The organism is Mucilaginibacter sabulilitoris, assembly GCF_034262375.1.
GTDB classification, from domain to species: domain Bacteria; phylum Bacteroidota; class Bacteroidia; order Sphingobacteriales; family Sphingobacteriaceae; genus Mucilaginibacter; species Mucilaginibacter sabulilitoris.
Window position 1 is genome coordinate 5,820,680 of record NZ_CP139558.1, and the last position, 230,686, is coordinate 6,051,365.

The following is a 230,686-nucleotide window of genomic DNA, read 5'->3' on the forward strand; positions in this document are numbered from 1 at the left end:
AAACACTCAACTCACCTTATAGGTTTTCCCCGGTAAGGAACGGATATATCCCTGCATTTCCATATTCAGCAGGTTCATGGCCAGCGCGCTCATCGGCATATTGGCCTTTATAGTTAAATCATCAATGGCTACAGGCAGGCTAAATTGTTCAATGGGTTTTGCGTCTCCTGTTTTCTCCCATCCTAGGCTAAAAGCGAGATCGGCCACACAGGTAAGCAATGCCGCTTTGTTGTGGCGGATCAAGAAATTACATCCCTCAGAACAATCATCACCCAGTCTGCCAGGGAACGCGAATACATCTTTATTATAGGAATTGGCAATCTCCGCAGTTATTAAAGCGCCGCCTTTTATGCCCGCCTCCACCACAACGGCAGCGTCGGCAATACCGGCAACAATACGGTTCCGCTGCGGAAAGTTCTCCCTGTCGGGCACTGTACCTGATGGATATTCGCTTAGCAGACCGCCATTTTCGAGCATCTTATCGGCCGTTACACGGTTCTGACTTGGATAAAGCCTATCAAGCCCGTGACCCAGCACCCCCACCGTAGGCATATTAAGCCTCAGGCATTCTTTATGAGCAGCAACATCAATCCCCAAGGCTAAACCGCTTACAATTAACACATTATACTGTTGCAGCTCTTCAATAAGCGCTCTGCACAGTTGTTTACCATAGTCGGTAGCGTTACGTGCACCAACGATACTGATTACGTGCGGCGGATTTAGATCCATATTACCTTTCGTGTACAACAACACAGGCGAATCGTTGCAGGTTTTTAACCTTTTTGGATACCTGCTATCGGTATAAAATATAGGCTCTATTTCTTGTTTTTCGATAAATACCAGTTCTTTTTCGGCCTTTTTCAGGGCATCGTCAAAGTCTCACTGCGAGGCCCTTTTGTCGCCTATGCCCCGTATCCTGCTCATTTTAGCAGGCGATGTTCTGAAGATTTCTTCCTCGCTACCCAAATAAGCTATGAGCGATTTAGCCGTAACCGGGCCCAAGGTTTTTATAAATGTTAACGCTATTTGATGGATTAATGAATGTTTTAGCTGTGCAGGTATAGATTTCGGCTGTATACAATAATTATGTACGGGCATCTGTAAAAATATAAAAAAACCTAAAAAAGTTAGCATTAATAAAAAACTATAAAAATAGTTTGCAAACTATAAAAATAGTTGCTACCTTTATTTAAGCCAACTACAAAAATAGTTTACTATGAATATTAAAGAATTAACCAAAGCCGAAGAACAGATAATGCAGATACTCTGGCAGTTGAAAGAGGCCATTGTAAAAGATGTTGTTGAACAAATGCCCGATCCAAAACCCGCCTATAACACTGTATCAACGGTGATAAGGGTATTGGAAAGTAAAGGGTTTATTGACCATAAAGCTTACGGTAACTCGCACGTTTATTTTCCGCTTATAAGCGATGACCAGTACAAAAAGTTCACGTTTGATAAGATGATGAAAAACTATTTCAGCAATTCCTACCAAAGCCTGGTATCGTTTATTGTTGACGAAAAGAAACTCGGCATAAAGGAACTGGACGAATTGACATCCTTAATTGATCAACTTAAAAACAAAAAACCATGAACTGGCTCCATTATCTGCTCGAAGCAAATTTGTACCTCGTGGTATTTTACGCCGGGTATCAGTTGTTTTTAAAGAACGAAACCTATTATACCCTAAACAGGGTGTACCTGCTGCTTAGTTGTATATTATCTTTTGCATTACCACTGATGCAAATAGGCATACTAAAAGCTGCTGAACAAGGTACTGGCGTTACGGCATATGTGATATCAACCGGTTTAAAACCTACGACAAATCAGGCTAATGACTTTAATCTGAGCATACAGAATATGTTTTTTTACGCCTACTTACTGGGGGTTGCAGTGCTGGCTGTCATATTGCTTTTAAAATTGTTTAAGCTAACACGCATGACCCGGACTGTCCATGAAACGATAGAGGACAAGTACAAAATTATACCTGTGGAAGATTCCAACACAGCATTTTCCTTTTTTAATTACCTGTTTATCGGTTCAAAAACTGCCGGAAGCGACATTATTATAAGGCATGAACTGGTACACATCAGGCAAAAACATACGCTTGATGTACTATTCCTGGAGTTGATTAAGATCATAAACTGGTTCAATCCCTTTGTTTACCTGCTGCAAAACAGCATTAAAACCGTGCACGAATACATTGCCGATGAGCAAACCGCAGCCTATGATTCGGATGCCCTCGCCTACTCATCCTTTTTGGTGAATAACGCGTATGGACTCAATGCCTCATCTGTAACCCATTCATTTTTCAATTATAACTTGTTAAAAAAGAGGATCATTATGTTAAACCAAAAACGTTCGGGGAATTTAGCCAGGCTAAAATACCTCGTAGCTGTGCCCATTTGTGCGGTGGCCCTTTGCGCCTCCACACTGGGTTTCAGTAAAACCTATGCGCTTATAGATCTGGCGCCACAAAAAATTTCGGACACCACAAAAGTTTGGTCAAGGAGCATCGACAATAAGAACGGTGTTAAGCTTGATGAAATAGGATCCGTAGTTAATAATAAGACAGATTTTGAAGTAACAATAACCGAGAAACAAGGCAGCAAAAAAATCTATCGCAAAAGTACAGCCTCTGCCGAAGACAAAAAACTGCTTCTGGATAAATACGGGTATGTGTTTCCGGATAAAATGGCTGTTCCAAAACCTCCTGAAAAAATAGCTAACATGCCGCCACCGCCGCCACCCGCAAACCCAGCCAAAGCGAACAAACCGCCAAAGATTAAAAAAAGCATAAAGGTAATTGATGTAGAACTTGTACCCCCCCCAGCCGCACCTGAAAAGCCAGCTGAACCTGTTAAAGAACCCGCTGAACAAAAAGCGCCGCCGCCGCCCCCCGAACCACCGTTTAAAGATATGGGCAAGTTTATTGGAAAAACCGCCAGGTATCCATCAGAGGCCAAAAGAAACAATGCCGAGGGTGCTGTTATTATTAAGTATAACCTTAATAATAACAAGCAGATCAATAACGTGCAAATGGTAAAAGGAATTGGTTATGGATGCGGCGATGATATTGTGAAAGCGCTCCCTTCATTTAAGGTGGTAGACAATGTTAAACCGGGAAATTATACATTAAAAGTAAATTATATTATTGCTACCGATAGTACAAACCCCGGGCTGCTTAAACCATCCCCAAAAGCTGTCACTGATATAACCAGCGCAGATTTAGAAGTTGTAATAGTTGGATATGCAAATGGCAAATAACTAATTATAACCAAAATAGTTACCTATGCTGAACGGCTAAAACCGCTTCGGCATTTTTCCATGTAATGCCCTCTCCTCTTTTTTAAATAAAAAATGTCATCCTGAACTTGTTTCAGGATCTCTCAGGGCATTCACCCTGCATAGTTTACAACCTGAATGTGGGATGCCGAAACAAGTTCGGCATGACGCCAGGGTAAAACCCTTTTATCCTTTCACGTATATCACCTGCTTGGTTTCAAAAAACTCCTCGGTAAAATAGTCTTTGAGGTAATACTGCTGTACTTTTAAACCCGACTCTTTGATCTCCAGCTCCAGATCGCCACCTTTGAGGTATAAGATGCCGTTTGCCAGTGCATTTTTTGATTCCTTTTTGAACTTGCCGCGCACCCAGGGATAAAAATCTTTAAGTTGTGTAACCGCGCGCGATACTACAAAATCAAATTTTTCATCTATTTGCTCGGCACGTTCATGTGTTGCTTTTACATTGGTAAGTCCTAATGCCTTGGCTACTTCCTGTACTACTTTTATTTTTTTGCCTATAGAATCAACCAAATGAAACTCAGTTTGAGGGAATAAAATAGCCAGCGGAATACCCGGAAAACCACCGCCGGTACCCACATCAAGCACATTTTCGCCGGGCAAAAACGGCATTACTTTGGCTATGCCCATTGAATGGAGTACATGGCGTTCATACAGCAGATCAATATCCTTGCGCGATATTACATTGATCTGGCTGTTCCATAAATCATATAATTGGGGCAATTGCTCAATTTGAGCATGTTGCTTTGTAGTTAAAAGTGGAAAGTATTTGTATATAATATCAGATGTCATCCCTGTTAAAACGGTTAATGATGTTGCCCAGCAAATACCTGGCTCTAAATAATTGCGCCTTAACCGTACCCAAGGGCAAATCAAGTTGCTGGGCTATTTCTTCGTATGATAATTCGTCAAAATAGCGCAGTGTAATCAGGTTACGATAACGGTGAGGCAAGCTTTCAATCAGCAATCTCAGTTCCTGTGTTTGCTGTTTTTTAATAGATGATTCCTCGGGATTTAAAACATCGGCTTTTATTTGCAGGGGCTTGTCGTCACCTTCATCATCTGTCATACCATGTATTGACATGGTATTGAGCTTTTTTTTGCGGATAAAATCTATACAATTATTAGTAGCCACCCTAAACAGCCAGGTACTAAAAGCAAAATCGGGCTGGTATTTATCTAATTTTTCAAACGCCTTGGCAAAGGTTTCAACAGTAAGGTCCATAGCATCTTCCTTATTGTTAACCATTTTTAAAACCATAAAATAAATCGAATCCTTGTACCGGTGCATTAAATCGGCATACGCTTTTTGATCGCCCTCCCGGGCCCTTAGCACAAGGTAAAAATCGTTCTTCGCGTTATCGGTAAAATTGGCATTTATTTCCATTGGGTAGTTTTTAAAAATGTACCGATCAGCCCAAAAACATTTAAATACATATAGTAAATAAGGTCAAAGAAAGGCAAATACCATATCAGATCCTTACCGTTCAATTTTTTAAATATTTTGCTGTAAATAATTAATTGTAATATTAACCTAAAAGCAAACAAACCTAATGCCAGTAACGGTTCATATTTAAAAACAAGGCATAATATAAGCAAAATATAAAAAATAAAACCGCTCATAGCGTCAAAACTGAGCATACGCCTGTGTTTATTTTTATACAGTTTGCCTACACCCATGTGCCTTTTTTTTTGCCTGTACCATGATGTTAAAGTGGTTTTGGCACTGGTATAAATAAAGGTTTCAGGGTGTATTTCAATAATAGTATTATCGGCAGTGGCGTGCTGATTTACAAACAGATCATCATCACCAGATATAACGTGCATGTGCGATGCAAAGCCTTTATTACTAAAAAATAATTTTTTGGTATAAGCCAGGTTGCGTCCAATCCCCATATACGGGTTGCCGTTAAGCGTTGCCGATAAGTAATTTATTGCCGTTTTTATGGTTTCAAAACGCACAAACGGGTTCAGGAAATTATTTGTTTTGTAATAAGGGGAATAACCTAAAACTATTTGCGCTCCGGTACTGAAGTTAGCTGCCATACGTGTTATCCAATTTACCGAGGCCGGCTTGCAATCGGCATCTGTAAACAATAAATATTCGTTTTTGGCGGCTTTTATTCCCAGGGTAAGGGCAAATTTTTTTCCTGTTTTAAAGCGGTCATGCTCTGTAATGGTTACCACTTTTAAATGGGGATATTCACGCTGCATATCCTGCAGTATCATATCCGATGAATCGTACGAGCAATCATTGATCACTATTACTTCAAAATCGGGATAATTTTGCTGTAATATAAGAGGCAGGTTTTCCGCCAAATTTTTGGCCTCATTGCGGGCGCTTATAATTACAGAAACTGGTATTAAAACCTCGGGCAATTGCTCCATTGGTTTATACCGCGTAAGGCGGCTATGGTTACTTATCAGATAATACAACTGAACCATAAAACATAGCTGAAAAAGAATAAAAAGTACGTTGTGTAGGTAAGTTTCCAAAAGATGATAATAATCAGGTAAAGTTGTTAAAAATCGCCGGGATTAACGGAGTTTGCATAAGGATTGTTGCACACATTGAAATATTTTTTTCCACACTTACAATAATCAGTTGTCGCTATAATCTCCCTAAAAATCGTACATATGCGGATAATTTTAAATTTATGCTCCCGGCAGCCACCTTTTTAATGGTTTTACAGAGCCTGGTACCTCCATAAAGGCTTCAGAGGGAGCTTTTTAAAGAATAAAAAAACACCCCCCTCTGCGCAGAGCAACAGAGAAGGCCAATAAGCGAGGCGATGTTAAAATGAATCAGGACATCATCCCAACACCTCAAAATCACTTACAGAGGCTCCTAAAGGCCCCGCTCAAATAATCTGTTATTTTTTTCGTCATTTTACTACCCAACAAACGCCACAACCAGCATCAAAACATAAAATCCGGAAAATCTCAAGCTTCTCTGCAAGAAACACCCAGTCGAATTTTGCAAGAAAAAGCTAAACCTCTCCAACAAGCGCAGCGATGCTGGGGTAAGTTTACCCGTGTTGCATCCATCTTATGGAAACTTAAATCATTTTACACCATCCATCCCTCCTTAATCGCCTCAATACCTTGCCCCTTAATCCGCTTTATTTGTTAATTTTGCAACCTCAAAATGAAATTTAATTTAACAGCACAAGACCCGCTTTCAAAAGCCCGGGCAGGTGAAATTACCACCGACCACGGTACTATACAAACCCCTATATTTATGCCTGTAGGTACGGCGGGCACCGTAAAAGCAGTGCACCAGCGCGAGCTGAAAGATGATATTGAGGCACAAATTATTTTGGGCAATACCTATCATTTATACCTGAGGCCCGGTTTAAACACGCTTGAAAGCGCGGGCGGATTGCACAAATTTAACGGTTGGGACCGCCCAATTTTAACTGATAGCGGCGGCTACCAAGTGTATTCGCTTACCGAAGTACGTAAAATTAAGGAAGAAGGCGTTACCTTTCGTTCACATATTGACGGTTCAAAACACCTGTTTACACCCGAAAATGTGATGGATATACAGCGTGTAATTGGTGCCGATATCATCATGGCTTTTGATGAATGTACCCCTTACCCATGCGATTATCAGTATGCCCGGCGATCTATTGACATGACCCACCGCTGGCTTAAACGCTGCTGCGATCGCTTTGACAGTACAGCGCCAAAATATGGTTACAGCCAAACTTTGTTCCCCATTGTACAGGGATCAGTATATAAAGATCTGCGCGAAAAATCGGCAGAAGTTATAGCTTCATACGAACGCGAAGGCAATGCCATAGGCGGGCTTTCGGTAGGCGAACCGGCCGAAGAAATGTATGCCATGACAGAAATTGTTTGTAATATATTACCGCAGCAAAAACCACGTTATTTAATGGGTGTAGGAACACCGGTAAATATATTGGAAAATATAGCCCTTGGAATTGATATGTTTGACTGCGTTATGCCAACGCGTAACGCCCGTAATGGCATGCTTTTTACAAAAAATGGCATTATTAATATTAAAAACGAAAAATGGAAGAACGATTTTTCGGCCATTGAAGATGACAGCGAACTGTTTGCCGATAAAACCTACACCAAGGCTTATTTACGCCATTTGATACACTCGGGCGAGATGCTTGGCGCGCAGATTGCCACACTGCATAACCTGCATTTTTACCTGTGGCTGGTGAAAGAGGCCCGCAAAAAGATCATAGCAGGCGAGTTTTATAACTGGAAAAATACAATGGTTAAACAACTTGGTCAACGATTATAACAGAGCATAAATTCAAATAATGACAGATAATAAATATAGCCTTTATGGTAGCTGTTTGGGTATTAAAAACCATATTATATAACTCATGAGGGCTTTTATACACCGGCATTTGAAGGTTATCGACAGGTTTATTATTAAAAAATACCTGGGCACTTTTGTGTTTACCATGGGTGTTTTTATAGTGGTATCGGTAGTGTTTGATGTGTCTGAAAAGCTGGATAACTTCCTGAATAAACACGCAACATTTCACGATATCGTGTTTCAGTATTATGCCGGTTTTATCCCCTTTTACCTGAATATGTTGTCGCCGCTGATCAACTTTTTAGCGGTAATATTATTCACGGCCAAAATGGCCAACCAAACGGAGATAGTGCCCATTTTGAGCGGAAAGGTAAGCTTCAATCGTTTTTTGCGGCCTTATTTTATAGCTTCTACCTTAATATTTATTGTATCGTTTTTTGCCAATGTATACCTGATACCATACACAAACAAGCTAAAAAACACATTTGAAAACAATAATGGCATAACAGATAATGACCCTACCAAGAGCGAGGTGCACATGCAAATTGATAAGCATACTTTTGTGTACCTTCAAAACTACGACCCAACCGTACATACTGGTTACCAGTTTATTATGGAAAAATTCAATGGTGATACGCTGCGCGAAAAATTAACAGCCCCTTCGATCACTTATGACTCTGTAAAACGGGTTTGGTCGCTCAAAAGCTACTCTGTTAAGTACGTAAACGGCTTAAAAGAAAGCTTCATTAAAGAAGTTCCATCAAAAGATACGGTACTTGATATGCACCCTACCGACTTTATTGTATATGATAATGTGTATGCGGCCATGTCATTAAGCACCTTAAACAGTAATATTGAGAAAGAAAAACTACGCAGGCCGGAAGTTTTAAACAACCTCTATTTTGAAAAATACCATCGTTTTGTGTACCCGTTATCGGCTTATGTGTTAACTGTATTGGGCGTAGCCCTATCCTCACGAAAGGTACGAGGCGGTGTTGGTTTACCCCTGGGGATAGGTATTTTGCTTTGTTTTGCATACATCATTGTCGAAAAATTCTCTATTGTTTTCTCCATAAAAGGCGGGGTACCCCCTGTTTTTACGGTGATGATAACTAACGTTCTATTTGGCCTGCTGGGCTATTATTTACTTTTAAAAGCACCAAAATAGTGACCAAAAAAATTGGTTCGGCAAGCCCGAATAAGAACCTGATCATACTCCATTTCACAGTTTTTATCTGGGGCTTTACCGGAATTTTGGGTGCACTTATCACCATTTCTGCCGTACAACTGGTGTGGTATCGCGTACTTATTGCATTTATTTCGCTGTTTTTATACTTTAAATTCAATAAAACCGACATAAAAATTGTTAAAAAAACGTTTTTTCAGATGTTTTTTACAGGTGGTTTGGTGGGTGCGCACTGGGTACTTTTCTTTGCCTCCATTAAACTTTCAACTGTTCCGGTGGCGCTTGTATGCATATCCAGCATCACTTTATTCACGGCAATTCTGGAGCCGCTGATCAATAAAGTAAAGATCTCGAAGCTCGAAATTTTGTCAGGAATATTGATCATCATTGGCATTGTATTAATTTTTAAATTTGAAACACGATACACTAAGGGTATCATTGCCGGTCTGGTTTGCGCGGTTTGCGCCAGTCTTTTTTCTATCATCAATTCAAAATTTGTAAAGAAACACGAGGCGCCAACCATCGCATTTTATGAGCTTGCCGGAGCATTTTTCTGGATCTCTTTATACCTTTTATTTACCCATGGATATACCAGCGCATTATTTTTAAATAGCCATGACCTGGTATATTTGATACTACTCGGCACTGTTTGCACATCACTTGCATACGTTGCCGGGGTATCGGTTATGCGCGAACTTTCAGCCTTCAAGGTAGCTCTGGTCACCAACCTCGAACCGGTTTATGGCATCCTGATGTCGTTTATTTTCTTTGGCGACATGAACAAAATGACAACCGGGTTTTGGATAGGCGCGGTTATTATCCTGTCAACAATCTTTCTTTTTCCGGTAGCCCAAAAGCAAATCATCAAGCGTAAAAGCCGGGCATAAGCCAGCTCATTTTCTTTCCACTTCCTGGATTTCCTCGCCATATACTTGCATTGCATTGTCGTTATAATGCCAACAACGAAAGCAAAGTAACCCTACTAATTGCCATATTTTACTTCCCAAAACCTCCGGTAGGGGATAAAATCACCCTTGCATTTTTAGGCATTTTTAAGCCCTGTGCGGCATTTATATTTTTCGGCATCTTCTGCACCGTTTAAACGCTTTCGTATCAACAGTGGCAAAATTCTTTTTTTAGTTAGTGTTCCGATGTGAAAAATTTGTGAAATAACCACAACGGATCATTTTAAAATTTTAACACAAAAAATATCAAATGAAAAATTTAAAAATAGCATAAGTATAAAAATCATATAAATTTAATAATCAAACATTTGCAATAATTATAAAAAGTAAAAATTTAACAAAATGCATCTAACTTAAATTACAAAAAACTAAAAATATTAGCATAAGAAATAAAACGATTTAAATTTCGATTTAAAAAATTGTTAATGAAATAGTTAAATTAACTTATTTAACTAATAGATACACATATATCATAACTACTGAATTTCTTTCCATAGTGTTTTCAACACCGAAAACGAGAATGAAAATAAAACGCACAGACATCCCCTACTGCATACAAAAAATAAAAACAGAAGAAATTTTCAGGATTCTCAGCGAAGCAGATTGGCTTGTTTTACGGGTCTGAAAAACCATTGGATTAGCACCCGGGGAGCAGAGCAAAAAAAACGACGGGGCATCGTAAAATCAAGCAAGCAAAATTCATGATGGCAACTAACAAACCATTTCCCGTTTTTAAATTTCAGAATGTGAAAAAGTGAACCAGATTTTCACCCCTTAAAAAATCACGACTATTTTACCGGTGGCAAACCATGAGTGCAGTCATATCCATTTTGTCATCCGGAATAGTCACCTCTTTTTGGATCTTCCGCTGCCACATTAAAAATCATTTTTAATAAACATTTAAAAACTGCATATTGTATTAACTGTTAAATCAAATCATCATGAGCATTAAAACAATCGTAATTGTAGTGGTCACTATTTTGCTGACCGCCGCATTAGCACAAAACACCGACAAGGTTCCATTCGCTTTTTTATTCGCGAACTTTTATGTTTCAAAACTCACGATGATGGCAGTTGTGGCGGCGGTCGCATTTATTTTAGGCATTATGGTTGGTCGACCTAAAAAAGCAAAATTTGATATCGAGGGCTATCATGACAACATTCGCAAAAAAGAAGACCCCAATACACTAAGCGACGAAGACAAGGATTATATCAGTTAAACATCTATCAACTATTATGGACAAAAGGATTGGATTTATAGGTCTCGGCAACATGGGCATTAACATGGCCAAAAACCTCATCAGCGAAGGCTATCACTTACAGGTTTACAACCGTACCCTCTCAAAAGCCGATGAACTTGATGCGGCACACATCACCAAATGCAATACCCCTGCCGATGCCGCTGAAGGGGTACACATTGTGATCACCATGCTGGCAGATGATGAGATACTGAAAGAAATTACACTAGGAAATGAAGGCATACTCGAAAAATTACCCGAACACGCCCTGCATATTTCCATGAGCACTATCTCGCCCGAAACTTCAGAACAGCTGGCAACACTGCATGAAGAAGCAGGCAGTCATTACCTGGCTGCGCCTGTATTTGGCCGGCCCGAAGCTGCCGAGGCCCGCAAACTATGGGTATGCGTTTCTGGCGACCAACACGCAAAGGATACCGCCAAACCAGTACTTGATTGTCTGGGTCAGGGCATAATTGATTTTGGCGACACAGTTGGCGGGGCTAACGTGGTAAAAGTTGCGGGCAATTTCATGATCATGGCTTCTATGGAAATGATGGCGGAGGCTTATACCCTTGCCGAGAAGAACGGGCTTGACCGTACGCAGGTAGCTGCCTTTTTTGGATCTACATTATTCAACGCTCCCATTTTTCAGAATTATGGCAAAGCCATAGCCGGCAAGCAGTATCAACCCGTAGGTTTCAAGTCGAAATTAGGCTATAAGGACGCGCGTCTTGCATTTAAACTATCACAAGCAAGTGAAACACCCATGCCGCTCGTGAACGCCTTACACGGCCGCTTATTAACCGCCGTTGCAAAAGGCCGTGGCGATACCGATTGGGTAGAAGGCATAGGTCGGGGCGTTAGTGAAGATGCCGGGGTCTAATCCTCATCAGGATTTCGGATTAATCAAATCCGAAATCCTGAATTAAATATCATAAAATACCTGATTGTCTTCTGCCAGGTGCTGCAGATCGGGTATTTGTTCAAATATGCCAAATACAGAAGCTCCGCTCCCGCTCATACTGGCATAAATCGCTCCCGCTTCATACAGCGCTGCCTTTACGCCCCGTATTTCCACATGATTTTTAAACACCGATGTTTCAAAATCATTTTTGATGTATTTTTTCCATTCGGTAATTGGTTCGGCTATCAGGTCAAGTAAAGAGTCCTTAACCGGCGTAGGCTTAATCCCGCCAAAAGCTTCGGAGGTTGATATGTGCACATCGGGCATCACCAGGGCAATTTTATATTTTGACAGGTCGAGTTTAATGGGTTCAAACTCATCGCCCCTTTCAAAGGCAAACACAGGTTTACTCTCAATAAAGAAAGCACAGTCTGCTCCGAGGTTCCGGGCATAATCTGTCATTTTTTCAACCGATAAACCCAGCTTAAACAACTGGTCTATGAGCTTAATAAAAAAGGCCGCATCGGCAGATCCCCCGCCCAGTCCCGCGCCTATTGGGATATTTTTGTGCAGGTGAATACTTACGGGCGGCAGATCATAATCTTTTTTAAGCAGGTGATACCCCTTAATGCAAAGATTATCTTCCATCCTCCCCGGAATATCTAATCCTGATGAAGTAAAACTTAATTCACTACTCTCAACTACTTCGAGGGCATCGTTAATGTTGATAGGGTAAAAAATGGTTTCCAGATTATGATAACCGTCGGGCCGTCGTTCTGTAATGTTAAGACCAATGTTTATTTTTGCATTTGGAAAAAGGATCATAAAAAAGACTAACACCGCTTGTATTTTTACACATCTGTTAGGATACCAAAATTAGATTATTTTTCTTTGTCCTGAAATTGTTCATTGGTTCACCGGTTCATTAGTTCATTAAGTTCTTCAAAATTTAATTAACCTAATTCAACCATTCACCCAATCAACAAGCCACTTAATCAACAAAAAAATAAAATGAAACAGTATCTCGATTTGATGAGGCATGTATTGGAAACCGGCGCGCAAAAGCACGACAGAACCGGTACCGGTACGGTAAGTGTGTTTGGCTACCAGATGCGTTTCAACCTTAAAGATGGTTTCCCGATGGTGACCACCAAAAAGCTGCACCTTAAATCCATCATCCACGAGCTAATATGGTTTTTGAGTGGTGACAGCAACGTTCGCTATCTGCAGGAAAACGGCGTGCGCATCTGGGATGAGTGGGCTGATGCCGAAGGGAACCTTGGGCCGGTATATGGTGTTCAGTGGCGTTCATGGCCAAGTCCTGATGGCGGACATATTGACCAGATAGCCCAGGTGGTTAACCAGATTAAAAATAATCCCGACTCGCGCCGCATGATCGTATCGGCCTGGAACGTGGCCGAAGTAAACCAGATGGCGCTGCCACCCTGCCACAGTTTGTTCCAGTTTTATGTAGAGCCGCCTAACCCCCTAAAGGGGGAATTGAGGGGTAAATTGTCTTGTCAACTATACCAGCGCAGTGCCGATATATTTTTGGGCGTACCATTCAACATTGCATCATACGCGCTACTTACCATGATGATGGCCCAGGTATGCGATCTGGACTATGGCGACTTTATCCACACTTTTGGAGATGCCCATTTGTATAATAACCATATGGATCAGGCACGCCTGCAATTGAGCCGCGAACCACGTCCGCTGCCTACTATGAAGATTAATCCCGAAGTAAAAGATATTTTCTCGTTTAAGTTTGAAGATTTCACTTTGGAAAACTATGATCCATGGTCACACATTAAAGCAGCCGTGGCGGTGTAATGTGGTTCATTGGCGTTATCATTTAAAAAATTGTAAATTTGAGCATGACATCGGTTCAAATAAAAAATGAAATACAAAAGGTGCTTGACCAGGTACCCGAAACTGTGTTACAAGATATTTTAGATTTTGTAAAAGAACTTCAAACTCAAACGCCTGAGCAAATCAAACTCACTAATAATTTACGAAAAATATTATTGGAGGATAAAAGCTTGTTACAAAGGCTCGCTCAATGATCGATTTAAAGACAACGCTGATAATACACAATATTTTAATTGAAAATTTGGAGATATTAAAGGCATAAGAGATCAGGGTGGATTAGAAACCGCTATAGCCAGACCTGATGCTATCTTTGATGGCCAGGACTTATATCCTCAGGCAATTGATAAAGCGGCTGCCATTTTTGAAAGTATCATAATCAATCATCCTTTTCTTGATGGAAATAAAAGAACAGCTTATACACTGTTGCGTTTAACACTTATTGAATTTGAAATTGATATTATTGCAACTGAAGACGAAAAATACAATATAACAATAGCCGCAAGTAAAGGCGAACTAAATTTTGATGGTATTAAATTGTGGTTAGTTGAAAAAACAGCTCCAATAAATATAAAACCAACTGACAATTGAACCAATGACAACATCCATCGTAGTGGCCATAGCTAAAAACCATGCTATTGGTAAAGACAATAAATTACTCTGGTATCTGCCCAATGACCTGAAGCATTTTAAAGATGTTACTACAGGACATACCGTAATCATGGGTCGTAAAACTTATGATTCTGTAGGCAAGCCGTTGCCTAAACGCCGGAATATTATCATCACCCGGCAGGCCATCAGTATCGAGGGCTGCGAGGTGGTTAACTCTCTCGAGGCGGCTCTGGCACTTTGTGCAAACGAAGATGAAGTATTTGTTGTGGGTGGTGCCGAAATTTACCGGCAGGCTATTCCTCTGACTGATCGGATTTATCTGACGGTTATTGACCAGGATTTTGATGGCGATACCTTTTTCCCGGAATTAAATACCGAAGACTGGAAGGAAACGGAGCGTGAAAACTTTGAACCAGATGAAAAAAATAAGTACAGGTACGCCTTCATCACGCTTGAGCGACGGTAACATTTTTTGTCATTAAATTGTTTTAATTTAAAATTTCATGCTTGCGAAATTTTATTAGATTTGCCGTCTTATTTAAAAGAGCTTATAAACTAATTAATTACATATTATAATTCAATGCAAGGTAAAGGGGTTATTAAATTTTTCGCCATTCTATTAGCTGTAGTATGCTTATACCAGCTTTCATTTACATGGGTGGCGCGCAAAGTTGAAAGTGATGCCAAAGTATATTCGAAGGGTGACACTGAGAGAGAAAAAGCGTATCTGGATTCTATGTCAACACAACCGGTATATCCGTTGTTAAAACACAACTATCAATACGTAAAACAAAGAGAACTTGCATTGGGCCTCGACCTTAAAGGTGGTATGAACGTTACCATGCAAATTTCGCTTAACGAGCTGGTGAGGAAAATTGCCAACAACAATCCTGATGTTACTTTTAACCAGGCTTTGGAAAATGCCGACAAGTTACAGGCAGATGCCAAAACCACTCAAAAGGATTTCATCTCGTTATTTGTCAGCGAATATGAAAAGCTAAATCCAAACGGAAAGCTTGCAGCTATTTTCTCTACAAGGGACAACCAGGATCACCTGAAATTCAACGCCTCAAACAGCGAAGTTGAATCTTATTTGAAAGATCAAGCTAATACCGCGGTGAAACAATCATACACTGTTTTAAACACCCGTATCAATCAGTTTGGTGTTACCCAGCCTAACATTCAGTTAGAGCAAAGCTCAAACCGTATTTTGGTTGAGTTGCCTGGGGTTAAAGAACCGGAGCGTGTTCGTAAATTATTACAAGGTTCGGCAAAGCTGGAGTTTTATGAAACTTTTGACAATACTGAAGCTTACCAGTACCTGATCAATATTGACAATTTATTAGCAGCTAAAAACAAAACTGCTAAAACCGATTCTTCAAAAACTGCTGCTGCTACCGCAGCGACAACTACTGCAAAAACAGATACAGCAGCAAAAGCCGGTTCATTGTTAAGCAAAGTTCAGAAGAACGCAGCAAAAGACACATCTGCATTAGCTAACAAAACACAGCTTGCAGCATCGCACCCGTTATTTGCCCTGATGTCTCCAAACATCGGTCAGGATCAAAGTGGTCAGCAGCAATTAGGTCAGGGCCCTGTAGTGGGTTATGCACCGCTGAGAGACACTGCTAAAATTAACTCATACCTACACAGTGCGGATGTTATGGCGGTAATACCCCGTAACCTGAAATTCCTTTGGGAAGTAAAGCCAATTAAGAACAACAAGGATAAAGCATTTGCATTATACGCCATTAAACTAAGTGGAGCCGATAACGGCCCTGTACTATCAGGCGATGTGATTAATGACGCCAGCAAAGATGTTGATCAAAAAGGCAGTCCTGAGGTGCGCATGGTTATGAACTCGCAGGGAGCCGAAAAATGGCGCACCATCACTGCCGAGGCATCATCAGGTACTAACAAGAAAGCTATCGCTATCGTCCTTGACGACAATGTGTACTCTGCCCCAACTGTTCAAAACGAAATTTCGGGTGGTGTATCATCTATTTCAGGAAACTTTACTATTGAAGATACACAGGATTTGGCCAACGTATTAAAAGCCGGTCGTTTACCTGCACCTGCTCACATCATATCAGAAGCAGTAGTAGGTCCGTCACTAGGTCAGGAAGCTATTAATGCTGGTGTAACCTCAAGCATATTAGGTTTGGTTGTAGTATTGATATTCATGATAGCTTATTACAATCGCGCGGGTACTGTAGCGGTGGTAGCGGTAATCATCAACATATTCTTCCTGATGGGTGTATTAACCAGCTTAGGCGCGGTATTAACCTTGCCAGGTATTGCCGGTATCGTATTAACCCTGGGTATTGCGGTTGATGCCAACGTACTGGTTTATGAACGCGTTCGTGAAGAGCTTGCGCTTGGTAAATCATTAAGAATAGCTGTTGCTGATGGTTTTAAACACGCCCTGCCATCTATCCTCGATTCACAGATCAGTACTTTCTTAACCGGTTTAATCCTGTTCATTTTTGGTTCAGGTCCTATTCAGGGTTTTGCAACAACATTAATGATCGGTATCATCACCTCATTATTCTGCTCATTACTGATATCAAGGGTTATATTTGAGTGGATGCTTGACAAAGGTTGGGATATCAAATTCTCAAACCCATGGAGCTCACACACCTTTAAAAATGCAGCTTTCAAATTTGTAAAAAACCGTTTCAAGTTCTATATTTTCTCTGGCTTGTTTATAACTGCCGGTTTAATCTCTATTGTTACCCGCGGCTTTAGCTACGGTGTTGACTTTGAAGGTGGCCGTAACTATATCATCACCTTCCCGAATAAAGGTGTAACTACTGAGGTTATACACGATGCTGTTGATGCAACATTAGGTCGCAGTACCGAGGTTAAAACATTTGGTGCCGATAAGATCAGCATCACTACCAACCTGTTGATCAGGGATAACAATGCAGCTACAGATGCCAAAGTGAAGAACACACTGATCCAGGCTTTAAATAGCAAGGAAGCTACCCGTATTACTGATAAGGATATAGTAGGTTTCTCGAAAGTAAGTGCTACCGTGGCCGATGAGTTAAAAACATCAGCTATATATACCGTATTGTTCGCCATATTTGTTATCTCGGCTTACATTCTGATCCGCTTCCGTAAATGGCAGTTCAGCTTGGGAGCGATGGTGGCTACCGCGCATGATGCGTTACTGGTATTATCGTTCTTTTCTTTATTCAGAGGTATACTACCATTCTCACTGGATATTGACCAGGCGTTCATTGCAGCGATATTAACGGTTATTGGTTACTCTATTAACGATACCGTGGTAGTGTTCGACAGGATCCGCGAGTTCCTGGAACTGCACCATGCTAAAACCGATAACCCGGAAGAAGTTATTAACCAGGCTATCAACAGCACATTAAGCCGTACCATTATTACCGCCTTAACGGTAATATTCGTATTAATCGTGTTGTTTGTATTTGGTGGTGACGTGATTAAAGGGTTCTCGTTTGCGTTGTTGATTGGCGTGATCTTCGGAACATACTCATCTATCTGCGTGGCTACGCCGGTTATTGTTGACTTTGGTAAAAAAGACCTGAGATAATAAATTAATTGAATTTATTTACAAGGCCCCAAAGAACTTTTGGGGCCTTTTTTGTTATATAGAGAAATAAGCCCCTCCCAACCCTCCCCGGAAGGGAGGGCTTTAAAATACAAAGTCTCCCCTTTCGGGGGAGATTTAGAGGGGGCTTAAAAACACCTGCAAATGAATATAACAGATAGTTCAAAATTTCCACTGGTAGTTGTTGTAGGCGGAGGGTTTGGTGGCCTGCAGGTAGCGAAACACCTGAAAGACAAACCCGTTGAGGTGTTAATGCTCGATAAGCACAATTATCATACCTTTCAGCCCCTTTTGTACCAGGTTGCTATGGGCAGCCTGGAGTCGGAATCGATAGCTTTTTCGCTGCGTAAAAATTTTGCCAGCCAAAAGAATTTCAGGTTCAGGATAGCTGAAGTAACCAAGATAAATGCCGCAAAGAATACTATTGATACCACCATTGGCGAAATAGCCTATGACTACCTGGTGATAGCCACAGGATCGACCACCAATTTTTTTGGTAATAAGGATATTGAAAAGTTTTCGATGCCCATGAAATCCATTCCCGAAGCGCTTAACCTGCGGTATGATATATTACAAAACATAGAAGAAGCTTTGCTGAAACCCACTAAGGAAGAACGTGACCCTTACCTAACCTTTGTATTGGTAGGCGCTGGCCCAACCGGTGTTGAATTATCGGGCTCCCTGGCCGAACTGCGAAACCATATCCTGACTAAAGATTACCCCGAACTAAAAAAAGAGGATATGAAGGTGTACCTGGTTGATTTTTTACCTAAAGTATTGGGCCCTTTCTCTGATGAGGCCTCACATGCTGCCAAGGAGTTTTTAACCGGTATGGGTGTTGAGGTGCTTTTGGGCATGAAGGTGGAGAGTTATGATGGTGAACAAATTAAATTTGAAGGCGGTAAAACCATCCGAACCAAAAATGTGATCTGGAGCGCGGGAGTTATGGGCGTTATTCCGGAGGGTATTGCTAAAGACATTATTGAACGAGGTAACCGCATCCGGACGGATAGTATCTGTCGTGTAGTGGGCACCAATAATATATTTGCCATTGGCGATGTAGCGGCCATGATAACACATGACACACCGAAAGGGCATCCCGGAGTGGCACAAGTAGCTATACAAATGGGCCAGCATGTAGCCAAATCAATAACAGCGTTGATTAACCACGAACCTACCGCACCTTTCAAGTATTTTGATAAAGGCTCATTAGCAACCATTGGCCGCAATAAAGCCGTTGCCGATTTGGGTAAAATAAAATTTCAGGGATTTTTTGCCTGGCTGGTATGGATGTTCGTTCACCTGATATCGCTTTTAGGCGGTCGCAATAAGGTGATCGTATTCATCAACTGGGTATCCAGCTATGTTACTTACAATGGCGGCACGAGGCTTATTATACGCAAGTTTGAACGTGAGGGGCTTACCGAGGATCATCATTTGCCCAATACAGTTGATTGAGTGCTGGGTTTTGAGTTATCAGTAAAATATTAAGAACTTTAATCAGATTTTGATGCCCTGAACTCAAAACTTATAACTCAAAACTTACATGAATATAAAGATAACCGAATGCCCGCGGGATGCCATGCAGGGCCTGCATGATTTTGTACCGACCGAAATAAAAGCGGCATACATTAACCTGCTTTTGCAAGTTGGTTTCGATACCATTGATTTTGGGAGCTTTGTATCGGCTAAAGCCATACCACAGTTACAAGATACCGCCGAGGTATTGAAAAAGCTTGATATGAACAATACCCGGTCAAAACTTTTGGCCATAATTGCCAATTACCGGGGTGCCGAAGATGCAGTAAAACATAAGGAGATCACCTATCTGGGCTATCCCTTTTCGATATCCGAAACCTTTCAGCTGCGCAACACCAATACCACCATACCACATGCTTTTGAAAATGTAAAAAGGATACATGAGTTGTGTATATCGTCTGGTAAAAAGTTGTTGGTTTACTTGTCTATGGGATTTGGCAATCCCTATGGCGACGAATGGAACACCGGCATTATCGAAAAGTGGACAGAGCAACTTACCAAACAAGAAATACATCATATTGCATTAGCCGACACCATTGGCATTGCCGAAGCTGGGCAAATTGCCAGCATTTACCCCGACCTATGTAGCAAATTCCCTGAAACTGAATTTGGAATACACCTGCACTCTACTCCCGATACCTGGCAACCGAAGATAGAAGCGGCTTATAAAAGTGGCTGTAAACGATTTGACGTAGCATTGAAAGGCTATGGTGGCTGTCCAATGGCCGCAGATGACCTTACAGGCAATATTGCTACAGAAAACCTACTTGGATACCTCCAATCACAAAACGAGTCCCTGGGCCTTAATTTGACCAAATTTCAGGAAGCGATGGATTATTCAGGAAAAGTATTTGGATAAGATCCGATGTGCAAATTTCAAATGTGCAGATTGCACATCCTTAAGCTGCTGCCGATTTTGCACCCTTGCTCACTTTTGCTTTTACTGTTTTATCAAAATTTTCCATAACCAGCACAGCTGCGCCAACCAGTTCAGCATCAAAGCCAAGTTCTGATACCAGGAGTTCGGTACCGGCCGCCAGCCTCGGGATACAATATTTATGCAAGGCTTGTTGTATAGGCGCCATTAGTATTTTAGCGACTTTTGCTCCCCTACCACTCAATACAATAATAGCCGGGTTCATGATATGGATCAGTATTGCCAGTGCCTTCCCTATTTTATAGCCTGCATCTGATAACAGCTCAATGGCAAATTGATCACCATTATTCGCGGCCTCCAGTAAAGCATCACCCATAAGTTTGGAATGATCATTATTGTTATATTTTAAACTGGTTACGCGCCCTTGTTTAATGCCTGCAATGGCTTTTTGAGCCACAACCAACATAGATGCTTCAGCTTCAAGACAACCACGTTTACCGCATTCGCAAAGGGCGCCATCTTCCGACAAAGGGATATGACTCAGTTCGCCTGCAAAACCGGTGTATCCTCTGAAAAGCTTTCCGTTAACAATCATCCCTAAACCGATACCCCAGCCCAGGTTAATAACCATTACTTCGTTTTGAGCTTTGGCTATACCAAACTTTTGCTCAGCGAGAGCTATTAAGCTCGAATCGTTATCAATATAAGTGGTGATGCCTGTTTTGGTTGTCAGGTATGCTGTTAGGCTTTGACCGCCAGCATCAAGGTAAGTGTAATTAATGCCCTCGGTTACGTTTATAAAGCCAGGCATCCCGATACCAATACCGGCTATTTTATCTTTAGCGATACCGGTACTTTTGTTATAATTATTAATCTCTTCAACCAGTTTAGCCAGAGCATCGGGGTTATTCAACAGTCTGAGCTCAAATGTCTGCATATCGGCCACAGGGTTATTCTGAAGGTCAAAAAGCTGTATGCGCGCTGTAAGCTGATCTAACGCGATAGCCAGGATATACATCGCGTTTGACCTTACCGAGTACATCAAAGGCCTGCGTCCACCGCTCGACGGGGCGTAACCATCCTCAACTACAAAGCCCTCGTGCATTAGTTCATTTATGGCTTTAGCTATTGATGGTATGCTTTTATCAAATAATTCACTCAGTCCGGCACATGACATGGCTTTATTAAAATAAAGCCTTTTAATGATCATATTTTTCAGCTGACTGCCCTTAACCCCTTTATTCTCAAGTTCCATTCAATAATTTATAGTTGATTTATAACCGGCAACGCCTTAGTGTTTTGAATTGTATAAAAATATAAATAAAGTATTTAAGTACAACTGTAATTATCACAGTTAGTAAGCGCCTGATTAATTGACAAAATTAATGAAACAATTGCCTACAGTGTTGTAAAAAAGATATTATGAATATTGATTGTTATCGTATGAATTACTCCTTCTGTATAAACATCCAGCGTTGGCCTTCCAGATCCGCGGCACGATAACGGGTTCCGGGGAAACCTTCCTCCAGTTCAGACAGTATTGTTGCTCCACCGTTTTTTGCTTGTTCGTAATGTTTTTTCACATTATCTACATAAACTAATACACCATTAATAACATAAGGAACACTATACAATTTAGCAGCTATAGCACAATTTTGGGCATGACGAGCGGGGCCCTGATAATCGGGTGTGGGTTCGGCCACCATAAGAATATTATTACCCATAGCTATTTCACCATGGCTTAACCGGCCGTTATCATCAGTCATTCGGGTTATTTCCTCAAATCCAAAAACCTCGCATAACCAATTCAAAGCTGCTATGCCGTCTTCATAAGCCAGCATAGGTATAATTTGTTGGGTTGATGTGCTCATATTAATCAAGCTATGTTTACACTTTAATTTAAATATAGCACATAAAAAAAGCCTTCCGAAGTTTTAAAAACTTCGGAAGGCTTGATCAATTATCTTCGCTTTAAGCTTTCCGCTTTACTTTTCAGCTCTTACTGAACTTCAAATTCCTTTTTCAGCTTAATATCAATCGATGAGCTGCCGATCATTACCTGGAACTTGCCGGGTTCAACCGTCCAGTTCATGTTTTTGTCTAACAGCGCCAAGTCATCGGGATGCAGGGTAAACTCTACCGTTTTCTTTTCGCCCGGAGCCAGGTTAATACGTTCAAAACCACGCAGGTCATACTCATAAGTAGTTACACTGCTCACTTCATCTTTCAGGTAAAGTTGTACCACGTCGTCGCCTTTGCGGCTGCCGGTATTGGTTATATCAACACTTACCTTTACATCACCCTGTGAATTTTCTTTTTCCGGCGATACCTGCAGGTTGCTGTATTCAAATTTAGTATAGCTCAAACCATAGCCATAAGGATACAAAGCGCCGTTAACACTGGTGTGGCCCCAGCTATTATCACCGCCCTGACCAGCTTGTGAGGCCGGTTTAAACGGAAAGTTAAACTCAATTTGCCCTGTAGTTTTAGGGAAGGTTATGGGCAGTTTACCACCGGGGTTATTGTCGCCAAACAAGGTTTCGGCAACCACCAGCCCGCTTTGCGGACCGGGGAACCAGGCTTCCAGTATGGCAGGTACATATTTGTTTTCCCAGTTAATGGTAAGCGGCTGCCCATTGATCATTACCATAACCACCGGTTTGCCGGTAGCCTGCAGGGCCTGGATCAGTTTAAGCTGACGGCCGGGTAAATCAAGCCCGGTACGCGAAAGGCTTTCCCCTACCCGTTTTACATCTTCGCCCACAACTGCTATAACCACATCAGCCTGTTTAGCCTGCGCTACTGCCGAATCAATACCGGCTTGCTCCTGCGCGGTTAACGGAGTTTCAATGATCTCGCTTTCGGGCCAGGTGGCATCAACAACATTACATCCTTTAACATAATTAACGTTAACATCCTTACCTACATATTTTTTAATACCATCAAGTACATTGGTCACCGGATTGTGCGACGGGCCGTAGCGACTGGTAGCATAATTATCTTCGGCAGCCAGCGGACCGGCTACCAGTATATTTTTCAGTTTGCTTTTATCCAAAGGCAACAGATCGCCCTCGTTTTTGAGCAATACCATCGATTCACGGTTCATTTTGAGTGACATGGCATCATCGGCAACCGTATGCACTTTTTTGTCAGACGATTTTGGATCTTTTACATAAGGATCATCAAACAATCCTAAACGGAACTTAACCCGCAGCACATCGCCCACCCTGGAGTCAATCAGCTTCATGGATAGTTTATTTTCCTTAATAAGCTCACGCAGGGGCATAATGTAGGTTTGCGGCATGGTAAAGTTGGTACGCACGTTAAGCCCAGCCTCTACCACCTGCCTTACGGCTTCTTTATAATCGGCAGCCACATGGTGTTTGGAGTACAAATATTCAACCGCCTCACTGTCTGACACCACATAACCGTTAAATCCAAACTTTTGGCGTAGCAACTCGGTTAAAAAGTAATAGCTGCCGGTAATGGGCACACCATCCCAATCATTATAACTGCTCATTACACCCATGGGATGTGCCTCCTGGATTACCCTGCGGAACGGGTACAGGTAAATCTGGTACATTTCTCTTGGCGCCACATGCGGGTCTGTACGGGCACTGCCATCGCGGCCACCTTTGGGTACGCTGTATACTGCGAAATGTTTAAGTGTTGAGGCAACGCCCTCCTCCTGTATGCCCAAAACCATTTGCTTGCCCAGCTCTGCAATATGGAAAGGGTTTTCACCGTAGCATTCTACCACACGGCCCCAGCGCTGGTCGCGGGCGGGGTCAAGTATGGGCGCATAAACGTTGGTGTAACCCAAAGCCTTTGCCTCGCGGCCCACGGTTTGCCCGGCTTCATGTACCAGATGTTTGTCAAAAGTACTGCCTATTGATATGGGAGCAGGTAAAGGTGTAGCACGGTCATGATTCAACCCATGAATACCTTCGTTAGTAAAATCAACCGGGATACCCATACGGGTTTCTTCCACAAACCATTTTTGTATGGTGTTGATAGCCGAAGCGTGTTTGCTGTATGGGTATGAATAAGGTGTAGTTGCCTTATCGGTTGTAGAGGTAAGGTTGTTCAGTTCCTCGTCAATATTGGCTATACCGTCTTTCCAAATTTCATTTTTCCAATTGGGTACAGGCATTTCGTCCTTCAAAACCCTTTTATAGCCGTAGAGTGTAGCCATCTGGCAGGTTTTTTCTTCAACGGTCATCTGGCTCAACAGGTCTGTAACTCGTTTATCAATGGGCTGTGATGAGTCCTCAAACACGTCCATTTTGCCATTCTTATTAAAATCAATCCAGCCCTTATGATAAATATTTTTTTGTTGTGCCGATGCAGATAGCGCGAGCCCGGCAATAAACACTGATACCACGCTGATGCGTGGCAGGTAATACTTCTTTCTCATGTAGATGAAATTGCGGTTAGTAATTTCAAATATATGTTTTAAGTACTAAGTTTTAGGAGAATTGGCCAGGAGGGTATTATAGAAATTACGAAAACGATTGCGAGAATTTACTTTCTCCCAGCCGGTAACAAGGCATGGCAATAACTAATTAAAAACCTGGTTTATAACGATGGTGCCCTCCAGTCACTATCGCTAAAGTTAGGGTTTACTATATAACTATCATAGCTGACATTGGATTTAAACGTGCCATTTGTTTGCACTTCTGTTGCCGGAAAAACTACCCCATCTACTGTCTTATAACTTGTAAAGGCGGCCGTTTCCATCAGCTGATTTAATTTAATACCCTCCCCTGCCAGTTGATTGGCGCTACTGAGAATAGCGAGGTTAATAGTACCATCTATTTTATAAGTAATCATGGTCATATTGTTTTTAATGGGTTGCACTTTTACATCTTCCATACGACTGATGTTTACTTTGCGAAATGCCAGCGGACCACCTCTTAAACTCTGTTTCATCTCCAGTATGCGCGTTGCCGGCAGATTTTGTTTTTTTCCATTCTTCCATTGCCAACCCTCGTCACCAACAAGTTGTTCAACCAAAATTAGCTGTTGCGCTCTGCGTTGTTCAACGCGCACCTTCTGGGCGTCGAGATCCATCTTGATCAGCGCATTTATACCCATTGTAGAGGCGGTAACTTGCAGCTTTTTAATAGCGTCGAGCCGGGCGCCTCCTAAAGCCATATTAGCATTATTTAAAACAGACTGTGCATCTGTGGTACTGTTAACCGAAGTATTGCTGTTTGATATTGGAGTACTGCCTGCATTGGTTTTTTCAGGAGGATGCGAAGCAACAGTTTCCTTGCTTTTACTGTCATCTTCCATAAAGTAGATATTACCATCAACAACTGCCATAATTGGTTTTTCCCGGGGGCGACTGAAAAAGCTATGCATTTCCGTGTGCCCATTGTTATACTTTAAAGTAAGTATACCGTTGCTTATAATATAGGTACCTGCACCACTATCTTTACTACTACCCCCGCCGCCAATACCCTCGCCCGAAACCATAGTTGCTGACGACCGGTTACTGGTAAAATTACCTTTGCCGTCAAAATACAAACCTCTTTTACCTGATGTGCCTACGAAAATCATACCCGTTGCCCCTCCACCGGAGCTACTGCTGCTTGTAAAACCATAATACCCCGGAGGAATGCTGTTATAAGTATCCAGTTTTAATAGCGAATAACTACCCGCATCAAGGTCCCCATCAGCTTCAAGTATAAATTTATCTTTAGAGCCTCCATTGTATTGCAATAAAACGTTTTGACCCTCAATTGTATACTTGCCGGTAACGCGGGTTTTCCAGTCCGGCTTTTCCAGCTGGTGATTAAATGTGCCATCGGGCCTGAACAGGATTACGTTATCATTGCGCCCCATGCCGTTGCCCATAACAACAGGTAGGGTTAATTCGATTCCACCGTAAACATCATGTAACGTTTTAGTTTGGGCCTGTAGGCAGGTTGTACCGGTTATGAATAGTGTTATAAAAAGCAGGAGGTTTTTCATGTCGTTGATATAGTGATAGATAAATCTTGATTACGGTAAGTAAAATCAACGGCAACACAAAAAAAATGTTTGCGGAATTGCAAACACTTACAAAACTTTAAAACACAGCTAATCTGTTTTTAACATTACATAGTTTGCGCGGAAAATGATAGCCTTACACACTTTATTTCAAATACTTTGTAAAAAAATTAGTGGCCAGGCTATCAACCTTTATATGTACCTGGTGCCTGTTTACTGATGAATCATCTGTAAAATAAATGGGCGCCTGTTTTTTTACCTCATCAATAGCTTCCTGCAACATTACATAATGCCCGGTTTTACCAGGGTTTATATAATATTGCGAGCCTTTGATAAGCTCATGGTAATGCAGGGCGTTTGTTTTTACAGGTGCTATGCTATCACTTTGCGAACCAACAATATACACAGGCCCACTTATATCCTTAACCTGCTTACCTGATACAAAACCGGGACCCAAAGCTGGTGAAATAGAAAAAAATGCCTTAATACGCTTATCCTGCAATGGAGGATAATTTTTTGCACCGGCCAACAGTGTGCTATCATCAAGAAATTTCGCAACGTTGGGAAACTCGGGTATCTCCAGTTCTTTATGACCTACAGTTTTATAATAATTACGCAGGGTCATAAAATCAAATTTGCCACCAGCCAGCGCTATAACGGTAAATCCGCCGAATGAAAAACCCGCCGCCCCAACTTTGGTGGGATCTATAATTGCTTTAAAATCATGCTCGTTCAGCAGGCTTGTTAATACAAAGCTGATATCCTGCGGGCGCTCCCAGGGCTTGGCAAATTCAATTCCTATTTTGTTATCAAAAGTGTTACCCCAGTGATCAACTGCGGCAACAATAAAACCACTTTTAACCAGCGAGTCGGCCAGCCATTCGAGGCTAAGCCGGCTTCCGCCTGTGCCATGCGAAAGAATGATCAATGGCAGTTTAACGGTTGGCAGTTTACCGTCTCGAACTGAATTGGCCCGAACAAACGGCGAAAAAGCCATGTCGCTTTTTTTGAGAGTATCCATTGTGGGGTACCAAACTTCAGTAATTAAGGGCCGGTTACGTTTTTCGTCTTTAAAATGGAGCGTACGCTGGCCAATTTGGGTTTGTGCGCAAACAGCGTGGCATAACAGCGCTATTATAATGGTAATATACAATGACTTATGCATGGTGTTATAGGTTTTATAACACAAAACAAGACAATACCTCACTTAAAAAGATTGACAATAGTCAATAAATTATTTTTTTGATTTAAGCCTGCTCAGGGTTTCCTGTGATACACCCAGATAATCGGCCACTATTTTTCCGGGTAGCCGTTGTATAATCTCGGGCTGGGTTTGCATCAGTATTTGATAGCGTTCTTTAGAATCCATAGTAATCAGACTCTCAATCCTCTGAATGGCTGCTATATAATCTTGTTCAAGCCCAATACGATACATCGTTTCCCAACCGGGAACCTCATCCATTAATTTTTGACGATCAGCATAGTTTAATACCAGAAGCTCCGATGGTTCAAGACTTTGTATGGCCGCTAATGAGGGTTGTTGTAATATAAAGCTGGGAAACGCAGTTCCGAAGTGATTTTCAAATATCAGGAAACGGGTTGATTCATTACCTTCATCATCAATTAAAAATATACGCAGGCACCCCTTTATTACAAAAAAAATCTGTTTTACGATGCTCCCCTTTTCAACCAGTATCTCATTGCGTTTAGTTGATTTTGGTTTAAAACACCGGTCAATCAGCTGTTCATGTTCGGCAGAAAAGTTGATCTTTCCTTCAAATTGTTTTTTTAACGCAGGGTGCATTACGCTAACATAAACATAATTTTTTAGCCTTCAAAAGCCGGATGCATGATTTAGCGGACCACAGCTATTATCAGTACTTCAGTAATTTTTTATATATGCCGTAGTTTTCGTCGTCAAAGCAAACAAATATCACCTGCCGCACAATAAAGTGATCTGCCAGGTAATCTTTTACTGTTTTAATGGCAATGGCAGCTGCCTTTTCTTTTGGAAAGTGATAAATGCCCGTACTTATATTTGGAAAGGCTAATGTTGTTACATGGTTTTCTGTAGCCAGCTTCAGACTGTTCAGATACGCCGAAGTCAATAATTCGTCCTCACCGTGTTTACCATCATTATAAACCGGACCTACGGTATGTATCACGTATTTGGCTGGTAAATCACCTGCAGTGGTCATCACAGCCTCTCCGGTTTTACAGCTACCCTGCCGGTTGCGTATTTTTATACATTCCTCTAATATGGCCTTCCCTCCAGCACGGTGAATAGCACCATCAACACCACCACCACCAAGCAATGAGGTATTGGCGGCATTTACAATGGCATCGGCTTTAACTTTGGTGATGTCGCCTTGTACAAGTTCTATGCGGTTAATTGTCATGACTTAAAGGTTTATTCAGCTGCCTCTTCGCCTTTTGTGCCCAGCTCTACAATATCGCCTTTTTGAAACAAAATGGATTTAAGGGTAGTTTGCCAAACCGGCTTTTTACGTAATAAAAACTCCAGATCCATACCAAAATGTTTAAACTCTTCCTGCTGGGCATTTTGCATAATGGCTTTGGCATCCTTATCGGTTTCAACAGCAATACGCTGTTCATACCAATTTATGGCTTCAGCTTCTTCAGTTAAAGAAACAATCATCCTGGCAAAGGTGCGGGTCTCTGCCGATAGCTCGCTTGCGGGTTCATGATATTGATCGAATGACATAATGTTTTTTTAATAATAAAAACATTACATACGACTTTTGTTTGACCCGCCAAATATTAAGAGACGCATAATATATATTTGATATAATATTTGCGTTTACTATTTTAATGTTTAACCAGGCCACCGGCAATGAAAAATAACCCTTTACTAACTCAGCCTACTGTACCGTCCGCATGGAAAAAGTATCGCCATTTATGGAAGTATGAGGATGTACCCGCTAAGCACCTGCTTTTAAAAGAAGGGGATATTTGCCGCAAGGTTATTTTAATTGAAAAAGGTAGTTTGCGTACCTGGTTTAATCACGACGGCAGAGAAATAAGCTTTCAATTCTATTTTGAGGGCGATGCGGTTTCATCGCCGGAAAGTTTTTATAAACACACACCCAGCCAATTCAGTATTGAAACCTTAGAGCCTACACGCTTGCGCTGGTTAGATACCCGCGATATGGAAATAATTATAAAAGACCCGGTAATACTACATTTTATGATGAACCACGCCAATGAACGAAGGACTGAGTTTATGCGGCACTTTTTTTCATATCTGAAAGACAGTCCCACCCAGCGTTACGAGAACCTGTTAAGAGAAAAACCAGAGGTAATAAAGCGCGTACCACTGCAGCACATAGCAACTTACCTGGGTATTACACAAGTATCGTTAAGCCGCATCCGCAATAAGATTAGGTAGTGGTTGGTATTATTTAACTTTTGTTAAATATTTTACCGTTAAAACTGCTGAGTTTTGCGATATCAATTTTAAATATCATGAGGCCACAATTAAATGCCATAACATTAGCGGTAAAAGACTTAGTCAACCTAAAGCATTTTTATGCCAATGTGCTTAACTGGGAAATCATGGATGAAAACCCGGATATTGTTATGTTCAGACTGGAGCATATTATCCTAACGCTTTATAAAGAAAAAGAACATGCAAAATACCTGGGCGCATTGGCCGGCGAGCATATATCACCTAAATTTTACTTCACTTTAAATACAGTCTCACCACAGCAAACTGATACGCTATTTGCCGAACTCAAAGCCAAGGGTGTTACTATTGTTAAAGAAGCTCGCCAGCTTTTTTGGGGTGGGTATGGTGGCATTATAACCGACCTGGAAAATAATTTCTGGGAGATATGTTATAACCCGATGTCCTGATTAAAATTTATTAAATATTTAAATATGAGCTTACTTAAAATAATCCCGAAAGTTATTTATGATGATATCAATACCGGTATCAGGTTTTTTACCGCTCTTGGTTTTGAGGTAAAATACGCAGAAAACGATTTTTGCATTATGGCCCGCGATGGGGTGACTATTCAGCTAATTGCCAGCGAAGAAAACTTTATCATAGGCGACAGACCGGAATTCCGCATTGAAACGGATGATATTGAAGGCTATTATGCAGAAATCAAAGCCCAAAATCCGGAAATTTTACATCCTAACCTAAATGTGATCAAACACCAGCCCTGGGGTTTAACTGAATTTGCCGTCAGCGACGAAACCTCCGTTTGTATTATCATTCAGCAGCGATAAAAACGATCTATGAAAGACGAAGCATCAACTATAAAAAATCGTGATTACAGTTCTATAAGCCCTTCGGCAAGGTCATTATTACTATTAAAAGGGTTAACAGATATCCCTTTTGCACTTGAGGCCGCCCGGCTGATTTCGCAACCGGAGCCTTATATACCCGATTTTAGCAAAGGCAATATTATATTCTGGGCGCGGGTGTTGCATTTTGAAGCAAGGTATAAAAGTATTAACCAGCTGCTCTGGTCCCTGACTGCTAAAAATATTTTAGAACTGTCGTCAGGTTTTTCATTCCGCGGGCTCGATACCGTCATTGATAATGACATTCATTACATTGATACCGATCTGCCTAATGTAATTGACATCAAACAAAAACTGGAAGAAGCGCTGATCTCATCCAATTTCACCCCCAAAGGCAAACTGGAAACTCTGCCCCTAAATGCACTTAACGAAACAGATTTTCTGAACATCATAAACCATTTTCCCGAAGGCGAAATTGCTATTGTAAATGAAGGGTTACTGGTTTACCTGGATATAGATGAAAAAAGAAAACTTTGCCAAAATATTCGCACCGTTCTCCAAAAAAGAGGCGGTTACTGGATCACGGCAGATATTTACATCAAATCGGAAAGGAAAATGCCCGAATTGAGAGTAAATGATCAATTAGATCAGTTTCTTAAAGAACATAACACTGAGCGAAACAAATTTAACAGCTTTGCCGAAGCTGAATTCTTCTTTAAAAGCGAAGGTCTTGTAATTGATCAGGAAGCTGAGCCAGGATACCATAGTGCAAGCTCTTTAAAATATCTCATGGCCGTTACTACCGAAGAGCAGCGCGCTTCTTTAAGTAAATCCGGACGTACACGGGCCACCTGGCGTTTAAAGTTGGCTGAATAAAAAGTTGATATTTATGCGGGCTAATGTTTTTTAATTTTAATAAATACCAGTTTTGATGTAGGCGTATTACTTTGTTCTGCAACACTGTCTATTGGTATCAAAACATTAGCTTCGGGGTAATAGGTGGCAGTGCAGCCTGCGGGAATGCTGTAAGGGATTACCACAAACAGACGGGCCACACGCTCAACCCCTCCGTAGTTGTTATACAAGTCAACCTGCTCGCCCGATTTAAAGCCGGCCTTTTGCACGTCGGTTTCGTTCATGAATATTACCCGTCGTTCGTTATGTATGCCACGATATCGGTCGTCGAGCCCATAAATAGTAGTATTAAACTGGTCATGACTGCGGATGGTGGTCATGCGGTATTCGCCGTCGGCTTGCTCGTGCTTTGGCAGATCGGCTATGTTAAACACTACCCGACTGCCATGTTTTTCGCTTTCAAACTTGCCCATTCGCGGGGCGTTGGGTAAATAAAAACCTGCGGGGATACGTACTCTTTGGTTATAATCTTCAAATCCCGGAATCACCCTCGCAATATCATCACGTATTGCATCATAACTTTTCTCATATTTATCCCAATTTACTACCGAGCGACTGCCCAGGGTGGCCTTAGCAAGCCGACACACGATTTGGTTTTCGCTCATCATATCTTTAGATATGGGCTCCAGCATGCCCTTCGACATCTGGATTACGCCCATGGAGTTTTCACAACTGATGAACTGGGCCTCGCCATTGATCATGTCTTTGTCGCTGCGAGACAGTGTAGGCAATATCAATGCTTCCTCACCATGCACCAGATGACTGCGGTTAAGCTTTGTTGATACGTGTACCGACATCACCAGTTTGCGTAAAGCTTCGGCAGTATAAGTAGTATCCGGCGTAGCCGAAAGAAAATTACCGCCCATGGCAAAAAACACTTTCAGTTTGCCCTCATGCATCGCCTGTATAGATTCTACCACATCATACCCATGCTCACGCGGCGGCTCAAATCCATAAACCTCTTTCAGCTTATCCATCTGGCGGGGATAGGGCTTGTCAAATATCATCATGGTACGGTTGCCCTGCACGTTACTATGCCCCCGCACGGGGCATAGGCCGGCGCCCGGTTTGCCAATGCTCCCTTTTAAAATGGCCAAGTTAACAATCTCCTTTACCGTAGCAACACCGTTCTTGTGCTGGGTAACACCCATAGCCCAGCAAATAATGATTTTGCTTTTATCTTTAAGTATGTCCGCAGCCTGCTCAATTTGAGCCAGTGGCACATCAGCTTCCGATGCGAGCTGATTAAGGTCATATTGATTTAAATGATCAAGGAAAGCCACATAACCTTCGGTATTATTTTTTATAAATTCATGGTCGAATACCTTACCCGGATTTTCCAGCTCCGCCTTGTACAACAACTTTTCAATAGCTTTTAACAGAGCCATATCGCCATTAATCTTTACCTGCAGGTACAAATCTGCAAGATGAGTGTTGATACCCAATAACCCTTTAACTGTTTGTGGATTTTTAAAGCCCATTAACCCCGCCTCATGCAGGGGATTAACAGCAATAATTTTTGATCCGCGTTCCTTTGCTTTTTGCAGCGCGGTAAGCATGCGCGGGTGATTGGTACCAGGATTTTGGCCTATGATGATAATGACGTCGGTATCGTAAAAATCATTCAAGGTTACCGTGCCCTTACCAATACCTATAGAATCTGCCAGTGCAACACCGGTTGACTCATGGCACATGTTGGAGCAATCAGGCAGGTTATTGGTGCCATATTCGCGCACAAACAATTGGTAAGTAAATGATGCCTCGTTACTGGTGCGCCCGGAGGTATAAAAGGCAGCCTCATTTGGCGATTTCAGGCTGTTTAGCTTGTCGCCTATTTTTTTAAAAGCGTCGTCCCAGCTGATGGGCTGATAATGGGTTGCACCTTTAGGCAGGTAAACAGGCTGCGCTATTCGACCTTTTTTACCTATTTCATAATCGTTTAGCTTAGCCAAATCAGTAACGGAGTTTTGGGCGAAGAATTCGGCCGTAAGCTTTTTGGTTGTGGCTTCCTCAGCCAGGGCCTTTGCGCCATTCTCACAATATTCTGCAATGGGCGACCGGTCATCGTCCGGATCAGGCCAGGCACAGCCAGAACAATCAAAGCCGTCTTTTTTGTTCATTTTGAACAAGCCCTCCATCCCACGCACAAACCCTGCTTCTTTCAAAATATCAACCATAGCCGCCGATACCGCCGGGATGCCGGCGGCCCATTTCTTTTGGGGTTCCAGTTTAAGGTGAAGCAGTTCCTCCGGGTTTTCTGCAGCAGGCCGTTCTTCTATCTCCTTGCTCATACCTTTTTTGCCGCTAATGGATTGGGGTAATTATCGCTCTGATCTTCAGTTACGTTATCCAGACAGGTAAAATCCTTTTCAACCAGTAGGCTTAAATTGCCGTGTATGCCCTCAAAGCCCACTTTGTCGGTATCTGCAAATTCCAATACTAACCTTTTAGGTACATACATAGTAATCGTGTTATCCTTATAGGTAGCCGATAGTTGTTCGTCATCAACCACACGCAGTGCGTAAAAAAGCTGCTGGCTGCCAAAATCAACCTGTTCCTGCAGATACCCTTCTTCGGCCAGTTGGGCAGTATCAGTGCGGGTAAGCCTGTATCTTAATGAATTACCTTTAATACGTATTTTCATAACTTGGTATTAACACGCGGTGTGCCGCGGTGTATATATTAAAACGCTCATCGCGTAAAAATCCTATTAGTGTAATGTTAAATTCTGTTGCCAGCTCCACAGCCAAACTGGATGGGGCGCCTACAGCTGCAATAATATGCATGCCCGCCATAGCCGCTTTTTGTACCAGTTCAAAACTTGCCCTGCCACTTAGTAACAGTACCGTTTGGTGCAGGGGCAGCCAGTTGTAATGAAGTGCCGCGCCTATAAGTTTATCAAGCGCGTTGTGCCGGCCTACGTCCTCACGCAGCAATAAAAGCTCGCCCAGGGGGGTAAATAATGCCGATGCATGGAGCCCACCGGTATCATCAAAAACACGCTGATAGCGGCGTAAAAGTTCAGGCAGGCGGTATAAAATATCGGCTTGTATGGTATCGTGGTCTGTTGTCTGTTCTGCGAAACTGCTCACAGTACGTATGGCATTGATAGAGCCTTTGCCACAAACACCGCAACTGGAAGTGGTATAAAAATTACGTTCTGTATTTTGCAGGTGAGGTACAACGCCGGGGTTTAAACTTACCTGGATAACATTCTCCTTATTTTCGGCACAAGCAATAAAGCAATGTTCGATTGAGGTTATATCTTCCGGGTTTTTGATGATACCCTCGGTAAACAGGAAGCCGGCTGCCAGTTCGGCATCATGACCGGGTGTACGCATGGTAACCGAAATGTTTTGGACCTGCCTTTGTGTCTCCGGACCATGCTCGAGCCTTATTTCTAACGGTTCTTCAATGGCAAGGGCGTCGGTAGTTGTAATACCCGCGGTGGCGTTTACCTTTACAATACGGATGCTTTGTGTTGACTTTGTGGCCATAATCAAATATACAATTAAGCACGCATGTTTGTTTAGCCTCCCTATACTCTAAACGGGAAGCCTTTTATAAGTAATTAATTCACTTTTGATGCCCTTTGTAAGCTATTTTGATATAATTTTGAGATATGACGATTAACGTGCTGGCATTTGGTGTGGCAAAGGAGATATTTGGAAATTCGCAGGTTAGCCTTGAATTAACAAACGATGCCACCATTTACAATTTAAAATACTTGTTGGAGCAACAGTATCCGCGCTTAAAACAACTGGCATCGTACATGGTGGCTGTTAACAACGAATACGCCCTGCCCGGAGATACCATACATGAACGCGACGAAATTGCTATTATTCCGCCGGTAAGCGGAGGATGATTTTGGGGAATAAGGATTATTGGAACAAGGACAGATGGACAAAAGGTAAAAGACAGAAAGACAAACAAGTCCTGATCTCTTCGTCCCCCTGATCCGAATCTCGTCTTAATTATATATAAAACAATGGGTATCAGAAAAGCTACTTTGGCCGATCAGCCGGCTATATCAAAACTGCTTGATCAATTAGGATATCCCGGGACCGAGGCTTATTTGCAGCAAAACTTACAGATCATGTTAAGCGAGCCCTTATCAGAAGTTTTGGTTTATGAACTTGATGGTGAGGTTGCCGGTTTTATTGCCTTTGATTTTATTCCGCAGCTGGCAACCAAGGGGGATTTTGCAAGGATAAGTTGTTTTGCTGTTGACGAAAACACGCGGAGCAAGGGAATTGGCTATTTATTAGAAGAACACTTTACCCGGCTTGCCAACGAAAGAAATTGCGATAGGATTGAGGTTCATTGCCATTCGCGCAGGATTGGTGCCCACCGTTTTTATCAACGCCAGGGTTATGAAGAATCGCCAAAGTACTTTAGAAAAATATTGACTGACCAGAACATCTGATGAACAATACGCAAATATTACTTTCTGCCGAAACCCTGAACATTCAATCCTGCATTGACTGGGTTATGTCACCCGAATCAGGTGGTATTGATGTATTTATTGGCACTGTACGTAATGCGACCAAGGGTAAAGCCGTATTAAAGCTCGATTTTGAAGCCTACGAACCTATGGCTGTGAGCGAAATGGAAAAAATAGCGAAACAAGCTTTTGAAAAATGGCCGGTACAAAGGGTATTGATCCATCACCGTACAGGTATTTTGCAGGTTGGTGAAGTTCCGGTTGTTATTGCTGTATCTGCAGCACATCGTGACGCTGCCTTTGATGCCTGTCGTTACATCATTGACACCTTAAAACAAACCGTACCTATCTGGAAAAAGGAGAGTTTCGAGGATGGCGAGGTTTGGGTAGCAGCACACCCCTGATTTCGAATTTGGGATGTTCGCTTCGGATTTGCTATCTGAACTTAGTGAAGTATCTTATTAAATATGTTATCGAAACAATAGCTCTTCTTTTTTCCAGAGTAAGAATAAATTATGTCATTGCGAGCGATAGCGTGGCAATCTCACGGCGCTTATCGACTTGCTCAGTTTGCGATTGCTTCGTACCTCGAAATGACATGGGGAAGAGCGATCAAATCCGAAATTATTATCTTTCTCCAATAAAAGCCCTCAAACCGCCATCTAACGAAAACACATTAGCATCGGGGATTTTTTTGAGGATAAGCTTTACAGCTTCAGCGCTGCGTTTGCCGGTTGCGCAGTAAAGCACTTTGGGGTTCGGATCAGTAAAATAAGCCAGGTAACCTTCAACCTCGTCTAACGGAATATGGATCCCTCCAAAGTCAAAAGCTTCCCGCTCCTGTTCCGTACGTACATCCACCAGCTCAACAGAATTATCGTCCATACGCTCCTTTAATTCCGCAACTGATATCAGTGGAATATTTACCGTTGCCGACAATCCCCGCACGGGCGTTTTTGAAGTATTACCAATTTTAATGATACGGCTCTGCATGTTCTGCGCATCAAAGATTAGCACCTTACCCACCAGCAGTTCACCGGTTTTGGTAATATATTTGATCACCTCATTAGCCTGCATGCTACCTATAATACCGGCAAGTGTGGGGATCACCCCTCCTTCGGTGCAATTGGGTATCTGGGTAGCATCAACCTTCGGAAAAAGGTCACGGTAATTGGGCGATCTTGAATTTTCGTCATAAACGATGTTCCATACCGCTATCTGCCCCTCAAACTGGTAAATAGCCCCATAAACCAGCGGCTTGCCGGTCATCACACAAGCATCGTTCAATAAATAACGGGTATCAAAATTGTCTGTACCATCAAGCACAATGTCATAATGCTCTATAATGCCCAATACATTATCGGAGGTGATTTTTTCTGAATGCGCCACGATCTTAACATCGGGATTTTGCTGCTGCAAACGTTCACAGGCAACAGTGACCTTGCTTTTGCCTATATCACCGGGCGAATACAGTATTTGCCTGTGCAAGTTACTTATCGACACGGTATCATAATCGGCAATGCCCAAAGTACCAATACCGCTTGAGGTTAAATATTGCGCGGCCGGGCAGCCAAGTCCGCCGGCACCCACAATGAGTACCCGGGCTTGTTGCAAAAGCTGCTGTGTTTCCTCGCTAAAGCCGGGCAGGGCCATTTGGCAACTATATTTTAAAGTATCTATAGTCATTTAGTTGGCAGCTGTTTTTTGATGAATGACTCTTTTTATTTTTTCCAGGTCTTCGGGTGTGTTCACATTAGTCAACGCATCCGGATTGGGCGCATTTAACAGGTTAATTTCACTATTGATGAGCACTTTACGGGGGCACGAATATCCCTGCGCTAAAAATGACAATAGTATCGAATAGCTTTTGGGTTCCCATATGGCTATCAGAGGTTCCGGAAAATTAGTTACCGGACTATGATAAGCCGTAGCAGTCGACGAGCTGTTGCGCCAGGCAACCAGGTTACGCAATGTATCCTCATCCATCAATGGCAGGTCGCAGGCTATTACCAACCAGGCATTATTGGGCTTTTCGCGAAAGGCAGATAGTATAGCCCCAAAAGGACCTAAACCCGTAAAAGTATCTTCCAAAGCGAGGTATTGCGGGTCAATTTCACTTTGCGGACCGGGCCTGCATGATATAAATACCTCATTGCAGTAAGGTTTCAACATATCGGCCATATAATACTTTTGCGGCTTGCCGTGCCAGTTCACACTGCTCTTGTCAAAACCCATGCGCTGGCTTTTGCCGCCCGCCAAAACCAGGCCATTTAAAACCGGCCTTGACAGTTTCAGGTTAGTTTCAAAAAAACTGATGATCTTTTCCCTTTCTGATAGCTTGTAAACCGGAATATCCTGCCATTGGGGAATGGCCTCCTGTATAAAGTCAAAAATTTCATCACTGTTATCGGCCAATAAAAACAGCGATACATTGGTAAGCTGCTCCACCCTTTTTAACAATGATGCCCGTTTGTTAATGTCAATAATAACTACCTGCGCTTTTGCCTGCTGGTGATTACCGTTTACGAGTACCAGATCGGCATTGGCAAACGCCTGTTTAAGTTGGTAGGGCATCACCGGGTTTTGAAAGTTATATTGCTGATAATTTATCTGGTCGGTATAGTCAAGTATTGCGCCGTTGGTAAGCCTGCCCGGAACCAGCGTAATATCATCATTGTGCGATGTATCGGCATAAGCGCATTTATAAGCAGGCGATAACGCCCCGATTACATCATGGGCCAGCAATTTAATAACCGTACATGGGCCGCCTACGATTGACCATTCATTGCGACCGAAATTTCCGGATACCGGACGTGCCAGTTTAGTATGTTTATTATGCTCTTTTAAAGTCACGTTTACCTCCTGTTTTTGCTATCAGTTTGGTTTCTTTTATCACAATATCATGGCTCATGGCTTTACACATATCATAAATGGTAAGCGCCGCTATTGATGCCCCTACCAGTGCCTCCATCTCAATACCGGTTTTAGCGGTAATGCTTGTGGTACAGTCAATCACTATTTCCCGCTTCCCGTTAACCTGTATAGTAATATCACAGTTATCCATACCCAACGGATGGCAAAGCGGTATCAGGTCACCGGTTTTTTTGGCTGCCATAATGCCTGCTATAATAGCCGTTTGAAACACAGGGCCCTTTTTGCTCATCAGGTCGTTATTAACCAGCAGCTGCAATATTTCATCGGGCAAAACAACCACGCTGCGCGCTGTGGCAGTGCGGCGGGTGGCCTGCTTTTCGCCTACATCAACCATTGATGGATTGCCTTGTCTATCTATATGGGTTAGCATGTTTTCTTTAATCAAATCTCAGTACCCTCAATACTTCGCCTTTTCTAAAATCGTTCCTTTCAAGCGGTAATTCTAAAAAAGCGTCTGTATCTGCTAAGTTAGCAAAATCGCCCGAACCATTTCCTTCAATCGGCTTTGCCATTAGCAACCCTTGCGCGTTGCTTTGCAGTTTTACCTGCAGAAAATATTGCAAAGGCGGTTGAAAGCTGAAATCACTATCTAAAACAGCGTAAAGCGGCGCTTGTTCTGCCAAACCTAAAGTTGCACTTAACCATGTTAAAAAATATTTATGCAGGCACATGAAAGTAGCCACCGGGTTACCCGGAAAAGCGAAAACTAAAATCCCGCTTTGATGCCGGCCAAACCAAAAAGGCTTACCGGGGCGTTGCGCCACTTTATGAAAAACTTTTTTTACCTGCAAATCCTCCAGTGCCTGGGGTATATAATCAAATTTACCCATAGATATACCGCCGCTTAGTAACAGCACATCATAATTTTGCAGGCATTGTTGTATCTGTTGCCTGGTAACTTCAGGATCATCGGGAATGTGGATAATATCCGGCTTAAGCCCATGCAGCCGCAGAACCGCCTTTACTGTATAACTGTTTGATTTACGGATTTGATAGGGCGATGGCGTTTGGTGCACATCAACCAGTTCATCGCCCGATGATATGATGACAACCCGCGGCACATTTTTAACCAGCAAATGGGCTTTACCAACCGATGCCGCCAAACTGATGATAGCCGGTGTAATCAACTGACCTGGCAATGCCAGTGTATCCCCATCTTTTTTGTCGGCCCCTTGTAAGTGCAAGTTTTGCCCCGGTTTTATATCCCGGGTATGCAAGCTGGCCAGCCCGGCGCGTATCTCCACATCCTCATACCTGATAACCGTATTAACCGATGCGGGCATTACTGCGCCGGTCATGATCTCGATGCATTCATCCAACTCCTCAATGGCTGCCGGCTCATCGCCCGCGGCCTGGGTAGCTTTAATTTTGAAGGTGCTGATGCCTTTTTCTATAGCCGCATAATTGATAGCTATCCCATCCATAGTAACCCGGTTAAAGGGAGGCAGGTCTCGGTCGGCTTTTATGGGTTCGGCCAAAACGCGGCCGAGGGCCTGTTCAAACCCCATATTTTCGGTACTATAATCTCTTAATTGAGCCAATATGAGTTTTTCGGCTTCCTGAACAGTTGTCATCATATTGTTATAATATAATAGTATCAAGTAATTAGTATAAAGTATCTACCCGATACTTTATACCCGCCTATAGCTACCTGATACTTTTCACCCACCTATAGTGGCCATTGATTCATGAATACCCGGATGCACTACCCGGCTATGCTCAGCTTCCCAGCCATCTGCAGTGCGACGGCCAAAGGCATCCAGCAAGGCCAAACGCAATTCTTCATCTCCGCTGCCATTACGCATCATATCCCTGATGTTCAGCACGCCATCATCATACAGGCATGTTTTTAACTCTCCCTGCGGAGTAATCCTGATACGGTTACAGGTACCGCAGAACGTACGCGAGTAAGCAGCTATAACGCCAATATTGCCCTGATGTCCCGGTATTTGATAGTTATAAGCCGTAGAATAAGCAGAATCCTGCATTTTTTGCAACTGCGGATATCTGCTTTTTATTTCATCCAAAATGCGTACATAGTCCCATTGCAAACCGGTGTAGATATGACCGTCGCCGTTAAAGGGCATTTCTTCAATAAACCTAACGCTCACCGGCATATTTTTGGTCATTTCAACCAGTGGAATGATGTCCTGCGTGTTTTTACCATCCATCACTACGGCATTTATTTTTACTTCTATATTATGTTTTAACAAAGCTTCCAGGGCTGACATTACCTGAGCAAATTCGTCGCGCCGGGTGATGGTAAAAAAGCGGTTGGCATCAAGGGTGTCCAGACTAAGGTTTACAGATCGTACCCCTATCCTTTTCAATTCGGGTACAAAAGGTGCAGTTAAAACCCCATTGGTGGTTAAGCTCAATTCTTTCAAACCATCCAATTGTGATAATGAAGTAAGCAGCTGCATGATATCCTTGCGCACAAAAGGTTCGCCACCGGTAATACGGATTTTTTCGATACCCATTTTTACCAACAGACCACAGCCGCGCAGCATTTCCTCATAGCTCATCAGCTCCTTGCGCGACAGCCAGTTCAAGCCGTCCTCGGGCATACAGTAAAAACAGCGCAGGTTACACCTATCTGTCACCGCGAGGCGCAGGTAATTGATTGTTCGGCCGTGATTATCTGTTAGCAAGGGATATCATTTTAATTAATAACAACTTTTACCGCTAAGAGTTGCATTGTAAAAGTAATTATTAACTGTGGTTGCTGTGTTTTTTTAATGTACTTTTTGTATAACAAAATTGATGAAACAGAGTATTATTGATATGAATAACTCTATTTATATTTACCCGCTTACAATTTATTAAATCAGACAAACGCATTGTATCATTTTGGTGACACACAACTATAACTGTGATCTTTGCGTATTAAAACAACTATTGCCTGCGCAACTCCCTTATGCGTGGACACTTAACCCAAAAAAAGTTTGCACCTTATGCTTGACGAATTGAAGGATGGAGGTATGGAAATTACAGAAACGTATTTGGCCCGTGTTTATGGGCCTGCAGCAGCAAATTATTACGCAAACCATGCATTAAAACAGCAATGACAGGATTGATCATACTTGCAGCAGGCTCATCAAGCCGGCTGGGTACCCCCAAGCAAAATCTTATTTACAAGGGACAAACCTTATTACAACGCGCCATACAAACCGGTTTAACATCGGTATGTTCAGATAATGTGGTGGTGATACTGGGCGCTAACGAAAGCGCTATTCGTCAGGAAATCTCCGACCAATTGGTACATGTCGTTTATAATCCTGATTGGCAGGAAGGCATGGCTTCATCTATACGTTTGGGCGCTGCCGAAATGATAAGGATGCAACCTCTATTAACGAGCGTGATTTTAATGCTCTGCGACCAGCCCTTTGTTGACCCATTGCTGATATACCAATTAACAGAGAAAAGAGTTGAAAGTGACCATGGCATTGTTGCCTGCTCCTATCGTGGTACCCTGGGGGTACCGGTATTATTTGATGCATCCTACTTTCACCAATTGCTGATGCTGCAAGGCAAGGAAGGCGCTAAAAAACTAATTAAGGCTTTTCCTAATGACGTGGCTACAGTCGCTTTCCCGTTGGGTGCTATTGACATCGACACCCTGGATGATTATGAGGTATTGAAGGACAAATAAAAAGTTAAAAAGAAAGTCCTGCCGATTGGCAGGACTTTCTTTTTATTGGCAAAACTCGGCCTTATTTAACCACTGAGAATTTATATAACGATTGTGTTTTATAAGTTTGCCCGGGTTTAAGCTCAGTTGACGGGAACTGCGGCTGATTTGGTGAATCGGGATAATGCTGGGTTTCCATAGCAAATGACGTGCGGAACTCATCTTTTATACCGCGTTTCATTGCATTTTTAGCTTGCATAAAGTTACCGCTGTAAAACTGCAAACCAGGCTCTTCGGTAAACACTTCCATTTTTATACCGCTTTTGTCGCCAATTACGGTAGCTATAGGTGTATTGATGTCATGCTTGTTCAGTACAAAATTATGGTCGTAACCTTTGCCATCTTTTAGTTGAACATTGTTATCGTTTATCCTTTGGCCAATGGTTGTTGGTTTGGTGAAGTCAAACGGAGTGCCTTTTACACTTTCAATTTTACCGGTAGGGATCAACGTTGAATCAACCGGAACATAGTTATCGGCATCAATTTGCACCAAATGCTCCAATATGTTGCCGCTGCCTTCGCCGTTAAGGTTAAAAAAAGCATGGTTAGTCAGGTTAACTACTGTTTTTTTATCGGTAGTAGCCTCATAAACCGCCTTAAACTCGTTGTTATCGGTAAGGCTGTAGATCACCTTCACATTCAGGTTACCTGGGAAACCTTCCTCCATATCTTTTGAAAGGTAAGTAAGTTCCAGTGTAGTGGAGTCTATCTGCTTAGCATCCCAAACTACACTCTGATACCCGTTTTTGCCGCCATGGAGCGTGTTGGGCGGGTTATTTATAGATGATTGGTATTCTTTACCGTCAATTTTAAATTTGCCTTTGGCAATACGATTACCATACCGGCCAATGGTTGCACCATAATAAGGCTCGGTTGATTTCTCAAAACCTTCCACACTTTCGAAACCCAAAACCACATCGGTAAGCTTGCCGTTTTTATCAGGCACCAGCAGGCTCACTATACGTCCGCCGTAATTGGTAAACGTAGCTATTACACCATTCTTGTTTTTAAGGGTGTACAAATGTGTTTGTTTTCCATCGATTGTTTTTTCGAATGCCGAGGTTGGAGTTTGTTGTGTACTATCCGTCATAGTTGTTTTTTCCTTGTTAGATGATTGATTACAGGCAGCCAAAGATACGCACGCCGGCAAAATTATTAACGAGAGATTTTTAAATACCTTATTCATAAAGTAGCTGGTTTATATTGAGGTTTAAAATTAGTATTTTTTACTTATTCCTTAACTTTATAATGCACTTCGCTTAAATTTCTTAACTTTTCGGCTGCAAACTCGGCGGTAATATCGCGCTGTGGGTTTGCCAGCATCTCATATCCCACCATAAATTTCTTCACTGTTGCTGAACGTAACAAGGGCGGATAGAAATGCATGTGCCAGTGCCAGTACGGATGATCGCCCATGTTTACCGGCGACTGGTGCATACCCGATGAATATGGGAAAGAGGTTTCGAACATATTATCATACCTTACTGTGAGACGTTTTATAGCCTCGGCTAAAGCTGCTTTTTCTTCATCAGTAAAGTAGAGCAAACTTGTAATATGCCTTTTGCTTACTATCATGGTTTCATAAGGCCAAACTGCCCAGAAAGGAACCAGCACTACAAAATGATCATTCTCAAAAATCACGCGTTCCTGGCGTTTAAGCTCCAGTTTTACATAATCACCAAGCAAGCTGCGGCCTTTTTGTTCAAAATATTCTTTTTGCTGCCGGGTTTCTTTGGCTACCTCTACCGGGATGCTGTTTTGGGCCCAGATTTGCCCGTGAGGGTGCGGGTTGCTGCAACCCATAATATCGCCCTTGTTTTCAAATATCTGGATATGCTTTATCCAGGGATAGGTTGCCAGTTCCTGGTATTCTGCCTGCCACACATCTACCACTTTTCTGATATCGGGGGTTTCCATCTGGGGCAATGTAAGATCATGTCGCGGCGAAAAGCTGATTACCCGGCATATTCCCCGCTGACTGTTAGCTACCAGTAATTCATCATCATTTAACCCACCATCGGGCGTATTGAGTAATAATGACGAATAATCGTTGGTAAAAACATAGCTGGCTTTATAATCGGGGTTGTCGCTGCCATCGGCTCTTTTGTTTCCAGGACATAAATAGCAGTTGGGGTCATATTCGGGCCGTTCATCCATTTGTGAGGCTTCTACCTTGCCCTGCCATGGGCGTTTTGTACGGTGAGGTGATACCAATATCCAATCGCCGGTTAAAATATTTAAACGGCTGTGCGGATGTTCTTTGAGATCAAAAGTTTCGTTAGTCATCAAGTTTAAATTAATCAGGTTTGTTTGGGTGACAGTGCGCCCGGGCAGGGGGCTAATGCCCTTGTTGAACCAAAAGTAAAAAAACAAATGTTAAGTTTACATTTAAAACAAAAAAATATTTGTCAAAACGACACTTTTATATTTAAAATACTGACTATCAGCTATAATAACTAAACACCGAGTTATTTAACGAGAAACTATTAAATAATTGAAAGGATCAACCTTGCCAAACAATCGTTGATTAGAACCCGAGCTCTCCGTGTTCAATAACAGCGGAGTCGCAGATATAGGTAGGCACTATGCCCGTAGCGTTTATGCGGTTCCCGGCATCATCTGGTCGGGTATTACCTGATAATACCAATACAGTATCCAGGCCAAACTTATTGCCCCCAAGTATATCCGTTTGCAGGGTATCGCCTACCATTACAATATCCTTTTTGCTGATGGGCCCTTGATCGCGCAGGAGGTCATAGGCAAACATGAACATTTGTGAATCTGGTTTACCAAAACGGATAAATTCTTTACCTACAATTTTTTCAACCATATTGGCTATGCCGCCTATGGCTATTGACACATCATGCTTGGTTACCGGGTATGCATGATCAGTATTGGCTACAATTACGGGTATGGCCCGCTTACGCAATATGTTTACGGTTTTATTCAGGTCCTCAAACCAATTAAAGCCCTCGTCATCAAGAAACACGAGCGCATTCACCTTATCAATATTACCGGCATCTATAGCGCTCACGGGCAAGGTATGCAAACCTGTACTATCAATGTAATGGGCAGAATCAGGCGTGCCCAAATATGCCACTATTCCATCGTTCACTTTAAGATCAAGATAATCCTTGGTAAGCATACCTGATGAAATGATATGATCGGAAGTAATTGTATAAAGTCCCTTTATTTGGTATGATTCGGCCAGTTGCGCCGGACTCCGTGAAGCATCATTAGTAACAATGTAATATTCCTTTTTTTGTTGCTCCAGATAAGCAAACGTACGTTCAATCCCGGGCAAAAGGCCCTTATAATTTTTCAGCACACCAAAAGCATCAAAAAAAACAACCTTATATCTGTCAACAATTGATTTAAAGTTATCTATTTTGTTCATGCTTTGCGTTTTGATGTAAAATTGGCGCAATATGCTTAAATATTACATCAATATCTACTTTAATTTTAATGCTTCTATAATTTTCTCTGCATCAAAGTCCCTGTCGACTGATGGAAGATATACGTTAAATGCTTCCGACTGCAATTTTTCGGCATACTGTTCGCTAAAAAAGTGCTTGCCATCTTTAATTACATAATTCAATATAAAAAAGCGGTAAGCTTCTTTCATAAACCTTATTTCATCGGCAGTAAGCGGGTTTACTTTATGATATTCCTTTAAAAAAATAATAAACCGGTCTTCCATCATGGTATTAATCACGTAGCTGAACACGGTACGATCGCCAATGTCAGATACTACCCTGCTAAAGAAATAAAAGTCAAGCACGCGGTAACTCATCCTGAACCAATCATAATCCCAGCGCGAATACAGTTCAAGATCGGGCGTAACCGAAAAATTACCAATATTCCAATCAATAAACACCGGAATAATTTCGAACGAGCTCATATTATATTTGGAGCGATTCTTTAAAAACGTTTCGCAGTGATACTTCAAAAAATCGGCCTGCATGCCGGTACCAAAATCGAGCTGATTGGTTTCCAGTTGGTTCAGCAATGCCGAAATATCTGTACGGAGTGTTTTTGACGATTTAGGCAATACATTTTTAACTCTTGAACATGCCTTGTGAAACTTACCTACCTGCTGACCAAGCTTTTTAATATGATTTTCATTGAGCCGGCGCGGCAGTCGCTCTAAAATACGGGTCGGGTTATAAAAAACCACCCATGCATCAGTTTTGCCATGCTTGTAATGGTAAATATATACCCTGTTATTTTTAAGCAATGAGCGCGCCAGGAGGTTTTCAAACGGGTAAAGCAGGTTATTTGACAGCGCCTGGATTATTCGGTGATCTTCTTTAAAGTGTTCAAATTTGCCAAAATAAGAGAGCTTGGCTATAATAATATCATCATCATCAAAAGTGATGCGATAAACATGGTTGGTTGATACCATTGCGCTGATATCTTCAATAAGCCTGATGGTTTTTGAAGCATCATAACCCTCCCATGCTTTTTTAACAATTATGGAATAATCCATTTTAATATTGATTTGTAATTGGAATTTGCGGCTGCAATATTAAGCAAATTGTGTAATTATTTTTATTGTAAATTTTGTCTGAACCAGGATTCAGACAAAATCCAAATTAAATAATCTCGAAGTATCTTTTCAATTCCCAGTCGGTTACATGTTTGGCGTATTGACGGTGTTCCCAGATGCGGGTTTGGGTAAAGTGCTGTACAAAAGCCTCGCCGAAAAGCTCTTTGGCAACAGATGAATTTTGCATGGTTATAGCGGCATCATACAAATTGGTTGCCAGCACACCATTACTTTTATCCTGATAGCCATTACCTATGGTAGGTTTAATATCTAACGGCAGCTTATTTTTTATACCGTAAATACCTGATGCCAACGCGGCAGCCATGGCCAGGTAAGGGTTAGTATCGGCGCCGGGGATACGTGTTTCCAAACGTGTGAGGGCTGGAGTTGTGTTGATAACCCTTAACGCCGTGGTGCGGTTTTCTACTCCCCAGGTAATAGTGGTGGGTGCCCAGGCACCTTCAACCAAACGTTTATAGCTGTTAATGGTTGGCGCATACATAGGTAACAAATGAGGCATACAATAAAGTTGCCCCGCAAGATAATGCTTATGCAAATCGCTCATTTTATGCTCATCACCGGCGCTGTAAAATAAATTTTCGCTTTTATCCCCATTCCATAAGCTTTGATGTATATGGCCACTGCAGCCGGGCAGGGTTTCTGTCCACTTAGCCATAAACGACGCCATAATGCCGTGCTTATAAGCAATTTCTTTTACCGCTGTTTTAAACAACACTGCTTTATCTGCAGCGCTCAATACCTCATCGTGTATGATGGCAGCTTCGTATACGCCGGGACCGGTTTCGGTATGCAAACCTTCAATAGGGATATTGAATTGTGTAAGCAAGTTAAACAGATCGTAATAAAAATCACTGTTCTCTGAAGTGCGTAATATAGAATAGCCAAACATACCTGGTGTAAGGGTATTGATATTGGCAAAGTTTTTATCATTTATAGATTGCGGCGTTTCCCTGAAGTTAAACCACTCAAACTCCTGGGCAAATTCAGCATGATAGCCCATATCCGTGCATTGCTTAACAATATGTTTAAGCAAGCTACGCGGGCAGGCAGGCAGGTCATTACCATTTGGATTACTAAAGTCGCCAAGAAAAAAAGGGATATTATCCTGCCACGGGATATTACGCATTGTGGCCAGGTCTATACGGCAAAGCTTATCCGGATAGCCGGTGTGCCAGCCTGTAAACTCTACATTATCATAACAAACGTCACTACTGTCCCAGCCAAACACTACATCGCAAAAGCCATAGCCGCTTTGCAAACCATTAATGAATTTCTTTGGATGTATAACCTTACCACGCAAAACGCCATCAATATCGGCAAAGGCAAATTTAATTCCCGTGATCTTATTTTCTTCTATATAAGTCTTAATCTGTTCTTCGTTCATGATATAATAGGGGCTAACCTGAGTTTATTCATAAACAAAATAATCTGCCCCTTTTGTTTATAGCAATAATACGAATTTGACAGTACCTTTTTTTATACTTTAGCTTATTAATGGAACAAATTAACCCCCATTTATTTGTTTACGGCACTTTACTTGACGCAAATAACCGCTACGGCGCTTATTTGCAACAGCATTGCACGCTCTTAAGTTCAGGCAAATTTAAAGGCCTGCTTTATGATATGGGCGAATACCCGGGCGCCATAGCAAACACAGACTGCGAACATTACGTTTATGGCAACATCTACCTTATGGATGAGCCAGAAAAGATTTTAGAATTAATTGACGATTACGAAGGATGTGGCGATGACCAGGAACAACCGAATCTGTTTTCAAGGGTATTGACTATCATTGAAACTACTGATGGCCCGGTGGAGTGCTGGATTTACGTTTACAATTTGCCGGTTGATGGTTTATTGTTGATAAAATCTGGCAGGTATAAGTAATGGCGGCTATTAAATGATTATCACTAAAGGGGATTCTCTTCATTTTTTACCGGCCCAGATATAGGCACGCCTGCTTTGGAATTCCGCATCTTTATGCGGACGTCTTTCTATAGCATCAATTATATCAAAACCCGTTTCATGAAGTAGCGCTACGATATCGTCTGTTTTAAAGAAGTATAAATCAATATCCACTTCTTTGTCATGGGCTTTGTCAAAATGAACTACTTCCTCTCCGGCGTGAAAAGAAAACAAAAAATCCCCCCCGGTTTTCAAAACCCTGTTTATTTCTCCAAAACACTTCCTGATCTGGTCATTGGTAAAATGTACTATCGCATAGAATGCAAGTACACTTCCAAGATATCCTGACGGATAAGCGATATTTAACAAGTCTCCGGTTTCAAATTTAATTTGAGGTGAAAGTCTACCGGCTACATTGACCATCGCCGGCGACAGATCAATACCGATGATGTCTTTTAAACCATTGTCGTACAGGAATCTTGTTGTTTGTCCAGGTCCGCAGCCAAAGTCGGCACATAGTCCTTGGTCTTTATTAGCTGCCGCAAATTCTCTCAATAACAATCTATCAATGTGTTTTCGGGAGAGTTCGTCCCAGCGCTCAACCGCATAGTCGTCGGCTACCTGGTTGTAACAGTGTAATACTTTGTCCTGTGAATTCATTTATTTTTGTTTTTCCAATACTAACCTAATTTTGACTTTTCCTGTCCTTACCTTTTCTATCGCTTCATTCGTTTTGGAGAATGCATAACCTCCACGGCACACTCACCACTTTTGTTTTCTCATATTCAGGTTATCCATAACTCCTATTTAAAAGTAATCATAATATTTAAATCCTGTGCATTTGAGTAATTACACACGAATCTTCGACAAGCTCAATTTGACAAATCTTCAGTGTTAGGTCAACTATCCCCCAAAAAAAATCCCCGGTCTTTTTACAGACCGGGGATACAATAAAGATATTAAAAGGGGATTAAAGTTTTGCTGATTTTACAGTTTTGATGATAACTGCAGCTACTTTATACGGATCGGCAGCCGAGTTAGGACGACGATCTTCCAGGTAACCGCTCCAGTTATGATCAACTGTATATAATGGAATACGGATAGAAGCACCACGGTCAGATACACCATAACTAAAATCAGTGATTGATGCAGTTTCGTGTTTACCTGTTAAGCGCAGTTCGTTATGGGCACCATAAACAGCAACACACTCAGCTACAGCTGGGCGGAATGCCTCGCAGATAGCGGTGAAAGTTTCTTTGCTGTTTGCAGTACGTAAAGTAGTATTTGAGAAGTTAGCGTGCATACCTGAACCATTCCAGTCTAATGTACCTAATGGTTTGCAATGCCAGTTGATGCTAACACCGTAGCTTTCGCCAATTCTTTCTAATAAATAACGAGCAACCCAGATCTGGTCACCAGCTTCTTTAGCGCCTTTAGCAAAGATCTGGAATTCCCACTGACCAGCGGCAACCTCAGCATTGATACCTTCAACATTTAAGCCGGCTTCTAAACAAGCGTCTAAGTGCTCTTCAACAATTTCGCGACCGAAAGCGTTGTTTGCACCTACAGAGCAGTAGTATGGGCCTTGCGGACCTGGGTACCCACCTGCCGGGAAACCAAGAGGTTTGTCGGTTTTAGGATCCCATAAAAAGTATTCCTGCTCAAAACCAAACCAAAAATCATTATCATCATCCTCAATATGAGCACGACCGTTTGACTCATGAGGTTTGCCATCTGCGCTAAGTACCTCACACATTACTAAATAAGCATCTTTTCTTTGCGGATCCGGAACAGTAAAAACCGGCTTCAAAATACAATCAGATGAGCCACCTGGTGCCTGTTCTGTTGATGAACCATCAAAGCTCCAGTTATCTAAATCTTCAACTTTACCGCTGAAGCTTTTTACAATTTTAGTTTTGCTACGCAGGCTTTGTGTTGGTTTATACCCATCAAGCCAAATGTACTCGAGTTTAGTTGCCATTTTTTAAGTTAATTTGTAATGTTATGGTTCTAATTATAGTTTTTCTATTAATCTAACTAATTATTAAGGCGAATTTAAACTATTTTTATAAAAATCATTACATTTTTGTGAAATTTTTATAATTTTTTTCCACAAATGCCACTTTTACAATCCAAATACGTAAAATCAACGTTAATAAAATTATTTTTTAACATTTTAATATTTTACTACCCGTAAAGCACGCATTTTTTATTAAAAATGCAAAATATTAAAATATCGATCGTTTAAAGAGCACATTTCAGGGCTAAATTAAGCACAGAAGGCAAAGTTGATAAACAGGAGGCCTAATAATCCCCTATTATAAAAATTCATTACAGGCCTACTTTAATCCCGCGTATTAATCACTTAATTTTTGCGACACATTTTTCAATGCTTTATCCAACTGCTCAGCTGAGTATTGCAGGTAATCTTTTGTTTTTAACAATTCACTTCCCTTATTATCCTCATCGTTCATTAAATCAAGCAAACCTAATATATTTGAAAGATGGTTTCGAACTTCGTGCGAATTGATTGTGGCCAGTTCGTGTTTTTTTGCCGCATATAACAGTTTTTCGTAGTGCCGCTTTTGCCTGTTGCTGCGATAAAAAATGGTGACTATTACTACTATTAAAAATGCCAGAGCCACAATAAATCTGAGCCTTAACTGGTCTTTTTTATAAGTTAGCATATTTTGATTGTATAGGTTTTGTACATCGTTAATTTTCATATTCGATGATATATTACCTACCTGTGTGAGGTTATTAATATTTTGTTTTGATTGCTGCAAGGCAAGTTTTAAATTATAAACAGCCAGCTTGTTATCATTTTTAATCCCGGCTATTTCGCCAAGCATCTCATACAAATGAACCTTTATCTCGGGATGGTTTACCAGGGAAGGGCGCGACAATAAGTTATTAATAATGTACTTTGCCGAATCTATTTGTCCATTGTTAAAATATGCACTGGCCAGGTATTGCTCATCAATATCAACTTTTATAAACAGGCTATCTTTTACTAATGTATTAATAACAGGTATGGCAGTTTTATAATTATGTTTTAGCAATAACAGATAATAACCGGTACGTTTTTGCGAAGTATATAGTTGGTAGATGTCATTTTTAAGTCTGCTTAATTTTTTATGGTATACATTTAATGAATCATAATTTCCTGTTCTGAAATAATTCTCGGCCTTGTTATAGTATATTAGTCTTAGTACGTTTACCTGGTTCATGTTACGCCTGGTATACAAATCCATTGCATCATCTAAACAAACTAAAGACTGACTGTACAAACCGCTCCTGTAATATATGTCAGAAATATTAATACAAAGCAAGGTTTCCAAAAAGGGATTATTAAGTTTCTGAACCTCATTTTTAGCAAGCGTATAACTATAAACCGCATCAATGACATTACCTTCATCCGTTTGTGTAAATGCCAGATAGGTAAAAAAAGTATATAATAAAAAATGATCGGAGTCTTTTTGCACCTGTCCAATTGCTTTTGACAGTTTTTTTTTAGCTTCTTCAAAATTCAAAAGCCGTTTTTGGTATATAGCTTCCGTTAATAGTATTAAAGCTTGTTTATTTTCGATATTTGAGCCGGTAATTGACCGAACTATGGAACCTTTTTTTTGATTGAGTCCCTTAAGTGGTAGATCCTGGATACTTGCTTTAATATAGCCTACTATTTTTTGTTCACGAAAATCTTTATTATTTAACTTAATAAAACTTAAAAGACTATCGTGCGAGACAGACTGCGAAAATGCCGTGCTAAAAAAGCAGGTAAATAAAAGCAATATAATAGAGCGTAGCGCTGTCAGCATGCAAGCATATTTTTCATATAAATTTACATCCGCCTAATTTAAAGCAAATATTACGCATATTATTGCCACTAACTATCAAATTTTTCAAGCAGCTTTAATAAGGTTTCAAAATCTTTAGGATATGGCGCATGTATGGTTATCTCGGTTTCCGGATTTATCTTAAAAGTAACTTCATAAGCATGTAGGGCAAAACGCTTCATGATAGGCAATTCTTCCTGATCTTTACCTAAATGATACTTACGTTTTATTTTTGATAAATAAACCGGCTCACCTTTGTACATCTCGTCGCCTGCTATAGACGCCCGTTGCGTAGCCAAATGTATACGAATTTGATGCATACGTCCTGTTACCGGCCGGCACTCTACAAGGGTATAATGTTTAAAGTATCTTAAAGACTGAAACCAGGTTTCGGCCCGTTTGCCCTCCTGCCGGCTTATGGTTACATTACCTTTGCCCATATTTAAAATGGGCAGATCAATGAGCAGATTTTCAAAAGTATGGGTACCATCAATTACAGCATGGTAAACTTTTTTTACCTGTCGTTTCTCAAACTGCATAGATACCGCACGATAAGCTTCCGGATTTTTTGCAATGATTAACGCACCAGAAGTTTCCTTATCCAACCGATGACAGATCTGGGCATCGTCCCAATAAGCCTTAGCCAGCCGCAATAAATTAACTTCACCTCCCTCCCGCTCATCAAGCGAACTTAAAAAGGGTGGTTTATTAACTACTATCACATCATCGTTCTCAAATAATATAAGGTCGGCAAATTTCGGAAACTTCATATTCAAAATATAGCGGGCAAAAATACGGTTTATAATTTAAACTGCTGTTAGTGTAAACCACCATTTCTTAACCGGTTGTAAAACAAACAGTAACCACGATGGTTAAATACCATAATTAAACTTATATAATCATCTGTCTATAAAAACTATGAGCAACAAAGCAACCAAACCTGAAGAAAAGGGATTTTTTGAAAAGGTTAAAGAAACAATTGAAGGACTATGGGACAGCACTAAAGAGACAGCCGAAGAATTAAAAGATAAAGCCGAAGACAAAATTGAAGACATAAAGGAAAAAGTAACTGCTAAAAAAGCCACTGTTGCAAAAAGGACCACAACAGCTAAAACAACTGTGGCCAAAAAAGCGGACAACACAGCCACCAAAGCAAAGGCTGCCGCAGCCAACGTAAAAGCCAAGGCCGATACCAAAGCGAAAGCTATAACCGCGAGCGCTAAAGAGCAAACTGCAAACGCTAAAAAATCCGCCGCTGAGGTAAAAGCCAAAGCATCAGAAAAGGCTAAGGCAATAACTACAAAAGCAAAAGCCGAAGCCACGGGAGCTAAAAAAGCAGTTGCCGCCAAAACAGCTAAGGCAGCCACAACCGTTAAGAAAAAAGCTGCTTCAGCAAAGTAAATTTATGCGTCACAACAAAAAAGGCGAAGAGAAATAACCTCTTCGCCTTTTTGTTTTATTAAAGTATAAGTTTATGCTTCGAATTTGTAGCCTACACCTTTTACTGTAGCTACACAATCATCACCTAATTTCTCGCGTAGTTTGCGGATGTGCACATCAATGGTACGGTTGGTAACTACTACCGAATCTTCCCAAATGTTTTTAAGGATTACTTCGCGGGTGTATACCTTACCTGGTTTTGAGGCCAGCAGATATAGCAATTCAAATTCTTTTTTTGCCAGTACAACCTTAACACCATTTTTATAAACCAGATAAGCTTCACGGTCAATAACCAAGTCGCCAATTTCCAGTTTGTTATCAGGAGTATCCTCAGCAGGCGCATTACGGCGTAGTATAGCATTTATGCGGCTTACAAGTGCGCGGGGCTTTATTGGTTTAGCAATATAATCATCGGCACCTACGTTAAAGCCGGCAATTTCAGAGTACTCTTCGCTACGAGCGGTTAAGAATACCATAAAGGTATTTTTAAACTCGGGCATGGTGCGCATAATACGGCATGCTTCAATACCATCCATTTTAGGCATCATGATATCCAGCACGATCAAGTCAGGTAATGATTTTTTTGCTTCGGCAACTGCTTCCTGACCGTTACGAGCTAAAAACACCTGATAACCTTCTTTTTTCAGATTATATTCTATTAACTCTAAAATATCGGGTTCATCGTCAACAATAAGTATTTTCTGTTTGGAGGAGTTGCTCATGGTACGTTAAATTTTTTGTATAAAAGTATACACTTTACAACAGCTAAAAGTTAAGTAAATATTAACAAATTGTTAAAGGTTACCTTATGTTAACGATTTATTGAGGCTTACTAAATGTTTTGTTTAAAAAAGCTTCAAGATCAGCACCTGTAATATTCTTAGCAACTATATTCCCCTGTGGGTCAATAATAAAGTTTGACGGGATAGCTTCAATATGATAAAGCAACTCTGTAGCGCCTTCAAACCCATTCAGGTCTGATCCGTGCGCCCAGGTTAATTTATCATCATTAATAGCTTTTTGCCAGTCTTTTTTCTCTTTATCTAAGGATATACCTAAAATATTGAACCCTTTTGATTTAAAAGCGTTATACTGTTTCACAACGTTAGGGTTTTCCTGGCGGCAAGGCTGGCACCATGAAGCCCAGAAATCAACCATTACATATTTTCCTTTATAATCAGACAACTTAACTGGCTTACCATCAATTCCTGCGGTGGTAAAATCGGGAGCTTTATGCCCAACGGAAACAGGTTTAGCCTTTTCCATTTGTTTAATAAATTGCTGTACGCCCGGATTATCTTTAAAATTATCTTTTATTTCATCGGCGTAGGCAACCAGCTGCGGCTCGTATTTATAAACATCAAGCGATGTTGCAGCGTAGAACCCGGCAAGTGAATTTTTATTATCATTCACAAATTTCATTACCGCATTGCTATAATCGGCCATGTTTTTTTGAAAAACAGGCATATATATTTTTAACAGCGAATCGGATTGCTTACCCAGTGCCTGTGATTTTTCCTGGTACTCGGCAACCACTTTATTATTTTTGTCGCCATAAAAGTTACTGATCTTGTTAAACTCCTTTATTTTATCAGAGTCATCAGATCCTGTAATGGTATAAGCGTGGGTGTTATCTTTTAAATCGGTAGTGAAATCAATATCGTCGCCGTTTTTTGCTATCAGGTCATATATAGCGTCGCCTGTACGCAATTTATATAAATTGGCGTAAAGGCTTTCGTGTTTAAACTGAAATTTACCGTTTTCACTTAAAGTGGTAGAGTCAATAACTTTTACCTGTGTGCTATCTGCCTCAAGCAGATATACTGTTTTTAAGCTCGATGGATTTTTTATGGTACCCGAGATGGTAAATGCTGTTTTATCCTTACATGAAAAAAGGACTACAGTTAAAAAAAATATACCCGTTGCTATTATGCGATTCTTCATTATCACTTTGATTCTAAATTTAGCCTCACCTAAATCCTCTCCAAAGGAGAGGGCTTTAAATTATTCCTTTGAACCCTCGCCTCCGGAGAGGGAAGAGTGAGGCCCATTATCACTTTGATTCTAATTCCTTTATCAACAGTTGGTTTGTTTTCTGCGGATCGATCTTTCCTTTCGAGCTTTTCATGATCTCGCCCATAAACAAACCCAAAACTCCCTTTTTACCTTTTTGATATTCTATAACCTTGTCCGGGTATTTAGCTATGGCATCGCGTATAAAGCGGCTCACATCATCATTATCCGAACTGATTAGCAGGTTAAGTTCTTTAGCCAGCTGCTCAGCATTTTTTGCCGGCTCTTTAATCATAGCTGGGAATAATTTGTGCGAAGCTACAGAATTATTTATCACACCAGCGTCAACAAGTTTAATCAAACCTGCCAAATGCTGCGGTGTAACAACAAAGTTGCTTATGATTACATCGTGATCGTTCAGATATGATTTTACAGCGCCCATTAACCAGTTGGCCGCAGCTTTATAATGACCGGTATGTTTAATCAGGTCTTCAAAATAAAGGGCCAGGTCGCGCTCAGCCGTTATTACTGAAGCGTCATAAGCAGAAAGACCGAGTTCTTCGGTATATTTATGATACAATTGTGCTGGCAACGCAGGTAAACCTTGCCGTATCTTTTCAACGTATTCATTGGTTAACATCAATGGCGGCAGATCGGGTTCTGGGAAATAGCGATAATCATTAGCCATTTCTTTGGAGCGCAATACCGATGTTTCGCCTGTATCCGCATTAAAGTTCAATGTATTCTGATCTATATGGCCGCCATTTTCAATAACATCAACCTGACGGGCAAATTCATGTTCAATAGCACGTTGTACATTACGTATGGAGTTAAGGTTTTTTACCTCGCAACGGTTTCCATATTCAGTAGCGCCTTTAAGCCTTACAGAAATATTGGCGTCGCATCGCATGCTGCCTTCTTCCATATTGCCATCGCAAATATCAAGATAACGCAGTATTTTACGGGTTTCTGTTAAGAATTGACCAGCCTCTTCGGCACTGCGCATATCAGGTTGGGTTACAATTTCAAGCAAGGGCACCCCTGCCCTGTTCAGGTCTATAAGTGAATCGGCGTGGTGCTGATCGTGCATGCTTTTACCGGCATCCTCTTCCATGTGGATATGGTGGATAGCAATATCTTTTTGTTTGCCTTCTGATAATTTTACGGGCACCCATCCCCCCAAACAAACCGGCGCATGATCCTGGGTGATCTGGTACCCTTTAGGTAAATCAGCATAAAAATAGTTTTTACGGGCAAAGCTGTTATTAAGGTTGATAGTACAATTACAAGCCAGACCCATTTTTACTGCGTATTCCACCGCCCTTTTGTTCAGAAACGGTAACGTGCCGGGATGCCCAAGCGATATGGCACTGATGTGGTGATTCGGTTCGGCACCAAAGGCAGCTGAATCTGCTGAGAATGCTTTACTTAAGGTGGATAACTGGGCATGTACCTCGAGGCCAATAACCACTTCGTACTTGTCACTTACCCCATTTTCGAGAACTGTCATAAAAATAAAAATTCAGCTATAATTTTACTGATTGTAAGGTCAAATATATAAAAGTTAAATATAGTATAAACATCATTTAACCATTAAACAGGGTATAAAATTCATATTAATGCTATTACCACGGCACTAAGTTAAGGCAATATGCCGATTAAAACTATTGATTTAATATGATTTAAAACAAACTGTCTTATAACACTTACTGAGATTTTTGTTGCCGGCCACCAGTAAGATCTCCTTTCCGTTAAACCTTCTTTAAGCATACGTGTCTATTTGTTAAAACGGCACAATAATTGATCAAGCCGCACTATTAAGAAGATACTATGAAAAAGATAATTTTAGGAATGCTTGCAGGCTGCTTTATACTTGCAGCTTCGGTTGCTGAAACAAAAGCACAGGTGCATGTAAATGTAAACGTAGGTTTATGGAACCCGCCTGCAGAATACTCTGGTGTTAATTATTACTATTTACCGGATGTAGAAAGCTACTATTATGTACCTACCCACAAATATGTTTATTTAGACGGTGGCCGATGGGTTTTCAGAAGCGCGTTGCCACCCCGTTACAGCACCTATAACATTCAAACCGGCTATAAGGTTGCTGTTAACCGTCCGCGTGCTTACACCTATTATAATACCGACCGTGCGCGCTATGCCCGTTACAGAGGCACTCATGACAGGCAGGTAATTATCCGCGACCATTATATTGTACACAATAACACACGCGTTATTAACCGCACACATTATGTAAGACCAAGAACCAAAGTTGTACACAGAACAGTGGTAGTACATCACGATAATGGCAAGCATAAAGGTCACCACAAGCATTAACATCCCAATATAAATTAACAATTAAAAAAGACCGTCTGTTACACGGTCTTTTTTTGTTTTTATAGATTGCGATTAGCTCATGATCATTGCTATGCTGAACTTGTTTCAGCACCTCATTTGCTGATTTAAGCCATGCATATCTGCAACTTTGCAAGTGAGATGTCGAAATAAATTCGGCATGACCTATTCTATTTTTTTACCCAACAAAACTTTTAGCCTTTGCCAGCGCTGCATCCAATCCGGTAACATCACTACCGCCTGCTGTAGCAAAAAATGGCTGACCGCCTCCGCCGCCCTTTACTTCTTTAGCCAGTTCTTTTACGATATTACCGGCATGCAGGCCTTTTTCCTTTACCAGGTTTTCGGCTATCATAACGGTAAGACTTGGTTTACCATCAAAATCAGCAGCCAGCACCAGGAACAAGTTTGGTACAATATCCTTAAGCTGATATGCGAGGTTCTTTACAGCATCGGCATTGGGCAGGGCTACTTTTTGGGCAATGAAATTCACATCTCCAATTTCTTTGGCCTTTTGAGCCAACTCGTTTTTTAATCCCGATGATTTCTCGAGGATTGATTTTTCGATCTCTTTTTTTAGCTTATTATTTTCATCAAGCAAGCCTTCCACGCTTTTGGGTATGTTCTTCGGGTTTTTAAGCAGCTCTTTTAGCTGGTTAACCAGGTTGCTTTGCTCGTTGATATAAACTTCGGCGGCAACACCGGTAATGGCCTCTATACGCCTGACACCAGCAGCCACAGCACTTTCGGCAATTATTTTAAAGAACCCGATTTGCCCGGTAGCTTTTACATGTGTACCGCCGCAAAGCTCTTTGCTAAATTCATCATCAAAAGTAATTACGCGCACATACTCACCATATTTTTCACCAAACAGGGCGGTTACGCCGCTTTGAATGGCCTCTGCATACAGTACACTGCGTTCTTCCTTCAATGGGATATTTTGTCTTACTTTTTGATTCACGATGGCTTCTATTTGAGCCAGTTCTTCGTCGGTTACTTTGGCAAAGTGCGAAAAATCAAACCGCAGATAATCGGCATTAACTAATGAGCCTTTCTGATTAACATGACTGCCTAAAACCTGCTTCATAGCAGCGTGCAACAGGTGCGTAGCCGAGTGGTTACTATTGGTTTGGCTGCGCAGTGCAGGGTCAACAATAGCGGTAAGCGCATCATCAATATCTTCGGGTAGCTTATCTACAAAATGTACGATCAAACCGTTCTCTTTTTTGGTATCGGTTACTTTTACAATCTCCCCATCCGGAAAAACCAGTTCGCCCTTATCTCCCACTTGGCCACCGCTTTCGGCATAAAAAGGTGTTTTATCCAGCACAATCTGGTATTGTTCTTTACCTTTAGCGGTAACCTTACGATATTTTACCACGTGGGCAATGGTCTCGGTTTCATCGTAGCCGGTAAACTCAACACTTTCGTCGTATTTGAGTATTACCCAGTCGCCGGTGTCAATAGCTGTGGCAGCGCGGGAACGAGATTTTTGGGCTTGAAGAGCAGCTTCGAAACCCTCCATATCAACAGTCCAGCCTTTTTCACGGGCCATTAACTCAGTTAAATCAATTGGAAAACCAAATGTATCTTGTAATTCAAAAGCAAAAGCACCATAAATAATCTTGCTTTTAAAAGCTTTTTCAAATTCGTCCCATTTATCACCGATTTCATCTATACTTTTTCCACCTGTGAAAGGAATTACCGAATTTACAAATTCTTCAAATCTTGATATACCACTTTGTAATGTCCTCAAGAAAGAAACCTCCTCCTCCAAAACCACCTTCTGTACAAAATCTTTCTGACTGTACAAATTATCAAACACCCCTTTAAACTGTTCAGCCAATAACGGCACCAGCTGATTAAAGAACGGCTCTTTAAACCCTAAAGTCTGATAGCTATAACGTACCGCCCTACGTAAAATACGACGGATGACATAACCTGCTTTATTGCTTGCAGGCAGCTGTCCATCTGCAATAGCAAAGCTAATGGCCCGAATATGATCAGCCAGCACACGCATGGCAACGGCCTCATTCCAATCTGCATCACCCGGTTTGGCAGCGCTATTATATTTCTTACCACTTTTTTCAGCAATAAACTGGATCATCGGCTGAAAAACATCGGTATCATAGTTAGACGTTTTTCCCTGCAGCACACGTACTAAGCGTTCAAAGCCCATACCGGTATCCACGTGTTTATTTGGCAGCGATTGCAAAGCACCGCTTTTTAAGCGGTTAAACTGCATAAACACAATGTTCCAGACTTCAATAACCTGGTCGTGATCGGCATTTACCAGGGATGCTCCATCAACTTCGGCACGCTCACTATCCGGGCGGCTGTCAAAGTGAATTTCAGAGCATGGACCACAGGGGCCGGTTTCGCCCATTTCCCAAAAATTATCTTTCTTGTTACCACGTAGTATATGATCTTCGGCAACAAGTGCCTTCCAGAACTCATAGGTTTCAGTATCTTTCTCGAGGCCGTCCTTTTCGTCACCTTCAAAATAGGTTATGTACAGGCGGTCTTTAGGTAATTTGTAAACTTCGGTAAGCAGTTCCCAGCCCCAGGCAATAGCTTCTTTTTTAAAGTAGTCGCCAAAGCTCCAGTTGCCCAGCATTTCAAACATGGTGTGGTGATAGGTATCAATTCCCACCTCTTCCAAATCGTTATGCTTACCGCTTACGCGTAAACAACGCTGGGTATCGGCTACGCGCGGCGCTTTCGCAGGTGCTTCGCCTAAAAATATATCTTTAAACTGATTCATCCCCGCGTTGGTGAACATCAGGGTTGGGTCGTTTTTTATAACAATGGGTGCAGAAGGCACAATAGTATGTCCCTTAGAAACAAAAAAATCAAGAAAAGCCTGGCGTATCTGTAAAGCTGTCATAGGGTGCAAATGTAATTATTAGTCTGCAAGTCGTAAAGTCTGAAACGAGGAAAGATAATATCAGCCGAAATGCAACAACTCACCTTTACACAATAGCGACCGGCGGGAAAACAATCAAAAAAATCGTCATTGATGCTGAACTACATACACCATAAATAATTAACTTTATGAGCAACCTTTCCCCAGCTTTAACGTTATTAAATTTATAACGTGGTTCTTTTCATTTAAGATAAATTAAAGAGTAAATTTGCTTATGGAAACGCTCAAAGTTGACATTCAAAACAATCAGGAAAAAAAAGTGCTACTGGCCTTTTTAGACAGCTTGAACTATCAATACAAAATTGAAAACAACGATTATGTAACCGATGAACAGCTAAGTGAGCTGGATCAGCGCAGAGCCGATATGCTGGCTGGGAAAGCTTCATCCCTGCCCTGGAGCGAGGCTTTATAATCCTGCTGCTTTTAATACCGGCACAGTATCTGTCTTTCAATTTGCCTGGTAAAAAATTCCGAAATTCGAAATTAACGAATACATTTGCACATGCCTTATAAAGAACGCGAAATAAGCAAGATGTACTATACCATGGGTGAGGTGTCGGCCATGTTTGATGTAAATCAGTCGCTTATTCGCTTTTATGAAAAGGAATTTGATGTACTGCAGCCCAAGAAGAACAAGAAAGGCAACCGTTATTTTACCCCCGAGGATATAGAGAATTTTAAAATCATATTTCACCTCATACGCGATAAAGGCTACACCCTTAACGGCGCCAAAGAACATTTAAAGCATAACATGGCTGATACCAAAGAAAATCAGCGTGTTATTGATTCGCTCGAAAATATAAAAAAATTCCTGTTGGAAGTGCGTGACGAGTTGTAGATGGTATCAGGTAACGCGTATCAAGTATCAAGATCTTTATAATTGATATTAAAACATGGCACCCTCTTTAAAAATCCTGATACATGATACTCACTACTTGATACTAAGAAAACATATCTTTATTTTTTATTGACATCCATGCTTGCTAACCACAAAGGCGAAATTCCGGTTGTAGTGCTGCTTATGCCTTATTTGTTGGGTATTGCGGTTGGCATCAGCTTTATTTCGGCGGTTTATTTACCAGTTTTATCCGGGCTGTTTATTGGTCTCAGCTTTGTATTTATTACGCTTAATTTAAATTACAGGCGGCTGGGCTTATATAAACGGCGCTGGCTGGGTGGTTTGCTCATCGGTATTATTGTATTTACAGCCGGATGGCTCAGCGTAATCAGCTATAACGAGATCAATCATCGCGATCATTTTTCCCGATTGCCTTGCGCAGTATATTTCTGTACGCATCAACAATGAACCCCAGTTTAAAAATGGCCTTATCCGGTTTACAGTGGCTTGTGCTGTCTGCTGCTTTCATGGGTGCCGGTACTTTCAACTATATTGACCTGGGTACTTGAAAAAACTATTGTGCTCATGAACAACGCGTTAGCTTTTATTGAACACGCTCCCTTTGTCAGTATCAATAAAATATGGTTCACCACAACCGAATACCTGCTTGCCTATGTTATTATTATCAGTCTATTTTACTTTTTGCACGATAAAAAAAACTGGCTGCTTAAATTGAGTATGGCGTGCCTGATGTCGCTGTGTATAAGCATAAGCGTAAAGAGATATAATTCCATTAATGCCATTCAGTTGCTTTTTTAAACCTGCGCAAAAACACCGGCATAGTATTTAAAAATAGTAATAGCGCTGTTATATTAAGCAACCTGGCCGATACTGATAAAAACTACCGCTATTCTGTACAGCCCTATCTGGATAGCTGTAAAATAAACGATATGCGGCTATATAACCTTAAACAAAACATCAATCTGCCTTATCTTAAAAAACAAGGAAACCTTATACAGTTTTGCAATAAAAAAATACTGGTATTTGACAAAAATCTATCCGGCATTCAATTACCTCAAAAGCTAAAAATCGATTTTCTGTACATTAGCGGGAACCCTCATATCGGTCTGCACCAGATAAATAAAAATTATGATTATCAAACGCTTATTATAGACGGCAACAACGCCGGTATATTAACTTTACAGCTTGAAACAGAGGCTAGGGCCATGCGTATAAATTATAGCTTTTTAAGACGTAACATTTTATTAGTTGCTACATCTAATTGAAAAATTAAACCAAGCACTAATAAATTTGTCTTTTAATCAGAAACCAGTAAATTGGTATAAATCAAACAAAAACTATGAATATTAAATTTCTTAACGTTGCCCTGGGCCTGGCTCTTACTGCAACAGCTTTGAGCGCCAGCGCACAAAAAAAATACACAGAAGGTGTGGTTAACTTTAGTACTAACATGAGGGGACAGGCCGTTGACGCAAAAGGCTATTTCCGTTCAGACTCAAGCGCGTTTGCTTTTACTGCCGGACCTGCAAGCATTAAAATTTTAACAGATGCTGATGGAAAATCAATGGCTATTTTGGTTGATGTACCTGTTGCCAATATCAAAAAAGCAGCTATAGCTACTCCTGATGAAGTTGATCAGGCAATGGCAGACATGCCAAACTTTACCTTTGCACCCGGCACTGAAACTAAACAAATTTCGGGCTTTAACTGCAAAAAGGTAGTAGCTACCGATGCCAAAACAAAAAAGACATACGACATATGGATTACCAATGACGTTGAAGTACCTTTAACCGGCATTGCCAAATACTACAGATCCATAGGTGGTTTCCCGGTACAATACACTTCTTTTAGCCAGGGCCAAAGCACCGAAGTTACTGTAAAAAGCATATCTGACGAGAAAGTACCAGCTGGCACATTCGGTATTCCTGCCGATTTTGAAAAAATTTCGTTAGATGATCTTAAAGCGATGAGCGGCGGCAGATAAGCCTCTTCACTAACAATTCATTAAAGGTTTCTTAACATTGCGGTTAAAGTACTATTTTTGTACCCCCGTATGTTAAGAAACCTTTTTAGCTTCATCAGATTTTTCGTTTTCTGGTTGGTGTTTTTCGCAATCACCCGGGCAACATTTGAAATATACTTTTTCCACAAGCTAAAAGGAGCCGGTTTTGGCGAAATTCTGCAAACATTCATTTACGGCATCCGGCTTGATGCTTCGACCGCAGCTTATATCTGTACTATCCCATTACTGGTATTTGCTGTTAACTGGTGCATTCCGCGCAGTACCATTAAACCCATATGGCTTAAAGTTTATGTATGGTTTTGCCTGTTTTGCATATCGTTAAACACGGTACTCAATTTTAATATTTTCCGGGAATGGGGTACCAAAGTAACCTTCAGGGTATTCAGTTCCCTATATCATGCACCTTCTGAGGCGCTGGCCTCTACCGGGTCATCACCCGTTGGCAGATGTATTGTAATTGGGTTACTACTGATGGGAAGCGGCATCTTGCTGTCAAATTATATCATTAATTACCAGTTTAAGAAACCGGTTACTGAACCACGCCTTAAGGCTGTTTTAATTTGCCTGTTGCTGTTTATAAATTTCCTGTTTATGCGGGGTGGCCTGCAAACCGAACCCATCAATCAGAACGCAGCTTATTTCTCTGACAGAGAAATATTGAACCAATGCGCCCTGAACACAGAATGGAACCTGTTTAATAATATTTTCGAAAATTTCAGACGGCCATACAACCCTTACCTGTTTATGCAGCCCAATGGCGCAAAGCAACTGGTGCAAGATATATATAGTATAGAACCCGACTCTACACCACACGTATTAACTACCAGCCGCCCAAATGTGGTAATCATCCAGTTAGAAAGCTATACGGCAAGCATTATTGAATCATTGGGAGGCGACAAAGGCGTGGCCCCTAACTTCGAAAAGTTTATACGCAACGGTATCCTGTTCAACAACATTTATTCATCAGCCGACCGTACAGACAAAGGGATTATATCTATCATGAGCGGTTTCCCGTCGCAGGCTATTCGCACGGTTATTGCCGATACTTCGAAGCAAAAAAAGCTCCCCGCACTATCATCAGTATTTAAAAACGCCGGATACCAAACCACCTACTTTTACGGCGGCAAAAGCAATTACATGGACTTTAACGTATTTATGAAAAGCCACCACATTGATCATATTATTGATGAGCTTAGCTTTGATAAAAGCCAGGTAAAAACCGAATGGGGTGTTTATGATGATGTATTGTTAAACAAACACCTGCAATATAACCAGCAGCAAAAACAGCCTTTCTTCTCGTACTTGCAAACATCAACCAATCATGAGCCCTTTGTGCTCCCAGTAAAGGGCCATTTCCCGGATGACGATGCAGACGGTGATGCCAGTAATAAATTCAGGAGCACCGCCTACTTTACCGACTCATGCCTCAATGCTTATTTTGAACAGGCTAAAAAGCAAAGTTGGTATAAAAACACCTTATTTATTCTCGTAGCCGATCATGGTCATCGCCTGCCGCGTAATATATCCGAGGCTTATGATCCGGCTAAATATCACATACCATTGCTATTTTTCGGCGATGTGATAAAACCCGAATATCGGGGTAAAAAAATCAATAAACTGGGTGGCCAAACCGATATTGCCGCTACCCTGCTGTCGCAGCTGGGCATGCCACATGATCAGTTTAAATGGTCAAAAAACCTGCTTAATCCGGGATCTTCCGATTTTGCCTTTTTTGATTGGGATAACGGATTTGCCTTTATGTTGCCTCAGCAAACAGTATCATACGATAACTCAGGCCGGAGAATAGTTTACACTGGTAATAAAAACGCCGATCAGATAACTACCGACAAAACACTACTTTATGGCAAGGCGTTTTTACAGCAGGTATATACGGAATATATGGCTTTTTGACCGTTGATAGGCTTGATTATGTTGATTTCGCTGATTTTTAACCTCTTGTCATTCTGAGCGGAGCGAAGAATCTATTGTTGACTATTTATATCGCAGAATAGATCCTTCGCTCCACTCAAGATGACAAAGGGAAGTATTTAATTCAAAGTCTTCTCCAACTGCTCTACCCATTGGTTAAACAACCTGGTTTCAAATTCAACAGCTTTATTGGCATGGCTTTCCCAATCGGGTGAGAATTTATGCAGTTGGTTCAGCATTTCTTCAAGGTGACCTTCTTCTTCTAAAATAATCGATTTTACGTTCACCTTGCTGCCAGCCGCATCAAGCGCATCCTGGTATATAGGATAAAGTTCGTCCGCTCGTACCTCAATAGCATAGGTAACCAGCAAATACGCCGCGAAACGCAGTTCGGATCCGCTCAGGTTTAATTCCTTTTTCAGGTAACGACAAACATCAATATCCAGCTGATTTAAATAATACTTGCTTGAACCGGGCGCTAAAAGATATTCGGCTGCGTAAGTTGGCAGCTCCACACCTGTTTTTTCCAACTGTTTTTTTAAATAGAAAGCATGACGGTGTTCTTCGGCAGCGTGCTTTAATATAATGTAGGTAACTGTAAGCGGATCTTCACTCGCCGATATTTTGCGTGCCCCGGTATTTTCCATCAGCGACAGCGTGTTGAGCCAGCGCGAATGTAACTCGTTATCAGCAATTATTTGAGGTAGTAGTTTATTCAAAAGCATAATTATATTTCTTCAAGTGCATGCTCAATTTTGCTGTAAACATAATCGAGTTCGGCATTAGTAATGCAATATGGCGGTAAAATGTATATGATATTGCCTAAGGGACGCAATATAACACCCTCGGCCAAAAAGTAATGATACAGCTTATCGCGAAGTGAACTAAAGTATGAGGTATTATCGCCGGTTTCCCACTCCATGGCTATGATAGTGCCGATTTGGCGTACTTCTTTTATTTTAGCGTGGTTCTGTATTTTGGTTCTGAATTGCTGATGTGACGTTTCTATACGATCAATGTTGGCGGCAGTTGCCGGCAACAGGAACAGATCCAAGCTAGCCAGTGCCGATGCTATTGCAACCGGATTAGCAGTAAAGGAATGTCCGTGAAACAACGTTTTCAGCTTATCGTCGGATAAAAAGGCATCATAAATCTCCTGCGTACAAGTAGTTAATCCGAGGGCCATAGTACCGCCGGTTAAACCTTTGGAAAAACACATAATATCTGGCTGAATCTGTACATGGTTACAGGCAAATGGTTTGCCTGTACGACCAAAACCGGTAAATACCTCATCATCTATCATCAGCACGTTTTCCTGCCTGCAATGGGTCATTAACTGGTTCAGGTATTCGGCCTCATACATGATCATACCGGCAGATCCCTGCACCAAAGGCTCAAAAATAAAACACGCTAATTCAGATTTGAGATTTGAGATCTTAGATTTGAGGCTTTCTATATTATCCTTATCAGGCAGATCAATAAACTCCACCTCGAACAGCAAACTGTCAAATGCTTTTGTAAAAGCGCTGCGACCGCTTACGGCCATGGCCCCAAAGGTATCGCCATGATAAGCGTTTTTAAACGCCATTATTTTAGTGCGCTGATTGCCTTTGTTGAGCCAGTATTGCAGGCACATCTTTATAGCTACTTCGATCGCAGTTGAACCGTTATCGGAGTAAAACGCTTTTTGCTGGTTATCAGGCAAAATAGCCAGTAACCTTTCGGCCAGTTCAACAGCACCTTCGTGGGTAAAGCCCGCAAATATCACATGCTCCAACTTATGCAACTGCTCCGATACTTTTTCGGCGATATAAGGGTGCGCGTGCCCATGGATATTTACCCACCATGACGACACCGCGTCGATGTATTTTTTACCCTGTTCATCAAACAAACCAGCACCCTCACCTCTCACAATAGGTATGGGTGGCGATGCTGTTTTCATTTGGGTATAGGGGTGCCATATTACTTTAAGGTCGCGCTCGGTTAAATTCATAGTTCTGCTCGTAATAGTTCAACAACACGTTTATCGGTAGGGAAGGTAACATCGTCGGTAGTTAAATCGGCGATATTTATCCATCTGAAAGCCTGCAGCACATCACCCTTGCCATCAAAATCATAGGCTATGGTTTTTATAGGAAAATTTAAAGAGGTAATATTCTTAACCATATAATACACGCTGATGATCTGCGAGTCATTAAATGCCGACCGTACAAAAAAATCGGTTGTATAAAAATGACTGATAATTTCAACTTCAGCCTCACATTCCTCCAAAAACTCGCGTTTTAAACCGTCAATTAATCCCTCTCCTATTTCTAAACCGCCACCGGGGAATTTAATAAAACGCTGGCCATATTCCTGCTCGTCGCTAATCAGCACTTCATTGCGGTCGTTTACCAGCAATCCGTAAACACGTACGTTAAAATACTCCATTATTCAAAGTGTTTTTTGTTGCGTACTACTTTATCCATTGTCCAGGCTATGGTCTCTGTTTGAGGCTCAGACCTTATTGGGCAATTGGGCATGCTGCAATAGTGACAGCATTCAGGCACACAGGGATCTGAGTGAATAAAAAGTTCTGTTTTTATCCCTACCTCTTTGTTAATCATTTTGTCAACCAGTGATACCTCTGCATGTACCCTGTTTAAATCGAAGTAATTTGGCAGGGTCATGTGGCAATCAATATGCAATTCATGACCATATTTCTGGGCACGCAAATTATGTACATCTATCCAGGCTTCACGCCGCTTTTCGCTCAGTACATTTATAATATCGGTCACCACTTGAAAATCGGCCTCATCCATTAGTCCGCCTACAGACTTGCGTATAAGCTTATAGCTGCTAATAATAATGTAAACGGCCACAGCAATGGACAAAGCGCTATCAAGCCATAAAATACCCGTAAGTTTAATAAGTATCAACCCCGCTACCAAACCTATGCTCGTTACCATGTCTGTAAGTAAATGGCGGCCATCGGCATCAAGGGTTATTGATCGTAATGCCTTACCCTTTTGTATCATATAAAAGCCTAAAACGCCATTTACAATCCCGGTAGCACCTATAATAATGGCACCGGTAAGCAGATCATGTATATACGAAGGGTAAAATAAGCTATAAACAGATTTAAAGATGATAATGATCCCGGCAATGCCTATCAATGAGCCTTCAATAAATACCGAAAAATACTCCACCTTACCGTGCCCATAGGGATGGTTCTCATCGCGGGGCTGCGCCGATAGGTAAATACTAAAAAAGGCAAAGGCGCTGGCAATTACATTTACAATGCTTTCGGCAGCATCGGTAAGAACAAAGTTTGAAGCGGTTAAAAAATATGCCCCGAACTTCGCCATCATCAGGAAAATCCCTGTTATAAGCGAAATTAATATGATTCTTTTCTGTTGTTTCAAACTAATCTTTATTGCGTGGGCAAATTTATAAATAACAAGCGTAAGTAGCAGTAAAGTTATTTTCTATATTTGCCGCGATAACATAATTTATATGAGCGCATTAAGTACCCGGATCAATAATTTGTCCGAATCTGCAACAATTAAGATGGCCAAAATGGGCCGCGAACTTGCCGCTAAAGGCGTTGACGTGATCAGCCTTAGCTTTGGCGAACCTGACTTTCATACTCCTGAGCATATCAAGGAGGCCGCAAAGCAGGCCATGGATAAAAACCTTACCTACTACACTCCTGTAGCCGGATATCCGGACCTCCGTAAGGCTGTAGTTGCCAAATTAAAGAACGAGAACAACCTTGATTACGATTTTAGCCAGATAGTGGTATCAACCGGTGCCAAGCAGGCTATTGCCAATGCGGTACTTTGCCTGGTAAATCCCGGTGAAGAGGTAATTATCCCTACTCCGTACTGGGTGTCATATTCAGAAGTAGTTAAACTTGCCGAAGGTGTGAGCGTTTTTATTAATACCACTGTTGAGCAAAACTTTAAAATAACCCCTGAACAGTTAGAAGCTGCTATTACGCCAAAAACAAAACTGTTCATGTTCTCATCGCCATGTAACCCAACAGGAAGTGTTTACAGCAAAGATGAACTGGAAGGATTGGCCAAAGTATTTGAAAAACACCCGCATGTATATATTCTGAGCGACGAAATTTATGAGCATATTAACTTTGTTGACAAGCACGAGTCAATTGCCCAGTTTGACTATATTAAAGACCGCGTAGTGATCATTAACGGTTGGTCAAAGGCTTTTGCCATGACCGGCTGGAGAATTGGTTACACAGCTTCTAATTCGGAAATTGCGGCTGCCTGTGATAAAATGCAGGGACAGGTAACTTCAGGAACCTGCTCTATTACCCAGCGTGCCGGTGTGGCTGCTTATGAGGGCGGACTGGAAAGTGTACTTGAAATGCGTGCGGCATTCAAAAAACGCCGTGATATTGTTTATAAACTCCTTAGCGAAATTGAAGGTATAAAAGTTAACCTGCCTGATGGTGCGTTTTACTTTTTCCCGAATGTGACTTCATTTTTTGGCAAGAGCTATAATGGCAAAACCATTAAGGATGCTGATGAACTAAGCATTTATTTGCTTGAGGAAGCCCATGTAGCCACTGTAGGCGGCGATTCATTTGGTGATACTACATCTATCCGTATTTCTTACGCTGCTGCAGAAGATAAACTTATTGAGGCTATGCGCAGGATCAAAGAAGCATTAGATAAATTGAAATAAGCAGGAGACTATCTGAACCAGGATTAATCGTGGTTCAGATAGTCCTTATACAACAAAGCCCCTTATCAGCTGATAAGGGGCTTTGTTGTAAATATGGTTTATGTAAATTACAAACCAAATCCGTAAGCTACGCGTAACCCTATTAAACCGTAGTTATTACTCTGGCCCGAGAAGTTTTCATAACGTACACCTACATCCCACGATTTGGATGCATAACCTATACCAGGAGCAAGGATAAGTTTAGTACTTTTCTCTGTACCCGGAATTGGGGTATGAACTTCAAAGCCAGCACCTACTTCGGCGCCAAAATATAAGTTTTGCGCAAAGAATGCTTTTATACCAGCTTTAACCGGTACTACTCCTAAACTGTTAAATTTAATCCCGGTGTTACCGGCTTCCTTACCAAACATGTTATAGTAACCCGAAGTTAAGGTTAAAGCCAGATTATCACTTAAGCCATATTGCAAACGGGCAGTACCACCTAATTCGAAATTAGAAACATCATGCGCGTTTCCTGTTGGCGCACCAACTTCCAAACCAATACCAAAACGCAGCGCACTGGCCGGGGTAGTTTGAGCTTTTACATTAGTTCCTAAAAATATAGCTATCGCAGTTAATGCAGCGGCTATAAAGTTTGTCGATTTTTTCATGATTGTGTTCTTTTAGTATAATTCTACAATTTTTATTGTATTAACACCACCTTAACAAATACTTTGCCATTGTTATAATATATCAAGCTTACATTATGAGATAACTTCCGTGCTTTTTTATTTGCCTCTAACAACGAGTACGCTAAAGCCGCTTTTATCTATTGAGTATCAACAGCTTTAACAGGCCCTCTCTTTTAAAACCTATAGTTATTAACCTTAATTACCGGTTAAATTAAATTTGAATAATAATAGTTAAACCCGGCTGTTCTGTAGATAAACAATGAATTATTGTTCCTTTTAAAATCCAAAATAAGCCGGGATGGTGTATATTAAAACAAAAAGAGAGGCTTGAGCCTCTCTTTTTGTTACCTGAAATGTATTAAACCTCGGGTTCATGGCCTCTATCAGGCTTGTAATTTTTTTCAAGCTCGGCCAGCTTTTCTTTACCATAAGCAAAACGGGTAATGATAAAGAATAACACCGGTACTATAAATATAGCCAATGAAGTTGCGGCAAGCATACCACCAAACACTGTCCATCCTATAGTTTGACGAGCTACGGCACCTGCTCCGGAGGCAAATAGCAACGGCGCAACGCCAAGTATAAATGCCAGCGAAGTCATAATAATTGGCCTTAAACGCAGGCGTACAGCTTCAAGGGTTGCTTTTTCAAGCTCCATACCGGCATCCACACGTTCTTTAGCAAACTCTACAATCAGGATGGCGTTCTTGGCAGCCAAACCAATCAGTGTAATTAAACCAATTTGCGCATATACGTTATTATCAAGTTTGGATTGAAACGTAAGAAACAATATCGCCCCAAAGGCACCCAGCGGCACAGCCAATAACACCGAGAACGGTACAGACCAGCTCTCGTACAGGGCTGCCAGGAACAGGAACACAAATCCTATTGACAACATGAAGATATAAATGGTTTTTGAACCTGATATTTTTTCTTCCCGGCTAAGGCCTGAAAACTCATAACCATATCCTTGTGGTAATGATTTAGCTGCAACCTCCTCCAGCGCTTTTAAGGCATCACCGCTACTATATCCAGGCTTTGCTGTACCATCAATCTCGGCCGATCTGAACAAGTTATAATGCGATATCAACGGCGCATTTTCAATTACCTTATATGTTGTAAGGGTGCTTAACGGTACCATAGTACCCACCTGGTTACGCACAAAGTACTGGCCTATATTCTGAATATTAGTACGATAATTCGTATCTGCCTGGGCCAGCACGCGGAATGTTCGGCCGTATAACGTCAAATCATTGATATAAGAGCTACCCATGTAAGTTTGCAAAGCAGCGTTTACATCAGACAATTGCACGCCCAACCGCTTTGTCTTTTCCCTGTCAATAGTGAGCTGATACGCAGGTGTACGTGCGGTAAAAAACGAGTAGGCGCTGCCTATTTCAGGTCGTTTGTTTACCTCCGCAGTAAAATTCTGAAGTACTTTTTCAAAATTTTTGATATCACCTCCAGCTTGTTTTTCTTCTAATATAAAGGAAAAACCAGCAGAGTTACCTAAACCTGGTATAGCAGGCGGTCTGATTACCAATGTACCGGCTCCTTTGTATTTGGCCAGCTGCTTCTGGATCACACCAACCAATTCCTCTGAGTCTTTTTTTCGTTCATCCCAGGGTTTGAGCTGTACAAATATGGTAGCACTATTTGATTTTGTGGCAAACGTAATTACGTTTAATCCTCCTAATGCGGCATAATGTCCTATTTCGGGAATGCTGTCAAGCGATTTCATCATCATACGTAACGTATTTACCGTTCGTTCTGTTGATGATGCCTCTGGCAGATCGTAGGTAATATAAATACGGCCTTCATCCTCTGTCGGGATAAACCCGCTTGGCTTATGGCTAAATAATAGTATAGTACCTATGATGATACAAACCAGTATGATAACAATGAATTTAGAATGCTTTATACTTTTATCAACTCCGTTGCGGTATTTGTTTGTAACACGTTCAAACCATGTGTTAAATTTAAAAAAGAACCTATCAAGGCCTTTTGACTTTTGATCGAGTTTATGGGGCTTTAGTATTAATGTACAAAGAGCCGGAGTTAATGACAACGCCACAAATGCAGATATCAATACGGATATAGCTATAGTAATAGCAAATTGCTGATAAAGCCGTCCCACAATGCCCGGAATAAAACCTACCGGTACAAACACTGCGGCCAATATCAATGCAATGGCGATAACAGGAGCCGATATATCGCGCATAGCGTGTACCGTAGCTTCTTTAGGCGACATGCCTTCTTCATCCATATAATGCTGAACAGCTTCAACCACCACAATCGCGTCATCCACCACTATACCAATAGCTAACACAAAGCCAAATAGCGTAAGCGTGTTTATGGTAAAGCCTAATGGGATAAAGAATATGAATGTACCAATGATAGACACCGGTATAGCCAAAACAGGAATAAGCGTGGTACGCCAGCTTTGCAGAAAGAGGAATACTACCACAATAACCAGGAACAAGGCAATAACCAATGTTTCGATTACTTCGTGTACAGATACTTTTACTACCGTTACCGATTCAAATGGCACAACATATTCAATATCTGCAGGGAAAGATTTTTTGAGTTGCTCCATTATGGCGTAAACATTGTCGGCGGTTTCAAGCGCATTGCTGTTTGGAGCCTGATAAACCAACAGGTAGGAAGCACGCTTTCCATCAACAAATGAATTACCTGAGTAATTAAACTTACCTAACTCAACACGTGCAACATCTTTTAAATGTACAATAGCACCATTTGACGGTTGCGTGCGTACAACAATGTTTTCAAACTCAGTCTGACTTGTTAACCGGCCTTTAACCAAAACGGTATATTCAAATGGCTGGCCTTTTTCTTGTGGGGTTGCACCAACTGAACCCGCGGCAACCTGTGCGTTTTGTTCTGCCAGCGCAGCTGTAACATCACCCGCCGTCATGCCAAGGGCGGCCAGCTTATCCGGTTTAAGCCATATACGCATACTAAAATCATCAGCCCGGGTAAAAACATCGCCTACGCCTTTGGCCCGTAAAAGAGCATCGCGTACAAAAACGTTGGTATAGTTGTCAACAAAGGTTACATTATGTGTGCCCTTGGGTGAATACATGGCCACCAGCATTAAAATGCTGGGATTACGTTTACGTACAGTTAAGCCAAGGCGCTGAACCTCTTGTGGTAAGGTAGGCGTAGCTATGCCTACCCTGTTCTGTACATCAAGCGCCGCTATATTAATGTCGGTACCAATTTCAAAGTTAACGGTCATGCTCATGGCGCCGTTACTGGTGCTGTTACTTTGCAAATAGGTCATGCCGGGGGTACCGTTCACCTGCACCTCTACAGGAGTGGCAACCGTTTGTTCAACGGTTAGCGCATCAGCACCGGTATAGGTACCGGTAATGTTAACAGTTGGTGGTGTAATTTCCGGATACTGACCAATAGCCAATGTGCTTATGGCCAATATACCTACAATTACGATCACTAATGATATAACTATAGCTGTAACTGGTCTTCGTATAAAGGTATCTGCTATCATTCTTGTTATTTTTTATAAAAATCCCCCGGTTACTTACCTTGCTGTTTTGCCTGACCTGGTGCACCCTGAGCGGCGGGGGCACCTACAGTAATCTTACCGCCATCGCGCAGGCGTTGAAACCCTTCGGTAACAATTTTGTCGCCCTCTTCAATACCACTCATAATTACTACATCAGAGCCCACACGTGGTCCCAAAATAACCTTATGTTGCCTGGCTATAAGCGCATCGTCAGTTTTTTTAGTGGTAGTATCGGTAATGGTAGTATCCTTACTTACAAATACAAAAAATTCGCCCATTTGCTCAGTTATTGCTTTATACGGAATTTGAACGCGATTACCTGACTGGCTATTTAATACTCTTAATACGCAGCTCATACCATCTTTTAACGCATCTTCCTCATTAGGGAATTGTACCCTTACTTTGATGGTACCGGTTTGATTATTCACCCCCCTGTCAATCGCTAAAACCTTGCCTGACTTATTATAAGTACTTCCGTCGGGTAATTGCAGCTTAAATGTAGTGTCACTGCTTGATTTTTGAAGTTTGTAAAAACGGGCAATATCCTGTTCATTCACAACTACGTCTACCCCTATCGGGTGTTCGGCAGATATGGTGTTCATTAATGTGGTACCTGCCGAAACCTGTGTACCCAACCTAACCTGTGATATACCTATGCGCCCGGTAAAGGGAGCGGTTATAGTAGCAAATGACAAATCGGCACGGGCCGATTCTAACGCGGCTTTAGCAACTGCTACCTGGCTTTTGCTGGTTTCAAAAGCAGCGGTAGCCTGGTCAACCGTTTGGCGTGCTATAGCATCATTTTGCAGCAGCATGTTATAACGGTCAATATCTTTCTGTGCTTTAACCAAATCGGCCTGGGCGCTTAATACATTGGCCTGGGCCTGCTGAAAAGCTGCAAGGTATTTACGTTTATCTATTTCATAAAGCACCTTACCTTTTTGTACAATATCGCCTTCTTTAAAAAATATACCTGTTACAAAGCCCGGAACCTGGCTCCTTAGTTCGGTTGTATTTATAGAAACAACCGAACCCTGGTACTGATCATAATAAATAGCTTCGGCCTTTTTGGCCTCAACAATGTTTACGGGGGTTGGCGGAAGCGGCGCGTCCTGTTTTGCTTTGCCTTTACAAGAGGCTAATGCTAATAATGCCACCGGGGCAAACCAGTATATGTATCTATTTTTCATTGTAGTGATTATTCTTTAGTTTAAGCACCTTAAGGGTGATGTATATTCAATCATTTTCAACTATAAGTGTTCCTAATGCTTTCTGCAGGTCAATTTTGCTCGACAGCAGCTGGAACAATGCATTATAATAGTTTAACTCTGCCGTACGCAAATCTGACTGGGCTATAATAACATCCAGATATGTTTTAACCCCTTCACGATACTGCAGGCTTACTATTTTATATACATCTTTAGCCAGATCGACATTTTGCCTAATGAGTTGATAGCTGGCATAGTTACTTTTATAACCAGCCAGCGCCTGTACATATTCGGTATTAATACTGTTTTGCGTATTTAAAATATCCAAATCGGTACGCTCAACCTGTAATCTGGCTTTGCTTAAATTTTGCAGGCGTTTTGTGCCCTGAAAAATAGGCAGGTTTAAAGTAAGGCCCGCGTAACCGGTTGGGAACGCTTTATCATACAGGTCAGAAAAATTATGACTAAAATAGGCAGCATTATAATTACCAACCAGCGATAATGATGGCAGGAAACCGTATTTATAGTAATTAACATTTATATTTTGTAATGATTTACTGGTTTGCAGTAAGCGGTACTCGATGCGGTTGTTTACATCCAGGCGTTGGTTGGTATCTATAGAAGCTTCCTGTTCATAGCGCGAAGAATCATACGAAAGCGACAGCTCTTTTGACCCATCAACTCCCATGATTTGCTTTAAATAAGCTGTTTTGCTTTTTATGGATTCTTCCGTTTGCTTGCGGGTAGCCAAAGAATTATTTAGGGCGATGGTAGCCTGTTTGTAATCGGTTTTATCAGATACCCCAGCCTGGTACTTGTTAAATGCATCCTTTAAACTTCTTTGCAGCCTTGCTATATCTTCATTGGTAATGTTAAGCTGTTTTTGCGAAAGCAATACATCAAAAAAGGCCTTACTAACATCAGACACTACATTGATCTGGCTGCTCGTTGTATTTTGTTTATAATAAAGGCGCGAATATTTAGCAGTTTTAGCTGCCAAAAACACATCATTATTATATAATACCTGGCTGGCCTGCAAGCCCAGCGTAGATAAGTTACGAACACCAGTTCCGGGAGGAATATTAGCACCGGAAGCGCCGGCCTGCGGACTCCCTTTAAAATAATAATTATATAACCCCGTCCCTGTTACTTGAGGCAACCAGCCAGATAATCCTATTCGGATATCTTTTTCATTAATTTGCTCGTCAATAGCAGCCTGGCGAATAACGGGTTGGTTGCGCAAAGCAAACTCAACACATTGCTTTAACGAAACAGGGCCGTTAAGCGTGTCTAATCTGGCTTGTGCAAATATTGGATTATGTAAAATTAATGTTAAGTTTACTATGATGAGAAGGATAAAGTATTTGTTTCTTTTCATACGGCAGATGTAGGTGACTTTTATCAGCAAAAATTACTAAATATTAATTATATAATTTCCGCCGATTACACTGAGGATGTGCGAATATGTGATTAATATTACTAAATAAAATTCAACAACAAGAATTTTACGTAAATTTTATAAAAACATGCTAAAAACCTATGTTTTTACCCTTTTTACAAAAAAATGAAAAAATGTGGTGCGAAATAAATAAAAAAATTAATTAATTTGCCATGTGAGAATATAGATTGCTTCTTATGATTTCAAGCTCATAAGAAGCTTTTTTTAAAAAAATTACATTTACCATATAGGTTATATGCTTATTCATGGTATTTTTACACAAAATTTAAGCAGGGTTAATACATGGTTAAAAAACTACATGGGAAAATCGCTCAATTCCAAGTTGCAAATATGCTTCGGGACCGAGGGTTATATCCTTATTTCAGGCCTATTGAGTCTGCTCAGGACACTGAAGTACTAATAGATAACAAAAGGGTGCTAATGTTTGGCTCAAATTCATATTTGGGACTAACAAACCATCCTAAGATTAAAGAAGCTTCCAAGAAAGCAATTGACAAATACGGTACAGGTTGTGCCGGTTCCCGTTTTTTAAATGGTACGCTTGATATCCATATTGAATTAGAGAACAGGCTGGCCAGTTATGTTGGTAAGGAAGCTACAGTTCTTTTCAGTACCGGATACCAGGTTAACCTTGGTGTATTGTCATGCATAACAGGCCGTAATGATTATATTATATTAGATGAGTATGATCATGCCTGTATTATTGATGGCAGCCGACTTTCGTTTTCGAAAGTCATAAAATATGCCCACAATGACATGGATGACCTGCAGCGCAAACTGAGCATACTGCCGGAAGAAGCTGTAAAGGTTATTGCTGTTGATGGTATATTCAGCATGGAAGGCGATATTGTTAAACTACCTCAAATAGTTAAACTTGCCGACCAGTATGGTGCAAATATCATGATTGATGACGCTCACAGTCTTGGTGTAATTGGTCATAAAGGCGCCGGTACCGCATCACACTTTAATTTAACCAGCGATGTTGACCTTATCATGGGCACGTTCAGTAAATCGCTGGCTTCATTAGGTGGTTTTATTGCCAGCGACAGGGATACCATTGATTATATTAAACATCGTGCACGCTCATTGATGTTCAGTGCCAGTATGCCTCCTGGTTCTGTTGCCAGTGTAATAGCGGCCCTTGATATTATTGAGTCTGAACCCGAAAGAATTCAGAAACTTTGGGACAATACCAACTATGCATCAAAACTTCTTTTAGATGAAGGTTTTGATCTTGGTCCAACAGAAAGCCCTATCCTGCCTATCTATGTGCGCGATAACGAAAAAACCTTCCTGGTAACTAAACAACTGCAGGCCGCAGGGGTATTTGTTAACCCGGTTGTTTCACCTGCCGTACCTTCAGATTCATCATTACTTCGTTTTTCATTAATGGCTACACACACTTTTGACCAGATTGACGAAGCCGTTGAAAAACTTACTAAAGTATTTAAAGAAGCAGGAGTAACTTCTTCTGTTAAAGAAAATATCTAATAAAAAAACGCGTCCGTGTACATGCTGCTGTTTTTAAAACAAGCTTTGTGCACGGACGTTTAACATTTACTACCTCGCAAGCATCCCACATAAAATACTACTCATGATAAAAATTGTAACGGTTGGTTCTAAAAAGGAATTAGCTTCTTTTATTGATTTTCCGCATGATTTGTATAAGGACGATCCTAACTATGTTCCGGAATTGTTTATAGCACAAAGAGATCTGCTCACCATTCATCCTTTTCATAAGCATAATGTAGTGCAAACCTTTTTAGCTTATGATGGTGGTAAAATTGTTGGGCGTATTGCGGCCATACTTAATAACGCGCATAATAAATTCAATAACGCTAACGACGGTTTTTTTGGTTTTTTTGATTGCATTAACAATACTGAAGTATCTGCCACCCTTTTTGAGACAGCTGCTACCTGGCTTAAACAAAAAGGAGTAACCGGCAAATTCATTGGCCCTGTTAATTTTTCAACTAACGAACCCTGTGGCTTATTGATAGAAGGCTTTGACACCCCACCCTTTTTAATGCAAACCTACAATGCCCCTTATTACGCCGACTTAATTGACGGGCTTGGTTTTGTTAAAAATGTTGACCTGATAGCCTGGCACTGGGACGATAAAAGCTATGATGATAAATCAGTAAGGTTATTGAATGCACTTGAAGAGCGTTTAAAACGGAGCAATATTGTTATTCGTACCCTGAACCTGAAAAAATTCAAAGAAGAAGCCGCTAAACTGCGTGAGGTTTACAATTCTGCCTGGGACCATAATGAAGGTTTTGTGCCCTTATCTGATGATGAATTTGATTATCTTGCTAAAGACCTTAAACTGATACTTGACCCAGATTTTGTTTTGGTTGCCGAACAGGAGGGTAAAATAGTTGCCTTTGGCTTAGCATTACCAAATTACAACGAAATATTTCAGAAAATTAAACGAGGCCGTCTATTACCTACCGGCATCTTCAAAATACTGTTTGGCAGAAAAAAAATACAAAGCCTCCGTATATACGCTCTTGGTGTTATTGACGGTTATCGTAAAATGGGCATCGAAGCTTGTTTATACGGCACCATTATTAAAGAGTATAAAAGAAAAGGAATGAAACAGGCCGAAGCAGGTTGGACCCTCGAACATAATGACATGGTAAATCGCGCCATAGAAGCCATAAACGGCAATCCTTATAAGAAATACCGCCTATACGAAAAACAAATATGAAGGAGCGGGTTTTAATAACCGGCGCAAGCGGTTTTGTAGGTTTCCATTTGATTGAAGAAGCGCTGGTGCAAAACCTGGAGGTTTATGCTGCCGTACGTAAAAGCAGCAATACCGATCATTTAAAGCACCTTGATATAAACTATGTATATCTTGATTACAAAAATCTACCGGCTTTAAAACAACAACTTACAGATCTTAATCCAGATTACATCATTCATGCCGCCGGGGTTACCTCAGCCCGTTCACAAGCCGAATATAATTATATAAACGCCTCCCATACGCTCAATCTGGCATCTGCCGCTGCCGAAGTCATTGTTAATTTAAAAAAATTTGTGCTCATTAGCAGCCTTGCTGCTGTAGGCCCTCTTAAAACAATGACCGGTATTATCACCGAGGCCACCTCTCCCCATCCTGTAACTGCTTACGGCCGCAGTAAATTACTTGCCGAAAAACAGTTAAGGACAGTTAAAAATTTAAACTATACTATATTGCGCCCAACCGCCGTTTATGGACCAAGGGATACAGGCATATTTATATTTTTCAAGCAATTGGTAAAAGGGTTGGAGCCATATATAGGCAACGCTCCTCAAAAACTGAGCTTTATATATGTAAAAGATGTGGCTAAAGCCAGTATTAAGGCGTTTTATGGTGGTAACCTTAAAACCTTTAACCTGAGCGATGGTAACTTTTACGGCAAGCATGAATTAGGCGATATCAGCAAAGAAGTATTGCATCTTAAAACCTTCAAGTTTCATTTGCCTGTAAATTTTGTAAAAATAATAGCCTTTGTTTCAGAAAAAATAAGTTCTTTGAGCAATAAAGCGGCTGTAGTAAATCTGGAAAAGATAGATGAGCTTATGGCTGTAAACTGGTCATGTGATAATGAACAGGCAAAATCAGAATTGGGGTTTTATCCGACATACAACCTGCAAGCGGGTGTAGCTGAAACCTTAACCTGGTATAAAGCCCATAAATGGCTTTAATCTCAATAAAATTTTTAATAATTGATGTAATGAAATTTAAAAATTCGGCTAATTGATATATTACTTAAACGTTTAAGTAGTTTTAATTTCCAAATAGCTTAACCGAGATTGTTAAGCATTTTCCATTTACTTAAACGTTTAAGTAAATGGAAAATGCTTACGTAAACTAAATGCAAATCCTGGCTGTGAAGTCAAATTCTATTTGACCTATGCCTTAATAATTAAAAACAATAAATAAGTACAATGAAAAGTAAAATTTCACCTGCTGAAGGAAAACTTGGTATCCTTATCCCAGGGTTGGGAGCAGTAGCAACTACGCTGATTGCCGGCGTTGAAGCGGTAAAAAAAGGCATCTCACAGCCAATAGGCTCGTTAACACAAATGGGGCATATCCGTTTAGGCAAAAGAACCGAGAACCGTAACCCTAAGGTTAAAGATTTTGTTCCTCTTGCCAATTTAAATGATATAGTTTTCGGGGGATGGGATGTTTATGAGGACAATGTTTATGAAGCAGCGTCAAACGCCAAAGTACTTGAACCGGGCTTATTACATGCTGTAAAAGCCGAACTGGAAGCTATTAAGCCAATGAAAGCCGCGTTTGACAAAAACTATGCTAAGAACCTCGATGGAACCCATGTAAAACAAGGCACACGCTATGAGCTGGCCCAACAGGTAATGGAAGACATTACAAACTTCAAAGAAAAAAATGGTTTGGACAGGGTTGTGGTAATCTGGTGTGGTTCAACCGAAATATATTATGAGGCTTCGGCCATTCACCAATCATTAGCTGCATTTGAGCAGGCTTTGTTAAACGACGACAAATTAATTGCCCCAAGCATGATATACGCTTACGCGGCCTTAAAACTTGGTGTACCGTTTTCAAATGGAGCCCCTAACCTAACGGTTGATATCCCGGCATTAATTGAGCTTTCAAAAGAAACCAAAACGCCTATTGCAGGTAAAGATTTTAAAACCGGCCAAACCTTAATGAAAACCATTTTAGCACCTGGCCTTGCAGCACGTTCATTAGGTGTTAACGGGTGGTTTTCAACCAATATCCTGGGTAACCGCGATGGCTGGGTGCTGGATGATCCGGATAACTTTAAAACCAAAGAAGTATCAAAGCTGGGAGTACTCGAAGATATTTTTAAACCGGAAGAAAATGAGGAACTTTATGGCGACATCTACCATAAGATCCGCATCAACTATTACCCTCCTCATGGCGACAATAAAGAAAGCTGGGACAACATTGATATTTTCGGCTGGCTGGGTTATAAGATGCAAATCAAGATCAACTTCCTTTGCCGCGATTCTATCCTCGCGGCCCCTATTGCTTTAGATTTGGCTTTATTCAGCGATCTGGCTAAAAGAGCTGGCATGAGCGGTATACAGGAATGGTTATCATTCTACCTGAAATCACCTCAAACGGCCGAAGGATTGCGTCCGGAGAATGATATATTTAAACAATTGATCAAATTAGAAAATACCTTGCGGTACTTAATGGGCGAAGATTTGATAACCCATCTGGGATTAGATTACTATGAAGAGGCGTTTGCCGAAGCATAATATCACCCTTTAAAAAACAGCCATCAGATTTACCTCCGATGGCTGTTTTATTATCTAATCAACTTTGTTTTTAAAGTAGGAACACGTTCTTTTAACTGTTTAAACGCCTATTTTCAAATAACAATTCTCTCCCTCCTATAAAATCAATCTAAAAATCAATATATTACAACATTATTATCACAATCTTGTAACAAAAAGCCCATAATATATATCAGATACTACCGTTTGCAGTTTAATATAATTTAACGGTAATTTTTACTAAGCATAGCTATTTTTACGTTCGCCGGGAGGAATATTTGACTTTTTGACCACATTAGTCTGTAATAAATTTTTCTACCTTTGACGTCGCAATTACAAGCTAACGGGATAGTTACGCCAACACGAAAAGGCTTTTATAAAGCTGTTTGTGAGAAGCTGGAGGATGATGAACAAGCAAATCAGGTGAATGAATGGGGCGATATAACTTTGCTTTGAAATAGTAATTGCCTGCAGGCAAAACCGATCGATAAATTTTGTCAGGAGGCAATAAGGGTTTATATCAAACAAAGTGTTTGTATTTGCATAATTGCATAAAGTACATGAATTTCAAAAATTTTTATAAAAGTTTATTTCTTTTAATATTCTTTTTTTCTGCCTCCTCATTATTTGCACAAACCACCGTGGTTACAGGCACAGTTACTGATGCCGGTAACAAACAAGCCCTTCCTTATGTAGTTGTTTCATTTACAGGCACCACTGTTGGCGTAGCAACCGACAATAACGGAAAATACCGCCTTGTAACAAGCCAACCATATAAACAAATAAAAATATCGTTTTTAGGGTATAAAGACGCCTTTTTAGCCGTTGAACCGGGAAAGGAGCAAGTAATAAATGTCAGGCTTTTCCCTGTTTCAAAACAATTGAATGAAGTAGTTATCAAATCGGGCAAGAAGCCCAAATACCGCAATAAAGATAACCCTGCGGTTGAGTTGATACGCAAGGTTATTGAAAACAAGGAAAAGAACCGTCCCGAGGCTTATAATTATGTGCAATACCGCGAGTATGATAAAATGATGTTTGGTTTTATCAACGTATCGGCCCAGTTTTCTGACAGGAAATTTTTCAGAAAATATAAGTTCATCATTGATAACCGCGACAGTACCATCCTACCCGGAAAATCAATATTACCAGTTTATCTTGACGAAAAGTTATCACAAAACTACTATCGCAAAAATCCGGAGACAAGACGGGAGATTGTATTAGGGCAGCGTGGTGTAAATTTCGGCCCTGCTGTTGATAATGAGGGTGTTAAACAATACTTCAAACATCTATACAATAACGTTGATATTTATGATAATGATATATTCTTAATTACAAGCCAGTTCTTAAGCCCTATATCAAACAATTCGCCCAACTATTATAAGTTCTTTATAACTGATACTATTACCGATGCCAAAAATCAAAAGCTGGTTGAATTGAGCTTTACTCCTCGAAATAGCAACGATGTGCTTTTTGAAGGTATGATATATATTACCCTTGATGGTAATTATGCTGTTCAAAAAGCAGTATTGAAAATCAATAAGCATATCAATATCAACTTTATACGCTCTATGGAGGTTGATCTCGATTTTGAGCAAAACCCTGATAACCGCTATCACCTGAGCCGCAGCAATACCATCGCCGAATTTGGAGCAACCAAAAAGGAGGGTAAAAGCGGTTTGCTTGGTATGCGTACTATAACCTTTAAAGATTATCTGGTTAACCACCCGCTTGCAGATACTGCCTACACCAAGCAATCGGAAGAATCATCGGATGAGGCCAAAAGCCGTCCTGCTGAGTTTTGGGAGCACAACCGTTTGGATACCTTGACTACTGCTGAAGCCAAAGTCTATAAAAATGTAGACAGTCTAAGAAGCATGCCTTCGTACAAACGCACGGTTGATATTGCTACTCTATTGCTTGCCGGTTACAAAGGCTTTGGAAAATTTGAAATTGGCCCTGCCAATACTTTTTACAGCTTTAACCCGGTGGAAGGTTTGAGGCTAAGAATTGGTGGCCGTACTACACCTGAACTAAGCAAGCGTTACTATTTTGAAACCTATGCTGCTTATGGCTTTAAGGACGAAAAATGGAAATATTTTTTAAGCGCGACTTACTCGCTTAACAAGAAATCTATCTACAAATTTCCTCAAAACTATATCAGGGCCAGCTACCAGAAAGACACTAAAATTCCGGGTGCAAGCCTGCAATTTGTTCAGGAAGATAACTTCTTGCTATCGTTTAAACGCGGGGTAAATGATAAATTCCTGTATAATGATTTTTACCGGTTAGATTATGTACATGAACTGGAAAGTCATTTCTCTTTTGGCGCAGGGTTCAAATACTGGAAACAATCGCCCGCGGGTTCATTGTATTTCAATAACATAGTTGACGGTTTACCGAATTCCATACATGCCTTAACCACTACTGAGCTTACTGCCAGCGTTCGCTGGGCGCCTCACGAGGAGTTTTATCAGGGCAAGATCTATCGTATCCCTATCCCTAATAAATATCCTGCACTTGAGCTGGATTATACTGGAGGGGTTAAAAATCTCTTTAATGGCGAGTATAATTACAGCAAACTTGATTTCAGGATAGACAAACGTTTATACCTGTCGCAGTTAGGTTATTCTGATCTTAATATTTCAGCAGGCAAAATATTTGGCCAGGTACCATTTCCTTTACTTACCATACACCGGGCAAACCAAACATACGCCTATGATCTGGACTCGTATAACCTTATGAACTTTTTGGAGTTTGCCAGTGATAAGTATGCAAGCTTCAGGATAGATCATCACTTTATGGGGTTCTTTTTTAACAAGATACCTTTGCTGAAAAAATTAAAATGGCGCGAAACCGCTTCGGCAAAAGTACTTTATGGTGGATTAAGCGATAAAAACAATCCCACGTTACACCCCTCATTGTACGAGTTACCGGTTGATGCTAATGGAGCGCCAATTACCTACGCACTGGGTAAAACTCCTTATGTTGAAGGTAGTGTTGGTATCGAAAATATATTTAAATTTATACGGATTGATTACGTAAGGAGATTTAACTATTTAGACCATCCGAATGTACCAAGTTCAGGTATCCGTGTAAGGGTTAAATTTGATTTTTAACTTTGTATATCATAATAATTACAAAAAATGGAACAGCAAACATCAATAAGGACAAACCTCCAGTTAGGTATTTACAAGGTTATTGATCCCTTTGTAAAAATTCTTATCAAAGTTGGTTTAACCCCCAACGCGGTTACATCAATTGGTTTTGTATTAAATGTGGGTGTGGCCGCCATATTCATTTTAGGTGCAGAGGAAGGCAACCGCGGCGACCTGAGTTATGTGGGTTGGGCCGGCGGCTTAATCTTATTTGCGGGTTTGTTTGATATGCTCGATGGGCAGGTAGCCCGCCTGGGTAATATGAAATCAACCTTTGGAGCTTTATATGACTCTGTGCTCGACCGCTACAGCGAACTGATCATGTTTTTGGGTATATGCTATTACCTGGTTGCCCATCACTATTTTTTAAGCTCTATAGCAGCATTTATTGCTTTAATAGGCTCAATGATGGTAAGTTATGTAAGGGCACGTGCAGAAGGCCTGGGTGTTGAAATTAAAGGTGGCCTGATGCAAAGACCCGAACGTGTAGTAACAATTGGTTTATGTGCAGCTTTGAGTGGTATTGTAGCACAGTATATTGGAGGTAACTATAAATTGTTTATACCAGGCGTTAAGTTTCATGTATTTGAAACCATATCAATATTTACTATACCGCTTGTAATACTTGCCGTGCTTACAAATATTACCGCGTTTAATAGGTTGAGGGAAGCTAAAAAGGCATTAATTGCAGCAGAAAAAGGTGATTTTAAATAATGGGATTCCCCCATTAATCAGGGTTGAGAACTTAAACTCAAAACTAAAGGCTAAATATCATATCTTCGTAACAATTAAATAAAGGTATTTACACATCAATAAATCTTTACTAAAATTGAATCCGTTTAGGTACTAACCTCCGGATTTTATACATTATTAAAAATATAAATAACAGGCAGAGAAATTATCAACAAATTTTAAAACCTGATATGCCATGAAAAAGAATTATGTCTCCAATTCACAGGAGTCTGTGAGAATGTTTAAAAGCGACTTTTTAGAGAGTTTATCAAAGGTACATTACACCGTACCCCTGTATATATTTGTACCTGTTATCTTATTTTGTACTTATAAAGCTTTCTTTGATGCGGGCATGGGTTTACTGGCATATATCGGTTTATTTGCTGCAGGCCTTTTTATATGGACTATAGTGGAGTACATTATGCATCGCTTTGTTTTCCATTACCAGCCAAACAAAAACTGGAAATGGGCCCAAAGGCTGCATTTCATTATGCACGGCGTTCATCATGATTATCCAAGTGATGCCAAACGGCTTGTTTTACCCCCTTCACTAAGCATCCCTTTGGCTACAGGTTTTTACTTCTTATTTAACGCCTTGCTGCCCGTAAATTATATATTTGGCTTTTTCCCGGGTTTTATATTAGGTTACTTGTTTTATGATATATCGCATTACGCCATGCATCATTTTAATTTTAAAAGCGGCCTGTTTAAAAAGATAAAACAGCACCACATGCTGCACCATTACCAGGATCCTGAAAAGGGCTATGGCGTGAGTTCACCCTTTTGGGACAAAATATTCCGTTCAGGTTTTATAAAAAAATAGAGTGGATAATACCGGGCAAAATAACATAACAATTAATGTAAAATCGGTACTGATTGTCTCCCTTCTCTCGTTACTTTATCTTGCATCATCCTATTTCCTTATTGGTTATAATACGTCAGAGCTTGTATTGGTACTGATATTTAATTCACTCTTTTATATTTCGCCAATTACCCGGAAGTTCATATTAGCATTCAGCATCTTCATTGTGTATTGGATCATATTTGATTATATGAAGGCTTTCCCCAATTATCATTATACCCCGGTTCACATTGCCGATCTGTATAATTTTGAGAAGCACCTTTTTGGCATTTATGATCATGGTAAATTATTAACGCCCAATGAGTATCTGCGTATCCACAGCACAACATTCGTTGATGTGGTAACCGGGCTATTTTACCTTTGTTGGATACCTGTACCTTTAGGTTTTGCCACCTTTTTGTTTTTCAAAAACAAACGGCAGTTCCTATACTTTTCGCTCACCTTTGTATTGGTAAATGTGCTTGGATTTGTGGTTTATTATACCTTTCCGGCTGCGCCGCCATGGTATATTCAATATTATGGTTTCCACTTTACGCCATTAACTATGGGCAATACAGCTGGCTTAGCCCGGTTCGACGCCTACTTTCATGCAGGTATTTTTAAATCGATCTATACTAAAGGTTCCAATGTATTCGCGGCCATGCCATCGTTACATTCCTCCTACCCTGTTATTGTACTGTATTATGGCCTCAAAAATCGTTATAAGGTAGCGAGTATCTTTTTTGCTATCGTAATGGTTGGAATATGGTTTACGGCCGTTTACGCAAGCCACCACTATGTACTTGATGTTATTGCCGGCATCATCACAGCCATTATTGGTATATCATTATTTAATTTGTTGATAAACCGTGTAAAATGGCTGCAAGTGTCCATAAATAAGTACGAACAAGTTATCTTATAAACTATTGTACTATTTACTATACCAAAGTAGCATCATGGAAACAATAACATGGTGTTAATTACCATTTAGGCTTCGATTGCCTGCATAAAGTGCTGTTAACGCAATAAGCTTTGGCTATTAGCAACCCTTCCGCCCTATTAATTCATAAACAGGCACGTTATTTGACAGTGTAAATCCAATAATTAGCCGAACATTGATTACCTGTACATGAAGAAACTTATTACCTGCCTGTTTGTTTTCTTAGCCGGACTGCAGCTGTCAGCCCGCGCGGGTGATCTTGACAGCCTTAAACAAAAATTACAGATCACGCAAGATTCTCTTAAGGGTCCTATATATATTGAAATTGCCAACGGATATTTACAAAAAAACGATACTATAAGCAGCAGGCGATGGAAGTACCTTAACCAGCTCGACGCTTTAAATTATACCATGCTGGCCCTGCACGTTTATTCAAACTATGAAGATACTCTCGGCTTACGCACCTGTTATGATAACCTTTCAAAAATCTACCGTTTGCAACGCAGGTATGTTCAGGCTAAATGGTTCATATTACAATCTAACTCCATATCCCGCCAAAAGAAAGATGTGCCCAATATCATAACTTCTTTAATTGAGCTATCTGCAATAAAAGGTGATATGGAAGATTATAAGCTGGGCATGCGTGATTTGAATGAAGCGTTAACTTTATCTATAAAAAGCAAGGACCCCAAAAATGAATCTGCTGTACAGGTAGGATATGCGGGTTTATACCGGCAGATGAAAGAGTTTACCAAAGCTTCACAAGCCATAAAGCGGCATGAGGAAATTGATGATAGTATACATAAAGCAGAATTAGATCGCTTAGCCGGAATAAACGCGCAGGATTCTGTGAGAATAAAACGTGACTCCATTAAGATAAAAAAGAAAGATTCGGCTATCGCCAAAAAAAAAGTATATACCTCACGCAGCAAAAAATCCTCCAAACCAGGCTCAACCAAACGCATAGCTTCATTATAATACTCATTATCTGCCTCGCAGTAATGGCCATGTCGGTAATAATTTACTACCGGCGACGCATACGCAGCAGATGGCGCTTAAGAATAAGAAAACCCCGACATTAACGTTGATAATATCGCGGGCAGTAGTTTGACTAAACCAATAGCCGGTAAAACTGTCTAAAAAGGGATATGAGGAAGTTGATGATTAATGCCATTTTTACGCTTACAATTCTAATTACTTTCAATACGATTTATGGCCAAAGCAATCGTCAATTCCGGAATGAGTTTTTATACCGTATCAATTTAACCCGGCAAAAGGGCTGCAACTGTGGCATTAGATATTATCCTCCCGCCCCGCCATTAACCTGGAACAATACGCTGGAAGATGCCGCCGATGGGCACGCCAAAGATATGGTCAGGAAAAACTATTTTGACCATACCAGCAAAAATGGGCGTAGTATGGGCGACCGTATCATAGCCGCGGGTTATAATTATAAAGGATTTAAGAGTTTTGCCGTAGGCGAAAACATTGCCGCCGGGCAAGAAAGTATAGCCGAGGTAATGGACGGTTGGTTTAAAAGCGAGGGCCACTGCAAAAACCTGATGAACCCCGCTTTTAAAGAAGTTGGCGTTGCCATGCATAAAAACTACTGGGTACAGGATTTTGGCGGTCGTGAATCATTTTCTCCTGAGCAGCAAAAACTAATCAAATCTGGCAGGTATAAATTGGTCCAAAAACCAGTTTCAAGTCAGGATTGATAATTAAACAGTTACTATTATTCTGAATTGCCGGCCTTAATCCTTCGCTGCATAACCTCGCGCCATGTAGTTAAAATAAATCCTTGCTGTTTCAAAAAAGCTTTAAGCCGAGGATCGATCATGGCCAGCAGATCGCCTTTGCGTTTTTGGCCGGTATCTGTAATATACTTAAATGCGGATGATGGCTGTGTACAGTGCATAATAACCATAGTTAACCCGGGCGATAGGCGACCCATACTTTCAATGTAGTGATCGGTGTACCATTGCTGTATTTCTTTATCCGTCTTTTTATCAATATCGGGCATTTGCCAGTCGTAGCTGGAGTTGTGCAGATCGTCCAGAACGGGTAGCCCACCTTTCCATATCATGGCACCAATTTCCTTTACCTTGCTTAAAACGGCAGGCTCAGGTATTTCCATCCCTTCAGTATATTTACCCTGCTTTTTTAAATCGGCAATAGTTGCCGCTTTAGCTTCGGCACGATAGAAAAGATCGTTTCCCCCCGGAAACATGATCGGGATCTGTTTCTCAATACCTACTTTAATGTAACGTTCCATAAAAGCATCTTTAGCAAACAGGGTTCCCATATGCGAGTCCATATGTGTGGGTGTAAATCCCATGCTTAACGCGCGGTCAAGCTGGGCCCTTATCTCCTTTTCTACCTCATCGCCGGTGGCCCGGAAATATACTGCCTCTACCGATGCCCAAAGACAGCCTTGCTTATCTGTTAACCCTGGAACAACAGTTTTACCCGCCAACGGCCCCCAACGGTAACTATTCCATTCTGATGTTAAGGTTAAATGTAAACCGGCATCGGTATCCGGGTGTTTATCCAAAAAGTGCTTAAATTCGGGCACCCACGGACAAGGCATCATTACACTGGTTGATGTAGCTACGCCTTCGGTTATCGCTTTCTCCACTCCTTCATTTGAATCATGCGACATCCCTGCATCATCAACATGCAAAATAATTACACGGGCACCTTTGGGCCAGCCGAGTCGTTCGGCATAAGTTTTGGTTTGCTGTGCAAAAGCAGAAAAGCTTATAAATGTTGTTAGGCTTATTAGTAATAGCTTTCTCATTTAGTGATATTTAGGATAAAAGGTTAAATAAATATAGGTATATAACCATTATAAATTCAAGTTTTCCTAATGTCAAGCTTTCAAAATTCCGGAAATACAAAGCACAATTACACTTACTTTTGTTAATTTTGGGATTAATGCTGTCCGCTACCAATCATACGCTCGAAAAACTGGAACTGCTGCTTAAATCAGCCGGATACAGGGTACGATATGAAAAAGGCAATTTTAAAACAGGCTCTTGCTTATTACTTAACAGCCGCATGGTTATCGTGAACCGCTTCTCAAACCTGGAAAGCAAAATACTGGCTATTGTTGAACTTTTACGTGAACTTGAGGTAGATTATAAATTGCTCGATGAAAAGCAGGTTGCGTTTTTGCAGGAAATTAAACAAACTAAACTGCAGCTGTGACAGTAACATTTTTAGGAACCGGAACCTCGCAGGGAGTCCCTGTTATTGCATGCGGCTGCGAAATATGTACTTCGACCGATACATACGATAAGCGGTTACGCACTTCCATTTTAATTGAAGCCGAAGATAAAACAATAGTTATAGACTCAGGCCCCGATTTCAGGTACCAGATGATAAGGGCGGGGGTAAAACGCCTTGACGCTATTGTTTTTACACATGAGCACAAAGATCATATTGCCGGTATGGATGACATCCGCGCTTTTAATTACTGGCAAAAGGGACCGATTGACATTTATGCCGATGCAAGAGTACAAAAAGCGCTTGTACGCGAATTTCCGTATGTTTTTGATGGCACAGGCTACCCTGGTATCCCACAGGTTATAGTGCACCCTATTGACCATCGGCACAAATTTGCCGTCGGAAGCGTAAAGTTTATACCCATTGAGGTGTTACACTATAAATTACCTGTACTGGGCTTTAGAATAAATGACTTCACTTATATTACCGACGCCAAAACAGTATCTGAAATTGAAAAGCAAAAAATAAAAGGAACAAAAACACTGGTGATCAACGCACTGCAAAAACAAACGCATATTTCGCACTTTACACTTGACGAAGCCATAGCCTTTGCCAACGATGTCGGCGCCGAAAACACTTACCTCACGCACATTAGTCATCGCTTGGGTAGGCATTCAGATATATCAAAAGAATTACCTGATAATATTAAACTGGCTTATGATGGATTAAAGCTTAATATTTAATATTTTACAGTAAACAACCCTGATGTTTAACAATTTATAATAAAAAGACACCATTAAAAACAATTTTGGCACAAAAAAAAACAATATTTGTAGGCGTTCGTTGTGGGGTATAATGCGTACTTTGTAAGGATAGCCCCCCTGTTAAATGGAATATATTGTTTATGTAAGCACAGCCAAAAGGCTATTGAGCGAAAAGGAACTTATAGATTTACTCAAAGTTTCCCGCGCCAGGAATAAGAAGTACAATGTTACAGGCATGTTATTATATTGCCAGGGTACATTTATGCAAGTTCTTGAAGGTGACAAAAACAGCTTAGAGCTGATTTATAAAACCATTGAGCTTGACCAAAGACACAAGAACATTATTAAACTGGCAGAAGGCATTCTGAAAAAAAGAAATTTTCCAGAATGGTCTATGGCTTTCGCATCTGTTAACTCAGAAACCCTGCAAGAAATTGAAGGTTTTTTGAGTTCATCAATAAACCATACCACTGATAGTGCCGACCATATTACCGTTACAATGCTCAAAACATTTGCTGATAGTAACAGACTTTATATTTCATTTTAATACTTGCTAAGTTATTATCTTATATAAATCGGCGCTATACTACAATTCTTTAACCTTTTGTTTACCTTCATTATCTGTGCTCCAAAATCACAATCCAATATACAGATCAGTTAGAGCTATAAACACATTTTTAATTTATAACAACAATTGTTAGTATCTGTTTTATGCAAAGGTAATATTTTTTAATCATAGATTAATAAAAATATCTTTCTGGTTGATTATTAGCTATTTGTTTTATCAGTGATTAATTTTTTAACTTAAATTTAATTACAGTTTAATAAAACTCACTCTATCTATCGATCCTCTATACCGCTTTAAATATCCGGTATTATGGGTATTAATTTTACCTTTAACCGTAATGTATCTTTTATTAATTTGGGTAAATGTGCCATTATTATACTCAAATAAACCTGTACGGGTACCTGTTAAATACAATGGGCATTCCTGACTAAAATCAACCCATAAAGCTTTTTTCAACGAATGATCCGCGAAAAGGCTGTCATTAAACAAGGCCGATTGCTCAAAGCCTTCCACATATTTTCCAGTAACTTCTACGTATTGTTTATCGTACTTATCAAGGTGGTTTACCAGTTCGGTAAATCCAACTTTTTTAAAAGTTATACCATTGTTACAATTGCTCTCAAAAACTTTGTTCTGTTTACCGCACGACCATAAAAATACCAGCAGAATAGTGATCAAAAATACCTTGTTTAATTTATCCGGTACCATACTAAAAAATTGAGTGTGTTGAATATAACGAAAACATTTTTAGTAAAACATGTATGGATTTATTTATATCCGGATTATTACACCGCAATATTTCTATACCTTCTTGAAGCAACGGTTGCTAAATGCTTTTATTTTATTATAATTATGCCTTACATTTATCCATCAATTACCGATTATATGAAACTGAAGCTAACACTCGCATTGCTGCTAATTTGTACAATGAGCGCTAAAGCGCAAACTGCAACACCTGCTGATAAAGATCAACAGGCCGAGGAGAGGCATAAAAAAGCCGATGAGGCATTGCATAAAGACTGGGCCAATATTAAACGTTACGAAGCTGATAATGCTAAAGTGATTACGGAAACCAATAACGGCAAAGGTGTAGTTTACATGGGCGATTCCATTACAGATGCCTGGATAAATAACGACCCTTCCTTTTTTGATGGTAAATTTTATTATGACAGAGGCATCAGCGGGCAAACCACAACCCAAATGCTGGTGCGTTTTCGTGACGATGTTATTAACCTGAAACCTGCTGTTGTGGTGATACTGGCCGGTATAAACGACATTGCCGAAAATAATGGACCGATAAAGCTGGAAGCCGTTTTTGGCAATATCAAGTCAATGACCATATTGGCCAGGGAGGCTGGCATTAAAGTGGTGTTGGCATCAGTACTGCCCGCATTTGATTTTCCATGGCGGCCAGGTATGGAACCGGCTCAAAAAGTGGTGAGTTTAAATGCCATGATAAAGGATTATGCGGACAAAAACCACATAGTTTATCTTGACTATTTTTCGGCCATGGCTGATGAAAGGCAGGGCCTTCCAAAATCATTATCAAACGATGGTGTGCACCCCACTCTGGCCGGTTATAAAATAATGGAACCGCTTGCAGAGAAAGCTATTGCAGAGGCATTGAAAAGAAAATAAAACCTCAAGTCCTGAAAGCGCCATTTAGCAATGGCGCTTTTTTTATGTTTATTAACCCAGCCTTATTATAAACATAATGCCATTTAAATAAATTTGGGCATAATTGTTTTTTATGAAAAAACACATCGCGTTTTGGGCTTGCCTGTTATATGCAGCCTCTACTTTTGGACAAGCAGACACCGCTCAAAAAATCGTAACTGGTCGTAAAAACAGCATTGAACAGCAAAAAAAATCTTATGTGATCCTCATATCGGCAGACGGTTTCCGGTATGATTATGCACAAAAATATCAGGCCTCACATTTACTCGAGTTAAGCAGTGCGGGTGTAAAGGCAACATCCATGATCCCATCTTACCCTTCTGTTACTTTTCCAAATCATTATGCTTTAGTTAGTGGTTTATTCCCCTCACATTCTGGCCTTGTGAACAATGGCTTTTATGACCGGGATCGACGCGACTCTTATTTTATGGGCGACAAAAATAAGGTGGCCGACGGCTCATGGTATTTTGGTTCGCCCTTATGGGTACTTGCAGAGCAGCAGCATCTGCTTTCGGCCAGTTTTTATTGGGTTGCTTCAGAGGCCGCCATTCAGGGTATCAATCCTACCTATTATTATAGCTATAACGAAAAAATAGCTATTCATAATCGTATCAATGCCGTAGTAAACTGGCTAAATCTCCCTGCCGAAGAACGCCCGCATTTTATTACTTTTTACTTCCCGCAGGTTGACCACGCCGGGCATGTTTATGGCCCGGATGCACCCGAAACGGCCCGCGAGGTACACTTTGTTGATTCGGCAGTAAATGAACTAACTAAAGCTGTGAAAACCACCGGCCTTGATGTAAATTTTATTTTTGTAGCTGATCATGGCATGACCAATGTTGATAAAGACCATCCCATCGGCATTCCTGCAGCCATTGATACTTCAAAATTTATTATTTCAGGTGATGGTACATTGGTTGAACTATATGCTAAAAATGGAGCAGATATACAAGCCACTTATAGTAACCTGAAACAGAGGGCTAAAGACTATGATGTATACCTTAAAACCAATATGCCTGCCAAACTTCACTATGGGCAAACCGACGACTGGCATAACCGCATAGGTGATATTTTGTTAATACCCCGCCATCCTAAACTGTTTAACTTATGGAACAAAAAGATAAACCCTGGCTGGCATGGGTATGACCCCAGTCTGGTTAAAGATATGCATGCCACGTTCTTGGCATGGGGCCCGGTATTTAAACCTCATACAGTTATACAGCCATTTGAAAATGTGGATGTTTTTAACCTTGTAAAAAGTATATTAGGCCTTAGTTATACCGGTAAAATTGACGGCACTGATAAACTGGCACATGCTATACTGGTTAACTATCAAAATAAATAACGAGAGAAAGTACATCCCGGATTACTATTAATTTTTCTTTAACTTATAACGTCGGTATTGGTAGAATTACTTTTATAGTAGCCAAATATTTTGTTACTTGTAATACCTTTAAACTCACGGTATATGCACAGAAGAAATTTCCTAAAAACGGGTTCATTAGCGGGATTAAGCCTATCTACCCTTGTAGCAGCATCATGCAGTGAGCCGTCCGCAGAAAAAAAGACAGATACTGCAACCAACGACAAAAGCGACCTCTTTGAACTTTCTGAAGCAACTATTACCGATCTGCAGCAAAAAATGCAGCGTAAACAATATACCTCACGTTCAATTACCGAGTTATACCTGAACCGCATTGAAGAGATTGATAAGGGCGGTCCTAAACTAAACTCCATTATAGAGTTAAATAAAGATGCCCTGAACATGGCCGACGCCATGGACCAGGAACGCTCAAAAGGCAAAGTGCGCGGACCACTGCATGGCATACCCGTTCTTATAAAAGATAATATCAACACGGGCGACAATATGCACACCACTGCCGGCTCACTGGCACTGGCTGATAATTTCGCCAAACAAGATGCCTTTATTGTACACAAACTGCGCGAAGCTGGGGCTGTATTGCTGGGCAAAACCAATTTGAGCGAGTGGGCTAACTTTCGCTCTACACACTCTACCAGTGGATGGAGCAGTCGCGGCGGTCAAACCAAATGTCCTTATATACTTGACCGCAACCCAAGTGGATCAAGCGCTGGTTCAGGTTCGGCGGTAGCGGCTAATTTATGTACGGTTGCTATTGGTACCGAAACAAATGGTTCCATAGTATCGCCGGCATCAGTAAACGGTCTGGTAGGTATTAAACCCACTGTTGGGCTTTGGAGCCGTACAGGCATTATCCCCATATCAAAAACGCAGGATACCGCAGGGCCAATGACACGCACGGTTAAAGACGCAGCTATATTTTTGGGCGCCCTCACAGGTATTGATGCACAGGATACTTACACCATAAACAGCAAAGGGAAAGCAGAGACGGACTATACCAAATTTCTGGATGCTAACGGACTGCAAGGTAAGCGGCTGGGTATAGAGAAATCGGCCCTTGACGATAATTCCGCAGTAGTAGTTTTGTTGCAGGACGCCATAAAGGTTTTGAAAAGCAAAGGCGCCACGGTAGTTGAAATTGAATTGAATAAAGAGTTAAAAGAAATAGGTAAAAGTGAATTTACCGTTTTGCTTTATGAATTTAAGGACGGACTTAATGCCTACTTAAGCAGCGCCAACAGTAAAATTAAAACCCTGGCCGACGTAATTGCTTTCAACAAGCAAAACGAGGCTAAAGCCATGCCCTTTTTTAAACAGGAAACACTGGAACTGGCCCAAAGCAAAGGCGACTTAAACAGTAAAGAATACCTCGATGCTTTAAAAGGCACCAGCACAGGAACTCAGAAAGCCATCGACAAAATACTAACGGACAATAAACTGGATGCCATTATTGGTACGACCAACGGCCCTGCCGTTTGTATCGACCTGGTGAACGGTGATTATGACAATGGGTTTTCGTTCTCGGGCCCGGCGGCTATGGCGGGGTACCCGCATATTACCGTTCCAATGGGTAAGGTACATGAATTGCCTGTTGGTTTGTCATTTTTTAGTACAGCTTACAAAGAAGGTGATATTATTAAACTGGCTTATGCGTATGAGCAGGCATCAAAAAAAAGGATTGCGCCGGTTTTTAAGCCTGATCTGTTTGCTTAAATTTGCACATCATGTCAGCAACATCTGTTCCTAAAAAAATACTCGCCCGGCAGCATGAGATAACTACCAATTTTTTAAAGGCCATTGACCAGCACCTTGATGAACTGATGCAGCATAAGGTAATGGACATGATGGAAATACGCGATTTTGCTGAACAAATGCACATACACCCCACCCATTTAAGTAATACCATTAAGCTAACCACCGGCAAGGCCCCATGTGATTTTTTTGAAGAAAAGATAATGAGAATAGCGAAAGATATGCTGCAAAACAGCAATGTAGCAATTGCTGAAATTGCCACTCAGCTAACTTTTGATCCATCAAACTTTACTAAGTTTTTTAAGCGCTTTGAGGGTACAACACCTAAACAGTACAGGGAAAGTGTACAATTATATAACATACAAACTGAGCTTATCAAGCATATATAAATGGACCAACGTATAAGAATAAAGCTTCTTGACCTTGACAAAGATGATATCTCTCAATTTCAAATTACGTTATCTGATAATACAACACTCACCAACTTTCACTTTTATGAGTATGCTGACGGCTTTAAAGAATTTGCTAATGGGTTAATATCATTTCCCAAAAACATAAATGACCTTGTAATATATGAGGTTGGTAAAAACGCTAAAGGTTGGGCATACCATATGTTCCTAAAAGTATATTGCTACAGTCCAAACGGGTACTCCGCAATACATGTTAAAATTGATAATCACAAAGAATTACCCTATTCAAATAAAGTGGAGTTTGCTATTACTGCCGTTCCTGCGTCAATTAACAAATTAGGAAATTTACTTAGAGATTGGAATCCCGAAGTAGAGAATGAACTTATATGGATAGCCGAATAAAAAACTGAAGTAGTCACCATTTTATCTGAAGCAGTCACCATAAATAACACACCAATTAGCTGCAATTTTGTATTAACATTAAGCAAAGAAAAATAATGGAAACAAAAAACAAAATAGCACTCGTTACCGGCGGCAGCCGTGGTTTGGGTAAAAACTCAGCCTTGCATTTAGCAAAAAAAAGAATTGATGTAATACTCACCTACCGCAGTAAAAAAGAAGAAGCGGAAGCCGTAGTTGCTGAAATTGAAAAAACCGGTCAAAAGGCGGCAGCTTTGCAACTGGATACCGGTATAGTAAAATCGTTTGATGCATTCATCGCTCAACTGCAAACCGTGTTAAAAGAAAAATTCGGACGCGATACTTTCGATTTCCTGATCAATAACGCAGGTATCGATGCGGCTTCGAAATTCGGCGAAACTACGGAGGAAGATTTTGATAACCTTTTTAATATACACCTCAAAGGGGTTTATTTTTTAACTCAAAAGAGCTTACCGGTTATTGCCGATGGTGGGCGCATCATTAATTTTTCGAGTGGCTTAGCACGCTTTGCAACACCTGGCTATGCAGCTTATGGCTCCATGAAAGGAGCTATTGAGGTATTCACCAGGTACCTGGCAAAAGAGCTTGGTCACCGTGGTATTGCAGCCAATGTAGTTGCGCCCGGCATTATTGAAACCGATTTTACCAAAGAAGCTTTTGCACACGAAGGAATGCACGATCGGATATCGGGCATAACAGCGCTTGGTCGCCCGGGTATGCCCGACGATATTGGCGGGATAGTGGCATTTTTATGCACTGAAGAAGCCCGCTGGATAAATGCCCAGCGCATTGAGGCATCTGGCGGTATGTTTTTATAATTGATATCAGATTGTAGAGGCGCCACGCGTGCGCCTCTACTTTTTTATTGTCTTTCCTCTATTTCTCCCAAAACCTTATCTTGCAAAAAATAATGCATTGATATGGAATTTGGCCGTGTAACCCCAGAAGAATTAGCATCAGTTGATTTCACCCTTCCGCCCGATCCTGAACTGACCATTAACACCCTTAAAGCCGCAAAAAGCAACGAACCTTTGCAGGTACATGTAGGTTGTGCCAAATGGGGCCGTAAAGAATGGATAGGACAGATCTATCCGCTTAAAACCAAAGAAGCCGTTTTTTTAGATGAATACGTAAAGCATTTTGACTGTATTGAGCTCAATGCTACCTTCTACAATGTTTATGGGCCCGATACTATAGCCAAATGGAAAGCCAAGGCCGACAGCAATCCAAACTTTAAATTTTGCCCTAAATTTTCGCAGAGCATCAGTCATATACGCCGTTTAAAAAATGCTGAAGATATTACTACCAGCTATTATGAGGGCATCATGGCCTTTGGCGAAAAACTTGGCCCTTTGTTTTTGCAGCTGAGCGATAACTATACCCCAAAAAGTTTCCCGGAACTCAAATCATACCTGGAGCAATTACCAAAAGATGTACCCGTTTTTGTTGAGCTACGCCATAAAGAGTGGTTTTCAGTACCGGAGAACAGTGAGAAAGTTTTTGCCATCCTCAGCGACCTTAATATGGGTGCGGTAATAACCGACGCCAGTGGCCGCCGCGATGTGGTGCACATGAACCTGCCCACGCCGCATGCCTTTATCCGCTTTGTAGGTAATGGCCTTATTAATGGCAACTACGACTCAGACAAGGCCCGGTTGGACGAATGGGTTGTCCGCATTAAACAATGGCAGCAGCAGGGCTTAAAATCGGCTTGGTTCTTTATGCACCAGCACGATGAACGTTACTCGCCCGTATTGGCAGATTATGTGACAGATGGATTAAATAAAGCTTTGGGTACACAAATACTTCGCCCTAAATTTATAGACGAACAGCAGGCGAGCCTATTCTAATTTCACTTACTTACCAGCCCCGATATTACGTTTATGCTTAATGCTACTATGGCGGTATTAAAAGCAAAGGCGACCAGCCCATGAATCCAGGCCAGGCGGCGGATCTGCCGGGAAGAGATTTCTACATCAGATACCTGGAAGGTCATGCCAACTACAAAAGAGAAGTATACAAAATCGAGATAATCAGGTTCCTTTTCCTCTCCCGGGAACTCCAGGCCGCCCAACGGCTTTTTCTTGTTATCGTTATCTGTATCGGTAGTATAATACATGTGTGCATAACGCAAGGCAAATATGGTATGCACCAGCCACCATGATATTATTACAGATGTGATAGACAACAGCACGTGACCTGTTACCGCTTCATCTGATAGTTCTTTTGATGATTTGAGCAGAAAGAAAATGGCAAGCATACTTACCAGGGAAGCAACTATCACAAACAAAAAAATCAAGGTTCGGCTTGAATCTTCGATACTGGCAATTTTACGAACCTCCATCGGGTGTGAGGACAGGATAATTATCCAGTCCATAATAATAATAGTTAGCGCGAAAGCTATCCAGGTGGTTAGTATTACCGCCGGGGTGCTAAAATGACCCCATGAAAAAAAAAGCGTAACCGCGCTCATAATTAATGATATAAGCATACGGTAATGTGCATCTAACCGAAACCATACCTTTGCTTCTTTTTGGGCGCTTGCGGGCATATTTATACTATTTGAGTACTTATGTAAATATGGCGATGATTTGTGTAGAATTGATGAATTAATTAATCTTCTTCTTCCACAATCCAGGCCACACGACCAACCTGTCCGTCATCCAGTTGCACTTTAATACCCCGTGAATGGTATGCTGAGCTGGTTAATAACCTTTTCACAAAGCCACGGGTAAGGGTGCCTGTACGCTGGTCTTTTTTCAGAATGATATCAACTTCAAGCCCGGGATATATATCGCTTCTGTTTTGTCCGTTCATTTGTTTAATAAAATATCTAATATCTGGTGTTTCGCCTCTTCATCAATACCTATAGATGGTTTGATAACAACCCATCTTTTTTTTATAGATGATGGCAAATTATTTATTGATGTATCGTCGTCAACAATAACATAATTTTCCTCATTTCCGTTTTTTCCAATCCATTCTTTTATTTCCGTTGCACGGTCAGACATATCGGCAAGCGCCTTTTTATCATTAAGCTTAGAAATTGTACGAATATTTATTCCCCTTAAGGTAAAAATTTCAATCCATTTTTCAAGTCCAAAATTAATCCGGTGAGTAGTTGTCAATATCACGGATGCGTTAGTTTCTGATAATATGAAGGCTAAATTCTCTGCTGATTGTTTATTAAATAACATAAAGCCATCGGAACCAATCTCAACCTTTTTCCAGGATGGCTCAGTTACTAAAACACCATCTATATCAAGCAGAATGACCATTTTATAACAGTTACTTCATGTCATTTCGAATGTATAAGATCTTACCTCGTTCGATGACAGTATACTTGCAATCCTGTTTCAATTTTACTTTTGAAATTACTTCACCAGTTCCATTATCGCTTGCTCCACCTTTTTAAAATCAAAGTTAGCCAGCAGTTTATTAAATGAGGCGGTAATTTGCCCGTTGCCCAGGTTACCTATACTGCCTTCGTGGGTGTGGTTTACGGTTTTATCGGGGTTAAAGTCGCCTTGTTCAATGGCCAGGCCTATTTGTTTGTACGCGTCGCGGAAAGGCGTGCCGTTCAGTACCATGCGGTTCACTTCTTCTACGCTAAACAGGTAGGCGTATTTAGGATCGTTCAATATACCGGTATTTACGGTGATGTTCTGCAGCATAAAGGTAGCCATGTGCAGGCAGCTCTTAAGTTCTGTAAAGGCCGGAAATAAGAGTTCTTTGAGCAGTTGCAGCTCGCGGTGATAACCCGATGGCAGGTTGGTGGTCATCATGGTAACATCTGTAGGTAGGGCCTGCAGACGGTTGCATTTACCGCGCATAATTTCCCAAACATCGGGGTTCTTTTTGTGCGGCATAATACTGCTGCCGGTGGTTAAGGTATCAGGATAGCTTACAAAGGCAAAGTTCTGGCTCAGGTACAGTGCCTGATCCATAGCCATTTTGGCCAGCGTAGCCGCAATGGATGATAGTGCCTGAGCTATGATCCTTTCGGTTTTACCACGGCCCATCTGGGCATATACTACATTATAGTTTAAGCTGTCGAACCCAAGAAGTTGGGTAGTTAAAGTACGGTTTAACGGGAATGACGACCCATAGCCCGCCGCCGAACCCAATGGGTTTTTATTAGTGATACGGTAAGCAGCCAATACCAGTTCCAGGTCATCTGCAAGGCTTTCGGCGTAAGCGCCAAACCACAGGCCGAATGATGATGGCATGGCCACCTGCAAATGGGTATAGCCGGGCAGCAAAACATCTTTATGCTTTTCGCTTAGTTCAATAAGCTGGTTAAACAGCGTTGTAGTTTCTTCAACCACCTGTTGCAACTGGTGGCGGAAAAACAGTTTCAGGTCAACCAGCACCTGGTCATTACGGGAGCGGCCGCTGTGAATCTTTTTGCCGGCGTCGCCAATGCGCTGGGTGAGCAGCAGCTCTACCTGCGAGTGCACGTCCTCTACCCCATCATCAATAGTAAAACCATCCTTTTCAATATCGGCGTATATGGCTTTTAATTCGCGCTGAACAAGGTCAAGATCGGCGGTGTCCATCAGCCCTATGCTTTGCAGCATACGGGTATGAGCCAGTGAACCCAGCACATCAAAAGCTGCCATTTGCTCATCAAATTCCCTGTCGCGGCCAACAGTAAAGTTCTCTACCAGTTCATTTACATTGGTTGTTTTTTGCCATAGCTTGCTCATAGTGCAAATATGTGTATTAATGAGAAAATTTTACTCATTAATTCGCAAAAGTTCCCATTCTCACCCATCTTAAAGTTATTCCCCTTTCGAGTGATGGGCAGCCTCTAACAGAGCATATTCCCTGGTTATCTTTAATATTTGTAATAAACAGCATATCTTGATAGCATCACACTGAGAGTAAACTTCGGCAAGTGGGATGAGGTTTGTTATCACCTTAATTTTATAAAGTTTTATAGCTCAAAATGAACATGATATAAATTATTCAAATTTATCCTACTAATTCTATAGGAATTATATAAATAGTTTTTATATTTGCAGTGTCAACAGACAAATAGTTCTTTATTTTAACTTATCAAGAAAGACTGAGGGAAAGGCCCAAAGACGTCTTAGCAACCTGTACATCCGCATAATGTAAAAGGTGCTAATTCCTGCTCCGCGTAATGGAGAGAGATAAAAAGATTCTTAACCTCTGCCTGTCTTTATAAGTGATTTTATAGTTTTTTTAAGTCGCGTGACCGAGAGGATAGGTTAAGGTCTGCAAAACCTTTTACGGCAGTTCGAATCTGCCCGCGACATCATATTTCCCTTTTAGTTTCCTGAATAAGCATACTGCACGATCATGTTGCCGATGTGTTTTATATTCCATATTTTTATCGCTGCCGGCAGGTACTTTAAACCAGTAAACAATCACCTGCCCTACCAGTATGAAGATATTTAACATCGTTTTTGTTGTTCTGTTTATTATTTTCGCGGCGTTACAATACAACGATCCTGACCCTTACATTTGGGTACCCATATATTTATACAGCGCTTTTTTTTGCTACATGGCGGCACGCAAAAAGTTTTATCCGGTGGGTTATGCCATTGGCATATTTATTTATTTGGCCTATGCTGTATATAAAATTTTTGACCGCAACGGATTAATCGATTGGTTTGAATATCACCATGCCGAAAGCCTTGTAGAAAGCATGAAGGCCGAAAAGCCCTGGATTGAAGAAGTGCGCGAGTTTTTTGGTTTGCTGATATGCGTAGCAGTACTGGCTATTAATTGGATATATAGCCTTAGGCTTAAAAAGCGGGTAACGTATTAACCCGATAACAAAAAAGTCTATCCCAAATGGGAAAGACTTTTACTTTTTAAAACCCTCTCTTTTTAGAGAGGGCAGGGGTGAAACATATTAGCAGGGGTGACGATGTATTACAAAATATAGAACACGGCCGCACCAACGGGCTGTTTAGCAGGTACAGCATCATTTACCCCTGGCAGCTCATCTTTCAGCATTTGCTTCAGATCCTGCTCAATTTTACGGCTAATGGCCGTTGTTGGCGTATCGGTAGGCATGTTCTCAAACGGATCCTGCAAGTGGATAGCCATCTTTTCGATCAGGAAAAATGCCGATGAGATAGCAATTACCAACGGCACCTGCAGTATACCAAAAAACTCAATCAAACTAAAAGGCAGCAGCAGTACAAAGAACAACACCAGCCAGTGTATGTAAACGCTGTATGTAGCCGGAAACACGGTGTTCTTGATCCGCTCACAACCGCCCATGGAATTAATAAAACCGGTTAGGGTATTATCCATAGCTACCTGCTGGTATTCGTTTATCCAGCCCAGTTTGTATAAAGTACGCAGATCATGGCCCTGCAGTTCGTTTAGCGCTACGGGTGCGTTATCCATCCTTTCAATATTTGCAATATCATCATTGCTTAAATAAGCCTCCAGGTTTTGTTTGCCATTTTGCCGGCGCAAATGGCGGCTAAGGCTGTAACACCAGGCTATTTGCCGGTTAACCATGCGTTCTTTAAGTGCACGTTTCTCTTCTCCATCTTCAACGAAGGTTAATATCTGCCGGGTGAATGTACGGCAGTCGTTCACAATGGCGCCCCATAAAATACGGGCTTCCCACCAACGGTCATACGCCTGGTTTGACCGGAAAGCCAGCAACAGCGAAATAATAGTGCCTAATATGGTAGGTACCGTTAACGGGATAGATACCTCCTTAAAGTTATAATACTGATGTATAAAGTAAATAACCGATGAATAAATGGCCACCATGATCAGCTCTTTTTTTATTTTGCCAAATACATAGGTAGCCGGTATGTTTTCTTTTAGTAGCATAACGTTTTAATAATTAAATTTTTAATTACTGTTGTTCAATTAACTCTACCTCTTCGGCAACAATATTGGCCATGATGCCCGGTGTTTCGGTTATTGAAATTGTTCGTTTACCGCTTTTGGCTATCAGCACTTCGGGGTCTATACTGTTTTTAAAAAGCATCTGGTAGTTATCATGCGGTATCACAATGGCATCAACGTTATGGGCATCCAGGTAGTTATTAAAAACAGCCATGGTACTGCCATAAAAAAAATCGATGTTGATATGATTAATTAAATGGCTGTAGTCTTTTTCCAGCTCGCGGCACCTTACATAAAAATTATCAGGTATGTGCCTGTACTCTGCCGACCTGCGCGAAAGCATAAGCAGTTCGCTGATAGAGTCGGTTATTTTCAGCATGTGCACCAATATAATATTGAGCTTTTTAGGATAATATTGCTGTGCTAATGAAGGGATGCATTGCAGTGACTGTGCGGTAAAATCAGTTGGGATAAGCAGCGTTTTCATAGTCGTTTTTTGATTAATGGTTTAACTTATATGTTTTGTTGATACAAGTGTAGCCCCCAATAATTAAGACGATCTAAGAAAGTTATTAGAATTTGATTAGAATTTCACCCCCCTCCAAAGTCACCTCACTCTAACCCTCTCCAAAGGAGAGGGAGCTAATATCTTTAAACATGCAATTTAAAGCCCTCTCCCTTGGAGAGGGTTAGAGTGAGGTTACACTTCAACCGGCAAAAAAACCTTGATCTCTGTACCGCTGCCCACTTCTGAGCGGATACCGATGGTGCCTTTATGCAACCGTATAATATTTAAAGTTAAAGGTAGGCCAACGCCATGGCCCTCATAGTCGTGCGTATTGGAAGCCCTGAAAAACGGCTCAAATATGTGCTGTAATTCGGTTTGGGGTATGCCAATGCCCTGGTCGACAACAGAAATGATCACTTTATTATTTTCAACCTTGATGCTTACCTTCACCATAAGGTTATCTGAGTATTTACAGGCATTGCTGATGATATTGGTAATGGCCAGCCGCAATAAGTTATTGTTCCCCTTTACATAAAGCAGGCGTTCGTCGGCGGGCATATTTGCAAAGTCTATCTGTATATTACTGTTGGGCTTTATCTTTTTAACAGATTCGGAAGCTATTATTACAAGCTCATCAATCCTGATACTTTCCCAGCGCTGTTTTTCACCATCAAACCCAGATTGAGCAAGCGACAACAGGCTACTCAATATCTGGTTCAGTTTTTCCGATTCGGCATAAATGGTTTTAAATATTTCGCGCTGCTGCGGGGTGACATCCAACTTATTTAACGCCAGTTCGGCTTCGGAGCTGATAACCGTTAATGGTGTGCGCAGCTCATGTGAGGCATTACTTACAAAGTTATTTTGGGTTTCGAAGGCAGTCTCCAACCGGTCGAGCATGTCGTTAAAGGTGTATGACAGTTCGGTTACCTCATCTTTGCCACTTAACTCATCAAGCCGGAAATGCAGATTGTTGGCGGTAATGCTTTTAACATTGCTAATGATGCGCCGTATAGGCTGAAAGGTGTAAAATGAAAATATCTTCCCGACAAAATAAACCAACACCATAGCAACTAGAAACCCATATATCAATGTACGCTGCAGAATTTTCAACTCATCGAAACCCGATGGGTCTGCTGCCGAAACTATCACGATGTACTTTTTATCGTTTTTTGCAAATACCTTACCCGCGTAAAAGGTATTTTCGACCTTATGACGCGCGTTGCCGTCTCTTAATATCCGCCCAATAAAATCACTCTTTACATCAATATGTCCGGGTATGTGAACCCTGTTTATGGTATCGATATCGAAAATATAGGCTTTTTCAGCCTCCAGCTTTTCCAGGTATTTGTTCCTTACTTCCTGGTATGCCCTGCTCTTGGAACTGGGAAAAACATTTACCTCGGCCGATATATTTACACGGGCTTCCAGCCGCTTGAAAAAGTCATCAAAACCAAACTTATACACCAAATAAAAAATGGTAATATTAAGCAGCAACAATATAGCGCCCGAGAGCAGCAGGAACAGCAGGGTTATTTTACTTTGTATCTTCATCGAGCTCTCCCTCTTTCATGATATAGCCCATACCAAAAACGGTGTGTATAATTTTTGAGCCACCATTTTTCTCGAGCTTTTTGCGCAGATAATTTATGTACACATCAACCACGTTGGTGCCCATGTTAAAATCAATATCCCATACGCTTTCCAGTATCTGAATGCGCGACAGTACCTTCTTCTGGTTTTTAACAAAATACTCCAGCAGCCTGAACTCTGTGGCAGTAAGCTTTAAGGGTTCTTTATTCCGGTAAGCTATTTTTGATTCGGCGTTAAGCTCCAGGTCACTAATGGTGTATACGTTATTTTTAACCTGAACATCGGTACTATTACGGCGCAACAGCGTGCGCAGGCGGGCAGCCAGTTCGGCAATTTTAAAGGGCTTAACCAGGTAGTCGTCGGCCCCGCTATCTAAACCGCTCACAATATTTTCTGTAGAATCAAGCGCGGTAAGCATAATAATGGGCATGGCTTTCTTTTGCTGCCTGATGAGCTTACATACCTGTATGCCGTCCATTACGGGCAGCATAACATCCAGTATCACCAGGTCAAAATCGTTATCGAGCGCCATTTGTAAGCCTGTAGCGCCGTTACCGGCTACGCTTATTTCAAAACCGTACTCCGTGAGTCCTCGTTTTATTACCGATACAACATTGGGTTCATCCTCAACCAATAATATACCCATATTTTGCCAGCATATTTTTTTTGAAAGTATACATTATTTTTATTTAATACGCACTTAGTGTTGCGTACATAATAAAGCAACTAACTTTTATTAAGTTTTTAAATATTGTGATATAAAGTGCCTGGATAGCTGAACAGCGGCATTAACCCCGTCCTAAAATCATATTAACCGTTACGCCAATCACTTCTTTAATATAGGTGTTCCATTTGGCCAGCGCGCCGGCATTGGGTGTTATGTCCCAAAATGACGGATCTTTAGTTCCGGCGATATAGGCACAAGAATAAGGTATTACATCCATACCAGCCTTTTTAAATATCCCTAATGAGCGCCGCATGTGAAAAGCCGATGTTACCAGCAAATACGGGCCTTGCAAACCTTGTTTTTTCAATAGGGCTTTGGTTAACGTGGCGTTTTCAAGCGTATTGCGCGAATTGTTCTCTATCAATATACAGCTATCGGGTACCTGCATATTCTTTAGCTGAATTTTGGCCCAGCTGCCTTCCCTGAAGCTGTCCGGGTTTAAATTTCCATTACCGCCGGTTATCACGATATGCTTCGCCCTACCCGTCTTTTGTAAAAGCACACCCTGTATAAACCTGTCGGCAGCATCGCTAAACATGCCGTTCCCTTTACCGTCGTATGATGCAAAGCCTCCTAATACAATAGCGGTACTGTACACTTTACCGTTTACAAGTTTCGCGGCAGGAACATCCCAGGCTTTTGCAAACTGATCTTGCAGAAATGAATTAGAGAAAATATACAGCAGGCCCACGCCGTAAAGTAAACACCTGCGTTTTGTTTTAGCATTCTTTGAAAATACGGCTATCAGCAATATAACAAACACGTATGACAGCGGATAAAGCAAAAACGCCAATACCTTTGAAAGGATAAAAAACATAACTGTAACAGGCTTTTGCCGTAAAAGTAATTAAAAACATTAAACCTTTTACCCGCCCGAACATCTTAAAAATAAGCCACGTAACAAACTGGCATTATGATTGTCATATAAAATATTAAAAAACAGAAATTATGGGCTTATTGAAATTCCTTGTCGTGGGTGCAGCAGTTGCTTACGGCATAAACTACATCACTAAAAAGGGTCCAGACGGTAAGTCGATCATTGACGACCTTGCCGAAAACGGACCTGAGTGGATGGATCGTGCAAAAAAATACGGCGAGCTTACTTTAGAGCAAATAGCTGTGCGTGCACAAAATTTCAGGGATAATAACGGGTTTTAAAATAGACGGTTACATTATCCTGTATGTATAATATTCTTTTTTTTGGCGATAGTCTCACGGCAGGCTATGGCCTTAAAAATGTTAAAACAGAATCACTCCCTGCCCTGGTACAGCAAAAAATAGACGCAGAAAAATTGCCTTATCATGTAATTAATGGCGGACTTAGCGGAGATAACACGGCAGGGGGCCTTCTTCGTTTAGATTACTGGACCAACAGGCCTATCCACATATTTGTACTGGAGCTGGGCGTAAATGATATTATCAGAGGTATATCGCCACAAACCACCTTTAAAAACCTGCAGGCCATAATTGATAAAGTAAAACTTAAGTTTCCGAATGTAAAGCTTGCCCTGATGGGCATGGAGATCCCTGCTTTTATCCCTGGCCTTTTCGCTGCGGAATTTAGGGCGATATTCCGCAAGCTGGCCGATGCTAATCAAATGGCATTTGTTCCTTTTTACCTTAAAGACGTAGCCGGACGCCCCCACTTGAACCTGCCCGACATGCTGCATCCCTCTGCCGAAGGCTACCGCATTATGGCCGATAATGTTTGGCCGGTATTGCTACCATTATTATAAATTTCAAATAATCTGCCCACCGTGCAGACAGTACAGGATAGTTGCGCTTGCGTATACCAAAATATCCTGTTAACATTGTTATCAGCCCAATTAAATTAATGCAGGTAACAATCATCTATTTTTCGAACAGATTTTTGCTAAAAGCATTTGCCAGTATTTATAAACCGTTTTTACGCAATATATGAGACAATCCCTGTGTAAGCCCGCGCTTTACATCGTGCTATTATTTAACAGCTTTTTCTTTATTCAAACTGTGTGTGCTGTCGTACCCGGCAAGGCAACCAGCTTAACCTGCGAACACCTGCTTAACCCCATTGGCATTGACGCTCGGCACCCGCGTTTAGCGTGGCAAATGACCGACGAACAACGGGGCGCAGCCCAAACCGCTTACCAGCTTTTTGTAGGCACCGATTCTGCAGCGGTAAGCACAGGCAGGGGCGATAGCTGGTTAACGCCTAAGGTGGTATCGGCGGCAAACCTGGTGAGTTATAATGGCAAAGCATTGCGGCCTTTTACCAAATACTACTGGCGCGCGCAGCTTTGGGATCAGGCGGGCAAAAAGCTAAGTTCATCGGCTATTGCCAGTTTTGAAACCGGTATGATGGATATGCGCAACTGGAAAGGCTCATGGATAAGCGATAATAAAGGCATTGCGATAAACCCGGCGCCATATTTCCGCCGTACATTTAAAGTGGCAAAGCAAATACGCTCTGCAAGGGCTTACATAGCGGTGGCCGGTTTATATGAAATGTATATAAATGGACAAAAAATTGGCAATCATCGCCTCGATCCGATGTATACCCGTTTTGACAGGCGTACCTTATACGTAGCCTATGATGTTACTGCACAATTGAAAAATGGCAAAAATGCTATTGGCGTGTTGTTAGGCAACGGCTGGTACAACCACCAGAGTACAGCGGTATGGTTTTTTCACCAGGCTCCGTGGCGGGGCCGCCCATCATTTTGCATGGACCTGCGCATTACTTATACCGATGGATCCGAAGAAACTATAACATCAGACACGCAATGGAAAACTTCGCTTAGTCCGGTTGTTTTCAATAGCATTTATACAGCCGAACATTATGACGCCCGCCGCGAACAACCTGGATGGAACACCCCCAATTTTATTGATACCGCCTGGAAACATGTTATTAACCGCTCGGCGCCATCGCAAAATATTGTAGCGCAAAATCTGGCGCCTATTCGTAACGTTGAAGAAATACCAACCAAAAGCATTACTAAAGTTGATAATAACCTGTGGGTGTTTGACATTGGTCGCAATATTTCGGGCGTAAGCCAGATTACCGTAAAAGGCGATTCTGGAACAGTGATCCGCCTGAAACACGCTGAAAGGCTGAACAAAAATGGCCATGTAGATCAATCCAATATCGATTTGCACTATCGCCCTACCGATGATAAAGACCCGTTTCAGACAGATATATTTATCCTGAGTGGCAAAGGCGAGGAAACCTTTATGCCAAAATTTAACTACAAAGGATTTCAGTATATCGAAGTAAGCAGCAGCAAACCTGTGGAGCTGACCAAGGAAAGTCTGAAAGCTTATTTTATGCACAGCGATGTAGCACCAATTGGTACGGTCACATCATCAAACAAAACCATTAACCAAATCTGGAGTGCTACCAATAATTCATACCTGAGCAACCTGTTTGGGTACCCTACCGATTGCCCTCAGCGCGAAAAAAACGGATGGACCGGCGATGCCCATATTGCCAATGAAACTGGTCTTTATAACTTTGATGCCATAACTATTTATGAAAAATGGCTGGCCGATCACCGCGACGAGCAGCAGCCCAACGGCGTGCTGCCTTCCATTATCCCAACCGGCGGCTGGGGTTATGAATGGGGCAATGGGCCCGACTGGACCAGTACCATCGCCATTATTCCATGGAACATTTACCTGTTCTACGGCGATAGTAAGTTATTGGCAGATAGCTACACCAATATTGAAAAATACGTAAACCATATTGATGAACTTTACCCGACCGGCTTAACCAGTTGGGGATTGGGCGATTGGGTGCCGGTAAAATCTGTTTCACCGGTTGAGCTTACTTCTTCGGTTTATTATTATACCGATGCCAGCATATTGGCTAAAGCGGCTAAAATATTGGGCAAACAGGCCGATTTTGTAAAATACTCGGCCCTCGCCAATAAGATAAAGAATGCCATTAACGCCAAATACCTCAATACCGAAACCGGTGTATATGGCAAAGGCCTACAAACAGAATTGAGTGTACCGCTTTACTGGGATATAGTGCCTCAAAACCTGAAAAGTAAAGTTGCCGCCAACCTTGCCCAGCGTGTAACTGCTGATAATTATCACCTTGACGTAGGGATACTGGGAGCAAAAGCCATTTTGGGCGCGCTGAGCAATAATGGGTACCCGGATGTGGCTTATAAAATAGCTTCGCAGGAAACTTATCCGTCATGGGGCTGGTGGATGGTGAACGGCGCTACTACCCTGTATGAAAACTGGAAAATAGATGCCAAAAGCGATATATCCCTTAACCACATTATGTTTGGCGAAATAGGCGCCTGGCTGTACAAAGGCATAGCCGGTATTTACCCCGATCAGGATCATCCGGGTTTTAAAAACGTTATACTGAAGCCGAATTTTGTGGCAGGCCTTAATGAATTTACCGCTACACATGATGGGCCTTACGGCAAAATCATCTCATCATGGCAACGCAATGCAAATGGTGTTACCTATAAAGTTACCGTGCCGGCCAACTCAATGGCTACTATAACCTTTCCGTACGGAAAAGTTTACCAGGCAAATAAACCTTTAACCAACACACAACAGTATAAAGTAGCTGCGGGCAGTTATGTGTTCGATATTAAATAAGCATACTTAAATTGACATAGATATCTCATATTTTACATTCCCTTAATATCAAATGACCTTCTGTTGACAGGCCGGTTAATTAACCGGCCTGTTTTGTACATATTTTTGTTACATCTAATAATACCTGCTATCAATAATTATCATGTACAAAAGAATAACCTTATTGCTGCTGCTCTTAATAACAACAACTATAATCCGTGCCGAAGAACCCTGGGCCCTGAGTAGCGATAAAGAAGGTGTTAAGGTTTATACACGTCACGTACCCAATTCAAAAATAAAGGCCATTAAGGTAGAGTGTCAGTTTAATGCTACATCTGCGCAATTGGTGGCCGTATTATTAGATATTAAAGGAAGTATTGATTGGGTTTATCATACCAAATCTGTCAGCCTCATCAAACAAGTATCGCCATCAGAACTATATTATTATTCAGAGGTGAATATACCCTGGCCCATACATAACCGCGATTTTATAGCTCATATAAAAGTTACGCAAGACCCGGTTACCAAAGTAGTAACTGTTGATGCCCCCTGCATCCCGGATATGGTACCCGTAAAAGACGGTATAGTACGCATAGAGCATTCCGTAGGTAAATGGATAATTACCCCGGTAGATAGCAATCATGTAAAAATTGAATATACCCTGCATCTGGATGCAGGCGGTAGCGTACCCGCATGGTTGTTAAATATGTTCATTACCCAGGGCCCAACAGAAAGCTTTAAAAAGCTAAAGGTACAACTACAAAAATCCACTTATAAAAACGTTAAGCTGGCTTATATTGCTGAATGATAAATCTTCATCCTTTACGCTAAATACCATTAATCTTTTGCAAAAAAAGCTGATAACAGTTGTTACCAATAACCGTAATTTCGTTACTTAGCGTGCAACTGTAAAACTCACATTTATTCAGGAAGTACACCCCTAAATCGATGATTTTATAATCACGGTAAAAGGAAATTTTATGTAAACAAATACTTAAAGATACCTGAGGACAGTTTTACAATTTATAACCGCTAATATTGCTTTAACCAATTAAAGTAAACAAATAAAAATGAAGGTAGCTTTATTTGTACCCTGCTACGTTGACCAGTTTTACCCCAAAGCGGCCATTGCCACACTGGAATTGCTTGAAAAACTTGGCGTTGAGGTGCACTATCCTAAAAATCAAACCTGTTGCGGGCAGCCTATGGCCAACTCCGGCTATGAGCACCTTACTACAGGCTGCAATAATTTATTTATAGATAACTTTATCGGGTACGATTATATCGTGTGCCCGTCGGGCAGTTGTACCCTTCATATTAAAGAACATTTGCACTCGCCAGAACAGGAAGAAAAAGCTGTTGATATCAGGAAAAGGGTGTATGAACTTACCGAATTTTTGGTTGATGTGTTAAAGGTTGATAACCTGAAAGCGCGTTTCCCTTATAAAGTGGGTTTACACAATAGTTGCCATGGTCTGCGCGGCCTGCGTATATCGCAAATGAGCGAGCTGGTTGCTCCTGCTTTCAGTAAGCCCGCCCAATTGTTAGATATGGTGGAGGGCCTTGAACTGGTACCTTTAAGCCGTAATGATGATTGCTGTGGTTTTGGAGGCACATTTTGTGTTGTGGAAGAAGCTGTATCCTCAAAAATGGGCATAGACCGTGTAGACGACCATATTGAGCATGGCGCACAATATATAACCTCGGCCGATCTCTCCTGCCTCATGCACCTGGAAGGGATTTTACGCAGGCAAAAAAGCGATGTTAAGGTAATTCATGTTGCCGAAATTTTAAACCATTACAGCAATGAGTAACGTTACCGGAAAAAGCCACCCAGAATTAGCGGCCGACTTTAATAAAGATGAGCCACGGGTTGACTGGCACGATGAAACCCTGTGGTGGGTACGGGCAAAACGCGATATTGCCGCTCATAAATTACCCGAATGGGAACTGCTGCGAGAAACCGCCTCACAAATTAAGCATAACGTACTATCAAACCTGTATACCTATTTGCAACAATTTGAAGCCAATGCCCAAAAAAACGGTGTAGTTGTGCACTGGGCTGCGGATGCTGCCGAACACAATCAGATTGTTCACAAACTGCTCAGCGATAAGGGCATCAACCGCATGGTTAAAAGTAAATCCATGCTTACCGAGGAATGCCACCTGAACGAATATTTGAAAGAGCACGGCATAGATGTGATTGACTCAGATCTGGGCGAACGCATTGTACAACTGGCCGGCGAACCGCCAAGTCACATCGTACTGCCCTGCATCCACAAAAAGAAAGAAGAGATAGGCGATATTTTCCACGAGCATTTAGGATCAGCCAAAGGTGAATCGGATCCTAAGATACTGACCGAAACTGCACGTCAGCACCTGCGCGAGGTGTTTTTAACCCGTCGGGCAGCGCTTACAGGAGTAAACTTCGCGGTTGCCGAAACCGGTGAATTTGTGATATGTACCAATGAAGGTAATGCCGACATGGGCGCCCATCTGGCCGAGATCCACATAGCATCTATGGGCTTTGAAAAGATTATCCCCGAAAGAAAACACCTGGGTGTATTTTTAAGGCTGTTAACCCGCAGCGCAACCGGACAACCAATCACTACCTACTCCAGCCATTTTAAAAAACCGCAGGAAGGCCGCGAAATTCATATTGTAATAGTTGATAACGGTCGCAGCATACAACTGGGTCGTGAGGATTTCCGCAACTCATTAAAATGTATTCGTTGCGGAGCATGCATGAATACCTGTCCGGTTTACCGTAAAAGCGGTGGGCACAGTTACCATACCGCTATTGCAGGACCAATTGGTTCTATACTGGCGCCCAACTTGGATATGAAAAAATATGCCGACCTGCCATTTGCGTCAACACTTTGCGGGTCGTGCAGTAACGTTTGCCCGGTAAAGATCAATATTCATGAACAGCTGTATGCCTGGCGCCAGGTAATTGTAAAAGAAGGTTATAGCCCTGCATCAAAAACAGCAGCCATGAAGGCTATGGCTTTCACCCTATCGTCGCCTGTATTATACAGGTCGGCCGGAAAAATGGGTCGCGTCGTATTTAAATATGCACCCTTCGCGGTTAACAACAAACTAAATCCCTGGTACAAGCATCGCGAGATGCCTAAAGCACCTGAACAATCATTTGGCGAGTGGTACAGCAAAAGAAAGGAAGGACAAAACTAATGAGCAGGGAAAAAATACTGGCAGCTATTAAAGCTAATCAGCCTGAAAAAACTGATCTGCCCGATCTTGATATCTTAAACGCTTTAACAGCAACTGAAGGTTCTCTGGTACAGCAATATACTACTATTGCCAGCGCCGGGGGGAGTTTTGTTTACGAAGTGGCAGATTTTGAAGCTATAAAAAGCATACTGCAAAAAGAGTTTAAACCAGGGGTAAAAATAATATCGGGCATAAAAGAGCTTAAGGATTATACCTTTGCTGAAGATGTAGCCCATGAATTGGCGCACAGTTTTGCCGATGTGGAGCTGGCCATCCTGCCATCCTACCTTGGTGTAGCAGAAAATGGCGCGCTCTGGCTAACTGAAACTCAAATGAACGTGCGGGTATTACCGTTTATAAGCCAGCACCTTGCTGTAGTAATTAACAGGAACGATCTGATGCCTACTATGGCCCAGGCCTACGATAAAATTGGTAATGCCGATTATGGTTATGGCGCATTTATATCCGGACCATCAAAAACCGCGGATATTGAGCAGTCTTTAGTGATTGGCGCCCACGGACCAAGGAGTTTATCGGTTTTTATATTAACATAGCCCCTTTTTAACAAATATATATTTTGGCTTAGCCCGTTGTTTTGCAACAGCGGGCTTTCTTATTATTTGATCTATTCAACTGATAATAAGTATATTTAGCAATGATGACACAAAGATGAATATTACCTATTGCAAAAATATACCGATTGGTATAATTTTGCTTTATCAAAACACAACATCAAAATCAAATAAAATGAAAACTTCAAAAAATACAGTACTTATCACTGGCGGAAGTGCTGGCATAGGTTTTGAAATAGCCAAACAATTATCAGCCAAAGACAATCATGTGATCATTGTTGGTCGTAACCAGGAACGCCTACAAAAAGCCGCAGCACAATTAGAGCATGTAACCGCCATTAATGCCGACATAGCGGATGCCGCTGATGTGGATACGCTGGTTGCCAAACTAAAAAGTGACTTCCCGAACCTGAATGTGGTAATCAATAATGCAGGTTATGCCACACTTAACAGCATTGTAAATGACGAGGATATTTTTGAAAAAGCCGGTGCCGAAATGCACACCAATTACCTATCGATTGTAAGACTTAATCAAAAACTGCTGCCCATATTGCAAAAACAAGATGAGGCCGCTATAGTTAACGTATCATCAATTGTTGCTTTTGTACCCGGCAAGTTAACAGCAACCTACTCCGCCACCAAAGCCGCGCTGCACTCTTACACCCAGGCATTAAGGGTAGCATTAGCCGACACTCAGGTGAAAGTTTTTGAACTGATGCCTCCGTTGGTTGACACCGAATTTTCGGCAGAAATAGGCGGCCATAAAGGTATCCCGGCATCGCAAGTTGCTGATGAGTTTTTAGCCGGACTGGAAACCGACAACTACGAGATCAGGGTAGCAAATACTGAACAACTTTACCAACTGTTCCTGTCTTCGCCAGCCGAAGCTTTAAAAGTAATGAATGAGCCAAGATAATTGGCTCAAAAAAAATTTAGCATAAAATATACCAATTGGTATATTTTATGCTTTTAACTATCCCCTAAAAATGAAAAAAAGCATTCTTATAATTACCGTTATAGCAGCTGCAATGATGGAGCTGATTGACACCTCTATAGTCAACGTGGCACTGTCGCACATGAGTGGCAATCTCGGGGCCACACTTGAAGATACCTCCTGGGTAATAACAGCGTACGCCATTGCCAACATCATAATAATTCCGATGACCAGTTTTTTAACAAACAAGCTGGGGCGCAGAAATTATTATATCGGCTCCATCATCGCTTTTACTTTCTTTTCGGCCATGTGTGGTTTATCATCTAACATATGGACGCTGGTGGCTTTCCGTTTTTTACAGGGCATGGGTGGCGGAGCATTGTTATCAGTATCACAGGCCATCGTATTTGAAGTATACGGAAAGGAAAAACAAGGCATTGCAGCCGCGCTTTTTGGTATAGGCGTATTTTTGGGTCCAACCATTGGTCCTACCCTTGGCGGCTTTATAACCGAAAATTACTCATGGCCATGGATATTTTATATAAATATCCCTATAGGTATAGCGGTAACCGTGTCAAGCCTATTACTCATAACAGAACCCGCCATAAAAACTAAAGTCCAATCGGTTGACTGGTGGGGTATATTGTTGCTTAGCGTAGGTGTTGGCTCGCTGCAAACCGTACTTGAACGCGGCGAAACAGATGATTGGTTTGCGGCTAATTATATTATCGTTTTAACTGTATTAGCGATACTGAGTATCATCCTGTTTATCTGGTGGGAATTAAAAACCCCTCATCCGGTAATTGATCTCCGTGTGTTAACAAGCAAAACATTAAGTATTGCAGCCATATTAACATTTATAACCGGATTTGGCCTGTTTACTTCGGTTTTCCTTACACCGGTAGTAGCACAGCGGGTATTGAATTTCCCGCCTACCATTACAGGTTTAATGCTGTTGCCTGGCGCTATACTGGCCATATTCGGATTAATGTTCTCAGCTTCGTTGTTAAAGAAAGGTGTATCGCCGTTAATAATCATAACGGTGGGTTTTGTACTGTTTATCATATTTAACTGGCAAATGTCGCGTATGAATTTAAACTCCGGTCCGGCCGATATAGCCACTTCATTGATATACAGGGCGTTGGGCCTGGCACTTTTAACAGTTCCGCTAACAGCTCTTGCAGTTTCGGAACTGGAGGCTAAGGACGTTCCGCAAGGCGCTGCATTAAATAATATGATGCGCCAATTGGGTGGCTCCTTTGGTATTGCCATTATCAATACCTACGTGGCTAACCGCTTCGGCCTGCACCGCAGCGATCTGCTTGCAAATGTTAACATTTACAATGCCTATTTCACCGAACGGATAAATAAATTAACCCAGTATTTTTTAGGCAGAGGCAACTCAATTTTTGATGCCCAGAAAAAAGCGATAGCGGTGATTAATAGTGGGGTCGACAGGCAATCATTCTTACTAAGTTATTTGGATGCCTACCTGTTTACAGGTTTATTATTCTTAGTAGCTATGCCCCTTTTATTACTGGTGATAAAACGTAAAAAACAATCTCGGCCAGTGGTATTGGTTTCGGACCATTAAACGCTATAAATAACATATTATAATATTAAAATACCAGTTGGTACATTTGTATTATGGAAAACGAACTATCAAAAGCAGAAAGGACCCGCCAGTTCATTGTTGAAACTACGGCAGGTATTTTTAACAAAAAAGGCTATGCAGGCACTTCGTTATCTGATTTAACAGAAGCTACCGGTCTTACCAAGGGCAGCATATACGGCAATTTTAAAAGTAAGGAAGAAGTTGCCATAGCTGCGTTTGAATATAATACGGGTAGGGTTCGGAAACAAACAGCGCAACTGATAGAGAAAGCTCCAACTTACCATGAAAAGCTAATGGTTTATGCAAAAGTTTATCACAGTTTTACATCTGCAAATTTTCCTGAAGGCGGATGCCCCATACTAAATACCGCTGTTGATGCCGATGACACCAACCCGGTATTAAAAGAAAAAGTAGCACAGGCGATTATTCGCTGGAAGAAGAGAATTGAAGAGCTGATACAGGGTGGTATAACCAACGGCGAGTTTAAAACTGATGTTGACATCAGCAGAACAGCACTTTCTATGATAGCATTAATTGAGGGCGGCATGATGATAGCCAAAGCAACCAACACTCCTGCTAATTTAGATACGGTACTCAAAACAGTGCACTCCATCATAACAGAGCTCAAAGTTTAGGCTGTAACTTAATTATTACGGCAATAAGTTTAGGGTTAAAAACAAAAGTTGTTAACCGAACGTTATTATCGATACCAACTTAACAATATGCCTAAAAAGATTTTAATCCTCGATGATAGCGAGGATATACTTGAAGTGATGAAAGACGCACTCGAGATGGAGGGTTACGAAGTACGGGGGCTCAATTTTACCGATGATATTTGTAAGGCAGCTATCAGTTACAATGCCGACATGGTAATATTAGATTACATACTATTTGGTATTAATGGCGGGGAACTTTGCCATATACTTAAAACCACGCCGGAGACGGCTCACATCCCGGTGATCATGGTATCAGCTTACCCAAGGGTGTTAGAGTCATTAGGCAATTATGGTTCTGATGCATTTATAGCTAAACCTTTTAGTCTTTCAGACATTAGCGATACTATAAAAAGCTGCTTTCTAAAAGCCGGCAATGATGTTGAACACGCCGATTGCGATTTTTAAGAAAACACTTGTCATTGCGAGGTACGAAGCAATCTCATCATACTCATAACCTGGAAGTACGTTGTCCGATTCAATGAGATTGCCACGCTACGCTCGCAATGACATATTTCTTCTTTCTTACCCCCTTCTCCATGAGCTTCTCACCAAAGTAAACTTGAGCTAATCAACAAACCTCTGCACTCATCTTTACCCGCACCTTTGTTTTGTATTAACATATAACAAAAATGAAAAAGGTAATATTAATAACCGGAGCATCTGCCGGTATGGGTAAGGAAATGGCAAGGCATTTAAAAGATGACGGACACACAGTTTATGGCGCTGCGCGCCGTATTGAAAAAATGGACGACATCAAAAAGCTTGGTGTAAAAATATTAGCTATGGATGTAACCGATGAAGCATCTATGATAGCCGGTATTGAAACCATTGTTAAAACCGAAGGTCGCATTGACGTATTGATAAACAATGCAGGCTTCGGTTCTTACGGCGCTATTGAAGATGTAGCCATAAACGATGCCCGTTACCAGATGGATGTAAACGTATTTGGAGCAGCTCGCTTGTCGCAACTGGTTTTACCGCATATGCGCAGCCAACACTATGGAAGAATTATAAATATATCTTCAATAGGTGGTAAGTTTGCCGCGGCGCTTGGTGGCTGGTATCACGCCAGTAAGTTTGCACTGGAAGGCCTGAGCGATAGTCTGCGCAACGAGGTAAAACAATTTGGTATTGATGTGGTGGTTATTGAACCGGGCGGCGTAAAATCTGAATGGAGCAGCATAGCGGTAGATAACCTGATAAAAACCTCAGGCAATACGGCATACCAGGATATTGTGAAACAATTTGCCGCTATAGCGCGAAAAGCAGAAGCCCAAAATGCCGACCCGATAGTTATTGTCAATCTGATAAGGAAAGCCATTGAAGCTAAAAACCCAAAAACACGTTATTATGGTGGTTACATGGCTTCGGCCGCTTTGTTTATGCGTAAGATGCTTCCCGACCGCATGTTTGATAAGATGCTGCTGGCCCAACTCAAGTAATTGCTATATTTAAAACGCCAGCGAGATGGAATACAAAAGCCACATATTATTCAGCAACCTGCTTTATTCTTGTGTTGATAAAAAACAGCGCAGTAATGAATCGTTTGTACCCGAACATGCTTTCGGATACATCATATCGGGCGAAAGTCACCAAAAAACCAATGAAGGTACCCTGGTATTTAAGGCGGGGACGGTTGGGCTCGTGCGCAGGAACCAACTTATTAAATCTGAAAAAGTTCCCGGCCCCGAAGGTGAGTTTAAATCCATCAACTTGTTTTTTGATCAGGCTTTTTTACGCCGTTACAGCGCCGAGCACAAGCTTGCTCCGGCCAAAAGCTATACCGGGAACCCTGTATGCCTGTTACCACCAGATCCTTTTATTAAAGGCTATTTTGATTCACTGCTTCCTTATTTTAATCATCCGGAACAAGCCTCAGATACTATGGCCGATCTGAAAACACGGGAGGCTGTTGAACTGCTGTTAAGATTGGATCCATCGCTTTACGACTTTCTGTTTGATTTTAGCGAACCTTACAAGATTGACCTGGAAGCCTACATGAACAAACACTATATGTTTAACGTTCCGGCTGCCCAGTTTGCCAAACTCACCGGCCGCAGCCTGGCCAGCTTTAAACGCGATTTTGAAAAAGTGTTCGGTACTTCACCGGGGCAATGGCTGCAGCAAAAACGCCTTGCCGAAGCATACTATCTCATCAGGGAAAAAGGCCAGAAACCATCGGAAGTTTATCTTGACGTAGGTTTTGAAAATCTGTCGCACTTTTCCTATTCGTTTAAAAAAGCATTTGGTGTGGTGCCATCCAGGGTTTAATATTGGGTAAGGGAAAGTACGTTACCATCGGGATCTTTAAACCAGGCTACCTTTGCTTCGCCCGAGTTCCATACCCCTAATTCGTTCTGCTCCAGAAAGCTATACTTTTCAAAAATTACGTTTTTGTTATTCAACGATCGTATAACAGCTTCAATATCGTCAACATCCCAGCCTAAAACGGTGAAGGGATATGGTGTAAACCCGTTAACGATTGCTATCCGGAGCAATGTTCCGCTGGCTTCAAACTGCAGCGCATACTTATCTTCCGATAATAATTTAAACCCTAAAACATCCCGATAAAATAGTTTTGCGGTCTCAGGCACTACTGTGGCTACAAATGCTTTTAAACGTGCGTTATGTGGAATTGCCATATCAGATCTACATTGTTTATAAAATTAATACTTTGCATCTGATAATCTGCACTTTTTATCTGTTCTTGATACCGTAATATCTGCTAATCTTGTTTACACCTGTTTACAATAAGCTTCCTTTTTTGATAGTTACTTTGTTTTTCACTTTGTTTTAGATAAATTTATGTAAGCATTTACATGCTACCATTTTAAACCTTTAAAACCTGCGGTATGATAAGCTGGATATTGATACTCAAACTCTCTTTATTTGGTTTGGCAATGGGCATTGCTACAGCGCTTTTTATACCCAGCAATGTAGAGGGTTTTTTATGGCCTGTTATATTTATTATTTGCGCCTACCTTATAGCCAAAAACAGCGCGGAAATGTATTTTACAACAGGATTTTGTCTGAGCCTGGTTAATTGTGCGTGGATTATTGCTGCGCACCTTATTTTTTTTAACAGCTATATGGCCGGTCATGCTAAAGAGGCCGAAATGTATAATAACAATCCCTACCATCTTTCCCCGCAAATAGCCATGGTGATCATTGGCATTGTTATAGGTATTCTGTCGGGCCTGGTGCAGGGTTTGTTTGCTTTTATCGCTTCAAAAATTGTGAAAAAAAACAGGATCATCCCCTTTCAGGATTAAGCAGCTGTTTGTTAATACATGCCGACACAAACCGACAATTTTTACCTTCAAAAAGATGAGCCTCTAAAAAGCTGCTTACTGGCATTACGTGATATTATCTTAAAACAGGATAAAGACATATCGGCCGCATGGAAATACGGAATGCCGTTTTTTTGCTACAAGGGTAAAATGTTTTGCTATTTATGGGTACATAAAAAACTCCACCAGCCATATATGGGTATAGTTGAAGGAAAAAGGTTTGACCATCCCAACCTTATCATCGAAAAACGCTCACGTATGAAGATCATGCTTTTTGAGGCAGACCAGGACCTTCCCGTTACAACCATCGAAGACATTTTAAAACAGGCGCTTGACCTGTATAAAACAGGGGCTATAAAAATTGGATAATCAATCCTCTTGCAAGATCTCCTTATAGATAGATAATTATTCCACAATAAATTTTATGATATCGATTTTTCCATCTACAGATGTAACGTGCAATAAGTACATCCCCTGCTTCAATAAAAGTGGTGCAATATTTACATTAACAATGCTACCAGATGATGTAAAAAGCGTATTGGATACATTACTTACGTTTCCGTTTAAACCAACAACCCGCAAAGCCGCAGCTCCCTTATATTTATAAACATCAGGAAAAACTACCTGCAAACTATTATGTGCCGGGTTAGGATATAAAACAGGTTTATTTGCCGAATTGGGATGGATATTGCTTTGATCGTTCAACTGGCTGCCGGATGTATTTTTTGGAGCGTTTATGCTATTAAGCGATTTTGCCATATTGTTTCCCATAGTTTTAGCAACACCAACAACAAAATATTGGCAGGAGGCGCCAGCGGCAGGGCTCGCCATATTGCCGCCAAGACTGATGGTGCCGGCTTTAAACTCTTTACGGTATAGTGCTATGGTGGCTATCCTGGGGTCGCCTATCCCAATTTTATCAGTAAGCTTATCCCAGCCAGACAGCCATGCCGGTAAAACTTTGGCGCGGGTATCATAAGCAATATAAATGGTTGCATCCTGTGAAATATTAAACGTAATGAGCTTTGAGGCTTTACTTAATTTATCGTCGCAGGCTGTTTTGATGAACGAGGCACCTGCCAATACCGAAGGAACCGTTTTGATGGTATAATCCCTATCTGTGTAATAATTGACACCTGTATTTAACTTACCTAACGGGTAACTACCATTTGTTGTTGATTGTATATTTGAAATTAATTCTGTTGTACTATCACTAATAAAGTTAGCTGTTATGGCCGTGTTTCCAGATATGGTCACGTTAAGCGGATTAGTTGTTAAAACTCGGTCTCCACTCCATCCTGTAAAACGCCAGCCTGTTGCTGCCGTTGCTTTCAATGCCACTATACTATTGGCGTTATAGGTTGGTTGGTTCGGTGTTTTTGTAACTGTTCCGGAGCCGGATAAATTAACATCTAACTTATATTTTACCGACGTGGCACTAACGGTTATATTAACGCAAAATGTAGCTTTTGATGCCGCTGTAGCGCTGGTTGCTGTAATTTTCCCGGTATAATTTCCGGGGGCCAGGCCACTGGCATTAATGGCGAGCTCTATATCAGTACCGTTGAGGTTAACCGCACCGCTGGCATTTTTTTTAACCGTAAGCCATGACGCATCCGATTGAAGACTGTAAGTTGTTGTGTTTTCAATCACGTAAAGTAAATTATGGGCCGTTGCCTGCCGGTTACTATCTAAGGCGGGCGAAATGCATGCGGCTGAAAATCCAAGTGTTCTGGCAGTGCTTCTGGGTACATTAGCTATGTAAGTTTCCTTTCGTTCGTTCCCGTAACTATTTAAAGCCCCATTGGTAATTATAAAAGATGAACCTGCAAGTTTTGCCGACAAACCTAAAAAGCTGCCTGGCAGCTTATATGCCGTTAATGTTGTCCATGCTCCTAAGCCGTTGTTTGATTGTGGCGTAAATTGATATACCGTATTTTGAGTTTGATTATTAACCCCTTCCCCGGCTACCAAAAACACTTTACCATCAACTGCAAAAGTAGCCCCCTCGGCATGTGAACGTTGTTTTGGCAGATCGGTTAACTGGGTCCAGGTATCAGTTTCGGGATTATATACATGGCAGTACTTTTGATTTATTGCACCGCAATCATGCTTAAGTTCTCCTCCAAACGCATATATTTTACCACCAAGCACCACATAATTTATATGGTTTCGTGGAACAGGCATCGGTGCCAGTTTATTTTCCCACTTTGTTCCGCTGGGATTAGCCTTATATTTATCTACATCAATAGTTAAATGCAGCTTAGCCTGGTCTTCGCACAAAGTTGGGCCAAAGCCTCCAAAAACATGAATGGTACGCCCCAGCAGTCCATACCCTCCGGCGCCCAACGGGAACGGCGAACCAGTAGCCGGATCAATTATTTCGGGCCCAACAGACCATGTATTACTGGTAATATTATATATGCTAACCTTACTGCTTGCAGGTCCGTATCCATCAACCGCTCGTCCTCCTATTATCCATACGTTATCATCAACAAGTACTATCCCCTGATGAGTTACCTCTCTGCCGATGGGAAAAGGCGCTATCTGGCTCCATTTATCTGCAGCGATGTCATATACCTCGTTAGTTTTTTCGATATAGGGATTATCCCCAAATCCGCTAAATACATAAAGCTTGTTATTATATAAAACGTTGTTACCCTCGGCCCGTTTACTTATCTCATCGGCCTTTCTCTTCCATTGTGCGTGGGATACACTGGTTGATATCAATATACATACAAAGGAAAGGCAGATGACATAAGCCTTCCGTAAAGTAAGACAATAAGGTTTCATTGGTTTAAAGACTATTAAAATATTGATTATTAGTCAAATAAGTCAATGAATCTAACTAAAAAAACAACAAATAAAAACATCCCAAGAATATTGTTCGCTTTTGTGCATAATTGCACACATGTACAAACTAAAAACGAAAGATGGTATAATTGTGATGCCGGTAACAGACGTCTGAAAATCAGTGGCGTCATGATTTCAAAAAAATTTAATGGTGCCAATCAATTTTATATCTTTGCCACACATTGCTCCCGTAGTTCAACGGATAGAATTATGGTTTCCGGTACCATCGATATGAGTTCGAATCTCGTCGGGAGCACTAAAAAGCCTCTAATCTTAATGATTAGAGGCTTTTTAGTTAAAATATGATTGTTTTTTGAGCGAATTTTATTCTAATACTTCTTTTACCCCCTCTTTATTTTGAATTAATATTTCTATACAAAGTATATTATCGCTAACAGATATATGCGATTAACACTTAACCGGTGTTGTTGAATTGCGCCCCAATCGGACTGAGGTTCGACAATTATCGGCCTTTTTTAATAATCTGTATATGGGAATGATGGGGCTGCTATTGCTACATTAATAGCCTATATAAATGTTACATTCTTTATTATATTTATATCAAAGTCGAAAATCACGGAGCTATGATTAAATCAATGTTTTTAGTTTCATTATTTCAAAAAAATCATAAAAAGATAAGTGATAAAATCGATTTACTTTTTAAAGTATTTACAAGCCCAAAGCGGCTACGCATTTTGCTTGCATTTAACGATAAGGGCTATCTTGATCAAATTGGCTGGTTCAATGCATTTGAGGCCAGGTCGCCTATTGATCAGGATAATAATCCCATACCCTGGGTAACTTATTCGTATATTGATTTTATTAAAGGTCGATTAAAAAAGCAGCATACCATTTTTGAATTCGGGTCGGGCAACTCCACCTATTTTTATGCCAAACATATCGGCTTGGTGGTTTCGGTTGAGCATGACAAGCAATGGTATGATAAAATAGTTAGCACTAAGCCAGAAAATGCCAAAATGATCTTTTGCGAGTTGGTGAAGGACGGCGATTACTGTCGGATGCCTTTAAAATTAGAACAGAAATTTGATATTATTATTGTGGATGGCCGCGACAGGGTAAACTGTTGTAAACAGGCGGTCAATGCTTTGTCAGAAAATGGTATAATAGTTTTGGACGATTCTGAACGTGAATGTTACCAGGAAGGCATAAATTTTTTGAAAAACAATGGGTATAAGGAATTATCATTCAGCGGTATTTCACCAAGCTTATTTTATCTGAAATCAACCTCTGTTTTTTATAGGGTCAATAACTGCCTGGATATATAGTTCACAATTTCAGGTTACTTCCCGGCAATACAACACCGTCACAAAAAGCTCTTTAATCATCACAATGTGATATATGATTAACGTTTAAAATAGAATCTATTTCCTGCAGAAAATGCTGATGTTCTGTTTCGTCAAACTTTACCAGGTTTTGGTCGGCGTAATCATGATGAGTTTGGGGCTTATGCCTGTCTTTAAAGATGATCCAAAGAGGAATACAGACCTGTAATACCATAAAGGCCAAAGTCAGCTGGAACATATATGTGGTCATCGTCTCCAACATAAAGACAATCAGTTATAATTGGTACTGTTAATTTAACAATTTTTTTTGAATTTAGTTATATAAAAATTATTAAAAATATAGCTACTTACCTGCGTTCCGTATAAAAAAGATGCGAATTTTTAATCAAATTGATTTATTGCTGTTTTCTTTCCCTAATCGATATTACCACTGATAATATTTTTTAATTCTCCGTAACATTTTGCCGGTCAGGGCATCTATAGATGATACTGATTTTCGAACTTTCGTAACCAAAAGGTTTCATTATATTTGCAACGCAAAGCCAATTAAATTCTATCTACCTATGTCACAATCTGTTAAAACCCAGAGCAAACTATCTTCTTTTTTCAACATTCTAAAACAATCATTAAAAGGCGAACATGTTGATCTTACCTCTATAAGCATTAAAAGAGCCATTATATTGTTAGCCATCCCTATGATGCTGGAAATGGCTATGGAGTCGGTTTTTGCATTGGTCGATCTATATTTTGTGGGCCATTTAAAAAACAGCAGTCTTGCCATTCAAACCGTTGGTTTAACCGAATCGGTATTAACCGTGATATACTCACTGGCAATCGGCTTAAGTATGGCAGCAACGGCCGTTGTGGCCCGCCGCATTGGTGAGAAAAATCCGGAAGCTGCATCAAAGGCTGGTATGCAAACCATTATAATTGCTGTTGCTGTCAATTTACTCATCAGCATTTTTGGGTTACTACACGCCCGCGACCTGCTTTTATTAATGGGAGCCTCTACAGAAACTGCCGATCACGGTACAAACTTCGTACGCATTATGATGGGTGGCAGCATCATTATTGTAATGCTGTTTTTAATTAACGGGATATTCAGGGGCGCGGGTAATGCCGCCATTGCCATGCGCAGTTTGTGGATAGCCAATATGGCAAACATTATATTATGCCCTATTTTTATCCGGGGACTTGGCCCAATTCCGGCGTTTGGTTTAACTGGGGCGGCAATAGCTACCAGTATTGGTCGCGGGTTGGGTGTTAGTTACCAGGTTTACAATTTATTTAATGGTAAGAATGCCTTAAAGATTCGTTTAGCGTATTTTATTCCCGACTGGCAACAGATTAAGGCTATTATTAAAGTGGCAGCGCCAGGCATTTTACAATTTGTTATTGCCAGTTGCAGCTGGATATTTTTGGCAGAACTGGTTGCCACCACTGGCGGCGACACTGGTTCGGCAGGGTACCAAACATCCCTGCGGCTCATGATGTTCTTTTTGCTGCCGGCCTGGGGACTAAGCAATGCGGCAGCAACCTTGGTTGGGCAAAACCTCGGCGCCAGGCACCTCGACAGGGCTGAGCAATCGGTATTTCAAACAATAAAATACGCTGTTATATTTTTAGGCGTAGTGAGCGTGCTGTTTTTAACCTGCGGACATTTATTTGCGTCGTTTTTTACAGAAGATGAAGCCGTTGTAAAAGTAGCTTCACGATCTTTAAAAATTTTAAGCGGAGGCTTTATTATTTATGGCATGGGCATGGTTTTAACCAGCGCATTCAATGGAGCAGGTGATACCTGGACACCTACCAAAATTAACGTGTTTACGTTTTGGGTATTCCAAATTCCTTTTGCTTACCTATTAGCCAAATATTTTGAAATGGGGCCAACCGGTGTTTTTATATCTATACCAGTTGCCGAAATTGGGCTAACCATTGCGGCTTACATCCTGTTTAAAATGGGTAAATGGAAAAAAACCATGGTTTAATATGTAATGTTAAACCATAAAAAAGGCGGACTTACTTTAAACAAGTAAGTCCGCCTTTTATTTCTGTAGCTGTTGTTGTCATGGAACTTTAACAGCCTGGCGGGCAACTAATTGCCATTCGCTATTATTTTTTACCCATACCAACAATATTCCTAATTTCACTGTACCGGCGCCTTTACCTTTATCATTAGTAGCCGCCGAAAGTACATGACGTACAATAGCTGTATTGCCCACTATTTTGATATTTTGTTCGGTAAGATCTATAGATACAAAATCAGATACACCAGTTACAATATCATCTACAAATTCTTTTTTGGTTTGCAATTTGCCACTTGAATGACCGTAGCTCAATTCGCTTGACGTTAATTTATCAAGGGTAGCGCCATCAGCATCTACCATTGCTTTACGTAAATGTTCTACTGCTGTTGTTACTTCAGTCATTGATTTTGAATTTTGTGCAAAGGCTTTTGGTTTACTGATTACAAGCGCTATAAATAAGCAAGCTAAACTTTTAAATAAAACAGATCTTTTCATAACGGTTTTTTAATTGGGTTTATCGGCACCAGCTGCACTATACGTTAAATCTGAAGTGCATAATGTCGCCATCCTGCACAATATAGGTTTTTCCTTCAACAGCCAGCTTACCATTTTCTTTTATTACGGTTTCCGAACCGTTAAACTTAACAAAATCATCATATTTTATTACTTCGGCACGGATAAATCCTTTTTCAAAATCTGTGTGGATAACGCCCGCTGCCTGCGGCGCTGTAAAACCCTGTGTAATTGTCCAGGCACGTACTTCCTGCACACCTGCCGTAAAATAGGTAGCAAGGTTAAGCAAACGGTAAGCGGCTTTAATCAGCTTATTCACGCCCGATTCGGCAAGCCCCAGGTCGTCAAGGAACATCTGGCGTTCTTCATAAGTTTCCAGCTGCGCAATCTCAGATTCAATTTGGGCCGATATGATCAGTACTTCGGCGTTTTCTTCTTTTACAGCCGCCTTAACCTTTTCTACGTAAGCATTACCGGTATTAACAGCGCCTTCATCAACATTGCACACATACATCACAGGCTTAGCAGTTAACAGCCAAAGATCGGCCACGTATTCCTTATCCTCTTCTTCAACAGGAGCAGTGCGGGCCGATTTACCCTGCAGCAGATGATTTTTGTAAACTGTTAAAACATCAAATGTTTTTTTTGCTTCCTTATCGCCACCTGTTTTTGCCATCTTTTCAACCTTCTGGATCTTTTTTTCTATCGAATCAAGATCTTTCAGCTGCAGCTCGGTATCAATAATTTCTTTATCGCGTATCGGATCAACTGAGCCATCAACGTGTATCACATTATCATTATCAAAGCAGCGGAGCACATGTATAATGGCATTTGTAGCACGTATATTGGCCAAAAACTGGTTACCCAATCCTTCGCCTTTACTGGCGCCTTTTACAAGGCCCGCTATATCAACAATTTCAATAACATTTGGTACTATACTTTTTGGCTGTACTATTTCGGTAAGCTTGGTTAAGCGCTCATCAGGCACGGTAATAACGCCTACATTTGGCTCAATGGTGCAAAACGGAAAGTTGGCTGCCTGCGCTTTGGCATTTGATAAGCAATTAAAAAGTGTTGATTTACCCACATTTGGTAAACCTACTATCCCACATTGTAAACCCATATTTTATAAATTTGCCCCCTTTTATTCTCCCCCGGAAGGGGAGACTTCCTGTTTATCATGTTTATAATAGCCCTCCCTTCCGGGGAGGGTTGGGTGGGGCTTAAATTTGCGCAAAGATAACAGAAAATTTTGCCTTATAATTTGAAAAAATAAACGACTTTTGCCATCGTCAAAACAAGGCACACAACTTAATAATAAGATGTAAAAAACGAGGGTGACTTTTATGAAAGAAATGGTTGAACAAATAGAATTGTTACTGGAACAGGATGATAATACCCAACTACAGGAATATTTGAACAACCTTAATATTTCTGACGTTGAAGAACTCATAGATGAATTGCCCGAGCATGGCCCCCGGTTTATTGAAACCCTTTCATTAAACCGTGCGGTTAACGTTTTCCGGATATTGGACTCTCCTACCCAGGAGCGTATTATCAAAAAACTATCGGGCCAAAAAGTTGCCGATCTGATCAATGAACTTCCTCCAGATGACCGTACCGCTCTTTTTAGCGAACTGCATGGCGATGCTGTTAAAAAACTGATCCTGCACCTGTCGCCCGAAGACCGCAAAGAAGCCTTGTCATTACTGGGCTACGAGGAAGATAGCGTTGGACGCTTAATGACGCCTGATTATATTGCCGTTAAAAGAACATGGGATGTAACACGTGTATTATCGCACATACGCAGGTACGGTAAAAACTCCGAAACCATTGATGTAATATATGTAATTGATGAAAACGGTATATTACTGGATGACATCAGGATACGTGAAATATTATTGGTTAAACCCGAAACCAAGGTAAGCGACCTGATGGATGGTCGCCTCATTGCGCTGAGCGCAAGCGACCCGCAGGAAGAAGCCATTAATGTGTTCAGAATGAACAACCGCGTGGCTTTACCGGTAGTTGATAATGAAAACATACTGCTGGGCATTGTAACCGTTGATGATATTTTATGGATAGCCAATGAAGAGTACACCGAGGATATTCAAAAAATTGGTGGTACCGAAGCGCTGGACGAACCTTACCTTGATATTAACCTGTTCAGGCTGGTAAAAAAACGGGTAGGCTGGCTCATTATTTTATTTCTGGGCGAAATGCTTACGGCCACCGCCATGGGCTTTTTTGAAAAAGCTATTGAAAAGGCTGTTGTGCTGGCTTTATTTATCCCTTTGATCATATCAAGCGGTGGCAATAGCGGGTCGCAGGCATCTACCCTGATCATACAGGCTATGGCGCTGGGCGAAGTAACCGTTGCTGATTGGTGGAACGTTATGCGCCGCGAACTGCTATCGGGCCTTATGCTCGGGCTTACCCTCGGAATGATAGGTTTCATGCGCATATACATCTGGACGCTATTTTCGCCCATTTATGGCCCCCACTGGATATTAGTAGGATTAACTGTTGGCTGCGCTCTTGTTGGCGTAGTGTTATGGGGATCGTTGGCGGGTTCTATGCTGCCACTGATATTGAAACGCCTTGGCGCCGACCCTGCCACATCCTCAGCGCCATTTGTGGCTACGCTGGTTGATGTAACCGGGCTGATTATTTACTTTACCATAGCCGTAATGCTAATGCGGGGTGTGCTGTTGTAAGAAAGCATTTATATTTTCATCCTGAGTGAAGCGAAGGAGCTATTATGAGCCATACATATCTACGAGCAGATTCTTCGCTTCGCTCAGAATGACAAGTAGTGGTAATAAAAACTTATTAAACAATAAAACCTGCTCTGGAGCAGGTTTTTCTTTATAGTATTAATTTAGTTTTGTTCTGTTTATATCTCAAATGAGAAATCCTCATCGGCAGATGCTTTTGCAATTTCAGAATTTTCGCTGTACTCATAGCGTTTTTCAACAACTTCCTGGTTTGCTTTGATATAATCAACGGTCTCCTTTAAACCTTCAGCAAATTTTTCGAAGTCTTCTTTGTACAAGAATATCTTGTGTTTAATAAACACACCGTCTTCCAAACGCTTTTTACTTTCTGTTATTGTAACATAGTAATCGTTTGAACGGGTTGCTTTTACATCAAAAAAATAAGTCCTCTTCCCGGCTCTCACCTTCTTTGAAAAAACCTCTTCACGCTCTCTGTTGTCAAAATCTCCCATAATGAATATACCTGTAATTAGTTTTGGTTGGCATAAATATAAATCAAAATTTGAAAGTGCAAGTATTTTATTCCACTTTATTGAACTTTTTGAAACAATTTGATCACTTTTTTGTGTAAAAACGAAAAAATCAGGCGTCTTGTTCCTCTTCAAGCAATTGTTTTTCGTATAATTCAAAGTAAGTGCCTTTCAACTGCATTAGGTATTCATGGTTTCCGTGTTCAACAATTTCGCCGTTATCCATCACTAATATTTTATCGGCATTTTTTATGGTTGATATACGATGGGCTATAATAATGCTGGTTTTATTTTGCATTACCCGCCCCAGATTGTTAAGTATTTCTTCTTCGGTACGGGTGTCAACTGCCGAAAGGCAATCATCAAATATCAATATCTGCGGATGTTTAAAAATAGCACGGGCTATTGATACACGCTGTTTTTGCCCGCCAGATAATGTTACCCCACGCTCCCCTATCAGCGTTTCAAAGCCACTTTCCAGTTCCATGATATTACTGTAAACAGCAGCGTCTTTAGCGGCCTGTTCAACCACGGACATTTCAAGCTTATCGGCACTAAAGGCTATATTATTGGCAATGGTATCCGAAAACAGAAAAACCTCCTGCGGTACAAAACCAATTTGCGACCTATAATCCTCAAGGCTAAGCTGTTTTACCGGAACCTGATCAATCGAAATTTCGCCGGCTGTGGTATCATACATGCGCATAACCAGGTTAGCAATAGTCGATTTGCCCGATCCGGTACGGCCGATAATGGCTATCATCTGCCCCGGTTCAACTGTAAACGACACATTTTTTAAAGCCTGTATGCCGGTGTCGGGATATGTGAACGATACATTATTAAATTCAATGGCTCCTTTAATGGTATGCAAACCAGCATCAGGCAATATAATTTCTGGTTGTTCGTGCAGGAATTCATTGATACGTTTTTGAGAGGCAGCCGCCCGCTGTATAAGCGAAGTTACCCAGCCTAATGATATCACCGGGAAAGTAAGCATGTTCAGGTATACAATAAACTCGGCAATATTGCCCGGTGTAATATTGCCTTTCATTACCTCTACGCCGCCAATATACATCGTAATTACGTTGCTTAACCCAACCAGCAGCAGCATAATAGGGTAAAACAAAGCCTGCACCTTAACCAGGGCCATAGAATGGGTTTTATAATTTTCACTCTCCGTGGCGAAACTTTTACGTACAAAACTTTCTCTTACATACGACTTGATGACCCTTATCCCCGAAAAGTTTTCCTGTACAAAACTCGACAGTGTTGACAAACGCTCCTGAATTTGCTCGCTACGGAAGTTGATTACATTATTCACATAATAAATAATACCTGCCAGTATAGGCAGCGGCAGCACTGAAAGGATAGCCAGTCTTACGTTCACGGTAAGCATAGCATATATCACCAGCATAAACAATACAACTGTATTAATGGTGTACATAATGCCCGGCCCCAGGTACATACGTACACGGCTCACATCTTCGGTAACACGGTTCATCAGGTCGCCGGTATTATGGCGGCGATAAAAGGCAAGTGATAGCTTCTGGTAATGATTATAAATCTCATTTTTCAAATCATACTCAATATGCCGCGACATGAGAATAATAGTTTGCCGCATAAAAAACAGGAATAAACCACGTAACAGGGCCAGCACTAATACCAAAACGCCAAATAACATCAGGCTGCTTCCAAAAATATCATATATCATACTTTGCCTGTTAAAACCGGCAAAAAGCTGGTATGCACCAATATTTTCGGTAACCAGGTCAAACGCCACCCGTATTACCTGCGCAGGCAACACACCAAAAATGTTTGATATAATTACAAATAAAACACCAGGGATCAATCGCCAGCGGTATTTGTAAAAGAATTTATTAAGGTAAGCAAGGTCTTTCATAAGCCGGAAAAGCGGGAAAATCCGAATAATCAAAAGTATTAAAAAGTTGGGAGAGTGATTGCGCCGAAAAGTCGTGCAGATGTAAGATTTATTATGACAATAATATAAATTAATACATAAACACTTCATAATCAGCATTAAAAGTCAGGAACAATAATTAATTATCGTGGTATATGTATCACCAATATAAACTAATTATGAAACCGATATTTTATACTTTAAACTCAAACCTTCCTATAATGATTATCCCGGATAGTCAGGCCCATTTTGATGGTCATGGAATTTTGACCTATACATACAGCATTTACATTGATAAGCAGAATAATGATCCAATACAGGAAATATCAAAAGAAACCCAACTTCATTTAACTAAAATTAACGACCCAGACTATCTGGGATACATCACCTTTGAACAACCAGGCAGGGTGTATAATTATACTGGTAATGGGAAAAGCAGGTTATCTATTTTTGAGATACAGGAAACGGTTGAATTTTTGAATGCGTTAAGAAACACGCCCTTGCAATGGGATATTACTGATTTAGAAAAACCAAATGACAGTTACGATTTAAAGTAATTTCAGGATAAGATTTATTTAAAAAAAGAATTTTATAAATGTGAAAATAAGTTCAAAAACGTATAACTTATTTCTCATAACGCTATATAAAGTTGGTCAGAATAAAAAAAACCTATACTTTTGTCGGGCCTTAAAACATTTACTTGCCGTATACTATATAATGCCTGTTCAACAACAACCGGAATCTATCTTTAGTCAACTCGATGCCTTTGGGCACAAGAAAGTTGTATTTTGCAGCGATCCGGATACGGATTTAAAAGCCATCATTGCTATTCATGATACTACTTTAGGTCCCGCCTTTGGAAGCACCCGTATGTGGAATTATAAATCGGAGGCTGATGCTTTAAATGATGTATTGCGCTTGTCAAAAAGCATGACCTATAAGTGCGCCATAGCAGGCCTCAATATGGGTGGCGGCTACTCGGTAATTATCGGGGATTCGCATAAGGATAAAACCGAGGCTTTGATGCGCAAGTTCGGTCGTTTTATTAAAAATTTAAATGGCGAATTTATTACATCGGAGGATGTAGGCACAAATCCCCGTGATATGGAATATATCCGCATGGAAACCCAGCATGTTACCGGCATACCCGAAAGCCTTGGCGGCAGCGGCGACCCATCGCCTGTAGCAGCACAAGGTGTTTTTATGGGTATAAAAGCTTGTGTAAAAGAACAATTTGGCAGCGATAGCCTTACTGGCAAATCGGTAATAGTACAAGGCGTTGGCCACGTCGGTGAGCACCTCGTACGTTTACTCCGCGATGAAAATGTCAAGGTGTATGTTAGCGATATTCAGGAAGAACGTATTGGTCAGATAGCTAAAAAATATGGCGCTCAGGCAATATCAAACAATAGTATTTTTGATATCGATGCAGATATTTATGCACCATGTGCGTTAGGTGGTACCATTAATACACAAACTATCAATAAGCTAAAATGCAGCATTATAGCAGGCTCGGCTAATAATCAGTTACTTGATGAAGCAGATCATGGCACGATGCTTTTAGATAAAGGGATATTGTTTGCACCTGATTATGTAATCAATGCAGGCGGCATCATTAACTGTTATTCTGAGCTGATGAATTTCAGCAAAAAACGCACTATGCAACTTACCGAAAATATTTATGAGGTAACACGCAACATTTTAAAACTTTCTAAATCAGAAAACATTTCCACTATTAACGCTGCCAATAAAATAGCGGAGAAAAGAATAGCAGACATTAAAAAAGTAAAATCATCCTATTAACAACATCATAATTTTAACCATTCGCTAACCGGCGGATCAAATCGTTCTTACACATGTTAAACAGAAGGCACCTAAGGGTAAAGGTATTACAAGCGTTATACGCATACCATCAATCGGACACTAAAGATGTCAAGTTACACGAAAAAAACATGCTGCATGGTATTGACCAGGTATATGAAATGTATATCTGGATGTTATCGCTGATTTCAGAGGTAGGTAATTACGCAGCAAACGATGCCCAGGAAAGAGCAAACAAACATTTACCCACGGCCGAAGACCTGAATGCTGATCTGAAAATATTAACCAACAGGTTTATTGTTACCCTTAATGATAACCGCGATTATCTCATCGCTTTAAAAAAATACAAGGTTGACTGGGGTTTTGAGCCTGAGCTGGCAAAAACGCTATTCACTATCCTTAAAAATGCGCCCGAATATGCCGAATACCTGGCAAAAACCGACGATACCATACATACGGATAAAGACATTATTAAATTCATTTTCAAAAAAGTAATTTTAAAATCATCAATTGCCGAACAGGTTTTTGAAGACAAATTTATTTTTTGGCCAGTTGACCGCGATGTATTACAGGCGCTGATAGCTAAAACTTTCAAAAATTTCGCTTCTGAGGATGCCAAACAAAACCATCTGGCCGAAATTACAGGCAACTGGACAGAAGACCGCGAATTTGTGGTTGATCTGTTTCAAAAAAGCATCAGGTTTGACGCTCCTTACCAGGAACTCATAGCCGCAAAAACCCAAAACTGGGAACCTGAGCGTATTGCCATGATGGATACCCTGTTAATGAAAATGGCCATTACCGAGTTTATTAACTTTACCTCCATACCGGTTAAAGTAACTATTAATGAGTACCTGGAAATATCCAAAGAGTTTAGCACGCCTAAGAGTAATTCATTTATAAACGGTATCTTAGACAAGATTTTAATTGACCTTAAAGCAGAAAATAAGATCAGGAAAATTGGCAGAGGATTAATAGAATAATAATTGACCTAATGAAAAAATTGTTTTTAAGTTTAATAACAGCAGCTGCATTATTATCAGCCTGTAACCAAACATCAGGAAACGGTTCAACTGCAGAAAATTCAAACGATAGTGCTGCAACAAAAACCGAAGCAACCAGTGCAAATGCGGCCAATGCCCCGGTAATGAAGTTTGAAAAAGAAAGCCACGATTTTGGCAAAATAAAAACGGGCGACAAGGTTAGCTACGATTTTAAATTCACCAACAATGGTAAATCACCACTTATTATTACCGATGCGGTTGCAAGCTGCGGCTGTACTACTCCCGAATGGCCAAAAACACCGGTAAAACCAGGCGAAAGCGGTTTAATTAAAGTAGTGTTTAACAGCGCAGGAAAATCGGGGCTGCAGGATAAACAAATAACCATTACCGCCAATACCGTACCTGCTCAAAACATGGTGCACTTAATTGGCGAAGTTTTAACGAAATAACAATTAATTTAAAAAATGATAGCAACTATTTTATTACAGGCAGCAGCAAGCGGCGGTTTAGGTAGCTTCAGTACTTTAATACCAATGGTATTAATTATTGCAGTGTTTTACTTTTTCATGATCCGCCCGCAGGTTAAAAAGCAAAAAGATCAAAAGAAATATGTAGATGAACTAAAAAAAGGCGACAGGGTGGTAACTACTGCCGGTATACACGGCAAAATTATCGACCTTAACGATACTACTTTTTTAGTTGAAGTTGATAACGGCAAAATCCGTTTTGATAAATCTGCCATTTCATTAGATGCATCAAAAGCTTTAAATACCCCTCCTGCTGCAACAAAAAGCTAACGCTTTTTGTTGATAAAAGACAATTGAACAAAAGATAAAAGACCGGGTTCTTTACTTTTATAAATGAAAACAAAGGGCGAAAGGTAAGTGGTAGTTTTTACCTTTATCCTTTCGCCTTTGTCCTTTCACCTTAAATAGCCTTTCGCCTTTATTCTTTTACCTCAAATAAATATGGCAATAGTAAAATTATCCGCAACAGAACGAAGGCGCTTATCGGCATTTTTCACCTGCCTGGTGCTGGCTGTTTTAGCCTGGATATTTACTACGCTTTCAAATTCCTACAACTATACTGTACAAGAGGTGTTGACCTATAAAAATGCGCCCCAAAAACGCGCATTCCATTCGTTACAGCCCGATACCGTTAAAGCGACAGTGCAGGGCACCGGCTGGCAGATGATATTTTCTGGCATGCGGGAAGAAAGCAAGCCTATAACTATTGACCTTGCCACTCTTGAAAACCGGAACTTCGTGGTGCTTAGCTCCCAGCTAAAGCAAATTAACATTAATAAAGAACTTACCCAGCCTATTATAGCCATTGACCCTGATACGCTTTACTTTGATTTTTCAAACCGGCTGGTAAAAAAGGTTCCGGTACAACTTATGTCAGGTCTTAAATACAGACGGCAATTTGCGGTATCGGGCAATATTGTTATTAAACCATCTTTTATAACCGTAAGCGGTCCTGCAGACCGGCTAAAGGAAATAAAATTATGGAGAACCGACTCTCTGCAGGTGGGTGAAATTAGCGAAACTATAAATACCCGTGTAAACTTACAATCAGTTAAAGAAGGGAATTTAAATGTATACCCCAAAACAGTACAAGTCATTATCCCTGTTGATGAGTTCACTGAAAAAACTTTAGAAATACCAGTTAAACTCATCAACAATCATAATTATGATAATGTTAAGGTATTTCCTCAAAGAGTTAAAATAACCTTTACCACTTCGTTAAGCAGATATCCCGATATGACCGAAGACCTGTTTGAGGCCACAGCCGATCTTGACCTTTGGCGCGACCATGGTTATCGCTCATTACCGGTAAAACTTACCAGGGTTCCACCGTTTTGTAAAATTGTGAAGTTAAGTCCGGCAAATATTGATTTTATTATAAAAAAATAACGCACTGCCAGAGTAAAGATTTTGGGATAAAAGATTAAGGATAACTAATATTTTATCTTTGCTCCAGAAGTCATTACTCAAAATTTCAATCCATAAATAATGCTTAAAATTGGTTTAACGGGTAATATAGGCAGCGGTAAAACAACAGTGGCCAAGGTGTTTGAGCTTTTGGACATACCTGTTTTTTATGCCGATAATGAAGCCAAAAAGGTGATGGTTACAGATGAGATCCTGATCGAATCTATAAAGAAAACGTTCGGCACCCAATCGTATTTTGATGATGGCGCCCTTAACCGTAAACACATCGCCGGTATAGTGTTTGATAATGAGGTAGACCTGCAAAAACTTAACGCGCTGGTACACCCGGCCGTATTCAGGGCGTTTGACCATTGGGTAGCCGAAATTAAAATCGCTCCTTACGTTATTAAAGAAGCTGCCCTGTTGTTTGAAAGCGGCTCTTATAAAATGTGCGACCGCAGCTTACTGATATCCGCTCCGTTGGAGAATCGCATAGCACGTGTGATGCAGCGTGACCGTGTTTCAAAAGCTGAGGTGGAAAGCCGCGAAGCCCGGCAGTTTTCTGAAGAAAGAAAAAAACAGCTGGCCAATGATGTTATTGTGAATGATGACCAGCAACTGGTAATTCCGCAGGTGCTGGCTTTACACAGGCAATACTTAGCCCTCGCAAAAAACTAATGATACTTGACGATTTTGTGCTGATTGATGATAAGGGGCTATACTGCAAATATGGCGACTTTTATCTTGACCCCAAGCTCCCTGCAAAAACCGCTGTTATATCACACGCCCATGCCGATCATGCCATCAGCGGTAATAACGAGGTTTATTGTACCAGGGCAACGGCTACTATTATGCAGCTGCGCTATGACCGTACCGCGGCTAAGGTTTTTAACATTGTTGGCTATAACCAATCGTTTAATATTGGCCGGGTAGTTATAACGCTGATCCCCGCCGGTCACATGTTGGGCTCGGCACAAATATTAATGGAATATGAGGGCACCCGGTACCTTTACACCGGCGATTATAAACTGCAGCCTGATGCTACTTGCGAACCTATAGAATGGGTTACCACGGATGTACTCATAACTGAAAGCACCTTTGCCGACCCTGCCGTTTTACACCCGGATCCGGTTGTTGAAATACAAAAAATAAATGCTATAAAAACCAACATTCTGCTGGGAGCTTATGGTCTGGGCAAAAGCCAGCGCCTGATCAATCTCATTAGCACCTATGCCCCGCAAAAAAAGATACTGGTACATCACCGCATTATGCCTATTAATGCTATATATGAAAAAATGGGATTTACTTTGGGAGCTCATCAGATATATGGCCGCAAACTGATGAAGGTACAGGATGAATTTGTTTATATTGTTCCGCCCTTTACTTTTGATAGCTATATCAGGGCCATAGGGGTTACCCGTCTATTCGCTTCCGGATGGAAAAATCTGCAGGTTAATCAAAAAGATACCCTCTTTATATCAGACCATGTGGATTGGAAGGATATCCTGGAAACCATAACCCGTACACAACCCAGCCAGATATGGACCCTGCACGGCGATGGCCGTCATTTAAAAAATCATTTCAATAATGATATTTTTGTAAAACTGCTAAATTAAATGTTACAGGAAGGCATTGATTACTATATAAATGAGGATGGAAACTTTGTTTTTACAAAGGAGTATCATTTAAAACGTGGCTATTGCTGCAAAAACAAATGCCTTCATTGCCCATGGGGTTATGGTAAACCTGATACCCAGGCACCAGAAAATACTTCAAATAAAAATGATTGAACTGTAATTAATCGTTGTGAGTGTGCGTATTACGTGTACTACAAATTAAAAATAATTAAACATATTTGCATCTTATTGATTGTTACATATTATGCGGATAGACGACGAGATACAAAGCACAAATTTTGAAGACAACTATCATAAAGTGGCGATTAACATATCATACACTTCTGGCTGGTTAAGTAATTACTTTAGATTATACTTTGACAAATACAATATTACCCAGCAACAATTTAATATTCTGCGGATATTAAGGGGGCAATACCCAAAACCTGCTACCATTAACCTGTTAAAAGAACGCATGGTTGATAAAATGTCTGACGCATCTCGTATTGTTGACCGTCTGATACAAAAAGAGCTGGTTTCACGCTGCACCAATAATAAGGACAGAAGGGCGGTTGACATTCGTATTAGCGAAATGGGCTTGCAAACGCTGGCCAAAATGGATCAGGAGTTTAAAACCAAGGACATACTCAAGGGAAACCTCACAGAAGACGAAGCGGCACAGCTCAGCGATCTGCTGGATAAGCTGAGGGGATAAGTTTAATACCACTTAGGACGTACTGTCACCCTGAGCTTGTCGAAGGGTCGAGCGCAGATGGCCCACTCACCATGCTTCGACAAGCATGACACCCAGCCCTCATGCACAATCTTTCTCTCCATCAGCGGATAAGGGATTGCTTCGTAGCTCAGCAATTACATACAGGAAATTAAAAATGCCCTCTTATTTTATCATATATCTCGACATCATACAATTCCCTTAGTTGCTGATGAGTTTCCTTTGACAGGTGTGGTAATTTTGACGCTTCTATATTACTGTTAACTTGTGCCACTTTTGATGCTCCCGGAATTACGGTAGTAACCTCAGGATGATCCAGTATCCACCTGATGGCCCATTGCGGCATACGTTCATCGGGGAACATACGCCTTATTTTATCGGCTAATTTAACGCCCTCATTAAATTCAATACCCGAAAATGTTTCACCTGTGTTAAACGCTTCACCATTGGCATTATAATTACGATGATCGTTCTGCGCAAATTGGGTATGCGCATTGAATCTGCCAGATAGTAACCCGCTCGCTAATGGCACCCGAGCAATGACGGCAACTCCTCTTTCTGCTGCCTTTGCAAACACCTTATCGGCTACGTGCTGCCTGAACAGGTTAAATATGATCTGTAGCGACGCCAAACCTTCCTGCTCCAGGCAAATCAGCGCTTCTTCTGATGTTTCTACACTGACGCCAAAATGGCTTATCAACCCTTGGTCTTGTAATTGGCGTAAATGGTCGAATACTTTGCCCGAGCGCATTTCTTCGGTTGGGATACAATGCAGTTGCTCTAAAAACAAACGCGGTATATCAAGATGCTTTAACGAATCTTCGACCTGGCGTTTCATGGCATCATAAGTAAAGTTCTGTGGCCATCCGTTAGGCTCATCACCACGGCGGCCCAGTTTGGTAGCCACATAAACCGGGTGTTCAATTGTTTTTAAAAACTTGCCTATAACCGTTTCACTAACGCCCATGCCATATACGTCGGCGGTGTCCAGAAAATTGCCGCCGGCATCTGTATAAGCCTTTAATATGTTTAAAGCATCAGCCTCTTTGATGTCGCCCCAGTCGGCGCTGCCCAGCTGCCAGGTGCCCAATCCAACTTCGGCTATTGCGGTGCCTTTAAAATCTCTATAGTTCATAGTACAGGTAGTTTGTTATGGTGGTAAAAGTACAAAGCCATTTTGACAATCAAAATGGCTTTGTTGAAAGTGAGCTGACTTAGTCAATAATCACCTAACTATCATCTAAGTAAAAATAAGTTAGGAGTTTTTTTAGCTCCTCCTTACAGCACTTGTCTCCTGTTTTAAAATATCAAGTACAGAGGGCGTAACTCTTCCAAAGAATGATATGCCCGAAGCCCCATTCTGCAGCGCATACTGTATGCCCGAACGAACCTCATCATCATTTTTAAAATCGGAAAGGTACAACCCGGCATAAAGCGGGAATTTGCCATCTAAAAAATGGATGCCTTCGGCAACGGCGTCCCCTATCCATTTTACACCTTCTTTATAAAAACCATGGTATATCATGGGGCACACGCCGTCGAGCTTAAAGTTTGTCCAGTCCTGGCGTACATTACGGCGGGCAACTTCAGGCGTCGGGAAAACAGCTGCCGTAATAGCTTTTTTGTGCTGATGCGCCACTGCCGATATACTGTTTACCACCCTGATGATATTACCATACCTGAACAACCGCCAGGAAAGGCTCGCCTCCGGATATTGGATCTCTTTAATATCCTGACCATATTGCTCTTTAAATTTGGCCTGGCAAACCTCGCAGTAGCAGTAATCATATTCGGGCAGTTCTTTGGTTTGTTCAATTTTGTATTTATCCCAAAGGTTTACAGGCAGTACCACATCGGAATAACGCACATAGTCAAGGTGTATACCGTCTACATAGTCCTTTTCCAAAGTTTTATCAACAATGTCTTTCAGATAATTCTCCACTTCGGGGCGCGACGGGCAAAGCCAGCGGTAGTATTTTACGTAGGGCGGTTTATCGGCACATGAATCGCCATTTCGATTTTTACTGTACCACTCCGGGTGCTCCCCAATCATTTCGGCCCGGTTAAAGGTCCATATCCAGCGATGCGCTTCTATGCCGTGAGCTTTAGCAGCGCGAAAATGCCGCTCGCTGTCGTTCTCAAAAAATATCCCTGTAATACCAGCTGTTTTATAAGCCGTATAATTGGTATTAAGATCATCATCAGTGTCCTTCAGGTTAGGATTGATCCAGATCCAGTTTTTCATTGCCTTCTTTTTACTGTTTACGGTATTTGCAGAGGCATGACCTTTTACCGGTAACTGTGAGGCCACTGTAGCCAACAGACCGGCTTTTAAAAATCCGCGCTTATTCATGGTGATTATTGGTTATAGGCTCAACAAACCCATCCTGATTTATGGTATATGTTGGAGAACCTTCTCCTTCGGTAATGAATGCCATAAATTGGTGTTTTGTTGATTCAAGTTGTAAGTTATTAAATTTTTTTAAAATGTCATAACCACTTTCTATACCCAAATCTTTTAATGTTTGCGCGTACTCATGTTTTTGTTTATACCACTCTTTTTGCCGGTAGTAAATGAGCCATAAATATTTTTTTTGTTGTTCGGCATAAGGCATTTCAAATACAACATCGTCGGCACTATGGTTGCTGAATAGCAGATACCCCCAACGTTCGGGATAATGCATATTGATTACCCCTTGCGGCGACCATACCCAGTTATGCTCGGGCAAATCATGTCCGGATGCAGTATCCTTTAGTTTTACATATTCCCCATTCTTCACTTCGGCATCCCATTCCACCCTCGAAAAATTGATGCGCCACAAAGTTCCATGCTGCGGCGAAGCGGCTTTAAAACCCGGGTTGATCGCTTTAAAAGGAATGGCCATTTCAACAGTCCAACCCTTGTCTTTATCTTTCGGGTTGTTCAGCGTACCCTGTATCTTAACGGCAGTACGCAAGCCATGCGCATCCCAACCGGGTACTGCACTGCCCATGTTGCGGTAGGGTTTGTTTAGGTACAGATCAAAAATAGTGTTAATGGCATTAACCTCAATTTCATAATAACTATGAGTAGTGTTCTGCGGGTCGACAAACAACTCAAAGTCATTATCCCTGAAAACAATATCGTCATGATTTTTAAGCGTGGCCCATACATGCGGGTCATATAAGCGGGCAGCCACATACACGCAACTATCGTCCCAGAGCATTTTAATATTGGTTTGCAGCGATGGGTTAGGTTTCAGATCGCCCTCAATATCTGTAAAATCAGCTGTCCACTTGGCCTGCTGCCATATGTTTTCATCAATATCGCCATCAATTGCCGGGGCTTTGGCGGTATGTTTTACCACATAATTTTGAGGTATGGTAAACAAATTTTCGAGGCCTTTAAAAGCATCCTGGGCCATTAACCTACCCGAACCAAAAACTATAAATACAATTAAGCCTGTCTTTAACAAAGACAGGCCTTTAATTTTTTTAAAAACAGGTAATGTGTTCATTAGCTGCCTAATTCTAATATACGGTCAAATTCCTCACGCTTTAAACCCATTACCGATAGGCGCCCCTGCCTAACCAACCCAACATCCTTCAACTGCTCATCAGCCTTGATTACTTCAAGTGTTACCGGTTTTTTTAGTGTTTCAACCGGGGCCAGGTCAACCACTACCCAGTTCGGGTCGGTAGTGGTTGGGTCCTGATAAGCTTCCTTTACAACTTTGGCTATACCTACTACTTCCTTACCATCGTTACTATGGTAAAACAATACCAGGTCGCCCTCTTTCATTTCTCTGAGGTTGTTACGGGCCTGGTAATTACGTACGCCATCCCAAAAGGTACGTCCATCTTTATTAAATTTTTCCCAACTGTATTTAACGGGTTCTGATTTTACAAGCCAATGCTGCATAAACTATTCACAAATTTTGTAGGTGTAAAGATGTTAAAAAGCAGTGAAAAACAGGATAAGCATTTGTAAGGAATTTATAACTCCACCTGTATCTCTTTCCAGTCAATAGCTCCCTGTATATCAATTAAACAGGTTTTACTGTTTAGCAATCCGGTAACGGTTTTAAATGTTCCGCTGGCGTAGCATTTACCATTCATCTCTTTCAGCTCTTTAATAACAACTATTTCGTTAGCATAACCAGCCGATAGTTGGTTGTTTATCAGGTTTGAATAGGCAAATACAAAACCTTTATCCGGTTTAGCACCGTATAGTAGTTTTACCTCCATATTAATATAAAGTTTATGGCCCAGATAGGTTACAGCGTCTTTATTTGCATTAAATACAGGTGAAGCGGTTTGAGCAGATACCAGTGTGTTAATACCAGTTATTAAAATGACTAAAAGGATTAATTTTTTCATTAGTGTTTTTTTGCCTAAATTATGATAAAAAGCTTTCAAAGATTGGCTCCTCGGTTAACCCATTGTCATAATTATTTTTATCATCATTTTGATTTTTTAAATACTATTAATTAGGATCATATGTAGTTTGATGCTTATAACGATTGTGCAACAAAATAATCTTCCAACATCTTTACGGTATGTTGTAAGCCATTTTCTAATTGTATTTCATCCCCCATCTTCCTGGTGTTATTCAAATATTCATCTGTTTGAATAATGTACAAAGCATCTAAAATCTTAGCTGTAGTAATTTGCTTAAAAGGTATATGAATCCCTAATCGTTTATTTTCAATAATTGATCCCCACCAAGGTTGATCACCAAAAACTGATATTATAACTAATGGGATCTGAGCATTTAAAACAGCGGCTAAAGTTCCCGCACCACCATGGATTATTGCTGACGAGCATTTCGGTAAGAGCCATTCGTGGTTCACAGAATCCAAAACAAATAAATTGGGATGGGAAGGTATGCCGGGAAGTATTGTCCAACCTTTACACAATACAACTCTGATATTATTTTTTTGAATTATTTCTATTAGTATAGCACTAAATAATTCAGGATCCGGGATCGGTATACTTCCAAATCCAATGTAAACCGGCTTTTCACCATCTTCAATCCATCTTAATAAAATTTCATCAACTTGCCTTAAAACGTATGTTGTCTTTCTATCGGCCAAAGTCATGAAACCTGTTATGTGGGTATTACTCGGCCAATCATCAGGGCGTTTAATAAGCAGCTGACTAAAGCAATACAAATTAAGAATGTTTTCAGAACGTAAACTCCCGAATGTTGGCCTTTTTAATGACTTTAAACCTAAAGAAATTCGAAATTTATTTATTTCTCTTTTGTTTAAAGACCAATTGATTACTCCTAAAAGCCAATAAGTAAATAGGTTATAATTGGGAAAATTAAAAAAGTTTAAACCAACAAATGGAAACGCTTTAGTCGGGCTGGTTGGCGGTTGAAACTGAATAACTCCCCAACTTTTGTTCAATTTTTCTGCAATTGCTTTAACCCATTGTATGCACAATACACTGGATATGATCACATCTGCATCAGCACATCCTGATAATATGTCATTGTTTATTACGGGTTGAAGTTTTCGAACAGCTTTTTGCATATAACGCAAAAGGGAGAATGTGTTTCCGGTTTTTAATACGCGCAACCCTTCTGGAGAATGTACAATTTCTTCTATATTGCCATGCAAAGCATAAAAATTTACGCCATATCCATTTACAAACTCTTTAAAATTTCCAGGTGCCAATAATGTCACCTGATGGCCATTGTCCATTAGTCCTAAAGCCAAAGAAACAAAGGGCTGAACATCACCCCGCGATCCATAAGTAGTAATAGCAAAGTGCATGTTAATTACAAGGTTAGGTTCAATGATTTTATAAGAAGTCTGAAATAGGAATTCACCCATTAGCTTAACCTAAAACAAGTTAAGTATAGCGAAAGCTCTTTCAAACATAGTTAAAATCTTATTCAGTCTATCTTCTCATATCAAAGAAAAAAATGAGGGCTAATCTGAGCTTTTAAAAGTGAAAGCTCAGGCCTGGCTTTTTTTCTTTACCATGAAATAAAAAATCCCCTGCGGTAAGCGCACGGGGATTTTAAGTTTATAACGGGGGGATTTTGAGCAAACTAATGGTTTATGCCATCGGCACATCATAATGGAACCTTTCAGAAACAATTTTTCCGTCCTTAACCTCATAAACTGCAATCTCGTTCATTTCACTTCTACCCATTCCTTTGTAAGTAACATCCATATCCATGGCGCAGCTAAAAAAATTGCCGCTTACAATAGGATCCGAGATAGAGCCACCATGATATTCTTCAACCATCGCATACCACTGATTGGTTTTATCCAGCACAGCGTTTTTTCCTTCTGTTAATTCCATAGGTGTTCCTTTGGGCTCATGGCTCACAATATTATCTGCATAAAGCTCATTTATCGCTTCTACATTTTTTCCTTCCCGGCAAAGCTGTACTAATTTGTCGGCTACTTCTTGTGTGTTCATAATCTTTAGGGTTTTAAATGCTGGTTCATTATTATAAAGTTATAAGATATATTTATCAAAGCCATTAAAAACCATTTTAAATTTAGATTAACATTTGCTCATCTTTTACAACATTTTACGAGGTTGGATTAGCCGGATCTCTCAAGAAGAATTCAGCAAGGCTCTTATTCTTACATGCCTGCTCTTTGTCAATTATTTGTTACATAAGCCATTATAATGGCTGTTAAGTTATTATAAAGTATTTTAGCGAATAACAATCGGGTTTATTCATCTTCTTTACCTTCACCATGAATCAAAACTACAACTCCACGTTAAAACCTTTTCTAATTGCCTTAAGTGTACTATTGGCATTTTCATTACAGGCAAAACTTGTTAAAGCGCAAGCACCTGCTGATGACCCTCATTTGGGTATCATACCCGCGCCGGCTTCTATAACAAAAGCAGCGGGTACGTTCACGTTCAGCCAGCTAACCCAAATCAAGGCTGATAATATCAAGGATAGAAATGTTGTTTTTCTGAAAGACTTTTTGCTGAACAACAGGCATTTTAATAATAAACTGTCAAAATATAATCCGAGGATAAGATCAAACCGCGGAACCACCCTAATAATTACCGGCCGGGGTTCCACAACCTTGCCCAAAGAGGGTTATAAATTAACCATAACCCCACGCCGCATCACAATTATTGGCAAGGGGGCAGGCTTGTTTTACGGCATTCAAACTTTTATGCAGCTATTCCCTGTTGAAACCTCAGGTACCGAAAAATTACCCTGTATAACTATTGAAGATTCCCCAAGATTCGGGTATCGCGGAATGATGCTCGATGTTTCCCGCCACTTTTTTACGGTGCCACAGGTTAAAAAAGTTATTGAGCTGATGGCCGCTTATAAACTCAACAACTTTCACTGGCACCTGGTTGATGGTCAGGGCTGGCGCATCGAGATCAAAAAATATCCTAAATTAACCGAGGTTGGAGCCTATCGTAAACAAACCATGTACGGCACCAATCGCGACTGGCCAGATTCCCTCTCTTATGGAGGTTATTACACCCAGGATGAGATCAGGGATGTGGTGAAATTTGCCGCAGCCCGTTATATCAATGTTGTACCCGAAATTGAAATGCCTGCCCATTCCGAAGCAGCTTTAAGGGCCTACCCGGAATTAAGGTGCGAGCTCCCAGCCGATAGTAAGGTACCTGCAAGGGAAGTGAACAATATATACTGCCCTACCCCCGAAACATTTACCTTTCTGGAGAATGTACTTACCGAGGTAATGGAGCTTTTCCCGAGCAAATACATTCATATAGGAGGCGATGAGGCTAATAAAGAACCCTGGAAAGCATCAGCATTTTGCCAGGCTTTAATTAAGGAAAAAGGCCTGAAAGATGAACATGAACTCCAAAGCTATTTTATACAAACCATAGAGAAATTCCTGAATTCAAAAGGTCGCAGCATTATTGGCTGGGATGAGATACTGGAAGGCGGCCTGGCACCAAACGCTACCGTAATGAGCTGGACAGGTGAAGAAGGAGGCATTGCCGCTGCCCGTCAAAAACACAATGTGATCATGACGCCGCAAACTACCGGTAACTATTTTGATCATTATCAAAGTAGTTCGCCGCAGGAGCCGGTATCATTTGGCAGATATGCAGCCCTGGATGAAACGTACAATTACGATCCCGTTTCTAAAGAATTAACACCCGAAGAACAGCAGTATGTGATAGGCACACAGGGCAACCTTTGGACAGAGTATGTACCAACCGTAGCCAAACTACAATACCAGATACTGCCGCGCCTGTTCGCGCTATCTGAAGTAGCATGGAGCAAGCCAGAGAATAAGGACTATACCAACTTTTCAGAAGTAAGACTGGCCAAACATTTCGCACGGCTTGAAGCTATGCATTATAACTACAGGGTACCTACTGCCCTGCCCATTATTGACACTATGGTATTCGGCTCGCAATTTACCTTTGCACCAAAATCGGTAGTGCCGGGTGCCAGGATCTATTACACCCTTAACGGTCGCGACCCGTTAGATACCGATTTGGAATATGTATCGCCTATTACCATATATGTTCCGGCCAATGAGAAAAGAGAATTTAAAACCAGGGTTATTACCCCCACCGGCCGCAGAAGCATAGCTACCCGCACGCTGATGTATAACAGAGCGTTGTTACCGGCTGTAAATTACAGTGCTAACAAACCCGGATTAAACTGTACACTCATAAAAGACACCTTTACCGTTCCAGATCAGCTGGATTACGCCTCCGGCGGAGAATCTGCTATTGCTGATAAATTAAACGCGGAATCATTTAAAAAAGATAACCAGCACTTTGGTATGGTATTTAGCGGTTATGTGAATATCCCTGCCGATGGGGCATACACCTTCTCACAGGCTTCATATACAGATACCCAGTTATTTATCGACGACCAAAAAGTTACCGAAAGCGAAAACGCCTTACCATTGGTTAAAGGATTTCATAAAATAAAGGTGAAATACATCTATAATGCTCCGGTGCTTTTACCAGGTGCTTACCGCATAAGGCAAACCCCGCTGCGTGTTTTTATGACCGCGCCAGGCACCGTGGAGAAAAAAGAATTTGAACCGGCAATGTTGTTTAATTAATTTTTAAGAATTCGGATAGACATCACATAAAATAAGGTCGTTATACCCAATAACGGCCTTATTTTATGTCGATATTTTCTCTGCCATTAGCTTGAAAAATCCAGTTTAATAATATATGTTTGTACATTATAACATATCAAAATATATAAACCTGATTATTTGAATAGCTCTGTCAAATCAAAATCCACAGTCACATGAAAAGTCTGCAAACCATAGCCGTTCTGTTCCTTATCTCTGTTGGCGCTTATGCTCAGAAAACTAAGCAGGTATTTACTTCCATTACGCTGCAATCAACGGTGGCATATATCAAATATCAGGGTGAAAACAGGCGCATGGCCAGGCTGCTGTTTCAAAATGGCAAAAGCTATAACGAGGCTACAGCCACAGTATCATTCAATAACCATACTGAAAATATTACTATACCTGCAAGCGCAGAAGGACTTGAGGTTTTTGAGGTTGCGTTACCTGGCGAGCCTGTAAAAATAAGTACCCAGGCTTCGGTTACTTTAAAATCGGGCAATCAAAGTTATGTTGCCCGTTGTATTATGGAACCGGCCCGCGCCGACTGGAGTGTTTATGTGCTGCCGCACTCGCATGTGGATATTGGTTATACCAACACGCAAGCCAAGGTACTTAAACTTCATATTGATAATATTGATGAATCTATTGATCTGGCCGAAAAAACGCAGAACTACCCTGCCGAAGCCCGCTTTAAATGGACTACCGAGGCAATATGGGTGGTTGACAATTATCTGAAACTGGCCTCACCCGAGAAAAAAATCCGCTTTTGGAACGCCGTAAAAAAAGGATGGATCAATTTGGATGGTGCTTATGGCAATATTAATACCAGTATGACAGATTCAAGACAGCTGATGCAGATGTTCGCCAAATCACAAAAATTGGCCCGTGAGCAGGATATTACCATCAACAGCATGTTTCAGGGTGATGTGCCGGGCGCTTCATGGGGTTTAGCCGCCCAGGCAGAACAAACCGGTATTAAATATTTTTTATCGGGGCCAAACGCGTCTGACCGGATAGGAAACTTAGCGAAATGGCAGGACAAACCTTTTTACTGGGTATCGCCATCGGGCAAGCAGAAATTGCTGTTCTGGCAGTGCCAGCCTTATTCTATCGGTTATCGTCTTAAGGGCACAAAAATCCCTAATTTTTTTACCATTGATGAACCCAAGCCGTTTTATACCGGTCATCCGACAGAAAACTTCCTTAACCCCTACCTGTTTCAATACTTGGGCGATCTGGAACAAAATAATTTCCCTTACAACATGTCTATCCTAACCTGGGCCATGAGCGACAACGCGCCCATTGACCCGGAACTGCCCGATGCGGTAAAAGCTTGGAACGAACGCTATACCTCACCAAAGCTGATCATCACGTCGGTAAAGCAATTTTTTACTGATCTGGAAGCAAAATACAAAAACGATATCCCATCCTTCGCAGGCGATTATACCGAGTACTGGACAGATGGCGTATCATCAGCCGCAAAAGAAACCGCTTTAAGTCGCAGTACTTCCGATCTGCTGAAGCAAACCGGTGCCATCTGGGCCATCCGCAATAAACCGGCCTACCCGGCAGCGGCATTTGACGACACCTGGAAAAACCTGTTGTTATATAATGAACATACCTGGGGTGCTTACAACAGCGTTGGCCAACCCGATAATGAAAAGGTAAAAAACGAATGGGCCGTAAAACAGGGCTACGTTTTACAGGCTCAGAAGCAGGTTGACTCCTTAATGGAAGACGCGTTAAAACCCGTAACCACTAAAGCAAACGCTATTGATGTATATAATACCACCGCTTGGACGCGTACCGATGTGGTATATGTTTCCGCAGCTTTAAGTAAGACTGGCGACTTGGTTAAGGACGCCGCCGGCAAAAAAGTACCGTCACAGCGTTTAAGTACCGGCGAGCTTGTTTTTGTAGCCAATGCCGTACCTGCCATGGGCAAAAATACTTATACCATTAGTACGGGTAACGCCTTTACCAAAGGTTTGGCCAAAGTAAGCGCAGGTACCTTAACAAATGGTGTTTATACTGTTAGTGTGGATGGTAAAACCGGTAATATCACCAAATTAAGCAAAGCCACCTCCGCTACGCGTAATTATGTAGCGGCTGACTCTGCCGGGCTTAATCAATATACTTATATGCCCGGCGACTCCCTGAAAAACCTGGTTACCACTTCAAACGCCGCCATCAGCATTAAGGAGAATGGTCCGTTGGTGGTAAGTCTGCTCGTTAAGTCAGACGCTCCAGGCACCAAGGGGCTTACCCGCGAAATAAGGCTGGTAAGCGGTATAGACAAGGTTGAACTCATCAACACCATTGATAAAACCGCTATAAGGCGTAAGGAAAGCGTTCATTTCGCGTTCCCATTCAATGTTCCGAGAGCACAGGTGCGTTACAGCATACCATGGGGAAGCGCACTTGCAGAAGGCGACCAGCTACCCTACTCCAACCATAACTGGTACACCATGCAACGCTGGGCCGATGTATCAAATGGTTCGTATGGTATTACGTGGTCAAGCCCTGATGCCCCATTGTTTGAGATAGGAGCTATTACTACAGCCAATTTACTGGGCGGTCTGCGCCATGCGCCGCAATGGCTGTCATTTACTCCACAATCATCAATCATTTACTCCTGGGTGATGAACAACCTGTGGCATACCAATTTCAGGGCCGATCAGGAAGGGCCTGCCACCTTCCACTATTTTATACAGGCTCATGATGGTGGTTTTGATAGCTTTAAGGCTAACCAAACGGGCTTAAACAATCATCAACCCCTGATAGCAGCTGCAGTCTCTGGCGAGCCTGAAAATGGCCTGTTTTTTAAGATCAGCGGTAACAATGTTTATGTAGAGGCCATAAAACCTGCCGATGATGGCAAGGGCGTTATCGCTCAATTGGTGAACGCGGGTGATATTGATACCGAAATAAGTCTTACGCCAAACAACGTTACAGCTATTAAAGTATGGGAAAGCAATCTGATGGAAGACAAGCTAAAAACTTTAAACGATCGCTTCACTATCCCTGCGAAGGGGGTGATCAGCGTTAGGGTTGAAAGGTAGTACGAATTTTATATTTAATATTCACGCGTCATTGCTAGGTACGAAGACAACCGAACGGAGTGAGCTCATTAATACCGTTAAAACAAACACAATATTAATAATCTCTATGCTCTACAGAGCGAACTTTGCATGTTTGACTTGTTATGTAGAGATTGCTTCGTACCTCAATGACACGTTTTTTTACTATCACTTATCTAATCATCTCAGTCAAAAAACAAAAACGGCTCGAAGTACTGATACTTCGAGCCGTTTTTGTTTTTTAGTCTTTCTGGAAAGTCTATTTATGCTTTGACCCCATATAAAAGGTGATCTCGCCGCCATTCATAATATCGGCATGGCTGATGAATAAACCGGTGAGTATTTTACCATTCAATACCATTCTTTGTACATAAACATTCTTCGAACTTTGATTTTTAACATTAATGGTGAATGTTTTTCCATTGTCAAGGTTAATAACCGCGCCATTAACCGCCGGGCTTCCGATGGAATACTGATCTGAACCGGGAGCTACCGGGTAAAAGCCCAACGAGCTGAATATATACCAGGCGCTCATCTGACCGGTATCATCATTACCTCCCAAACCATCAGGTGTTGGTTTGTACATGCGCGGCAATATCATGCGGATGCGTTCCTGTGTTTTCCAGGGTTTGTCTGTCCAGTTATAAAGATAAGCAACATGGTGAGATGGCTCATTACCATGCACATAGTTACCGATGATGCCATCGCGGGTAATGTCCTCTGTTTCGGCAAAATACTTATCGGGCAGGTCCATGGTAAATAGCGAATCGAGGTAACCTACAAAACGCTTGTTACCCCCCATCAGCTTAATAAGCCCTTCGGGATCCTGAGGTGCAAACAGGGTATAATTCCAGGAGTTGCCCTCAATAAAGCCTTCATTAATAGTGCTCAACGGGTCAAACTTCTGGCGGAAACTACCATTGGCCAGTTTGGGACGCATAAAGCCTGCTTTGGCATCATACACATTTTTATAGTTTTGCGAGCGTTTGATAAACTCTTCGTAAATATCATTGCGGTTCAGCTTTTTTGCCATTTGCGCTATGGCCCAGTCGTCAAAGGCATATTCTAAGGTCGACGATACCGATACACCACTTTTTTCGTCGGGAATATAACCCATATCAATGTACGAACCGATGCCCTCATAATCCCTGTGGCGGGCGGTAGCCACACAGGCGTCAAGCGCTTTATTGGCATCAAACGGGGCATTGCCCTTTACTACGGCATCGGCTAATACAACTACGCTATGATAGCCGCTCATGCACCAATTTTCGTTACCTGAATTTGACCATATAGGCAGCATTTTCTCCGGGCTCTGGTCAAAATGTACCAGCATAGATTGCACCATATCGGCATTGCGTTTAGGGTCAATAATATTAAACAGCGGGTGCAGGGCGCGGTAGGTATCCCACATCGAGAAGGTGGTATAGTTGGTAAAGCCATCGGCTTTGTGTACATTCTGATCAAGACCTTTGTACTGGCCATCCGCATCCATATAAATGGTTGGATTGATCATGGCATGATACATGGAGGTATAAAAATTCTCTTTGGTTTCCTTGCTGCCTTGTATCACAATTTTATGCAGTTCGTTTTCCCATTGCTGCTGGCCATCGTTCTTTACCTTGTCAAAATCCCAGCCTGGTATTTCAGTACGCATGTTATTCAGCGCGCCATCCATACTCACCGGTGACAGTGCGAATTTGATCTTGATCTTTTCGCCCTCTTCGGTTTTAAAATCAAAATAGCTCCTGATCTGGCGACCGGCTATTTCCGGGAAGTTTTTAGTTTGATTAAATTTGCCCCAGAAACCACCGTACACCTGCCGCTTATCGTACTTTTTGTAGCCGTGCTGAAAAAATGGTTTAGAAAAGCTCATGGCAAAATACAGCGAACGGGTGCGGGCCCAGCCGCTTGTTTGACGATAACCTACTACCGTAGAGTCATTCAACACTTTCATGTAAGTCCAGACGTTTTTATCGGGGTAATTATAAATACCAGCCATCAGATCTAATATGATATGCGATTGATCCGACTTGGGGAAAGTGTACTGATGGAAACCCACACGTGTGCTGGTGGTCATTTCGGCTATAATGTTGCTTTCATCAAGCTTTACTTTGTAATAGTTGGCTTCGGTAACCTCGTTCTGATGAGAAAACGCCGAACGGTAACCACTGCCTGGTTTATCAGCCGTACCGGGATTTAGTTTTAAGGCGCCGACGGTTGGCATAATTAAAAAGTCGCCCAGGTCAGAGTGACCCGTACCGCTAAAATGGGTGTGACTAAAACCGACTATCGTTTTATCGTCGTACTGGTAACCGGCGCAGTACTTATATACATCGGGGTTATACTTGCCATTGAGTTCATAACCGACGGTATCCGTTTCCGGACTTAGTTGCACCATTCCAAATGGCACTGTAGCTCCGGGGTAAGTATGGCCCATTCGCTGGGTACCTATAATAGGGTTTACGTATTGTACCAGTTTCTCTGCAGGGAGGTTTTGTGCACCAGCCCTAAGGGCAGCGCCTAATAAAAAAGCAGTGAATAATTGTTTCATGTTATATTGTTAGTCTTTTCCCATAAGGAAGATGGAAAATCATTTATTATCTTCTTTCGTTATAAACGCCTACCTCGGCAATGGACGCCTGATGGTCAGACGCGTCAACAGATACCCTAAGCTTGCTTCCCCAGATACGATCAAAACGGAATATTTTTACCCGGCCCTTATTTTCTCCCGAAAAAATTGGCTTCCAGGTACCGTTATCACAATATTCGATATGCAGGCTGGTGATATTTGGTTTTTCTTCGGTAATGGCAATGGCATTAAAGCCCTGATCTCTGTCGAAGGTAATTTCATACCAGGGTTTCTTTACCGTTGAATTGGATACCCATGATGATTTAAAATCGTCATCGTTGGCAAAGTCCATAATGTTCATATCATCACTCCAGCTTGAATTGGAGAACTGGTTTTTAGCTAGGTTATGTGAAATGATCGGTGCATCCAGCTTAGGAAGCTTAGCCACCGGGCCTTCATTTTTCCACATTTCCCCTATCTTTTTCAGGGCTGCCAGCGCGTTGTCATCAATAAGGCCATCACGATTGGGTGCAACATTCAGAATGAAATTACAATCAACATTATTAAACGGAATGATATTATCGTTTACCAACTTAACGGGGTCTTTAACCGCGTCGGTAGGATCAGACAAGTTCCAGAACCAATGCTTTTGCAGCGGATAGCATGACAATGCCGGCATATTATTATTTTCTTTTGAAATATGCTGACCCGCACCCTGTTCGTAGGTTTTAATATCGGTATAAAACATACCTTCCGCTGGATATTTAGCACCATTCAAATCCATAACCAAACAATTGGGCTGTAATGATTTTACCAGTCGGTATATTTCTTCAAACGGAACATCATCATAGGTTATTCTTGACCATGGGGCATCCCAGCCATCAATAATCAACGCGCCTATATCGCCGTATTTGGTTAACAACTCGGTAATCTGCGCCTTGATCATATCAACATGTTTGCGGGTTATACCATTTGGCCTTAACCTGTGGTGAGTATCAAGAATAGAATAGTATAAAAACACCTTTAGCCCGTTAGCCCTGAAAGCATCGGCATATTCTTTAACCACATCACGTTTTAACGGGCTGTTCATTACATTATAATCGGTGGTTTTAGTGTCCCAGATGCAAAAACCACTGTGATGTTTTGTAGTAATGCAGCCATAGCTCATATGTGCCGATTTAGCTGCTTTTGCCCATTGGTCGCAATTAAGTTTGGTAGGATTAAATATAGCCGGCGATGCTTCCGGATCGGCCCAATCCTGATCAAGATAGGTAGGAATATTAAAATGGATGAACATGCCGAAACGCAGGTCAACAAACTCCTGCTGCAATTGCGCAAGGCTTTTTACCGGTTTATTACTTTGTGCTTTTAAAATAACAGGCAAACTGCAAAGCAACGCGATGCAAAGGGTTTTTATAAGGCTTTTGAATTTCATTATAATTAATTGGGTTTACTTAAATAGTTGAATTTCGGCATAAACAGCCCAAAGCTTGTCTAATATTTTTTCCGGTTTCAAGGCAAAGAACAGTCGTAAAAAAGTGTTTTTCCATTTGGATAAATAATTGCTAAATATATGCGTTATGAAGCTCAAAATTCAGTTTACACAGCGTAAAAATGTCCGGACATAAAAAAACTTGACACAGCTTATTAACACTGTGCCGAGTTAGTGGATTATTTTAAATGGGGTATCAATTCAATGTATAAGCAAATTATCAGCTATTGATAAATCGTTTTACCAAAGTAAATACATTTTTCCTTTTAAAAGAAATAACAAGTCAAAAAAATCATATTAATTTTCTTAAGACTTTAGCAATCCGTTAGCCATCGCTTTATTAATACACCCTCAGCCATTTAAAACAATTGATAGGAAGGTATTGGGTAATCTCCATGATTACGGTAATATATTGGCAGGGAGTAATGGGCATAAACCCAGCCTGGCAGTTAAAATATAAATTCATCAAACCGGGTCATTTGCTTCTTAACCTTAAAACAATTAACAATTTTATTCAGGATAATACTATGTTATGCTGGTTTGATATTAATAATGTGACTTTCCGTAGGTTTTAGACACAATCAGCTCACAAAATTGTGGCGTAAAAAGGCTTCCCAGGTTATATTACCGTAACTGTTTGTTGGCCAGATATTGTTTTCAGAACGGTAACGGTCATATTCTTCGTTCCGGATAGGTTTTATCTTTAGTTCGTCATTACGATTGAGCACATTAAGATAAGTTTTGGCCATTTCCTCAAACCTGAGCAACTCGGGGCCGCCGATGCCGCGTACCAGGCCGACGGGCTCGCGCTGGGCCATATCAACCAGGAGCGTAGCAGCCTCCTTCACTTCTATCGATTGAAAATGCATCCCATCCGGAATGGCTATGACACCATCCTTTTTATCGAATGTTTTAAGTATGGTGAGCACATAATTATGAAACTGCGTAGTACGCAAAACAGAAAACGGGATTCCGCTTGCCGCTATCATTTGTTCCACTTTTATTTTGGTTTGATAGTACTCATAATTGCTCTTATCTACATTAATAATAGAAATATAAATAAAATGGAGGGTTTTGTTCCTGTTTATAGCACCCAGCAAGTTTTGTGTGCCCTTAATGTCAACGCTCCGCGTATCTTTCGGGTTGCTCGCGCAATGAATAATAATATCTGCATTTTCGGTAGCCTCTATGAGGCCGGAATTTGAAGCCAGATCGCCCTTGATTAATTGCACACCATCAGGTACCGAGCTATTTTTCTTTGAACTCAATACGGTAACTTCATAATTAAGGGCAATCAGCTGATCAACAACTTCTCTGCCCAGCAAACCGGTACCTCCTGTTACTAATACATTTTTCATTTTGTTAATTTTATGGATTATCTAATTGCATCAAAAATCAGATGTGTTTATTTTTTTTTTTGCTCCAGAACAGGTCTCGGGTCGAATATCACATTAAGCGAACTTATTTTACCTCCTTTCAGATGATACCATCCGCAACCAAATATGGTAACGCCACCCATATCCAGGTCATAAAACAGGCATACGTCATTGTCTTCGGCTATGGTCTTTTTCAAATCATATTTGAATTTCATTTTCTCCATGTCGCTCATATATGCCTCAGCACCATCACGTGAACCCAATACACCTTTAAAGGTCATCTCTTTAGTAAGATATTTACCGGCGGTTGCAAAATCCTCTTCATTAAGCGCATTAATAAAAGCAAGTACTACCTCTTTTGCCGATTGTTTATCGGTATTATTTTTCATAATATATAATTATTCGGTTTTTGATATTATATAATAATTAAAAAAATTACTTAATGTTTCAGAATATTAAAAAAACAAAAGGGTATGTTAATACCGATGCATTAACAATACCCTTATATTAACTTGTTATGAAGAAGTTACGTTGTTAAGGATGCTTTTGCTCCTGCCGGTAAGTAGTATCGCACCGCGACCAGGGACAGTTATTACCTTTAAAGCGATTAAAGTTATTACGCACCGCCATGATATTAGTTGCAATAAAAAGTACAATGATTAAAATAGCCGCTACTTTTGTTATAACAGCCAGTGCAGGCCTTTTTGAAAATCCGCCAAAAACATAGCCAATTATGAATACCATACAGGTAACAAACAGTATCCGTATGATGATGATGAATCCAAATCCCATGATTATAAAACTTAAGGGTTAAAAATTATTTATATTTATTTAAAAGCTCCTGATCTTCTGTCTTTCCCCAGTGCGGGGTTACACCCTTTTCGGCGTTATCAAGCAATTTAAGGCTTTGTGCTGCCAGCTGTTTTGCCAAAGCTTTATCACCACCCCACATTTTGGGGGTGTTGTATTTAAACCAGGCCGCCAGGTAAATTGCCCTCGGATTATCAGGATTTAACTGCTTTGCAGCATTCAAAAATTGCTGGGCAATTGGTCCGTATTTCGGCCCATAGGTCATGGGATTTATAAATACTCTACCCTGATTGAGCATACTTATTACCGTATATACTTCTGAAAGCTCCTTTTTCTGATTATTCTTATCCAAAAGCGATTCGGCAGCTTTTGCCTGCGCTTCGCCACGGTTGCTGTATGGCTCTATCGATTCGCCATCATCCTGTAACAGAAAACCTATTTTGGCATTACAATAAGCCGCGTAATAATTGGGTAGCCAGTCTTTGGGTTGTGCGGCAGCTATTTTCACAAATTCTTTTTCAAGTGTTTCATAATCCTTAGCTGTTTTGGCCTGATCAAGTTTAGTTACGGCGCTTTGCAAAGCGCCTGAGTTTTGCTGGGCAGATGCTGATAAAAACAACAACATTATTGCCAGACCGGAGATGATTAATTTTTTCATTGCTGATTGATTTTATATGTATGTTTTAATTAAGATTGTTATCGAGGATGTCACTTGTACGGTCAATACCAAAGCTCATAAAGAATCCTGCGTACACATACCTTGCTGCAGGCAGTGTTATGGGTAATTTAATGCTGCCGTCAGCATTATAGTTATAGCCAAACACCTGGTTGGTGCCCAATAAATTATTAACCCCTATGCTGACACCCGAAAATGGCTTTTGCTTCCAGCTTTTAAACAGCGATATGAGGTAGGCCAGCTGCAGGTTAATTACATTATAACCTTTGGTTGTGCCTTGGTCATAGATATGGTAGGCCTTATCAGGGTTGTTGTACCTGATATTATAATAAGGCCGCCCCGTAGCAAACGCGTACGAAATATTTAAATAAGTATTGATTTCGGGAAAGCTCTTTTTTATGGCTGCGGTGGCTGTATGCGGTGCCGCAAAGGTTGGTTTTATTTCATCCGGATAGTTCAGATAATCACGTTTGGTATCCAGGTAGGTGTAACTGATCCAGTAATCGAGATTTTTGATGGATTTTTTATCCCTGAAAAAAAGCTCAATTCCGCGCGCGTAACCTTTTCCGGTTGTACTAATAGCCGGATCTGTTTTAAGCAGATCATGATATTTCTTGTAATATGCCTCAACCCTAAAAAAACGGTTATGCGCCTTTTTGGTATAGTTTAACACATAATGAGCAGCCCTGGAGAAATTAAGATCAGTAGTTTGATACAAGTACTCGTTTTGTGGTTCCTGGTAAAACACGCCATAGGCAAGATTGAACTGACCGCCATCTGGTAAACGATAAGCCAAACTTGCCCTCGGCGCTATCTCCCATTTGCTGAGTAATGAAGAATGCTCTGCACGCACACCTACTTTGGCAGCTAAATTATTGGCCAGGTAAATATCTCCTTCTGCAAATGCCGCTGTTAAGTTATCGGTAAGGGCAATGGTGGTATCATTGCTCATGCCATGATCTTTTGAATAAAAATGCTCGCCGCCAAACCGCAAAGCCTGGTTATGCGGAAGCATACGGGTAAATACTATACGGCCCTGCGCAAAATCAGTATTAATAAGCCGGTGGTAATTTTTCGAGTTAAAAGGTTCCTTTGGCACATTAACTATTTGGCCACTGGCATCAGTCAGGTTTTGGATAATATTAACCCGATTATAGCTATAAGCAACGCCAGCATCCAATTTCCAGTCGTTGTTAAGGTAGTCGCGGTAGCTTAAATTGTTGTAGACATTGGTGCCTTTTACCTGATAACCGGAGCGCAGGGCCGCGCTATCAATATCAGGGTTGCGCATACCAACATCGCTGGTGCTCCAGTTGGTATAAAACTTGAGCATTCCGGTTTTACCGGTTTTTATCCTGAAGTTGGCATCACCGCCAAGGTAAACCGGTCCGCTGAAATAGTTAACGCGTTGGGATATAACAGCGTTGTACCATGCCTGATTGTTATAGCTCAGACTTACACCATAACTACTTTTCTTGTTCCGGGCCAGTTTCTGCATCCCGACGCCCATGCCTGCCGAAAACACATGAAATGAACCTGATGATTTATCTGGCAGGTCAACACTCTCCATGATCAGGGCACTACTCATAGCCTGGCCATATAATGCCGAATATCCCCCCGAGCTGAACAATATCCCACTAAATAATGAAGGGTTGATCCGGGCATATTGCTGCAAACCGGGCACCGCTGGGTAGTTGGGGTTTTTAACTAACATGCCGTCAATAAACTGCCTGGTTTCGTCGCCGGTGCCGCCTCTCACAAACAAACCTTCACGTTCGCCTATTTGCTGCGCTCCGGGTAGCGAACGAAGCGCTAAAGCAATATCGGCGTTATTACCGGCAACCGTAAATGCATCCATAGCGGTTAATGATGCCCCTTTTGCCTTATCGCTGGCCTCAAATGAACCTGCGCTTATAATTACCTCATTAAGTGATTGGGCATTGGGTTCCATAACCAGATCAAGACTGATGGCAGAATCGGCAATGGTAATTTCTTTTCTTAAAGACTTATACCCAACCGAGGTTACCAGCAATATCTGTTTGCCTGTTGCTTTTGTTAGTATGCTGAATTTACCTGCGCTGTCGGTTTTTGTTCCTTCACCGCTTGATTTTATTGATATTCCTGCAAAGGGAATAGCGTCGCCAATATTGTTTTTCACCACTCCTGAAATACGTTGCTGGGCAAAAACAAGCTGCGATATCAGCAACGGTACTAATGCAAGTATTATATGTTTTATGACATTGTTTTTCATGGCCAGTTAGTCTGTTGTAGTACTATTTACAATCAAAACTATAAGGCGATGCATTACCTTTTTTGGAGAGTAGACAAGACGGGGAAGTGTAGCGACAAAAGCGGAAAAGTTCGATGAAAAAAATGAGAAAAATATTTTAGTAACCAAAAGGTTTCATATATATTTGTAACCAAACGGTTTCCTAACTATTAAAGGGCAACCAAAACCGACGAGTATGAACTTTAACAATATCAGCATGGCACAGCAAACATTAATCTCAGAAGCAGTAGTACTTGAACAGACTTTTAATGCTTCCGTAGAAAAAGTATGGAAAGCCATTACCAACAGGGACGACATGGCACAATGGTATTTTAACATGGATGAATTTGAACCGGAGGTTGGATTTAAAACACAATTTAACGTACATCACGACGGCAGGGATTATCTGCATATATGGAAAGTGGTTGAGGTAATTCCATTGAAAAAAATCAGCTATGAATGGCGCCTTTGGGAATACCCGGGTAATTCATTACTCACAATGGAGCTTGAAGCCGATGGTGATAAAACAAAGCTAAAGCTTACACATGAAAAACTCGAAACCTTTAAGCCAGCTATTTATCCGGATATGGCGAGGGAAAATTTTGTTGCCGGCTGGAGCCATTTTATCGACACAGCACTAAAAGAGTTCCTGGAAAAATAACGAACCTTCATTACACATCTACCTATTAAAAAGAATATCCTTCGGCTTGAACGGATATTCTTTTTAATGTTCGGGGCGGTTCAATATGCGGATAATATTTTCTTTGTAAGACTCGCTCACGGGAATCTCTTTTTCGCCAATACAAACAAAATCACGCTTTACAGTAGTAATTTTATTGGCGGCAGCTAAAAAAGATTTATGCGTACGTATAAAAGCCGCAGATGGCAATTTTTCTTCAATAGCCTTAATGGTCATGCGGGTAAGTACCGGCTTAGGTGCGGATGAAAGGTGTATCTTGATATAATCTTTTAACCCTTCAATATAATCAATATCTGCCACAACAATTTTCACGAGGGTGTATTCTACATTAACAAAAAAATCCTCCGGCTCGTTGCCGGCGGCCTCCCTATTACTTTGCTGCAGGCGAAAAAGTTCATTGGCCCGATTACATGCTTTCAGAAAACGGTCAAATCCGAAGGGTTTTAATATATAATCAACCACATTAAGATTAAACCCTTCCAACGCGTATTTTTCATAAGCTGTAACCAAAATTACCAGCGGCGGATTATTTAACGATTGCAGAAATTGTAGCCCGTTTAATCTCGGCATTTGTATATCCAGAAATATCAGGTCAATTTGCCCGGTTTGCAATACTTCAATAGCTTCCAGCGGGTTTTTACAGGTTTTTACCAGCTGCAAAAAGGGTATCTGTTTGATATTGTCTTCCAGCAATTCCCTAACTAATTGTTCATCATCAACTATAATACAACGCATCATACCAGTTTTAAAGTTAAGTTAACATGAAACAAATTATTCTTATTGTCAATGGTTAATTTATAACTGTCTTTATAAAGCAAATTTAAGCGGGAACGCACATTGCTTAAACCTATGCCCGAGTTTTCATCCTTATTAGCCTGGGGCTCATTCTCAAATTTATTTTGCACATCAAATATCATCAACCCATCAACAACTGATAATCCAATATCTATTTGTGGTTGTTCATTATAGCCCACCCCGTGTTTAAAGGCATTTTCAACAAAGGAGATCAGCAACATGGGTTCGATGGTATATAAATTATCATCATTATCCAGTTCAATATTGCTGTTAATCTGCACATCATTTCCAAAACGGAGTTTTTGCAGTTCAATGTAACTACTCAGGTATTCAACCTCTTTTTGAAGTTCTACCTTTTTGCCTTGGGCATCATAAAGCATATATCGCATCAGATCTGAAAGCATAATAAGAGACTGCTCCAGCTTATCAGACTTTTTGCGGGCCAGCGACACCAGGTTGGTTAGCACGTTGAACAAAAAATGCGGACTGATCTGCGACCGCAGAAACTTCAGTTCTGTTAACAGCTGGGCCGCCTGCTTTTCTTTTTGCTCGCGTTCAAATCGAATGCCATCAGTTATGCGGCAATAAATGATGCTGATAATATAAACAACTATAGAGGGTGGAAAAATGAACTTATAAACCGACGGATCTCTGATAATTTCAGGAAACCCAGTCATAATATGATATTTTAACCAAAATGAGCCAAATACCAGCACAATGCTGGTTAAAATATACAGCAACCAAAAGCGCCTGTTGTAAAACCTGGGGTACAGGTAAAATACGTTAATATAAAATATGGCCATGTGAATAAGGCCGGTTATGGTAAACAGCAAGCCCGGTACCGCGCCTATTTTATATCCATTGGCAGCAGATGAAACAAAATAGGGTAATAACAATATTGCGCCCCATATAAGCACATGAAACAGGACAACGATTTGCCGGGTTTTAATAATTGTTTTCATTTAATACATAAATCTAATAAATGAATCTTTGGTAAAAGTGGTTATATGGCTTTTAGTTTTTATAAGCCGGGTTTTGTTTATCCAAAACTCAGCTAAAATAAGGTGCAACACAAAACCCATCCAAAACCCAATACCAAAAAATTCATGAGGTGTTAAGCCAGTGATACCGCTGGTAGCAAAGAAAATACCATTAATTATCCTGATGGTAGCCACCGCCAACCCAATGGAATATGCCCGGATGGCCCATTCACGGTGACTGGCAATTTTGTGCTGCAGTATCTGCTGAAAAGCCTTAAATAAAGAATACAAAAAGAACAACGAAAATAAAGCCGTCGCTATCACCTGGTTTACGCCTCCTATCGCAGGCACAGCAAAACTCATTACCAGCGCGGTTGTTCCTATTATGTTCCCGCTTATCAAAAATAAACGACCACCTGCACGGTGCCATTTTGGGTAACGGAAGCGAATCTTTTGCATAAATTGAAACGGGCCCGAAATAACAAATACCAAGCCTGGAATAATATGGATAAGCGTTAGCAAAGGATGATGAGCGAAAATATCATCCATTTGCGTAAATTTTGAAGTTACTTCAGGTGCATGATAACCATTAGTGAGCACTGGTATCACAAGCAGGGTCCTCCTTACAACAATAACAATCCCTATGAGTGATAGCAATACAATGCCGGTATATAAGGCACGTGTATTAAGCTTTTTCATTTTTTTGATTCATTAAAATTCAAGATGAGTTATTTTGATTTTGAACTGCCTACAGGAGCATATATACGCATAGCGGATAACGTACAGGGACATAATTAATGAAATAACATGATCCTGTTTCGTACACATATTTACACTGCTTGTTAGTTTATGAACAAAGCTATCCGAATAACCGCTTATAGCTGGTTAGAATAGATCAAACAGGAATGTTTGTAGACAGGATATGGAATTATGTAGATAATATACAGGGAACGGCATCAAGGCAATGCGGGCCCTGAACAGTAGGAGATTAAAGCTGAATGGTTTATCCGACCCAATGTGAGGGAGTAGATAATCAGCTGCATCCAATTGCATCAGGTGCAGCTGGTGGAGTAAATTATTTGTTTTTTATAGGTTGCAGACAGTCTATTTTACCATCCATAGTGCTTACATACACGGTTTTATGAAAGGGTAATATAGGGTTTACCAAACAATTTGAAACCTTGTGTTTCCATAATACATTACCGCTTTGGCGGTCAACAGCATAGGCTATACCCGAATGGGTTGGCACATAAATCACACCCTCATCTTCAACAATAGCCGATGGGGCAAGCTCATAAGGCAACTGAAGCGATGCTTTCCAGGCAATTTGCAGGCTATCTGTTTTTGTTGATATACCCAATAACTGGCCGTCCATGGTTTTAGCATACACCAATGAACTATCGCCCGATAAACCCATTGACTCCCTTACCCTGTTATGCGGCACCCGTGAGCGCCATTGCATTTTACCTGTTGATGCATCCAATGAAGTCATGTATTGGTCGGGGGCAACAATAAATATGCGACCGCCCGTTGCAACGGGATAACATGCCGCGGGCGAAAACATACGATTGGAAGAGCCATTGCTCCACTTCCATACCAGCTTGCCTGTGGCTATATCAAGCGCGTAAAAATCATTAGCCCAGCAGCCGAAATATATTTTATCCTGATAAATAAGCGGGCGTGTTACTATAAAGCCCTTTACCTGGTCAAAATCCCATAACAACTTCCCGGTAGTTAATTGGAAGGCGCGAAAATGCCCGTCGGAAGCGCCTATGAAAACCACATTGTTTTTTATTACCGGCGAAGCCACAACCGCCTTTTCGGCTGCACTTTTCCAAACGAGTTTACCTGTAACTGCAGAAATGCAATAAATATATTTATCTGACGAACCGGCAACTACATAATTACCAGAAACATAAGGAGTTGAATATATTTTACCACCCGTGGCGTATGACCATACACGTTTTCCGGTATTTCTATTCAGCGCGTATATTAAGCCTTTGGTATCGGTTAAAATGAGCTTGTCTCCTGCTATGGCCATGCCTGCTCCTACGTCGCTTTGATCCTGGTAGCTCCATTTTACTTTAACTCCCGGTTTGTTGTTAACCGCATATGACGGACGATAATAATGCGCGGTATCCTTATCAAAGTAATGATTGAACAGGTCAACTTCTGTCCACTTTCTGAGGGTTTGTATAACCGGTTTACGTTCTTCAAATGTAGCTTTGCCGTTGTCAAAGGTGACAATATTGTAACCGCCGATGCTATCTTTGGCCCTTAAATTAGACCTCCCCATAACCGCGGGAATACCATCAAATGTATAACGATGATTGTTATGCCCATGCCCACACAGGATTAGCTGGGTATTTTTTGTTTTAAGCTTATTGATTACCGTGTACCAGTTGTTTTGTGACGAGTCCTGTGGATAATGATTAAGATACACTACCGGAGTTGTCGCCGGTGTATGATTTAACACCGAATCAAGCCATACAATGTTTTCTCTTGGAACCTGGCCTGGCCCCATACGCATATTGGGACCGCAGCTGGTACCGGCAAAAAGATAACCTCCATAGTTAAAAGCAAAGGTTTCGGCGCCAAAAATCTTTTTAAAGGTATTACTTCCGCTTTCAGACCAATTGGCGTCATGATTCCCGGGGATAATGTACCATTTTTTGTTCAGGCTATCCAGAATCTGCTTAGCTAGTTTTATCTCTTCATCGGCTCCAAACTCGGTGATATCTCCTGTAATTACAACAAATTTCAGGTCATTGTTGGCATTAATATCCCTTACCGTTCTGCGCAGATCTTCAGCAGCAGTAGGGTTACCAATATTAACGTGGGTATCAGAAACAAACGCAAATTTGAACGACTGCGCCTTGGCAATACTTACCGTAAGCAGCAGTATCAATACAAGAGTGCTTAGCTTTTTAATGAGGGTCAACTTTATTAACATATACTATTTTTTAAGATAAATTACAGCTGGCTTTGATGGCCAGCCTTCATTTTTAAGCCTGTCAATGGCGGTAATAAAATATTTGTAACTACCGCTGCCGGTTATCGTGGCATCAGTGTACGACTTCAGGGTTTTATCAAAGCTTATTTTGATGATATGCTCAGGGCGGTCTAAATTTGCCTTTTCGCTGTTTTTAAATCTGTATATAACATATCCGTAAACACCGGGCGGGCGGTTTCGGTTGTAAGCCCAAGTTAGTTGTACCTTATTATTTACACGTACTGCATGTAAACGGGCCGGAGCTGTAGGTACTGACTCACCCAACCAGATCATTTGGGGCGGCAATGCCGGGTACCCGTAAAATTCGGTACGGAGCGAATCCTGAAAGCCGGCTAAGTTATCGGTAAGTGACTTGGAACTAAAAAAAACACTGCCTTGAACACGGGCATTTTTTCTTAATTCTCTAACCTGCCGGGGTAATTGCCCTTTATCGCGCCAGCCTTCGCGGTCTTCCATGGCCCGGTACACTCCCTGGCCAATATATACTTGTTTATTGCAAGCGTTTCTGCTCCACCAGTCTAACAGGTTTTCGTATGCAGCCACTTTATAGTGGAACGGAAAATAAATTTGAGGGTTGATATAATCAACCCAACCGGCCTTAAGCCATTGCCTTGCATCAGCAAACAAGGTGTTGTAGCCAGAGAAACCGTAGGTTTTAGATCCATTGGGATCATCTTTCAAATTTCGCCATATACCGAACGGACTAATGCCAAATTTCACGTAGCTCTTAGCATGGTGAATACTGTCGGCAAGTACTTTAATCAACGTGTCTACATTGTGCCTTCGCCAATCATTGATATCAGTATAGCCCTGCCCATATTGCTTATATGTGATAGAATCGGGTAGTGATTGCTTACCGGGATACGGATAAAAATAATCGTCAAAATGTACACCATCAATATCATAATGATGCACAACATCCATAATTACATTAATAATATACGCGCGTACCTCAGGCAATCCGGGATTAAACAGCTTTTTGCCCCCGTAGGTAAAAAACCACTCGGGATGGGTACGCGTGATATGGTTTGAACTGGTATTTGAATCTATAAGATCAGTTGTTGCCCGGTAAGGGTTAAACCAGGCATGTAATTCCATAGTGCGTTTATGGGCCTCTTCAATAGCAAATTTAAGCGGGTCATAAAAAGGGTTGGGTGCAAGCCCCTGCTTACCGTTCAAAAACATGCTCCAGGGTTCACGGCTTTGAGCATAAAAAGCATCCGCTGATGGCCTGACCTGCAGCATAATGGCGTTCATGCCACTTTTTTGATGCTCATTTAAAATATTGATAAGTTCCTGCTTTTGCACGTCGGTACCCAAACCACGTTTGGAAGGCCAGTCGATGTTTTGCACCGTGGCTACCCAAACACCCCTGAACTCGCGTTTGGGGTTGGTTTGCGCGCTTGCCAGCTGGGCAATCAGGAAAAAAAAGCAAATGACGCATTGATACCATGCTTTCATATTCGGCACCTATTTTATAAAAACCCCTTCCTGATAGAGCAGAAAGGGGGGTGTAATTATTTTTATTTTACCAGCCCGGGTTTTGTTTCAGATCAACACCCTGGTCTTGATACAGTTTTATCTGATCTAAAGGTAAGGGACTCAAATAAACTTTAGGATCATTAAATAACCTTTGAGTTTCGGCTTTGGTAGCGGGCACCACATAACCTTCAGGGGCATTATTCTGTGTAGCTACGGCTAACGTATTAGGGTAATCGGACCGTTTGATCCATGCGCCAAGGTTAATATCCGGATTGCCCTGGGTATCTACATAAGCATATTTTTTCCAGCTCCTAAGATCATCATTTCTGAAACCTTCCATCATAAGCTCAGTACGGCGTTCGCGGCGAATTTCCCATAACAATGAAGGTACAGCAGGATCTCTTTTAGGATCGTCATAAACTGTTCCGTTAACAGCCGGCAGACCACCCATTACCTGTAAATCAGGAATGCCGATACCATTACGTCTCCTGAGTTTGTTGATTGAAATGTCAAGGTCATTTTGCGTTAATGTTCCCAGTTCGGCACAGGCATCAGCATAATTGATCAGCACTTCGCCGTAACGGATTACAGGAGCCTGGGTATCGTTAAGGCTACTGTTACCATTGGTAAGGTCTTTAATATCTTCATTAAAAAATTTCAGCACCGCGTAACCGGATGATGAATAATTTGATACAACACCGTTGAGCCTTATAGCCGGTACAAAAGTGGCATTAATACGCGGGTCACGATCTGCCATAACATCGGTTATAGTTTTGTCGCCTTTGTAAAGCGGAGATATACCGATAGGCAGACCATCCTTGCACAGATAAGACTCTATAGCATTTTTTGATGCCCCTGTTTGCGGCTCTTTATTTACATAACTCTCTAAGCTGTGTGTCAGTAATCCGGTTTGATATTTACGATATAAAATTATTTCAGGATTGGTAGAAAGATCAAGTGAATTAAATATTTTGCGGTAATCAGGTGCAACAGCGTAACCGCCTTTGGTAATCACCTCATTAGCTGCCCATTTCGCAGCAGTGTAATACTCATTAGCTTTTGCAGTGTTATTAGCCTGGTATTTTTCCCAGTTACCTTCAAAAAGGAATACTCTTGACATGAAAGCCAGTACAACGTTCCTGTTTACTACCAATCCTTGCGGACCGGTTCCGGCATCAGTAACCCGCACGTTGGCAGCGGCATAATTAAAATCGGCCAATACGCTGTCCATTACCATAACACGCGGATCACGTGGCCGGTAAAGCTCCTTAGTATCGGTTTCTGCAAGTACTTTACCATACCACGGATAATCGCCATATTTCTTCACCTTAGTAGCATATTCTAATGCTCGAAAAAAGCGGCCAACCCCAGTCCAGTGTTTAATGGCTTCATCGGGCATGGGTACTTGTTTAATACGCTCAAGAAAGAGATTTTCGCGTCGGATATTTGCAAAAGACCAGGCAGAAGCGCCATTATCTGTTGCCGGTACATTTTTTGTAAAAGTGGTAGGTGTCGTTGGCGCGAAATCATCATTCAAACTTTCACCAGAAAAGTATCCCCCCCAACTTAAATCAAACCCTGATGCATAACCCGGAAAATACGTTGGATAAAAGCTAAAAGCAAATGTCCTTACATTGCCCTCACTTGTCCAATAGGTATCATCAGTTAGCTTATCCAATGGTAATTTGGTCAAAAAATCATCGGTTTTTTTGCATCCCCATGAAATAAGGATCAAACCGAACATTAAATATTTTAGTGTTTTCATAATTTCTTCGTTAATAAAATTAAAATGTCACCTGTAATCCTGCAGAATATGTTTTTCTATACGGATAAACACGTCCAAAACCGGCACGGTCATTATCAATCTGGGTTTGAGAAAAATCAGTTTCAGGGTCAATAGGGAAATTACCCAAATGATCAAATGTTAATATATTCTCGCCGCTGAAGAAAACACGCAGTCTTTCAATTCCCAATCTGCGGGTAACACTTTTAGGAAATGAATAACCAACATTCAGGTTTTTTAAACGGAGGTATGCCATATTGAGCAGGTACCTGGTTTGAGGCTGAAAATCCCATTTGTCCGCAACCGCACCATAATCGGTTGGCCTTGGGTAAAAGGCATTAGGGTTAGCTTCTGTCCAGTAATCCATCTGATTGGAATACCAGGCTTCCGCACCCCTGAACCCGGGGATAAAAACCGAACCACTTGCCCACAGGTCACGCTTGCCTACTCCCTGGAAATACACATTCAGGTCGAAGCCTTTCCAATCGGCACCTAATCTTAAACCATATTGATAACGTGGAGTTGAATTTCCGATGATTTTTTTATCGCCGTGGTCATCAACTGTATTACTGCCCTGGTAAACTACGCCATCACCATTAAGATCTTTGTACTTAACGTCGCCCGGGCCAAAATAAAACGACCCACTTTCCATCTGAGTTTGTGAGGGTACACCTTGAGCATAAACATAATGGCCGGCAGCATCCTTACCTGCAAAATCACTTGCTGTAAATAAACGATCAGTCACATAGCCCCATATTTCGCCCAGTTTCATGCCCTGATAATAAGTAGTATTCAATGCGGCTATTGGAGCAGGGAGCCCGCGGGTTGTATTTGCAAATTTTGAAATAGTTTCCTGAGCATCTGATATTGACGCAGTGGCGCTAAAATGAAACCCACCCCCAAAAGTATGGTTATAATCAATAGCCAATTCCCAGCCTTTTCCCGTTAATTCGCCATAATTACGTTCAGGTGCTCCTGTTCCAAATGAACTCGGAAGAGTTGCTCCATTGCTAATCATATTGCTGGTTTTTCTGTTAAAAACGTCAACTGTAAGTCCAAGTTCATCATTTAAAAAGCGGGCATCCAAACCAACATCAGCTGTCTTGATAGTTTCCCATGTTAATATTGGCGACAAAGCTCCTATTGAACCTATAGTAACAGCGTTACCAGTTGGCAATAACCAATTTGAATTAGTTGTAGGATATTGGATGAGAAATTTACTATCTCCTAATGCTGAATTTTTGGTAATAGCCTGATTACCTATAGATCCATAAGAGGCTCTTATTTTCAAGAAAGAAAGAAATCCCTTGCTCCAATCCATATATGACTCTTTAGTAAGCACATAACCTGCGGATGCCGATGGGAAAAAGCCATATAAATTGTCGCTAGGAAAACGCGATGAACCATCCCTGCGTCCATTCAACTCTAACAGATACTTATCTTTGTAAGCATAGTTGATACGGCCAAAATAGCCCAATGTTGAGTAATGACCATCAGATGAAGTAGCAAACTGGTCTCCTGTGGCCAAATTAACCTCTCCAAAGTTTGGATCAAGCAGATTCCGCCGTTCAGCTGATTCACTGGTGTATTGGTTAAGTTCTATATCACTACCCAAAATAAACTTAAGCGAATGGTCACCTATATTTTTGTTATAGGTAGCAAATAATTTACCCGTGTTTACTGTCGCCCAATAGGAATAATATCTTGCTTTATTGTATGAAGCACTTTGATAACCCGTATAGTTTAGCGCGGTTCCGTTAAATGACCAGAAATCATAAGCCATCGTATTGCCACCAGTTTGATGCAGGTGCTCATTGGTACCTGTATAAGTATAATCGGCATCAACGGTTAACCCGGGAATTATTTTAATAGTTCCGCCTACCGAAATTCTTGACAAGTTATTTTTATCCTGATCCATTTTTGCCTGCTGAACCTCAGTTACCGCGCTTCGGAAAGGCAGCCCGTTGAATGTACCATACGGGTAATTAGCCGGCCAGCGATATAGATAATAATAAGGGCCATATTGAGACGCCGAAAAAACAAAAGGGGTTGAAGTTAACGTATTGGAAAATAAAACCTTAGCCCGTGTATCCAGCCATTTTGTTGGACTTGCACCTACACCTAATGAAAGGTTATAACGGTCAAACTTATCCGGATTTACTTTCAGTACACCGTCCTGGTTCAGGTATCCCAATCCTACATTATAATTTATTTTATCGCTGCCGCCGCTTATTCCAACATTGTGCGATTGCTGCGGGGTCCAGTCTTTCAAATACATTTTGCCGGCATCCCATGAACGATAGAAATATAGTTTACCTCCAATAATATCAAAATCGCGGCCCTGTACCATTTCAGGGCTCAGGTTTTGATTACCGTACTGTGTTTCCCAATCGCGCATTTTTTGTATGGATGCAGCATCAACAGAATAACCGATAATACTAAAACTGTTTGTATTAGGGTTAAAACGTTGCAGAGCCAACAATGAAGCCTGTGAATTATCTGCCGCAGACGCTATTTTTATCTGGCTTGTTGGAGACGCCCATCCAAAGTTATTGGAATAGGTAATACGGTTAGTACCGTTCCGTTTACCTGTTTTTGTAGTAACTAATATTACACCAAAAGCTGCACGAGTACCGTATATGGAGGATGATGCCGCATCTTTTAATACTGATATAGATTCGATATCATCCGGGTTAATTAGTTGAAGGCTTGGTATCTCTACGTTGTCAACCAGTATCAAAGGCGATGCACCTGCAGCCCCTGTATTGATAGAGCCTGTTAAACCACGCAACCTTATTTTAGGATCGGTTCCCAAATCACCGGTAGCAGTGGTAATGGTTAGGCCTGGTACCGCACCTTGCAAACCGCGAGCTACGTCTGTAATAGGTCTTGACTGCAAAATCTTGGTATCAACCGTGGCAACCGCGCCGGTAAGGTTGGCGCGTTTTTGCGTACCATAACCTACTACTACCACCTCATTTAATGACTTGGTATCCGCACCCAGCTTAACATTAATAGTAGTGGCATCTTTTACGGTTACTTCCTGATTTGCAAAGCTTATGAAGCTAAATACAAGTACCTGGCCGCTGTTGGCTTTAATTGAATAAGAGCCATTAACGTCGGAGACGGTGCCGGCATCGGTACCTTTAATTTTAATTGAAACACCGGGCAATGCATTTCCGTCATCTGCCGAAGTTACTTTTCCGCTAATTGTTTTTTGCTGGGCCATAACCTGCACAGACAAAAACAAAAAAGCCAGAAACGCATTAAGTAGCTTTTTTTCCATAATTGTTCATTTAAATGTTCTGTTTAACCTTGTTTAGTTTGATATTTTAGATAATTTGTTAAGCGAGGATGTGGCTATTTGTAAAGCAGGTATTGCTGCCGCATTTTTTTAAATTGGGATAGTTTGGGCTCCCAGCTTTTCCGTATTTCGTCTTCGGTTTTTCCAGCAATAATTTGTTCTTTAAGCTCTGTTGTACCGGCCAGTTTATCAAAATTGCCTATCTGTTTACTTTGCTTAAAGTCGAAAAACCTTTCTTTATAAGGATATGCCTTATACATTTCAATTAACCAGCCGAGGTTTATGCGTTTACTTTTCACCAATTTGTGGGTATCGTAATCCCTCAAATCAAGGCCATAACATGCCCGATCCTGAAACAGGGGCGTTTCGCTCATTCCTTTGATGCCAGCAGGAGTAAAAGAAAAATCATATTTACCTTTCAAATCGGGATTACCAAGCACACTAAATGGGAAATATGTACCCCTGCCTTGACTAATGATGGTACCTTCAAACAGGCACAATGAAGGATATAAAAGGATTGATTGTTGTGTATTTAAATTAGGCGATGGATGCACCGGCAGCGTGTACATCATGTCATGCGTATAATTGGCTACCGGTATAATTTTAAGTTTGCACTTTACACCATTGGCCAACCAGCCTTCGCCATTGATCATTTGGGCATATTCGCCAACGGTCATACCGTGCGCTATGGGTACAGGATGAAAACCTATGCCCGATTTGAGTTTCATATCAAGCACGGGTCCGTCAACCATATAGCCATTAGGATTGGGCCTGTCCAGTATCAGGAGTTCTTTGTTATTTTCTGCGCAGGCCTCCATAACACGGTGTAGGGTAGCCAGGTAAGTGTAATACCTTGCGCCAACGTCCTGCAGGTCATAAACCATCAGGTCAACCGCGGCAAGATCTTCTGCGCTTGGCTTACCGGTTTTGCCATATAACGACACTACCTGGATGCCCGTTTTCGGATCTGTACTGTCTTCAACCTTGGCGCCATTGCTGGCATCGCCCCTGAAGCCATGTTCGGGGCCGAAAATCTTCACAATGTTTACGCCTAATGCCTTAAGGCTATCGACGCTGGCCGTATTGCCGATTCGGGATGACGGATTAACCACCATGCCTATTTTTTTTCCGCTCAGATAAGGAAGATATTTTTCTGTTTGATCGGCACCCGGAATAATCTCTTTTTTGTGAATTCCGGATAAGGTGTGCTCATGATTGGGTTGATGCTGTACCTCTCCCCTTCCGGTTAATGTAAGCATCAATAAGGAAAGTACCGCTATTTTCATTGGCAATATATTATGTGTTAGTTTCTTTTAACCAGTATCACATTTGCTACCCTTCGCTGTCCCTTATGATCCCACTTTCCATTATCAGAAGGATAATTCACTACTCCCTCGTTTTTTACCCATAAGGTTGATGATCCGCCGCCGTCAAGATTTACTCCTTCTTTACAATGCAGCCATTGCAATATTTTATTAAGCTCGAATAAGCTTACTCCTTTTGAATTGGCATCCCGGCCGTCAACGGTAACCAGTAAAACCCTATTATTCTCCGTTACAGCAATTGCCGATCTCGGGTGGCGGGTAATGCTAAAGCTGTTTGAATCAATTTTAACCTGTCGGTCGTTATGCAACAATAACGGACCTGTAAGCATTACATCCTGCCCGTCAAGTTTATGTTCCCAGTCGGGGCTGCCATCCCATTGTTCAATATGCAGTTCCCCGTCCTTCATTACCAATGCCGCCTGCTGGTGCCGCGCACGTTTATTATCTTTTTCCAGTCGGTTTTCATTTATAACCTGACCATTTGCCTTTATAAAATCAACCGATCCACCGTTTTTAACATCGAAGAATGTTCCGTTTATGGCGGCAAGGGCCTGCTTATGATTGCCAAAATCACTGGTAATTCTTTTCACTTTAGCTTCGTACGCTATGCTGAATTTATTTTGGCGCCGTGATTTAACTTCTATGACAGATATAAACTGATTTGATTTAAAGAGCGAGTTGCTCCTGAACCATGTTTGTTTGAGATGAATGCCCGGAGCTATGCGTTTTGTTTCCCATTCGGTTCTTTTAAAGTTTATAGAGTCTGTTTGAGCAAATAAAGCTCCTGCGTTAAGCATAAACACCAATAACATTGTGATTAAACGCATACGGTTATTTTGAAGGCTTAGAAACTATTAAAATTTACAATGCTTAAAAACGCACAAAAACGCAAATACCTGCACACCTGTGCTCAAATATAAGTAATAACAAAATTAAATTCCCAATTTTATGCGTTATTTAATTTAATAACGCATAAAACCGCATTTTATATTACTATAAATGCGGTTATTCCCCTATAATTTTCAAGAAATTGTGTTATTGTAACATTCTTGTTAATGCGAAAAACGCATAAAAACTGGTAATTATCCGGGTGGATTACAGAACGTTTAAAACCTCAATATAAGGAGATAACATTTGTTCGGTGGGATCAATGTCGGTAATTAAATAATTGAGCGTATTCAAGTTACACACTTTCATTTTTTCATCAGAGTTAAGCTTTTCGGCAATGCTCACAATTGCGGTTTTGTTGGCCGATTTAATCATGGCTTTTTTTACCTGAACAACTTCCCAAACCGAATCTGTAATACCATTTTGCAATGAAATGGCATTGGTACCCAAAAAGCAAAGATCAACCTTGATATCTGCAAGCTGGTTAATAACCATAGAGCCAGTAACTATATAAGAATCGTGCAATAAGCTCCCTCCCAACAATATTACTTCGCAATCTGAATATTCTATCAGTTCCATAGCTACTACGGGGCTTACTGTAAAAAATGTACACCTGCGGTCTTTTGGTATCAACCGGGCCATTTCCATTATAGTTGTACCACCACCCAGCAACACGATCATGCCGTCGTTAATAAGCGTGAGGGCTTTCTTGGCAATCTGCCTTTTTGCATCCTGGGCATAGGTTTCTTTAATACCGGTTGTATGTGAAAATGATTTTGACATAGCCCCGCCGTACACTTTTTTTATTTTTGCACTTCCTGCCAGTTCATTCAAATCGCGCCTTATGGTATCTTCAGATACATTTAACTTAACGCATAAATCTGATGATAATACCTTATTGTGCAGGTTTATTTGCTTCATTATAAAGTTTTGTCTTTCTTCTTTTAACATAGCTTATTGATTGGGTTAGGTATGGGTTAATTTATTGTAATTATATCAAAATGTAATGGATAACGAATATTTTAACATCAAAAACATAAGACATAGCAAATTTTTATATGTTGCACCATAGAAAAATTCTATTTATAACATACAGAAAGCAAACTAAGTTAAAAGCACCGTCAGTATTAAAAACCGAATGAACCGGTTTTAAACAAAAACAGCAACCAAAATTTGGTTGCTGTTTTGTAAATTAAGATTATAATAATAAGACTATATCATTATTTATAATTAGGATTTTGAACCAACACCCCGCCACTTTTGTCAATTTCAGTTTGTGGAAGCGGCCAGCGATAAAACTTATCTTCAAAGTGATAAACAATAAGTGATGATTTAACGGCATTAAGCACAGGACCAGCTATATGCCATCTGAGCAGATCATAATGGCGTAAACCTTCAAAGGCCAGCTCAATACGGCGTTCGTGCCTTATTCTTTCGCGCATTTGATCTTTAGTATATCCTGCCGGGAAAGGTGGCATACCTACGCGTGCACGCAATGTTTTCATAGCATCGTAAACTGTTGCATCCGGTCCGGCTATTTCATTCTCAGCTTCTGCGTACATCAACAACACTTCGCCCAGGCGCAATACAACGATATCCTGCTGGCTAAGGGTTGAGAAACCGTATGGAATATTACCGGGCTCCAGAAATTTGATAGTACCGTAACCTGTAGGGCGCAAGTTTGAAGGATGGTGAACCTTACCACCTCCAAAATCAACAGAATCTACATAAACGGTTTTGGCCAATCTTGGGTCGCGGTTCTTGAACGGATGCGCAGCATCTGTTAACGGCGATGTGCCATAAGGCAAACCATCTGTGCATTCAAATGCGTCAACCATGTTTTGCAGCGGTGCGCAGGCGTCCCAGTCACCATAATACATATCTACCTGTGATGCATTGTTGGGAGCCAAATAGTTAATAGAGAAAATGATTTCGGGATTGCCTTTTTGTGTTGCATCCCTGAAAGTGTCCTCAAAATTAGGGCTCAGGCTGTATTGTGCCATTACATCCTTACACAGATCTCTCACCTGTGTTAGTATGGTTGCGTCAGGCGTTCCATTGTTTCCAAAAGCTGCAAACAGCAATACCCTTGCCTTTAATGCCTTTGCCGATGTAGAAGTCACGTGACCGCCGTTTTGCGCATAAGACACTTTATTAAGATTGGCAATACCATAATCCAGGTCTGCTGTTATCTGAGTCAGTATCTGCGCGGCGGGTACTTTAGCCTGTTTCTGGTTATCAAGAGTAAGCGGCTCAAGCACTAATGGTACATCGCCATAAATGGAATACAACTGGAAGTAGAAAAAGGCTCTCATAAACCTTGCTTCGCCTTCATATAATTTGCGATCATTATCAGTCATATCGCTATTTTTATAGGCGCTAAGGTTTTTAATCAGTGAATTTGCCCTTGCTATTCCGATGTAGCTATCATTATAAAGGGCAGTTTCGTAACCACCGGTGGTTGGACTAAAAGTTCCCTGAACAAAATCCTTGGAACTTCCCGAGTTAAACTGGGCGTATCCGTTATCGGTAAAGCAATCTCTGAAACCGATGCCAACAGAAAACTCTTCAACCTGTAACGAGGCATAAACAGCGGCCAGAACCTTGTCAAAGTCTCCTTTTGTTTTATAAAAATCGGAGGTGGCTATCTTGTCAAGGGGATTTAATTCCAGTGTTTTCTTACAAGCGCCAAAAACGAGCGTTGTAAGTAATATAGTTGTTATTATAATACGATTTTTCATGTGTGGCTTGATTAAAAAGAAACATTTAAACCAAAAGAATATATTTTATTTTGCGGGTATTGAACTCCATCGCCATTGCCATAACGTTCAGGGTCGAGACCTTTAAACTTGGTTATGGTAAACAGGTTATCGCCAGAGAAGTAAAGCCGCACCCTGTCAAGACCTATTTTTTTGGTAGTTGCAGATGGCAGTGTATAGCCAAACACTAAATTCTTAATCCTCAAATATGATGCGTTCTGTAAAAAGAAGGTTGATGGTCGTGTAATTTTATCAGGTGCACCCTGTCCCCAATAAATACGAGGCAAAGTGGTTGATGGGTGCTCAGGAGTCCAGCGGTTTAACCATTCTGTTGTAGGAGGCGTACCTTGTACAAAAGGAATAACTCCCCAGCCAGATACGTATGACTTAACGCCGTAAACACCCTGAGCCATAGCCGAAAGATCAAAACCCTTAAAGCTGGCCGCCAAGTTAAATGAGTAATTTAATTTAGGGAAAGCACCGCTTATAAGCGTACGGTCGTTATCGTTTATCACGCCGTTATTATCCACGTCTTTGTATTTAAGATCGCCGGGAAGCGTGGCATCGCCATATTGCTTAGGCGAATTGGCTACTTCCTGCGCGGTTTGGAAAATACCGATTACCTGCAGTGTATAAAAGGCATCAATGGGCAAGCCATTTTGTCTAACGGTATAACCACCAAGTTCGCGCTGGCCGATACTGATAATCTTGTTGGTAAAATGATCTGCATTAGCACCCAGGCTATAGGTAAATCCTCTTAAAGCGCCATCGCGAATTACGTTGCTGTAATTAATGCCAATCTCAAAACCTGTATTATCAACAATGCCGTCGTTGATCACCGGAGGGTTTAAGCCAACAAGAGCTGTGACTTGTGCCCGCCTTATAATATCTGACGTTCTTTTCTTATACCAATCAGCTGTTAAACTTAGGTTTTTGAATAAAGTAACATCTAAACCGACATCAGTTATGGTTGTGGTTTCCCATTTAATGATAGGATTATTTAAATCTTGTTGGGCTACGCCATTTGTTAATGTAGAATTATCAAACGAATAATTGCCGGTAAACCCTAATACAGCCTGGTAAGGATAATTGCCTGTAGGGATATTTTGATTACCTACCTGCCCCCATGAACCTCTTAGTTTTAAATTGGTAAGCCAGTCTAAATTAAGTGCCTTAATAAAAGGCTCTTCAGTTGCACGCCAGCCCGCAGAAAATGATGGGAATACCCCCCACTTGTTATCACCCGAAAATTTCGAGCTTCCGTCATAACGTATGTTACCTTCCAATAGGTAACGCTCTTTGTAATTGTAATTTAAACGCCCGAAATATGACATGATAGCCCACTGATTTTCCGAGCCAGCTGCAGACTGGATATCACTGCCGCCTGCATCTAATTGCGTCAGGGTCGGATCGGTAAAATTTCTGCGATAGCCCCTAAGGTATTCCCACTTACTTTGCTCCAAACTGTAACCAAATTGCGCTTTTATGTTATGGCCACCAAAGTCATGCGCATAATTTAAGTAACTATACAGGTTTGTATAAACAGTTTGTTCATCCTGATCGGTTAATCCCTGACCTAAGTCAAGGGATGTTTGAAACTTGTTGGTACGGAAATTATACTCGTCGAGAGTATACTTGTAATCCCTGTATTTATCCATACTAAAGTTTACCGCCCCTTTAGTGTACCATGAAAAATCTTTGTTAAACTGCACCTCTAACCAACCCTGGGCATTTGCCTCATAATCATTAGTAATGCGTTTAAAGTTTTTATCCAGTACGGCAACAGGGTTTTTGTTATTGTACTCAAAATCATAAGCTTTAAAGGTATAATGCCCGCTGCCATCAGATAAATAAGGACCGTAAGTTGGCGCTTGTGACATGGCCGAAAGAAAAAGATCCATTGATGAACCATCCCATTGGCTGGGTGATGAAGGGTTACCCGCTACAGCGTCTCTTGAGCCCGATTTTAACAGAATATTAGTACCAAATTTAATATGGTCATTAACCTTTGATGTTAAATTTACACGAGCGGTATATTTTTTATAATTAAAACCTTTCATGATACCGTTTTGGTCAATGTAACCTAATGAAACATTATAAACCGTTTTATCGTTACCACCGCTAAAGGTAAGGTTGTGATTTTGTGTAGGGGCAGTTTGAAATATCAGGCTTAACCAATCGGTATTAGGATAACGAACCCGGTCGGTAGCATTGCGATACAAGTCTATCTGATCTTGCGGATAAAGTGAGTTTGGATCAGTTATGCCGCTATTGATATGAGCCTCATTAAACAATTCCATGTAAGTGGCAGAATTTGTTATCAGTTTATACATATTGGTGGGCTTGTAGATACCTACGTTACCATCATACTGAACTTTCATTTTTCCTGCCTTGCCTTGCTTGGTGGTAACCAGCAAAACACCGTTAGCGCCTCTCGAACCGTATATTGATGCAGATGCTGCATCCTTTAAAACAGAAACGTTATCGATATCATTAGGATTAATATCATTAAGGTTACCCTGCACACCATCAATTAACACCAGCGGCTCTAAATCGGCCCCACTGTATGAGCCCATACCTCTGATCCTGATAGATACGCTTTCATTACCCGGTTCGCCGGCGCCTGTGTTTATTTTTACACCGGGCATTGTACCTTCCAGCATTGACGTTACATTGGTAACGGGGCGTTTGTTCAAATCTTCGCCGCTCACGGTTGATACCGCGCCTGTAAGGTTAACCTTTTTTTGCGTGCCGTAGCCCACTACAACTATTTCGTTAAGCGCTGATGTTTGTTCTTTTAAGCTTATATTTATTTGCGTTTCGTTACCCACCTTAACTTCCTGGGTTACAAAGCCTACAAAACTAAATACAAGTACCGCATTATTATCGGGAACGTTTAGTGTATAACTACCATCGCTTTTTGTTTGCGTACCTACGTCGCTTCCCTTTATTTTAATACTAACGCCGGGTAAGGGTAAACCTTTGTCATCCTTAACCTGGCCCGTAATGGTGATTACCTGAACCGGTTTTGCTTCAGCCAATTTTGGAGTAACAACAATGGTATTGTTATTAATCACATAACTGAATGGCTGGTTTTGAAAACATTGCTTCAATACCTCGCTCAAGTCGGTATTTTGCAGGTGCACATTTACAGGCACCGCATTTTTAAGCATTTTGGCGTTGTAAAAAACGCTAAAACCACTTTGCAGATGAATTTCCTGCAAAGCCTCCGTAAGGGTAGCATTGCTTTTGTCAAGACTGATCTTTTGTGCGAAGGTAGTGGCAGCGCTAACCTGCAGTATAGAAACCAGACACAAAAAGAATGACAACTTCATAATCAGAAATAATTTAGATTTAACACAGGGCAACTGCCTGCATCTTATTGCAGTAGAAATTTTATACATTTGAATGTTAGGTTAAATGATTGGTTACGAGAAAAATGATCATCATCAGTTACCTGACAGCTATTCGTAGCTTATCAAATACCGGGGGTGCTGCGAACATCCCCGGTTATTTTTACAGGTAACATTATTAAAGCGGAAAAATCTACTTCATAATGATTACCCTCCTTCCCTCTATTTTATAGTGAACTGAACGGGTTAGCTGCATAATATCCAGCAAATCCGTAATATTTTTATATTTTGATATAGTTCCACCAAACTCATTGTTCTTTACATCGCCTACATACTCCACATCCACATCATACCAGCGGCCAACCTGCTTCATCACCTCTACAATGTTAAGATCACGGAATATAAAGAGGCCATTTTTCCAGGCCATGGTTTGTTGAACATCAGCAATACCCACTTTAATAGCGGCGCCATTTACAGCCACTCCCTGTTGCCCAGGGGCAAGCATCACAGTTGAACCACCGCTGGCCATGCGCACAGAGCCTTCGAGCAGTGTGGTGGTTACATTATTGTTATCACTATAAGCGTTTATATTAAAGTGAGTACCCAGTACCTGTACCCGCGTACCGTTTGCCTGTACTATAAAAGGCTTGATCTTGTTTTTCGCAACTTCAAAATAAGCTTCGCCGGTTAGCTCAACCTGTCTGTCATTACCCGTAAATGCCTGCGGGAACCTGATGGATGATGCTGCATTTAACCAAACCTTGGTACCATCCTCCAATACAACCTGGTACTGCCCGCCACGCGGAGTTGTGATGGTATTAAATTCGGGAGTTGTGCTTGTGGCACTATTGCCCGCGGCTTTATTAAAATGATATACCAGCATACCATTACCGGTTTTACTTACTCTAATACCTGCTTTTGCTGCCAGATCACCGTTTTTGGCATCATCAAGTGTTATGCGTGAACCATTGGCCAGGGTGAGGTAAGCTTTATTGCCACCAGGTAAAATTGTTTTTTGTTTAACTTTAGCTACAACTGGTGTGGATTGCCCCTCCTGCTTTTCCTTTTTAAGAAAAAATAAACCAGCAAATAGTACCGCCAGAAAAAGGGCCGCAACCTGAAGCCACCGGTACTTATTAACCTTGCGTGGGGCTAACTGAACTACTTTACGGCTATCGCTTAAGCGTTGCCATATACGGTTATGTACTTCCTCCTTATTAATCAAATCATCCTCCCACTTGTCGTCAGGCAAAGTCATTTCATCGCGGTACGCATCCAGCAATTCTTTTTCGGCCGGGGTACATTGTCCGTTCATGTACTTTTCGTACAAAGCCAGAAACTCGTCTTTGGTTATCATCAGGAAAATTATTTCAGGTTTACATAGTGGTAGTGTAGATTAAGTTCAGGCACACACATACTTTTTTAATTTTTTTTTATGGGTTATAATTATTAGCCAGCTTTTCATAATTTTAACAACCCAATTGTATGCTTAAGTCCCCGCTAAGTGATGATGAACTATGGAACGCAATTCGTTGTGATAACGAATTGGCATTTACCGCGCTTTTTGACAGGTATTGGGTAAGGTTATATAAAGCGGCTCACCGTTATCTTAAAGATCATGAAGCCGCCGAAGAGGTAGTGCACGATGTTTTTTTAAATATCTGGAACCGCCGGCATCAACTGGAGATAGAATCGTTCCCTAATTTTTTGCTTACCGCTACCAGGTACCAGGTTTATAACCGGATGCGTTCGGCGAAATCGCCGATTGTTTTAACTGCAAGCGACGTGGAGTTAAATGAACTATTGGATCACAATATAGGAGAGGACCACATTAAAGACCAGGAACTGCAGCAGGAGTTAGACCAATATCTTGATCAGTTACCAAAGCGCTGCCAGGAAATATTTTATATGAGCCGGATAAATCACCTTTCGAACCAGGAAATAGCTGGTAAGCTAGGCATATCAAAACGCACTGTCGAAAATCAGATCACTGTAGCTTTAAAGCATCTGCGAACCTGTTTTAAACATATGTCAACCATTATCATATTGGGGTTTATTATCAGATAACCGCTCCCAATTTCATATAGTCTATGAAGATTAAACCTTTGCATACAACTCCTCAACTTTTTCAAGCGGAACACCTTTGGTTTCAAACACATATCGGCTTACAAACAACACCATACTGAGATTGATTATGCCATAAACACTAAAGGTAGCCACCGGCCCCAATTGCGAAAGCATTATCGGGAATGTAAGCGAAACAATAGAATTGGCCACCCAGTTGCCAAACACGGCAATGGATGTTGCGGTGCCGCGTATCTTATTCGGGAATATCTCAGCCACATATACCCATAATACCACTCCCCAGGTGCAGGCAAAACCGCCTATATAAACAAATATGGTTAGCAGCACAAAGTAGTTTTGCAGCTGATTAAAATAAAACAGGGCAGACAATGCAAACATACAAAGCCCCATGATCACCGACCCGGATAACAGCAGTTTCTTACGCCCAAGCCTGTCAATCAGCGGGAAGGCCAACAGGGTGAATATGAGGTTAACTATTCCTGTTAATATGGTTTGAAACAGCACACTGCCGCCCACATGTATTTTCTCGAATATCAGCGGCGCGTAGTAAAACACTATATTGATACCCGTAAGCTGTGCAACAGCTGCAAACACCAAACCAATAATGACGACTTTCCTGAAACGCGGACTAAAGACATCTTTTAATGCCGGGGTACTTTCAGATGCTATATCTGCAGCAACCAGATCAACCTGCTCCTGGCTTTCCTGCTCTGAATAAATGCTCCCGAATATCTTTTTTGCATCGGTTGTTTTATTTTTAGACACCAGCCACCTTGGGCTTTCGGGCACCAACAGCAACAGCACAAAAAAGATAACAGAAGGCACAACAGCCGCCGCCAGCATGTAACGCCAGAAATTATCATTATTGAGAAAAGAATACGAAGCTTCGACTATGAGATAGTTGGATATAAATGATAATAGTATCCCGGTTACAATAGCCAGTTGCTGCAGCATCCCCAAACGCCCCCTGAAACTGGGTGGCGCTACTTCTGATATATAAATAGGCGCCAATGTTGATGCCATACCAATGGCTACGCCACCAATAAAACGATAAATTACCAGCTGCATAAAACTGGCTGCAATACCACTCCCTACCGCGGCAATAATATACAGCAGTGAAGTCACGATCATTAATTTTTTACGGCCAAATTTATCAGCCAGACCACCCGCAAACAGGGCACCAGGAATACAGCCGATTGATGCAGCGGCTACAATAAGTCCTATTTCGGCATCATTAAGCTGAAAATATGGTTTCAGATAGTGCAAAGCGCCCGCGATTACTGCTGTATCAAAGCCAAACAACAATCCGCCCAGCGCGGCCACTATGGATATTAAAATAGTATAACTTTTCATAGAATAAACAAATAATGGCAGCGATGGTGTCCTGCTTAGGTAATTGGTTAATGAACAGCAATAAAAGTGACGAAAATACTATTGCTATGCAAATAATATAACGAGCAATTTAGTTTTTGTACTTACGTGGCCTATAATATGAAAAGCGTCCCGGATCTTACAATCGGGACGCTTTTTCATAGAACGTTATTTCTTTGCTTTTTATATTATTTCTTTTGATAGCTCCCGAATAGCTTTACCAATCTGTCAGGGTAATCAGATATTATGCCGTCAACCTTTAAATCGGCCATAGCCTTCATATCCGTTTCGTTATTCACCGTCCATGGTAAAACCAATACTTTATTTTCGTGAGCGCTTTTTACCATAGCCTCATTAACGCTTTTAAACTCCGGGCTTATAATTGTTGGTTTAAAGCCTAACTTGTTTATATTTTCTTCGTAACAACCGGTTGAGGTAAGAAAAGCCGTTTTCATTTGAGGCCAGTCGTGGTGGAGCACCTGCAGCGTACGTGGATCAAATGATTGTATAATTACCCTGTCGGCTATTTTCTTTTGGGTAATTACCGCCATCAGCAACTTCACAAACACTTCAGGTACCGGATTGGTAATATTATCGCCCGCTGGCCTGCTCTTGGTTTCCATGTTGTAGTACACCGGTTTAAGGTGGTTTACCTTAACGTAGTTTTCTACACTATCAATAAGATCGGCCAACAATGGTTTATACGTTTTAACCATTTTCTGGCCGGGGAAATCAGGGTGCTGTTTTACCCCCTCCTGAAAAAGACGAATGCTATCATAAGGCATTTTGTACAAAACATACTTTTTTTCTTCGCCCTTTGCAATTTCAGAACCATCAGGTTTAAGCATGATGTTTGACGACATCACCGGATCATGCGAAACCATTACTTTACCATCGGCAGTTATCTGGCAATCCAGTTCCAGTGTACGCACACCGGTACGAACCCCATTTATCATGGCAGGGATAGTATTCTCTGGCATTAAAGCTCGCCCCCCGCGATGGCCCTCGGTATCAAACTCCTGAGCCTTAACAGTTAAGAAACAGCCGCAGCTAATTAACAACATTAATAAGTACTTCATATATTTATTTTGTTTCAATTATTTACAAACGGCTAATATTAGTCATTTTTTTTTACCCCTATGTGAACAGCCGATTAAATCCATATTAGTACAATGCCTTCCTTTTGGTTAATGGAAACTCCGGATTATCAGTACGGATAGCTCTCATTTGTTTTTTTATGCTATCAACCACATCGGGATATTTATCGGCCAGGTTAGTGGTTTCTTTTACATCTGTTTTAATGTTATACAGTTCAAATGGCTTTTCATAAGTACTGATGCCTTTCCAGTCACCTTTTAATATCGCCTGGATAGGTCCACGGGTTTCATTAACCTCCCAGTAAAAGTACTCATGTTCTTTTTGTTGTTTATTATTACCTAACAATGCTGGCAGATAAGATATGCCATCGGTTTTAATTGTTGGCTTTATACCGGCTACCTCGCAGGCTGTAGGTAAAAAATCCCAAAAGGCCGAGGCATGGTCAGATACGGAACCCGGTTTTATTTTGCCGGGCCAGCGGGCAGCAAAAGGTTCACGCAGGCCACCTTCATATAAAGACAGCTTGCCTCCGCGAAAGGGGCCATTACTGTCGAAAAATCCGTTATCAAATCCGGGGCCATTATCACTTGTAAAAATAACCAGCGTGTTATTATCAATTCCCTGTTTTTTTAATTGAGCTAAAATTTGCCCGACATAGCTGTCCAATCTCGAAACCATACCCGCATAAGCTGTATTACCCTCGGGGTCATGGTAATAGTGCCCAACCTTCATTGGCCTTTCGGGCCATCCCAGGTTCTCATACTGCTTTTTAGAATCCTCAGGTACAGTAAGTTCATTATGCGGGGTAGTATATGGCAGGTATAAAAAGAATGGCGTATTACGATGATCTTTTATATAGGTGATCGCCTCTTCGGTAAACATGTCATTTGAATATTTCCCGATATGTTTGGCCGGATTGTTTCCGGGTAACATTACCTTATCATTGTTGCGCCAAATGTATTCCGGGTAGTAATGATGAGCTTCGCGGTGACTGTTAAAACCTAAAAAATAATCAAAACCGTGGCTCAGGGCGCTCCCGGTAGTATTATATTCATTCATTCCCCACTTGCCTATAACAGCAGTGGCGTAACCTGCCTTTTTCAATTCATTTGCAACAGTTATATCGTTTGTACCCAAATCGCCGCCTTTACCGCTGACGCTCCACTCGTTGAGTTCACGCACAGTTGCATGTGCGTTGTTAACACCTGTTAGCAATGCCGCGCGCGAAGGCCCGCAAACCGCGGTACCCGCATAGTGTTGTTTAAAGATGATGCCCTCACGCGCCATCTGATCAAGGTTGGGTGTTTTTATTTTAGTTTGCCCATTAAAGCCAACATCGCCATAACCCATATCGTCAGCCAAAATGAAAATAATGTTGGGTTTATCCTCTTTATGGGGTTGAACTGGCTCATCCGGATGATATTTAAATCCGCACCATATTAATGGTGCGATTACAACTGCAAAACAGGCAAAATATCTTCTTTTCATAATTATTGTATTGATATTAACAGCTATCTTTTAGCGAAGTGCTTCCATTAAAAAAACTTAGCTTTTGATGATGAGGCCATCTTTGCCTGTTGCAGATCATGAATAGCCGTACCAGCCTCAATAGCCAAATTGGCCTCAATAACATCGGCACCTGCTGCTATTATACTTTTATAATCTTTATTAAGCTCTTCAATACTTATATTTCCCTTAGTATAAGCAGCATCGTAGCTAAAGGCAGCCCCTTCCATACACATAGCTCCACGTTTATGAATTTCGTTAAATACCGTTGGATCTGTTACGGGTTTCTGACTTACAAAAACTATCACATTTTGCCATGGTACACCAGAGTTATCAAACTCTTTAACTTTTTCAACGCTGTTAAGCATCACTTCCATTACGATGTTTTTATCCAACTTGTAGCATTTTTGCGCGTCGGCTATGGTATATGCCATAATAATTGTGCTCGCGTATGCCTTATGTTCCTGCACTTTTTTTACACGGGCTTCCATTGATAGCTCTTTCATATCCATCACTAATATGGTTTTGCCTTTAGCCCATTCCAGCACCTCATCTAACGTTGGGATCTGGTAATTGGTAAGGTTACCATCAACATCTTTTAATTTGTAGCTTTTAACTTCCTTTAATGTGTGGTCGGCTATTTTGCCGGTTCCATTGCTTGTTCTGTCAAGTGTTGCATCGTGCATTACAACAATATCGCTGTCTTTGGTGTAATGTGGATCCATCTCTAAAAGAGAGTGTACATGACTAAGCGTATTTTCAAAGGTAGCGATGCAATTTTCAGGATATCCTTTCCGTGCCCCTCCTCTGTGGGCACTTATAAACGGTACTGCATCCGGAGTGTATTTAAAAAACTCTTTTACATCCTTTGCATTATGCAGCTTAAACGTATAGAACTTATCGGCAGCCTTAAAGCCAAGCACGGCAACAAAAGCAACAGGCAGTAATATCAAAATGCCTGCATAGTATTTTACTGATCTTTTCATAAATATTTATTTACAGAGAATCTAAATGAATAATAAACCATACAAAACAGGTATGGTGTAAAATAAGCACCATACCCGTTTTTATTTAATAACCCGGATTTTGCGTAATTTTAGAATTTTGCGCAATAACGGTTTGTGGAATTGGCATCAGGTAATTTTTGGCAGGCTTAAATATAATTTGTCCACCTCCTATGTTTACTTTTTCATAGGTAAGCGCAGTACCTGTACCTGTAATTTTCATAGCCCTTAGCGGTTTGCTGAATACCTGGTCGGCTATGCGCCAGCGCCATAGATCAAATAACCTTTTACCTTCAAAGGCCAACTCAATCCTGCGCTCCCTTCTGATACGCTGACGCAATTGATCCTGAGATAAACCACCCGGCAGATTTGGCAAGCCACCGCGTGCCCTAACCTTATTAACAGCATCATAAACACTTTGCTCCGGGCCCGAAACTTCGTTTTTAGCCTCAGCATAGTTTAACAATATTTCAGCATATCGCCATATTATTGCATTTGCGCCGCCTGTACGTGTACCAATGTTGGCACTGCCCGGTACAATTGCGGGGTCAAGCAGTTTTCTTAAAAAGTAACCTGAACGGGTACTACCACCCGCTCCCGATGGATCAAAAACGTTGCGATTATTAGGTATGCCCGCGCGGGTATAAATAACACCATTACGCCAGGTGCATCCATCATAAATTATTGATGCCGCGAAACGTTTATCCCTGTTGTTATACGGATTGGCCGGATCAAACATGGCAGAGCCTTCTGCCTCGGTTTTACCATCTAAAAACTCATAAGAATCAACCAGATCCTGGGTTGGGTTTACAGCGCCATAGCCGGTACCGTCAGTAACCTGAACAGGTCCCCAGTAGCTATCCCTGGAAGTCCCTTTAATGATTGGTGCGTACTGAATATCAAAAACAACCTCTTTATTGTCATCATTGGCCGAATAAAATATGCCTGCATAATCACCAAACAGATCGTAACCTGCGCCAAGGTTCATGATCTTTAAATTAGTTGCGGCCGCATTTTGCCATTTACCGGCATATAATTCTTCCTCGCCCTCTAAAGCCAGCGCAGCTCCTTTTGTAGCCCTGCCAATATTATTACCTGTTACAGTAAGTGGCAGATCAGCTTGTATGTCTTCACATTCTTTTTCAATAAAGGAAACACATTCCTCATAAGTGTTGCGAGGATAAAAAATAGCATCACCATCAGTACTTTGATTAAGCGCCTTAAGAATAAGCGGTACTCCGCCGTAAAGATCAATTAACGATTTGTAATAATATGCTCTTAAAAACCTGGCCTGCGCTATATATGATTTTTTTGTGGCCTCGTCAAAGGTAGCTGGTGTAAGCTTGGTAATAAACAGGTTGCACTTACGGATATTGGCATACATGTTTTGCCATTGCTTATCAAAAATTGGAACAGTTGCTCCATATCCCCCATTTGCAAAAGCCTGGTATGAAGGGATACCGGCCAATGGCCCGCTTACCGAATTATCAGAGTAATTATCAAGCGGGTCGTTGCTGATCTCGGTAGGTAACAGCGTAAATACCGACGACCATGGGCCCGGATTTAAACTGTTATATATATCATTTAAAAACAGGCCTGCATTTTCTGGTGTTGAAAAAACGGAAGCATCCGTTAGCTGATCAGTAGGCGTAACATCCAGCACCTTATCGTTACAAGATATGGCTGATATGCACACTATTGTTATAAAAATTAATTTTATTGCTTTCATTGTCATATCGTAAAAAATTAAAAATTCACGTTTACCCCCATTGAGTAAACCTTTTGCTGGAAGTAATATCTTGATCTGGTACTTCCTGAGGCACCCAGTTCAGGATCAATGAAGTTATCAGCAGAAAACGTTAACAGGTTTTGCCCGGAAACAAATACTCTTAATGATTTAATTCCGATTTTGCCGGTTAATAACAGCGGGAATGTATAACCTATCTGCGCGGTTTTAAGTCTTAAATAACTTCCGCTGCTTATATATAATGATGATGGCTGAGAGCTATTGGTATTGGGCGAGGGCAATAATATAGGGTACCTGGCATTTGGATTACTCGGCGACCAGGTATTCATTTGCTCTTTAAATATTTTCGCACCGTTAAAAAATGCTGCTCCGGCCTCATCAATAAGCAGATAGCTACCTTCAGCGGCTCCCTGCCAAAGCATACTGATATCAACTCCTTTCCAGGCGATACCTCCGGTTAAACCGTAAACAATTTGCGGAACAATGGGCTTACCTATCGGCACCTGGTCATTATCATCTATTTTTCCATCTCCGTTTTGGTCTTTGTATTTGATATCACCCGGAATTAACTTGCCAAACTGGGTTGCTGATGAGTTTATTTCATCCTGTGACTGGAAGAAACCAATGGCTTGGAAACCAAACTGGGTACCTAAAGGCCTTCCAGTTAACCTGCGGTTAGGATTATTATAGGTGGCACCACTTTCAAAAGTTTGCACCAGTTTATTCTTCGCGTAACTGAAGTTAAACCCTACGTTATATGATAACCCGTTAGCGAAATTATGTGAGTGGTTTATAGAGAAATCCAATCCTTGATTATCCATTATACCGCCATTCACCTGCGATAAGCCGATACCATACTCTAATGGCACTGTAGCTGTTGGAGGTACCAGCATGTCTGAACGACGCTCCTTAAATACATCAAATTCAAAGCCTAACTGTCCTTTAAATAATAGACCTTCTAAGCCAATATCCAGCTTTTTAGAGGTTTCCCAGGTAATGTCTGGGTTTGACTGGGCACGTTCAAACGCACCCTGTACCTGTGTATAAGATGTGCCACCAAAAACATAGCTGCTGTTAACACCGTAAGAACTAAGGTATTGAAATGCAGAACCTGCCAGGTTGCCCGATTTACCAATCGAACCGCGAAGTTTCAGGTTATCAATCCAGCTATAGTTGTCGCGGATAAAACTTTCCTGTGATAGTCTCCAGCCCAGTGAAAGCGCCGGAAAAAAGGCAAATCTTTTACCGGGAGCAAAATAATAATGGCCATCATACCTGCCAGAAAACTCAGCAAAGTATTTTTGATCATAATTATAGCTGGCACGGTATACATATCCAATTTGTTTTGAGCTGTTTGAGGAGCCACTGTTATCATAATCATTTTTAGCCGAACTGCCTAACGAAAGCTCATCCAGGTCAACCTGATAGTTCATGCGGGAGGCGCCAAACAAATTATTATTTCCGCTCCTCTTCTCGGCCACAGCTAATAAATTGATATCGTTTTTACCAAATGTGCGCTGATAGGTAATATATCCCTGCAAAGTTGTATTAACCGCCTGGTTGAAACTTTCACTAAGACTTGGCGCAGCTAAACCTGCTTTAACAGGTATAAATTGGTTTGAAGCATTTAAAGAATAGTAGGTATATGGGGTTTGAAAATTTTTATCAAAAATATAACCCTTGTCATAGGCTATCACACCCTTAATTGCCAGGCCCTTTATAAAGGGTAGTTTTTGCTCAATTGATAATTGGGTAAACAAAATGTTATTGTCTTTTTTATCATACCCGCTGTCATATATTGATGGCAATAATGTATTACCAGGCAAACCGTTGCTAAAGCTTAACTGATTTGGTAATAAGGGCGAGTTTTTAGTAACCGAAGTATATATACCTGCCCCTGATGTTGCCCCGGGATTTTTGGTTATCTCATAGCTGGCTTTTACATCTAACGAAACAGTAGTTGTTTTGGTCGCATTTACATCAACGTTACTGGCCAGGTTGTACCTGGAATAGTTAATTACATTTACAGATCCTTCCTGATATAAATAACCTATAGAGGTAAAAAAACGCACCTTATCAGAACCGCCGCTGAGGGTTAAATTATGAGAGGTCATGGGCGCGTTAAAGTTGATCACCTCTCTTATCCAGTCATGATCTGGATAATGATCTGGATCTGAATGATCTTTATATTTTTGCAGCTGATCTGCAGAATAAGCTTCCGGTAAGCCAGCATTCTTATCGGCCTGGTTGTAAGCTGTCGCATAGTCATAAGCGTTTAAATAATCCGGAAAACGGGCAGGGCGCTGAAAACCATACCAGCCATTATAACTTAATGACATTTTACCTTCCTTGCCTCTTTTGGTGGTAATTAAAATTACCCCGTTTGCACCAGCTAAACCATAAGGTGCCACCGCTGCCGCGTCTTTAAGCACTGTAATGCTTTCTATTTCATTTGGGTTTATCTGTGAAAATGCACGGGGTATCCCATCAACTATGGTAAGGGCAGATGCATTTGCACCAGTTTGGGTGGTACCAATTCCCCTAACCCTTATGGTAGCTCCGTCGGCTCCCGGCTCACCGGTACCCTGAACAGCTGATATGCCCGGTACTCTTCCTGCTATACTATTGGTAACATTAGCAACAGGGTTATTTACTATATCAGCACCTTTTACTGTAGAGATAGCAGCTGTGGTTGATGATTTTTTCTGGGTTCCATAACCAACTACGACTACCTCATTCAAGCTTTTATTTTCATCGAGCAATGTTACTTCCAAAACACTTTTACCACTTACCGGTATTTCCTGCGTTTGAAAGCCTACAAATGAAAACACCAGCACAGCATCCTCAGGAGCATCAATTTCAAAAATACCGTTCTGGTCTGTTAACGTACCCTTATTTACATTTTTGATTTTTACCGATACACCGGGCAAGGTAACGCCCTTACTATCCTTAATAATACCTTTTATTTTTATCGGAACTATTTTACCGTTATTAGGAGCTATAATGATTACATCATTAGGCAAAATATTAAAATTCAGGCCAAATTTTTCCAATGACGATTGCAGTAAATCCTCTATCGCAACATTCCCGTTTGCTTTTATTTGTACCGGTGCGTTAACAGGTACTTCTTTATTACTATAAAAAAACCGGTATTTACTTTGATTTTCGATCATTTCAAAAACCCGGATTAACCTAACTTCCTTTTTATCTGTCTTAACAGTAATTTCTTTTTGAGAATATACTTTGGCCGACAGTTGCAGACAAAATAGAAATACAAACAAAATTGTGAACCGCATAGTTAATTGAAGCTTCCGCATACGGTGTTTAACCGCATACAGCATTTTTTTTTTCATACATTTGTGTTTTAAGTAATCAATAATAGATTTGGGTAATTTCAAGTGCTCTTGTCTTTTTAATTGCTTAAAATTTTAAGGGGAATGTTGCCGCATTTCCCTTTTTTATTTTATTCAACTTTGTTGGAGGTGGGAGTAAATTTCATTTCATACATTTTATTTTAAGTGAAACAACATGGACTTATTAAGCTGCACACACAAGGGAAGACAGCAGGCATTTTAAATTCTACTAAGCAAAATCTATTTTTATTATGGTTTCTGGTTAATATGTGTAGACTTAGTTCATCATAAACCACATGTGCGTAACCCATAGCAAAAGCTATGGGAACAAAAGGAAATCGTCATGATAACGGGATTATTATTCCGGATAATTGGTTGCTTTGTGATAATTACTTATGAGAGATTATAATGAACCAATCAACACTTTATCGTGATTTATCTGATATTTAAAGGGAGTTATTTGTTGAAGTACTTTTAACGCCTGTTCAATATTTTCATTCCTGAAAACTCCGGTCAGATAAGCGCGTTTTATTTTAGCGTCGCTGAAGGTAATCTCAACGTTATAACGTCTTTCCATTTTTTTTGCGAGGTCTTCAAATGTTTCGTTTTTAAAAACCAACTCATTATTTATCCAGGCTATTTCCGCAAATTTGCTTTCAATGTTTTTATCTACCGTGAGGGAGGCAATATTATAATTGCTTTCAGAATAATCTCCCTGCTCTGAGCCAGCTGGTTCCTTATCAATATTGGCAATACTATTTGTCAATGTAATTTTCTGGTTTGGTTTGAGTATGATTTTTTTTGCCGCATTATTCTTAAAAGAAATTTCAATTGCTCCTTCAATTAACGAGGCTTCTGTAACTTTTTCGCCGGGGTAGGCTTTTACATTAAATGTTGTCCCTATATCCTTTATGTCGGCATTAGCAGTATGAATGATGAAGGGGTGTTGTTTATCATGCACTATCTTGAAATAAGCTTCGCCCGATAAAAAAACCTCTCTTGCATCTGCAGAGATATAGTTTTTGGCATAGGTTAGTCTGCTGCCCGAATTTAAAATTATCTGACTGCCATCGGGCAATGCAACATCGGTTTTAGTACCATTTTGTACTACAATTTCGTTATTCTCATTCGCCAGATCACCTGGTTTGTTAATATACTTATAACTCAATATACCAATCAACGAAACCGAAAACAGGATCATCGCCGCTATTCCCGTTCTTATCCACATACGGGATATTGCCGGTTTTACCTGATCTGTCTTGTCAGCGGTATCAATATCATCATATTTTAACAACGTTTCTATCTCATTTATAAACGTCTGCGGAATGGCTTCTTTGTCGTCTAAACTATTTAAAACCTCATAGGTATACCAAACATCCGGATAAGCTTGAAAAAGCCCATCTAACTCCTGTTCTTCAGCAGGGGTTAGCGAGCCCGAAAGCTTTTTACCCATTAAAATCCATATCCTGTTCTTAATACCCATTATATCTGCAGCAGCTTGTTTATAAACTGTTAAACATTTTCGCAAATAAGCACCTTTAATTCTTTTATTTAGTTATAAAACGATTTAAAAAAATGCCTATCTATAATTATAAAATATTAAACCCCGACCGCATTTTACGACTTAGCAATTGATTTGCATCGGCATCATTAAACTTCTCTGTCTTAGGATCCCACTTCAAGGGCTTTTTAAGCTCATATGCAATATTACCTATATTGCATACTGTAGCTGTACGATGGCCTGTTTCCACATCGCAAATTGGTTTGCTCCGCTTTTTTATAGCGGTTAACCAATCATCATAATGGTTAGTACTTAAATAAACATGCTTTTCGTTTTCGCTTATTTGCTTATTCTGCAATGCCGGAGGAAGTGTTATTTTATGACGCTGTACGTCGATAGTTGCCTCTGTACCAATAAATCGCATGGCATTTTGCTTGCCAAAATTTTCATGGTACATTTTAACACCGTTGCCGTAAATGTAAGTAAGAAAGGCATTTTCCTTCCCGTCTGGAGGAATAACCTGCCCCGGACCGCTCTCGTCCATATCAAGGGCCCATTGTGCAATATCAAACATGTGTGCGCCCCAGTCAGTCATACCGCCGCCGCCAAAACCTTTAAAATCGCGCCATCTTGCCCATAAATCAACGCCAACAGCAGGATTTAATTCGTGGTTAAAAACAATATATTCATTTGGCCCCAGCCAGGTATTCCAGTCAAGGCCGGTGGCTACAGGCTCCTGTGGCAGGTTAAAATCAACCGGCGGACCGCCAACGCTTACCTTAATTTCTTTTAGCTCTCCTAAATAACCATTACGTACCAATTCAGCAGCCTGCCTGAATTCGGGCCACGAACGCTGCATGCTGCCTGTTTGAAAAACCCGTTTATTTTTCCTTACCGCCTTAACCATTGCTCGGCCTTCTGCAACTGTTAAAGAAAGTGGCTTTTCACAATAAATATCCTTGCCTGCATTTGCAGCCTGCACACCAATTACAGCATGCCAGTGGTCGGGCGTTGCAATTACTACCGCATCAATATCCTTACGGCTTAATATATCTTTATAATTATGATAGGTTTTAATACTCGCGTACTTCTGCTCAGGTTTATTCTGTGCGTAATAAGTGCTTACAAGGTTGGCAAAATTATTTACCTTGGCTTCATAAACATCACTAACCGCTACTATTTGTGCATTGGTAAGCGGCAGGAAGTTTTTTTGTAAAGTGAGCGACTGCCGGCCGGCGCCTATGAATCCCAATGTTATTTTATCGCTCGGAGGTACAAAACCTGTACCGCCTAAAACATGGCGCGGAACTATAAAAAAAGCAGAAAGCACCGCGGCTTTTTGAATAAATTGTTTCCTGGTTATTCCAGAATCATTAATGTTATTTTCCATATAATACCTAACAAATTATATTTATGAAACCAAAACCTTTTTACAATAATCAAGACAATTTTTCACTTCTGTAAAGGTATCAGTGCCATTGTATTCATATTCAATATTGGCCGGGATAGGCCAATTGTTATCACGTATTAACCGTAATATTTCGGCAATGGGGGTATCGCCCTGTCCAAATGGGGTACGGATGCCATGATTGCGCTTTCTGTCTTTTAAATGAATGCAGTATATCTTTTGGTGATGTTCGCGGATATAGCTTAAAGGATCCTGATTGGCGGCTGTAAAATGACCTATGTCGAGATTAATCCCAATATAATCAGAGTTATCTGCCATGCCGTTCACAAAACTTTCGGGAGATGCTATTTCATTAGGTTTTTCAAAATGGTCATGATTATGCATGCCTACCCTCACTTTATACTTTTGAGCATAAACATCAACCCGTCTCATCACGCTTACCGTAGGCGATGTAGTTAGCAGGTCGGTTCCCAGGGCACGTGTTATTCTAAATATGGTATCAATACTTACATCTGAAGTATTATCCTTAATAGTACCATTATATGCCTGTATCGTTATTCCAGCCTGTTCAATTTTGTCACGAAGCTTCTTGATATCGCCTATATTAAGTTCGGCCCGCCATTTTTCCAGCCCCGCCTGTTTAGCCTTTGTTTGCTCTGGAGTGCTGTTGGGTTTCCACTGAAATTCAGATGGTTCTACATGGCCCTCCCAAAGCTCACAGCTTTTTATTCCAAGCTCCTTCATTGCCTTTATTGTTTCGTCAAGGTTACGGTCCCGAAAACTGTAGGTTTGTATTCCTATTGATACCTTTCCAGGTAAATAATTTGAACCCGCTTGCTTTTTATTATGCCCTTCTTCGCTTTTACTAAAGGAAGGCTGGCTATATAGTAAAGCCGACAAACCAACAAAAGCAGATGTGCCCTTTAAAGCTATCTTGCCCCATTGGCGCCGTGTAATCTTTTCATGCATAAATTGAAAAATTATATTCTTTAACTTAACAAGGATTAGGTATATTTTTAATAATATAATTCCCTGTCATGAACTTATTTATAACTGTTTACAAAAACTTATTAAAATGTTCACAGTAACATTTTACACTAAAGACTATATCTAACTAAAATTGTACTAAAGGTTATTTTATTAAAAATAATATTGCAATATAAAACTGCAGAAAGCACAACCTCCCATTATACAACAAACTAATAAAGTAAATTTCAGGAATAGCCGGCAGATGGGTGCACTACCGGTTAAAGTACAACTGCATAGCCTTAGTTATCTTTTTTAGAGCTATTGCTAACTGCACATCTATAGTATTTATAGAAATACCTAACTCAACAGCTACATCTTTATTGCGTAAGCCCTCTTCGCGTATCATTTTATATATCTGCCTACAGCGAGGGGGCAGGTCATCAACTATTTCTTTTATAAATTTTGACAGTTCGCCGGTTATCATTTGCTTTTCCGGATCGATATTGAAATCAATATGCGAATCTTCATGAAGTTCGCCGGTATTCACAAACAGGGATTGTTCGCGTTTTTTTTTTGACAATTGTGTATAGCAGCGATTTCTGACAGCCGTAAAAAGGTAAACCCTTAAATGCTGAATATTATCTAAATGATGTTTAGTACTCCAAACCTGGTATAATACGTCTGATACAACCTCTTCCGCTAATTCTTTTGATTTTAAATACGCGACAGCGAATTTAAACAATACGTCATAATACTGATCCCACAAATATTTACAGGCTTCATTATCTTTATTTTCAGCGATAAGCTTTAATAAAAATGGTTTAGTATCATCGTTCATTGCTTAGGGCTTAGCCACTGTTGATCATGACCGCGGCAAAGAAGCGACATAAGTGTTAAGTAATTACATATTGTATGTTATATAATTATTTGCATTGCTTAAAAGCATCATTAAGCGGATAACTAAAACTATTGGGTAAAAACCACCTCGCTTTATACAATTTCAGGCCATTCTGTTCAAATACGGTATTCCCTTTGATATCGATGACAGCATCTGTCCACCATTTCTCCTTCGGTTCTGAAAGTATGACTGGAAACCCTGACGGGCCTGATGAAATACTTTTGATACTCCGCCGGCTGAAATTTGTTTTAGCAATTTTTTTTGTAGCAGGATCAAATGTATAAATAGCGGAGGTATCTGTTAGCCAAAGTTTATTTTCATGATAAACCGGAAACAGGTCATGCGATTCTGTGCCCAGCAGATCAATAGTTTCAACTAATTCCAGATCAGGATTGCCGCAATTAAAATTGTATTTAAACGCTTTCAGCTTATTCATAGCTGCCGACCATAGAACCTTGTTGCTGTTGTCCCAAACTACGTTATGCCCAAATTCTATATCGATCTTTTTGCTGTAAACTTTATCAGGTGAGACAAGTGTATCAACTTTAAAAATAGTAAGGTACTGGCCGGTGCTCGACGCGCTAACGATATTACCATCGGGCAAAACTTCTGCCGAATGTGTATTTCCCCCGGCATAAGCATAAAATACAGCCTTTTTATCTGCAATACGCACCAAAGCTACACCACCACCCGATGCAGTAACAAGCACATATTGCATATTATAAACCGGCTTGGCCTCGCTGATGCTTGAAAACCATTTGACATATTCTGTTTTCACATTTGAATTAGCCGGCTCCCATTCCCATATAATTGCTTTTTTTGATACATCGGCTATGGCTACACGCTGCTTGGACTGATCGGCCATGATGATGCATTTTTTGCAATCCTTAATGGCCTGCTGGGCGTATGCATAATTACATAATAAGCAAAGTGTAAACCCTGCAACAAAACATGTTGCTATGTATTTAAATGTAAATTGATTCATAAGGCAGATAAATTGCAAAGGTATGGAGCTATTATTACTTGTATTTTTTTAAAATGTTAATTGTAATAATTCCCCAAAAACGAAATCAGGAGCAATAAATGGTTATTTCTTCTAACCAAATCTTTAGCTGTTTGAATTGGCAATACATTTCTTAAGTTTTCTTAGATATTATAATATTTTATAAATATATATAGTAGAATCATAGCCGGCTATTGTCTTAATTATCAAACACAAACTAACCAGTAATGGAAAAATATTATTTAAAACAACAGCTATCCTAAGTAGTATAAACCGCCAAAAGAAATTATTAAATATCCTCACCCATATCCTAAAAAACAATCACTATGAAAAAAACAATTTCTTTATTGTTCCTCTGCACAGCAATGTTCCAGAGTTTATCCTCCTGCAAGAAAGCAGCCAGTTTAACTCCTGATGAAAAAAGCCAAGCCCGCGCAAAAACTGTTGCCGGTACTAATGCAATTATCCCTTATACATGGGATAATGTAACCATTGGGGGCGGCGGTTATGTTACCGGGATTGTGATCCACCCAACAACGGCAAACAGGATGTATATCCGTACCGATGTTGGCGGCGCTTATCATTGGGATGGTACTAATCAACGCTGGGTACAACTTCTTGACGGTATGAGTCAAATCAGGGTAGATGGTATGGCACTTGACGCCAATAAGCCCGATCGCGTTTATTTGGCGCTTAATGATGGCGTTTACCGTTCTGATAATGTTGGGTCAAGCTGGACCAAAGTTATGTCTGCAACCTATAATGGTAATGGCGACATGCGCTGGACCGGCGAATGTTTAGCTGTTGATCCCCTCACCAGTACCGTAATTTATGCGGGCACACGTTCAGACGGGCTTTATCGCAGCACCAATGAAGGTACCGCCTGGACTAAAATTACCAGCGTACCTAACGGCGGGGTAAATGGTGTGCGCACGGTTGTTGTTGATCCGGCTACTACAATAAGCAGCAGATCGGCAAAGGTTTATGTGGGTATTCCGGGTGCTGGTATTTATAGAAGCACCGATGGCGGAACAACTTTTGCTGCTTTGTCAGGTGCTCCGGTATCACCCAACAGGATGGCAGTGGTTGACGGAAATTTATATGTAGCACATTCCACCGGAGTTACTGTATGGAACGGCACAACCTGGAAAGACATCACTCCGGCAGGTGGCACAGGTAAAAATTATTGCGGTCTTTCAATTGAGGCATCAGATCATTTAAAAATAGCTGTGTGCCAAAGGTATTCAACCTTTAATAACCCCCTTTACCGTTCATCAGACGGAGGTACTACCTGGCAACAAATGAATACAGCTGCTTTACCTATAACCAAAACTGTGGAACCTACATGGTGGCCAACAAGCTGGTTTTCAAGCGCTACCTCCAGTATTGCCTTTGACCCTCTTCATCATGGTGACCTTTATTATACCGACTGGTTTGGTATCTGGTATTTGTCAAACGCGTGGCAAGCAGGCTCTGTTGACTGGAGCACCCGCGAAAAAGGTCATGAAGAAACTGTAATATTAACTATGGCTGCACCTCCAACCGGACCAGCTTTATATTCGGGTGCAGCCGACGTATTTGGCTTCCGCCATGACAATATCAACGCGTACCCATCAAGACTTTACAATATTAATGAAGGCTTTAGCATCGCTTATTGCGAAAGTACTCCGGCAAACATCGCTATCCTTGGCGCATCGGGTAATGATGGCACTGGTACCATACTGGCTACATCGGCCAATAGTGGCACCACCTGGACAACCCGCACACTCCCGGCTGGTGTTAAACTTGGCCGAATAGCAATATCGGCTACCAATCCTGATAAAATGGTTTATATAGCCGGCGGTACCAGCGGAGGTGTATACTACACCACTAATAGAGGTGCATCATGGGCCGCAGCTACCGGAGCACCGGTGGGTTCTGTAGCAGCAGTTGATGTTTGGAGTAAGGATTTTTCGATAGCTGCAGATTGTGTTGATGGCGATCGTTTTTATATATACAAATCAGGCTTCCTGTATGCCACCTCCAACGGCGGAGCTTCATGGGCTCAACAAAATACTACCGCCATACCTGCAAAAAACACCTATTTATTTGTAACAGCAAGACCAGGTACAACCGGCGAAGTTTGGGTAAGTCTTGATGGTAACGGACTTTACAGAACCACGAACGGAGGCCAAACTTTTACTAAGATAAGTGCATTAACCACATCTACGGCGTTCTCATTCGGAGCACCAGCTACAGGTACAAGTATTCCTGCAGCATATAGTTTTGGCACATTATCTGGCGTAAAAGGGATGTACCGCTCTACCGATCTTGGTGTAACCTGGGACAGGGTTGATGGAACTCAAAAATTCCCTGCCGGTGTAAAGGTAATTGCCGCCGACAGACAAGTTTTTGGTAAGTTGTATGTAGGTACAGGTGGCCGCGGCGTATTATACGGTCAGCAATAACTTAAACGGGATTATCATAAAATAACAACAGCCGGTATTATACTGGCTGTTGTTATTTTAATACAAACTGATTATGAACTATAATTTAGCCTTTCCCCAAAACTTTTTTTGCAAACCAGATTCAGGCATAATTGATTTTATAGCCGTTGCCACTTCAATGGGCAAATCAGATTCAAGAATATCAGCACCCATGGTAAATGTTTCGCGATAATGGGTAGCACGCTCGGCAGAGTCTTTTAATTTATCATAAGACGGGGCTGCCGAAATCATGCACATTACTCCCTTTGCATGCAACAGATCAAGCAATTCCTTATTTTCGGGTTTATTGGTTGGACCAATATAGGCTATCATGTTTTTCCAGGGAACACCGGCTTTTTCGTAAGTGTAAAATGCTTCCTTTGTCAGCACAAATGCCGACATCATATTTTTAGGGTTATTATCATAATAGAACCGGGCCTGCTGCGCATTATGTACGGTGAGCATTACTTCATCATTTTTGCACTCTTTTAATATTTTAGCAGTCATTTCAAGCGGCACGTCCTTGTGGTCAAGGTTTAGTACAGTCTTACCCTTACTCCATAGTATTACATCTTTAAGGGTGGGTATTTTATAGTCGGTAACATTTCCTTGCGGGTCTTTTAATCTGAATTGCTGTAGCTCCGCAAAGGTGTAATCAGAAACTTTGCCTTTGCCGGTTGTTGTGCGGTCAAGCGTCTCATCGTGCATTAAAACAACCACACTATCTTTAGTTAATCTCGGGTCTATCTCAAAAAAGGCAGGTGTGTGTTTAAGCGTATTTTCAAAAGTGGCACCGCAATTTTCAGGATATCCAGTAGTTGTTCCCCCGCGGTGACCGCTAATCACCGGCATATCTTTACCAGTATGCTTAAAATACTGCTGAAACTCATTAGCACTTTTAAAATGAAGCGTATTTATTTCGGTTTGCGCAGATGAAACTTTGGCTGTTACAACTAACAGCAGGCAGGATAAAAATACTTTGGTAGATGATAACCTGTTCATGGTTTTAATATAATTTATGCGTTTAATCTTTTCAGTGTAATTTCGCCGGTATCATCCAGCTCAAAAAAAGTGATTGCGGAATTTTCCTGGAATATCCTTCTATAGTTTTTTAATTCCATACCTAACTTATAGGCCATATACAAGCGGTTTATGCCATTATGCGCTACCACTACGATGGTTTGGTTTGCATGTTTTTGCAGCATTTCATTAAAAAAGGAGTCTACTCTTTCAATAACCTCGGCCCCGGTTTCGCCAGTGCCTCCGGCTTTCGCATTTGCAGGGTCACTCATCCATGCCTCCCATAAAGATGGCTCTTCGGCTATAAACTCTTCCTTTGTTTTACCTTCCCATGTACCAAAATCAACCTCAATAATACGTTCATCTGTTTGTACCTGTTTGCTTTCTGTAGCTATCTGGGCTGTGAGGCAGGCCCTGCTCAATGGTGATGAGTAAACCGCGTTAAATTTTTCATCCTTTAATTGGTGAAATACATTTACGGCCTGTTTTATTCCCTTATTGGTCAGGCTGGCATCTGTTCGGCCGCAGTAGCGGTTGCCATCGGCATTATAAGTAGTTTCACCATGCCTTAATAAGTAAACGCTAAGCATCAATGCCTCCTTTTATATATCCCTTTTGTTGCATAACAGCAATAAATTCACGGTAATTGGCCTCATATTGTTCTGCCAGTTCTTTTTCAGGGTGAATCTCCTTTTCAATTAATACCATTTGTTTAACAGCCTCTGTTAACGAGCCATAATACGTTTTTGAAGTAGCCAGCATGGCCGCCCCCATTGCTCCGGATACATGTTTCATTTTATAAACAGGCTTATTGAGCACGTTACTCCTGATCCTGAGCCAGGTATCGCTGTTGCTGGCCCCTCCTGCCGTATAAATCGCATTCACCTTTTCGCCCGATAATTGTTCTATCATTTCATAAGTATACCGTTCCAGGTAAGCAACACCTTCCATATTTGCGGCGAACTGTTCTTCCCTGGTTAATCCTTCCGGCTCAAAGCCCCGGGCCTGCGGCGCTATAAAGGGAAAACGTTCTCCCTCCTGCCTTAGCGGGTAAGCTATATGACGCGTTGGGATAAGCCGCCCTGCCTGTTCATTTAAGTTAAGCAGATCGTCGCCAAACTCATTGGTAACCCAATCGGCCCCGGTATTACTGGCTCCCCCGGGCATCCAGTAACCTTCTGGGTGCCTGTGGCTATATAAACGGCCATGGGGATCAGGAACTTCATTTTTAGTTACTCCCTTTATTACCATAGTTGTGCCAATGGTGGTATTCCACTCGCCGGGGTTTATAGCGCCAGATGCTATTTGCGATGCGCAACCATCTGTAATGCCTGCTGTAATTTTCACCGTTTTGGGCAAACCAAGTTCATTTGCTATATATGCTGTAATAGTGCCAATTACTGTTCCTGATGGTACCACCTGCGGTAACCATTCTTTTTTTAATGGAAGCCGGGTGTATAAATATTCGGGCCACTCATACTTACTAACGTCATAACCTGATTTGAATGCATTTGTATAATCGGTAACACCCCAAACATTACTGAGCATACCGGTAACAAAATCTGCCGCATGTATCCATTTAGCAATCTTAGCCGCCTTTTCGGGATAGGTTTCCTGAAACCATATCATTTTAGCTAAACCGCTCGAAAAGTTGAAAGCAGTATAACCATGATGGTGATATTTTACTGCGGCAGCGGTGCATTTCTCTGCCTGATGAACAGATCGTTTATCACTGTACATAATAGCATTATGAAGCGGCTGATTATTTTCATCTAAAGGAATTACTGTACCCGATGTAGAGGTTACCGCAATAGCTTCTATATTACCAGCGATGGCTTGTGCTTCTTCACCTTGCAGCAAAGCAGATAATGAGCGGTAGCAAGCATCCCACCATTCTTTAGGCGATTGCTCTTCTCTTGATTGATCATTTAACGGGAACACTTGCTCCGCCGACGAGATGATATCACCTTTTGCATCTGCCAAAACAACTCTTGCTCCCTGTGTACCAATATCTATCCCTATAAAATATGATTCCATCAACTCAATATCTCTTTAAATGACGAACGGGTCCTTTTCCATTCATTGTATAGTAACTTATAATGGGCCCTCTCTGCGGGTTCAACAACCTCAAGGATTACTGCCGGGGGCTGCGCCTTTCCAAGTGCTTTGTTACATATTAAAACACCTCCCACTACCGATGACTGGCGGTAGCTGTTGCGGATAATTACTCTTTTATTTAAAAGTGCCGCTATAAACTGCCGCAACGTGTGGCTCTGAACTCCACCTCCACATGCCCATATATAATCCTGCTCATGAGCGCTTACACTATTTAATGTTTTATAATTTTCACAGATACTGCAGGCTATATCCCAAAGCGTGGCCCACACAAAACTTGCCCGGGTTAACTGATGTGAAACCGGGGCATCAAAAATAAAACCGCCCTTTGTTAATGGTGCCTTTTCATCTGCCAGTAATGATCCGAGGGAGGCTATACATTGAAAACTATTTACTTCTGTTAATTCCTGTTCAATAACATCGTAGCTTTCATTGGGATAAAAAATTTCCTTTAACCGCTGATAGTTTAACCCGGTTACACCGGCATTAGCCTCAAACATAAAACTGTTTTCATTGGTATGCCTGCCCGTCCAGGTACGCTCTTTTTCGTCAGTAACGTATTGGCTGGTAAGTTTTATAATGGGTGTTGTTGTCCCTGATACAATTACTACATCATTTGTCTCGGGGCATGTACTCATAATCGCCAGCTGGGTATCGCCGCCGCCTACAATTATCTGAGCGTCGGCTGACACCCGAAGATTTACCGCCTGTTCGTTAGTTATTGTTCCCAGGATCGTACCAGAGTCCGTAAGCGGAGGCAGTACAGACGGATTTATATTAAAAACACCACAAAGGTCTGTAGACCAGCTCTTCCCCTCTACATCGTACAACAGAGTTTCAGATGCCTGGGAGTGTTCATAATGAACGACCCCGCTCAGCATGTACTCTATCCAGTCGCTTATACTCAAGAAAGTAGAAAAATCTTCCCATATATCTTTCCGCCTTTCACGGATACCCACAATTTTCATAGCAGAAAAAAGCGATGTGGGATAACGCCCGGTTAACTGGTAAACGTGGCTTTTATCTCTGATCATATCCTCCCACTCCCGGCCACGGTGATCAATATTTGGCAAGCCGATTTGCGAATTACCATTTTTGTCGAGCAATACAATTCCTTCTCGCTGGCTGGTAGCGGTTAATGCTTTAATAAGTACATCGCCGGCCTGGCTCAGAGCGTTTTTTGTAAGGTGCGAAACCTGTTCCCAAAGCTGTTGTGTGTCAAAATAAAGCGCTTCAGGATAATTTATGTCTTTATGATATATGATATTTTCACGGTCGATACCCAATATCTCGCCGGTAACATCCGTTACTGCTACCCGTACGTTCCCGGTTCCTATATCAATTACAATATATGCTTCCTTAGATATCATTCCTGGTCAGGCTATTTTTTTCTTCGTGCTGTTGCTATTTCCGTTTAATGAAGCCCAATTCAAGATCCTTTCATTTAAAATATCAACATGATGATCCTCTACTTCGTGGGTAGCACCCGCGGTATGGGGCGTTGCCAAAACATGAGGGTGATTGATCAGGCGATAATCTTTCTGATCTGGTGGCTCAAAATCAAACACATCAAGCACAGCGCCCCTGATCTTGTTATTTTCTATCGCGTTGAGCAGATCGTCGCGCTTTACCACGCTGGCCCTTGCGGTATTCACGAATATGGCTTCCGGTTTCATTATGGAAATTAATTTTTCATCAATCATACCAATTGTTTGGTCGTTAACCGGTAAATGAATTGAAACAATATCGCTACTTTTAAAAACATCTTCCAGTGAGGTTTTATAATAGTCGGTGTTCGGGCTTTCGATATAAGGATCATAAAACTTGATTTGGCATGGAAAGTTTTTAACCATTTCCGCAATTCTTTGCCCCACTGCTCCAAAGCCAACCATTCCAATTGTTTTACCAGCCAGTTCGTTACCTTTAAATTGAAGATATGAAGTATGAGCTCCTTCCTCCCAGTTTTCGCCGGTTAACCATTGCCAGCTGGGGATGGTGTTACGCAGCAGATTAATTACGTTAGCTATAAATAGTTCGGCAACAGCCTGGGCATTACGCGCTGGTGTATAAAATACTTGTATTCCACTCTTTTTGGCCGCCTCCAGGTCAACATTTGACGGAGTACCCCGGCAAACACCTATAAATTGCAGCTCCGGGTGAAGGTTTATAACATTAGCTGTTACATTATCGTGTTCGGTAATTAAAGCATCAGCACGCGTTTCATCAATCAACTTATTTAGTTCAGTTTCGTTAAATGCCCTGCCATTATCTTTCCAGGGTTTGTAAATAACTTCGCCGAATTTACCGGAAAGTATGTCCTGTCCTTTTTGATTATACGGGGCTGTTATCAGTATCCTCATATTTGTTTATATGTATTTTATTAGTAAATTTTTCAAGGGGATTTTACTCTGATTTGAGTATAATATCAGGCACTTTTTTTAAGGAATGTGCCGTTTTTGCATTATCAGGCAGCGAAATATACTTGGTTAACAGGGCACTGATAAAATACAGGCTGGCTAATATCCAAACCACGCCTTCGTTACCAACAGTTCCTATGAAAATCCCGACTATGGCCGGGCCAACAAAAACGGCCAAACCGGCACCCAGATTTAATACGGCCATGGCTGCACCTTTATCTTTTTTAACAAGCGACGGTACAAGCGCCGATAGCGGTACATAACCGGCCAGCAAAGCGCCCCACAATACGCCGCTCAGCATTACCAGCCAAAAACTACCTCCAAATAAAACCGGAGAATAATAAAAGAGCAGGGTTGTTAAAGCGCAACCCACCCCACCAAACCACATCACGGTATTTTTCCATCCAAAACCATCGCCAACAAAGCCAAAAATTAAATTGAATGCGATGTTAGCCGTAAAGATGGTTCCCCAAATTTGCAGCCATGCGGTAGTTGAAAACCCATGGGCAGCCATATAAGTTGGCAGAAATACCGGAAAAGCAAACTGCGCGGTTGTATTGATAATGCGTACAATACCGCCAAGCAAAACTTTAGGCTCTTCCCTCATAATAGTGAGCCCCTTGGCCAGTTCTTCAGATTTACTTACCGTTCCCTCGCCGGCCTTAAACTTATCTGTATTTAATACCAGCGCGAAAAAGGCGCCCAATACAACCCAGAATATAGAACTCCATAGTGTATTCAGATAACCAAGGTGCTCAATTGCCCAACTTGAGTAGTAAGCGCCAAAAACGTTTAAACCGCCGGTAAAAACAAACCAGAACCACCCTACCGCCGTACCCAATTTTTGCTGAGGGCTCCTGTAGGTTATCCAAACTAAAAACGAGTAGGCAAAAAGCGGGTAACCGAATCCCCTTATAGCGTAAGTGATCAGCATAACCGGAAAATGCAGTTCGGGCATGCCGTAACCTACAAAACCAATTGTACCTAAAATATATAGCAAGATACCTGCAAGCATGGTTTTTTTTGGCCCATAACCCTCGGCCAAAACACCGGAAAACCAGGATGAAATAGCTATAGTTATCCCGTATACGGTAAACAATGATGCGGACTGCTGTATAGTTAATCCCCTACCCAAAAGGTACGGACTTAACCATCCCTGTTCAACACCATCACCCATCATAAAAATAAGGATACCCAGGTAACCCCAGGCAAGGTGCTTTGGAATACCCGCTTTATCAAGTACAGATTTACCCGAATGAGTCATCTCTTTTATTTTTAGTTTATTATTAGTTGATTAAAAAAGGCTAAAAGACGGCATTTGGTATTACCATCCTGTTAGGTTTATTTTAATTAAAAAGACGTTAAAGCATCAATTAATCATAAACAAATTAAACATTTTAAACTTAATAAAACAAAATTAAATTAAAATAAATATTTTGAAATGCAAATTTCATACAAACTAAAAGGTTTGTTAACATTATTTTTTCTATTTTTAGATCATATTTCTGAATAAATGAAAAATATAACTGACAGACACCAGTTTATCCTGGAAAAATTAAAGAAGGAAGGAAAAGTTAACATTATTGATCTTGTGGAAGAAATGGGCGTATCCGGAGTAACCATTAGAAAGGATTTAAAATTATTAGAAGATAAGAACCTTTTGTTCCGGACACACGGCGGCGGTTCTTTAAATAACCCCTACGCTGTTGACCGTCCTATTTATGAGAAAGAATTTATAAACTCTGACGAGAAAAAAAAGATAGCCAAAGCCGCAATTGAACTCATAGGGCAAACCGATTCTATTATGATAGGCTCGGGCACCACCGTTTTTGAACTGGCCCGTATGCTTCACCCAACCAAACATTTAACTGTTATTACCCCCGCGCTGAAGGTAGGATTGGAATTAAGCAACCGACCCAACGTTGAGGTATTACAATTGGGTGGCCTCATCAGGCAAAACTCATCCTCGGTTGCAGGAGCTCACGCCATGAGTGTTCTGGATGAGATTTCCTGCAGCATATTGTTTCTTGGAGTTGATGGCATCGATATAGATTTTGGCATAACCATTTCAAACATATCGGAAGCTACCCTCAATCAAAAAATGATACAAACAGCACAAACCGTTGTTATTTTGGCAGATAGCACCAAATTTGACAGGCGCGGTCTTGGTCGTATATGCAGCCTGGAGCAAGTTCATTATATTATTACTGATGCTAAAGTTTCAAAGAACACTGTAAAGGCAATAGAAGAAAAAGACGTCAAGGTTATTATTGTTTAATAACTTTAAATCAATGCAAAAGATGGTGCTGTAGCCATCTTTTGCATTGATTACACATACTATCCTAATTCAACCGGACCTAAAACCCCCATTGCATAAAGCGGTTGTTTTTTACCCTTGATCCATTTCAAAGAATCTTTATTATCTCCTAAAGAGTACATGTAATTACCCAACGTTGTGGTAAGCTTAATAGTTAATGAGTTATCTCCCTGTTTTATAATTCCCTTTACTGCATAAACGTGATTGCCATACCAGCGGTTACCCAGACTTTTCCCATTAAGTGTAACCTCGCTAACACCCTCTACTTTTCCTAAGTTCAAATAGCTTATTCCTGCGGGATCATTTACGCTGAAAGAATTTTCATATACGGCGTTACCCGCAAAAGCGACAAGGTTCTTATCTTCCTTAAAATCAATCAGTTTATCCAGCTTTTGAGTTCGCTTGCTGCCATCCACATGATTAAGTGTTAAATTCCATGGTGATGTAATGGAAAGTACCGCTTTTTTTGAAAAATCGACCGGAGTATATTTTTCCCCTTGCTGATGATGGTCAAAAACAATTAGTTTGGTTTCTGCGGGCCCAAGCGTAATTTTCAGCTGGTTCTTCTTCCCGGCGGTGGGGTAAAGATATCTTTCGCCGGTTTCTGCATCCCATCGCCAGGCCGTTTTATTCGCCGCGACATCAAATGTTGCGTTAAATTCAAAGCTTTTGCTATTGCTGTAATTGGAGATAAAAAAAGCATCAGCATTATCAAATTTATAATACACCTGGCTAACAGACGCCTGGGGATTATCCGTTTTCATATATGGTTTAATATCAAACCGCTCTTGTATACTTTTATACCAGTCAATTATTTTACCGCTGGGTGTTGGCGCCGAATGTATAGCTACATTTTTGCTTTTTATCCTTTTTATAATATCACTCACTTGTTTATCCAGTGCTATGTGGTTATTATACCCGGGTGCTTTATGCGGATATTTATCAATAAATATGATCCGACCGCCTGCATCGGCAAAGCGTTTAATAGCTGCGGCGGTATCCGGGTGTATAGTCTCGGCTTCTACAATCAACAACACTTGATATTGTCTCGGCCCATAAGTAAGCTTTCCGTTTAGAAAAGTTGCCTTTTGTAATATGCTTTCACTTACATAATCGCAGCCGCTGCCGTTTTGATGTATAGCTTCCCATATATTATGTACGTATGCAGGCAGTGCCCTTTCTGGAAATGGATCCCATTGTGCGGCATATTTACTCCACAGATCGGGTAGCGGATGCATAACGGCCACATCAGATATGAGCGTACCGTTCTGAAAAACTGCAGACAACCTTCCTTTATAGCCCACCCATTGTTTTAAGTACGGCCACCAGGGATTACGCTCATTGAAGAAGGTACCATAACGTATCCAGCCAGGGAATGGCGCGTCGGCAGGACTATAATTGAATCCGTGCAATATGGAGTGCGTAACTCCAGAAAGATTGCTTTGATCGCCGGTTTGTTTTATTCTTTCCAGCGTGGCATTAAAAACCAGCTCTGTATTCGTAATTTCCTCACAGCTAATGACTTTTTTACCCGCCAGCCTTGCTCCGGATGATACAAATTTGTTCACTTCTGAGTAGGCCCTGCCCTGTTTGTAATCAAAATCTTTTAGCTCCTGCCCTATATGGGTGCGTATCCAGGTTTCACATTCAGGTATATCGATCTGCATACTTGAATCTGACGGATGATACTCCCGGCCATAAGCCTGTACCCTTGATTTAACGCCATTGACTTTACACCAGTTTAAAAAAGTATCTAAAAAACGCTCCTGGAACAACTCCATTTTGGTTATTTCAAAATCGTACCGCACACGGTCTAAAGTATCTTTCAACTGCTCGCCCGGTACAGAACCATATTTCTCATCCAGGGCCCTGCCTAAACGACCTGTTTTAAATAAAATAAAAGGCAAGTAAGGGCTAAGCGAATATTTTCTTCGCTTTTCAAACTGCTCCAGCATATCGTCGCACCAATTAGCACCTTCAAGTTCCAGACTATCCGTAAATACCGACCGGAACTTGTTGCCCATCAATCCTATTTTTGGCGTAATGGCATCAGACATTTTGTTGAGATATTTTTGAACCGCGTCTTTATTATAATGATTCAAAACCGGTCCGCTGGCACCAGGGGCGCCAAACATTACGGCCATAAAACCGGTAATTTTCACCAGGAAATACAGCACATGGTTGCCCTCTGGCACATTAATAGTTACCTCATTTTCACCTATTTGCGTATCAAAATCCACCACAGCATCTATATTTTCCAAATTAGCCGGCGCTAATCTGAGTACACTAAGCTCTTTATAGCTCTTAGCGTTTTTTGACGATATAGGCGGATCAACGGCTTTTAGTAGCTCCTCACGGGATATTCTCAAGGTTTGCGGTCCGGTAATATCTTTAGTACCCAGGGCCATAATTTGCGTTTGTTCGTCTTTTGTTAAAAACTCCCCACCAAATGGCCAGCCCGATCCTACGATAATATCACAGATCATTCCCCGCTCTTTAGCTGCTTTCAAGGTAAAATCAAGCAGGTCAAGCCATTCATCGCTCAGCCACTCATGTTCTTTGTAATTCAACGGATCGGCTGTCTCAGGAAACCTGATAGAGTTGATCTCCACACCACCAATACCCAATCCTTTAAGCATATCCAGCTCACGCACAAGTTCTTCCTTTACAATCCGGTTACCATTCCACCACCAACGCACAAAGGGTTTTGACGTATTTACAGGATTTTTAAAGGCCGTGTACAGGTCGTTTGCAGGTAAAGTGTCTCCGTTATTAAAATTATACCATGCCGCATTTTTGGTAACACGCACTAACGGCAACCCTGCAATAGTTACCGAGCCTAACTTTAAAAACTTCCTTCTGTTTATGCTCATAAATTAAGGTTTTAATAGTATATAATTGGTTAATTTTCAACCTGTAACGTTACCGGACCCAGCAAACCTGATGGCAATAATGGATCATCCGGTTTAAATACGATATTGGTATTGGTTAGCCTTTTTTCGGGCGGTAAAGCCGCATCGCCTATAAGGCGGTTTGGCCACAGGTTAATTACTTCTATTTTCAAGGTGTTTTCGCCTGATTTTAAGGCAGATAAAGCACTTATTCGCCAGGGCGAAGTCCATACAATGCCAAGATGTTTGCCATTTAGGCTTACATCGGCGATGTTTTTTACTACACCCAGGTCAATATAAACCTCTGAATTATTTGCATCTGCCTTATAATCAAACTTTTTGGTATAAATAGCTTTACCTGAGTAGTATCTGATGCGATCGTCGGGATGCTTGCTCCAGTCTTGCAGAGTATCAAATTCTATCGATTTGGGGCCGCCCCATTTGGGATCAAATTCTACCTGCCATGGGCCGGTTAACTCCTTTACCGGTTTAAGTTCAGGGAAATTGTTTAACCTTTTCCCTCCTGACATAGAGTCCTTTACAGGAAATATTACAAACCATGACTGGAAAGCCTGAAACTTTAATGACATTTCTGTACGGCCATCTTTCTGGTTATAATTAACTTGATTATTAATCTTCCCTGTAACTGCGTCCCATATTTCTGGGGTACGGTTTTTGACCCTAAATGTACAGGTTGACTGTACTGCTTTACCATGTCGATTGGTGATAAAATAAATCTCAGCTTCGGGGGTTGAGCGATGGATAAAGTCGATCCAGGTATCTCCCTCGGCAGTGTATTCAAAGTCGGGAAGAATGGCGTTTTTTAACAAAATTTGCCTGATATTTTCGCCGAAAACAACAAATCCTTCACCAAAACGATTCATCTTAACACTTTTTCCATCAATTTTGCCCCATATTTCATCGGCTTTTATTTTTAATGCATCATCGCAATGCGGATAGTTTTTGAGGCCCGAATCCTGCACCGGTTTTGGACCGATAACGGTGGCCCCAGCTTCCACCAGGTCACCTATTTTATTCAAAACTGCAAGCGGCATCCGGTCATGATCGGGCAACACCAATATTGTGTAACTCATACCATCGGGCAAAACGAGTCGTTTATTTTTTACCGAAAGCCGGGTTAGCAAAACTTCCTCATTACACACATCGTAATCATACCCCTTACCCAATGATGGGTCGGTATGTTTTTGCGCCACCAAGTTAGGCGTGGTATCGCCATTATAAAATAAAACATCTGCCACAAACTTTCCCGACCGGAGCAAATACTGGCAACGGGCTACATAATCAAAAAAAGCGCCCGATTTTTCCCACCAGGTTACATTGGGATTAAAGTGTGTACCCGCGCCATATTCATAACCGGGTTTACCATCTTTTGGCCGGGTGGCGGTGGAAGTATGTATGGCAATACGGTTCACGCCTTCGCAATACGCCCTGTCAAGGGCCTGCTTGAGCGAACCCGGATAATCCAACCAGTGACGCATGCTGGTAAATGCCTCGGCAGATACGGTTTGCTTTCCGTAAATGTGCGCTGCCGAAGCTGCCATTTTGGTTACCTTGTTCTGACCTTTATCCAGTCGCGATATGCCGTAGGGTTTATCATCGGTAAGGGTGCTTTCATCCTCATGGGTAAGCCCAAGCCAAAACTCGCCCATAGGGAAATCGCTGCGGCCAAGGTTCTTTAACCCATCCATACATATAGTACCCGAGCGACTTGGCCCTGCGGCTTCGTTTTGTACCAGTATGCCGGCATTATGGCATAAATCGGCAAAACGTTTATAATGCTCGTCGGCCATGCAATCGCCGAGTGTTTTGCGGTAATCATTTAAAAAGCGGTCGGATATTTCGGCGCTGCCGATTATATAACCCGATAGTACCGGCAGGTAGGGTTTGGCATCATAGCCACGATAACGCTCAAACTGCTCCAATATATTGGCCGTCCAGTTCGGGAAGCCATCCTCAAAACTGTCGTCGCAAAAGTATTTTGGTTTATTGCCAACCTTGGCGGCTTCTTCCAATAATATGCGGCCAATGTTCTCGAATTGCAGCTCCACCCCTTTGCGGTTAAACCAATCAATAGACAGGCCATCGGCTTCGGGCTGGGCTATCATTAACCGCGAGCCCGTCATGCGGTGGCCGGTACGTATTATTTTCCAGTTGCCTGCGGGCACATCCCAGTCCAGGCGACCATCTTTACTGACCTTGCCTGTAAGATCAATAACCCTATTAAGCGGAACCGGCTCATCCGACGTTTTATTTTGCCATTCCGTTAAAACCGGCGCCATAACCGCTGTGGCTAAAATGAAGTTACTGGCATCTTTATGATTGGTTTTGGCCGCCAGCACTTTTGACCGCTCCTCGCTGATGCGATTATTGTCCGTATTGTTATCGGGGATGGCTACTATGGCCGTATCCTGGTAATCAAGCTGTTCCAGCGGCAGATCAATATATTCCTTAAATCCGGGTGGATTGAACACATTATCGTATCCTACCCTGTTGCCCGGCAGCGGTAATTTTTCAGAAAGCTTTCGTGGCCCGGTTACCGCCAGCTCTGCCTGCAGATACCAGCGCCCTGAGTTTTCGGGTTTTATCCATGGCCCGCCCATACACCAGCCCGACGACAGGTTAATACCCACAGCTATATTTAACCGCTTGGCCTCTTTCATGGCATGGCGATAAAGAGCTTTCCACTCATCTGATAAAAACTTTACGCCCTGCGGAAACGGAACACCACCCAGCCCGCCGGCAGAATTTACCAGCAATACCTCGCCCATGCCCTTCGCCCTGAACTCTTCCAGGTCGCGGGTTATGCCCTCCCGGTCAACAAGACCGTTAAACCACCACCAGTAACAGGACGATTTGGTGGCATCGGGTGGATTAAGAAAATTTCTCCGTAACTCGTTTATACCAATCACATTAACACCATCAATAACCGCGGCCATGGTGTTCGAGTTAAAAAGAGCGGCGCCTGCAGCCGCTATAGAACTGACTTCTAAAAATTTTCTTCTGTTTATATTCATAAGCTGTATTAGTAAAACCGGGTGATGTTACTACCCGGTTTTACGGTATTACTATTTAAAATGTCTCCTCACGGGAAAAAGAATTTACGGATATGGTAAGGCAGGTTCAGCAATTTATCGCCGCTGCCGCCATAAACCGTGGTTGTAACGGTTCCGTTATTGTACATATATAATGTTTGGTTTGAGGGGCGATAAATTGCCGGATGCGTTCTTCCATCACCAAAATAATCGCCCGGTGCGGGTATGTCCCCTGCAACCGGTGTTAAAACCGTTACGTTATTGACGCCTGTATTCGCGCTGTCCAAATGCCATATACCTGTAGCCGGATCATAAATGGCCACATCTGTTTTGCCGTCGCCATTGTAATCACCCGGTACCGGTATATAACCGGCATCGCCGTAATGTTTGTTAGTGATCTGCCCCTTTACGTTCCACATGCCGGTTGAAATTTTGTAATAAGCGGCATCCACTTTGCCATCGCCATCATAATCGCCCGGTACGGGTATGACGCCGGCTTCGCCATAGTCATAACCTGTTTGGCCTTTGATGTACCAGTGATACGGGCTTGATGGTCTGAACATGGCAATATCGGCCTTTCCGTCGCCATTATAATCCGCGGGTACGGGTATATCGCCTGCCTCGCCATAAACCGCCGTCATTTCGGTAGCCAATTTAATATACCAGGTAAGATTAGCCGGGCGCCATACTGCCAGATCGGTTTTACCATCGCCATCATAATCCCTGGAAACCGGCAGATCCCCCTGCGTAGCGCTGCCATAAGTTACATTTGACATACCCTGAACCTTCCAGACACCTAAATTAAAGAAGGATAAATCCGATAACCCGTCGCGGTCAAAATCGCTGGTACGGGCAGCAGTTTCCTCGTGGAATAACGGCCTGGTAAACTGGCTGTCGCTATCCGTTTCAAACTGTGAAATATAGGGCGAATAGGTTTTTACGCTGATGAGATCTTTAGTGGTCGAGAATTTCATTAAACGCATGTAACCGTTGCCGCCAAGTGTACGAAACTGGTAATCAGAAACAAACGTTTTTATGGTTTTACCGCCGTAAGTATCCTGCCTGTAGCCTTCGCCGTTTACGTGCCCGCCTAAAAACATGAATACATTAGGACATGATTTTACCTTATTATAAATTTCCTGAGTTTGGGTTGAATAGGTAGATGGCGTGGTTGGGCTGCCCGCATAATGGGTAACAATCATAGCTTTCCGTTCGGCATAAGGACCGGTTAAAAGCCCTTTTGCCCAGTTGTTCATATTATCCCTTTCGGCTACCGAAGCCGCATCAGTACGGTCGTCATATTCAATATAAATGGCAATGAAATCATACCCGCCCGCGCTGAACAGGTCATAATGACTGTCGTTATTTGCGCCATAGTGACCACCGTAAAAAGGCATTCCGGCAAAGCGGGGCGTAGCGAAACCAAAATATTGGTTATAATAAACCGTTGTGCTGAAACAACTCCCCCTGTCGTTATTATTAACGCCGCCGCCTACAGGGTCATGGTTGCCCTGGTCGTGGTTACCTACCGCCATACCATACGGGATGCCGGCCGCGTCAAGCTTGGCCATAGCGGTATCGGCACGCCGCCATTGTATAGGGCTGCGAGTAGGGTCTTCTCCGTTTTCGGAGATATCGCCCAGATGAACAACGTAAACAATATTTGAATCGATACGGTGATTTACAATCCAGTTGGTTTGGGCATAAAACATACCGATAACCGAATGATAGGTGGTACTTTGCCCGGTATAGGTTTGCGTATCGGGAATAACCGCAATCATAAAGTCAGGACCCGACGCTCCATTGGTGACTAATTTTGATGAGGCCTGGTTACTGGCTTCACTTGCAGTTCCCTGCTGCACTAAAGATGGCTTTGTACACCCCAAAAGAACAATGTAAGGGATTAAAGCAAGCGCTAAAACTCTTTGCAGGGGGCTGTGCTTCCTGATACTATTCTTGCTGTTATTTTCTTTAATAACAATACCCAAATGTTTAAGCTTTAAAATCGGTTTCATGATTGGTTAATTGGTTTAGGTTTTTATTGATGTGCTACATGAATTTTTAATCTTTTCTAAAAAGCATAGTGAAGGATATGCCGGGATAAAAGCCGTCCCTGCTATTTATTAACACCGCCCCCTTTTCAGAGGAATAGCCCATGAATAGACAAAAATGCAAAAGGGTGTCATGCTGAGCTCCGTCGAAGCATTGTGGGTAGGGCCTCTGCGCTCAACCCTTCGACGGAGCTCAGGGTGACACCTCTACTTTAGACTTCTACTTTTCCTTTATATCTTTTTATGGACTATTCCTGTTTGAAGGGCGGTGTTATTTATTATTATTTAAAAAGTTAAAACTGCCACTGCAAATGGCTTAAGTGTTATGGTATTGTTTTCCAGCTGTGATTGCGCAACCTCATCTTCGCCGGTGGTAACATCTACATAATTAACCCGCGCATTTTTAGCATCAGCAGGCAAATCAAGCTTTACTTCCTTGTTGCGCCTGTTAATAAGCAGCAGCTTTTTACCTTTTGCGGTTAAAAATGCCTGACCGCTAACATCCTGACTGGGAATAGACGTAGTTTGCAGCTTATCGCCGGGACCAAAGTTATCCTTAAGCAATTTCAGCACCCAGTAGCGGGCATTGGGCTTACTATTTTTCCAGTTCATCATGCTTACGTCCGGAAACTGGGTTGGATAGCCTACCAACTGCGATTCGCCGGCAACATCGATGCCTATTTTGGTAAGTTCGAGGTAAATGTATGCATACATAACGCCCGATAAATTCCAGTAGGCATCGGGGATAACGCCTTTATAATCATGATCCTCCAGTATGTTCCCTATTTCATTGATCTGGGTAAATACTTTAGGAGCTAAACGCTTACGGATATTTTCGATATAACGCACCCGGTCGAGAAACCCGTTAGCCTGATCAAAAAATGAATACTGATAGCTATCTAAAGGTTGCTCAGCAGCCGCCGGGCGACCGTAAAAGTGATAAGAGATTCCTTCTAAAGGCACACCTGGTTTATGATTGGCCGGGTTCAGAAAATACTCAAACCATTCGGGGTTGGTTTCATGCGCTACAGATATACCTACAAATTTGGTTTTGGGCGATACTTTTTTTAACGCAGGAACAACGGCGTCATATATTTTGGTATACAACTGCGGTGACATGCGGTGTTCCAGGTCGGGCTCGTTAAGCACCTCCCAATATGGGATATTATAGTAATGCCCCGATTTATGAAATTTCCCCAGTTCGTCGGTAAAGCCACCCTTGGTGTACCAGCTTAACAGCCTTACAAAATAATCCGCAACCTCTTTCATGCTTGGGTCGCGCAGTTCCTTTCCCTGGTTATATACCCAGTTTACCTCATCGGGGTTATCATCAACGGCAACCGGTTTATCGGTTTTAAACATCCATACCGGTATGGTACTAAAGTTTATCACTACCGAATGGCCTTTTGTAGCCTCCATCAGATCCTGCATTACAGGATCGGCATAAGTAAAATCCCAGTAGGTTTGCTTTTTCGTTGGTTCGCTCAGCTCCACAACCGCGGCTTTGGGATAAGGAAACCATGGCACATAGCGCACATAATCGGCCCCCAGACTTTTCAGCGCCTCAAAAGTACCCTTGTGAATGGGCGAATTTGAACGCAGCATGGGGTTATATACTACCTGTAATGTCGGTGTTGTTTTGGAAACCGATACGGTTTTATCCCAGTTTATGGCTATTGCCTTTTGCTGTGCATAAAGGGTGGTTACCGGTAAACATGCCACCGCGCTCATGATCATGAGGCTGATAATAATATGGGTTCTACGTGCCATAGCTGTTATTTTACTTAGTTTAAAGAGAATTACAATTTTAAGACTTCAACATAACTAACTACTAAAAATAACCAGGGTTTTGAGTCAAGCCCGGATTCAACTCTCTTTCTGACTGTGGTATAGGGAATAATAACCTGTTAGTGTTTATACCAAATGCGTTGCCCGGAAGGAATTTGTATATCGTTTTTGCCTTCTCGCCATAAGCCGTCATTACCGGTATTGCTGTGCCTGTACGTACCAGGTCATGCCAGCGCTGGTTTTCAAACGCAAGTTCAACCCTTCTTTCGTGCATAATAATGGTACGCAGTTTTGCCTGATCTGTTTCTGTAGCGGCAGCTAAACCGGCACGGGCACGCACTGTATTTAAATTAGTTAAAGCCGGTCCTGATTTCCCTTGTTCGTTCTGCGCTTCGGCTAACAGCAATAGTGCACCTGAATAACGGTATATTGGCCAGTTATCATTAGTATTATTAGTAACTGCATGCGGGTGCAGGTATTTTTTAATATAAGGAACACCCACTTTACCGGCAGCCGGTACATAATTCACCACGCTTTTATTGGCAGTAAGCACAAACAGGTCGCTTGTATTATAGCTACCTTCTGCAATACCGATAGAGGCATCCAGACGTTTGTCATTAGGCTCGTATGAGTCTATCAGATCCTGGGTAGGTGTGTTCCAGCCGCCTGTACCTGAGTTGTCTGTAGCAACAACGGTTGTTCCGAATGTAGTAATGATACCCGTGTTTTTGGTACGCGGTAAAAACTGGTAGATAAAATTGCTTGGTTGTGTCCCTTTATCTGTACCCTGTAAAAACTGTATTTCAAAAATAGACTCTTTACTGTTTTTGTTTGTGGTAGAAAACGCGTCGGCGTATTCGGTATTAAGCCCATAACCCATTGCAGGTAATGTATTAAGCAATGTTTCGGCATCTGCGTATTTCTTTTGCGTCATGTACACATCAGCCAATAGCATGGTTGCCGATCCTTTTGTGGCCTGACCGCTTTGCGGGAATTTTGCCGGCGGAGCCAGTTCTTTTATAGCGTCATTGGCATCAGCAATAATCTGCGCATAAACCTGATCGACAGTTGAACGTGGAAGAAAAGCATCTTCGGCCTTGGTTACTTCTTTTAAGTACAACGGCACAGCGCCAAAAAGACGAACCAGCTTAAAGTAGTTCCAGGCCCTCAGAAATTTAGCCTGTCCGTCGATATCGTTCTTTACGGCCACATTCAGGTTTACCAAAGCCAACCGTCCGATAACCATATTTGATCTGGAAATACCGTTATAGCAATGAAAATATACCGCGTTGGTATAGGCATTCGTCGGATCGTCAACCCAGTCAGATATATTTTCGCGCTGTACATAAGCGGTACCGCGATTACTTGGATAAGGCTGATAGTGGGTATTATCAGACCTCATTTCGGAAGTGAAATAATCATTAACAGATAAGTCCTGCAGCGGGGAGTATGCTGCTGCTATGGCCTGCCTGAAATCGGCCTCTGTTTTATAAAAATTACCGGGCGCGATAGAATCATTTGGAGTCAGGTCAATAAAACTCTTTTTACATGATACCGCTGTAAAAGCGAGTACGGTAATTAAGATATATATCTTTTTCATGTTATGTTATATGTTGAAATAATCTTATTTAAATGTAGTTTGAATGCCCAGTGAAAATGTTCTGGGAACAGGATAACCATTTTCGTCAACCCCAATACCTTGAGTAGCATCTAAACCTGAGAAACTGATTTCGGGGTTCATACCGGTATAACCTGTTATGATAAATGCCTGCTGAACAGAAGCGTACACCCTTAAATTTTTCAGCAATAAATTATTCTTCAGTTTAAAGTTGTAGCCAAAAGAAATATTTTTTGCGGTAAGGTATGATCCGCTCTCAACCCATTGAGAATTTACCGAACGACCCAAAGCGGTTGTACCTGTTTTAGTGCGCGGATAGATGCCAGAACCAGGGTCTTCCGGAGATCTCCAGTGATCAAGCGCGGCCGCAAGCAGCATTCTTGAACCATCCATATTGGTTTGATATGCCCATTTAGCGGCATTTAAGAGTTTGCCGCCAACAGCGCCGGCCATGGAAATATTCAGGTCAAAATTCTTATAGCTGAAAGTATTGGTTAAGCCGAAGGTGAAATCAGGAGTTGGGTCGCCGATGAATGTACGGTCGTTTACATCATCAATTACGCCATCGCCGTTAATATCCTTCATTTTGATGGTGCCTACATCTGAAAGGCTGCCGTATTTTGCTGAATTGGCCAGATCGTTGGCGTCTTTGTACAAACCTTCAAAAACAAATCCGTAAAACTCGCCTAAGTGATGACCAACCTGGTTGCGGTAGTAATCAGAAGTAACGGTATTGTTTCTGCGGATAAATCCGGGAGATACCAGCGATTTGATCAGGTTTCTTTCAAACGCGATATTGAAGCCGGTGCTCCATTTCAACGCACCTGTTAAGTTAACTGTATTTACAGATATCTCATTTCCCCAGAATGCTAATTTACCTATGTTATAGTTAATTGAGGAAAAACCAGACGCCCTTGGAATTGGTCTTGACTGGATCAAACCATCGGATATTTTATAATAATAATCATACGAAAGGCTGATACGGTTATTCAATATTGAAATGTCTAAACCTGCATCAAACTGCTTGTTACGTTCCCAAGCCAGTTCAGGGTTCCCTAACGTACCGATGGTTTGTCCCGGAACTGAAACGCCGTTTAATACATAATTATAATTACCCAAAACAGATATAGCCGTGTAATTACCAATATTGTTATTACCTGTTATACCGTAGCTTGAACGTACTTTAAAGAAGTTGATAACTTTAAACCTTTCCATAAAATTTTCGTCGCTCACGACCCATCCGGCAGAAACCGACGGAAAATATCCATACTTACGATCGGCCCCAAACCTTGATGACCCATCCCGACGAACAGCTCCCTGTAAAAGGTACTTGCCTTTGTAGTTGTAATTGATACGCCCAATTTCTGAAAGCAGGGAGTATTCGGTAGTGTTGCTTGTACCCGCGCTTATGGAAGAAGCCGCGCTCAGGTATGGGATATTATCATTCGGGAAACCCGTACCGGATACAGAATTACTCACCTGGTTGAATTTCTGAGCCGAATAACCTGCCAGGATCTCAATATTATGATCGTTAGCAATAGTTTTGCTGTATTGTAAAGTTGCTTCCGCTGTCCATGAGTAATTATCAACAGAGCTGGCTAATCCCGTTGCCGGCGTGGTTATAATAGCCGCGGGTGTAAACTGGTTGCGTGTTTCGGCACCTTTATCTGCTCCTACATTTGTTTTTAAACTCAAACCCGGTAAAAATTCGTAGTTTAAATAAGCGTTACCCAATATCCTTGTGGTAATGTAGTCATCCTTGTTTAACATGAACTGGGCAACCGGGTTAATATAAGAAACCATGCCGTTTGAGTAGGCATTTTTATAATAAGTGCCATCAGCATTGTATATTGGGCGCAGCGGGCTCGCTTCAAATATCCTTTCATACAAACCGCCAACACCATCGGTAGCCAGTCTGTTATTATGATCTAAACGGTAACTTGGTGCAAGGTTAAACCCAATTTTTAATTTGTTATTGCTTAGGGTAAGATCCTGGTTAACACGCAAAGTAAAAATCTTGGTTCCGGTATTTATTAAAACCCCATCCTGTGCCTGATAACCTGCTATTACAGTTGAGGTAGATTTTTCGCGGGCCGTCATGATGGTAAGGTCATAGTTCTGGATGGGCGCTACCCTTGTAAGCGCATGAAACCAGTCGGTTCCTGCACCATATTTGGCGGGGTCTGCATATGTGGTATCAATAGGAGCAGTATTGCCTTCATATTTTACCTGATCCTGGTACCTTTCATTCATGAATGTGGCGAACTGGTTGGCATTCATCATTTTAGGCACCTTATTCATAGGGATTTTCTGCAGACCAAAATTGCTATTGAACTGAATTTTTGAGTCCCCGGCCTTAGCATGTTTGGTTGTGATGAGGATAACCCCGTTTGCCGCACGTGAACCATACAAGGCGGTTGAAGAAGCATCCTTCAATACGGTATATGATTCGATCTCATCAGGATTAATGTTGTTTATACTACCGGTAATTGGCAAACCGTCAATTACAAATAATGGCTGATAGTCTGTAGCAAATGATGCCGCACCACGGATACGGAACGCCATACCGCGGCCCGGCTGACCACTGGTTTGTGAAATATCAACACCGGCAACTTTACCCTGCAATTGCTGGGCGAATTGCCCCACAGGCATATCCTGCAAAGGCGCCGCGCTTATTTGCGCAATTGATCCGGTAACCTCACGACTGCGTTGCTTACCATAACTTACGGTAACCTCCTCAAGGCCTTTTGCAGCCATTTTTAATTTGACGTTAACTTCCTGGCGGTTGCCAACGGTTACCTCTTCGGTTTCAAAACCAAGTATTTTGAATACCAGCACCGAAGACGCCTCTGCGTTAATTACATATTCGCCATTGGCATTTGTGGAAACACCGTTCTGTGTACCCTTAACCAATACCGCCACACCCGGAAGCGGCTCATCCCTGTCATCAATTACCTTCCCTCTAATCTTTCCCGCCTGCTGGCCAAATGCCAAACTGCTAAAGAGCAGGGCAAACAGCAATAAATAGAAATGCTTTTTTCTTAAAATAGCATAGTAGAGTTTTTTTTGCATAATGGTTTAAATTTTTTTAATAAATAAATTCTTAGCCCATTAAATGGGTCAGGAACTGATTGATCGGAAATAAATTATTAATGGTTAATTGGTTAGCTTTACTAATTCTATTCAAATAAATAAAAATAAAATAAATAAAACAAAATAAAACTTCAAAAAACAGTTTTTTTTAATAAATTTAAATACTTTCAATCCAATAGTTAAATCAAATGCAATATTAAGCCTATCATGTTAAGATAAACTTACCTTAATGTTATTATAAAAGAAAGAACTTGAAACAATTTTAAATACCAATAACAATCATTAGAAATTATTAATAAGCAAAAGCTACAACTTTTTAACACACTTGCACCACATCCATGCCAAGCAACTGCCCCAGCTTATGCAACTTAGAGCTAATGTGACCTATCCCCACCGCGCAATGATGTGCCGGGCCATGGCTATTCCAACTGTTCACAAATTTCCGCGCTCCTATACTGAAGCGATAACGACTGTTTGTATTACCTATTTCCAGGATCGGACCAGGAACCGACTCCCCTTCTGCTACCAGCAGCATCAGTTTCCCCGATTGCTCCACTACAGACAATAATGTTACCGGACCATGCTTTACCGACATTTCTACCGACAATCCCCGGCCAACCTTACCGTGATACACTTTCAGTGGCCGCACCTTGGTTTTCCCTTCTGCTATTTTGATATGCCCCGGCCCATCATGCCCCATAAGTACCACATCGTCTTTAAAATCCATCGCATAATATTCTGTAAACGAACCGCCTGCCCCAAAGCTGTCCATGATCTTCATTGCCTGCGCATTCTTGATCTCATATTCACCCGCTACCGGTATATTCCTGGCTGTCAGCAGCGAATTTCCCAAAATGATCGAACTGATCGTATCTTCATTATCCACATTACCCGTACCCTTATAATAATAAGCCATAGAACCCAGCTTATATTTATCAACCATCAAATCCAACGCTACCGAAGTTTTGGCAGCCCGCTCCAGCTCTTCCTGTGAGCAATCTTCCTGCACATCAAATTGCGATTGAAAAAGCCCTACCCTTTCGGCTACCTGCGCCACCGTAACCAATTTCCTTAACCCTGCCAATTCATCCACTTCCAACAATTCTATATGGCCTCCAAAGCTGGCATACTGCTGAGTGAGATCACTGTAGATATCCAGCATCCCACTGTAATAATGCCCCATGCAGCCCAACCGGTTATAAGCCATAACATGGGCCACCCTGGCGGCCTCAACCCATTCAGCCACCTCTGTCCAGCATTCCGGATCCTCATTTAACATGCCAGTAATCTGGTGAAACTTAACACCTGTCCGTTTAAACACATTGGCAATCTCGGGTACAGGACAGGCCGAACAGTAGGCCAGCCACTCACCGGTCATACTTACACGATCCTCCATTTGATTAAAGGACTCATAATCGATAGAAGCCTCCGGCGACAGGTTCAGAATAATCACAGGCACCTTAGCCCTTTGAACAACAGGCAACACGGTAGATGACAGCGCATATGTGGTTACATACAAAAAAATCAGGTCCACATCTTCCTGTCTAAACCTGCTCCCGGCCTCAAAAGCTTTTTCAGCTGTGTCTATAAGCCCCAGGTTTACCACCTCGGGGTGTATGGCTTTGAGTTTTCCTTCCACTACCGTCAGATATCCTTCCAGCCGCGCCTGCAGTCCTGCAAATTGCTCCCAATAGGCGTCAAGCCCGATGCCGAACAGGCCGATCCTTAATGTGTTTGAATCCATGATATTTTATTGATTAGATTTATTTTTATTGGTTAAATAGATTATAATTGATCTCCGATAAACCAGATTAAAGTCTACCGACGCCTAAATTAAACAAAATGAAATTCTTTAAAACAAAAAAAAAGAATATTAAATCTTTATTTGCTTATTTACCTATCCGGAACATATACATTTTTATTTCAAATAAAATTAAAAATGATATATCAGATCCCTTCCCGGTACGCGGTAAGTTATCTCACTGCGCAGATTTAACCATTTCTTTATTTTAGAACTATAACTTTGGCCATGCTTACAAGTAAAGCTTCTGTTAAAGACGAAGAACTGATTGTTTTACTTAAACAAGGTAAAGCTTACGCCTTTGATTTGCTGTATGAACGATATTGGAAAGGACTTTACGCTGTTGCCTACAACCGTACCGGAGAGGAGGAGGTTGCTAAAGACCTTGTCCAGAACCTGCTGATAGATATATGGAAAAGACACGATACACTGCAAGTTATTGATAGCTTACAGCAATTTTTATTTGGCGCCATCAAACTCCAGATCCTGAATTACTACCGGTCTGAAAATATAAAACAAAAGGCAATTGAAAGGGCGCTGGAACGGATGCACAATCTATTCGCGTCGATGGATGAATTGAGTTCTTACTACAACCTTGAAAAAGTGGTTGAAGAGGAAGTTTTGAGAATGCCTGATAATATGAAGTATTCCTTTTTGCTCAGAAGCGATAACCGGTCGGTAAAGGAGATTGCCGACAACCTTAACCTGGCCGAGCAAACGGTATCAAATAATATCACCAAGGCATTAAAGCGCTTAAGAAAAAGACTGGTTTTAGAATACCCTGACCGCCACCTTACCTGCATTGCCCTGCTTTTTTATTTACTTAATAATTAATTCACAAAAACTTAACGAAAAACAGAGGTAGAACAGGCCTGTTTGTGTAACATAAGGTTAAATAGCACAAATAGTGGAACCTTCTGAGCTCAAACAACTGATTGACCGTTACCTTAATAATACAGCAACCGAAGCTGAGCGCAGGATAGTTGATGCCTGGTATGAATCTTTTGACGATGCAGAGAAAGAGCTGTTCCTGTCATCAGAAAAAGAACAGCAGCTAAAACAGGAAATTTATGACCAGGTAAAAGGCAACTGGTACCATCCGGCGGGCCTTGTAAAAACACTACCCTTTTTAAAATACGCAGCAGCAACGGTTTTGTTTATCTCCGCATGGTGGGGGCTTTATAAACATATACCAAAAGCCAGCCGTCAAAAACCGAACAACTATTTAACTATAAATACCGGAACCAGGGAAGTTAAGAAAGTTGACCTGCCCGATGGATCAGAAGTATGGCTAAACGCCAACAGCCATATCCGCATCAGCGACGATTTCCAGAACCTGAAACAAAGGAATGTTTATCTGGATGAAGGTGAGGCCTTTTTTAAAGTAAAGAGAAATGTAAACCGCCCATTTATTGTATTTACCAAATCGGTAAGAACACAGGTTTTAGGAACATCCTTTAATATAAATTCTTATGCTGAACTGCACAAAGCAGTGGTAACCGTAGCTACCGGGCGGGTACAGGTAAGTACACATGCTAATGTGTTGGGAATAATTACCCCGGG

At 41.3% G+C, this 230,686-nt stretch carries 203 protein-coding genes, 1 tRNA gene and 1 riboswitch (1 of these 205 only partly in view); of the genes, 91 read left to right on the forward strand and 113 right to left on the reverse strand.

Annotated elements, in window-relative coordinates; genetic code table 11:
* Positions 1–6: 6 nt before the first annotated feature.
* Positions 7–864: a DNA-processing protein DprA gene (gene dprA / locus SNE25_RS24755; protein ID WP_321566245.1), complete on the reverse strand. Its 858-nt coding sequence runs from the start codon at positions 862–864 to the stop codon at positions 7–9.
* Positions 865–879: 15 nt separating this feature from the next.
* A complete protein-coding gene (locus SNE25_RS24760) occupies positions 880–1,098 on the reverse strand; it encodes a helix-hairpin-helix domain-containing protein (RefSeq protein WP_321561701.1) in 219 nt (72 codons plus the stop codon).
* A gap of 118 nt (positions 1,099–1,216) precedes the next feature.
* Here SNE25_RS24760 and SNE25_RS24765 point away from each other — a divergent pair, with 118 nt between their 5' ends.
* Positions 1,217–1,594, forward strand: a complete 378-nt coding sequence (locus SNE25_RS24765) for a BlaI/MecI/CopY family transcriptional regulator (RefSeq protein WP_321561702.1) — start codon at positions 1,217–1,219, stop codon at positions 1,592–1,594.
* Positions 1,591–3,267: a M56 family metallopeptidase gene (locus SNE25_RS24770; RefSeq protein WP_321561703.1), complete on the forward strand. Its 1,677-nt coding sequence runs from the start codon at positions 1,591–1,593 to the stop codon at positions 3,265–3,267. Before SNE25_RS24765 ends, SNE25_RS24770 begins: the two co-directional genes overlap by 4 nt.
* A 204-nt stretch (positions 3,268–3,471) precedes the next feature.
* Here the strand turns inward: SNE25_RS24770 and rsmG are convergent, their stop codons facing one another.
* The 3 genes from rsmG to SNE25_RS24785 are packed head-to-tail and all read right to left on the reverse strand — an operon-like array spanning position 3,472 to position 5,802.
* On the reverse strand, positions 3,472–4,098 hold the full coding sequence (gene rsmG / locus SNE25_RS24775) for a 16S rRNA (guanine(527)-N(7))-methyltransferase RsmG (RefSeq protein WP_321561704.1): 627 nt from the start codon (positions 4,096–4,098) through the stop codon (positions 3,472–3,474).
* Positions 4,088–4,693 (reverse strand): RNA polymerase sigma factor, encoded by a 606-nt coding sequence (locus SNE25_RS24780; RefSeq protein ID WP_321561705.1) that lies wholly within the window; start codon positions 4,691–4,693, stop codon positions 4,088–4,090. Before SNE25_RS24780 ends, rsmG begins: the two co-directional genes overlap by 11 nt.
* A complete protein-coding gene (locus SNE25_RS24785; protein WP_321561706.1) occupies positions 4,684–5,802 on the reverse strand; it encodes a glycosyltransferase in 1,119 nt (372 codons plus the stop codon). The genes SNE25_RS24780 and SNE25_RS24785 overlap by 10 nt, the downstream gene beginning before the upstream one ends.
* 652 nt (positions 5,803–6,454) lie before the next feature.
* On the opposite strand from SNE25_RS24785, the gene tgt reads away from it, so the two are divergent.
* From tgt to SNE25_RS24810, 5 genes are all read left to right on the forward strand, one after another.
* On the forward strand, positions 6,455–7,585 hold the full coding sequence (gene tgt / locus SNE25_RS24790; RefSeq protein WP_321561707.1) for a tRNA guanosine(34) transglycosylase Tgt: 1,131 nt from the start codon (positions 6,455–6,457) through the stop codon (positions 7,583–7,585).
* An 85-nt stretch (positions 7,586–7,670) separates the two neighbouring features.
* The gene (locus SNE25_RS24795) at positions 7,671–8,774 is read left to right on the forward strand and encodes an LptF/LptG family permease (protein WP_321561708.1); all 1,104 of its coding nucleotides are present in this window, start codon (positions 7,671–7,673) and stop codon (positions 8,772–8,774) included.
* The gene (locus tag SNE25_RS24800; RefSeq protein WP_321561709.1) at positions 8,774–9,679 is read left to right on the forward strand and encodes a DMT family transporter; all 906 of its coding nucleotides are present in this window, start codon (positions 8,774–8,776) and stop codon (positions 9,677–9,679) included. Before SNE25_RS24795 ends, SNE25_RS24800 begins: the two co-directional genes overlap by 1 nt.
* 1,019 nt (positions 9,680–10,698) lie before the next feature.
* Complete coding sequence (locus tag SNE25_RS24805; RefSeq protein WP_321561710.1) at positions 10,699–10,977, forward strand: LapA family protein; 279 nt, start codon at positions 10,699–10,701, stop codon at positions 10,975–10,977.
* A 13-nt stretch (positions 10,978–10,990) separates the two neighbouring features.
* A complete protein-coding gene (locus SNE25_RS24810) occupies positions 10,991–11,881 on the forward strand; it encodes an NAD(P)-dependent oxidoreductase (protein WP_321566246.1) in 891 nt (296 codons plus the stop codon).
* 42 nt (positions 11,882–11,923) lie between these two features.
* Here SNE25_RS24810 and ispE read toward each other — a convergent pair whose 3' ends face one another.
* A complete protein-coding gene (ispE, locus tag SNE25_RS24815) occupies positions 11,924–12,727 on the reverse strand; it encodes a 4-(cytidine 5'-diphospho)-2-C-methyl-D-erythritol kinase (protein ID WP_321561711.1) in 804 nt (267 codons plus the stop codon).
* A gap of 186 nt (positions 12,728–12,913) precedes the next feature.
* Between ispE and SNE25_RS24820 the strand changes: the two genes are divergently transcribed.
* The 6 genes from SNE25_RS24820 (at position 12,914) to SNE25_RS24845 (ending at position 20,370) form a co-directional block, all read left to right on the forward strand.
* Positions 12,914–13,735, forward strand: a complete 822-nt coding sequence (locus tag SNE25_RS24820) for a thymidylate synthase (RefSeq protein ID WP_321561712.1) — start codon at positions 12,914–12,916, stop codon at positions 13,733–13,735.
* A 297-nt stretch (positions 13,736–14,032) separates the two neighbouring features.
* Positions 14,033–14,362, forward strand: a complete 330-nt coding sequence (locus tag SNE25_RS24825; protein WP_321566247.1) for a type II toxin-antitoxin system death-on-curing family toxin — start codon at positions 14,033–14,035, stop codon at positions 14,360–14,362.
* Between the two features lie 4 nt (positions 14,363–14,366).
* Positions 14,367–14,849 (forward strand): dihydrofolate reductase, encoded by a 483-nt coding sequence (locus tag SNE25_RS24830; RefSeq protein WP_321561713.1) that lies wholly within the window; start codon positions 14,367–14,369, stop codon positions 14,847–14,849.
* Positions 14,850–14,963: 114 nt separating this feature from the next.
* Positions 14,964–17,954 carry a protein translocase subunit SecDF gene (gene secDF, locus SNE25_RS24835; protein WP_321561714.1) on the forward strand — a complete coding sequence of 997 codons (2,991 nt, stop codon included), beginning with the start codon at positions 14,964–14,966 and terminating at the stop codon, positions 17,952–17,954.
* Between the two features lie 162 nt (positions 17,955–18,116).
* Entirely contained in the window at positions 18,117–19,430 is a 1,314-nt protein-coding gene (locus SNE25_RS24840) for an NAD(P)/FAD-dependent oxidoreductase (RefSeq protein WP_321561715.1), read from the forward strand.
* Between the two features lie 88 nt (positions 19,431–19,518).
* Positions 19,519–20,370 (forward strand): beta/alpha barrel domain-containing protein, encoded by an 852-nt coding sequence (locus SNE25_RS24845; RefSeq protein ID WP_321561716.1) that lies wholly within the window; start codon positions 19,519–19,521, stop codon positions 20,368–20,370.
* A 40-nt stretch (positions 20,371–20,410) separates the two neighbouring features.
* On the opposite strand, the gene SNE25_RS24850 is transcribed toward SNE25_RS24845, so the two are convergent.
* The 8 genes from SNE25_RS24850 to SNE25_RS24885 all read right to left on the reverse strand — a co-directional run bounded on the left by SNE25_RS24850 (position 20,411) and on the right by SNE25_RS24885 (position 29,110).
* A complete protein-coding gene (locus SNE25_RS24850) occupies positions 20,411–21,643 on the reverse strand; it encodes an ROK family protein (protein WP_321561717.1) in 1,233 nt (410 codons plus the stop codon).
* 193 nt (positions 21,644–21,836) lie between these two features.
* A complete protein-coding gene (locus SNE25_RS24855) occupies positions 21,837–22,259 on the reverse strand; it encodes a VOC family protein (RefSeq protein WP_321561718.1) in 423 nt (140 codons plus the stop codon).
* Between the two features lie 128 nt (positions 22,260–22,387).
* A complete protein-coding gene (locus SNE25_RS24860; protein ID WP_321561719.1) occupies positions 22,388–24,805 on the reverse strand; it encodes a glycoside hydrolase family 3 N-terminal domain-containing protein in 2,418 nt (805 codons plus the stop codon).
* Positions 24,806–24,966: 161 nt separating this feature from the next.
* Complete coding sequence (locus tag SNE25_RS24865; RefSeq protein WP_321561720.1) at positions 24,967–26,367, reverse strand: hypothetical protein; 1,401 nt, start codon at positions 26,365–26,367, stop codon at positions 24,967–24,969.
* Between the two features lie 163 nt (positions 26,368–26,530).
* Positions 26,531–27,550 carry an alpha/beta hydrolase family protein gene (locus tag SNE25_RS24870; RefSeq protein ID WP_321561721.1) on the reverse strand — a complete coding sequence of 340 codons (1,020 nt, stop codon included), beginning with the start codon at positions 27,548–27,550 and terminating at the stop codon, positions 26,531–26,533.
* 69 nt (positions 27,551–27,619) lie between these two features.
* Positions 27,620–28,189 carry a Crp/Fnr family transcriptional regulator gene (locus SNE25_RS24875; RefSeq protein ID WP_321561722.1) on the reverse strand — a complete coding sequence of 190 codons (570 nt, stop codon included), beginning with the start codon at positions 28,187–28,189 and terminating at the stop codon, positions 27,620–27,622.
* 70 nt (positions 28,190–28,259) lie between these two features.
* Positions 28,260–28,784 carry an O-acetyl-ADP-ribose deacetylase gene (locus SNE25_RS24880; protein ID WP_321561723.1) on the reverse strand — a complete coding sequence of 175 codons (525 nt, stop codon included), beginning with the start codon at positions 28,782–28,784 and terminating at the stop codon, positions 28,260–28,262.
* Positions 28,785–28,795: 11 nt separating this feature from the next.
* Positions 28,796–29,110: a ferritin family protein gene (locus tag SNE25_RS24885; protein WP_321561724.1), complete on the reverse strand. Its 315-nt coding sequence runs from the start codon at positions 29,108–29,110 to the stop codon at positions 28,796–28,798.
* Positions 29,111–29,239: 129 nt separating this feature from the next.
* On the opposite strand from SNE25_RS24885, the gene SNE25_RS24890 reads away from it, so the two are divergent.
* The 4 genes from SNE25_RS24890 (at position 29,240) to SNE25_RS24905 (ending at position 31,533) form a co-directional block, all read left to right on the forward strand.
* Positions 29,240–29,794 (forward strand): Crp/Fnr family transcriptional regulator, encoded by a 555-nt coding sequence (locus SNE25_RS24890; RefSeq protein ID WP_321561725.1) that lies wholly within the window; start codon positions 29,240–29,242, stop codon positions 29,792–29,794.
* 77 nt (positions 29,795–29,871) lie between these two features.
* Positions 29,872–30,261, forward strand: coding sequence for a VOC family protein (locus SNE25_RS24895; RefSeq protein ID WP_321561726.1), 390 nt, complete (start codon positions 29,872–29,874; stop codon positions 30,259–30,261).
* A gap of 24 nt (positions 30,262–30,285) precedes the next feature.
* The gene (locus SNE25_RS24900) at positions 30,286–30,639 is read left to right on the forward strand and encodes a VOC family protein (protein WP_321561727.1); all 354 of its coding nucleotides are present in this window, start codon (positions 30,286–30,288) and stop codon (positions 30,637–30,639) included.
* 9 nt (positions 30,640–30,648) lie between these two features.
* Positions 30,649–31,533 carry a hypothetical protein gene (locus SNE25_RS24905; protein ID WP_321561728.1) on the forward strand — a complete coding sequence of 295 codons (885 nt, stop codon included), beginning with the start codon at positions 30,649–30,651 and terminating at the stop codon, positions 31,531–31,533.
* A 20-nt stretch (positions 31,534–31,553) separates the two neighbouring features.
* Here SNE25_RS24905 and SNE25_RS24910 read toward each other — a convergent pair whose 3' ends face one another.
* From SNE25_RS24910 to fdhD, 3 genes are read right to left on the reverse strand one after another with little or no spacing between them, the layout of a single operon-like run.
* Positions 31,554–33,863 (reverse strand): FdhF/YdeP family oxidoreductase, encoded by a 2,310-nt coding sequence (locus tag SNE25_RS24910; protein ID WP_321561729.1) that lies wholly within the window; start codon positions 33,861–33,863, stop codon positions 31,554–31,556.
* Positions 33,860–34,216 carry a DUF7009 family protein gene (locus tag SNE25_RS24915; protein WP_321561730.1) on the reverse strand — a complete coding sequence of 119 codons (357 nt, stop codon included), beginning with the start codon at positions 34,214–34,216 and terminating at the stop codon, positions 33,860–33,862. The genes SNE25_RS24910 and SNE25_RS24915 overlap by 4 nt, the downstream gene beginning before the upstream one ends.
* Positions 34,200–35,069: a formate dehydrogenase accessory sulfurtransferase FdhD gene (gene fdhD / locus SNE25_RS24920; RefSeq protein ID WP_321561731.1), complete on the reverse strand. Its 870-nt coding sequence runs from the start codon at positions 35,067–35,069 to the stop codon at positions 34,200–34,202. Before fdhD ends, SNE25_RS24915 begins: the two co-directional genes overlap by 17 nt.
* Positions 35,070–35,194: 125 nt before the next feature.
* Here fdhD and SNE25_RS24925 point away from each other — a divergent pair, with 125 nt between their 5' ends.
* The 3 genes from SNE25_RS24925 (at position 35,195) to SNE25_RS24935 (ending at position 36,420) form a co-directional block, all read left to right on the forward strand.
* Complete coding sequence (locus tag SNE25_RS24925; protein ID WP_321561732.1) at positions 35,195–35,437, forward strand: MoaD/ThiS family protein; 243 nt, start codon at positions 35,195–35,197, stop codon at positions 35,435–35,437.
* A 123-nt stretch (positions 35,438–35,560) separates the two neighbouring features.
* On the forward strand, positions 35,561–35,998 hold the full coding sequence (locus SNE25_RS24930) for a GNAT family N-acetyltransferase (protein ID WP_321561733.1): 438 nt from the start codon (positions 35,561–35,563) through the stop codon (positions 35,996–35,998).
* Positions 35,998–36,420, forward strand: a complete 423-nt coding sequence (locus SNE25_RS24935) for a molybdenum cofactor biosynthesis protein MoaE (RefSeq protein WP_321561734.1) — start codon at positions 35,998–36,000, stop codon at positions 36,418–36,420. The genes SNE25_RS24930 and SNE25_RS24935 overlap by 1 nt, the downstream gene beginning before the upstream one ends.
* A gap of 223 nt (positions 36,421–36,643) precedes the next feature.
* Here the strand turns inward: SNE25_RS24935 and SNE25_RS24940 are convergent, their stop codons facing one another.
* The 5 genes from SNE25_RS24940 to moaA all read right to left on the reverse strand — a co-directional run bounded on the left by SNE25_RS24940 (position 36,644) and on the right by moaA (position 41,601).
* The gene (locus SNE25_RS24940) at positions 36,644–37,702 is read right to left on the reverse strand and encodes a HesA/MoeB/ThiF family protein (protein WP_321561735.1); all 1,059 of its coding nucleotides are present in this window, start codon (positions 37,700–37,702) and stop codon (positions 36,644–36,646) included.
* Positions 37,703–38,869, reverse strand: a complete 1,167-nt coding sequence (locus SNE25_RS24945) for an NTP transferase domain-containing protein (protein WP_321561736.1) — start codon at positions 38,867–38,869, stop codon at positions 37,703–37,705.
* Positions 38,850–39,320 carry a cyclic pyranopterin monophosphate synthase MoaC gene (gene moaC, locus SNE25_RS24950; RefSeq protein WP_321561737.1) on the reverse strand — a complete coding sequence of 157 codons (471 nt, stop codon included), beginning with the start codon at positions 39,318–39,320 and terminating at the stop codon, positions 38,850–38,852. Before moaC ends, SNE25_RS24945 begins: the two co-directional genes overlap by 20 nt.
* A gap of 7 nt (positions 39,321–39,327) precedes the next feature.
* Positions 39,328–40,527: a molybdopterin molybdotransferase MoeA gene (locus SNE25_RS24955; protein WP_321561738.1), complete on the reverse strand. Its 1,200-nt coding sequence runs from the start codon at positions 40,525–40,527 to the stop codon at positions 39,328–39,330.
* A gap of 84 nt (positions 40,528–40,611) precedes the next feature.
* Complete coding sequence (moaA, locus tag SNE25_RS24960) at positions 40,612–41,601, reverse strand: GTP 3',8-cyclase MoaA (RefSeq protein ID WP_321561739.1); 990 nt, start codon at positions 41,599–41,601, stop codon at positions 40,612–40,614.
* Between the two features lie 413 nt (positions 41,602–42,014).
* Here moaA and SNE25_RS24965 point away from each other — a divergent pair, with 413 nt between their 5' ends.
* Entirely contained in the window at positions 42,015–42,602 is a 588-nt protein-coding gene (locus SNE25_RS24965) for a nucleotidyltransferase family protein (RefSeq protein ID WP_321561740.1), read from the forward strand.
* A gap of 61 nt (positions 42,603–42,663) precedes the next feature.
* Here SNE25_RS24965 and SNE25_RS24970 read toward each other — a convergent pair whose 3' ends face one another.
* The 5 genes from SNE25_RS24970 to SNE25_RS24990 form a co-directional block, all read right to left on the reverse strand.
* Positions 42,664–43,731, reverse strand: a complete 1,068-nt coding sequence (locus tag SNE25_RS24970) for an aldose epimerase family protein (protein WP_321561741.1) — start codon at positions 43,729–43,731, stop codon at positions 42,664–42,666.
* Positions 43,732–43,871: 140 nt separating this feature from the next.
* On the reverse strand, positions 43,872–44,927 hold the full coding sequence (locus SNE25_RS24975; RefSeq protein WP_321561742.1) for a UDP-glucose--hexose-1-phosphate uridylyltransferase: 1,056 nt from the start codon (positions 44,925–44,927) through the stop codon (positions 43,872–43,874).
* A 241-nt stretch (positions 44,928–45,168) separates the two neighbouring features.
* On the reverse strand, positions 45,169–46,038 hold the full coding sequence (locus SNE25_RS24980) for an HAD-IIA family hydrolase (protein ID WP_321561743.1): 870 nt from the start codon (positions 46,036–46,038) through the stop codon (positions 45,169–45,171).
* A gap of 54 nt (positions 46,039–46,092) precedes the next feature.
* The gene (locus tag SNE25_RS24985) at positions 46,093–47,130 is read right to left on the reverse strand and encodes a hypothetical protein (RefSeq protein ID WP_321561744.1); all 1,038 of its coding nucleotides are present in this window, start codon (positions 47,128–47,130) and stop codon (positions 46,093–46,095) included.
* Between the two features lie 106 nt (positions 47,131–47,236).
* Complete coding sequence (locus SNE25_RS24990) at positions 47,237–48,595, reverse strand: glutamine synthetase family protein (protein WP_321561745.1); 1,359 nt, start codon at positions 48,593–48,595, stop codon at positions 47,237–47,239.
* Positions 48,596–48,705: 110 nt separating this feature from the next.
* Between SNE25_RS24990 and SNE25_RS24995 the strand changes: the two genes are divergently transcribed.
* Positions 48,706–49,098, forward strand: coding sequence for a gamma-glutamylcyclotransferase family protein (locus SNE25_RS24995; protein WP_321561746.1), 393 nt, complete (start codon positions 48,706–48,708; stop codon positions 49,096–49,098).
* 39 nt (positions 49,099–49,137) lie between these two features.
* Here the strand turns inward: SNE25_RS24995 and SNE25_RS25000 are convergent, their stop codons facing one another.
* The 4 genes from SNE25_RS25000 to SNE25_RS25015 all read right to left on the reverse strand — a co-directional run bounded on the left by SNE25_RS25000 (position 49,138) and on the right by SNE25_RS25015 (position 53,725).
* Positions 49,138–49,776, reverse strand: a complete 639-nt coding sequence (locus tag SNE25_RS25000) for a class I SAM-dependent methyltransferase (protein WP_321561747.1) — start codon at positions 49,774–49,776, stop codon at positions 49,138–49,140.
* 310 nt (positions 49,777–50,086) lie between these two features.
* Complete coding sequence (locus SNE25_RS25005) at positions 50,087–51,097, reverse strand: glutamine synthetase beta-grasp domain-containing protein (RefSeq protein ID WP_321561748.1); 1,011 nt, start codon at positions 51,095–51,097, stop codon at positions 50,087–50,089.
* Positions 51,098–51,473: 376 nt separating this feature from the next.
* Entirely contained in the window at positions 51,474–52,937 is a 1,464-nt protein-coding gene (locus tag SNE25_RS25010) for a hypothetical protein (RefSeq protein ID WP_321561749.1), read from the reverse strand.
* 68 nt (positions 52,938–53,005) lie between these two features.
* The gene (locus SNE25_RS25015) at positions 53,006–53,725 is read right to left on the reverse strand and encodes an RluA family pseudouridine synthase (protein WP_321561750.1); all 720 of its coding nucleotides are present in this window, start codon (positions 53,723–53,725) and stop codon (positions 53,006–53,008) included.
* 148 nt (positions 53,726–53,873) lie between these two features.
* Between SNE25_RS25015 and SNE25_RS25020 the strand changes: the two genes are divergently transcribed.
* On the forward strand, positions 53,874–54,356 hold the full coding sequence (locus SNE25_RS25020) for a hypothetical protein (protein ID WP_321561751.1): 483 nt from the start codon (positions 53,874–53,876) through the stop codon (positions 54,354–54,356).
* A 71-nt stretch (positions 54,357–54,427) separates the two neighbouring features.
* Here SNE25_RS25020 and SNE25_RS25025 read toward each other — a convergent pair whose 3' ends face one another.
* The 3 genes from SNE25_RS25025 to gatB all read right to left on the reverse strand — a co-directional run bounded on the left by SNE25_RS25025 (position 54,428) and on the right by gatB (position 57,918).
* Entirely contained in the window at positions 54,428–55,117 is a 690-nt protein-coding gene (locus tag SNE25_RS25025; RefSeq protein WP_172335194.1) for a response regulator transcription factor, read from the reverse strand.
* Between the two features lie 97 nt (positions 55,118–55,214).
* Positions 55,215–56,339: a TlpA disulfide reductase family protein gene (locus SNE25_RS25030; protein WP_321561752.1), complete on the reverse strand. Its 1,125-nt coding sequence runs from the start codon at positions 56,337–56,339 to the stop codon at positions 55,215–55,217.
* Positions 56,340–56,448: 109 nt separating this feature from the next.
* Positions 56,449–57,918: an Asp-tRNA(Asn)/Glu-tRNA(Gln) amidotransferase subunit GatB gene (gatB, locus tag SNE25_RS25035; RefSeq protein ID WP_321561753.1), complete on the reverse strand. Its 1,470-nt coding sequence runs from the start codon at positions 57,916–57,918 to the stop codon at positions 56,449–56,451.
* Positions 57,919–58,238: 320 nt separating this feature from the next.
* Here gatB and SNE25_RS25040 point away from each other — a divergent pair, with 320 nt between their 5' ends.
* Positions 58,239–58,745 carry a hypothetical protein gene (locus SNE25_RS25040; RefSeq protein WP_321561754.1) on the forward strand — a complete coding sequence of 169 codons (507 nt, stop codon included), beginning with the start codon at positions 58,239–58,241 and terminating at the stop codon, positions 58,743–58,745.
* A gap of 196 nt (positions 58,746–58,941) precedes the next feature.
* Here SNE25_RS25040 and alaS read toward each other — a convergent pair whose 3' ends face one another.
* A complete protein-coding gene (gene alaS, locus SNE25_RS25045; RefSeq protein ID WP_321561755.1) occupies positions 58,942–61,650 on the reverse strand; it encodes an alanine--tRNA ligase in 2,709 nt (902 codons plus the stop codon).
* A 253-nt stretch (positions 61,651–61,903) separates the two neighbouring features.
* Between alaS and SNE25_RS25050 the strand changes: the two genes are divergently transcribed.
* The 7 genes from SNE25_RS25050 to SNE25_RS25080 all read left to right on the forward strand — a co-directional run bounded on the left by SNE25_RS25050 (position 61,904) and on the right by SNE25_RS25080 (position 66,482).
* On the forward strand, positions 61,904–62,101 hold the full coding sequence (locus tag SNE25_RS25050; protein WP_321561756.1) for an addiction module protein: 198 nt from the start codon (positions 61,904–61,906) through the stop codon (positions 62,099–62,101).
* Between the two features lie 90 nt (positions 62,102–62,191).
* Positions 62,192–62,527, forward strand: a complete 336-nt coding sequence (locus tag SNE25_RS25055) for a MerR family transcriptional regulator (protein ID WP_321561757.1) — start codon at positions 62,192–62,194, stop codon at positions 62,525–62,527.
* A gap of 138 nt (positions 62,528–62,665) precedes the next feature.
* Entirely contained in the window at positions 62,666–62,995 is a 330-nt protein-coding gene (locus SNE25_RS25060) for a hypothetical protein (RefSeq protein ID WP_321561758.1), read from the forward strand.
* 117 nt (positions 62,996–63,112) lie between these two features.
* Positions 63,113–63,346 carry a hypothetical protein gene (locus SNE25_RS25065; protein WP_321561759.1) on the forward strand — a complete coding sequence of 78 codons (234 nt, stop codon included), beginning with the start codon at positions 63,113–63,115 and terminating at the stop codon, positions 63,344–63,346.
* A 131-nt stretch (positions 63,347–63,477) separates the two neighbouring features.
* On the forward strand, positions 63,478–63,813 hold the full coding sequence (locus SNE25_RS25070; RefSeq protein ID WP_321561760.1) for a hypothetical protein: 336 nt from the start codon (positions 63,478–63,480) through the stop codon (positions 63,811–63,813).
* Positions 63,814–63,887: 74 nt separating this feature from the next.
* The gene (locus tag SNE25_RS25075; protein ID WP_321561761.1) at positions 63,888–64,532 is read left to right on the forward strand and encodes a hypothetical protein; all 645 of its coding nucleotides are present in this window, start codon (positions 63,888–63,890) and stop codon (positions 64,530–64,532) included.
* A gap of 69 nt (positions 64,533–64,601) precedes the next feature.
* Positions 64,602–66,482 (forward strand): LTA synthase family protein, encoded by a 1,881-nt coding sequence (locus SNE25_RS25080; RefSeq protein ID WP_321561762.1) that lies wholly within the window; start codon positions 64,602–64,604, stop codon positions 66,480–66,482.
* Positions 66,483–66,619: 137 nt separating this feature from the next.
* Here SNE25_RS25080 and SNE25_RS25085 read toward each other — a convergent pair whose 3' ends face one another.
* From SNE25_RS25085 to SNE25_RS25100, 4 genes are read right to left on the reverse strand one after another with little or no spacing between them, the layout of a single operon-like run.
* A complete protein-coding gene (locus tag SNE25_RS25085) occupies positions 66,620–67,225 on the reverse strand; it encodes a hypothetical protein (protein WP_321561763.1) in 606 nt (201 codons plus the stop codon).
* Between the two features lie 2 nt (positions 67,226–67,227).
* Positions 67,228–68,493: an adenosylmethionine--8-amino-7-oxononanoate transaminase gene (gene bioA / locus SNE25_RS25090; protein ID WP_321561764.1), complete on the reverse strand. Its 1,266-nt coding sequence runs from the start codon at positions 68,491–68,493 to the stop codon at positions 67,228–67,230.
* Positions 68,490–68,930, reverse strand: coding sequence for an NUDIX domain-containing protein (locus SNE25_RS25095; protein ID WP_321561765.1), 441 nt, complete (start codon positions 68,928–68,930; stop codon positions 68,490–68,492). Before SNE25_RS25095 ends, bioA begins: the two co-directional genes overlap by 4 nt.
* Positions 68,930–69,904 carry a cation diffusion facilitator family transporter gene (locus SNE25_RS25100; protein ID WP_321561766.1) on the reverse strand — a complete coding sequence of 325 codons (975 nt, stop codon included), beginning with the start codon at positions 69,902–69,904 and terminating at the stop codon, positions 68,930–68,932. The genes SNE25_RS25095 and SNE25_RS25100 overlap by 1 nt, the downstream gene beginning before the upstream one ends.
* Before the next feature lie 91 nt (positions 69,905–69,995).
* Here SNE25_RS25100 and SNE25_RS25105 point away from each other — a divergent pair, with 91 nt between their 5' ends.
* A complete protein-coding gene (locus SNE25_RS25105; protein ID WP_321561767.1) occupies positions 69,996–71,189 on the forward strand; it encodes a pyridoxal phosphate-dependent aminotransferase in 1,194 nt (397 codons plus the stop codon).
* Between the two features lie 107 nt (positions 71,190–71,296).
* Here SNE25_RS25105 and SNE25_RS25110 read toward each other — a convergent pair whose 3' ends face one another.
* The 4 genes from SNE25_RS25110 to SNE25_RS25125 all read right to left on the reverse strand — a co-directional run bounded on the left by SNE25_RS25110 (position 71,297) and on the right by SNE25_RS25125 (position 77,993).
* Entirely contained in the window at positions 71,297–71,839 is a 543-nt protein-coding gene (locus SNE25_RS25110; RefSeq protein ID WP_321561768.1) for a hypothetical protein, read from the reverse strand.
* Between the two features lie 379 nt (positions 71,840–72,218).
* Positions 72,219–75,389, reverse strand: a complete 3,171-nt coding sequence (locus SNE25_RS25115) for an efflux RND transporter permease subunit (protein ID WP_321561769.1) — start codon at positions 75,387–75,389, stop codon at positions 72,219–72,221.
* A 29-nt stretch (positions 75,390–75,418) separates the two neighbouring features.
* On the reverse strand, positions 75,419–76,597 hold the full coding sequence (locus SNE25_RS25120; RefSeq protein ID WP_321561770.1) for an efflux RND transporter periplasmic adaptor subunit: 1,179 nt from the start codon (positions 76,595–76,597) through the stop codon (positions 75,419–75,421).
* Between the two features lie 46 nt (positions 76,598–76,643).
* The gene (locus SNE25_RS25125) at positions 76,644–77,993 is read right to left on the reverse strand and encodes a TolC family protein (RefSeq protein ID WP_321561771.1); all 1,350 of its coding nucleotides are present in this window, start codon (positions 77,991–77,993) and stop codon (positions 76,644–76,646) included.
* A 363-nt stretch (positions 77,994–78,356) separates the two neighbouring features.
* Between SNE25_RS25125 and spt the strand changes: the two genes are divergently transcribed.
* The 11 genes from spt (at position 78,357) to SNE25_RS25180 (ending at position 90,743) form a co-directional block, all read left to right on the forward strand.
* Positions 78,357–79,565, forward strand: coding sequence for a serine palmitoyltransferase (gene spt / locus SNE25_RS25130; RefSeq protein ID WP_321561772.1), 1,209 nt, complete (start codon positions 78,357–78,359; stop codon positions 79,563–79,565).
* Positions 79,566–79,668: 103 nt separating this feature from the next.
* A complete protein-coding gene (locus SNE25_RS25135; protein WP_321561773.1) occupies positions 79,669–80,787 on the forward strand; it encodes a GNAT family N-acetyltransferase in 1,119 nt (372 codons plus the stop codon).
* Complete coding sequence (locus tag SNE25_RS25140) at positions 80,784–81,770, forward strand: NAD-dependent epimerase/dehydratase family protein (RefSeq protein WP_321561774.1); 987 nt, start codon at positions 80,784–80,786, stop codon at positions 81,768–81,770. Before SNE25_RS25135 ends, SNE25_RS25140 begins: the two co-directional genes overlap by 4 nt.
* A gap of 243 nt (positions 81,771–82,013) precedes the next feature.
* A complete protein-coding gene (locus SNE25_RS25145) occupies positions 82,014–83,336 on the forward strand; it encodes an inositol-3-phosphate synthase (protein ID WP_321561775.1) in 1,323 nt (440 codons plus the stop codon).
* Between the two features lie 339 nt (positions 83,337–83,675).
* Positions 83,676–83,810: a hypothetical protein gene (locus tag SNE25_RS25150; RefSeq protein ID WP_321561776.1), complete on the forward strand. Its 135-nt coding sequence runs from the start codon at positions 83,676–83,678 to the stop codon at positions 83,808–83,810.
* A 104-nt stretch (positions 83,811–83,914) separates the two neighbouring features.
* Positions 83,915–86,473 (forward strand): DUF5686 and carboxypeptidase-like regulatory domain-containing protein, encoded by a 2,559-nt coding sequence (locus tag SNE25_RS25155; RefSeq protein ID WP_321561777.1) that lies wholly within the window; start codon positions 83,915–83,917, stop codon positions 86,471–86,473.
* Between the two features lie 27 nt (positions 86,474–86,500).
* Positions 86,501–87,226 (forward strand): CDP-alcohol phosphatidyltransferase family protein, encoded by a 726-nt coding sequence (locus SNE25_RS25160; protein WP_321561778.1) that lies wholly within the window; start codon positions 86,501–86,503, stop codon positions 87,224–87,226.
* Between the two features lie 214 nt (positions 87,227–87,440).
* Complete coding sequence (locus SNE25_RS25165; RefSeq protein ID WP_321561779.1) at positions 87,441–88,067, forward strand: sterol desaturase family protein; 627 nt, start codon at positions 87,441–87,443, stop codon at positions 88,065–88,067.
* Between the two features lies 1 nt (position 88,068).
* Complete coding sequence (locus tag SNE25_RS25170) at positions 88,069–89,007, forward strand: phosphatase PAP2 family protein (RefSeq protein ID WP_321561780.1); 939 nt, start codon at positions 88,069–88,071, stop codon at positions 89,005–89,007.
* Between the two features lie 207 nt (positions 89,008–89,214).
* Positions 89,215–90,003, forward strand: a complete 789-nt coding sequence (locus SNE25_RS25175) for a hypothetical protein (protein WP_321561781.1) — start codon at positions 89,215–89,217, stop codon at positions 90,001–90,003.
* Positions 90,004–90,173: 170 nt separating this feature from the next.
* A complete protein-coding gene (locus tag SNE25_RS25180; RefSeq protein WP_321561782.1) occupies positions 90,174–90,743 on the forward strand; it encodes a CAP domain-containing protein in 570 nt (189 codons plus the stop codon).
* 17 nt (positions 90,744–90,760) lie between these two features.
* Here the strand turns inward: SNE25_RS25180 and SNE25_RS25185 are convergent, their stop codons facing one another.
* Positions 90,761–91,825: a polysaccharide deacetylase family protein gene (locus SNE25_RS25185; protein WP_321561783.1), complete on the reverse strand. Its 1,065-nt coding sequence runs from the start codon at positions 91,823–91,825 to the stop codon at positions 90,761–90,763.
* A 137-nt stretch (positions 91,826–91,962) separates the two neighbouring features.
* Here SNE25_RS25185 and SNE25_RS25190 point away from each other — a divergent pair, with 137 nt between their 5' ends.
* From SNE25_RS25190 to SNE25_RS25200, 3 genes are all read left to right on the forward strand, one after another.
* Positions 91,963–92,235 carry a hypothetical protein gene (locus tag SNE25_RS25190; protein ID WP_321566248.1) on the forward strand — a complete coding sequence of 91 codons (273 nt, stop codon included), beginning with the start codon at positions 91,963–91,965 and terminating at the stop codon, positions 92,233–92,235.
* Positions 92,232–92,996, forward strand: a complete 765-nt coding sequence (locus tag SNE25_RS25195) for an MBL fold metallo-hydrolase (protein ID WP_321561784.1) — start codon at positions 92,232–92,234, stop codon at positions 92,994–92,996. Before SNE25_RS25190 ends, SNE25_RS25195 begins: the two co-directional genes overlap by 4 nt.
* A 145-nt stretch (positions 92,997–93,141) precedes the next feature.
* Entirely contained in the window at positions 93,142–93,564 is a 423-nt protein-coding gene (locus SNE25_RS25200) for a BLUF domain-containing protein (RefSeq protein ID WP_321561785.1), read from the forward strand.
* 267 nt (positions 93,565–93,831) lie between these two features.
* Here the strand turns inward: SNE25_RS25200 and SNE25_RS25205 are convergent, their stop codons facing one another.
* On the reverse strand, positions 93,832–94,293 hold the full coding sequence (locus SNE25_RS25205; RefSeq protein ID WP_321561786.1) for a hypothetical protein: 462 nt from the start codon (positions 94,291–94,293) through the stop codon (positions 93,832–93,834).
* Between the two features lie 144 nt (positions 94,294–94,437).
* On the opposite strand from SNE25_RS25205, the gene SNE25_RS25210 reads away from it, so the two are divergent.
* The 7 genes from SNE25_RS25210 (at position 94,438) to SNE25_RS25240 (ending at position 101,099) form a co-directional block, all read left to right on the forward strand.
* Entirely contained in the window at positions 94,438–95,223 is a 786-nt protein-coding gene (locus SNE25_RS25210; protein ID WP_321561787.1) for an SGNH/GDSL hydrolase family protein, read from the forward strand.
* A gap of 112 nt (positions 95,224–95,335) precedes the next feature.
* Complete coding sequence (locus SNE25_RS25215; protein ID WP_321561788.1) at positions 95,336–96,610, forward strand: alkaline phosphatase family protein; 1,275 nt, start codon at positions 95,336–95,338, stop codon at positions 96,608–96,610.
* 123 nt (positions 96,611–96,733) lie between these two features.
* The gene (locus SNE25_RS25220) at positions 96,734–98,359 is read left to right on the forward strand and encodes an amidase (protein WP_321561789.1); all 1,626 of its coding nucleotides are present in this window, start codon (positions 96,734–96,736) and stop codon (positions 98,357–98,359) included.
* Between the two features lie 11 nt (positions 98,360–98,370).
* A complete protein-coding gene (locus tag SNE25_RS25225) occupies positions 98,371–98,787 on the forward strand; it encodes a helix-turn-helix domain-containing protein (RefSeq protein WP_321561790.1) in 417 nt (138 codons plus the stop codon).
* Positions 98,788–99,210, forward strand: a complete 423-nt coding sequence (locus SNE25_RS25230) for a hypothetical protein (protein WP_321561791.1) — start codon at positions 98,788–98,790, stop codon at positions 99,208–99,210.
* Between the two features lie 95 nt (positions 99,211–99,305).
* Positions 99,306–100,067 (forward strand): SDR family NAD(P)-dependent oxidoreductase, encoded by a 762-nt coding sequence (locus tag SNE25_RS25235; protein WP_321561792.1) that lies wholly within the window; start codon positions 99,306–99,308, stop codon positions 100,065–100,067.
* A 102-nt stretch (positions 100,068–100,169) separates the two neighbouring features.
* The gene (locus tag SNE25_RS25240; RefSeq protein ID WP_321561793.1) at positions 100,170–101,099 is read left to right on the forward strand and encodes a DUF72 domain-containing protein; all 930 of its coding nucleotides are present in this window, start codon (positions 100,170–100,172) and stop codon (positions 101,097–101,099) included.
* Positions 101,100–101,101: 2 nt separating this feature from the next.
* Here the strand turns inward: SNE25_RS25240 and SNE25_RS25245 are convergent, their stop codons facing one another.
* The 5 genes from SNE25_RS25245 to SNE25_RS25265 all read right to left on the reverse strand — a co-directional run bounded on the left by SNE25_RS25245 (position 101,102) and on the right by SNE25_RS25265 (position 104,679).
* A complete protein-coding gene (locus tag SNE25_RS25245) occupies positions 101,102–101,800 on the reverse strand; it encodes a DUF1345 domain-containing protein (protein ID WP_321561794.1) in 699 nt (232 codons plus the stop codon).
* A gap of 62 nt (positions 101,801–101,862) precedes the next feature.
* Positions 101,863–102,066, reverse strand: a complete 204-nt coding sequence (locus SNE25_RS25250) for a YwbE family protein (RefSeq protein WP_321561795.1) — start codon at positions 102,064–102,066, stop codon at positions 101,863–101,865.
* Positions 102,063–102,527 (reverse strand): HAD domain-containing protein, encoded by a 465-nt coding sequence (locus SNE25_RS25255; RefSeq protein WP_321561796.1) that lies wholly within the window; start codon positions 102,525–102,527, stop codon positions 102,063–102,065. The genes SNE25_RS25250 and SNE25_RS25255 overlap by 4 nt, the downstream gene beginning before the upstream one ends.
* 96 nt (positions 102,528–102,623) lie before the next feature.
* Positions 102,624–103,958, reverse strand: a complete 1,335-nt coding sequence (gene argH / locus SNE25_RS25260) for an argininosuccinate lyase (protein WP_321561797.1) — start codon at positions 103,956–103,958, stop codon at positions 102,624–102,626.
* Between the two features lie 346 nt (positions 103,959–104,304).
* Positions 104,305–104,415, forward strand: a riboswitch (SAM riboswitch).
* A 90-nt stretch (positions 104,416–104,505) separates the two neighbouring features.
* On the reverse strand, positions 104,506–104,679 hold the full coding sequence (locus tag SNE25_RS25265) for a hypothetical protein (protein ID WP_321561798.1): 174 nt from the start codon (positions 104,677–104,679) through the stop codon (positions 104,506–104,508).
* Here SNE25_RS25265 and SNE25_RS25270 point away from each other — a divergent pair.
* Complete coding sequence (locus SNE25_RS25270) at positions 104,663–105,049, forward strand: transmembrane 220 family protein (protein WP_321561799.1); 387 nt, start codon at positions 104,663–104,665, stop codon at positions 105,047–105,049. The genes SNE25_RS25265 and SNE25_RS25270 overlap by 17 nt on opposite strands.
* A 107-nt stretch (positions 105,050–105,156) precedes the next feature.
* On the opposite strand, the gene SNE25_RS25275 is transcribed toward SNE25_RS25270, so the two are convergent.
* The 5 genes from SNE25_RS25275 to SNE25_RS25295 form a co-directional block, all read right to left on the reverse strand.
* Positions 105,157–106,080 (reverse strand): bestrophin family protein, encoded by a 924-nt coding sequence (locus SNE25_RS25275; protein WP_321561800.1) that lies wholly within the window; start codon positions 106,078–106,080, stop codon positions 105,157–105,159.
* Positions 106,081–106,105: 25 nt separating this feature from the next.
* On the reverse strand, positions 106,106–106,585 hold the full coding sequence (locus SNE25_RS25280) for a hypothetical protein (RefSeq protein WP_321561801.1): 480 nt from the start codon (positions 106,583–106,585) through the stop codon (positions 106,106–106,108).
* A gap of 213 nt (positions 106,586–106,798) precedes the next feature.
* Positions 106,799–108,160 carry a HAMP domain-containing sensor histidine kinase gene (locus tag SNE25_RS25285; RefSeq protein ID WP_321561802.1) on the reverse strand — a complete coding sequence of 454 codons (1,362 nt, stop codon included), beginning with the start codon at positions 108,158–108,160 and terminating at the stop codon, positions 106,799–106,801.
* A complete protein-coding gene (locus SNE25_RS25290; RefSeq protein ID WP_321561803.1) occupies positions 108,144–108,845 on the reverse strand; it encodes a response regulator transcription factor in 702 nt (233 codons plus the stop codon). Before SNE25_RS25290 ends, SNE25_RS25285 begins: the two co-directional genes overlap by 17 nt.
* 142 nt (positions 108,846–108,987) lie before the next feature.
* Positions 108,988–109,743 carry a YdcF family protein gene (locus SNE25_RS25295; RefSeq protein ID WP_321561804.1) on the reverse strand — a complete coding sequence of 252 codons (756 nt, stop codon included), beginning with the start codon at positions 109,741–109,743 and terminating at the stop codon, positions 108,988–108,990.
* Between the two features lie 131 nt (positions 109,744–109,874).
* Here SNE25_RS25295 and SNE25_RS25300 point away from each other — a divergent pair, with 131 nt between their 5' ends.
* From SNE25_RS25300 to SNE25_RS25360, 13 genes are all read left to right on the forward strand, one after another.
* On the forward strand, positions 109,875–110,084 hold the full coding sequence (locus tag SNE25_RS25300) for a YtxH domain-containing protein (RefSeq protein ID WP_321561805.1): 210 nt from the start codon (positions 109,875–109,877) through the stop codon (positions 110,082–110,084).
* Positions 110,085–110,107: 23 nt separating this feature from the next.
* Positions 110,108–110,662 carry an arylesterase gene (locus SNE25_RS25305; protein WP_321561806.1) on the forward strand — a complete coding sequence of 185 codons (555 nt, stop codon included), beginning with the start codon at positions 110,108–110,110 and terminating at the stop codon, positions 110,660–110,662.
* A 181-nt stretch (positions 110,663–110,843) separates the two neighbouring features.
* A complete protein-coding gene (locus SNE25_RS25310) occupies positions 110,844–113,525 on the forward strand; it encodes an alpha-L-rhamnosidase (protein ID WP_321561807.1) in 2,682 nt (893 codons plus the stop codon).
* Between the two features lie 142 nt (positions 113,526–113,667).
* Positions 113,668–114,312 carry an START domain-containing protein gene (locus SNE25_RS25315; RefSeq protein WP_321561808.1) on the forward strand — a complete coding sequence of 215 codons (645 nt, stop codon included), beginning with the start codon at positions 113,668–113,670 and terminating at the stop codon, positions 114,310–114,312.
* A gap of 262 nt (positions 114,313–114,574) precedes the next feature.
* On the forward strand, positions 114,575–115,318 hold the full coding sequence (locus tag SNE25_RS25320; RefSeq protein ID WP_321561809.1) for a (Fe-S)-binding protein: 744 nt from the start codon (positions 114,575–114,577) through the stop codon (positions 115,316–115,318).
* Positions 115,311–116,696 (forward strand): lactate utilization protein B, encoded by a 1,386-nt coding sequence (locus tag SNE25_RS25325; protein WP_321561810.1) that lies wholly within the window; start codon positions 115,311–115,313, stop codon positions 116,694–116,696. Before SNE25_RS25320 ends, SNE25_RS25325 begins: the two co-directional genes overlap by 8 nt.
* Entirely contained in the window at positions 116,696–117,289 is a 594-nt protein-coding gene (locus SNE25_RS25330; protein ID WP_321561811.1) for a LutC/YkgG family protein, read from the forward strand. The genes SNE25_RS25325 and SNE25_RS25330 overlap by 1 nt, the downstream gene beginning before the upstream one ends.
* A 193-nt stretch (positions 117,290–117,482) precedes the next feature.
* On the forward strand, positions 117,483–118,223 hold the full coding sequence (locus SNE25_RS25335; RefSeq protein WP_321561812.1) for an SDR family oxidoreductase: 741 nt from the start codon (positions 117,483–117,485) through the stop codon (positions 118,221–118,223).
* Positions 118,224–118,293: 70 nt separating this feature from the next.
* On the forward strand, positions 118,294–119,835 hold the full coding sequence (locus tag SNE25_RS25340) for a DHA2 family efflux MFS transporter permease subunit (RefSeq protein ID WP_321561813.1): 1,542 nt from the start codon (positions 118,294–118,296) through the stop codon (positions 119,833–119,835).
* A 53-nt stretch (positions 119,836–119,888) separates the two neighbouring features.
* Positions 119,889–120,491, forward strand: coding sequence for a TetR/AcrR family transcriptional regulator (locus SNE25_RS25345; RefSeq protein ID WP_321561814.1), 603 nt, complete (start codon positions 119,889–119,891; stop codon positions 120,489–120,491).
* A gap of 87 nt (positions 120,492–120,578) precedes the next feature.
* The gene (locus SNE25_RS25350; protein ID WP_321561815.1) at positions 120,579–120,977 is read left to right on the forward strand and encodes a response regulator; all 399 of its coding nucleotides are present in this window, start codon (positions 120,579–120,581) and stop codon (positions 120,975–120,977) included.
* A gap of 224 nt (positions 120,978–121,201) precedes the next feature.
* The gene (locus SNE25_RS25355) at positions 121,202–122,014 is read left to right on the forward strand and encodes an oxidoreductase (protein ID WP_321561816.1); all 813 of its coding nucleotides are present in this window, start codon (positions 121,202–121,204) and stop codon (positions 122,012–122,014) included.
* A 25-nt stretch (positions 122,015–122,039) separates the two neighbouring features.
* Positions 122,040–122,843, forward strand: coding sequence for a helix-turn-helix domain-containing protein (locus SNE25_RS25360; RefSeq protein ID WP_321561817.1), 804 nt, complete (start codon positions 122,040–122,042; stop codon positions 122,841–122,843).
* Here the strand turns inward: SNE25_RS25360 and SNE25_RS25365 are convergent.
* Positions 122,840–123,214 (reverse strand): VOC family protein, encoded by a 375-nt coding sequence (locus SNE25_RS25365; protein ID WP_321561818.1) that lies wholly within the window; start codon positions 123,212–123,214, stop codon positions 122,840–122,842. The genes SNE25_RS25360 and SNE25_RS25365 overlap by 4 nt on opposite strands.
* 210 nt (positions 123,215–123,424) lie before the next feature.
* On the opposite strand from SNE25_RS25365, the gene SNE25_RS25370 reads away from it, so the two are divergent.
* Together SNE25_RS25370 and SNE25_RS25375 are read left to right on the forward strand one after the other, a co-directional pair.
* Positions 123,425–123,844, forward strand: coding sequence for a hypothetical protein (locus SNE25_RS25370; protein WP_321561819.1), 420 nt, complete (start codon positions 123,425–123,427; stop codon positions 123,842–123,844).
* A gap of 18 nt (positions 123,845–123,862) precedes the next feature.
* Entirely contained in the window at positions 123,863–124,231 is a 369-nt protein-coding gene (locus SNE25_RS25375; RefSeq protein WP_321561820.1) for a DUF1801 domain-containing protein, read from the forward strand.
* A 36-nt stretch (positions 124,232–124,267) separates the two neighbouring features.
* Here the strand turns inward: SNE25_RS25375 and SNE25_RS25380 are convergent, their stop codons facing one another.
* Complete coding sequence (locus SNE25_RS25380) at positions 124,268–126,655, reverse strand: Kelch repeat-containing protein (protein WP_321561821.1); 2,388 nt, start codon at positions 126,653–126,655, stop codon at positions 124,268–124,270.
* Between the two features lie 244 nt (positions 126,656–126,899).
* On the opposite strand from SNE25_RS25380, the gene SNE25_RS25385 reads away from it, so the two are divergent.
* Positions 126,900–126,971: transfer RNA gene (locus tag SNE25_RS25385), tRNA-Arg, on the forward strand.
* Between the two features lie 439 nt (positions 126,972–127,410).
* Entirely contained in the window at positions 127,411–128,001 is a 591-nt protein-coding gene (locus SNE25_RS25390; protein WP_321561822.1) for an FkbM family methyltransferase, read from the forward strand.
* 52 nt (positions 128,002–128,053) lie between these two features.
* On the opposite strand, the gene SNE25_RS25395 is transcribed toward SNE25_RS25390, so the two are convergent.
* Complete coding sequence (locus SNE25_RS25395; RefSeq protein ID WP_321561823.1) at positions 128,054–128,257, reverse strand: hypothetical protein; 204 nt, start codon at positions 128,255–128,257, stop codon at positions 128,054–128,056.
* A gap of 325 nt (positions 128,258–128,582) precedes the next feature.
* Here SNE25_RS25395 and SNE25_RS25400 point away from each other — a divergent pair, with 325 nt between their 5' ends.
* The gene (locus SNE25_RS25400; RefSeq protein ID WP_321561824.1) at positions 128,583–130,007 is read left to right on the forward strand and encodes an MATE family efflux transporter; all 1,425 of its coding nucleotides are present in this window, start codon (positions 128,583–128,585) and stop codon (positions 130,005–130,007) included.
* Between the two features lie 78 nt (positions 130,008–130,085).
* On the opposite strand, the gene SNE25_RS25405 is transcribed toward SNE25_RS25400, so the two are convergent.
* The gene (locus SNE25_RS25405; protein WP_321561825.1) at positions 130,086–130,541 is read right to left on the reverse strand and encodes a nuclear transport factor 2 family protein; all 456 of its coding nucleotides are present in this window, start codon (positions 130,539–130,541) and stop codon (positions 130,086–130,088) included.
* Between the two features lie 37 nt (positions 130,542–130,578).
* Positions 130,579–131,682: a redox-regulated ATPase YchF gene (gene ychF, locus SNE25_RS25410; RefSeq protein ID WP_321561826.1), complete on the reverse strand. Its 1,104-nt coding sequence runs from the start codon at positions 131,680–131,682 to the stop codon at positions 130,579–130,581.
* A gap of 223 nt (positions 131,683–131,905) precedes the next feature.
* Between ychF and mgtE the strand changes: the two genes are divergently transcribed.
* Entirely contained in the window at positions 131,906–133,276 is a 1,371-nt protein-coding gene (gene mgtE, locus SNE25_RS25415) for a magnesium transporter (protein ID WP_321561827.1), read from the forward strand.
* Between the two features lie 179 nt (positions 133,277–133,455).
* Here the strand turns inward: mgtE and SNE25_RS25420 are convergent, their stop codons facing one another.
* Both SNE25_RS25420 and SNE25_RS25425 read right to left on the reverse strand, forming a co-directional pair.
* Complete coding sequence (locus SNE25_RS25420) at positions 133,456–133,788, reverse strand: DUF3276 family protein (protein WP_183567444.1); 333 nt, start codon at positions 133,786–133,788, stop codon at positions 133,456–133,458.
* 130 nt (positions 133,789–133,918) lie between these two features.
* On the reverse strand, positions 133,919–135,706 hold the full coding sequence (locus SNE25_RS25425; RefSeq protein ID WP_321561828.1) for an ABC transporter ATP-binding protein: 1,788 nt from the start codon (positions 135,704–135,706) through the stop codon (positions 133,919–133,921).
* Between the two features lie 197 nt (positions 135,707–135,903).
* Between SNE25_RS25425 and SNE25_RS25430 the strand changes: the two genes are divergently transcribed.
* The 10 genes from SNE25_RS25430 to SNE25_RS25475 all read left to right on the forward strand — a co-directional run bounded on the left by SNE25_RS25430 (position 135,904) and on the right by SNE25_RS25475 (position 142,814).
* Positions 135,904–136,281, forward strand: coding sequence for a hypothetical protein (locus SNE25_RS25430; RefSeq protein ID WP_321561829.1), 378 nt, complete (start codon positions 135,904–135,906; stop codon positions 136,279–136,281).
* A 160-nt stretch (positions 136,282–136,441) separates the two neighbouring features.
* Positions 136,442–137,527: a Glu/Leu/Phe/Val family dehydrogenase gene (locus SNE25_RS25435; RefSeq protein WP_321561830.1), complete on the forward strand. Its 1,086-nt coding sequence runs from the start codon at positions 136,442–136,444 to the stop codon at positions 137,525–137,527.
* 53 nt (positions 137,528–137,580) lie between these two features.
* Positions 137,581–138,528 carry a transcription antitermination factor NusB gene (gene nusB / locus SNE25_RS25440; RefSeq protein WP_321561831.1) on the forward strand — a complete coding sequence of 316 codons (948 nt, stop codon included), beginning with the start codon at positions 137,581–137,583 and terminating at the stop codon, positions 138,526–138,528.
* A gap of 11 nt (positions 138,529–138,539) precedes the next feature.
* On the forward strand, positions 138,540–138,998 hold the full coding sequence (locus tag SNE25_RS25445) for a DUF1573 domain-containing protein (RefSeq protein ID WP_321561832.1): 459 nt from the start codon (positions 138,540–138,542) through the stop codon (positions 138,996–138,998).
* Positions 138,999–139,013: 15 nt separating this feature from the next.
* On the forward strand, positions 139,014–139,346 hold the full coding sequence (gene yajC, locus SNE25_RS25450) for a preprotein translocase subunit YajC (protein WP_321561833.1): 333 nt from the start codon (positions 139,014–139,016) through the stop codon (positions 139,344–139,346).
* Between the two features lie 171 nt (positions 139,347–139,517).
* Complete coding sequence (locus SNE25_RS25455) at positions 139,518–140,465, forward strand: YbbR-like domain-containing protein (protein WP_321561834.1); 948 nt, start codon at positions 139,518–139,520, stop codon at positions 140,463–140,465.
* A 99-nt stretch (positions 140,466–140,564) separates the two neighbouring features.
* Positions 140,565–141,161: a dephospho-CoA kinase gene (coaE, locus tag SNE25_RS25460; RefSeq protein WP_321561835.1), complete on the forward strand. Its 597-nt coding sequence runs from the start codon at positions 140,565–140,567 to the stop codon at positions 141,159–141,161.
* On the forward strand, positions 141,161–142,099 hold the full coding sequence (locus tag SNE25_RS25465) for an MBL fold metallo-hydrolase (RefSeq protein WP_321561836.1): 939 nt from the start codon (positions 141,161–141,163) through the stop codon (positions 142,097–142,099). Before coaE ends, SNE25_RS25465 begins: the two co-directional genes overlap by 1 nt.
* Positions 142,100–142,273, forward strand: coding sequence for a DUF5522 domain-containing protein (locus SNE25_RS25470; RefSeq protein ID WP_321561837.1), 174 nt, complete (start codon positions 142,100–142,102; stop codon positions 142,271–142,273). It abuts the gene before it with no gap.
* 91 nt (positions 142,274–142,364) lie between these two features.
* Complete coding sequence (locus tag SNE25_RS25475; protein ID WP_321561838.1) at positions 142,365–142,814, forward strand: MarR family winged helix-turn-helix transcriptional regulator; 450 nt, start codon at positions 142,365–142,367, stop codon at positions 142,812–142,814.
* Between the two features lie 169 nt (positions 142,815–142,983).
* On the opposite strand, the gene SNE25_RS25480 is transcribed toward SNE25_RS25475, so the two are convergent.
* From SNE25_RS25480 to SNE25_RS25510, 7 genes are all read right to left on the reverse strand, one after another.
* Positions 142,984–143,967 (reverse strand): aldo/keto reductase, encoded by a 984-nt coding sequence (locus SNE25_RS25480; RefSeq protein ID WP_321561839.1) that lies wholly within the window; start codon positions 143,965–143,967, stop codon positions 142,984–142,986.
* 132 nt (positions 143,968–144,099) lie between these two features.
* On the reverse strand, positions 144,100–145,185 hold the full coding sequence (locus SNE25_RS25485) for a family 10 glycosylhydrolase (protein ID WP_321561840.1): 1,086 nt from the start codon (positions 145,183–145,185) through the stop codon (positions 144,100–144,102).
* Entirely contained in the window at positions 145,178–146,329 is a 1,152-nt protein-coding gene (locus tag SNE25_RS25490; protein WP_321561841.1) for a carbohydrate-binding family 9-like protein, read from the reverse strand. The genes SNE25_RS25485 and SNE25_RS25490 overlap by 8 nt, the downstream gene beginning before the upstream one ends.
* Positions 146,329–146,733, reverse strand: coding sequence for an EVE domain-containing protein (locus SNE25_RS25495; protein WP_321561842.1), 405 nt, complete (start codon positions 146,731–146,733; stop codon positions 146,329–146,331). Before SNE25_RS25495 ends, SNE25_RS25490 begins: the two co-directional genes overlap by 1 nt.
* A gap of 74 nt (positions 146,734–146,807) precedes the next feature.
* Positions 146,808–147,191, reverse strand: coding sequence for a hypothetical protein (locus tag SNE25_RS25500; protein ID WP_321561843.1), 384 nt, complete (start codon positions 147,189–147,191; stop codon positions 146,808–146,810).
* 134 nt (positions 147,192–147,325) lie between these two features.
* Positions 147,326–148,654 carry a glycosyltransferase gene (locus tag SNE25_RS25505; protein ID WP_321561844.1) on the reverse strand — a complete coding sequence of 443 codons (1,329 nt, stop codon included), beginning with the start codon at positions 148,652–148,654 and terminating at the stop codon, positions 147,326–147,328.
* Between the two features lie 229 nt (positions 148,655–148,883).
* Positions 148,884–149,252: a nuclear transport factor 2 family protein gene (locus tag SNE25_RS25510; RefSeq protein ID WP_321561845.1), complete on the reverse strand. Its 369-nt coding sequence runs from the start codon at positions 149,250–149,252 to the stop codon at positions 148,884–148,886.
* Positions 149,253–149,539: 287 nt separating this feature from the next.
* Between SNE25_RS25510 and SNE25_RS25515 the strand changes: the two genes are divergently transcribed.
* Positions 149,540–151,876, forward strand: a complete 2,337-nt coding sequence (locus tag SNE25_RS25515; RefSeq protein ID WP_321561846.1) for a family 20 glycosylhydrolase — start codon at positions 149,540–149,542, stop codon at positions 151,874–151,876.
* Positions 151,877–152,070: 194 nt separating this feature from the next.
* A complete protein-coding gene (locus SNE25_RS25520; RefSeq protein ID WP_321561847.1) occupies positions 152,071–154,959 on the forward strand; it encodes a glycoside hydrolase family 38 N-terminal domain-containing protein in 2,889 nt (962 codons plus the stop codon).
* Positions 154,960–155,236: 277 nt separating this feature from the next.
* On the opposite strand, the gene SNE25_RS25525 is transcribed toward SNE25_RS25520, so the two are convergent.
* The 7 genes from SNE25_RS25525 to SNE25_RS25555 all read right to left on the reverse strand — a co-directional run bounded on the left by SNE25_RS25525 (position 155,237) and on the right by SNE25_RS25555 (position 164,151).
* Positions 155,237–157,528 (reverse strand): GH92 family glycosyl hydrolase, encoded by a 2,292-nt coding sequence (locus tag SNE25_RS25525; protein ID WP_321561848.1) that lies wholly within the window; start codon positions 157,526–157,528, stop codon positions 155,237–155,239.
* Between the two features lie 46 nt (positions 157,529–157,574).
* Complete coding sequence (locus SNE25_RS25530) at positions 157,575–158,981, reverse strand: alpha-L-fucosidase (protein ID WP_321561849.1); 1,407 nt, start codon at positions 158,979–158,981, stop codon at positions 157,575–157,577.
* A gap of 638 nt (positions 158,982–159,619) precedes the next feature.
* Positions 159,620–160,396 carry an SDR family oxidoreductase gene (locus SNE25_RS25535; protein WP_321561850.1) on the reverse strand — a complete coding sequence of 259 codons (777 nt, stop codon included), beginning with the start codon at positions 160,394–160,396 and terminating at the stop codon, positions 159,620–159,622.
* A 47-nt stretch (positions 160,397–160,443) separates the two neighbouring features.
* Entirely contained in the window at positions 160,444–160,803 is a 360-nt protein-coding gene (locus SNE25_RS25540; RefSeq protein WP_321561851.1) for a nuclear transport factor 2 family protein, read from the reverse strand.
* A gap of 145 nt (positions 160,804–160,948) precedes the next feature.
* Positions 160,949–161,206, reverse strand: a complete 258-nt coding sequence (locus SNE25_RS25545; protein WP_321561852.1) for a hypothetical protein — start codon at positions 161,204–161,206, stop codon at positions 160,949–160,951.
* A 25-nt stretch (positions 161,207–161,231) separates the two neighbouring features.
* Positions 161,232–161,882 (reverse strand): hypothetical protein, encoded by a 651-nt coding sequence (locus SNE25_RS25550; RefSeq protein WP_321561853.1) that lies wholly within the window; start codon positions 161,880–161,882, stop codon positions 161,232–161,234.
* A 25-nt stretch (positions 161,883–161,907) separates the two neighbouring features.
* Positions 161,908–164,151 (reverse strand): TonB-dependent receptor, encoded by a 2,244-nt coding sequence (locus tag SNE25_RS25555; protein ID WP_321561854.1) that lies wholly within the window; start codon positions 164,149–164,151, stop codon positions 161,908–161,910.
* A gap of 214 nt (positions 164,152–164,365) precedes the next feature.
* On the opposite strand from SNE25_RS25555, the gene SNE25_RS25560 reads away from it, so the two are divergent.
* Positions 164,366–164,830: an SRPBCC family protein gene (locus tag SNE25_RS25560; protein ID WP_321561855.1), complete on the forward strand. Its 465-nt coding sequence runs from the start codon at positions 164,366–164,368 to the stop codon at positions 164,828–164,830.
* A gap of 63 nt (positions 164,831–164,893) precedes the next feature.
* Here SNE25_RS25560 and SNE25_RS25565 read toward each other — a convergent pair whose 3' ends face one another.
* The 13 genes from SNE25_RS25565 to SNE25_RS25625 form a co-directional block, all read right to left on the reverse strand.
* On the reverse strand, positions 164,894–165,607 hold the full coding sequence (locus SNE25_RS25565; RefSeq protein WP_321561856.1) for a LytR/AlgR family response regulator transcription factor: 714 nt from the start codon (positions 165,605–165,607) through the stop codon (positions 164,894–164,896).
* The gene (locus SNE25_RS25570; protein WP_321561857.1) at positions 165,604–166,626 is read right to left on the reverse strand and encodes a sensor histidine kinase; all 1,023 of its coding nucleotides are present in this window, start codon (positions 166,624–166,626) and stop codon (positions 165,604–165,606) included. Before SNE25_RS25570 ends, SNE25_RS25565 begins: the two co-directional genes overlap by 4 nt.
* Positions 166,627–167,343 carry a DUF2306 domain-containing protein gene (locus SNE25_RS25575; RefSeq protein WP_321561858.1) on the reverse strand — a complete coding sequence of 239 codons (717 nt, stop codon included), beginning with the start codon at positions 167,341–167,343 and terminating at the stop codon, positions 166,627–166,629.
* 376 nt (positions 167,344–167,719) lie between these two features.
* Positions 167,720–169,597, reverse strand: a complete 1,878-nt coding sequence (locus SNE25_RS25580) for an outer membrane protein assembly factor BamB family protein (protein ID WP_321561859.1) — start codon at positions 169,595–169,597, stop codon at positions 167,720–167,722.
* Positions 169,598–169,600: 3 nt separating this feature from the next.
* Positions 169,601–171,118 carry a glycoside hydrolase family 10 protein gene (locus SNE25_RS25585; protein ID WP_321561860.1) on the reverse strand — a complete coding sequence of 506 codons (1,518 nt, stop codon included), beginning with the start codon at positions 171,116–171,118 and terminating at the stop codon, positions 169,601–169,603.
* A gap of 67 nt (positions 171,119–171,185) precedes the next feature.
* Positions 171,186–172,904 carry a RagB/SusD family nutrient uptake outer membrane protein gene (locus tag SNE25_RS25590; protein WP_321561861.1) on the reverse strand — a complete coding sequence of 573 codons (1,719 nt, stop codon included), beginning with the start codon at positions 172,902–172,904 and terminating at the stop codon, positions 171,186–171,188.
* Positions 172,905–172,923: 19 nt separating this feature from the next.
* A complete protein-coding gene (locus SNE25_RS25595; RefSeq protein ID WP_321561862.1) occupies positions 172,924–176,208 on the reverse strand; it encodes a SusC/RagA family TonB-linked outer membrane protein in 3,285 nt (1,094 codons plus the stop codon).
* 74 nt (positions 176,209–176,282) lie between these two features.
* Complete coding sequence (locus SNE25_RS25600; protein ID WP_321561863.1) at positions 176,283–177,512, reverse strand: exo-beta-N-acetylmuramidase NamZ family protein; 1,230 nt, start codon at positions 177,510–177,512, stop codon at positions 176,283–176,285.
* A gap of 17 nt (positions 177,513–177,529) precedes the next feature.
* A complete protein-coding gene (locus tag SNE25_RS25605; RefSeq protein ID WP_321561864.1) occupies positions 177,530–178,378 on the reverse strand; it encodes a phosphodiester glycosidase family protein in 849 nt (282 codons plus the stop codon).
* Between the two features lie 268 nt (positions 178,379–178,646).
* On the reverse strand, positions 178,647–179,390 hold the full coding sequence (locus SNE25_RS25610; RefSeq protein ID WP_321561865.1) for a DeoR/GlpR family DNA-binding transcription regulator: 744 nt from the start codon (positions 179,388–179,390) through the stop codon (positions 178,647–178,649).
* 269 nt (positions 179,391–179,659) lie between these two features.
* Positions 179,660–181,180, reverse strand: a complete 1,521-nt coding sequence (locus SNE25_RS25615) for a RagB/SusD family nutrient uptake outer membrane protein (protein WP_321561866.1) — start codon at positions 181,178–181,180, stop codon at positions 179,660–179,662.
* 11 nt (positions 181,181–181,191) lie between these two features.
* On the reverse strand, positions 181,192–184,533 hold the full coding sequence (locus SNE25_RS25620; protein WP_321561867.1) for a TonB-dependent receptor: 3,342 nt from the start codon (positions 184,531–184,533) through the stop codon (positions 181,192–181,194).
* Between the two features lie 211 nt (positions 184,534–184,744).
* Positions 184,745–185,908: a FecR family protein gene (locus SNE25_RS25625; protein ID WP_321561868.1), complete on the reverse strand. Its 1,164-nt coding sequence runs from the start codon at positions 185,906–185,908 to the stop codon at positions 184,745–184,747.
* 128 nt (positions 185,909–186,036) lie between these two features.
* On the opposite strand from SNE25_RS25625, the gene SNE25_RS25630 reads away from it, so the two are divergent.
* The gene (locus tag SNE25_RS25630) at positions 186,037–186,618 is read left to right on the forward strand and encodes an RNA polymerase sigma-70 factor (protein ID WP_321561869.1); all 582 of its coding nucleotides are present in this window, start codon (positions 186,037–186,039) and stop codon (positions 186,616–186,618) included.
* A gap of 30 nt (positions 186,619–186,648) precedes the next feature.
* On the opposite strand, the gene SNE25_RS25635 is transcribed toward SNE25_RS25630, so the two are convergent.
* The 11 genes from SNE25_RS25635 to SNE25_RS25685 all read right to left on the reverse strand — a co-directional run bounded on the left by SNE25_RS25635 (position 186,649) and on the right by SNE25_RS25685 (position 202,476).
* A complete protein-coding gene (locus tag SNE25_RS25635) occupies positions 186,649–187,989 on the reverse strand; it encodes a sugar porter family MFS transporter (RefSeq protein ID WP_321561870.1) in 1,341 nt (446 codons plus the stop codon).
* 206 nt (positions 187,990–188,195) lie between these two features.
* Positions 188,196–189,086, reverse strand: coding sequence for a glycerophosphodiester phosphodiesterase family protein (locus tag SNE25_RS25640; RefSeq protein ID WP_321561871.1), 891 nt, complete (start codon positions 189,084–189,086; stop codon positions 188,196–188,198).
* 85 nt (positions 189,087–189,171) lie between these two features.
* Entirely contained in the window at positions 189,172–190,593 is a 1,422-nt protein-coding gene (locus SNE25_RS25645) for an arylsulfatase (protein ID WP_321561872.1), read from the reverse strand.
* Positions 190,594–190,640: 47 nt separating this feature from the next.
* Positions 190,641–191,597 (reverse strand): glycerophosphodiester phosphodiesterase family protein, encoded by a 957-nt coding sequence (locus SNE25_RS25650; RefSeq protein WP_321561873.1) that lies wholly within the window; start codon positions 191,595–191,597, stop codon positions 190,641–190,643.
* A gap of 85 nt (positions 191,598–191,682) precedes the next feature.
* The gene (locus tag SNE25_RS25655) at positions 191,683–193,344 is read right to left on the reverse strand and encodes a RagB/SusD family nutrient uptake outer membrane protein (protein ID WP_321561874.1); all 1,662 of its coding nucleotides are present in this window, start codon (positions 193,342–193,344) and stop codon (positions 191,683–191,685) included.
* Positions 193,345–193,361: 17 nt separating this feature from the next.
* Positions 193,362–196,715 carry a SusC/RagA family TonB-linked outer membrane protein gene (locus SNE25_RS25660; protein ID WP_321561875.1) on the reverse strand — a complete coding sequence of 1,118 codons (3,354 nt, stop codon included), beginning with the start codon at positions 196,713–196,715 and terminating at the stop codon, positions 193,362–193,364.
* 403 nt (positions 196,716–197,118) lie between these two features.
* Complete coding sequence (locus SNE25_RS25665) at positions 197,119–198,198, reverse strand: FecR family protein (protein WP_321561876.1); 1,080 nt, start codon at positions 198,196–198,198, stop codon at positions 197,119–197,121.
* Between the two features lie 106 nt (positions 198,199–198,304).
* Complete coding sequence (locus SNE25_RS25670) at positions 198,305–199,606, reverse strand: Gfo/Idh/MocA family protein (RefSeq protein ID WP_321561877.1); 1,302 nt, start codon at positions 199,604–199,606, stop codon at positions 198,305–198,307.
* A 21-nt stretch (positions 199,607–199,627) separates the two neighbouring features.
* Complete coding sequence (locus SNE25_RS25675; protein WP_321561878.1) at positions 199,628–200,593, reverse strand: sugar phosphate isomerase/epimerase family protein; 966 nt, start codon at positions 200,591–200,593, stop codon at positions 199,628–199,630.
* 271 nt (positions 200,594–200,864) lie between these two features.
* Positions 200,865–201,431 (reverse strand): RNA polymerase sigma-70 factor, encoded by a 567-nt coding sequence (locus SNE25_RS25680; protein ID WP_321561879.1) that lies wholly within the window; start codon positions 201,429–201,431, stop codon positions 200,865–200,867.
* An 85-nt stretch (positions 201,432–201,516) separates the two neighbouring features.
* The gene (locus tag SNE25_RS25685) at positions 201,517–202,476 is read right to left on the reverse strand and encodes a DUF6528 family protein (RefSeq protein WP_321561880.1); all 960 of its coding nucleotides are present in this window, start codon (positions 202,474–202,476) and stop codon (positions 201,517–201,519) included.
* Between the two features lie 344 nt (positions 202,477–202,820).
* Here SNE25_RS25685 and SNE25_RS25690 point away from each other — a divergent pair, with 344 nt between their 5' ends.
* Positions 202,821–204,941: a WD40/YVTN/BNR-like repeat-containing protein gene (locus tag SNE25_RS25690; protein ID WP_321561881.1), complete on the forward strand. Its 2,121-nt coding sequence runs from the start codon at positions 202,821–202,823 to the stop codon at positions 204,939–204,941.
* Positions 204,942–205,019: 78 nt separating this feature from the next.
* Here SNE25_RS25690 and SNE25_RS25695 read toward each other — a convergent pair whose 3' ends face one another.
* From SNE25_RS25695 to SNE25_RS25720, 6 genes are read right to left on the reverse strand one after another with little or no spacing between them, the layout of a single operon-like run.
* Complete coding sequence (locus SNE25_RS25695) at positions 205,020–205,961, reverse strand: glycerophosphodiester phosphodiesterase family protein (protein WP_321561882.1); 942 nt, start codon at positions 205,959–205,961, stop codon at positions 205,020–205,022.
* Positions 205,962–205,975: 14 nt separating this feature from the next.
* Positions 205,976–206,569, reverse strand: coding sequence for a histidine phosphatase family protein (locus tag SNE25_RS25700; RefSeq protein WP_321561883.1), 594 nt, complete (start codon positions 206,567–206,569; stop codon positions 205,976–205,978).
* Positions 206,562–208,016, reverse strand: a complete 1,455-nt coding sequence (locus SNE25_RS25705) for an FGGY-family carbohydrate kinase (RefSeq protein ID WP_321561884.1) — start codon at positions 208,014–208,016, stop codon at positions 206,562–206,564. Before SNE25_RS25705 ends, SNE25_RS25700 begins: the two co-directional genes overlap by 8 nt.
* Positions 208,016–209,464 (reverse strand): FGGY-family carbohydrate kinase, encoded by a 1,449-nt coding sequence (locus SNE25_RS25710; protein ID WP_321561885.1) that lies wholly within the window; start codon positions 209,462–209,464, stop codon positions 208,016–208,018. The genes SNE25_RS25705 and SNE25_RS25710 overlap by 1 nt, the downstream gene beginning before the upstream one ends.
* 6 nt (positions 209,465–209,470) lie before the next feature.
* Positions 209,471–210,454: an NAD(P)-dependent oxidoreductase gene (locus SNE25_RS25715; RefSeq protein WP_321561886.1), complete on the reverse strand. Its 984-nt coding sequence runs from the start codon at positions 210,452–210,454 to the stop codon at positions 209,471–209,473.
* A gap of 43 nt (positions 210,455–210,497) precedes the next feature.
* Positions 210,498–211,775, reverse strand: a complete 1,278-nt coding sequence (locus tag SNE25_RS25720; protein ID WP_321561887.1) for an MFS transporter — start codon at positions 211,773–211,775, stop codon at positions 210,498–210,500.
* A 249-nt stretch (positions 211,776–212,024) separates the two neighbouring features.
* On the opposite strand from SNE25_RS25720, the gene SNE25_RS25725 reads away from it, so the two are divergent.
* Entirely contained in the window at positions 212,025–212,789 is a 765-nt protein-coding gene (locus tag SNE25_RS25725; RefSeq protein ID WP_321561888.1) for a DeoR/GlpR family DNA-binding transcription regulator, read from the forward strand.
* A gap of 59 nt (positions 212,790–212,848) precedes the next feature.
* On the opposite strand, the gene SNE25_RS25730 is transcribed toward SNE25_RS25725, so the two are convergent.
* The 7 genes from SNE25_RS25730 to SNE25_RS25760 all read right to left on the reverse strand — a co-directional run bounded on the left by SNE25_RS25730 (position 212,849) and on the right by SNE25_RS25760 (position 229,066).
* On the reverse strand, positions 212,849–215,701 hold the full coding sequence (locus tag SNE25_RS25730; RefSeq protein ID WP_321561889.1) for a glycosyl hydrolase: 2,853 nt from the start codon (positions 215,699–215,701) through the stop codon (positions 212,849–212,851).
* A 29-nt stretch (positions 215,702–215,730) separates the two neighbouring features.
* Positions 215,731–218,754 carry a glycosyl hydrolase gene (locus SNE25_RS25735; protein WP_321561890.1) on the reverse strand — a complete coding sequence of 1,008 codons (3,024 nt, stop codon included), beginning with the start codon at positions 218,752–218,754 and terminating at the stop codon, positions 215,731–215,733.
* A 68-nt stretch (positions 218,755–218,822) separates the two neighbouring features.
* Positions 218,823–220,787, reverse strand: a complete 1,965-nt coding sequence (locus SNE25_RS25740; protein ID WP_321561891.1) for an FG-GAP-like repeat-containing protein — start codon at positions 220,785–220,787, stop codon at positions 218,823–218,825.
* Between the two features lie 321 nt (positions 220,788–221,108).
* Positions 221,109–222,593 (reverse strand): glycoside hydrolase family protein, encoded by a 1,485-nt coding sequence (locus SNE25_RS25745; protein WP_321561892.1) that lies wholly within the window; start codon positions 222,591–222,593, stop codon positions 221,109–221,111.
* 61 nt (positions 222,594–222,654) lie between these two features.
* The gene (locus tag SNE25_RS25750; protein ID WP_321561893.1) at positions 222,655–224,211 is read right to left on the reverse strand and encodes a RagB/SusD family nutrient uptake outer membrane protein; all 1,557 of its coding nucleotides are present in this window, start codon (positions 224,209–224,211) and stop codon (positions 222,655–222,657) included.
* Between the two features lie 24 nt (positions 224,212–224,235).
* Positions 224,236–227,301: a SusC/RagA family TonB-linked outer membrane protein gene (locus SNE25_RS25755; protein ID WP_321561894.1), complete on the reverse strand. Its 3,066-nt coding sequence runs from the start codon at positions 227,299–227,301 to the stop codon at positions 224,236–224,238.
* 337 nt (positions 227,302–227,638) lie between these two features.
* The gene (locus SNE25_RS25760; RefSeq protein WP_321561895.1) at positions 227,639–229,066 is read right to left on the reverse strand and encodes an arabinose isomerase; all 1,428 of its coding nucleotides are present in this window, start codon (positions 229,064–229,066) and stop codon (positions 227,639–227,641) included.
* Positions 229,067–229,351: 285 nt separating this feature from the next.
* Here SNE25_RS25760 and SNE25_RS25765 point away from each other — a divergent pair, with 285 nt between their 5' ends.
* On the forward strand, positions 229,352–229,957 hold the full coding sequence (locus tag SNE25_RS25765) for an RNA polymerase sigma factor (RefSeq protein WP_321561896.1): 606 nt from the start codon (positions 229,352–229,354) through the stop codon (positions 229,955–229,957).
* Between the two features lie 73 nt (positions 229,958–230,030).
* Positions 230,031–230,686 carry the 5' portion of a FecR family protein gene (locus SNE25_RS25770; RefSeq protein ID WP_321561897.1) on the forward strand. Its footprint extends 301 nt past the window's final position, so the window shows 656 of its 957 coding nt (coding positions 1–656); the start codon lies at positions 230,031–230,033; its stop codon lies beyond the right edge, outside the window.

Coding starts and splice junctions, on each gene's coding strand:
- SNE25_RS24760 (WP_321561701.1), bottom strand. CDS start 1,098: ATGCCCGTACATAATTATTGTATACAGCCGAAATCTATACCTGCACAG.
- SNE25_RS24765 (WP_321561702.1), top strand. CDS start 1,217: ATGAATATTAAAGAATTAACCAAAGCCGAAGAACAGATAATGCAGATA.
- SNE25_RS24770 (WP_321561703.1), top strand. CDS start 1,591: ATGAACTGGCTCCATTATCTGCTCGAAGCAAATTTGTACCTCGTGGTA.
- rsmG (WP_321561704.1), bottom strand. CDS start 4,098: ATGACATCTGATATTATATACAAATACTTTCCACTTTTAACTACAAAG.
- SNE25_RS24780 (WP_321561705.1), bottom strand. CDS start 4,693: ATGGAAATAAATGCCAATTTTACCGATAACGCGAAGAACGATTTTTAC.
- tgt (WP_321561707.1), top strand. CDS start 6,455: ATGAAATTTAATTTAACAGCACAAGACCCGCTTTCAAAAGCCCGGGCA.
- SNE25_RS24795 (WP_321561708.1), top strand. CDS start 7,671: ATGAGGGCTTTTATACACCGGCATTTGAAGGTTATCGACAGGTTTATT.
- SNE25_RS24805 (WP_321561710.1), top strand. CDS start 10,699: ATGAGCATTAAAACAATCGTAATTGTAGTGGTCACTATTTTGCTGACC.
- ispE (WP_321561711.1), bottom strand. CDS start 12,727: ATGATCCTTTTTCCAAATGCAAAAATAAACATTGGTCTTAACATTACA.
- SNE25_RS24820 (WP_321561712.1), top strand. CDS start 12,914: ATGAAACAGTATCTCGATTTGATGAGGCATGTATTGGAAACCGGCGCG.
- SNE25_RS24830 (WP_321561713.1), top strand. CDS start 14,367: ATGACAACATCCATCGTAGTGGCCATAGCTAAAAACCATGCTATTGGT.
- secDF (WP_321561714.1), top strand. CDS start 14,964: ATGCAAGGTAAAGGGGTTATTAAATTTTTCGCCATTCTATTAGCTGTA.
- SNE25_RS24840 (WP_321561715.1), top strand. CDS start 18,117: ATGAATATAACAGATAGTTCAAAATTTCCACTGGTAGTTGTTGTAGGC.
- SNE25_RS24845 (WP_321561716.1), top strand. CDS start 19,519: ATGAATATAAAGATAACCGAATGCCCGCGGGATGCCATGCAGGGCCTG.
- SNE25_RS24850 (WP_321561717.1), bottom strand. CDS start 21,643: ATGGAACTTGAGAATAAAGGGGTTAAGGGCAGTCAGCTGAAAAATATG.
- SNE25_RS24855 (WP_321561718.1), bottom strand. CDS start 22,259: ATGAGCACATCAACCCAACAAATTATACCTATGCTGGCTTATGAAGAC.
- SNE25_RS24860 (WP_321561719.1), bottom strand. CDS start 24,805: ATGAGAAAGAAGTATTACCTGCCACGCATCAGCGTGGTATCAGTGTTT.
- SNE25_RS24865 (WP_321561720.1), bottom strand. CDS start 26,367: ATGAAAAACCTCCTGCTTTTTATAACACTATTCATAACCGGTACAACC.
- SNE25_RS24870 (WP_321561721.1), bottom strand. CDS start 27,550: ATGCATAAGTCATTGTATATTACCATTATAATAGCGCTGTTATGCCAC.
- SNE25_RS24875 (WP_321561722.1), bottom strand. CDS start 28,189: ATGCACCCTGCGTTAAAAAAACAATTTGAAGGAAAGATCAACTTTTCT.
- SNE25_RS24880 (WP_321561723.1), bottom strand. CDS start 28,784: ATGACAATTAACCGCATAGAACTTGTACAAGGCGACATCACCAAAGTT.
- SNE25_RS24885 (WP_321561724.1), bottom strand. CDS start 29,110: ATGTCATTCGATCAATATCATGAACCCGCAAGCGAGCTATCGGCAGAG.
- SNE25_RS24890 (WP_321561725.1), top strand. CDS start 29,240: ATGAAAAATAACCCTTTACTAACTCAGCCTACTGTACCGTCCGCATGG.
- SNE25_RS24895 (WP_321561726.1), top strand. CDS start 29,872: ATGAGGCCACAATTAAATGCCATAACATTAGCGGTAAAAGACTTAGTC.
- SNE25_RS24900 (WP_321561727.1), top strand. CDS start 30,286: ATGAGCTTACTTAAAATAATCCCGAAAGTTATTTATGATGATATCAAT.
- SNE25_RS24905 (WP_321561728.1), top strand. CDS start 30,649: ATGAAAGACGAAGCATCAACTATAAAAAATCGTGATTACAGTTCTATA.
- SNE25_RS24910 (WP_321561729.1), bottom strand. CDS start 33,863: ATGAGCAAGGAGATAGAAGAACGGCCTGCTGCAGAAAACCCGGAGGAA.
- SNE25_RS24915 (WP_321561730.1), bottom strand. CDS start 34,216: ATGAAAATACGTATTAAAGGTAATTCATTAAGATACAGGCTTACCCGC.
- fdhD (WP_321561731.1), bottom strand. CDS start 35,069: ATGGCCACAAAGTCAACACAAAGCATCCGTATTGTAAAGGTAAACGCC.
- SNE25_RS24925 (WP_321561732.1), top strand. CDS start 35,195: ATGACGATTAACGTGCTGGCATTTGGTGTGGCAAAGGAGATATTTGGA.
- SNE25_RS24930 (WP_321561733.1), top strand. CDS start 35,561: ATGGGTATCAGAAAAGCTACTTTGGCCGATCAGCCGGCTATATCAAAA.
- SNE25_RS24935 (WP_321561734.1), top strand. CDS start 35,998: ATGAACAATACGCAAATATTACTTTCTGCCGAAACCCTGAACATTCAA.
- SNE25_RS24940 (WP_321561735.1), bottom strand. CDS start 37,702: ATGACTATAGATACTTTAAAATATAGTTGCCAAATGGCCCTGCCCGGC.
- moaC (WP_321561737.1), bottom strand. CDS start 39,320: ATGCTAACCCATATAGATAGACAAGGCAATCCATCAATGGTTGATGTA.
- SNE25_RS24955 (WP_321561738.1), bottom strand. CDS start 40,527: ATGATGACAACTGTTCAGGAAGCCGAAAAACTCATATTGGCTCAATTA.
- SNE25_RS24965 (WP_321561740.1), top strand. CDS start 42,015: ATGACAGGATTGATCATACTTGCAGCAGGCTCATCAAGCCGGCTGGGT.
- SNE25_RS24970 (WP_321561741.1), bottom strand. CDS start 43,731: ATGACGGATAGTACACAACAAACTCCAACCTCGGCATTCGAAAAAACA.
- SNE25_RS24975 (WP_321561742.1), bottom strand. CDS start 44,927: ATGACTAACGAAACTTTTGATCTCAAAGAACATCCGCACAGCCGTTTA.
- SNE25_RS24980 (WP_321561743.1), bottom strand. CDS start 46,038: ATGAACAAAATAGATAACTTTAAATCAATTGTTGACAGATATAAGGTT.
- SNE25_RS24985 (WP_321561744.1), bottom strand. CDS start 47,130: ATGGATTATTCCATAATTGTTAAAAAAGCATGGGAGGGTTATGATGCT.
- SNE25_RS24990 (WP_321561745.1), bottom strand. CDS start 48,595: ATGAACGAAGAACAGATTAAGACTTATATAGAAGAAAATAAGATCACG.
- SNE25_RS24995 (WP_321561746.1), top strand. CDS start 48,706: ATGGAACAAATTAACCCCCATTTATTTGTTTACGGCACTTTACTTGAC.
- SNE25_RS25000 (WP_321561747.1), bottom strand. CDS start 49,776: ATGAATTCACAGGACAAAGTATTACACTGTTACAACCAGGTAGCCGAC.
- SNE25_RS25005 (WP_321561748.1), bottom strand. CDS start 51,097: ATGGCAACTAAACTCGAGTACATTTGGCTTGATGGGTATAAACCAACA.
- SNE25_RS25010 (WP_321561749.1), bottom strand. CDS start 52,937: ATGCTGACAGCGCTACGCTCTATTATATTGCTTTTATTTACCTGCTTT.
- SNE25_RS25015 (WP_321561750.1), bottom strand. CDS start 53,725: ATGAAGTTTCCGAAATTTGCCGACCTTATATTATTTGAGAACGATGAT.
- SNE25_RS25020 (WP_321561751.1), top strand. CDS start 53,874: ATGAGCAACAAAGCAACCAAACCTGAAGAAAAGGGATTTTTTGAAAAG.
- SNE25_RS25025 (WP_172335194.1), bottom strand. CDS start 55,117: ATGAGCAACTCCTCCAAACAGAAAATACTTATTGTTGACGATGAACCC.
- SNE25_RS25030 (WP_321561752.1), bottom strand. CDS start 56,339: ATGAAGAATCGCATAATAGCAACGGGTATATTTTTTTTAACTGTAGTC.
- gatB (WP_321561753.1), bottom strand. CDS start 57,918: ATGACAGTTCTCGAAAATGGGGTAAGTGACAAGTACGAAGTGGTTATT.
- SNE25_RS25040 (WP_321561754.1), top strand. CDS start 58,239: ATGAAAAAGATAATTTTAGGAATGCTTGCAGGCTGCTTTATACTTGCA.
- alaS (WP_321561755.1), bottom strand. CDS start 61,650: ATGACAGCTTTACAGATACGCCAGGCTTTTCTTGATTTTTTTGTTTCT.
- SNE25_RS25050 (WP_321561756.1), top strand. CDS start 61,904: ATGGAAACGCTCAAAGTTGACATTCAAAACAATCAGGAAAAAAAAGTG.
- SNE25_RS25055 (WP_321561757.1), top strand. CDS start 62,192: ATGCCTTATAAAGAACGCGAAATAAGCAAGATGTACTATACCATGGGT.
- SNE25_RS25060 (WP_321561758.1), top strand. CDS start 62,666: ATGCTTGCTAACCACAAAGGCGAAATTCCGGTTGTAGTGCTGCTTATG.
- SNE25_RS25065 (WP_321561759.1), top strand. CDS start 63,113: ATGAACAACGCGTTAGCTTTTATTGAACACGCTCCCTTTGTCAGTATC.
- SNE25_RS25070 (WP_321561760.1), top strand. CDS start 63,478: ATGCGGCTATATAACCTTAAACAAAACATCAATCTGCCTTATCTTAAA.
- SNE25_RS25075 (WP_321561761.1), top strand. CDS start 63,888: ATGAATATTAAATTTCTTAACGTTGCCCTGGGCCTGGCTCTTACTGCA.
- SNE25_RS25080 (WP_321561762.1), top strand. CDS start 64,602: ATGTTAAGAAACCTTTTTAGCTTCATCAGATTTTTCGTTTTCTGGTTG.
- SNE25_RS25085 (WP_321561763.1), bottom strand. CDS start 67,225: ATGCTTTTGAATAAACTACTACCTCAAATAATTGCTGATAACGAGTTA.
- bioA (WP_321561764.1), bottom strand. CDS start 68,493: ATGAATTTAACCGAGCGCGACCTTAAAGTAATATGGCACCCCTATACC.
- SNE25_RS25095 (WP_321561765.1), bottom strand. CDS start 68,930: ATGGAGTATTTTAACGTACGTGTTTACGGATTGCTGGTAAACGACCGC.
- SNE25_RS25105 (WP_321561767.1), top strand. CDS start 69,996: ATGAGCGCATTAAGTACCCGGATCAATAATTTGTCCGAATCTGCAACA.
- SNE25_RS25110 (WP_321561768.1), bottom strand. CDS start 71,839: ATGAAAAAATCGACAAACTTTATAGCCGCTGCATTAACTGCGATAGCT.
- SNE25_RS25115 (WP_321561769.1), bottom strand. CDS start 75,389: ATGATAGCAGATACCTTTATACGAAGACCAGTTACAGCTATAGTTATA.
- SNE25_RS25120 (WP_321561770.1), bottom strand. CDS start 76,597: ATGAAAAATAGATACATATACTGGTTTGCCCCGGTGGCATTATTAGCA.
- SNE25_RS25125 (WP_321561771.1), bottom strand. CDS start 77,993: ATGAAAAGAAACAAATACTTTATCCTTCTCATCATAGTAAACTTAACA.
- spt (WP_321561772.1), top strand. CDS start 78,357: ATGGTTAAAAAACTACATGGGAAAATCGCTCAATTCCAAGTTGCAAAT.
- SNE25_RS25135 (WP_321561773.1), top strand. CDS start 79,669: ATGATAAAAATTGTAACGGTTGGTTCTAAAAAGGAATTAGCTTCTTTT.
- SNE25_RS25140 (WP_321561774.1), top strand. CDS start 80,784: ATGAAGGAGCGGGTTTTAATAACCGGCGCAAGCGGTTTTGTAGGTTTC.
- SNE25_RS25145 (WP_321561775.1), top strand. CDS start 82,014: ATGAAAAGTAAAATTTCACCTGCTGAAGGAAAACTTGGTATCCTTATC.
- SNE25_RS25155 (WP_321561777.1), top strand. CDS start 83,915: ATGAATTTCAAAAATTTTTATAAAAGTTTATTTCTTTTAATATTCTTT.
- SNE25_RS25160 (WP_321561778.1), top strand. CDS start 86,501: ATGGAACAGCAAACATCAATAAGGACAAACCTCCAGTTAGGTATTTAC.
- SNE25_RS25165 (WP_321561779.1), top strand. CDS start 87,441: ATGAAAAAGAATTATGTCTCCAATTCACAGGAGTCTGTGAGAATGTTT.
- SNE25_RS25175 (WP_321561781.1), top strand. CDS start 89,215: ATGAAGAAACTTATTACCTGCCTGTTTGTTTTCTTAGCCGGACTGCAG.
- SNE25_RS25180 (WP_321561782.1), top strand. CDS start 90,174: ATGAGGAAGTTGATGATTAATGCCATTTTTACGCTTACAATTCTAATT.
- SNE25_RS25185 (WP_321561783.1), bottom strand. CDS start 91,825: ATGAGAAAGCTATTACTAATAAGCCTAACAACATTTATAAGCTTTTCT.
- SNE25_RS25190 (WP_321566248.1), top strand. CDS start 91,963: ATGCTGTCCGCTACCAATCATACGCTCGAAAAACTGGAACTGCTGCTT.
- SNE25_RS25200 (WP_321561785.1), top strand. CDS start 93,142: ATGGAATATATTGTTTATGTAAGCACAGCCAAAAGGCTATTGAGCGAA.
- SNE25_RS25205 (WP_321561786.1), bottom strand. CDS start 94,293: ATGGTACCGGATAAATTAAACAAGGTATTTTTGATCACTATTCTGCTG.
- SNE25_RS25210 (WP_321561787.1), top strand. CDS start 94,438: ATGCCTTACATTTATCCATCAATTACCGATTATATGAAACTGAAGCTA.
- SNE25_RS25215 (WP_321561788.1), top strand. CDS start 95,336: ATGAAAAAACACATCGCGTTTTGGGCTTGCCTGTTATATGCAGCCTCT.
- SNE25_RS25220 (WP_321561789.1), top strand. CDS start 96,734: ATGCACAGAAGAAATTTCCTAAAAACGGGTTCATTAGCGGGATTAAGC.
- SNE25_RS25225 (WP_321561790.1), top strand. CDS start 98,371: ATGTCAGCAACATCTGTTCCTAAAAAAATACTCGCCCGGCAGCATGAG.
- SNE25_RS25230 (WP_321561791.1), top strand. CDS start 98,788: ATGGACCAACGTATAAGAATAAAGCTTCTTGACCTTGACAAAGATGAT.
- SNE25_RS25235 (WP_321561792.1), top strand. CDS start 99,306: ATGGAAACAAAAAACAAAATAGCACTCGTTACCGGCGGCAGCCGTGGT.
- SNE25_RS25240 (WP_321561793.1), top strand. CDS start 100,170: ATGGAATTTGGCCGTGTAACCCCAGAAGAATTAGCATCAGTTGATTTC.
- SNE25_RS25245 (WP_321561794.1), bottom strand. CDS start 101,800: ATGCCCGCAAGCGCCCAAAAAGAAGCAAAGGTATGGTTTCGGTTAGAT.
- SNE25_RS25250 (WP_321561795.1), bottom strand. CDS start 102,066: ATGAACGGACAAAACAGAAGCGATATATATCCCGGGCTTGAAGTTGAT.
- SNE25_RS25255 (WP_321561796.1), bottom strand. CDS start 102,527: ATGGTCATTCTGCTTGATATAGATGGTGTTTTAGTAACTGAGCCATCC.
- argH (WP_321561797.1), bottom strand. CDS start 103,958: ATGAGCAAGCTATGGCAAAAAACAACCAATGTAAATGAACTGGTAGAG.
- SNE25_RS25270 (WP_321561799.1), top strand. CDS start 104,663: ATGAAGATATTTAACATCGTTTTTGTTGTTCTGTTTATTATTTTCGCG.
- SNE25_RS25265 (WP_321561798.1), bottom strand. CDS start 104,679: ATGTTAAATATCTTCATACTGGTAGGGCAGGTGATTGTTTACTGGTTT.
- SNE25_RS25275 (WP_321561800.1), bottom strand. CDS start 106,080: ATGCTACTAAAAGAAAACATACCGGCTACCTATGTATTTGGCAAAATA.
- SNE25_RS25280 (WP_321561801.1), bottom strand. CDS start 106,585: ATGAAAACGCTGCTTATCCCAACTGATTTTACCGCACAGTCACTGCAA.
- SNE25_RS25285 (WP_321561802.1), bottom strand. CDS start 108,160: ATGAAGATACAAAGTAAAATAACCCTGCTGTTCCTGCTGCTCTCGGGC.
- SNE25_RS25290 (WP_321561803.1), bottom strand. CDS start 108,845: ATGGGTATATTATTGGTTGAGGATGAACCCAATGTTGTATCGGTAATA.
- SNE25_RS25295 (WP_321561804.1), bottom strand. CDS start 109,743: ATGTTTTTTATCCTTTCAAAGGTATTGGCGTTTTTGCTTTATCCGCTG.
- SNE25_RS25300 (WP_321561805.1), top strand. CDS start 109,875: ATGGGCTTATTGAAATTCCTTGTCGTGGGTGCAGCAGTTGCTTACGGC.
- SNE25_RS25305 (WP_321561806.1), top strand. CDS start 110,108: ATGTATAATATTCTTTTTTTTGGCGATAGTCTCACGGCAGGCTATGGC.
- SNE25_RS25310 (WP_321561807.1), top strand. CDS start 110,844: ATGAGACAATCCCTGTGTAAGCCCGCGCTTTACATCGTGCTATTATTT.
- SNE25_RS25315 (WP_321561808.1), top strand. CDS start 113,668: ATGTACAAAAGAATAACCTTATTGCTGCTGCTCTTAATAACAACAACT.
- SNE25_RS25320 (WP_321561809.1), top strand. CDS start 114,575: ATGAAGGTAGCTTTATTTGTACCCTGCTACGTTGACCAGTTTTACCCC.
- SNE25_RS25325 (WP_321561810.1), top strand. CDS start 115,311: ATGAGTAACGTTACCGGAAAAAGCCACCCAGAATTAGCGGCCGACTTT.
- SNE25_RS25330 (WP_321561811.1), top strand. CDS start 116,696: ATGAGCAGGGAAAAAATACTGGCAGCTATTAAAGCTAATCAGCCTGAA.
- SNE25_RS25335 (WP_321561812.1), top strand. CDS start 117,483: ATGAAAACTTCAAAAAATACAGTACTTATCACTGGCGGAAGTGCTGGC.
- SNE25_RS25340 (WP_321561813.1), top strand. CDS start 118,294: ATGAAAAAAAGCATTCTTATAATTACCGTTATAGCAGCTGCAATGATG.
- SNE25_RS25345 (WP_321561814.1), top strand. CDS start 119,889: ATGGAAAACGAACTATCAAAAGCAGAAAGGACCCGCCAGTTCATTGTT.
- SNE25_RS25350 (WP_321561815.1), top strand. CDS start 120,579: ATGCCTAAAAAGATTTTAATCCTCGATGATAGCGAGGATATACTTGAA.
- SNE25_RS25355 (WP_321561816.1), top strand. CDS start 121,202: ATGAAAAAGGTAATATTAATAACCGGAGCATCTGCCGGTATGGGTAAG.
- SNE25_RS25360 (WP_321561817.1), top strand. CDS start 122,040: ATGGAATACAAAAGCCACATATTATTCAGCAACCTGCTTTATTCTTGT.
- SNE25_RS25365 (WP_321561818.1), bottom strand. CDS start 123,214: ATGGCAATTCCACATAACGCACGTTTAAAAGCATTTGTAGCCACAGTA.
- SNE25_RS25370 (WP_321561819.1), top strand. CDS start 123,425: ATGATAAGCTGGATATTGATACTCAAACTCTCTTTATTTGGTTTGGCA.
- SNE25_RS25375 (WP_321561820.1), top strand. CDS start 123,863: ATGCCGACACAAACCGACAATTTTTACCTTCAAAAAGATGAGCCTCTA.
- SNE25_RS25380 (WP_321561821.1), bottom strand. CDS start 126,655: ATGAAACCTTATTGTCTTACTTTACGGAAGGCTTATGTCATCTGCCTT.
- SNE25_RS25395 (WP_321561823.1), bottom strand. CDS start 128,257: ATGTTCCAGCTGACTTTGGCCTTTATGGTATTACAGGTCTGTATTCCT.
- SNE25_RS25400 (WP_321561824.1), top strand. CDS start 128,583: ATGTCACAATCTGTTAAAACCCAGAGCAAACTATCTTCTTTTTTCAAC.
- SNE25_RS25405 (WP_321561825.1), bottom strand. CDS start 130,541: ATGAAAAGATCTGTTTTATTTAAAAGTTTAGCTTGCTTATTTATAGCG.
- ychF (WP_321561826.1), bottom strand. CDS start 131,682: ATGGGTTTACAATGTGGGATAGTAGGTTTACCAAATGTGGGTAAATCA.
- mgtE (WP_321561827.1), top strand. CDS start 131,906: ATGAAAGAAATGGTTGAACAAATAGAATTGTTACTGGAACAGGATGAT.
- SNE25_RS25420 (WP_183567444.1), bottom strand. CDS start 133,788: ATGGGAGATTTTGACAACAGAGAGCGTGAAGAGGTTTTTTCAAAGAAG.
- SNE25_RS25425 (WP_321561828.1), bottom strand. CDS start 135,706: ATGAAAGACCTTGCTTACCTTAATAAATTCTTTTACAAATACCGCTGG.
- SNE25_RS25430 (WP_321561829.1), top strand. CDS start 135,904: ATGAAACCGATATTTTATACTTTAAACTCAAACCTTCCTATAATGATT.
- SNE25_RS25435 (WP_321561830.1), top strand. CDS start 136,442: ATGCCTGTTCAACAACAACCGGAATCTATCTTTAGTCAACTCGATGCC.
- nusB (WP_321561831.1), top strand. CDS start 137,581: ATGTTAAACAGAAGGCACCTAAGGGTAAAGGTATTACAAGCGTTATAC.
- SNE25_RS25445 (WP_321561832.1), top strand. CDS start 138,540: ATGAAAAAATTGTTTTTAAGTTTAATAACAGCAGCTGCATTATTATCA.
- yajC (WP_321561833.1), top strand. CDS start 139,014: ATGATAGCAACTATTTTATTACAGGCAGCAGCAAGCGGCGGTTTAGGT.
- SNE25_RS25455 (WP_321561834.1), top strand. CDS start 139,518: ATGGCAATAGTAAAATTATCCGCAACAGAACGAAGGCGCTTATCGGCA.
- coaE (WP_321561835.1), top strand. CDS start 140,565: ATGCTTAAAATTGGTTTAACGGGTAATATAGGCAGCGGTAAAACAACA.
- SNE25_RS25465 (WP_321561836.1), top strand. CDS start 141,161: ATGATACTTGACGATTTTGTGCTGATTGATGATAAGGGGCTATACTGC.
- SNE25_RS25470 (WP_321561837.1), top strand. CDS start 142,100: ATGTTACAGGAAGGCATTGATTACTATATAAATGAGGATGGAAACTTT.
- SNE25_RS25475 (WP_321561838.1), top strand. CDS start 142,365: ATGCGGATAGACGACGAGATACAAAGCACAAATTTTGAAGACAACTAT.
- SNE25_RS25480 (WP_321561839.1), bottom strand. CDS start 143,967: ATGAACTATAGAGATTTTAAAGGCACCGCAATAGCCGAAGTTGGATTG.
- SNE25_RS25485 (WP_321561840.1), bottom strand. CDS start 145,185: ATGAATAAGCGCGGATTTTTAAAAGCCGGTCTGTTGGCTACAGTGGCC.
- SNE25_RS25490 (WP_321561841.1), bottom strand. CDS start 146,329: ATGAACACATTACCTGTTTTTAAAAAAATTAAAGGCCTGTCTTTGTTA.
- SNE25_RS25495 (WP_321561842.1), bottom strand. CDS start 146,733: ATGCAGCATTGGCTTGTAAAATCAGAACCCGTTAAATACAGTTGGGAA.
- SNE25_RS25500 (WP_321561843.1), bottom strand. CDS start 147,191: ATGAAAAAATTAATCCTTTTAGTCATTTTAATAACTGGTATTAACACA.
- SNE25_RS25505 (WP_321561844.1), bottom strand. CDS start 148,654: ATGGGTGAATTCCTATTTCAGACTTCTTATAAAATCATTGAACCTAAC.
- SNE25_RS25510 (WP_321561845.1), bottom strand. CDS start 149,252: ATGAACACACAAGAAGTAGCCGACAAATTAGTACAGCTTTGCCGGGAA.
- SNE25_RS25515 (WP_321561846.1), top strand. CDS start 149,540: ATGAATCAAAACTACAACTCCACGTTAAAACCTTTTCTAATTGCCTTA.
- SNE25_RS25520 (WP_321561847.1), top strand. CDS start 152,071: ATGAAAAGTCTGCAAACCATAGCCGTTCTGTTCCTTATCTCTGTTGGC.
- SNE25_RS25525 (WP_321561848.1), bottom strand. CDS start 157,528: ATGAAACAATTATTCACTGCTTTTTTATTAGGCGCTGCCCTTAGGGCT.
- SNE25_RS25530 (WP_321561849.1), bottom strand. CDS start 158,981: ATGAAATTCAAAAGCCTTATAAAAACCCTTTGCATCGCGTTGCTTTGC.
- SNE25_RS25535 (WP_321561850.1), bottom strand. CDS start 160,396: ATGAAAAATGTATTAGTAACAGGAGGTACCGGTTTGCTGGGCAGAGAA.
- SNE25_RS25540 (WP_321561851.1), bottom strand. CDS start 160,803: ATGAAAAATAATACCGATAAACAATCGGCAAAAGAGGTAGTACTTGCT.
- SNE25_RS25545 (WP_321561852.1), bottom strand. CDS start 161,206: ATGGGATTTGGATTCATCATCATCATACGGATACTGTTTGTTACCTGT.
- SNE25_RS25550 (WP_321561853.1), bottom strand. CDS start 161,882: ATGAAAAAATTAATCATCTCCGGTCTGGCAATAATGTTGTTGTTTTTA.
- SNE25_RS25555 (WP_321561854.1), bottom strand. CDS start 164,151: ATGAAAAACAATGTCATAAAACATATAATACTTGCATTAGTACCGTTG.
- SNE25_RS25560 (WP_321561855.1), top strand. CDS start 164,366: ATGAACTTTAACAATATCAGCATGGCACAGCAAACATTAATCTCAGAA.
- SNE25_RS25565 (WP_321561856.1), bottom strand. CDS start 165,607: ATGATGCGTTGTATTATAGTTGATGATGAACAATTAGTTAGGGAATTG.
- SNE25_RS25570 (WP_321561857.1), bottom strand. CDS start 166,626: ATGAAAACAATTATTAAAACCCGGCAAATCGTTGTCCTGTTTCATGTG.
- SNE25_RS25575 (WP_321561858.1), bottom strand. CDS start 167,343: ATGAAAAAGCTTAATACACGTGCCTTATATACCGGCATTGTATTGCTA.
- SNE25_RS25580 (WP_321561859.1), bottom strand. CDS start 169,597: ATGTTAATAAAGTTGACCCTCATTAAAAAGCTAAGCACTCTTGTATTG.
- SNE25_RS25585 (WP_321561860.1), bottom strand. CDS start 171,118: ATGAAAGCATGGTATCAATGCGTCATTTGCTTTTTTTTCCTGATTGCC.
- SNE25_RS25590 (WP_321561861.1), bottom strand. CDS start 172,904: ATGAAAACACTAAAATATTTAATGTTCGGTTTGATCCTTATTTCATGG.
- SNE25_RS25595 (WP_321561862.1), bottom strand. CDS start 176,208: ATGGAAAAAAAGCTACTTAATGCGTTTCTGGCTTTTTTGTTTTTGTCT.
- SNE25_RS25600 (WP_321561863.1), bottom strand. CDS start 177,512: ATGAAAATAGCGGTACTTTCCTTATTGATGCTTACATTAACCGGAAGG.
- SNE25_RS25605 (WP_321561864.1), bottom strand. CDS start 178,378: ATGCGTTTAATCACAATGTTATTGGTGTTTATGCTTAACGCAGGAGCT.
- SNE25_RS25610 (WP_321561865.1), bottom strand. CDS start 179,390: ATGTTAAAAGAAGAAAGACAAAACTTTATAATGAAGCAAATAAACCTG.
- SNE25_RS25615 (WP_321561866.1), bottom strand. CDS start 181,180: ATGAAAAATCGTATTATAATAACAACTATATTACTTACAACGCTCGTT.
- SNE25_RS25620 (WP_321561867.1), bottom strand. CDS start 184,533: ATGAAGTTGTCATTCTTTTTGTGTCTGGTTTCTATACTGCAGGTTAGC.
- SNE25_RS25625 (WP_321561868.1), bottom strand. CDS start 185,908: ATGATAACCAAAGACGAGTTTCTGGCTTTGTACGAAAAGTACATGAAC.
- SNE25_RS25630 (WP_321561869.1), top strand. CDS start 186,037: ATGCTTAAGTCCCCGCTAAGTGATGATGAACTATGGAACGCAATTCGT.
- SNE25_RS25635 (WP_321561870.1), bottom strand. CDS start 187,989: ATGAAAAGTTATACTATTTTAATATCCATAGTGGCCGCGCTGGGCGGA.
- SNE25_RS25640 (WP_321561871.1), bottom strand. CDS start 189,086: ATGAAGTACTTATTAATGTTGTTAATTAGCTGCGGCTGTTTCTTAACT.
- SNE25_RS25645 (WP_321561872.1), bottom strand. CDS start 190,593: ATGAAAAGAAGATATTTTGCCTGTTTTGCAGTTGTAATCGCACCATTA.
- SNE25_RS25650 (WP_321561873.1), bottom strand. CDS start 191,597: ATGAAAAGATCAGTAAAATACTATGCAGGCATTTTGATATTACTGCCT.
- SNE25_RS25655 (WP_321561874.1), bottom strand. CDS start 193,344: ATGAAAGCAATAAAATTAATTTTTATAACAATAGTGTGCATATCAGCC.
- SNE25_RS25660 (WP_321561875.1), bottom strand. CDS start 196,715: ATGAAAAAAAAAATGCTGTATGCGGTTAAACACCGTATGCGGAAGCTT.
- SNE25_RS25665 (WP_321561876.1), bottom strand. CDS start 198,198: ATGGGTATTAAGAACAGGATATGGATTTTAATGGGTAAAAAGCTTTCG.
- SNE25_RS25670 (WP_321561877.1), bottom strand. CDS start 199,606: ATGGAAAATAACATTAATGATTCTGGAATAACCAGGAAACAATTTATT.
- SNE25_RS25675 (WP_321561878.1), bottom strand. CDS start 200,593: ATGCATGAAAAGATTACACGGCGCCAATGGGGCAAGATAGCTTTAAAG.
- SNE25_RS25680 (WP_321561879.1), bottom strand. CDS start 201,431: ATGAACGATGATACTAAACCATTTTTATTAAAGCTTATCGCTGAAAAT.
- SNE25_RS25685 (WP_321561880.1), bottom strand. CDS start 202,476: ATGAATCAATTTACATTTAAATACATAGCAACATGTTTTGTTGCAGGG.
- SNE25_RS25690 (WP_321561881.1), top strand. CDS start 202,821: ATGAAAAAAACAATTTCTTTATTGTTCCTCTGCACAGCAATGTTCCAG.
- SNE25_RS25695 (WP_321561882.1), bottom strand. CDS start 205,961: ATGAACAGGTTATCATCTACCAAAGTATTTTTATCCTGCCTGCTGTTA.
- SNE25_RS25700 (WP_321561883.1), bottom strand. CDS start 206,569: ATGCTTAGCGTTTACTTATTAAGGCATGGTGAAACTACTTATAATGCC.
- SNE25_RS25705 (WP_321561884.1), bottom strand. CDS start 208,016: ATGGAATCATATTTTATAGGGATAGATATTGGTACACAGGGAGCAAGA.
- SNE25_RS25710 (WP_321561885.1), bottom strand. CDS start 209,464: ATGATATCTAAGGAAGCATATATTGTAATTGATATAGGAACCGGGAAC.
- SNE25_RS25715 (WP_321561886.1), bottom strand. CDS start 210,454: ATGAGGATACTGATAACAGCCCCGTATAATCAAAAAGGACAGGACATA.
- SNE25_RS25720 (WP_321561887.1), bottom strand. CDS start 211,775: ATGACTCATTCGGGTAAATCTGTACTTGATAAAGCGGGTATTCCAAAG.
- SNE25_RS25725 (WP_321561888.1), top strand. CDS start 212,025: ATGAAAAATATAACTGACAGACACCAGTTTATCCTGGAAAAATTAAAG.
- SNE25_RS25730 (WP_321561889.1), bottom strand. CDS start 215,701: ATGAGCATAAACAGAAGGAAGTTTTTAAAGTTAGGCTCGGTAACTATT.
- SNE25_RS25735 (WP_321561890.1), bottom strand. CDS start 218,754: ATGAATATAAACAGAAGAAAATTTTTAGAAGTCAGTTCTATAGCGGCT.
- SNE25_RS25740 (WP_321561891.1), bottom strand. CDS start 220,787: ATGAAACCGATTTTAAAGCTTAAACATTTGGGTATTGTTATTAAAGAA.
- SNE25_RS25745 (WP_321561892.1), bottom strand. CDS start 222,593: ATGGCACGTAGAACCCATATTATTATCAGCCTCATGATCATGAGCGCG.
- SNE25_RS25750 (WP_321561893.1), bottom strand. CDS start 224,211: ATGAAAAAGATATATATCTTAATTACCGTACTCGCTTTTACAGCGGTA.
- SNE25_RS25755 (WP_321561894.1), bottom strand. CDS start 227,301: ATGCAAAAAAAACTCTACTATGCTATTTTAAGAAAAAAGCATTTCTAT.
- SNE25_RS25760 (WP_321561895.1), bottom strand. CDS start 229,066: ATGGATTCAAACACATTAAGGATCGGCCTGTTCGGCATCGGGCTTGAC.
- SNE25_RS25765 (WP_321561896.1), top strand. CDS start 229,352: ATGCTTACAAGTAAAGCTTCTGTTAAAGACGAAGAACTGATTGTTTTA.